This window comes from Occallatibacter sp. (genome assembly GCF_049582745.1).
Classification (GTDB): Bacteria; Acidobacteriota; Terriglobia; order Terriglobales; family Acidobacteriaceae; genus Telmatobacter.
This window is the reverse complement of sequence record NZ_JBAUUO010000045.1, coordinates 1-178512: the sequence shown is the minus strand read 5'-3', so window position 1 is coordinate 178512 and position 178512 is coordinate 1. Positions and strand designations below refer to the sequence as shown.

The window sequence follows — 178512 nt, the reverse complement described above, 5'->3', positions numbered from 1 at the left end:
ACGCCGCAAAGAACTTCCCTCGCAGATCGTTCGAGTATGGTTCCGGCATCTGGGTGTGCGGACAATCGCCACTCCTAGCTTGCAACACAAATGACCCCGTGCACAGTAACTAGTGAAATGCTCTAGTACTCCGGCCTTCTGTCGTCGGCTGGGTTGCTTGGCTCGACGTTGGAATCTGAAGAAACCATCAATGAGGACTGTTCCAAGTTGGCATTGATCGACGCTGATTCACCAGGAGATTTCTGGGTACGGAAAGGGGTATCTTCGTGAGGACTACTCGTAAACTCTGCGGATTGAGAGCACATGACTGCCTGACGGGCAGCCAATCACGCACTTTCCCGAACCTTCCCGAAATCCTTCGGACAACTAAATATCAAATAAAATCAATAGCTTATGGCGACTCTGTGTTCAAGGTGGGTTGCGAGAGTGCGTCAACGCCCTCCAAAAACTGGGGTACGGATTGGGGTGCAATTCCCCTGGAAAGTGGGGTACGGACAAAACCTGCTGTTGGAGCTGGAAAATGCCGCTCTTCGTGTATAACTCGCGGCGCGGGAATGCAGACCTGGACCTTCCGGGTTAGACGCCGCGAGGGGCTTTGTTTGTTTGTTGCGCAGCATCGTGAACCGAAGACGGTGAAGCAACCCCTGTAAGATCCTGCCCACCGATTCGAAGAGTTGGTGACTCCGATGCACGATAGTTCCTCAGGTCGCGGAGTATCTCCACTTTTTCGCGCGCATATTGGCCGGCCAATCGCGTCAGTGCATAGGTGATGATGTCACTGTGATGCAGGTCCTGCACAGAAGGGTCGCGCCGCATATTCAGCCACAAGCGGTGAACTAGCTGGACATCGTCCGGACCAAGTGTCGGCGCGTGCGGCCCGATATAGAACACCTTGGTTTCCCCATCCGCGCCGACAACATAGAAATTGAATTGGCGCTTCGGTTCGGATAGAGCTTCCCACGCTTGCCCCATGTGAAACGCCTGGTCTTCTGCTGTCATCGACGTCGACTGCCCCGATACAACCGAGTCCACTTCGAGCGAGTTCGCGCCCTGCACGAGCGCCGCAAACACGTCGCCTGCCGGAACCACGAGAAGAGAAACCTTCTTCCCAAAGCTCTCTGCGACTGAAACTGCCTTCGTAAACAGCATCTGTTCGTGCTCGCTGAAGCTCTGTTGCTCGGCGCTCAGATATTCGGGGCCGCCTGCGCCCATCATGCGCACGCTCATCACTACCACGTCGCGATCTTCCGTCCTGGTTCGAGCCAGCACCCATTTCAGCGCGACAGGATTATTGGAATCGCGCATCGTGACCATGATGCCGCCGGGGCGAACCGCAACCGACTCCCGACTGATCGTGTCTTGATGCTCCAGTTGGAAGTGATCTCGCATCTGCCGCGCCGTGAGCGCGTGTTTGCGCAGATTCTGGCGCTCAGAGACCGTGAAGATCACAAAGAATGCCGCGGCGAAAATGATGCCGCTCACTGTCGCGATCGACTTCGTGAACAGGTTGGTGATAGCTGTCGAAAGCAGAACGAGAAAAACGCAGAAAAGCCCGATGGGAATCTCGGTCTTTCCTATCTTGATATTTGGCGGAACTTTCCAGCCGCGCTCTCCGTGATACTTCCAGCGCAGAACCAGCATGGCGAGACTGTTGAACGTGAACGACCAGATCACGCCGAATGCGTACGCTTCACCCAACATGATCACGTTGCCCCTGCTCGCGATAATGGTGACCATTTGCAGGATAAAGACAAGATTGACGATGCGATGGCTGGTGCCGAACTTCGGATGCGGCTTGCGGAACCAGTCCGTCAGCACGCCGTCTTCCGCAACCCGCATCAGCACACCGGTTGAGCCGATGATCGAGGTGTTGATGGCCCCTGAGAGCATCAGAAAGCCGACGAATACCACGAAGATCCGGAACGCGATGCGCAAAAATGATGGACCCACCATGTACATGGCGATCCCGGCAATCAGGTTGTTCTGGTAGATGGTGGTCCGCTCCGCCGCCGGAATCAGCATGGAGCCCAGCAGCGTTGCGCCGCCCGTGAAGATCAGGCTGTAGATCGCGATCACGATCGCTGCTCGCTTCAGATTCTTCAGTTTCGGGTGCTGGATCTCGCGGTTTACCTGCGCGAGGCTCTCCTCGCCGCTCATCGCCAGGATCGAGTGCCCGAAGGCCATGATGATTCCGAACAGGCCAAAGATCGGAAGCCCGCTTCCCCTGAGGAATCCAAGTGCATCGGAGCTGAATTTCAGGTTCGCCGGAATCGGCGCCGGAGGGAGATGCGAGCCGAGAACAAAAACCGAATAGACTCCCCAAGCCATCAGAATCACCACCATGACAGTGGTGATTTGCATGACGCGCAGGGCCTTGTCGCTCGATTCTTCAATCCCTTTTACGTTCTGCCACCAGTAATAGGTGGTTACCGCTACGGCAAACACGGCGGAGGTGTAGTTCATGTCGAACTGAAAGGCATGACCGTGCGCATCCATCAGCGCAGGCGGCAACCAGTGGCTGTTATTAGCCACATTCATCAGTTCGTTCATCAGGCCGGTAATGTACTGTCCCGCGGACACGCCTGAGATTGGACCCGTCAGGACGTAATCGAACATGAGTGCCGAGACGCTGAGCTTGGCAAAGCCTCCGCCCAAGGCTTCCTTGACGACGCGGTACACGCCGCCGCGCGTAAACATTGAGCAACTCTCCACATATACGGCTCGCACCGCAAAGCTGAAGAGCATGATGCCGAGAATGAACCAGGGAGCGGAGGCGCCAATCGCTTGTTCCGCAATACTGCCTGCGTAGAACGCCGATGAACCTAAGTCATTGAGGACGATGGCGGCGGCCCGCCAAAAGGAGATGAAAGTGAGCATCACGGAGGATGCCACGATGAGCCGGACGCGGTCTGACGGAGGGGCTACGGTCGTTCGAGTAGATGCCATTACTTATGCGCCCGGCAAAGTTGTTTCTGCCGCTCAATATCGAAATGGGCTACTATCCCGTCGCCCTTGGCTGAGTTTAGTTCTGGAAGATGCGGCAGTCAACAACTAAACGGAAATGCTTGTAAACAGGATGGTTAACGCCCCACGCAGGCGATCGTTCACTCTTCGCCGAACAATTCCTTGAAATCTTCGACGAAGCTGATGAGCACCACTACCGCCGATCCCACCAGACCGACAAAAAACATGACTTCAAGGAGCCGAATTCCAAAAATGGCGAGAGTCATGGGAAAGATTGTAACCGGTTTCAGACGTGTCGTTCGGCGGAATCATACTGAATTCATCGGTAAGCCCCTTCCTCTCGCATCAATCCGCTTCGCACCGCAGCGGCCTCATAAGTCCGCTCGCCGGCCATTGAATCGTCGGTGAGCTTTCTGTCGATTCTTTGCCAAAGCCTGATGCTTTAAACTCCACCCTGTATGCGCTGGCATTCAATGAAGATCTGGGCCGCGGCCGTTCTCTCTGCCGCGCTGCTGGAATTGCCGTTCCCGCTCGCCGGCCCGATGCCGCCCTGGCGCAGCATCTTTGCGTGGTTCGGCCTAGTCCCGCTTCTTTGGGCCATCCTCAGCCCGGTTACGGTTGAGCATCCTCGGCCTCTGCGCCGCGCATTCCTGATCTCGTACCTCTGCGGAGTGCTCTGGTACATGGGGAATTGCTACTGGGTTCGCGACACGATGATGCATTACGGCGATATGCCCACGGGGGCACCGATCCTGCTGCTGATCGGATTCAGCCTTGTGCTCGGGCTGTATTTTGGTCTGTTTGGGCTGGGGGTGATGCTGGTTCGGCGGGCGACAGGCAAAGCAAACCTGGCGCTTGTTGCCGCACCTTTTTTATGGGTGGCGCTTGATCTTGCCGCGGCGCGAATTACGAGCGTGCCGTGGGATCAGCTTGGGTATTCGCAGGTGGATAACGGGATTGTGAACCAGCTTGCGCCGTGGACTGGCGTTTATGGCATCACGTTTCTGCTTGTTGCGGCGAACGCGCTTTCGGTCGGGGTGAGTTTGGCGGCCGAGCAAATGAAGGATCGTGTCGCGCGCCTCCGTATTCAAAGTTGGGGGTTTGCGGCGTACCTGGCGATCCTTTTCGTCGTCAATGGCCACTATGTGTTGCCTGCCGAACAGCCCGCCGTTTCCGCGACCGCCGTTCTGATCCAACCCAACCTCGATGTCGGCGGCGATAACGACTGGGCCAGCCCGGGCGAGTGGGACACGCACATCGCTCAGTTTGAACATCTCGCTTCAGAACAATGCAAAACCTACATTGCGGGAATTCCGCAAACTGGCGCGGGCAATGGCGAGATCATCTGCCCGCCGTATCCGACGCACCCCGATCTCATCGTCTGGCCTGAGGCGCCGGCGCCGTTCTTTGAGAACGACCCGCGCTTTCAGAGAGCCATGGCCACTATCGTTGAATCCGAGAAGGCTCCTCTGATCGTGAGTGGGATCGGATCGAATCCTGATCCGGCCGGGAACGAGATGCTCGATCATGTTTCGGCGATGGTGTTTGCGGCGGACGGACAGGAGATCGGGCGCTACGACAAAATTCACCTGGTGCCGTTCGGCGAATTCGTGCCGTTCCCGAAGCTGCTTTTCTTCGCTCATAAGCTCACGGGCGCGGTTTCGAGGTTTACTCCGGGTACCGAGCGCACGACCTTCCGTCGTCTCAACGGCCATAGCTACGGCGTATTCATCTGCTACGAAGCTGTCTTCGCCGACGAGGTTCGCCATTTCGCACAGCTCGGCGCTGAAGTCCTCGTCAACATCAGCGACGACGGCTGGTACGGCGATACCAGTGCCCCCTGGCAGCATCTGAACATGGCTCGCATGCGCGCCATCGAGAATCGCCGGTGGCTTTTGCGCGATACCAACAACGGCATCACTGCTGTGATCGACCCATATGGACGCGTGCGCCAGAGTATCCCGCGGCACCAGGTTGATGCGCTTCCCGCGCAATACGGATTCCGCGACGAAATCACCTTTTACACTGCGCATGGCGACGTGTTTGCGTGGCTGTGTGTCTTGCTTTCGATTGTCGTCCTGGCCTGGTCGGGGAAGAGTGAAATCAGGCGGATCGCGGCGAGGGACGTCAGCTAACGCCAGCGGCGCTAATCCCGCAGGCTCCGCTATACTTACCTCAGTGCAGTCGAAGGCCGCTAGCGGCCGCTCGACCAGCCAACTCGCTAACAAGTCAGGTCCTAGAGCAAAGCATGGCAATTACCGATCTCGAATACGCCTACGCTCCGGTGCGCGATCAAGTCCGCGACCTGCGGGAGTATCTTTGACCCTGCCCGCCTCCGCAGGGAACTAGCCGCAATCGAAAACAAGCTTGCCGACCCCGCGATGTGGTCGAATTCAGCCGCGGGCAAACCTCTCATGCGCGATCGCAAGCGCCTGGAATCGCTGATCGCCGACGACGAAGAACTTGTTCGCCGCACCGGCGACATCGACGCCTACTTCGAACTCGCACGCGAAGGCGAAGACGTTCTCGTCGACCTCGAACGCGATATCAAAGCGCTTGCCACGTTTACCGAAGAGTTGGAAGCCCGCACCATGCTCTCCGGCGAGGCCGATCCGCTCAACGCCATCGTGACCGTGCATCCCGGCGCCGGCGGAACCGAAAGCCAGGACTGGGCCGAGATGCTGCTGCGCATGTACCTGCGCTGGGCAGAGCAGCAAGGCTTTAAAACGGAGATGAACGACTACCAGGACGGCGAAGAAGCGGGAATCAAGTCCGCCACATTTACCATCACCGGTGATTACGCCTTCGGCCAACTTGCCGGAGAGAGTGGAGTCCATCGCCTCGTGCGCATCTCGCCGTTCGACTCCGCCAAGCGCCGCCACACTTCATTTGCGTCGGTCTATGTCTCGCCTGAAATCGATGAGACCATCAATGTCGATCTCAAGGTCGAGGACCTGCGCATCGATACGTATCGCTCGGGCGGCAAGGGCGGCCAGCATGTGAACACGACCGACTCCGCCGTGCGCATGACGCACTTGCCGACCGGAATCGTGGTGCAATGCCAGAACGAGCGGTCGCAGCACAAGAACCGCGAGAAGGCGATGAAGATGCTGCGCTCGCGGCTCTACGAATATGAGCTCGAAAAGAAGCGCGCCGTCAGCAGGAAGGTCGAAGACTCAAAGCTCGAAATCAACTTCGGCTCGCAGATCCGCTCGTATGTTCTGCAGCCTTATCGCATCGCCAAGGATCATCGCACCAAAGTGGAAGTTGGCGACGTCGACAAGGTCCTCGATGGCTACCTCGAACCCTTTCTGCGCGGCTATCTGCTGGCCAAACGCCGCGGGACAGCCGTTTCCGCCAGTGAATCCGATGACTTGGACGTGTAGCATCAAACCAGATTCGGACCACCCGAACTGAGATCTGAAGACTGAAAACTGAGAACCGACACATGAACGATCCCGTCCTCATCAACGAGATGTTGCGAAGTTCGCAGGCCATCGCCGTTGTTGGAATGAGCGACAAGTCCTGGCGCGCCAGTCACAATATCGGACGCTACCTCGTGATGCAGGGGTATCACGTCTTTCCCGTCAATCCCTCGCTTACTGAAGTGCTTGGGCTCAAGTGCTATCCCGATCTCGAGTCGGCAGACGCCGCCGCGAAGAAGGATTACCCCAAAGGCATCGACCTTGTCGACGTATTCCGCGCCTCAGAGAATGTGCCGCCCATTGTTGAAGACGTGATCCGCCTCGGCATCCCGTACCTTTGGCTTCAGGAAGATGTGATCAACGACAAGGCCATCGCCCGCGCGCGCGCAGCAGGCGTGAAATGCGTCCAGAATGTCTGCATTTTCCGCGAACATGCACAGAGAGTGGGGTGAGGCAGATGACGCAGTTCCAATTCTGGTCCCAAGTCCGGTGCGGGATCGTTGTAACTTACGACGATTCCGCCGCGTCCAATAGCAGGGTCTTCATTTAATCCTGATGCGATTCTTTCGTTTCATCGTCGCGCTCGCCATCTTGCTCGTAGCGGTGCTCCCCGCATTCGCAGCTACCAGTTCTGCCGATCTGCCGCACGTCCACGTTCAGCTCATCGCACCCGATGCGCAACTTCATCCGGGAAGCAACAACGCCGGCCTCTACTTCAAGATGGAATCTGGCTGGCACGTCTACTGGAAAAATCCTGGGGATGCCGGCGAACCACCCCACATCAAGTGGACGATGCCGCAGGGAGTCACCGCCGGGCCGCTTGAGTACCCAATCCCCAAACGCCTTCCGCTCGGCCCGCTGATGGATTTCGGCTATGAAGACGAAGTTCTGTTTCCATTTCAAGTGAACGTCGCTGTGAACGCCTCGGGGCCGGCAGTCCTGCACGCGAAAGTCGACTGGCTCGTCTGCCGCGGAAGCTGCATTCCCGAGAAGACCGAACTTGAACTTGATCGCCCGATTGCACCGAACGGAGCGGGAAATGCGCTCGATCAGCCCGATCAGGACATCTGGGCTCGCCTCGCCAACAAGCTTCCCGCGCCGCTGCCGGCAAATCTGAAGATCGGTTTTGTTCCCACACAGGCCGGCTTCCGCCTGACCGTGATCACCGGCCACCGTGAGACCGAAGCCAGCTTCTTTCCGGCGAATCCAGATATTCTTTCCAACCCCGCTCCGCAGACGATTACACCCACTGCCAACGGCCTCACGCTCGACCTCAAGAAGGACGAATCTCTCACTTCGAATCCGAAGGAACTCGCGGGACTGCTGCAACTTTCCGGGGGGCGCGCTTACGAACTCATAGCGCTCGCCGGTCCCCCGAAGGCACCTAAGCCGGTTCCTGTCGAGCGGAATTCGGCAAGCCCCGCTAACTCCGCTAACCCTGCAGCCGAATCGTCAAGTCCCGCGCAACCAGCATCCGGTCCCGGCCTCTTCCAAGCCGCCGGCCTCGCCTTTCTCGGGGGCCTCTTGCTCAACCTCATGCCCTGCGTCTTCCCGGTGCTATTCATCAAGGGCTTGTCTCTCGTGCAATCCGGAAGTGAAGAGCGCCACAAACTCCGCGTCCATGGTTTCGTCTACGCCGCAGGCATTCTGGTTTCCTTCTGGGTGTTGGTTGCAGTGTTGCTCGTTCTCCGATCCGCGGGTGCGCATCTGGGCTGGGGATTTCAGTTTCAATCGCCGGTCTTTCTTTCGCTGATGGCAGCGCTGCTTTTCTTCCTTGGTCTTTCGCTCGCCGGGCAATTCGAAATCGGACTCACGCTGACCAGTGCTGGCGGATCGCTGGCTGCGAAGCAGGGATACACCGGCAGCTTCTTCACCGGAGTCCTCGCCGTCATCGTTGCCACGCCGTGCACCGCGCCCTTCATGGGAGTAGCTCTCGGCTACGCACTCGCGCAGTCGGCGATCGTCACCTTCGCTGTCTTCACCGCGCTCGCTCTCGGCCTCGCTGCGCCCTACGTCGCGCTGACGCTGCAGCCTGCGTGGACACACGTTCTGCCGCGCCCGGGCGTGTGGATGGAAGTACTCAAGCAGGCGGTTTCTATTCCCATCTTCGCCACCGTCATCGGGCTGGCGTGGATCATAGCGAATGCCTACGGCGCAACGCTGCTTGCTGCTTTACTCGCCAGCTTTTTGCTCATTGCGATTGCTGGCTGGTTCCTTGGTCGCTGGCCCGCTAAGCGCTGGTCGAACATCGTGGCGTCGCTTATTCTCGTTGCGGTTGTTGTCGTCGCCACTCTGGCACCCGGAAAACTCGCCTCCACCCCAGGACCCGTATCGTCAACCTCTTCGACGGGGTGGCAACCCTGGTCTCCCGACGCCGTCGCCCACTATCAATCCCAGGGCCGCCCCGTCTTCGTCGATTTCACCGCAAGTTGGTGTCTTTCATGTCAAGTGAATGAGCGTGTCGCACTCGGCACTCCTGAAGTCCAGAAGGCTTTCGCCGACGCCAACGTTGTGCTCATGCGCGCGGATTGGACTCGCTACGACGACTCCATTACCCAGACGCTGACTTCTCTGGGACGAAGCGGTGTGCCAACCTATGTGCTCTACGTTCCCGGGGAAACATCACCACGCGTTCTGCCCGAAGTGCTCACTCCCGGAATCGTGACCGGCGCGCTTGCGCAGTTGCCGCACAACTCCGCGCAAGCCGCGGCTACCAGGTGAAGTAGTGACGTCCGAGTGCGCGCAGGCTCGGATGCGGGGGAAGATTCTCTCCAGGATCTAAAACATAGAGAGGCGCTCCAGGAACCTGTTGCGCGTATATACGCACTTCGCGCGCAGTCCCTTCATTCATCAGGCGCAGATTGGTCGTCACGGCCACCGGGTGCGACTTTGGACTCCGCCGCAAATTGCCGTCGAACTGCTGTGCGTATGTATTCTCGTTCCAATCGTGTGCCATGATGACCCTCCACCGTGCCGCGCGATTTTCTTCTGAACCAATCGCGCTTAATGATGTAAACAGCAAACCGCATGCCAAAGTTGCGGCCGCAGTTCAGAGCACCATGACTGATGGAACGTAAATGACCTAGAGGAAGTTCAGTATTTCTTAAGGTAACGGCGACGCGCGAAGTGACGAAACTGCGGTGACGAAATCCCGTCGCGACGACTGTATATAGTCACGCGCGTCACTGATTATCCAATGTGCTTGCTTGCGCGGATACGCCGAATCTCCTCCATCCGCTGCGCGAGTGCCTTCTCTCGCCCTTCTTGCGTGGGCTTGTAGTAGCTACGGCCCTTCAGAGAATCGGGCAGACAATCCATATCCGCCACTTTCCCTTCTTCATCGTGCGCGTAGCGATATCCCTCGCCGTATTCAAGTTCCTTCATCAGCCGGGTTGGCGCGTTGCGCAGATGGAGAGGCACCGGCTCCTGCCGCGTGTGCTCAATCTCATGCTGCACCGCGCCGTAGGCGGTGTACACAGAATTCGATTTCGGCGCCAGGCAGAGGTATACCACGGCCTCCGCCAGCGCCAGGTCTCCCTCCGGCGATCCCAGGAAATCAATCGCCTCCTTCGCAGACAAACAAAGATTCAGCGCCTCCGGTGCGGCCAGTCCGATATCTTCCACCGCCATGCGCACCACGCGGCGCGCCAGGTATAGCGGGTCCTCACCCGCCGCAAACATCCGCGCCAGCCAGTACAGCGCCGCGTCGGGGTCGGAGTTTCTCACGCTTTTATGTAGCGCCGAAATCAGGTTGTAGTGTTCTTCGCCTGACTTGTCGTACGTCAGCACGCGCTGCTGCACAGCTTCGGTCGCCAGTGCCTTGTCGATGTGTTTCGTACCCGCGGCATTCGGTTCCAACGCAAGCTGTGCCGCGACCTCCAGCGTGTTGTAAGCGCTGCGGCAATCGCCACTCGAGTAGCTCGCGATCAACTCCAGCGCATCGTCATCCGCGGTCAGTCCCAATGCGCCAAGCCCGCGTTCCTTGTCTTCGACGGCCTTGCGCAGCAGCTCGACAATCCGTTCTTCGCTGAGCGGCTGCAGCACGTACACGCGGCACCGCGACAGCAGCGCCGAAATAATCTCGAACGAAGGATTCTCGGTCGTCGCCCCGATCAGCCGGATCGTCCCGCGCTCCACGTATGGCAAAAACGCATCCTGCTGCGCTTTGTTGAAACGGTGAATCTCGTCCACAAACAGGATCGTCCGCGAATGCATCTCCGCAGCCTGCGCTGCCGCAACCATCACCTGCTTGATCTCCTTGATACCGCTCATCACTGCGGAAAACTCGACGAAATTTGCCTTTGTTGTTTCCGCGATAATCTTTGCGAGCGTGGTTTTGCCCACTCCCGGCGGTCCCCAGAAGATCATCGATCCCAAACTTTGCGAGTCCTGCGCATCTTGCTCGATCTGCACCCTGAGCGGCTTGCCCGGTCCCAGCAGATGCTCCTGGCCGCTGTACTCCTCCAGCGTTCGCGGACGCATCCGCTCCGCCAGCGGCGCGCCCACCACTGCACGCAACAGCCGCTTGGTCGGGGCCTCCTCACCCTCTGGAACGCCGTCAAACAAACTCATCGTGTTGCTCCTCGCCGACCGCGAGGTTCGCCAGTTTTTGCCGCTCGCTGCCGCGTCGCTTCATACAGCAGCACGCTCGCAGCCACTGCCGCGTTGAGGCTCTCTACCGGCCCGGGGCAGGGAATCGTGATCGCTCCATCCGCCTTTGCCGCCAAATCTACCGGCACCCCATTTCCCTCATTCCCGATCATCAGCGCAACTGCATCCGAAAGGTTCACCTGGTCCGCCGGCTCCGCCCCCTGCACCGTCGTCGCCAGAATCCGCACGCCGGCCTCGCGCAAGCCTGCTAGCGTCTCCACCTCATTTGCGTGCAACACAGGAATCCTAAAAACACTTCCCGCCGAAGCTCGCACGGCCTTCGGATTCCATTCACTCACGGTCCCAGACAGGCACAAAACCCCATCGGCGCCGAATGCCTCAGCCGAGCGCAAGATTGTTCCCAGATTTCCCGGATCCTGAATCCCAGCCAGCACCAGAATCAGCGGCGTTGCGCTTTTGACGGCGCCGAGTAGGTGAGCCCAAGTCCAATCCGGCGGCGCCACCAGGGCCGCAACCGGTTGAGGCGTCTCGGTCGCGAGTGCCGAATCGAGCAGATCGCGCGGTGTCGCCAGCACCTCAACGTCCGACGTCAAACCCAATCCATCCAGCAGTCTCTCGGAACCCTGCGCAACGAACACGCACCTGATCCGCAGCTTCGCACGCAAGGCTTCCGCCAAAAGGTTTGGCCCTTCAATCCCGGCCAATCCGTCGCTTCGGCCCGGACTCGCCAACGCCCGTCGCAATTCCTTCAACCGCGCGTTCTGCTTACTCTGTACAATGCGGATAGACATCCCTGCGAACCGTCAGTCGCTTAGGCGATTCTATGCCGTCTTCCGGGATGTTGTTGAATCGACGGCTGCGTTCAGGTTGCCCGGCGAGGCGCTCTGTGATAGCTTCCGTCTTTGTGGCATCCGCACATGCCCGGCCTCTTTGGGCGATGATCTGTTCTGGTACACAAGCAGTTCGTCGCTGTGGCGTCACGTTGGGCTCGGGGGCGTGGCATGGCGGAATGTCGAGGGAACCGAGGTAGACCTTCTTGTCCGCGGAAATTTTGCGCGTCCATCCCGACGAGCCCCAATCAGACCGGATTGACTACATCGTCTCCTGCCTGCGCAAGGGCGATGTGGTCGCCATGCCCACCGATACCTTTTACGGCCTCGCCGTTGATCCGGTAAATCTACACGCGGTCGAGAACATTTACCGCATCAAGAGCCGCCAGAAGCAAAAGCCGCTCTCGCTGCTGATCGCGTCTCTCGCGCAGGCCTACGAACTAGCTCGCGACAGCGACCCGCTGCTCGACAAGCTCGCCGACCGATTCTGGCCCGGGCCACTCACGATCATTGTCCGCGCCGGTACCAAGCTTCCGCTGCGCTCGACCGCCAACACCGGGAACGTCGCTCTTCGCATACCCGACGCCGCCATTCCTCGTGCCGTGGTCGAACGTTTTGGCCTGCCCATTACGGCCACCGCCGCGAATCTCCAGGGCGCGTCAGAGTGTACCCATGCCGCCTGTGTGCGCGACCAGATCGGCGACCGTATCCCGCTCATTGTCGATGGCGGCCCCACCAGCCGCTCTCTGCCCACCACCATTGTCGACCTTTCGCTCGGTAACGGACGCTGGGAAATCCTCCGTGAAGGCGCCATTCCTACGCACGAAATCGTAATGGTGCTGCAACGCTGAGGGCTGAAATGAAACCACAGCCGAAGCCAGCGTCGGACGGAGCAAAACCGAGAAGGCCGATTCTTCGCTGGATTCTCGTAGTGTTTGGGCTTCTCGTCCTCGCGACTCTCGCCTGGTGCCGCTGGGTCTACGTCCAGATAGAGCATTACGCCGCGCAGGATCAGGCTGCCCCCTCCGATGCCATCGCTGTATTCGGCGCCGCCGAATACGACGGCCGTCCCTCGCCCGTCTTTCGCGCCCGCCTCGACCACGCGGAATCCCTCTACAGCCGCGGCATTGCCCCGCTCATCATTACGCTCGGCGGCGATGGAGGCGATCAGTTCTCAGAGGGCGCTGTGGGCGCGCAATACCTCGAGGGCGCCGGCGTTTCCGAGTCGGATATCATCGCCGAAACCGAAAGCTCCAGCACCGACCAGTCTGTCCATCGCCTCGCGGTCATCGCCCGCACCAATCGCCTGCGGCGCATCGTGGTGGTTAGCGACGGCACGCACCTCTTCCGCATTCAGCAGATATGTGCCGCCAACGGCCTCAATGTCCTTACCTCACCCCGTCCCCGCGTCCCCATCGAAGGCAAAAGCGGCGAGGCTGAACGCGTGGAGCACGAGATCCTCAGCTATACCCTCTGGCGGCTGCACCTCGACTAGCAACAGGGAGACATTCGCGGAACATAGGTAGAGCGCGCTCCGTGCCGCAAGGCGAAGTAACCATTGGCCTAGATGACTTGTTTTTCGCCTCAGGTTACGATTTTCACGGCTCCTTCCTCGAGAATAAGGGCTACTATCGACGAATCTCCCCGAAGAATCGTCATCTCAAGGACAATCAATGAACACTGACAAGCACCCTGCACCCGGTCCAACCATGAAGAAGGACAATGGGAAGTGGACATTTTATGTGTCCCCCGACGGCAATGAACGTGAAGCTGGCCAGTACGAAACGGAAGCAGCAGCCAAGGATGCTCGTGTCAGAGTGTTATTGCAGTGGGGTTCAAACGGCAAGAAATACGCATCTCTCGGTTTCTAGCAAGGCAGTGCCTTCAAGGCTCCGCTGCAGCAGTTCTTAGTGGACCATCGAGCGATGAGGCGTGCCATCCCAACCTCTTGGGACTGGCTTCTTGCGTTGGGCACAGTTTCACCGATTCGCCATCACCGCCAGGAATCCCAACGCAAACCCCGCCGCACTCGCCGTCGACAGAAAATTCACCGCGTCGTTGTTGATCCATCCGTGCCGCTCCAGTGTGGCCCCCAGCAAGCTGTCGAAGAACAATCCGAACACGCCGGCGCCCCAACTCATCGCCAGCATCGGCCATCCGCCATTCAGCGCCCACGCGCCCGCCGCGGCCACTATCCCCGCCGCCGCGATCCCGGCGATCGTTCCTCCCACGCTGATCGCCCCATCCGTCCCCGGCTCCGCCTTGCGAAAAGTCGTAATCATGCGCGGATGCCCGCTCAGCACCTGTCCCAGCTCCGACGAAACTGTATCCGCGGCCGCTTCGGCCAGCGCCGCCATTCCCAGAATGAAAACGGGCGTTGGCGCAAAGCGCCCGTGCACCAAGCCTTGCTCGATCATCCACGACTGAACGAATTGATTTGAAACCAGTGCGGCGACTCCCAGATTCGCCGCCACCTGCGATGCTGCGCGGCCACGCTTGCTCTCTGCAGTGCCCAGGCCTTCCTTACGCTTGCGTCCGGCCCGCGTCGCTAGCGACGTCATCACCAGCAAAACCAGCATCGGCACAAGCCCGGTCCTCCACGGCATATATGGGAACGAAACGGTCCCAAACATCAGGCTCGCTGTGATTGCGGCGCCTGCAAGCGCAGCGCCCGCCGTTGCCGAACGCACCTTGAACGCAACCAGCCCCAGCAGAATGCTCAGACTCAGCGTCCAGACCGCGACAACGGGCATCTGCGTCGCCCACCAGCGTGTCTCCAGCACAATATCGGCGCCCACAAACGGGAACACCAGCAACAGCACCGTCTTCGATTGCCACAGCAGTTTGGGTCGGGCCACGCTTTATCGTATCGTTCCGCACGGCGGCCGCCCTCCACTGCATCGCACAACAACGGCGCGAAACCTTGCTCCCGGTTTACACTCATCTGCGCAAACCTTTTTCGAATTTTTGGAGCTGCAAATGAAAAGGTATTCATCGCGCGTCGCAGTTGGGTCTGCGTTGCTCTTCGCTTCCACCCTCGCTCCGGCACAGACATCCGCCCAAAAGTTGGAAATCGACCGCAAAGGCGAAACCATCGTCCTCGAGCCCTACGCGCCAAACATCCTGCGCGTCACACTCAGTTTGCAGCACGAGAACGCCGTCGCCAAACCCGGCTACGGCTTCGTCGGCACTTCCAACAGCGAAGGCTGGTCGAAGAGCCAGACGGACCTCAACGATGTCTACCAGTCCTCCCGCATCGTCGCCACCGTCGAGCGCGATCATCCGCCGCTGCATCCCAAGCTCTCAACCGAACTCGACATCAGGAAGTACTTCAACGGCTCCACGCCGGGCGCACACATCACCTTCACAACGCCGGACGGTAAAAAGCTCCTCGAAATGACCGGCTGGGATCAGGCCGTTCCCAACCACAAAGACGGAACCGCCAGCATCAACAACGATCGCCGCCCCACGGATCCGCCCTTCTTCACCGTCGGCGCCACTTTCGTTTCCCCTGACGACGAGCACTACTACGGCCTTGGCGACAATCAGGAAGGCTTCCTCGATCACCGCGGCCATCCTGTCCGGTGCTGGAACGACTACACCTCGCCTGCCGCACCCACCACCTGCGTCCCATTCCTCATCACCAACAAGGGCTACGGGCTCATCTGGGACAACCCTTCGAAGACGATCATCGAGCCCGGCTTCAACGAGCAAACCAAATGGTCTTCGCAGGTCGGCGACCGCGTTTCATTCTTCGTCATCGCCGGCAACTCCGCCGACGAAATCTACGCCGGCTATCGCCTTCTCACCGGTCCCACGCCGCTGCTGCCCAAAGCTGCCTACGGCTACATCCAGTGCAAGCAGCGCTACGCGAGTCAGGAGGAAGTTCTGTCGGTTGCGAAGGGCTACCGAGATCGCCATCTGCCCGCAGATGTCATGGTGGTCGACTGGTTCTACTACACCAAGATGGGCCAGATGGACATGGATCCGGAGTACTGGCCCGACCCCGCTGCCATGAACAAGCAACTCCACGACATGGGCTTCGAAACCATGATCAGCGTCTGGCCGCGCTTCGTTCCCGACGATCGCTTTTACGCCATGCTCGAAAAGAATGGCTGGCTCATCCACACCGCCGATGGCAAGCCCATCAACGGCCTGCCCTATGACCGCGCCGGTTCCGACATCGACACCACCAATCCCGACGCCGCGAAATGGTACTGGAACACGATCCGCGACAACATCATGAGCAAGGGGTTCGACTCACTCTGGGCCGATGAAACCGAGCCCGACCTGCCGCCCAACGGTTCGTACTACAAGATCGGTCCCGGCACCGAGTTCTACAACATCTATGCCCTCCTCCACACCGGCGCACTCTCCGACGGCTTCCGCCGCGACCTGCCGCAAAAGCGCGCACTGATCCTCTCCCGCGATGCCTATCTGGGTGTGCAACGCAATGGCGCCATCGTCTGGTCCTCCGACATCTACCCGACCTGGGACACCCTTCGCCGCCAGATTCCCACCGGCCTCGACTTCACGGCTTCGGGATTAACATATTGGTCCAACGACACGGGCGGCTGGCAATATCTGCCCCCCGAACATCACCCCGCGCATCCGCCACTGCTCGATCCCAGCGATGCCCGCGACAATATCGGCGGCTATGATGACTACCCCGAGCTCTACACCCGCTGGTTCCAGTACGCCACGTTCCTGCCCATCATGCGTGCCCACGGCAGCCGCAGATACAACGAGGTCTGGTCCTACGGCAAGCAAGCCGAGCCTATCCTCGAGAAATACCTGCGCCTGCGTTACGAGCTCATGCCCTACATCTACTCGCTCGGCTACCAGACCTGGCTTACCGGCGCTCCCTTCATGCGCGCGTTGCCACTCGATTTCCCCAACGACCCCAACGTCGCCGACCTCCGCGACGAATACATGTTTGGACCGGCCTTCCTTGTCGCCCCCATTACCGAACAGGGCGCAACCAGCCGAAAAGTCTACCTGCCCGCAGGCGCCAACTGGTACAACTACTGGACCAATGAGCGTGTTCCGGGCGGCCAGACCATCAATGTCTCTGCACCAATCGACACCATTCCACTGTTCGTCCGCGCCGGCACCATCCTCCCACTCGGCTCTCAGGTCGAAAGCACCCACGACAAGCAGACCATCGTCAAACTCCGCATATATCCGGGCGCGGACGCGAGCTTCACCTTGTTTTCCGACGACGGCACTACGTACGCCTACGAAAAAGGTGCTGGCTCCGTCACCCACTTGCATTGGAGTGACGCCACCCATCAATTGACGCACGAGGGCCCCGCCGCATGGAGCGCCCCCGACAGCGCCATTATCGACATCGTCGGCAAGTGATCGGCGGGCGCGGCTCGCATACCGGACCGGTAATGCACGCAATCGATACCGAATCGTCGACGTGCCGCGTCTAAAAACCTGTAACGCCTGAACTCCGGATCGGCATCGGTCGCATGAATCGGAGAGCTATGTCCAGTTCTCTGCTGCAGTTGCTGCACCCCCAACCCTGGATGCAGCCGTCCTCTGATTTACAATCGGTAAGTAAGCAGGAAAGAACTGAATGAGTCTTTTTTCCAACGTTTTAAGCCAGGCGCGCGTGCGGTTGGTTCAGGCGGGCGCCGCTCTTGCCGCCGCTGCCTTCTTTGCCGGATGCGGAAACTCTTACCGGCCCGTCATTACGCCGATCAACCCCACAGGACCCGCGGCGCAGCCGACGTCTTTTGCGGTCGTCGTTTCTTCGCCGGGCGTTAACATTCCGGGCGTTGCGACGGTCCTCGATTATTCCGGCGATAGCATTCTCACCCAGGCCCCCATCGGACCAAATCCCTTTGCCTTCACGCTCGACGCCAATGGTGCCAACGGGTATACCGTGAACAGCGATCACACCCTCACCAATTTTCAGGTATCGAACACCCAGCCTCAGGAAAAGAACATCTTCTATTCCACGTTGCCGGCGACCGCGCAGACCGTGGGGCTGTTTTCTCCTTCCGCCGGTCTTTGGTCCCCCGACCTGAACGGAAACGTGATCGATGTCCTGGCAATCAACGGTTCGGCCGAAGCCTTTAAACTCGCTGTTCCGGTCGCGACCACGCCCGTGGCAGTTGTGGGACTCGGTTCGCTCGGGCAGCACATTTATTCCATCAGCCAGAGTGTGCCCTTCGACGTGACGTGTAACAATGCGCCCACTTCGGTCGCCCAGAACGGCGAGGCCGACGCGCTTGAAGTTACGAGCTTCACCGTGTCGGCGCGCATCCCGGTCGGCAAGTGTCCGGTCTATGGCGTATCCAGTTCCGACGGCCGCCGGGTCTTCGTGCTCAATCGCGGAAGCGATACCGTCACCGTAATCAACAGCCAGAACAATACGCTCGACCAGTGCACACCGTTCACTAACCAGAACGGCCAACTCGTCACTTGCCATCCCAGTCTTCCGCTTTCCACCGCGGTCGGACTATCGGGTGCGAATGTGCCCGCAGTCGCCGGACCTGTGTACGCTGAATACATTCCCGCCACGCAGGAACTCGTCGTAGCCGACTACGATGGCGGCACCATCAGCCTCATCGACGTCAGCCTCGATGAATTTGGAAACGACAGTCAGACCTTCGGGACAACGTTTACCATTCCTGTCGGACACGATCCCGCCAGCGTTACCGCGCTGGCCGACGGAAGTCGCGCGTACACTGCCGATCAAGCCGATGGCACCATCCATGTCGTCAATCTCACCAGCCATACGGTGGAGAAGACGCTCACCGTTACCGGTCATCCGCGCACCGTTGTTTCGACGTCAAACTCCCTCTTTGGCAAGGTCTACGTCGCTTCGCCCGACACCACCTTCCTCACCATCATCCGGACCGACCAGGACATCGTCGATACCACAGTGCTGATCGAGGGCAACATCGTCGATGTGCGCGTCTCCTCCCAAACCACCTCCAAGGGGAACAACAACATCTCCAGCCGAATTCCCGGCGGCGGACAACCCTGTTACCAGCCGGGACCAGCAGCCTCGCTGGCCGCCTGTCAGAATATCCACCCTTGATGTGCGGAGAATGTGCCGCCCCCAGGGCCATCCCTATTCCGGGATGGCCTTCTTGCATTCCACGCATCCAGCTTTCAACGCGTTGCCCCCTTTGTGACTCGAAACACAGACCGTCGTAGCGCCCACCGCCGACCATGATCCGGGGATCTGCCTTGCGCTTTGGGGTTCGGGGCGGCGGGCACCCATCCTCGTGATCGAGGTAGGCAAATGCGCGGGCCTGCATCAAAAGATCTCCTAACCCGGCGGCAGTTTGCTCTGGCAAGCGCCCTCAGCGGCGCCGCAGCGGTCATCGGCTGCCACCGGAGCGCCGGCTCCGTGTGGGATTTCCTAAGTGACAGCCACGCACGGGTACTCGCTGCTCTCTGCGATCAAATCATTCCCTCCGACGATTTTCCCAGCGCTTCGCAGGCTGGGACGGTCACCTACATCGACCGGCAACTTGCGCGCCACTACCGTCGCCATCAAAACGCCTACCGCGACGGCCTCGAACAAGCCGATGCGATGAGCCGCAAACGCTGCGGCCTGACTTTCGCTGAAGCGCCCCCTGCGCAGCAACTCCAAATCGCTCTCGCTCTTGAAAAGGAAAATCGCGCGTTTTTCGAACTCGTCCGCCAGCACACGATGGAGGGCTACTACGGCTCTCCGCGCCACGGTGGCAATCGCGATGCGGCCAGTTCGCGCATGTTGGGCCTGGCCGAACCTCCCCTGCGCGGCCGCGCGCAATACGATCTGCGCAAAGGCGGCCACGCGTGAAGCGCGTCAACGCCGTCGTCATCGGCGCCGGTGCAGCGGGCGGAATCGTTGCCAAGGAATTAGCCACCGCCGGACTCAGCGTAGTTTTGCTCGAGCGTGGTAAGTGGTATACCCCTGCCGACTGCCGCAAAGACGATCTCCGCAACCAGCGCACCACTGTCCTCGGGAATGCCTTCGGTCCCGAAGATGAGGGCAATCCGCGTGTCTGGGTCGACGGGAAGGGAACGGCCCACACTGTCCTCCCCAGCGAGGGCGCCTACCAGAATAATGCAGCCTGTGTCGGCGGAGGCACGTTAAGCTACGGTGCGCAAGCCTGGCGCTACATGCCCCAGGATTTCCGGATGCGTTCCACCTACGGCGCACCCCCCGGAAGCTCCCTGGAAGACTGGCCCATCACCTACGACGATCTCGAGCCGTTCTACGAGAAAGCCGAATACGAAATCGGCGTCTCCGGCGACTACTCCGGCACGCCCTTCCACGGTCCGCGACGCCGCGATCTCCCCATGCCGCCTCTTCCACCCAACCGCGAATTCGGCATCCTCGAGCCAGCGGCCAAACGTCTTGGCCTCCATCCCTTTCATCTGCCTATGCTGCGCAACAGCGTGCCCTACAATGGCCGCGGCCCATGCATGCGATGCCGTTGGTGTTGCGGATTCGCCTGCGAAGTCGACGCCAAAAACGGCTCGCAGAACACCGTAATCCCCATCGCCCTCAACACCGGCAACTGCGAACTGCGCACCGAGTGCATGGCGAAAGAAATCCTCACCGACGATCGCGGCCGTGCGCGCGGCGTGGTCTACTTCGACGAGCGCGGTCATCTTCAGGAGCAACCCGCCGACGTTGTCATCGTTTCATCCGCCGCCATTGAATCGGCGCGTCTGCTGCTTAACTCCCGCAGCCGCATGTATCCCAATGGCCTCGGCAATCGCAATGACCAGGTGGGCCGCAACCTGCAAGGCCATCACTACACCGGCGCCATCGGCTACTTCGATTTCGAAACCTACGACGACGTCGGTCCCGGCGCCAGCATCGCGGTCATGGATTACAACCACGGCACGCCCGGTCTCTGCGGCGGCGGAATGCTCGCCAACGAATTCATTCGCCTGCCCATCCACATGGTCGACCGCCTTCCGAACAACACTCCGCGTTGGGGGCTCGCACACAAGCAGGCCATGCGCCACTGGCATAAGCGCTCCATCGTCGTCATGGGGCCCACGCAGCAGATTCCCACAGCAACCGGCCGCGTTACCATCGATCCCGCAGTCCGCGACAAGTGGGGACTGTCCGTTGCCCGCTTCGAAGGCAACGTGCATCCTCACACCTTTGAAATTGGCGACGTGCAGGCCAAGCGCGCCGAAGCCTGGCTCAAGGAATCCGGCGCCATCAACACGTCTCTTATGGCATGGCATCCCGAAAGCGTCTCCGCTGGCCAGCACCAGGCCGGAACCTGCCGCATGGGCAACGATCCGCAGAATTCCGTCGTCAACCGCAACTGCCAGCTTCACGACGTTGACAATGTCTTCGTCATTGACGGCAGCGTACACGTCACCAATGGCGGATTCAACCCGGTTCTCACCATCATGGCCGTCGCCTATCATGCATCAGCCGCGCTCGTTCACAACTGGAAAGGCACGGCGTTCCGCTCATGATGCGATTCTTCAAGACGCTTGGCCTCTTTGTCGCGGTGCTCGGCGTCCTCGGCATCGCCGTGGTCTACAACGCCTCGTGGTACTACACCTCACAGCGTGGGCAGGGATGCGCAAGCTGTCACGAAATGGCTCAGTACGTAAGCGCAGTGCACGGCTCCGCGCACCGCACCGCAACCTGCCTCGACTGCCACGAAGCCGGCCTCGCCACCAAGCTGCGTCACATTCGTGTACATCTCAGCAGCAATCCGCCTGAAGCAATCCGGCTCCGCGACGTTGACGTGTTCGCGATGACCACAAGCTGTCAGAAATGCCATCAGCATGAGTACGCCTCGTGGCATGCCGGCCCGCACAGCGCAACATATAGCGAGATCTTCGCCAATGCGACCCACAACACCGAACGCCGCCTGATGGACGATTGCCTCCGCTGCCACGGTATGCACTTCAACGGAGCGATCCGCGACATCGTTCAGCCGCAGAACACCGCTGGCCCATGGCACATCGCGCGTGCCGGTTTCGCCGACCAGCCCACGATGCCCTGCATGGCCTGCCACCAGATGCACCGCGAAGGCGACGTGCAATCCAGGCCCGCCACGCGCATCTCCGCCAGTCCAGCTCCCGCAACAGATTCTCTGGCCATCTACGATCGTCGCGAGCAGATGCATTTCTCCATCCGCCTGCTTTCCCTTCCCCAATTGTCCGACGGACCGCGCCCCGTGAAGATCAGTCCCGATCAGCGCCAGGCTCTCTGTTACCAATGCCACGCGCCACGCCAGCCTGAAACCGCCACGCTCGCCGCCACAAATCACTGGGGTCCGCAGATCGGCTCCGGCGACGACCGCACGCCAGTCGGTGTTCACGAGGGCATCAGCTGTCTCGCCTGCCACGCCGGACACAACGAAAGCGCAACTGCTTCCTGCAAAACCTGTCACCCGCAAATGTCCCATTGCGGCATCGACGTCGAGAAAATGGACACGACCTTTGCCAGCGCGAAAAGCGCGCACAACATCCACTGGGTTCGCTGCACCGACTGCCACCAGCACGGCATTCCAAAGATGAAGGCAGCGACGCAAAGGGCCGCACTTACCCTCGCGCCTATACCGACGACTTCTGAAGAGAAAAGATCCGCGCCAATCCAAACCCGCTAATCTAGATCTGTGCATTTGGGAAAAAACCAGGTTCGTATCAGGGCACGGCTCGGGATATCCTCTGGGTCGCGCACCGTTCGCTGCTCACTTTGAAGGTGTCATCCTGAGCCCCGCAAGCTTTCGGCCCCACGAACTATTGTTCGTGGTGTAAGCGGGGCGAAGGACCTGCTTCTGCTTTTAACGCCAACTCTGAAATCGTGGAGCTTGTTGAGCGCTTGTCCACTCCCGCCAAAACCCGCATCGATGTTCTTCTCGTTGAACGCGCCCTCGTTCCCAGCCGCGAGCGCGCCCGCGCCCTCATCCTCGCCGGTCGCGTTCTCGTCAACGAACAGAAAATCGACAAACCTGGCGCTACCATCGCGTCAGACTCCGTCATCCGCCTTCTCGGCGACGACATGCCCTATGTCAGCCGCGGCGGTCTCAAACTCCAGGGCGCTCTGGACCACTGGAAGATCGACGTCGCCGGTCGCGCTTGCCTCGACATCGGCGCCTCCACCGGCGGCTTCACGGACTGCCTGCTGCAGCGCGGCGCATCCCACGTCACCGCCATCGACACGGGCTTCGGCCAGATCGCCATGAAGCTTCGCAACGATCCGCGCGTTCGTCTAGTAGAGCGCACCAATGCCCGCTTCCTCGCCCCCGGCGCACTCGCCGAACCAGGTCAGCCCAACCTCACCCTGCTTGTCATGGACGTCTCGTTCATATCCGCAACGATTCTCTTCGCTCCGGTCTTTGCCGCCGCGTCCACACTCACCGAAGCCGTCATCCTTGTGAAGCCGCAGTTTGAGGCAGGCCGCGGCAACGTGGGCAAAGGCGGAATCGTGCGCGACCCTGAAGTTCACAAACTCGCCGTTGAAAAAGTCGCCCACTGCATTACCGGTCTCCAGTGGCACGTTATTGAAACTATCCCCTCGCCCATCACCGGCACAGAAGGCAACAAAGAATTCCTCCTATACGTCCGCCGAGTCCGATCCCTGACCCCTGGACCCTGATCTCTGTTCTGATCCGTTACACTGAGACCGCATGACATGCGTAGCGATCGTCTCCAAGCCACGAAGGCCGGAACTTACCCAGTTGCTTCCCGAACTGATCGGCTGGCTCCGCAAGCACGACTACGAGCCGCTGCTCGATTGCGAAGGCGCCAGCTACACCGACGCCGCACCCGCAGTCGATCGCTCAGACATGCCCGCGCACAAGCCGCAACTGGTCATCGTTCTTGGCGGCGACGGCACCTTACTCTCCGTGGCACGCATCTTCGCTGCAACCGGCACACCCATCCTCAGCGTCAACCTGGGCTTTCTTGGATTTCTCACCGAAGTGCGCCTCGCCGATCTCTACACCACGCTCGAAAGCTGGTGCGAAAACTGCCACACTCTCGATGCGCGCACCATGCTCCACGCTGAAGTCTTCCGCGACGGCGCGCCCTTCAAGGCCTTCGAAGCACTGAATGAAGTTGTCGTCTCCAAAGGCGACATCGCACGCATGGGCGACTTTGCCGTGGAACTCGATGGCAAGAGCGTGGCCCGCTTCCGCGCGGATGGGGTCATCGTCTCCACGCCCACGGGATCCACAGCCTACACCCTGGCCGCGAACGGTCCCATCCTTACTCCCGATGTCGATGCACTCGTCGTCACGCCGATCTGTCCTCACCTGCTCACGCTGCGTCCCATCGTGGTGCGCGGCGATGCGCGCCTAACGGTTCGCGTCGAAGGCGTTCCCACCCAAGGCCTTCTCACCGTCGATGGGCAGACGGGGTTCGAACTTCACCTCGGCGACGAAATCCGCTGCCACCGCTCCGCTTACACCGTCAACCTGATTCGTCTTAGTGAGAGCGGCTTCTTCGACGCGCTGCGCAGCAAACTAAGCTGGGGTGAGCGTTAGTCCGCAATCTCCCGATCGCAAATCAAAATCTCATTTCAAGAAAAAGGGAAGGGAACCCCGCCCTACGGATGCAGTTCGTCCAGCAACGCTTTCGCCTTGTTCGCGAGGTTGCGGGCGCCATCCGCATCCCCCGTCGCAAGCGCCTCGCGCGCCTCCTTCAGGTACTCGCGAATCTGCGCTGCCGTCTTTTGCTCCTGATCGTTCAGCTTGCGCGTGATCCCGTTGAGGGTCTTCTCTGTCGACTCAATTGAAACACCAGCCTGTTGTCGAATGTTCGGCGGATCGACTGCGGAGAGCGTTCCCGCCGCGGAAACGACAGGTGGTTCGTTCGAAGCCACCTGCGGATTCGTATTCGCAGGCCTTCTGTGTTTCGAAGGCTTCTTTACCGGCTCCGGTGGAGGAGCGATCTGCGGCTGCGGCTGAACGGGAATCGTCACCTCCGGCGGAGGCAGATTTGTGGGCGCAGGCTCAGGCTTGGGGGGAGACGTGTCCTCGATCGGCGGCGCGAGCGGCTGATTCTGCGCGACCTGGGTCTTGTGAATGCACCCCGTCAGCAGCAGCGGCAACAGCCATGCAGCGCTCCAGGCGCTCAGCTTCATGTCTCCAACCCCTTTGTCTCTTCCACATTGGCCGGTTGCAGATGCCGGCGTCCCCATTCCGCGGCGGCGAGTGGAATGCGCAGTGAGAATTCCGTGCCACGGCCTACTGTCGATTGTACGTCTACGCTCCCATGGTGCAACTGCAAAATACGGTACGTCATGGCCAGTCCAATGCCGCTGCCGCCGCTCTTCGTCGTGAAGTATAGATCGAAAATCTTTTCCCGAATCTCCGGCGGAATTCCAGTCCCTTCGTCCGCAATCCGCAGCACCGCTATCTTGCGTTCCTCTTCCAGCGTAACGCGCAGCGTGCCCCCGTTCGGCATGGCCTGCGCGCCGTTCTGGATCACATTGATCGCGGCCTGCTTCAATAGGTCCGCATCCACATTCACAATCAGAGGGTGCGCCGGAAGTCGCCCCTCCAGTTTCACGTTGCGCATCGAGAGCTCTTCGTCCGCCAGCGCCAGCACATCGCCGATTACCTTGCGCAGATCTTGTTCCTGCAGCCGCAATTCCACCGGACGCGAAAAATCCACCAGCGTCTGCACTACGCGATCCAACCGGTGGATCTCCGCGTCAATCACTTCCAGGTGCCGCGTGGCCGGCGCGTTATCTCCGCTCAGCTTGTTTTTCAGCAGTTCGAGATGCACCACAATCGCGTTGATCGGGTTCTTGACTTCATGCCCTACGCCCGCCGTCAGCCGACCAATCGCCGCCATGCGTCGCGAAAGCTCCAGTTCCGATTCGATTTGCTCCACCGATTCACGGTCGTGCAATGTGACCAGCGCGCCCAAACCCATCCGAGTATGGTCGTCGTAGATGAAATCCACCGACGCCTGGATTCGACCGCCTGTCTCTGTCTCTACATCTTCCTGCACCAGCGTGACTCCGGCGTCGAAAGCCTCGCGAAGCGTTCTTCCCAGCACCGTGGAACTGTCGAAGATTTCGCGCGCCTGCAAACCGAGGATGTTGTCGCTCTCCACGTGGAGGAAGCGCTGCGCGGCTTCCGACACCAGCACCGCCCGCCCATCGCCCGTGAACAATAAGATGCCGTCTTGAAGGTTTCCGAGAACCTGGTCCAGATTCTCCTTCAAGGCAGAGAAGACCTCCTCCACATTGCGCATGCGCTGCCCGATCTGCTCAATCTTCGTCGATACTCTTTCCGCAGTATCGAGGCGGGGCGCTTCGCCTTTTTTGCTCGGGCCCTCCGCCGAAGTCGGATTCCAGTAATCCAGTTGCATGCTGATCTCTTCCAAGGGCCGCAGCGCCAGGTTGCTCAGCAGGAACGCCACAACCAGCGCCGTTCCGAGCGTAAACCCCATCAGCGTAAATGCCTCTTTCAACGATGGCTCATACACCGCCTGCAACAGTGTCGTACGCACGCCCACGTGAACGCTCAGAAAGGGCTGCTCATTGCGATCCAGCGGCGCTATGATGTCAAACACCTTGGCCGGCCCGTAGATCTCACGCATCTTGGTAATCGGACCAGCAGCAAGCAAGTCGCTATACTTCGGCCGCCACTGAAGCACCTTGCCATCATTGTCTGGAAACGTGCTCAGCAGAATGCGCGACTTCGTGTCCACGATGTTCACGTCATATTCCGTCGTGGAGTACATGTTGGCCGAGTCGAGTGTCGCACTCAAGAATTCGCTGTCCTTGATCGCCTTTTGAACCAGTTCCCGCAGCTGGTCCTTATCGTTACGGTCGACCGTCTGGCCTTCCAGCCCCGCCAGCAGAGCGTTATGCAAAGCAAAACGCACCTGGTTGGCCACCATGCGATTCGAATCATCCGACTGTTGAATGGCCGCGTCCACCAGGTGACTGACATACACGATCGACAGCACACCCGCGATCAGAAAAACCAACCCCGTAATCGCCAGAACGAGTTTTGTCTTTAGTCGCATGTCTTGCAAGCACAGTAGCCCAATCGCAACACCAAAATCGAATCGCGCCGAACACCCGATGAGAATGTGTATGGATTACGGCCTGCTTCAACATCCCCGGCTTTCGAAAGGCACGAGTTTAGCCGTGACGTGATCGAAGTAAATGGCCTGTGGGCTTCAGCCCCTGGGGAAGTTCTTTCCATCTTCGAGTTGGACCTTTACTTTGTCCGCAGGCATCTCACATCCGTCTGCAAGCCGCTTTACGCAGTCGGATCTTCCCGCGAGTGGTTGTATTCCTTCAGCTTATTGTGCAATGTCTTCAGGCTCACGCCAAGAACCTCGGCTGCGCGCGTTTTATTCTGTCCCGTCGATTCGAGGGTTCGCAAAATCAACAGGCGCTCCGCCTCGGCTACCGTGGTCCCCACGCGCACTGGCACAACATTGGCATCCGTTGCCCGCGCCGCCACCGGCAATTGCGGCGTACCAAACGTCCGCGGCAGGTGCGAGCAATCCAGCGGAGCTCCGTCTGGGCATAGAATCACCGCGCGCTCAATCGTATTCCGAAGTTCACGCGCATTGCCCGGCCAGTCATACCCCAGCATCCGGTCGAGAATCTGGTCCGAGAGTCCCGAAACGTGCCGCGTGTGCTTCTGATTCATCTCGCGCACCATCGCTTCGGCCATCACCTGCAGATCTTCGATGTGCTCGCGCAGCGGCGGCATGTGAATATGAAACACATTCAACCGATAAAAAAGATCCGCGCGCAAATGTCCGCCAGCCACCGCATCCTGCGGGTCACGATTCGTTGCCGCAAGCACCCGCACGTCCACATCCTGTTCGGTCCGCGCTCCCAGCCGGCGCAGTTTTCGCTCCTCCAGAACGCGCAGCAGCTTTGCCTGCGTCCCGATCGGCATATCGCCCAACTCATCCAGCAGAAGAGTCCCGCCCGATGCCAGTTCAAAGCATCCCGCTCGCCGCTCCACCGCGCCGGTAAACGAGCCCTTCTCGTGGCCGAAAAGTTCGCTCTCAATCAGCGTCTCGGGAATCGCCGCGCAATTCACCGCCAGGAACGGCCGCCCTTTGCGAGGACTTAGATCGTGCAGCGTCCGCGCCACCATCTCTTTGCCGGTTCCGCTTTCGCCCGTAATCAGCACAGACACATTCGAGGGGGCAATCTGTTCAATCAGCGCGAAAATCTCCCGCATCGCCTTCGAACTGCCCACCATCGACCCCAGGATGCCTGTATTTCGCAACTGCCGCCGCGTAACCTCGAGCTCAATCTCCGTCGCCCGTTGCCGCGTCGCATTCGCCAGGATCGTCCGCAGCCGCGTCGCATCCACAGGCTTCTGCAAGAAGTCGTAAGCTCCCAGTTTCATCGCATCCACTGCAAGCTGAATCGACCCCTGCGCGGTTAGCACCACTACCGCAATATTCGAGTTCGCGTCTTCGGCGAGCTTCGTCAGCAGCCCGATGCCGTCCATCCGCGGCATTTTCAAATCCGTCACAACAATCGCCGGATTCCACGCGAGCGCCTTCTCCCAGCCTTCGATGCCGTCGCGCGCCGTCTCCGTCTGGTATCCCCAGCCGGAAATCAGCTCCGCCAGTCCCATCAGGGCATGGGGTTCGTCTTCGACAATCAATACCTTTACCGGGTTATGCATATCCTCTTTCGATGCAAATATTTCAGCATGCGGCATCGAAGTTCAGCTTTCACTTCAGCTCGCTGTCGAGTCTCTAACCAGTTTAGACCGCCTTGTCGGTTAATTCAGCCCAGCGGGCATAGAGTGCGTCGTTTTCCTCTTGGGCCGCTTCCAATTCCCCAAGGGCCTCTTGCAGTGCCGCCGCGTCCGAGGCGATTGCCGGGTCCTCCACCCGGCCCCGGGCCGCAGCCAGTCGCGCATCGCTCTCCTCCACCCGCTGCTCAATTGCAGCAAACTCCCGCGCCTCCAGATACGAAAGCTTCTTCTTCACGGGCTTTTGTGTGTCCGGCTCCACCTCTGGTCGGCCTTGCCGATCCCTGATCCCTGAACCCTGTTCTGCCATCCACTCTTCCCACTGCCCATAATCCGCAAACCGCCCGATATGCCCATTGCCGTCCAGCCCCAGTACTGTCGAAGCCACGCGGTTCAGCAGGTAGCGGTCGTGCGTCACCAGCACCAGCGCCCCCGGAAACTCCAGCAGATTTTCCTCCAGGATCTCCAGCGTCGGAATATCCAGATCGTTCGTCGGCTCATCCAGCAGCAGCACGTCCGCCGGCTCCAGCATCAGCTTCGCAATCAACACCCGTGCCCGCTCCCCGCCGCTCAAGTTCCGCACCGGCTGGTTTAGCTGCTCGCCCGTGAACAGGAACCGCGCCGCCCAACTCGCCACATGCACATTGCGCCCCTGGTATACGAGTCCATCCCCCTCCGGCGCAAGCGCCTTGCGCAGCGTCAGATCTTCGTCCAGCTCGCGCATTTGGCTGAAGTAGACAAGGCGCAGCGCGTCTGCCCGCCGAATGCCCCCCTCCGCCGGCTCCAGTTCACCGCGCAGCAGCCTCAGAAACGTCGTCTTCCCGCTCCCGTTCGGCCCCACCAACCCCACCTTCGAGCCCGCTGTAAGAACGAATTTCAATCCACTGAACAGCCTGCGCTCTCCAATGTCGCAAGCCACATCGTTGAACTCCACCAGCCTCTTCGTCTTCCTCTGCGTCGCCTCAAAATCGATCCCCGCGGAGTTTACTGTAGTCCGCGCATCCATCGCCGCCAACTTCCCGATCATCTCGTTGGCCGTATCGATCCTCGCCTTCGATTTTGTCGTTCGCGCCTTGGGCCCGCGCCGCAGCCATTCAATCTCCGTCCGCACTCGGTTGCGCAAACTCTCCTGCTGCTTGCTCTGCGATTCCAGATACGCCTCCCGCTCTTCGAGAAACCGGCTGAAATTCCCCCTTACGCGGAAAAGGCCTTCGGCATACACCCGGTTCAGTTCGATAATCTCGCTCGAAGTCGCCTCAAGAAAATAGCGGTCGTGGCTCACGGTCACCACGGCAAAATTCGCCTCGGCCAGCAACTCCTCCAGCCACTCAATCCCAGCCAGGTCCAGGTGATTTGTCGGCTCATCCAGCAGCAGCACATCGGGATGTCCGACCAGCGCCTCCACAATCGCCAGCCGCTTCCGCCACCCGCCTGAAAGCGAGGCCGCCTCCGCCGCCAGATCCTCGAACCCCGCTCGCCCTGAGATCTCGCGCAGCCGCCCCTCGCGTTCCCCCTCATTCACGTACGCGGCAGCCAGAGCTGTCTCGAGCACCTGCCTCACCGGCAGCCCCGCGGCGAATCGTGAATCCTGCGGAACATAGGCTGCCCGCGCCCGCTTCCGCACTGCCAGCTCGCCCACGTCCGGTTCAACCGTCCCCGCCAGGATCGCAAGCAGCGTCGATTTTCCCGCGCCGTTCGGCCCAATCAGCCCGATCCGCGCCCCATCCTCTACCGTGAACGAAATGTCCCTGAAAAGAGGGTTCGCCCCAAATTGCTTGGTAATAGATTGCGCATTCAAAATCGGCGGCATCTCTCTAGATTACCGTCCAGCTCTGCTCCATTTACCGAGTGCGAAAACAGGCAATCAAAAGCAGCACGCTTCATGTTGAGCGCGGGTCGCGCAGCGATCGCAGCGAAACACCTGCGGTTGTTCTTGGGAATGCCCCGTGTCCTACACTGAATTCCATGCTCGACTACGAAATCTCCCCATCTGACACCGCCGCGCTTCTCCGCGAAAACAAGACCCGCCTCCTCGATGTCCGCGAGCCATGGGAATACTCCACCGCACACATCGAACCCAGCACCCTCATGCCCATGGGCGACGTCCCGGCCCGCGCCCACCAGGAGGTCGATCCCGATCAGCATCTGACCGTCCTCTGCCATCACGGACAGCGCTCCCTCAACGTGACCGCATGGCTGCGCAATCAGGGATTTGAAAACGTGCAATCCCTCCGCGGCGGCATCGATGCCTGGTCCTCCGAAATCGATCCGAAGGTCCCGCGCTACTAGCGTCCGAACGAGTATGTGACCTGGAAGGTCCCGTTATCCGCGCCCGGATTCGCGTCCGCCGTGTTCTTGTTTGAGAAGTGATGGTAGCGATACTCCGCGCGGATCGACTGAGTGTTGGTTCGATAGAATTCGACGCCAACGCCGCCGTCAAATGTGAAATTGAACGAACCCGCATTTTCGACAGGAATCGCTCGCGTGGAGTAGATGTAGCCTCCGTGCCCGATCAGGAAAACCTGCGTTTTATTGCGCGGCAGAAAGTTCAATTGCAGCCCCATCGGCGACATCGCTTCCCCGGCGGTCCATCGGCGGCCACATTGATTTGAATAATTGACTGTGTAAGCAACACCGTCCACCGTAACGGTTTCCATTCCTGAAGAGCTATGGCAGGTCGTGTAGGTGACTACGCTCTGGTTGATGGGCGGCAACGGAGGCGTCGGCGTGTTCCACGTAACCGTGATGCGGTCTGTCGGATCGCTTTCGAGCGCCAGCGGCATCACTTCGCCGTTGTATTGCCAATTCACAAATTGATTGAGAATTAGACGCCGGCTGTAGCTCGCCCCGAGAAAGAACAGCCTGCGGCTCTCCGCTTCGCCAAGAAGGATATGGCTTGAATCATTGGAATATGCACTGAACACCCCAAATGTGTTCACCCGCGCAAAATATCCGTAGTCCTTCTTCTCCTGCGCTGATGCGGCGAGTCCGACAAAAAGAATCATCGTGAGAATTAGACCGGTTTCAAGCACCTTTCGCCGCAGGCAGCCACCTTCGTTTCTCGGCAAGAGAGGGACCCTTTCACATGATCGGACTGGCCGCAGCGCCTATACTATCAGCTACTTTTGTTTTGACTGTTACATCCGCATTTGAGGAGCGAAACTCATGTCTTCGTCTGCTGTAGGTTTTGCAACCGATAATCACCCTCGCTTTTTGAATGAACTCAAAGACCTTCTCCGCATCCCTTCCATCTCCACGCTCCCCGAACATAAAGCCGACTGCCGCCGCGCCGCCGAATTCCTCGCCTCCGAACTCAAACGCATCGGCATGGAGAACGTCCACCTCATCGACACCTCGGGCCATCCGCTCGTCTACGCCGATTGGCTTCATGCCTCTGGAAAACCGACGGTCCTCATCTACGGCCACTACGACGTCCAGCCCACCGATCCGATCGACGAATGGCTCTCGCCCCCTTTCGAACCTACCGAACGCAACGGCAATATCTACGCCCGCGGCGCCGTCGACGACAAAGGCCAGGTCTGGATGCAGGTCAAGGCCCTCGAAGCTTTGCTGGCTTCGAACAAATCTCTACCCCTCAACGTCCGCGTTTTATTCGAAGGCGAAGAAGAAGTTGGAGGGGAGGGAATTGCCGATTACGTCGCCTCCAAACCTGCCAATCTCAAAGCTGACTTCGCACTCGTCTGCGACACCGAGCTCTTCGCCCCCGGCCTGCCCACGCTTTGCGTTGGCCTGCGCGGCATGATCTACACCGAGCTCGAAGTGCGGGGCGCCAAGACCGATCTCCACTCCGGCATGTACGGCGGTGCCGCTCCCAATCCGTTCACTGCCATTGCGCAAATCATCGCCCGCCTCACGGATGAGAACGGCCATATCCTCATCCCCGGCTTCTACGACGACATCATTTCTCCCAGCCCCGAAGAACTCGCCGCGTGGAAGAGCCTTCCCTTCGACGAAGAGCACTACCGCATCGCTGAAGTCGGGTCACGCCAGCTCGTCGGCGAAAAAGGCTACAGCGTCCTTGAGCGCACCTGGGCCCGTCCCACGCTCGACGTCCACGGCATCCCCGGCGGCTTCACCGGCGCCGGCGCAAAAACCGTCATCCCGGCCAAGGCTCTTGCCAAGGTTTCCATGCGCCTTGTCCCCGGCATGACTCCTGCCAAAGCCTTCGCCCAATACAAAAGTTACGTTGAAAAGATCGCTCCCGCCGGCGTCGACGTCGACGTGCGGCTCATCCACTCCGGCGACCCCTGCATCGTCCCGGTTAACAACCAATACATTCAGGCCGCCACCCGCGCGCTCCACGAAGTCTGGGGTAAAGACACGGTCTTCATCCGCTCCGGCGGCTCGATCCCCATCGTCGGCGACTTCGACCGCCACCTCGGCCTGCCCAGCGTCATGATGGGTTTTGGTCTCCCCGACGACAACCTCCACGCCCCCAACGAAAAATTCAATCTGAAGAACTTTGAACTTGGCATCCGCTCCCTGATCCGATTGCTGGAGGAGGCGGGCCGTTGAGCCTGCCCCACCCCCTCCTCCCGATGACCCCCGACGCATTCATCCTTGCCGGCGGACAGTCCACCCGTATGGGCTATGACAAGGCACTCACCCTCCTCGCAGGTGTTCCTCTCGTCCAACATGCTTGCAATCTAATCCGTTCCGCCGGGCTCAATCCCTGCATCGCCGGCGCCCAAAGCAATCTCTCCTCTTTTGCTCCAACCCTGCCGGACGACCCCACGCGCTCAGGCCTTGGCCCCCTCTCCGGCATTTGTTCTGCTCTGGCAAACGCTTCTGCCCCTCTTGCCGTGTTCCTGCCCGTCGATCTGCCGCTCCTGCCTGCGAGCCTCATTGTCTATCTTCTTCATCACGCGACCGTCTCCCAGTCCGTCGTCACCGTTGTCTCTGTTGCCGGTTTCATTCAGACCTTTCCGGCCATCATCGACACTGCCGCGCTCGCCTCGCTCCAATCGAGCCTCAATTCCAACGACCGCAACTCCCTCCGCGCCTTCCGTACCGCGTCGAGCCGTCTTTCCAGGCCCCTCGCTGTTCTGCCCGTTGAGTTGCTGCTTCAGGCTGGCCAGGTCTCCAGTCCCCAGGCCATTCCCCCGGGGTTCTGGTTCCTCAACATCAACGCACCCCAGGACCTCCGCCATGCCGAAGCCCTCCTCGCCGGGCGCTAACTTCAAGTAATCTGATCTCGTGGCCACTCCCGACCCCACCTCCGAATCCACCGGGGTTCCAACTTCCGATGTGCCGATCCCCGAGGTCCCCGAAATCGCCGGGGATGTCCTGTCTGACATCGCTGGGGGTAAACCCGCACCAACCGACGAAGAGCCCACAACCTGGCCTCTCATCTCTTTCAGCCATGTCTCCATGTGGTTCGGCGAACGCAAGGTCCTCGACAACGTCAGCTTCTCCGTGAATCGCGGCGAAACCCTATGCATCCTCGGCCGCAGCGGAGTCGGCAAGTCCGTCGCGCTCCGCATCCTTATGGGCTTTCTTAAGCCGCAAGTTGGTTCCATCCGCGTCGACGGCCAGGAAATCAATGCCTACACCGAAGAGGAAATGCAGGCCATTCGCAAGCGCGTCACCATGGTCTTTCAGAATGGAGCTCTCTTCGATTCGCTCACCGTCCGCGAAAACGTGGCCTTCCCCCTGCGCGAACGCGGCGGGCAGGAAGAGGACCAGATCCAGCAGGTCGTTGACCGTCTTCTCGGCCTTGTCGGCGCCGAGGACGTACCTGATGCGTTACCTGCCAGTTTGTCCACTGGCCGCCGTCGCGCCGTCGCCATTGCGCGCGCTCTTGCCTCCCAGCCTGAGATTGTTCTTTACGATGAGCCCACAACAATGGTTGATCCCATCATCGCCCGCAGACTCGGTGGGCTCATCCAGCGACTCAAGCAACAGCTTGGATTTACAAGCATTATCGTCACTCACGACATGCGATTCGCCGAGCGGCTCGCCGATTCCGTGCTTTTCTTGCATGAGGGGCGTGCGGCTTTTTTCGGGCCTCTCCGCGACTTCGTTGCGTCCCCCGATCCCAACATTCAGCAGTTTCTCACCCTCGATGCCTATGTGTTACCTTCAGTTTAAGAGTTGATGACTTTATAAAGAGTCCTTCATAAATTCGGTTGAAGACTCTCTTCCCCCGGCTAAGCAGAGCAATGAACGCCAGACCGGCTGGAAGATCTCAGGAATGCGCAAGACGATTCCTTATTGACGGTCCTTTGCACCTCACTCGTTGCCTTTGTGTCACGCCCCGCAGAAGTTGCAATTGAATGACCCGCGAAAGACACAAATCCCTAACCGAAGCAGTTCGCTCAATATGAGGTTTGAGTGCTCCAAAGGTCCCTGAGCTTCGAAATAATCATCCGAGGAACGGCATTCCAGGAAGAAGAAAAATCAACGCCATTCCCTCCGTGCGGAAGCCGCACCCCTCACGTCACGAAAGTAATGACGGTAACAGCGTTTGTGCCGCCGCTAGAGCAACCTTTCGCAAACTTGAATCTTCCAACATTCAGTATCCATTGTGCCAGCAGGCATTCTGTTCCCCAATATTTCCTGCAAGCGAGAATCCACCCCCACTTTCCAACTGTAGCTTTGGGCTTCTGAGGTTAGCGGACGGATATGGCAACATCCGATTTCTGGCAAAGAGTCTCAGCTTCTGTTGCGACCCCATCCGATCGGTCGGCGGACACCGCGCGGGACGCTTCACGCAGCTCGCAAGGCAAGGTCAAGTTCTGGATCTTTCTTGACTTCCTCACCGTCCTGGTCGCCACGATCATTGCCACAGTCTACGAACGCCACACCACCGCTGTCGTGGGAGCGCGTGCCTTTTACAAGGGAACGCTCTTCAACGGCCGTTCCATGTGGATTCTGCTGGGCCTGGTTTGCGGTTTTGCCATCACCCTCGTCATCTCCAGCCGACGGCTCAACCTTTATTCACCCAAGAGTCTCACCTCTTTCCTGCACGAACAACGCCTCACGGTCCAGGTCTGCTTCACCTCCGGCCTGCTGCTCACCGGAACCCTCTATCTTGTTCGTGCCGAAGATATTCCCAGGGGCATCGTTCTCCTGACACTGGTTCTGGTCACGGTTTGTCTGTGCCTTCGCCGCCTCATCTACCGCACCCTGATGTATCGCCGATTCGAACGTGGTCAGGACACCCGTAACGTCCTCATCATCGGCACCGGCGCCGAAGCGCATGCGCTCCGTCATCACCTTGAAAGCATTCGTCACCTCGGCTACACGTTCAAAGGCTTTATCGATTTCCCGGGCGCCTCCTCGCACATGATGTCTTCAAGCGGCGATGTCGTCGGCACCCTCGACACGCTCTTTCAGCACGCACGCAAACAATTCGTCGACGAAATCTTTTTCACCACGCCCTGCGAGCGCGGCGTCGTTCTCGATGTACTCGAGAAATCCCGAATGCACGGCGTCGATCTGCGCATCGTGCCCGATCTTTACCAGGGCCTCGCCTGGAACAGCCCAGTCGAATACATCGGCCAGTTCCCGACCATCCCTCTGCATCGCGGCCATGTTCCCGAGCTCGGATTCGTACTTAAACGCGTACTTGACATCCTCTTCTCCAGCCTTCTGCTTCTGGCTCTTTCCCCTTTCCTCCTGCTCGTCGCCATTGCCATCAAGTTTGAATCCAGGGGGCCGATCTTTTATGCTTGCGAACGCATCGGCAAGAAAGGCCGCGTGTTCCACTGCTACAAGTTCCGCACCATGGTGCACGACGCCGATAAGCGCCGTGCCGAATTTTTGCACATGAACGAGCGCGACGGCGTTCTGTTTAAAATCTCCAATGACCCCCGCATTACCCGCTTCGGCCGTTTTCTCCGCAAATACTCCCTAGATGAGTTGCCGCAGTTCATCAATGTTCTCCGCGGCGACATGAGCGTCGTCGGGCCGCGCCCGCCGCTGGCCAGCGAAGTCATGGAGTACAAGCTCAGCCACCTTCGCCGCCTCGATGTCACACCCGGCATCACGGGTCTATGGCAGGTACAGGGTCGCCAGGATCCCTCCTTCGACAGCTACGTCTCCCTCGACGTCACCTACATCGAAAACTGGAGCCTCTGGCTCGACATCAAGATCATCATTCGCACCGTCGGCGTCGTCTTTTCCGGCACCGGCACCTAGCATTTACTGATCTCCGCACACCTGGTCCCTGACACCTGATCTCTGCTTTAAACTGGAACTGTGAAGATCGCACTGGCCCAGATCAACCCCACGGTCGGGGATTTCACCGGCAATCTCGAAAAGATTCGTTCAGTCACCCGTCGCGCTGCCGACCAGGGAGCCCGTCTAGCCGTCTTCTCCGAACTGGCCATTTGCGGATATCCGCCCGCCGACTTCCTTGAGAAGCCGAGCTTTCTCGCCCGTTGCCGCCGGGCCGTCGATGAACTTGCAGAGGCCACACGGGACCTGCCCACCGCGCTGGTCGCTGGCGTCGCATTGCCCGCCCCGCCCGACGCCGGCAAGCCTGCGGTCAACGCCGCGGTTCTCATCGACCGCGGTGAGGTCCTTCTCGAGCAGCACAAACGCCTGCTGCCCTTCTACGACGTCTTCGACGAACAGCGATACTTCCTGCCTTCCAGCCGGCAGCGGGTCGTCGAACTCGACAACGTGCGCCTCGCGATCTCGATCTGCGAAGATGCCTGGAACGACAAGAACTTCTGGCCGCGCCGTCTCTACTCCTTCGATCCGCTCGAGGAGTTGATGCTCCAGAATCCAGCCATCCACATCAACCTTTCCTCCTCGCCCTTCTGGCATTCCAAGCGCAAGATACGCCGCGAGATGCTTGCTGCGATCGCCCAACGCGACCACGTCCCGGTCATCATGTGCAACCAGGTCGGCGGCAACGACAGCCTCATCTTCGACGGCTCCTCCCTCGCCATCGACGCCCGCGGCCAACTCATTGCCCAGGCAAGATCCTTCGAAGAAGATCTCGTCATCGTCGATCCCTTCGACGCGCTGCCGATCCCCGATCCGCTGGAAGACGACACCGAAGCCGCCTGGCGCGCCCTCGTCCTCGGCACGCGCGACTACGTCCGCAAATGCGGCTTCAGCAAAGCCCTCATCGCCCTCAGCGGCGGCATCGACTCCGCACTGGTTGCCGCCATTGCCGCCGAAGCTCTTGGCAGGGAGAACGTGCTCTGCATCGGCATGCCCAGCCCCTTCTCCTCGCAGGGCTCCATCGACGATAGCCGCGCTCTTGCCGCCAATCTCGGCATTCGCTTCGAACTCATCGGTATCAGCGACCTGTTCCACCAGTACACGCAGGCTCTTGAGCCGCTCTTCAAAGGCACGCAGTCCGGACTCGCCGAAGAAAACCTGCAGGCCCGCATTCGCGGCAACCTGCTCATGGCGCTCTCCAACAAGTTTGGCTCGCTGGTTCTCACCACCGGCAACAAATCGGAAATGGCCGTTGGCTATTGCACGCTCTACGGCGACATGGTCGGCGCCCTTGCCGTTATCGGCGACCTCATCAAGACGCGTGTCTACGCGATCTGCCGCTGGCTCAATCGCGAGCGCGAAGTCATCCCGCTCCCCATTCTTGAGAAACCTCCTTCCGCGGAATTGCGCCCCGGACAGAAGGACACGGACTCACTGCCGCCCTACGAGGTCCTCGATCCCATCATCGAGGCCTACGTCGAGCGTTACGAGACCCCGGAATGCATCGCGCAGAAGAATGGTTTTCCCCTCGATCTCGTCCAACAGATAGTGCGCCTGGTGGAACGCTCGGAGTACAAACGCCAGCAGGCCGCCCCGGTTCTCAAGGTCACGTCAAAGTCCTTCGGCATGGGACGCCGCTTTCCCATTGCCGTCAAAGTGCAGGTAAGTGCAGGTATAAGCTAAAGGTCGGGAGTCTTCCCGCCGCTGAAGGAGAAATTCGCTTGATTCGTAACTCCGCTCGATTGGCCTCTGCAATTGCTCTGGCCATGCTCTTCTCTCCCATCAATCACGTCATAGCACAGGAACAGACACCCACCTCGCCCACTCCCCAGCCCACGGCGCCAGAAGCGAAAGCCCCGGTGTTTCCTGCGCCTGATCCGGCTGACTTCACCGCCACCGCTCCCACCAAGGACGTCGTCAACGCCTTCATGCAGGCCAATCTCGGCTTCGACGCCAACTCCATGTGGCAGGTCCAGGCGATTCAGAAGACCCAACTCCCCGGCATCAGCAAGGTCATCGTCTTCATCGGCGACAAGACCGGCAAGCAGCAACCCTATCGCTTCGCCTTCTTCACCACCCCCGATCAAAAGCACATCATCGTGGGCGAACGAATCGTCCCCTTTGGCGATCATCCCTTTGCCGAGAACCGCTCCATCCTCCAGGAGCGTGCCAACGGGCCGTATCGCGGCTCAGCGGGCAAGGATCTCTTACTCGTCGAGTTCGCTGACTTCCAGTGCCCCCATTGCAAAGCCGCGCAAGCCAACATGGATAAGCTCGTCGCCGATTTTCCCAAGGCGCGTATCGTCTTCCAGAACGACCCCCTGGTCTCGATTCATCCAGAGTCCCTGACTGCCGCCGAATATGCAACCTGCGTGGCCAAGCTCGCCGGCAGCACGGCTTTCTTCCAGTTTGCATCCGCGGTTTTCGACGGGCAGGAAGGTCTGGCAACGGCCGACGGCGCCACCCTTACCCTGAACAGCGCCGCCACCAAGGCAGGGCTCGATCCAGCCAAAGTCTCGACCTGCGCGGCATTGCCTGAGACCAAGGCAACCGTCGACGCCTCTTCTCAACTCAGCAAGGATCTCGACATCTCCGCGGTGCCCACACTCGTGATCAACGGTCGCGAAGTTCCCGCCAACGCTCCCTACGAAACGCTGAAGAAGATCATCGAGTATCAAGCCAGACTGGACGGTATCGCCCAGTAATTGTGTTTTTGAAGTGACACAGACCATTGCTCGTGTGCCCCATTCATGCGCGCTTTTTGCGCATGAGTGGGAGGGAAGCCATCACGGTGTTGTCTGTCCCCGCTCGATCCGCAACATCGGCGAATGTCCCGCCGCCTGCGTCCCGCGAATCACGTGCGGCGTAATGATGATCAGCAGGCTCGCATAATTCCGCTGAACATCCGTGTCCGTCACTGTGTTCAGCCCCGGAATCTCCGTCAGTCCCGGCAGCCCGCTCAGAGCGCGGCTCTCTTCTTTGTCCACCTGGCTCACGATCACCACGCCGGAGCCATCCTTCAGCGTGGCCACGCCGGAGTAGCTGCGATTGTTCAGGATCGGCAACCCGTTCAGCGACGCACCGCCCAGCGCTGTAATCGTCAAATCCATCGTCAGCGCCACATCGCCATTGCGCACCACGCGCGGAGTCGCCTTGAACGTTAGCCCCAGGTCCTGGTACTCCACCTGCGGAATCGTTTGGGACCCCGCATTCAGCTGCGAGAGTAGGGAACTCAGACTTCCCGAGGTCCCCGCCGTCGTCAGGCCGGGAATGCTGATGCCCGATGTGCCCAGATTCGAATACTGCGACGTCTCAATCGGATACCGCGATCCGCTCTTGATCGTGCCTTGTTCTCCGTCGCCCAAATGCATCTGAAGGTCGTCCAGTTCCCGCGACTCCGAAGAGTTCAGGTTGAGATTGAATGTCGCGGGCCCCGGCGACAGTCCCGACAACGTCAGTCCGCCGCCAAACAAAGCAATGCCGTTCTGAAACAGTGAACTTGAAACCTGTCCTGACGCCAGCAAGATTCCAAGAATCGTCAGCGTGTCGCCCGGCGACGCCAAGCCCGACGAAATAATCTGCTGCACCAGCGCCTGGTTCTGATTCAGAATCGACTGCTCTTCCGCAAGCACATTGAATGCCGTGATCTGCTGCGGCAGCTGCGCACCCGTATTGCGCAGGTTGGTGTGCGCCAATTGGATCAGCCGGACATTCAAGAGCACCTGGCTTCGTCCGTCGAGCAGCTCGCGCAGAGTTGCATTGAACGCGTTCAGTTTGTCCGTCGCCGCGCGAACGGTCAGCGTTCCTGAGCTCTGCTGCACAACCACCTGTTGCAGCTGGAACACATTCTTGGCCAGGGTTCCGATCTCGGTCATCTCCGCAGTCGATAGCCCGCCCAGGTAGACCGTCTCAAACTCCTGGCGCATGTATTGCTGCCGGTTCTCGCGTGTATCCTTCGCCACCAGCGCCCGGTGCGCATCCAGCGGCACCGTGAACGAATCGGTCGCCATATTCACCGCCTGCGTCGCCTGCAAAAACGTCGCATCGTCCATATCGAAGCGCATCGGTGGCCCTGTCACGCTCTGGTCCACCGAAGCCTCAATTCCGAACGACCGATACACTGTCTGGATCACCGAACGTCGATCCGTCTTCAAATGAAAGCTATGCGTTCCTGCGATCGGCTCCAGCACCGGGGCAGGCGCCAGCGAATCCACACCCTGCTCGTACAGCGGCTTTGTTTCCGCCGCCGCCACATCGGCCGCCATCTCATCCAGGTGCTCCGCAACCTCGATGTTGTGAGGATCCAGTGCTGCCGCCTTTTGCAATGCCGCCTGCTCCGCCGTCTTGTCCCCGCGAATGCGCGCCTTGGCCGCCGTCTGGATCAGCGCAGTCACTTCATGACTGCGCGCCACCACCGTCGCCGCGCCATAATTTACATTTCCCGGATCCAGTTCCGCCGCCTCTTCGTAATCGCGCACGGCCTCGTCATACTGCTGCTTCTCGAAGAGCTTCGTCGCCCGCAGATACAGCTTGGTTGCTCGCCTGCGATCGCTGCCCGTAATCTTCCTTGCGGACGTTTTATCCTTCGCCTGCTCGGTCTGAGCGGCTCTCCCCGATGCATTCGACGGTGCAGGCGTCTGCGCCTGCTGCGCCCACGCCGTCGCCGCCATCGACAGTATGGCAACAATCGCAGCGAAACCTGCGCGCACCGTCTTCATAAGTTGCCCCGCGTCGCCGCCAGCAGATCGGCCAGCGTCGTCGCGCATGCTTCCGGCTCATGCTCGAGCAATTCGTCAAACGAAAAATGTCCGGTAGCGACCGCGATTACCGGCAGGCCGTTCGCATGTGCCGCTTCAATGTCTCGCGGTGTGTCGCCTACAACGCATACGCTCGCCTGCGCCCCCGCCAGTTCGCGCGCCTTCTTCGCTGCATGCCCCACCAGCTCTGCGCGAACAGGGAAGTGATCGCTGAATCCGCCGAATCGAAACCACTCGCGCAGTCCCGCGCGCTCCACCTTGATCCAGCCAATCATCTCCAGGTTACCTGTCGCCACGCCCAGCGTCGCGCCATGGTCGGCAAGGTGACGCAGTGTCTCTTCCACGCCCGGCATCAGGATAGGTCGCAACTCATCGCGTCGGTCCGCCACGTTTTTGCACATTCCCTTAAGAATCGCCGCCATCTGCGGCTCCAGCACATCCGCTGGAACCCCAGCAAGTGCGCACGCCTCGCGCAGGATCGACGTATCGGTATTTCCGGCCAGCGAAACACCCTCGAGCGAGACCTCGAGTCCCATCACCTCCCGCACCGTCGTGGGCAGGCTGTCCATGTGTACGCGGTCGCGGCTCCGCAAAAGCGTGCCGTCGATATCGAACAAGTACGCGTCCTGCCCATCCCAGGCAAACCCGCTCTTAATTGCAGTTCGCGCTTCGTTGTTCTGTTGGGTTGTCTGCATGCCGATGCGAAGCTGGCTTAGCCCTGGCGTATACCGTGGCGTGCGGCTCCGAATATAGGACGTTCACTGCGTGGCGGACGCTTGAGCCCGGCGCGAATCTCTGCCAGGCTGATGCCCAGTTCAGCCATCGTGCGGCTGAGCGTGTTGCGGTGGATTCCCAGTTCTTCTGCTGCCTTACACTGGTTCCCCTTGTTGGCCGCCAGCACTTCGCGCAGATATTGTCTTTTGAACTCCTTCACCGCATCCTCGTAGCGGATTCCGGTGGAATGCATCTGTGTTACCAGGCTGTCCAGGTCTCGTCTCACGTCAACCTCTTGCTCTACTAGATTGCCACAACCGGCAGGCTTCAGCCCGCGGAAAAATTATTTGACCTTTTCCTCGTGGATCAACTGCTGCGATTCCGATTCCAGCGTCTGCAATTCCTTGCGCACACGGTCGCCCAGTCGCGACGGCGTAACGTGAACGCTTATTTGGAGTGCACCGAAGAAATAACGCGGCAACCTTGCTTCCGTCAACCACACTGTTTCTGGAAAGAACGCGACCGTAACAAGAAGGCACACAGTCACGAATACGATCCCTTCCACGAAACCGAAAACCGCACCGCCTAAACGATCCAGGCAACCCAGGCCGACCTTTTCAAAAAGCTTGGCCAGGATCGAACCAAGTATTGCCGCAATCGCCATCACCAGCAGCGCAATCACCAGGAAAGCGACGGCGTTCGCCACTGCGACTGAATGAATCAGCGGCTTCAGCACGGCCGCCAGCCGCCAGTAGTTCCACGACGCCAGCGCCAGCCCCGCGATCAGCCCAGCCAGCGAACAGGCCGAACGAAAGAATCCCCGCGCAAGACCCGCCAGTACCGCGGCTGCCATCACCACCACGATGATCCAATCGACCAGCGTAAATCCGTTTATGTTCATGCCTGTGCGTCCAGCTCCTGTCCCGTCAACCGGCGAAAAGCTTCAAGGTATTTATGCAGTGTACGCTCCACCACGTCCTGGGGAAGACTCGGAGCGGGAGCTTGTTTGTTCCAGTGAATGCTTTCCAGGTAATCGCGCACAAACTGTTTGTCGAAACTCGGCTGCGCTCCGCCCGGTTTCCACAATGAAGCCTCCCAGAAGCGCGATGAATCCGGCGTCAGCGCCTCGTCCGCCAGCACAATGCCATTCTGCGTCATTCCGAATTCAAACTTGGTGTCGGCCAGGATCAGCCCACGCGACTCCGCGTGCCTGCCTGCCTTCTCATAAATTGCCAGCGTCAGTCGCCGCAGCTCATGCGCCACGTCCGCTCCCACCACTTGCTCCACGTGCGCGAACGAAATATTCTCGTCGTGCGTTCCGTCCTGGCTCTTGGTCGACGGGGTAAACAGCGGCTCCGGCAATCGCGATCCATCCTGCAATCCCGCCGGCAGTTTGATCCCGCATACTGCCCCCGTCGCCTTGTACTCCTTCCACCCCGACCCCGCAAGATATCCCCGCGCTACACATTCCACAGGAAACATCTGCGCGTGCTTCACCAGCATCGACCTGCCTGCAAGCTGATCCGCATACTTGTGCAGCTCGGGCGGATAATCTGCGACCTTCGTGGCAATCAGGTGGTTCGGCACAATCTCGCGCACCAGCTCAAACCAGAACAGCGAAATCTGCGTCAGGATCTTGCCCTTGCCTGGAATCCCCGTGCCTAGTACGTGATCGAATGCCGAGATGCGGTCCGTCGCCACCATCAGCAGCGCGTCACCTACGGCATACAAATCGCGCACCTTGCCCCGGCCGATGAGCGGAGTCGTGCCTAAATCTGTCTTCAAAAGTGCTGTCATATTAGGATCTTGCCTCGGCGTCGTGAATCTCCGATTTTCTTGCCCGCGCCCAGCTTTGTCAAACGCGCCCGATCCATTGTCTTTCCCTGCACGAAACCTGCACCCCCCCGCACCGGGAATTGCACAATGCCCTGTGACAGCCGTCACGGAGTCCCGGAAGGACTTAGGCGAAACTTCATTTGTCACCAAGGTTCGGGAGTGAGTAAGAAAACTCCTTTGAGCCGGGCGGCACGAGGCAGCAGTGGAAAGGGGAAGCCGCGGCTAGCTTCGTTTTATTGGGATCGCCAGTAGCTGTGTACTACCGACCTCCAGTGCCAGCTACTGGTCCCCGTCTTCATCTTGTGAATTCACAAGCAAGCGCCTCCGAAGCGTAGGTTTCCTTCGGGGGCGATTTTTTTGTCGCTACACCCTCTTCATATTGTCCGGGCACTCACTGAATCTGCATCTCCGTCGGATCGCATTGCTCCCGCTCTCGACGGCGCCCCCCCCGACTCTCGATATAATTCGAAAATCCACTGAGAGGCATAGACCATGGGCTTGAAGCGATTCCTCCTCCTCGTCGCATCCGTCGTTGTTCTTACAGCATCATCCTTTGCGCAGAACCTGCCGGCGGGCGTTCAGAAAGTGACTTCCATCGAGGGCGTCACCGAATACGCCTTCCCAAATGGCCTTCACGTCCTGCTGTTTCCCGATGACTCCAAGCCCAAAATCACCGTGAACGTCGTCTACCGCGTGGGCTCCCGCAACGAGGGCTATGGCGAAACCGGGATGGCTCATCTCCTCGAGCACATGGTCTTCAAGACATCCACCTCCGGTCGCGAACTCTTCAAGGAACTCACCGACAGGGCCGGCGGCTTCTTCAACGGAACCACCAACTACGACCAGACCATGTACTTCGAAACCTTCAACGCTAGCGACGATAACCTCCGCTGGGCTTTGGGTCTTGAATCCGATCGCATGGTCCGCATGACCATGCTCAAGAAAGACCTCGATTCCGAAATGACGGTCGTGCGCAACGAAATGGAAGCCGGCGAAAACAACCCGACCCAAGTCCTGGAAGAGCGCGTCCTCGCCTCTGCCTACAACTTCCACAACTACGGCAAAACCGTCATCGGCAATCGCACGGACGTCGAGCGCGTTCCCATTGAGAATCTTGCTGTCTTCTATCGCAAGTACTACGAGCCCGACAACGCCGATCTCATCATTGCCGGCCAGTTCGATCCGGCCAAGGCCCTCGGCATGGTTTCCGAAACCATCGGCGCCATCCCCAGGCCCTCGCGCGTTCTCACCCAGCCTTACACCTCCGAGCCTACCCAGGAAGGCGAGCGCTCCGTTATCCTCCGCCGCGTCGGGAACATCCAGGATGTGATGGTCGCCTACCACATTCCCGCCGCCCTGCATCCTGACGCAGCTCCCCTGCAAGTTGCCGCGCAGATTCTTGGCGCCCCTCAAACAGGCCGCCTTTATAAGGAGCTCGTTGACTCGAAGAAGGCTGTCTCAGTCTTCATGTACGCCAACCACATGCACGACCCCGGCTTCACATTGGCGTCGGCACAGCTCAAGCCCGATCAATCCATTGACGACGCCCAGCAGGCTCTGCTCAAAGTGATTGAAGGCCTCGCCGCCACTCCACCCACGCAGGAAGAGGTAGATCGCGCCAAGGGACGCATCCTCAAAAACATTGAACTGGCGCTCACCAACTCCCAGACTGTCTCCCTCATGCTCGGCGGCTACATCGGCGACGGCGACTGGCGCCTGCTCTTCCTCACCCGCGACGAGGTCGCCAAGGTCACGCCTGACGATGTAACCCGCGTTGCCAAGGCCTATCTCAAATCCTCCAACCGCACCCTCGGCGAATTCATTCCCACCACCGCGCCCGATCGTGCCGAAATTCCGGCCACTCCCGATCCCGCCGACATCTTCAAGAATTACAAGGGCGGCGCGGCCATAGCGCAGGGCGAATCCTTCGATCCCACTCCGCAGAACATCGAGGCCCGCGTCATCCGCGCCAAACTGCCCAACGGCATGAAACTCGTCATGTTCCCCAAAAAGACGCGTGGCGGCACCGTCGTGGCCCGCATCAACCTCCATTTCGGAGATGGAAAATCTCTCGAAGGCAAAGGCACTGCCGCCGATATCGCCGGCTCGCTCCTCATGCGCGGCACCAAAAACAAAAACCGTCAGCAGATCCAGGATGAGACGGATCACCTCAAAGCGCAGATCAGCGTCAACGGCGGCGTCGATCAGGCAAGCGCTACCGTCCGCACCCTCGATGCAAATCTCGCTGACTCCCTGCGCCTCGTGCGTGAACTGCTCCGCGAACCCTCCTTCCCCGAAAGCGAATTTGAGCAGATTCGCCAGCAGCGCATCGCCAGCGCGGAAGAAGGGAAGACCGAGCCCAACAACCTCGTCCAGATCGACCTCTATCGCCATCTCAACGCGCAGTACAAACGCGGCCAGGTCCACTACGTCTCAACGCTCGACGAAGAGATTGAAGACGACAAGAAAGTCACTCTCGACGATGTGCGCTCGTTTTACCAGAAGCTTTATGGCCCCGGCGAGGGCGAAATCGTCCTCAGCGGCCAGTTCGATCCCGAGCAGATGCGCAAGCTCGTCACCGAACTCTTCGGCGACTGGAAGAGCTCAGCCCACTATCAGCGTGTCCCCGATCCCTACACCAAGGTCGAGGCCGTCAATCACAAGATCGAAACACCCGACAAGCAGAACGGGCTCTTCCTCGCCGCCATGCCGCTCAAAATGAAAGACACTGATCCCGACTACCCCGCTCTCACCATCGCTGGCATGGTCTTCGGCGGCTCACCCAACTCGCGCGTCTTCCGCCGCATCCGCGTCAAAGACGGCCTCAGCTACGGCGCCGGCACACAGTTCCAGATTCCAACGGAGGACGATGCCGCCGCCATGATCGGCTTCGCAATCGCCGCCCCGCAAAACATGCCCAAGGTCGAAGCCGATTTCAACGAGGAACTCGCCCTCGCGCTCAAAGACGGCTTCACCGCCGACGAGGTGGAAAAGGCAAAGAAGACCTGGCTCGACGCACGCACCGTCCAGCGCTCTGAAGAAGGCTCCATCGCCTCGCTTCTCATCAGCCACGAATATTGGGGCCGCACCATGCAATGGGACGCCAAGCTCGAAGCCGCCGTCGCTGCGCTCACACCGCAGGAGGTGAACGACGCCTTCAAACACTATGTCAACCCAGCCGCCTTCACCATCGTCAAAGGCGGTGACTTCAAAAAGGTAGGCGCCTACCAATAGGGCGAACACTCAATCGTCGAACTTCAGAGTCGGCCATTACCAAGCTGGGTGCCCCATCCATGACGCGATTTTGCGTCATGGATGGGAGAGCACAAACCTACCCCGTCATCCTGAGCGAAGCCGAAGGACCTGCTTTTCAATCGCATCAGTCCGCACCACGATGGAAAACGCGAAACTCAATGTTCTCGCGATCACGATTGAAAACGCATCGGCGAAAATAACCCGATCGGATGCGATGTCGATCCGCCTATCGCCAGGTCCGCCAGAATCTCCCCGACTACGCTGGCAAATTTGAATCCATGCCCTGAAAACCCGCACGCAATCGAGCACGACGCAAACTGCGGATGTGCCCCAATCACAAAATGCTCATCCGGCGACATCGTGTACATGCATGTCTGCGCGCGCAATACTTTGCCATCCAAAGCCGGAATCCGCATCCGCAACTGCTCCACAATCCTCCGCAGATCGCGCTCATGAATCTCGCAGTCGACGCTCTCCGGCGTGCGCACATCGGCGCTCCCATGGATTGCTGCCTTCATCCCGCCCTCCAACCCGTCAATCGCCGGAAAGCCGTATCCATGCGCCCCGCCGCGCGCATCCTCACAGAGAAACACCGGAAAGCGATCCGGCAAAAACGGCGTCACGCCGGTCCTCGGCGCAATCCACGCCATCACCTGCCGCGTCACCCGCAGCGGAACAATCCCATTCAGCGCCTGGTTCGCCCAAGGCCCCGCCGTAATCACCAGGTGTCCCGCGCTGTAGGTGCCCCTGCCGGTCCGCACCTCAACGCAACCGCCCTCCGCCGACCACGCCAGAGCGCTCTCTTCGAATTGGAGTTCAGCTCCAGCCCGCGAAGCCCGCGCCAGTTGTGCGCGGATGCATTCCTCGGGAAACAAATATCCGGCATTCGTCTCGTAAACGGCAACATCGCCCGCCAGCGGAAACACTTGCGGAAACCGCGCGTTGATCTCGCGGCCCTCCAGCACCTCGAAGGGAATCGAGTGCTCTGTTGACGCCGCAATCGTGCGCCTCACCAGTTCGCCTTCTCCCGAGCCAATGTTCATGCCACCCGTGATGTTGAGCAGGCGTGCGTCCATATCTTTTTCCAGCCTGCGCCACAATTCGTAAGCGCGCAACACCAGTGGAATGTAATCCGGACTTTCAAAATACGCCTGGCGAATCATCCGCGACCCGCCATGCGACGATCCCTTGTCATGCGGCGAAGTGAACTGCTCGATCCCGAGCACGCGCTTGCCCCGCTCCGCAAGATGCTGCGCAGTCGCGCTCCCCGTCGCGCCAAGTCCAAGAACAATGACGTCGTACGCCATACCGCTCAATTCTGAAAGTCGGGATTTAAAGCGTGAATGCTCTCGACCTCAGCAGTTCTGATACTTCCAGTTCCGCTGCTTGCCCTCGCTGATCCATTCGATCGCCGTCTCAATTCGCCTATCGCGCGTCTCTGGCCGCTTGGCGTCCGCAATCCACTCCACGTATTCCTTTTTGCAACTCGGACTGAATGCCGCAAACACCGCCGCAGCCTTCTTGTTGGCCTTCAGCGCCTTCGCGAACTCCGGTGGTGGCTCGATCGGCTTCGCCGGGGCCTTCACCACCTTTTGCCGAGCCGCAATCGGACTCGTGTATTCGCCTTTGTCGATGAACGCAACAGCCTGCTTCAACAAGCCGAGCATTTCTTTCCTCGACGGAAGATCACTCACGCTGGTCAAGCGGCCAAGCGAGCCCATGGCGCCCGGCTTCAACGCCTTCATGTCCCGGAGCACTGCGGAGATCTCTTCACCCCAGAAACCAAAGCTGCAATGCTCGTTGAACGCCGACATGTTGCCGACAATCGCGCTTTTGTATTCGAAAAAAGGCCGGCTCCACTTCATGGTTTCGACGACGCCAGGGCAAGCCTTATGTACCAGTTCGCGAATTTCAAAAAGAATAGGCTGTGCGAAGGGTCTCGCCTTCGCAATATACGCATCGACACGAGGATCAAAAGAGGAAGTTGGACTCACAGTTCACTCCTCAAGGTTTGCAGAATAGTGTAACGGGATTTGCAGAGTTTTAGGAGACGTCTGTCCGGAGGAAATGTTGGGTGCCCCAGAGCCTGCCCTGAGCGAACCCGAGGGGTCTCGCTTCTGAGACATGGGAAAGCACAGATGCTGACATCAGGAGCGCGAAGCCCTATGCCGTAGCCCTCTGCTGTTCCTGCCCGCCCAGCTTCACGCTCACCACCTTCGACACGCCCGGCTCCTGCATCGTCACGCCATAAATCATGTCGGCGACATGCATCATGCGCTTCGAGTGCGTCACAATCAGGAACTGCGTCTCGCCGCTCAAGGAGCGCAGCAGTTCCGCAATCCGGCCCACGTTGGTCTCGTCCAATGCCGCATCCACTTCGTCCAGCGCGCAAAATGGGCTTGGCCGGAACTGGAAGATTCCCACCAACAGCGCCAAGGCGGTCAACGATTTCTCGCCACCAGAGAGCAGAAGCACATTCTGCAGTTTCTTCCCCGGAGGCGACGCCACAATCTCCAGCCCGCTTTCTGCCTGGTTCTCCGCATCTGTAAGCCGCAGAAAGGCCTGCCCGCCGTGGAACAGCCGTGTGAACACCTGGCCGAAGTTCTCATTGATGCGCGCAAACGCCTCGACAAACTTCGTCCGCGAAATCTGGTCGATTTCCTTGATAGTCTCCTGCGTATTCTCGATCGACTCAATCAAGTCCCTGCGCTGCGTCTCGAGGAAACTATGCCGCTCCGCCGTCTCCTTGTACTCTTCCAGCGCCATCATGTTCACCGGACCCATCTGCTCGATCTTCTGCCGCAGCGTCCTGCACGTCTCTTCCTCAACGCCCAGCGTCTCATCGGCGATGCGCACAATCTCCGCATCCGCGCGCAATTCAGCGGCCTCCGCATTCACTTCGGCCAGGCAACTCGCTTCCAGGTGCTCCAGGTCCGAACGCAGCTTCGCCGCCTGGTTCGATCTGCCGCTGCGATCGTCGCGCAACTGGTCCAGTGACGCGCGCGCCGTCTTCAGTTCCGTCTCCATCGCCGCAAGCTGCTGCCGAACCTCATGCGCCTGCGCCACAACCGTCTCTGCCAGTGCCAGCGCCTCCGTTTTCAGCGCGGCCAACTCCTGCTGGCGCTGCGCCAGTTCCGCACTCTCCCGGATGCGCTGGTCCTTCTCTGCTTCCGCGGCCGCACGCTGCTGCTCAATCGCCAGAACCCGCCGCTCCAGATCGCTGTGCAAGCGGTCGATCCGCTGGAACGCCGCCTCCGCGCCGCGCCGCCGCTCTTCCAGTCCCGCAAGCTCCGCCGTCAACTTCGCCGCTTCATGCTGCAGCGTCTCGCGCGTCTGCCGCATGGTTGCCAGCCGGTTCTGCTGTTCCTCCAGCGTGGCCTCGGCTGTCGTGTGCTCGCCCTCCAGCCGAACCGCCTCTTCGCGCTTCTGCTCAATGACAGCATGCTTTGCCTCGCGCGCTTCCTTGTTCCGCCCGGCCTGCAGCATCCACTCCTGCAACCGCCGCTCGATGCGCTGCGATTCGTTCTCCATTTGCTTAAGCGCCGCGCCCTGGTCTGCCGCGTCACGTTCCGCCAGTCTCCGCTCTTCGCTGCGCGTCTCAAGCAGTGCCGTCATCTCCTCGATCTGCCGCGTCAGCATCGACGCTTCCAACTCGGCTTGACTAAGGTCGCGCTCCAGCGTCGCCAGCCGCATCTCCGTCTCGCGCAGATCGCGCTTCAGCGCCAGCGGACCGGCACTCGCCGGCTTGCCGCCGGTCACCGTCGCATTGTGGAAGCACTCGCCCCCCGGCGTCAGGAAGTACGCGTGCGTGTGCTCATTTGCCATCGCCTGCGCCAGCTCCGCCGTCTCCACCAGGTATCCATCGCGCAGTTTCGGCAGAATGGTTTCAAGCGACCGTCCGAACCCGTTCAGCACGCGCACCGCATCCTTCAGCGCCGTCACTCCCGGTCGGGCAATCGTCTCCGCCGTCTCTTGAAAAAGCGCAGCCTGCGCTGAGTCATGAATCAAAAACGTCGCCCGCCCATCCACGCCGGACTTGAGCACGCGCACGCCTTCCTCCGCCGCATGCCAGCTTTTCACAACGACATAATTCAGCTCTTCACGCAGAAACTCGTCGACCACACCTTCATGCTCGCCGCTTACTTCGATAAAGTCCGCCAGCGTGCCCACCGGCGTTGACCCATTCTGCAGGGCTCCCGGCTTCAGCAGACGCCTCACGGTTTCGGTCGAATAACTGTGATCCCGTATCAGCGATTCCAGTGAATCCTTGCGCCCAACCCCCGTCGCCTGTTCGCTGCGCAGCTGGTTCGCCCGCGCACGCACCGCGGTTTCATCCGCACGCCCCGCCTGCAGTTGTTCGCGCAACTCCGCAATCTCGATCTCCAGCCTCTTTAGCGTTTCCGCAGCCGACTCAAATCGCAGCCGCGCCTGCCCGCTCTGCACGCCCAGGGTCTCCTGCTCATTGCGTGCCTGGCTCATCTCGGCATTCAGCCGCTCGGCCTCGCGCTCCAGTGCTGCCAGGCTTTCCTCCGCCTGCGCCGTACTATTCCGCGCGTTGCCTGCCAGCGAAAGGAGGTGCATCGCGTGACGTCGATCTCCCTCCAACTTCCGCTCCGCGTTGAACACCTCGTCGGCCGCGGTCCGCGCTGCGTGCTGCCGTTCCTCCACCTTCTCGTGGAACGCCCGCGCTTCTCCCGCCGCCGTCTCCAGAAACATCCGATGCTGCTCGCGCTCTTCGGCAATTCCGCCCAGTTGCGCGCGCGTCTGCTCCAGTTCGCCCGCCGCCGCTGCCAGCCGTGCTTCCAGTTCCGTCACGCGCTCCGCATTGCTGCGTTCGCGCGCCGCCGCCCGCTCCAGTTCGACAGCAGAAGAGTTGGCGCGGTTCTGCGCTTCCTGTCCCTCGCGATCCAACTCATACCCGCGCTCCGTCAGCGAGTGCTGGCTGGTTTCCATGGTTCCAATCTCGGCAGCGCCGATCGCAATCTTCTCGGCGAATGCGGCAATCTCCTGCTCCAACCGCGCCTGCTCGGCATCCATCAGCGCCATGCGGCTTGCCAGCACCACCCGCAACCGTCCGCGCAGCTCATCGCGCACCTGCGCAAACCGCTCCGCCTTCGATGCCTGCCGCTTCAGGCTGTTCATCTGCCGCGTCACTTCTTCGAAAATGTCGTCTACACGCGCCAGGTTCTGCTTCGCACTTTCAAGGCGCAATTCCGCCAGCCGCTTCTTCGTCTTGAAGCGCGTAATTCCCGCAGCCTCTTCGATAATCGCGCGCCGGTCGTGCGGTTTCGAACTCAGCAACTGCCCAATGCGCTCCTGCCCGATAATCGCGTAGCTCTCCGGCCCCAGGCCCGTCCCCATAAAGATGTCCTGGATATCGCGCAGCCGGCACAGCTTTCCGTTCAGCAGATATTCGCTTTCGCCCGTCCGGAACAGCCGACGCGTGATCACCACTTCGCCCTTTTGCGGAGTCCGATTGAACTTTCTGCGACGAATCTTCAACATCACCGGTTGGGGTCCACCCGTGCTCGCCTGAATCCCCCCCTCGGCTTCGGGCCCCTGCGTCTGCATGCTGCTCTCCCCAGGGTTCTCTTCATCCTCCAGAACCTGCCCCGGCTGTTCTGACGCGATAATCTCTTCCGCTTCCGCGGCTTTCCGTTTGCGCAGTTCGTTCTCATCCCAGTCCGCCGGCCCGTCGTGATCCACCACCACGTCCGGCTCTACCGGGATCGGTCCCTCGTACGCTTCCGGATCTACCATCGTGATGGTCACTTCCGCCATCCCCAGCGGCTTCCGTTCCCGCGTCCCGGCAAAAATTACGTCTGCCATGCTGCCGCCGCGCAGGCTCTTGGCGCTCTGCTCGCCCAGCACCCAGCTCACCCCATCCAGGATGTTCGACTTTCCGCACCCGTTCGGCCCCACTACCACCGCGACACCCGTTCCCGGCACGGTCAACTCCGTGCGGTCGCAAAAGCTCTTAAAGCCGAGAATGTGGATTCTCTTCAGTTTCAGCATGCTCACTCCGGGTCAGCAGGATACGAACGGATATAACTCAGCATCGGCGATCGCGGCAGTTGCCGCACACGTGCCGTTTGGATGGTTCTCCGGGGTCCCCAACGACAGGTCTTCGTCGTTGGCGTGGTTGCCCCTCTTCGATTACAGACTCTAAGGAGCCGAAAAGTCAGGGTCAATCATGGGGAGAGGTTCTTTTGTGGATAAGGGGGTCCCGAATCCATCTTCTCCGATTATTTTAGGCTTTTTTCGGAAATTGTCCTATTTTTGTTGAGTTTCTGCCGAGTTTTCCACAGACAGGTTTGCACCAAAACTCAGCGCAAAGTTGTCGGAAAATTTACCGCCTTTCGGATTACCTTCTCGATCGCCCTGAGCGCCTGCGCCCTCGGGAACCCCGGCCGGCTTGCCAACCGGATCGTCCGCCGCGTCCGTCCCGTCAACGGCACCAGTACTATCCCCCTCTGCCCAAGCGACCCGGCGGCCAGCGCCGGAATCAGCGTCGCTCCATACCCCGCCGCCACCAGGTTCACCAGCGTCTCCAGCGTGGCCGCCTGCATCGACCCGTGCAGCCCACCGCGCGCATGACCAAGCCCATGCCCGCCATGTTTCGCTCCGCAAGCCGCCAGCGCCTGGTTAGCAAGGCAGTGTCCCTCCGCCAACACCAGCAACTCATCGGTCAGCGCTGCTTCATCCACACGCTTCGCTCCGGCAAGCCTGTGATTTCGAGGTAATGCCGCGAGCAGCGGCTCCTCATACAACTTGATCTCCGTAATCTCCGGCGCATCCGTGTCTGTCGCCAGCAGCGCCGCATCCAGTTTGTGATTTCTCAGCGCCTCCACCAGTGCCCGCGTCTGATCCTCCCACAATTCAATCGTCAGCCCCGGATAGCCCTGCCTCAGCGGCTTCAAAATCAGCGGCATCAGGTACGGCGCCACCGTCGGAATCACTCCCAGCTTCAGCGGTCCCACCAGCGGATCGCGCGCCGCCCGCGCCACCGCTTCCATCTGTCCAGCCTCCGCCAGCGCCCTCCGCGCATGCCCCAGAATCTGGCTCCCCACCGGCGTGATGTCCACCCGCTTGTTGGTCCGTTCCAGCAGCGTCACGCCCAACTCGTCTTCAAGCTTTTTGATTTGGCTGCTCAGCGTCGGTTGGCTTACGTTGCAAGCCTCAGCCGCCCGCCCAAAATGCCGATGTTCCGCAATCGCAACCAGGTACCTCAATTCCTGCAAATTCATTCCAAACTCCGGGGTTCACAGATCAAAGTTCTTGGTTCACAGTCCAACTTCGCGGTGCCGGGCGCCAGCTGTGAACTCAGAACTCCAAACTGCTTTTAATCATAGGCCCCACCAATCATCATCAAAGAAACAATTGATTTGCTATATCGAACCCCACGGCGATACCTTACCCGTAAATGCGATGTATTTCCGCCGGGACTCTCCCGGAAACCTCCGACCGAACCAGCAATCTTCTAGCAAGCAAAATCAGGAGACTTTATGTCTAGCGAAGCACAATGCCCGTTCTCGAACGGCGCAATCAAGCACACATCGGCAGGCGCAAAGGGCAACCGCGACTGGTGGCCCAATCAATTGAACCTCGGCATTCTGCACCAGAATTCCTCCCTGTCCAATCCCATGGAAAAGGAATTCGACTACGCACAGGAGTTCAAAAAACTTGACCTCGATGCCGTGGCTAAAGACCTTCACGCCCTCATGACCGATTCTCAGGATTGGTGGCCGGCCGATTTCGGCCACTACGGACCGCTCTTCATCCGCATGGCCTGGCACTCCGCTGGTACCTATCGCATTCACGATGGTCGCGGCGGCGCAGGAAGAGGCGCGCAGCGTTTCGCCCCTCTCAACAGCTGGCCTGACAACGTCAACCTAGACAAGGCCCGTCGCCTGCTCTGGCCGGTCAAACAGAAGTACGGCCGCAAAATCTCCTGGGCTGACCTCATGATCCTTGCCGGCAACGTCGCTCTCGAGTCGATGGGCTTGAAGACCTTTGGATTCGGCGGCGGTCGCGCGGATATCTGGGAGCCGGAGACCGACACCGATTGGGGCCCGGAGAGCACCTGGCTGGGCGATCAGCGCTATAGCGGTGATCGCGAACTCGCAAATCCGCTAGCCGCTGTCCAGATGGGCCTGATCTACGTGAATCCCGAAGGCCCCAACGGCAACCCCGACCCCGCAGGCTCGGCGCGCGACATCCGCGAGACCTTCGCCCGCATGGCAATGAACGACGAAGAAACGGTGGCCCTCATCGTTGGCGGCCACACCTTCGGCAAGACCCATGGCGCTGCGCCAGCAAGTCACGTTGGCGCGGAGCCCGAAGGAACGAGCTTTGAGGAGATGGGACTCGGCTGGAAGAACAGCTTCGGTACCGGCATCGGCGCCGATGCGATTACCAGCGGCATCGAAGTCATCTGGAGCCAGACGCCGACCAAGTGGAGCAACAACTTCCTCAAAAATCTCTACGGCTTTGAATGGGAGCTAACCAAGAGTCCGGCAGGCGCCCATCAGTGGAAGCCCAAAGGCGATGCCGGCAAAGACACTGTCCCCGACGCGCACGATCCCAAAAAGCGTCATCAGCCTATGATGCTCACTTCCGATATCGCCTTGCGAGTTGATCCCATTTACGAAAAAATATCGCGCGACTTCCTCAACAATCCCGACAAGCTCGCCGACTCGTTCGCCCGCGCCTGGTTCAAGCTCACACATCGCGACATGGGTCCGATCTCGCGCTACCTTGGCCCGTTGGTTCCGAAAGAAGAGCTGATCTGGCAGGACCCCGTGCCCGCCGTCGATCACGAACTGGTCAACGACAAGGACATCGCCGCGCTGAAAGCTAAAGTCCTGGCTTCCGGCATGTCGATCTCCCAACTCGTCACCACCGCGTGGGCTTCCGCCTCGACCTTCCGCGGCAGCGACAAGCGCGGCGGCGCCAACGGCGCACGCATCCGCCTCGAGCCCCAGAAAAACTGGGAAGTCAACCAACCCGCCGAACTGGCCAAGGTTCTCTCAAAGCTCGAGTCGATCCAGAAAGACTTCAACGCATCGCAAAAAGGCAGCAAGGAAATCTCGCTCGCCGACCTCATCGTTCTCGCCGGTTGCGCAGCCGTCGAGTCTGCCGCAAAGAAGGCCGGTCACACCATCAAAGTTCCATTCGAACCGGGCCGCAACGACGCTTCGCACCAACAGACCGATGCCGCTTCCTTCGCCGTCCTCGAACCCGTTGCGGACGGCTTCCGTAACTACGCCCGAAAGGGAACCGAAGAACACGCCGCTGCCATGCTGCTCGACAAGGCGCAGCTGCTCGGCCTCACCGCTCCCGAAATGACTGTCCTCATCGGCGGCATGCGCGCTCTCGGCGCCAACGTCGCGCACTCGCCGCATGGTGTCTTCACCAGGCGCCCTGAAACCCTCACCAATGACTTCTTCGTCAACCTGCTCGACATGCGCACAAAGTGGGCAAAATCGGAAAAGTCTCCAGACGTATTGGAAGGCCGCGATCGCCACTCCGGCGAGCTCAAGTGGACCGCCACAATTGTCGATCTCGTCTTCGGATCAAACGCCCAACTCCGCGCTATCGCCGAGGTATACGCCAGCAGCGATTCGAAGGAAGCATTTGTGCATGACTTCGTAGCTGTCTGGAGCAAAGTAATGAACGCGGATCGCTTCGACCTGCTTCGGGAAGGGAAGATTGAAGCCAACCCTCCCACCACCCACCCCGTAGCCGAAACCGTAGCCGGCGACTAACACATCCTCCGCAGTGGATGCTGTCGCACAATGTTGGGTGCCCCATTCATGACGCAGTTTCATCGCGTCATGAGTGGGATAGCACGAACTCCATCCGAAGTCCTCAAAGAGACAGCTTCTTCGTTGACTCAATAGATCCGGGCTTCCCCGCCTGCACATCCGGTCTGGATCGCTTGCCGGTCCAGACCGGAACTGTCTCACCCGACCACTGCGAACTCAGAACTCCAAACTACGAACTCTTCTTAAACTCCAGCGTCGCGTAGTTCATCTGCCCCTGCGCCACCGTATGAACCGTCAGCACGTTTCTGCCTTTTTTCAATTGCACCTTCACCAGACCCTTCGCCACATTCCAGTGATGCCACTGCCGCCACGCCACCGCGTCCGCCGCATCGTACGTCGCCGCAATCGTCAACGGCCCCGTTGCCGCAACGCCATTCACATCCAGCGAAATCGTCCCACCGCGATTTGACGTGTACAGCAAATCCGCGGTGTAATCGCCCGTCTCCGCCACATCCACCGTCACGTTGAACCACTCGCCCGGCTCGGTCCACCCCACATAAAGCAGTCCCGCAGGAGGCGTCACCTTGTCATAAGGATTGTCGTCGATCTTCGGATCGAGCCCGAACTTTGTATACGAAGTATCCACGCCCTCATTCATCCGAAACTCGTTCAAGTACGTGCCATTCGCCGGATTCAGCGCGCCGCTTCCATTATTCTTCGCGTCGGCATCGTGATACGCCACGCCCTCGCCGCCCAGGTCGTAGTACGCGCACATCACCGTCCCCGGAATCCTCTGCGCCCCGCCGTTGTGCTTGCTGTCATGAAACGGAGTTCCCTGATAGCTCTTCAGAAAATCCGCCTTCCGCGCGGCAACCGTGCCCGCCGCCACCAGCGCAACTGTAGAAGCCATCAACCACCACCGATAAACAAAACGACGCATCATGAACCTCACCTTTTCCCAGGATTCTGCGAATCGAACAAATACTACGGGGAAGATAGCCAGGTTGTCGTTTCGTGGATTTTCGCATCACAACCTGTGCGATCTCGACAATCGTTGTCGACCATGTCCGAATAGCCTTTCATCCTGTCGCAATCCGGGGTGCGACAGTGGAATTCACTCGCCAAAAGCCTTGCTTGGCGCAAAATCGGCACTATGATAAATCCATCGCGCAGTGACGGCGAACGGGTAAGTTGATGTCACTGTTTCATGTCAACATCGACCCAGCCGTAGCGGAGGAGCTACTTCTAGGCATGATCGGTTCAATTGCGGTCGTGCTTGGTGCAATTCTAGTGCTGGAAGGTCCTCCGCAAGCCAGGCGCAGAACTCCCGAGACAGATCTGGAAATATTTCCGGTTCCAGTCGGTCCGCTTTCGATGACCGTGTCTGCGCAGCAGAGAACGAGCGATCCTCTGAATTTGCGCTTCACGGTCTCTGATCAAAACGTCACATTGCTTTGCATAGAAATTGCCAACCAGTTGGACAAAGGGGCGGAAACCTCCCAATGCGTGGAGGCAGCTCCCGGTGTTTTTGTCGCGTCCTTGGACCCCGTGGTCGTCCAGCGGTGGTATAACGCCAGTCCATATTGGGACGGAGAGACGAAGCAACTCCCGATCCGCGTGTCTTTTTTGGCCAACGGCCAGGCAGCGAGCCGAACCATTTGGGTCGCAGTGAGCCAAGTTCCGATTTCGGGCCGAAGGCACGGCGATGACAGTGGTTTTGCCTGGTTTCTTGAGGGCCCGTGTTTAAGAGACGTCCCGGCGCCAAAGCAAATACCCTACCTCCCGCGCGCCAGTAGACGCTGAATCCCGCCCTCCCGCGCCAGGAGCCTTCAACAGCGGACAAACATTCCTTGCTTCCCATCACTCCGCCGCAGCGTTCGCCAGTCCCTCAATCACCGCCAGATTCTTCATCAACTCCGCAGGCACGCCATGCCGCCCCGCAAGATACTGCGCGCTGTTATACGAAACCCAAACCTTGCCCGCTCCATTCTCCGCCACCAATATCTTCAGCGGCAGATCGATCGCGATACTGGGCGCTGCCAGCATCACCGGCGTCCCCGCCTTGGGACTGCCAAAGATCAGCAGCTTCGTATTCGGCATCTGCATGCCGGCCTTTGCTGCCTCGCCGCTATGGTCCACCACGGCGAACAACGTCACGCCCTTGGCCTCGAGACTGCTTTTGAGCTTTTGTACGGTCTCATCCACTGAATGACTGCTGGCAACCTGAACAACGCCGTTGTTGCTCGACAAAGGAAACCTCCTTGTTGCTTCCGGTGCCTGATTGGGTTGTGCTGTGCACCGAGATGAGATAGATGGCCATCGCCAGACCCACCAGCGCCACGATAAACGCAACCATAACCGCCTGCGCCGTGGAATGCGAATGGGATGTTTCGCCCCGGTCAAGCTCGTGGAGAAGGCGCAGATGCCGCCAACCCGCAATCGCGTTAACGCCAACGCCAACCGCAATCAGCGCCGTTCCGAACCACAGAGAAAGTCCGTAGTGTTGCGTAGCCGCTGAATTCTGCGCGACACGCAGTTCCTGCAGAAACAAGCCAAAACGCGCCACCACAAATCCGAACCCCATCATCGCCAGACCCGTGCGGATCCACGCAAGCAATGTGCGTTCGGCTGCAAGATAATCGCTCAGGCTTGCCTTCGGAGGGGCAGATTCAGGACTGTTCATCGATGCGAAATCCTTGGGGGTGAGGAGACTGCTGAGAAATGAGATTGTAAAGTGTCCTGGCCCGTTGTACCAGAGTTGTCACTTCAGACCTGTGACCGCTGTCCGGACGCACTTCGCTGCGCTTCTGTAAAGTTGAAGCAGGGAATCAACGTCCCTCAGGTTCGCTCTTGGCCACTCCCTCAAACCCGGAAAATCTCGCACGGCTTCTGCATTCGGTCTTCGGCTTCGCGGGCTTTCGCGCCAACCAGGAACCCGTCTGTCGCGCCGCAATCGAAGGCCGCGACCTGCTCCTCGTCATGCCTACCGGGGCAGGGAAGTCACTCTGCTACCAGCTTCCCGCCATCGCTCTCGGCGGAACGGCCCTCGTCATCTCGCCCCTCATCGCGCTGATGGAGGACCAGGTCGCCAAGCTCGCCGCACTCAATCTCCGCGTAGCGCGCATCCACTCCGGCCTTGACCGTAGCCTTTCCCGACAGGCATGCATCGACTATCTTGCCGGCACACTCGACTTTCTCTTCATCGCACCCGAGCGCCTGCGGGTTTCTGGCTTTCCTGAGATGCTCGCCAAGCGCCCGCCTACACTCATAGCGATAGATGAGGCGCACTGCATCTCGCAATGGGGCCATGACTTTCGCCCCGATTACCGCATGATCGGCCAATACCTGCCCGCCCTGCGCAATGGATCGGATTCCGTGCCGGTCCTCGCTCTTACTGCGACCGCGACGCCAACTGTGCAGGCCGACATTACCGCACAACTCGGCATGATCAACCCCGCGCGCTTCATCCACGGCTTTCGTCGCGACAACCTTGCTATCGAAGTGGTCGAACTTTCTGTGCCGCAACGCGTCCGTGTCATCTGCGGGCTGCTCTCCTTGCGCGATCGCCGTCCAGCCATTGTCTATGCCACCTCGCGCAAGCAGTCTGAAAGCCTCGCCGCGGAGTTATCGCAACTCATGCCCGCTGCCGCGTATCACGCCGGACTCGACGGCGAAACCCGCGAGCGCGTCCAGAACGCCTTTCAATCCGGCCGGCTTGAAGTCGTCGTCGCCACCATCGCCTTCGGCATGGGCATCGATAAAGCCGACATCCGCACCATCATCCACGCCGGCCTCCCCGGCACCCTCGAGGGCTACTACCAGGAGATTGGCCGCGCCGGACGTGACGGCGCCCCAAGCCGTACCTTCCTCATGCACTCCTACGCTGACCAGCGTACCCACGACTTCTTTCTCAATCGCGACTACCCGCCCACCGATCATCTCCACCAGGTTTTCCGCATGCTGGGCGAGGTCGCGCGTCCCATCGACGAACTTCGCGCTGGTTCAAAACTCACCGAAGAAGAATTCGACAAGGCGCTTGAGAAACTGGAAATCCACGGCGGCGCGCGCGTCGACTTTGCCGGCAACGTCACCGTCGGCGCACCCGGCTGGAAGAAAACTTACTCGATTCAGGCCCAGCACCGCGCCGAACAATTCGAGAAAGTCCTGCGCTACACCACCTCCAGCGAATGCCGCATGTCCGCGCTCGTCCGCCACTTCGGCGATGACGCCGATGCCGCGCAATCCTGCGGCGTCTGCGACATCTGCAATCCCGCCGGAGCCATCCTTCGCCTCTTCCGCCGCGCCACCAATTCCGAACGCGCGATGGCACAGTCCATCCTCGACGAACTCCGCTCCGTCGATTACAAAGCAGCCGGCACCTTGCAGAAATCCGTCGATACTTCTTGCCGCCTTACGCGCGATGACTTCGATGCCGTCCTCGGAGCGATGACCCGCACCAACCTAATCGCCATCGAAGAGGCGGAATATGAGAAAGACGGCGAAGTCCGCCGCTATCGCAAGGTAAGCCTCACCGAAACCGGTCTCGCCACCCGCTCCATCGCGCAAGTTGAATTACTCCTCAGCGACGGCATCGCCGAAGAATTTGCCGAACCGGCAAACCGGAAACATCTCCGAAAGATTTCAAAACGCGATGCAACACATCCCACAGCAGAAGCTGATCGTTCGATAGTTCGAACTCCGGGTTCTCGCAGTGGAGAAGTCATTCCGCCAGCGTTGTCCAGCGACGGAGAAGAGCTCGCTGCACGCCTCAAAGAATGGCGGACCGGCGAAGCCAAACGCCTCCGCGTTCCGCCTTACTGCGTCATGCACGATCGCACCCTCACCGCGGTCGCTCGAGCCCGACCGGCCAATCCCCGCCAACTTCTCGAGATCGACGGCATCGGCCCGGCGAAAGTGGAAAAATTTGGCCCCGCGATCCTGGAGATCTGCGGAGCCAAATCCTGATCACTGACCACGGGCCCTAATCCCTCGTCCGTGATCCCCAATCCCTGATCCCTGTTGTTACGCCACCCGCTCAATCGTCACCGACTCCAGCACCACCGGCGTCTTGGGCTTATCCTGCCCGCCTCGCGCAACCTTCGAAATCTTGTCCGCAATCTCCTGCCCTTCGACGACTTCTCCGAAGATGGTGTGCTTTCCCGTGAGCCAGTCCGTCGGCGCCACAGTGATGAAGAACTGGCATCCGTTTGTGTTCGGCCCCGAGTTCGCCATTGCCAGCTTGCCCTTGGTGTCGAACCTGTGCTTTGATCCGCGGGTCTCGTCTTCAAAACGATATCCCGGTCCGCCCATACCCGTCCCCGTCGGATCGCCGCCCTGGATCATGAAGTCCGGAATCACACGGTGAAAGATCGTTCCATCAAAAAGCTTGCTCGTCGACTTTGCATGCGTCGAGGGATGCGTCCACTCCCTCTTGCCTTCCGCCAGTTCGATAAAGTTCTTCACCGTGATCGGCGCGTCCGACTCAAAGAGGCAAACAACAATCTTGCCTTCGCTCGTGTTAAAAGTTGCATACGTTCCTGGTGCCTGTGCCATAGAAACTCCTTTTGACCGAATTAGCTGATTGGCGGGCTGGCGGCGTTATGGGCGATCGAGGTTTTATCCAGCGCCTGCCGCCGAGTGCTTACTATTGTTGTGAATCGAGCGAAAAGACCACGTTGATCTGTGTCTTCACCGCGACCTGCTGACCATTCAGCAGGTAAGGCCGATAGCGCCAAGATTTGACGGCATTGATGGCGGCCGCCTGCAAGCGCGCAGGCCCGCTAACGAGTTTAAGAGACGTCACCGCTCCATCCGGTCCGATTAAGGCGGCCAGTACTACGGTGCCGGAAATGCCGGCTTGCTTGGCTTCAGGTGGATAGACAGGAGCTGCATGCGAAACTAGGAGACCTTGAGCTACGCCCGCCGATATGCTAACGGCATTTGAAGGGGACTCGCTCTGTTGAAACAATGATTCACCTTCTTGAGGGGCCTTCATGCCTGCGACCTGGATCGAGGAGTTCTGCTCCCTCTCGGCGTCCGGACTCGGCGGCGCCGCTTGACCTTCCGGAACAATCGTTACCTTCTTCAACACCACCGGCGTTACCGGCTTGTCGCTGTCGTCTCGCTGCACGCGCGCGATGGCCTTCACCACGTTTACGCTCGGCTCATCACACTGCCCGAAGATCGTGTGCTTCTGATTCAGATGCTCGGTCGGCACTTCAGTGATAAAGAACTGGCTCCCGTTTGTATTCGGACCCGAGTTCGCCATCGCCAGCCGCCCCGGCACATCGAAATTCAAATCCGGATTGAACTCATCTTCAAACGTATATCCCGGATCGCCCGCACCCGTTCCCGCCGGGTCGCCGCCCTGGATCATGAACTCCGGAATCACACGATGAAAAATCGTCCCGTCATACAACGGCTTGTTGTGCATCTTCTTCTGTGTCGCGGGATCGACCCAGTCCTTGGTGCCCTCGGCCAGCGCGATAAAGTTGGCCACCGTCGTCGGCGCCTCCTTCTGAAAGAACTGGCACGTAATTCGTCCCATCGATGTATCCATAACGACGGTTGGCCCATTAGGACGAATCATCGCCGCCGCCGTTGCCTGCGGCGCATCGGGCAGCGCCGGTTCCACTGGTTTTGGAGCCTCTTGTGCAAGCGCCGCAATCGTCGTGACTGCGATCGCAAAGGTCGAAATCAACAGGTTGGTTCTGAGTCTCATGCAGGTTCGAGGGTAAATCATCCCGCGTATGGGTTGCCAGCGCCCGCCACCGGCCATGTATGTTTATCGAATGAGCCTTGCACACCTTAGAGACTTACCCGGGCGCCTCGCTCTTGTGGCGTTCGCGCTTTTGTGCCTTGGGATCGCCCCTGTGCGCGTTGTGGCGCAGGCCGACAAGGCGCCAGCCGCAACCGACAAAGACAAAGATAAGCCTGCCGCTAAACCCGCCGACGATAAGACCGGCCTCCCCCCTCTGCCTCCCGAGGTGCACACCCAGCAGACCATCCAGATCGATGGCAAGCCGCTCCATTACACCGTCACCGTCGGCGCGCTTCCCACGCGTGACAGCGACGGCAAAATCGCGGGCGATGTGGTCGTCAGCGCTTACACCATGGAGGGCGCAAATCGCCCCGTCACCTTCGCCTTCAACGGCGGCCCCGGCGCATCCTCGGTCTATTTGAACTTCGGCGCCATCGGCCCCAAGCATCTTGACGCCGGCAACGAAGGCGACAGCCCTTCCGACCCCACCAATCTCGTCGACAATGCCGGAACGTGGCTCGACTTCACCGACCTCGTCTTCATCGATCCCATCGGAACCGGCTTCAGCCGATCCCTGGTGCCTGAAGCCGAGGCCAAAAAGCTCTTCTACTCGACCGAGCCCGACATTGAGTATCTCTCCCGCATCGTCTACGACTGGCTCGTGAAAAACGACCGCCTGAGCTCGCGCAAATACCTCGTCGGCGAAAGCTACGGCGGCTTCCGCGGACCTCGCATCACCCACTATCTGCAAGCGCAGCTCGGCGTCGCGATGAACGGCGTTGTCCTCGTCTCGCCCTATCTCAACCCCACCATCGAGAGTGACGGCCTTCTCTCCCCTCTTCCATGGATGATGACGCTGCCCTCCATCACCGCGGCCCATCTCGAACGCGAAAAGAAGCTGACGCCGGAAGCCATGGCCGACGTCATCGCCTACACCCAGGGCGAATACGCCACTACCCTCATCAAGGGCCACTCCGACGAAGCCGCTACGCAGAAGATGATCGCAAAGGTCACTGAACTTACCGGCCTCGATCCGGCGTTCGTCAAGTTCTCCGGCGGACGTCTCGAGACGGGCGCCTATCTCCGCGAGGTCCATCGCGAAGAGGGCAAGCTCGGCTCCGTGTACGACTCCAACGTGACCTCGTTCGATCCTTTTCCCTTCGCGCCCGAGCAGCGTGCCAACGATCCTCTCCTCGCAAGCATCGTCGCCCCGCTTACCACCGCGATGGTCGACTTCGTCACGCGCACCGTGGGCTGGAAGGTCGATGCCCGCTACAACGCGCTCTCCTATGACGTGGGCCGCCAATGGAACCGCGATGCGGAACTGCGCCAGGGCTCCGTACCCGATCTGCGCGAGGCCGTCGCCGCCGATCCCAAGCTGCGCGTCATGATTGTCCACGGCTGGAACGACCTCTCGTGCCCCTTCATGGGCTCAGTGCTCACCGTCGAACAGATGCCAATCATGGGCGATCCCACCCGCGTCAGCGTCCACGAATTCCCCGGCGGCCACATGTTCTACACCCGCATCGACAGCCGTATTGCCCTGCGCAAAGATGTGATGGAGATGTACGCGAAGCATTGAGAGACAGAGTTAACAATGGGAGACAGTGAAAGAGTGAAGAAGTGAACGGTGCGTTTCACTTCTTCACTTCCTTCACTTCTTCACTTCTTCACTTCCTTCACTCCTTCACTTTCTCACTTCTTCACATCTCGTTTTACCATTGACTTCCTACCCATAGATACTCTATACATAGACGCATGAAGAAACCGGACCTGCTCCCCGGCACCCTCAACATGCTCATCCTCAAGACTCTCACCCGCGCACCCCTGCACGGCTACGGCATTGCGCAGTCCATCAAGCGAATGTCCGACGATGTGCTGACCGTGGAAGAAGGCTCCCTGTATCCGGCCCTGCAGCGCCTCCTGCTGCAAGGCTGGGTCAAAGCCGAGTGGAGGATGACCGACACGAATCGCCGCGCGCGCTTCTACACCCTCACCGCCGCGGGCCGTAAGCACCTGGGCCTCGAGGTATCCGAGTTCGAGCAGATGATCGCAGCGATTGGTCGCGTGCTGAGCGAGCCGGTATGAAGTTGCAATGAATCGCAAAGCTGTGCGCACCTGCATCACACGGAGGTCCGATGAACCCGTTCACTTCCCTCGTAAAAAGGCTCAACCTTCTCTTCCGCCGCGATCGCTTCCACAGCGAACTCGATGAAGAGATGGCCTTTCATCGCGAACAGGCTGAGAAGGACTTCATCGCCTCCGGAATGTCTTCGCAGCAGGCCCACGTCGCCGCCGCTCGCCAGTTTGGCAACGCCACGCATCTGCGTGAACAGACTCAGAGTCTCGTCGCCTTCAGTTGGGAGACTGTCGCGCAGGATCTTCACTTCGCCCTTCGTCAACTCCGCCAAAAACCTGGCTTCGCTATCACCGCCATCTTCATCCTCGCCCTCGGCATGGGCGTCAGCGTTGCCATCTTTGGATTCGTCGACGCCGCTTTGATCCAGCCGCTGCCGTACTACGCCCCCAATCGCCTGATGGACGTGGCCGAGCAGAGCGCCATGTTTCCACGCTCGAACCTCTCCCGCGACGACTACGATGACTGGAAGCGCCTGAACCGCTCCTTCAGCTCTCTTGACGTTTACGGCGGGACGGGTTTTCTTTTGCGAACTTCGTCCGGCTCGGAACCGGTGCCCGCGGCACGTGTAAGCGACGGCTTCTTTCAAACCTTGGGCGTGCGCCCCGTGCTCGGCCGTGCCTTCCGCCCTGGCGAAGACCACCCTGGCGGCGCAAAGATCGCAATCCTCACGTACGGAACCTGGCAGAGAAGATTCGGCAGCCGCGACGATGTCATTGGCCAGTCACTCACTCTCGACGGGACCAACTACACCATCGTTGGTGTCCTTCCCCGCACCTTCGAGTTCGCCCCGCGCGCCAACGTCGAATTTTTTGTCCCTCTGCTCGACAAGAATGGCTGTGAGCAACGCCGCAGTTGCCACAACCTCTTCGGCGTCGGCCGCCTTCGCGATGGCGTAGCGCCTGCAACAGCTCTCCAGGACATGAAAGCCATCGCCGCGCAGTTGGCCATCCAGTATCCCGGCTCGAATGAGGGACAGGGTGCGGAAGTGCAGCCGCTCTCGCAAATCGTCGTTGGCCAGATTCGTCCGGTCCTGCTCACCTTGCTCGCGGCCTCTGGTCTTTTGCTTCTCATCGCATCGGTCAACGTCGCCAGTTTGCTTCTCGTCAAATCAGAATCGCGTCGCCGTGAAATCGCAGTGCGCGGAGCTCTCGGTGCCACATCCACGCGCCTCAGTCGCCAATTCATTACCGAGGGGCTTCTGCTGGCTGCAGTCGGCAGTCTTGCAGGACTTGCGGTTTCCACGTGGGCGATGGCGATTTTGAGAAGCTTGATCCCCAAATCCGTGGCCGGTTATGTGCCTTTTCTCAGCCGCGTCGGCCTGCACGCGCACTCCATCCTCTTTGCCGCGGCCGTTGCCGTTCTCGCTGCCGCTCTCATGGCTCTCACTCCCATTCTTCGCCTCTCGTTTCAGGACATCCGCACGGGTCTTGGCGACGGTGGCCGGGGCGCAGCCGGCCGATTCTGGCGTCGCATGGGAGCCAACCTCGTCGTCATCGAATTAGCCGTAGCCGTAGTCCTGTTGGTTGGCGCCGGGCTGCTGGGTAAAAGCTTTTATCGCCTTCTTCATGTTGATCTCGGCTTCGACGCAACGCATCTCGCCACCGTGCAAATGGTCGCGCCGGATGCCTCCTATCCGAAACCCGAACAGAAAGTCGCGCTGTTCCGCGAAGTCACACGTCGCCTCTCTGTACTTCCTGGCGTCGAGTCTGTCGGCATCACTAGCGATCTCCCCGTCCAATGCAATTGCGATACAGACTGGATTCGCATTGTCGGCAAGCCATACCACGGTGAACACAACGAAGTGGACGAGCGCGATGTGAGCCCCGGTTATTTGCCCACGCTGAAATCGCGTCTCATGCGCGGCCGGCTCTTCTCCGAAGATGACGACACGTCCAAATCGCAAAAAGTCATCATCAACGAGGCCCTCGCGCAAAAGTACTTTCCCGGTGAAGATCCCATCGGACAAAAAATAGCGAATGGCAGTCTCGATCCGAAATCGATGCGCGAAATCATCGGAATCGTCGCAAATGTGCGCGAAGGCGGCCTCGACGACGATCTCTGGCCCGCAGAGTACGAATCCATGTACTACGGTCCCAACAATTTCGTGGCCGTTTCCATTCGCACAATGGGCGACGAGCAGGCCATCCTTCCCGAAGTCATCAAGACGATTCACCAGATCAATCCGAGCCTGGGAACGTACGGTGAGCTCACGATGAGCGATCAAATCAGCAGCACGCAGTCTGCTGTGCTCCATCGCTTTGCAACAGCGATCGTTGCCGGCTTTGCCTTCATTGCGCTCGTGCTCAGCGTGGTCGGGCTCTATGGAGTGATCGCCTACTCGGTCAGTCAGCGCACGCGCGAGATCGGTGTGCGCATGGCTCTCGGCGCGCAGCGCAGCACGGTCTACAAGATGGTGATGCGCCAGGCGGGATGGCTCACGGCTGCAGGCATCTGCATCGGCCTTGCGTGTGCTGTTGGCGCCTGCATGACCATGGGCAAACTTCTCTTCGGAGTAGCAGCATGGGACGCGCCAACGCTCGCCACCGTCGCGCTGCTTCTCGGCTCTGCGTCCCTCGCCGCAAGCTTCCTTCCCGCCCGCCGCGCCGCCAGCGTCAGCCCCACTGACGCCCTGCGCGCCGAATAGTCCGCAATGCAAGGGTGCCTCGCGCCCTGCCCCGTTTGAAGTGGATTGCTGTGTTGAAAGAGCACGGTTTCAACCCTGCCGCCGAAGTCCCGCGAGCGTTTCAGGATTGAGAAAAACACCTGTTTTGAAAGGGCACGGTTTCAACCGTGCCGCAAAGAGCAATAGAGTGAACCGCGGCTTTAGCCGCTGAGGAATGTTTTTTGAGAAGATCAAGATTCTTTTTGCATTCTGTTTAGCCCCGGCCCCTGAGCAGGTAGCCCAGAGGATATTGGAGCCGAGATAAGCGTGCCGGTTAGGAGTAATTTAGAACGTTTATTCGCTTCTCCACGTCATTCACGTAGAATCTCGGCCCAAAGGAGAGATCTGAATGCAAGCAAGAATTCTGCGAATTGGTATCGGTGTAGCTTTGCTCTTGGCTGGATATATGGTGGGGACGCACAACACAACCTCGATTCACGCGGAAATGAGAGTGAGTATTCCCACCTCTTATGGAAAGGTCATCGCAGGCGACAGCTCATCGCTCTGGTTCGAGGACACAACCGGCACTCTTCGGCAAGTCACCATACCAGCAGGAAATACCATCTTCACCATCGCTCGACAAAAATAGATTGGACTGCAACGCTATTTGCCCGCAGATCGACTTCCCCATTATTCGCAGAACGCTAGCCTGTGCCCCGTTCATCGCAGTTTTATCGCGATGAGCGGGTGGGCCGGCTGCTTTCTAGACACTCTCCAATCACAAGCCCGGTGCCGGTTCGGTGTTTGCACCCCGGAAACCTCAACACTCAAGCCGGTGTCTCGCCCGAGCAACCCGCGCTGTCAAGAGCATCTTTCTAAAGAATCTTTCAAATCTTTTAAATAGAGGACAATGCGACTGTCGCCGTTTTGCAGGTAATTTCCAACAAATGTTGCACAATGAGATTGTCTTGCAAACGATGTGCGGACAAGGTTTCTACGAAACCAAACTGAACCAGCAATGAAGGCACTTAACCCACTGGCCCTGTAAGCCGGCAAACGGGACCTAAGTTCTTTCATAAGAAATCTCTACAGCCAAGTCATTTCGGAACAAATCTTTAGCGCCAATCGCGGCCGTAACCCTCTGAAAAGGGGATGTTTCCACAAAGAGATACCAGTATAGGGGGGGCCACCCTGACCGAAGCGCTGGAGTGCCGAATCCTTTACACCAGCCGCAGAAAACCGTCCAGCCTCACCCGCGCGCCTGGGAACACCAGATCCAGATTTGTCGCGCCGATCGTTTTGCTGACCACCTCGCCCAGCACCTGCCGGTAATCCGTCGTCAGCGCAAGGTCGCGCCCTTCGTTCAATTGATCGTTATCGAGTCCCGGCCACTTGCCATAGACCTTGCCGCCTTTGACGTTTCCGCCCAGCACAAACATTGCGTTCGCATGTCCGTGATCGGTGCCGCCCGTGCCGTTCTCGCGTGCGGTGCGCCCGAACTCCGACATCGTCACCAGCGTCACACTCTCCGCATCGTCTCCCATGTCGCGCCAGAAAGCCGAAACGCCACCGGCAAAGTCACGCAGACGTCCGGAAAGCTGCCCATCCACACTGCCCTGGTTGTGATGGGTGTCCCATCCGCCGATGTCGGTGAAGGCTGCTTCCACGCCAAGATTCGATTTCAGCAATTGCGCAATCTGTTTCATGCGATTGCCAAACTCCGAGTTCGGATATTCAACGCCCGCCGCCGGCTGGTATTGCGCGGGATTCGCAGCACGCAGCATTTTTACTGCCTCGAACGTCGACTCGCCTGCGGCGTGGAAGATGTGGTCGCCGCTATCGCCGTACATCGCTTCAAAAGCGCTTGCCGCAGCTGAAGGCGCGGGTCCGCGTCCCGCCACCGAAAAGTTGTTCAGGTTATTCAACGCGATCGCCGGAATCTTTCCCGCCAGTGTCAGCGGCACCTCCGGCCCCAGTGCCAGAGCGCGAAATGCCGTCTCCTGCTGTTTCCGGATCTGGTCCTGCGCCTGCAGCGCGCGATTCAGCCATCCGTCCGCGGTGCTCTTGATGCCGGGGGTGCCCGACTCCATGTAATCCTGCGCGTCAAAGTGCGAGCGCGACATGTCCGGCGATCCGGCCGCATGAACGATCGCCAGATGCCCCGCGTCGTACAGCGGCTTGAACGAAGCCAGCGAGGGATGCAGTCCGAAGAATCCGTCGAGATCGATCACCTGGTTTTGCGGAATCGCAATGCTCGGCCGCATCGCATAGTAGTTCTTCTCGCGATAGGGCACGACGACGTTGAGCCCATCGGCCGCGCCGCGCTGAAAGATCACTACCATCCGCCGGTTGGGAGTGCCCGCCGTCTCGGCCAGCACCGAGCGCACCAGAAAACTAGGAAGCGCCGCCGTTCCGGCCACCGCAAGCGCGGCGCGGTGCAGAAAAAATCGCCTGCTGATCGGATTCATCCGCATCCTATCTCTCCTTCAGCGCCGCTGGAATTCTGGGGATCCAAGCAACAACCCCGCCAGCAGTTCATCCTGTTTTTCCGTCTCCGTCACCGCACGCGCTCGGAATTTCCTGCGCTCCGGCGCTCCAATCGGCACGGCCACCGCGCTGTTCTCATTCTTCTGCCGCTCAAACTGCTGCAACACCGCTGTTCGCGTCGAGTCGCTCACGCCGCCGGTCACGAGCAAAGCCTCCAGCCGCGACTCTTCCACCTGGGGATCGGGCGCCGACGGATTGGTCTCGAGCGTCGCCGTGTCATTGTTCACGGTTTCCGTAGGATCCCACGCGATCGAAATTCCCTGCAGCCGGTTCGCCGCCATCGACAACGCAAAGTTCATCCGATTTACCAGCGCGTTCGTGCTCACCCACGTATCCGACATCCAGCTGTACCCATTCGGCGTCACGCATCCATAGAGCGGCATGCCCATCTCGCGCACCGCATTCGCCAGTGGCTGCATGTTCTCGATGTCCGCGTTGCTGGCGCGCGCCGCCGAAACAACAAACTCGATCGGCGTTTTCACTTTCGCGCGATACACATTCGTCTCCCAGAACTCCGGCGAATGAAACAGCGTGCTCAGCACTGCTGCGATGTCGCCGGAACTGCTCAGGAATGTCTTCGCCATCCGATCCACCAGCGTCGGCGGCGGATCGTCGCTGACAAAGCGCACGGCAAGTTTGCGCGAGATGAACTGTGCCGTCGCTGGCCGTGTGGCAAGCATGTGCAGCAGCTGGCGCCCTTCCTCTTCGCCGCGATCCTTGAACTTCTGCCCCATCACGACCTTAGTGCCCGGCTCGTGCCGGTTCGGCTCAAACTGGAATCCGCCCCCGCGCTCCGGCTTCTCGACCGTCCAACCCGTCAGAATGCGCGCGACCTGCGTCACATCGGCTTGCGTGTAGCCGCCATTCACGCCCAGCGTATGCAACTCCATCAATTCGCGGGCATAGTTTTCGTTCAGGCCTTCACGCTTCTTCTTGTTGTTCGGGCGACGGTCAGCACGCTCGGCGGCCAGCGAATCCGGGCCGATACTGCTGGAGTTGTCGAGATAAATCATCATTGCCGGGCTGTGCGCCGTCGCCTCCAGCAGATCTTCAAACTTGCCCAGGGCGCACGGACGAATCACGTCGCGCTCAAAGCTGACCATGTAATACGGCGTCGCTGCGCTCTTGTGCAGAAACACGTTGAAGTGATTGAGCCAAAAATCCGTCATCACTTCCTGGAGCTGCGCATTCGAGTAAATGTCCCGTGTGAGGCGCTGCGCAATGATCTCTTCGTTCACCAGTCGCTGCGGATTTTCAAGATCGGCGATCACTTCCTTCAGATCGGGCGGCAGATCCTGCACCAATGCATTGCGTTGGTGTGGTCTGAGCGACTTGAAGAAGGCATCGAACGCATCTGGCTGCAACGCCGCAAGGTGCATTACCCGTTGCTGCGGATCCAAATCCAGCATCCGGCGGAACTCGCTATTATCTGCAACGGACGTCGCCTGCGCAATCTTTGCCGCGCTCATCTGGTTTGCATCCATCGCCCCTTGCGGCTGAACTCCGGCCTGCATCCGCGTCTGCGCGTCGTTTTCAGTTCCTCCGCTCGCTGCGGTCATCCCATCAGCCGCATTCGCTGCTACCTGCGGCTTCGCCTGCTGATCGGCCTTCTTCTGTTGTTCTTCCTGCCGCTTCTCGCTCACGCGATACATCTGGTTTTCATACACCGCATGCAGCGCGCCGCGTTCCGGAACCGGTAGCTTGCCATCCAGCGTTTGCCGGATAATTGCATTGCTCGGCACGCGATAAAGCAGTTCTTCCGGGGTCCATTGCATGGCAGGGAACTGCGACAGCCGCACATTCAGATCCGCCTCTTCAATGCTTGCCGGATGCAATTGCCATTCGAACCACTTGTCCAGGCCTTCCGCGCCCACCGCATCCACGTCGCCCGGTCTCGGCCCGAACGTAAACCGGTTCAGGGCGTGCAGAATCCGCGCATCTCCCTCCAATGGTCTCGAGTCGTTTGTCGCGCGGCCGGAGGAGCGCTTTCCATCGTGGTTTCCTGGGCCCGCAGGCGAATCAGCAGCCAGTACCTGCGGACACACCAGACTGAGGCACAGAACTGCGGTCAGCGGTCCATCAAGAAACTGCATCTACTGCTCCTCACCTCAGAATGTTTTTAGACCTCGGGACAATTAGCTCATTCGATTAGAATGACTCCATTTTCCACCAGAAGTTGTGGCAAGTCCCCGCAATTACCCCAGTCGTAACGGCAATCGCATCGCCCGGTCGCGTCTGAACGCTCCGGCTCATCCCCGCTTCGCCTGTATCCATATGGAATGAGGTCGCTGTTTTGTCTCCTTCGTGCGCAATACGGTCTATCGCGCCTCCTCGCCCGAATCAACTGATTCTAAATGTCTATCGATTAGCACAATCGAGTGATTCGAATTGCATGGCCCAGGCGATAGAATTGCGAAGATTTCGAGACTATACTTACATTCGCCGCTCCAATTCCCAGGCCCGGCCGTTCGAGGTGGAACCGATGCACCCATTGGACTCTGGGCCGTATGGCGGCGGTCGCCCGCGCGTGTTGATTGCAGAAGACGACACGGTCACCCGGCTGATTCTCAAACACTGGATTCTACGCTGGGGTTACGAAATAGTTGTCGTCGACAACGGCATCGATGCCTGGAAAATCCTCGAGCAGGAGCAGCCGCCCGAGGTCGTCATCACTGACTGGTCCATCCCGGGCATCGACGGTATCGAACTCTGCCGCCGCCTCCGCCACAGGTCTCGTTCTTATTACCACTACATCCTCATGGTCACCACGCGTACGGATGAACGTGATATCGTTCATGCGCTCGAGTCGGGCGCCGACGATTGCCTCATCAAGCCCTTCGGCGAGCCGGAACTTCGTGCCCGCCTCCTCGTTGCTAACCGCATCCTCGCGCTGCAGAACGAACTCATCCATGCCCGCGAAGAACTGCGCGCCCAGGCCATGCGCGACGGCCTTACCGGCCTCTGGAATCGCAACGCTTTCCTCGACCTCTTCAAGCGTGAACTCGAACGCGCCCACCGCGCCAATGGCCGCACCGGCCTGCTGCTGCTCGATCTCGACAACTTCAAGCAGGTGAATGACACCTATGGCCACCTCGCTGGCGACATCGTGCTGAAAGAGGCCGCCTTCCGCCTCTGCCGCAACGTCCGCTCCTACGACTTCGTCGGCCGCTTTGGTGGCGAAGAATTCTTCATCGCGCTGCCAGGCTCGGGAAGGGAACAGCTGTGCCAGCGCGCCGAGGCCATCCGCACCGCCATTTGCAGCGAGCCCTTTCGCACGCCTCAGGGTGACGTTTCTGTTTCGTTAAGCATCGGCGCTGCCGCGGCGGAATCGGGCGAACAATCAGCGCCCGAGATGCTGGCCATTGCCGACGTCGGCCTCTATAAGGCGAAGGACTCGGGCCGCAATCGATCTGTGTATTGTGAAAAGCCGTGGGCGGCGATACTCGAAACTAACCTGCCGCACGCTGACCTATGCGCCCAATGCCACGCACAAGTTTCACAAAAGTGCGTTCTGCCTCATGTAAATGCGTAGCTAAAACAACTCGAAGTGCTGGAATCTTAATCGGAATGGGCGGCCAGTTGCAGCAATTGCAAGGCGCGGATTGCTCAGCAGCCCTTCTTGCACCGCTCCATAATGGCCTTGTGCAGGCGCTCACGCAGCCCCACTGGCATCTCGTAAATCTCGTGGGACCGATAAATCTGGATCGTCTTGCGCGTGGTGCTCAACGTGACTTCGCAATGTTCGCAACCGCGCAGATGTTCCTGCAGATCGGCGCGCATCTCGGTAGTCACCGTGTCGTCGATCAGGTCGTCGAGCATTGCCAGAAACTCAGTGCACGTCACTTTTCACTCCCTTTGCCTTGGAAACCTTTTTCCGCTTGAAGTAGCGGCTCAGGCGTTCGCGCAGCTGTAACCGGGCGCGCAGCAGGCGCGACTTCACGGCAGGCACGCTCAACCCGAGCGTTTCTGCCGTTTCCTCCGTGGAAAGGCCGTCCACATCGCGAAGCACAAAAACCACGCGGAATCCCGGAGGCAGGCCCTGGATCGTCTGGCGCAGAATTCCGGCCAGCTCCGATTGCGTGTAGTTCTGCTCCGGATCGGGAGCCCAATCGGCCAGGTCGCGGGGAACGCTCCCCTCCTCCGTGTCGATATCCTCGTCGATCGATACCATCTTGCCTGTACGCCGCTTGCGCAGCCGCATCAGGCTCTCGTTTACTGCGATTCGGACCAGCCATGTGTAGAACTTCGAATTCCCTTGAAATTGATCGAGCTTCTCGTACGCCTTTAAAAACGCGTCCTGCATCACGTCTTCCGCATCTTCGCGGTTTTGCGTGATGTGCTGCGCAATCCTGAAGAGCTGGCGCTCGTATTTGCGGACCAGTTCATCGTAGGCCGAGATATCGCCGCTGCGCACCCTTTCAACAAGGGCCACATCGGGATGCTGCTCGTTTTCGCCTGCTAATGGTTGGATGGTTGCCATGGGGGTTGGTTGCGGGAATTCTGTGATCGGGGCAAAACTCGCCGAATCCCTGCGTCTAAGTGTAAAGGAAGGGGCACCCGCCGGGCCAATGAGGAATTTCCGCCGGACGCCCAAGACGCCCAGGCCATTCCAATAGGCACGTTACGGTACGGGTACTTCGCTGTTCTCCACAGCCTAATCAGGCTTACATTGAATCTATGAACCTAATCCTTTCTCCTCTTCCAATGCGCAGGCCGGCCCGGCTAATGGCCGCAGCACTCTGCGCTTTGCTCGCAATCGCTCCGGTTGAGGGGAAACGGTACGATCCACAGGCCTCCGGCTCCGCCAGCACCACAACTTCCACCTCGCATAGAGCGAAAAAGCCTACGCATCCATCCAGCAAGCAGTCCTCAAACGCCACTGCTCACCCTACGAGAGCAAAAAAAACCTCTGCTTCATCAAAGAGAATGTCGACGGCATCGCGGAGATCGGCTACAGCGCCGCGCGGCCGAAAGAAATATGTCAGCCCCGCTGAGCGCCGTCGGCGCCTGGCGCGTGCTCACAAAATCAAGCTTGCCTTTGTGGCCTCCGCTGAACTTCGGCCGATGGCCCAGCAATTGGCCACCTTGCGCACACCTGCCGCATACGCCGGTGTAACCTCCTACGCGCGCAACCATACGGGCGAAGCCGCGGCGGCTGCGTACCTGGCGCTGGGCCATGCCTACCTGCTCGATAAACGCTACGCCGACGCGGTTGCCAATCTTCACCAGGCAAGGCAAACAGGCGAAGCGCTGGATGACTATTCTGACTTTCTGGCCGCCAGGGCATATCACGATTCCGACCAGGAAGCCCAGGCCGAAGCACTGCTGAAGGGCTTCAAGGAAAAGTACTCTGACAGCATCTTCATCGACGAAGTTCCCGAACTCGAGGCCAATGTTCTCCTCGATCTCCACGATCCGGCCGGCGCCAAGCGCGTAATTGACGCTGCAGCCAGCGATCCTGCCGCGGGTCGGGCCGGATATCAACTAGCTGCGGGCATGGTCGCCCAGGCCTTGAATCAAAATCAGGATGCCGTCCGCATCTTCAAAGACCTTCTTCTCGCATTTCCCCTCAGCACTGAAGCGGCCATCGCGCGCGCCAAGCTGACCTCGCTCGGCGCTGAAGACTCCCTGACCAGCGACCAGCTCCGCGGTCTTGGCGACGCATATTACAAGGCAGGGCACTACGAAGAGGCCGGCGAACAATATCGAGCCGTCGCTCAAAAGGCGAATCTCGATATCCAGCAGCGCAACGGCTTCGCAGTTGCCGCCGCCGCGTGCGATCTGAAACTGAAGCGTCTCACCCAGAGCCAGGCCGAATCCCTCGCCGATACCCCCGACGAAAATGGCGCGCGTCGCCTCTATCTCCTCATGGAACTCGCCCGCAACCGCAACGATCTCGATGAGCAAACCCGCATCGTTACCCGCATGGAAGCGGATTATCCCCAAAGCCAGTGGCTGGCTGAGGCGCTCTTCTCCAGCGGCAACATGTACCTGCTGCGCAAGGACTACGCACGCGCGGCCGAGTATTACGCCTATCTCGCCCAGCACTTTCCCTTGAACAAGAATGCCTCAGCCGCACACTGGCGCGCAGGCTGGCTTAATTACCGGCTGGCAAACTACTCGGACGCCGCCAGGTTGTTCGACGAGCAGATACGCGCCTTCCCCGGTACTCCTGAAACCGCCTCCGCTCTCTACTGGCGCGGACGTCTCTACGAGTCGCAGGATCACGACCTGGCCAGGGCCGCTGCCAACTACCGCACCATCGTCCGCGTCTATCAGCACTTCTTCTATGCGCAGATGGCGCGTCAGCGCCTCGCCACCTTGGGCGGCACTGAGGCTGCAACCGTCTCTGACCTCGACGAGATGAAGACCGCTGACATGCCGCCGCTCGCCGACAGCTTCCCTGAAGACAGTCCACATCTGGCCAAGGCGAAACTGCTCGCCAACGCCGGTCTCAACGACTACATCCCTCGCGAAATCGCCGCCGATCCCGATTCCGGCTCATGGAGCGCGCTCGCCGAGGCGCAAATCTACGCATCCTACGGCGAAGCCTATCGCGCCATGCGCGCCCTCAAGCGCGCTCTGCCCGGCGCCGCCAGCGCCTCCATCCAGTCCATCCCTCTGCCATACTGGCGCATCCTGTTTCCTGAACCCTACTGGACCACCATCAAAGTCGAATCCGCCAAAAACGGCCTCGATCCCTATCTCGTCGCCTCCCTCATTCGCCAGGAATCGGAATTCAATCCATCCGCGATCTCCTATGCCAATGCATGGGGCCTTATGCAGCTTCTTCCTTCGGTCGGCAGATCGCTTGCCCACCAGGAAGGCATGACGCATTTTGAGACCTACCAGTTGCTCGATCCCGATACCAACATTCGCCTCGGCACCCGCTATCTCAAGCAAATGCTCGACCATTTCGGCGGAGTGCCCGAATACGCTCTCGCCGCTTACAACGCTGGCGATAGCCGCGTCGAAGACTGGCAGGCCTCTGGTCCCTACAGCGGCATCGACGAATTCGTTGAGTCCATCCCGTTTACGCAGACCCGTGAATACGTGCAGGCCATCCTGCGCAACATCGAGATCTACCGCCAAATCGACGCCACTACCGCCTCGTCCAAAGACGCCGAAGCCTCCAGCAAGCCCTCCACCGGCAGATAACAATTATTTGCGAGGAATCCGATTTGCAAATAACCTCAGTCGATTCTCGTTGACGCCACCACCGCAGTCCATAAACACTCGAAGCAACCGGAGCTTACGCACTCGTAGTCGAACCAATTGCAGCCTGTTGTTGAATGACAGATCACAGCAGTTTCGGAATTGATGCCGACCGAAGCCACAGAGCCAAGTGGCTTTTCGCTAGTGAAAAGCCACCTTCGTTGCTCTTGAAAAGCCTGGATGTATTCCGAAACTGCTCGAGCCCGCACTATCGGAACTTGCTTTGCCACGTCACAATCTCGGAGGGCAGCATGGATACCGACCTGCAATTCCTTGAAGAATGGATTCCCGAAAAAATGGACCCCGGCACGGTTTTCCTTCTCGAAAACCAGTCCAAGCTCGGTCATGCGCAGAATCCATACATCGCTGTCATGTCCTGTCCTCGCTGCGGAACCATGGGATTGATCACCCGACGCCAGCTTTGCGAAAAAGAAACCATGATCTGCGGCGGCGACACTTGCTCCGCGGAGTATCGCCTGGAAGGCGAAAACATCCGCTTCCGCCACCCTCAATAGCATTCGAACAACCCGCAATTCGATTGGTCTAACGGTAAGGCTGTCATCCTAGCGAACGAAACGCAGTGAGTCGAAGAGCCGGCTTTTGTTTTTCGGGTTTCTTCAATCGGTACCAGCGCACCCCATTCCTGATCCAGCACTCCCTCCCCTTTCCGATTTACCATTGAGCAGACACACCATCCTCCAGCCCGGATGGCGAAATTGGCAGACGCAGCGGACTTAAAATCCGCAGACCTTTACCGGTCGTGGGGGTTCAAGTCCCCCTCCGGGCACCACAAACTAAAAGACTTAATTTAAAAAAGCCGCCTTGATTTTAGGCGGCTGTTATTGTCTGGTGGCTGTTCTGATGGCTGTTGGTTCCCACAATCGTGTAACGCGAGAAACAAGCCTGCGGTAAGGAAGGCATGGTCGAATCTCACCGAATGCGTTTCGCTTGTTTCGCCTATGAAGATTATGAAGTTGTTTGGCGTCAGCACGGATATTCTAGTTGCGTGCGAAGACAGTTCGTGTCCGATACTCCGGAACCATGGTGCCCACTAGCGAGTCTCCTTACTATCGGATCTTTGCTCGTCCTCTTCTTCGTGACGGGGATACCCGCAGCGGCTCAAACCTCCCCTACATGGATCACACGGGATCAACAAGAACAGATTGTGCGGCAGCTTCGCACCGTTCTTCCGCCGGGTTGGAGCATTACCGCGACGTCGTTGAATAAGACTCCGGACGACTGGTACACCCTCGACAACCGCGCCTTTGAGATTGATGGCAAGAACGACGAACACGTGTTTCACATTTGGTTTCTACCAAAAGACTGGCTCGGCATTCGACAAATTAGAGCAACTCGGCTACGACTCGTTTACTGGGAAGGTGTCCTGATGGGAAGAGACTTCAAGGCCATCACAAATACGGACGAAATACCGGTTCAACAAGCGATCCAACAGCTCGACATGTTTACACCATCATTGGTGAACAGCGGCTGGCATGAGGCGCAGATTCTATTTGGAGATCGCATGAACGAAATTGATAGCCGTGCGCAGTCGCTCTTGAACCATTTTTGCAGTGACCGGCCCTGCAAGGATGAGGCTGCTTATTCCCTCATCGTCCTCGGCGTACCGGCGCGATCTGTCACATTGGACTGCGCAGAACACGCGACGGCGAATGCACAAGGCTTCTGTGTCTCTTCGTTGGGATATTTCGGAGGACAGGACAGCGTCCAAGTGTTGAGTAGAGTGATCTCCAATCAGTTGACTCCGCCTCAGGTGCAAAAATATGCGGCCATGTCATTGAACTCCATTGCTGACGCATCGTCGGGTCCAGCATTGTTGAAAGCGCTAAATTTCATTTCGTGGCCCGAAGCAGCTGAGCAGACAGTCGAGGCCCTGGGCAGAATTCGCTACGAACCGGCCGCGCCCGCAATCTTATCGCGTATGCAGAAGGAGGCACCAGAGGCACCTCAGCAGGCCTATTACGCAAGGGCTCTGGCGAGTCTGCACTACCAGCCAGCGGTGCCCACTATCGAAAAGCTGTGCAAGAATCCGATAGTCGACGGGGATTGGTCTCTGGAGAAACAACAAGGTCAATATCTTGGCTCGGCACCCGAGATAGCCCTTATGCGGCTCACAGCTCCATGGGGCCGGCCTTCCAACGGCGTTCGTCTGCTGCTGCTACCTTCAAAGGGTGCCGCGCCCGATCAAATTCGAGTTGTCGCTGTCATCGAAAATGTAGGTGATCGAGACACGGACATTCTAGGCCCTCCCGGTGGTGACTTGATTGTGGACGGCACCAGGTACCAACGAAAAGACCCAGTGATCATGGATGGCATCATAACCCTGAGAGTGAACGATGTTGCGGCACATGCCATTGATTTGTCCGGTTTGATCACGAGTGGCGGGATGCACCACGTTGAATACCAACTGGGGACCGCTAAATCCAACCAGCTAACCTTGCGGGTTCCGACAGTCTTCAAGTGAGTGCTCGGATAATCGGATGACGATGCAGCTTGTCGCGGAAATATTGTCAAGGCACGCACCGAGACCGAATTGACTTCGGCCAGGTTCAATCGACTGCAGGCCTTCCGCCAGATACTGTCAACTCACCGTAGCAATCCGATCGATCACGGAAAGCCTGTGCTCGGGGGACAGATGACTGTAACGCGCGGCCATCGTGATCGTCTTGTGGCCAGCGAGTTCCTGGATCTCTTTGATCGATGCTCCAGCCATTGCCAGCCACGAGCAAAAGGTGTGTCGGTTCGCGTGCCAGACGAATCCAGTGATACCCGCCTCTTCCAGGCATGGATGGAACCACGACCGAGTGTCGTAGCTTTTGCCTTGACGCGGAAAAACCGGATCGCTCGGCCGAAGATTCGCGCGACGAAGCGATTCAATCGCCGCGACCGTATCTGAATTCAAGTGAACTGTTCGCGCAGAGCCATTCTTCGTTTTGCTTAGTTCGATGGTTCGGCGGTCAAGGTGAACCTGTGACCATGTGCAGGTATATTGCTCGGAGAGGCGCATCCCGGTGTGGACACTCACGACAAATTCCGCCAGGTGTTCTGGGAATCTCTTGGCGATCACCTTGTGAAGTTTGTCGTATTCGTCGCGACTGAGAAAACGCAACCGGCCGCCGCCTTCCTTGCGCTGGCGCACGAGCCGTGCGGGATTCACGCTCACTTTTCCGTTGCGCACCCCTTCCCGGTAGCAGAGAGAAACGAAAGCCTTGTACCGGTTGGCCGTTGCCGCAGTGTTGCAGTGCTCACGCAGCCACCGCTCCAACTCCTGTGGCGTCACCTCCGCTGCGTATCGAGAGCCGAGTTCTTCGCGAACAATGACTGCCTTGCTCTTGTAATTGCGGTTGTCCTTATGGTGTGCAACAAACTCAAGGGCATCGTCGATCAGTTCGCTGACCGTGACCACTTTGGAGTTCCGCAATTCCGGCAGCTTCCGCCCCGCCGCCGCATCGGCCTTCCGCGATTGATAGAGCTTGATTGCGTCAGACTTGCGTCCAACCTTTTCACGGTGCCGCTTTCCCCCCGCGTAATAGTGAATCCACCAAATGCCACTGCCTTCCTGATTTTCGTATACACCCCGCATCAAATCCGCTCCGATGGCTGTTCCATCGGATTCAGTGTATCGCTAAGTCCGACTGTACAGCCATCGATGAGCACAAATTTCCGGCGGGAGTGGTACTCCCCTTGCAGGTTGTTCTCAATGTGAGTACAATTGTTCTCTAAATGAGAACAGCTCTCACATCCGTCGGTGATTTGCTATTTGGCCAGACCAGAGGCAGGGTCTTGGCGCTTCTGTACGGCGCACCCGATGAGCCCCTCTTTGTTCGGCAAATCGCCCGCCTGGCCGAGACCAGTGTTGGAACCGTGCAGCGGGAACTCGCCCTGCTCACTGACGCAGGATTGATCAAGCGCTCGGCGCTCGGCACTCAGGTGTTCTACCAGGCTAGCCAGGAGCACCCGGATTTTCCTGAACTCCGAGCACTGCTGGCAAAGACCGCAGGCGTATTTCAGATGCTCAAGACGGCGCTAGCACCGCTTTCGTCCCGCATCAACCTTGCTTTTGTGTACGGCTCGGTTGCTCGGGGCGAGGAGAAGGCATCGAGTGACATCGATCTGATGGTGATCGGAGCGGCCTCGCTCGATGAGGTGCTAGACGCAGTGGCTCCCCTAGAGAAGCAGTTGCGGCGTCCCGTGAACCCGACCATCTACACCCTCAAGGACCTGAAGGCGCGATTTCACGAAGGCAACCACTTTCTGCAATCATTGAAGAAGAGCAAGAAGGTGTTCCTGATCGGCAACGAAGATGAGTTTAGAAAACTTAGTACAACTCGGTTGGTACAAGGCTGAGCCCAGCAGCCCCAAGGAGATTGCCGATCTCTTCAGCATAGTGAACCGTTCGCAGGCGGACCTCAAGGTGGAGGGCATCTCAGACGACCTTCGCTTTCAGGCCGCCTACAACGGCATTCTCACGCTCGCCAATATCGCTCTGCGGGCCAGTGGCTTTCGCGTCTCTCTCGGCCAGGGGCATCACCAGCGCGTGATTGAAAGCCTCGAACACACCTTGACGACGCAGGATGCCACCGCTCGGGAGAAGTGGGTGCGCAAGATCAAATCTCATTCGCAGAAGAGAAACACCACGAGCTACGACCTGGCCGGCGGCGTCTCGCCTACCGATCTCGCTCAGGTCATCAAAGACCTCACGGTTCTGAGAGAGCGAGTGAATGCGTGGCTGATAGAAGTCCACCCGGAGCTTCTCAGAGGAGAACCACAGCAAAGTTAAGACTTAGGCTGGAATTACTCAAATCCAGGTTCACTGCTATAGCGCCCATCAGAAAGGCGGAGAAGCATGGGCTTCCAAGAAGAACGCCGCCGGCAATGGCAAGGCATCCCAGCTGTTGTTGCCTGCGGCGGTTGGCACTTCTTTCCTCGCCATCATTTCCTCGAACGGGACTTCTGAAGGATTGGTCGTGCCTCCATCTGATCCAAAATCTCCATGAAGCGGGGGCGATTGCGGTAATTTGTGCGGATCTCCGTCACCAACTCGTTCCACTCCCAGCCACGGTCCAGGGACTTCAGAATCGGGCGCATCTTCTTCAAATATGCGGCCACCGTTTCATAAGCTGAGACGTCAGCTCGCACCAGGTTCTGATCGACGCAGCCGCGATAGATCTCAAGGGTTCGCTCAGGATGCGACTCGGCAACTGCCGCAGCTACCTTGTCGGCATAGCTGCTAGACCCGAAATTCCACCCCGCGCGTTGGCCCTTTGACGTCGCACGCCATGTGTCGAACCACCTCAGAACATGGTCGGGGCGGCGCTCGTTGATCGCCATGTCGATCAGCACATCGTAGTGCGGACGCGGGTCCCCAATTCGTAGCAAAGGCAACAAATAGTCGGGGAGCGGCAGCGGCCAGTCCTGCTCTGTCGCGCCGCTCTGCGCTTCGTCCTTTGTCACGGCGACCGAGATAGGCAGCTTCCCCGTTTCAAGGAACTCTAAGGCCAGACGCTCCACCGCCTTCCGGCAACCGGCGCGCTCGGCACTGGCGATCAGGGCGGCGAACTTTTCACGTTCAGGACGCTCGAAAAACTCCCAGGCAGCGTGCGCGGCGACCAGGTTCCAATCCTTCCGCAGCCGGGCGATTTCGCTCATCGCTTTCGCGAGCTGGTCGGCAATACCCGGAGCCTCACGAACTGTTTTTTGGATGCCCTCCGTCGCCCAGCGCTCGGCATCGTCATATCGTTTTCGCTCGATCAGCAACGGGATCAGCCGCTCGTAGCTGCCCGTGATGTGCGCCTCTCGCTCGCGGACGGCAATGATTTCGTCGTCGCGTCCGGCGTTCGTAAGCGCCCGGACAAGCCAGTCTGCGATTCGCCCACGGTGATACTTATCGTGAAAGTTGGCGCCGATCCGTGTATCGGATTTTAGACGGCGAGCCAGCTCGTCAGCCGCCGCCGACCAATCGGACAGGCTGGCATTGCTCTCCAGTACGGCATCCAGGTGGTCACTTTCGATCACGTTGTATTCGTCTTTGAGGTCCGCATCAATCGCGTAGAGCAGTCTCTGGGTGGGCGTCAGGCTCGACTCCTTTACCGCCCGGAAGAGAGGCGACAGGCACTCAGCAAAAGCTGTGGCAGTCTCGCCTTCATCGTTTGACTGGCCGATCATTTCCATACCCTGCGACATGATCTCCCGGCTCAGTTTCATCACGGCATCCGCATGGCCAAGTTCGACCATCCGGTCCAGGTAGCGCGCGAGTCGGCTGAAGTCCGGGGTGTAGCCCTCGCCCTTCCAGTAATTCCTCCAGCCCGGTTCCGAGGTCGCCTTCCGCAGCTCTTTTCGCGCCTCGGAAATGATGCGATCTGTGTCACCTTCGCCCAGTGCAATGCGCTCTCGGAACTCTTCTCGCAGATCTGGGAAGCGTTGCATGAGCGACCAGACCAGCTCGGCCAGTTCTTCCCGGCTCTTGGCGTTAATGTGTTTGCGAATCTTCTCGTCATCGGCGGCACGACCCTTCCCGGTGCGCCGCTGGTAAACCGGCTGAAGACCCTCGTCGTCCTCCGAATCATCGCCGTCTTCGAGGTCCTCGTATGCTTCTTCCGGGACTCCGCTCGCGAGTTCCTCCCACCTTCCATCCTCCGCATCCGCAATCGGGATCGCGGCACTTTTCGCCAGCATTTCGAGATATGTAGCGACGACTGCGACCGCGTGCTTGCAGCCATTCCCGCCGACAGGGCAAGTGCAACGGGAGCGAAGCGCGTTCGCTTCCCACCAGACGCCAGTTGCGTACCGATGCCCGCCAGCGACGGTCGCCAGCAGCTTGCCTTCCGCCGAAAGCCCAAGATCGCGCACACGACCGCCTCGATGATATGCACGCCCGCGGGTCACCGAGCGCGAACCGGCCCAGTTCGCCACATCGTCCCAGGTGAGGGACTCCCATTTCGTTTGCCGGAATTCGGTGTGCGCAGATACTCTAGCCCTCGCCGCGCGTGAAGACTTGGCCGCCATGGATCGTCTCCTGAGAGAATGCTAAATGTCGGTCCTCGGTAGCCGTGCAAGGAACCCGCGCTGCTCCGCAGCGGATGAACGTTGACACGTCATCCCCAGTTGGGTAACTGTGAAGCGCCCCAGAGCGCTCCAAATGTCTTCGAACGTCAACATGCGAGAAATCAATAGCTTGGCGCATGCGCCGTTTACTCGCGTGTCCATTTGGAAACGAAGAAAGCGCTCTGGAGCGCCGCGACGTAAACATATTGAAAACAAAGGCCCGAGCGAAAATGACTTTAGGACGTGCTTCGCGCGTACCCTTCGCTGCGGCGACCGTCAAGGGTCTACGCTTCGCTTCGATGAACGCGCAAGAGCAGCGCCCTTGACCGCCGTCCTCGCTGCGGGTATCAGCCAGCTATGAGAAGAATGTCTTCTTCTCATGTTCCACGAAACATGTGACGGCCACTAATCAGCCGCGAACGGAACTCGATGGCCGCTCGATCATTTTACTTCCGGCCATTGCAAACGCGGACCAAAAGGCAGCCGAATGGCTCCGTTGCGGAGTGCGCAACCGCGAGACATACGGTGCGCTAAAGGCAAACTAATCCGATCTGACAGGCGCAGCTTCCCGGCGTCTTTATCCCTGCACAAAGGTCCGTCAACCTGCGATGGGCCTGGATGAGCCGCGCTACATCTTCTGATATCTCGCTGGGGATCAATGATCGGAGACCGGAAGAAGTGCTGGTTCAGGGGCGTCGAAAGAACGCGGAAGGCCAGGGGATCGGGCCCGATATCGCTGGGCTTCTGCGTTCCTTCCCGTGGTGAACACAACGTTATTGGACTCGGATCAGAAACTCTTTCGCCGCTTGAGCTGCTCTTTCCCGAACGCCTCGACAGCATTGAAGGCGGCAGATGCCTGCCCTTGAAGGTAGAGACTCACGCACTCTTCAGGGTATGCTCCGCGCAGGCAAGACCCTCCGTTCTCGCTCGCCGAAGTGATTCACAAAGGCATGGAAGACGGGCCGCCTCGTGCTTGCCTTTCGACTCCCGGGCTAGGGTGAGAGGGGACGGCAAAAGGCCGGCCAATATCGGATGATTCCAAGGCGATTGAAGAGTCTCTTCCGGAGCATTTCTCTCGAGCCTATGGCCCTGGGACATGACATTGGAGCTGTTCCTCGACGGACATGTCTGCCTGTTGCCTTTGGTAACTCATTGGGCCTGTCTTTGCGGAAGGATTGGCAGCCAGCTGGAGCGATCTTTGGACCGTCGTAACGAGTCGATTGGACCTCCGATTACAACTGTGATTCGCGAGGTAATCGAGAGGCGATTGGCCGCCTTATCGGATTGCTTCCGAGTCCCTCCGGACACGGATTGAAGAGTCTCCCAATCAGAACTTTGCGGAGGGTAATTCAGATGCGTCGTCGAACTGTTGCCGAGCGGGATTCGGATCTGATTCGCGAACGAATCAGTAGCGATCAACCTTCGCTATCAATTCCGATGCCACACGATTCAGGATATTGATAACCGTTACAACTGCTCCGATCCAGCAGCCGAAGATACCACCGAAGCCGCGCTTTACCTTCCCTGATGAGAGAGCGTTAGGAGTTGCGCAGAAGCCGAAGACGCAGCATGAAGTGCAGTCGATCGATTGACGCCAAAGGTCGTTCAGGAATTCCTCAATCTGTTGTTCCCTGCAATGGCTCAGAGCATGTTCACTCATATAGGCCACGCAAAAGATGGAATTCACACTTATCAACTTGCCAACTCTGATCTCACTGTCCCGCCAAAAAGAAGATGATCATCGGCGCGTTAGGGCTCTTTCGGAGTATCTATCGCGGTCCTTTAAAGCTCTACAAAACCATCTCAAGGATGCCGTGCACCGACGGTGGCTCCAATTGTGCCCATTGCATTGAGAAGTGAACGCCTTCAATATCGTCATCGACTGTGCAATCAACGGCGGAATGGAGTGCAACTGTGTGTTACTTAGCGCCACCGCAAGGAATGCCAAGGAACTTATGGGAACGCAAAGAAGTGTCTGGGAATGATCAGTAATCATGCGGTCTTGAGTGCATAGGTCATCGAAAAATAATTCGCGACGTCGTGAATATCGGCATCGAATCTGAGTTAGTCTAAAGCGCAGGCAGTGCGAGATACTGCAGCGCTCGTCGTTGGAGCTCAAGCGCATGTTGACCATCTCGAAGGCCCTCTCCGCAGGGCAGGCTCAAACCTACCACTCACGTGAGTTCGCTTCAGAGCAGCAAAACTACTGGAGCCGCGAACGACAAGCTCACAGCGAGTGGCGCGGTGCGCTCGCACAGGAGTGGAGCTTGCGCGGTGCTGTTCGCGCAGAACACTTCGCTCGACTCAGCCAGGGCCAGCACCCAGAGACAAGCTTGCAACTCGTAAGGCACCAGCCGGCGAGAACCTACGAAAATGAGTACGGAAAAGAAATCACGAGCGTGGAGCATCGCGCCGGATGGGATGCGACATTCTCAGCGCCGAAGTCGGTTTCACTCACGGCGCTTGTCGGCGGCGACCTTCGAGTACGCGAGGCGCACCGCGAAAGTGTACGCGTAGCACTCGATGAATTGCAGCGATATACCCAGGCGCGCATCGGCAACATTCATGCACCGGAGACGACTGGCAAACTCATTGCCGCCACCTTCGAACACGACACCGCCCGACCCGTGGACGGCTACGCCGCTCCGCAGCTTCACACGCATTCAGTGATCTTCAATGTGACCGAGCGAGATAGCGGCCAGACACGCGCTCTTCAGGAACGCAGTTTGTTCCAATCGCAGCGGTACGTGACCAGCGTGTATCGCTCCGAGATTGCCGTGAGGTTGCAGCATCTGGGGTACGAGATCGAGACAGGTAAACACGGCCAGCCCGAGATTAAGGGATATACGCGAGAGTATCTGGACGCGTCGAGTCCGCGGCGCGAGCAGATCAAGGAACATCTGCAAGAGATTGGCAGAGACGGTGCAGGCGCCGCGCAGGTTGCAGCGCATCGGACGCGCGACAAGAAGGAAATCCAGTCGCAGGAAGTGGTATTGCAACGGCACCGCGATTTGTCGGCGCAATTCGGCCACCAGGCCGACCGAGTGGTTGCGCAAGCGCGGGAGCGAGTTCATCAACACCAACAACTACCGGAAAAGACCGCTCAACAGGCCGCAACCTACGCGCGCAATCACGTCTTCGAGCGCTCCGCCGTCCAAGATGAACGAGCCATTCTCCAGTCCATGCTTGACAGGGGTATGGGGCAACTCACCTACGGCGATGCGCGCCGGGAATTTGCACACCGTGTGGCATCCGGCGAGTTTCGCTCCCTCGGGCACAGGGAGGGCCACGCCGCCCCGCAATACACCACGACAGAGATGGTGCGCATGGAAAAGGAAATCATTAGGTACATGCAGGCCGGCAATGAGCGCAATTATGGTCATCCGATGATGATTTCTCCGCCGCTGCGGATCAGAATCGAGGATCGGCACCCAGAATTGAGTGCCTCACAGTATCACGCAGTCGATGAGATCTTCCTTTCGCGCGAGAAGCTTGTTGGACTTGAAGGCGTGGCCGGCGCAGGCAAAACGACGACGCTTGCTGTAATTCGCGAAGGGGCTGTGGCTGAGGGCTACCGAGTCGAAGGTTTTGCGCCCACTTCGCGCGCAGCGCAGAAGCTGGCCGAGGCCGGAATTGAGACGTCAACGTTGCAACGGCATCTCGCCCGAGGTGAGCAGCCGGATACCGGCCAAAAGAGACTCTACGTGCTCGACGAATCTTCTCTCGCTTCCACACGGCAGATGTACGAATTCATTGAGCGCCTTCAGCCGAAAGACAGAGTTCTACTCGTAGGCGACACACGCCAACATGAATCGGTAGAAGCAGGCCGTCCATTCGCGCAGCTTCAGGAAGCAGGGATGAAGACTGTCAAGCTGGATCAGATTCTCCGACAGCGCGATCCGGATCTGAAAGAGGCCGTGGAGCAATTGGCGCGTGGTGAGGTGCGCGCAGCAATCGATAATCTTGATGGACAGCGTCGCGTGCACGAAGTCAGCAACCGCGAGGAGCGAATTGCAGCCATCGCTCGCGAATATGCGCGCTCACCTGAGAAAACATTGGTTGTCTCTCCGGATAATCGTTCACGTATGGAGATCAATCAGCGGATCCATGGCGAATTGCAATCGCGGGGTATGGTCAGTCGTGATGAGCGCGCCATTACGACTCTTGTTCCGCGCCAGGAGATGACGGGTGCCGACCGAACTTGGGCGGCGCAGTACCAGGTCAACGATATTCTGCGGTATTCGCGCGCTTCACGAGAGACCGGCATCGGCAAGGGGGAGTACGCGCGTGTCGTGAGCATCGAGGCGGAGAAGAATCTACTGACGGTCACGCGCGAAGACGGCAGCGAACGAACCTATGATCCGCGCCGGCAGATGGGTGTCACCGTTTATCGGGAACAGGAGAAGGCGTTCTCCCAAGGCGACCGCATCCAGTTCACTGCGCCCAGTCACGAATTGAAGATTGCGAACCGCGAGTTGGGAACCGTAGAGGGCATCGATCCGAACGGCGTCATGCGGGTGAAGCTAGACAGCGGGCGCGAAATGAACGTCAATCCCGAGCGGTATCCGCATATTGATCACGGCTATGCGGTCACGAGCCATTCGAGCCAGGGGCAGACGGCAGACCGCGTACTCATCCATGTGGATACCGATCTCGGCGCCAAGGATCTGCTCAACAACCGCATGGCTTACGTCGCAGTTTCGCGCGGCCAATGGGATGCACAGATTTTTACCAACGACCGGGGTGCGCTCGTGAACGCGCTTGGCCGTGACGTTTCGCACAAGAGTGCTTATGCACCGGAACAGTCGATAGCGCCGACGATGGGGAAAGGTGTTGACTCGCCACAAAAGCGCGAGTTGGACATCGGCATGGGACTCGGGCTGGGAATGTAATTCAAAGGTAAGAACCGAGATCAGGAGAGGAGCGAGACCTATGAGAGACAATACAGCGGAGCGTAAGAAGCCACCGGCGCGAGTTCGCATCGCGCCAGATGCGAAGATACTGGTCGGACGTGAAGAGGCGGCGCAGCTTCTTTCAATCAGCGTCCGGGGAATTGATTATCTCTTGGCAAATCGGAGATTGCCCTTTCGGAAGCTTGGAGGTCGAATCCTGATTCCTGTAGCCGAGCTGCGCAAATATGCGCACAGTGATCACCCTGAACGCATTGTGGCGTGACGTCAAAGCTCTCTATACCGGCGAAGCTAGATTCCGGAAAACTGTGGCTGCGGAGAGACCACACATTGTTCCAAGTGGGAACCTTCACAGATCAATTACTCTGATTTGCCCTGCCGGTTCGAAGGGTTTATAGCTCTCGTTCAAATAGGCGGCGTTCACAAATAGCGTGTTCCCTTCGGAATGGATTCCGGCGCCCCCGTGAATGTGGCCAAAGACATGCACCTTGGGTGGCTTCTGTCGTACCTCTTTAAGCAGCTCTTCGCAGCCCAGATGAGGCCCGTCAGAAGCTGTCTGATCTAGGATTCCATAAGGAGGACCATGCGTAACGAGTACATCGAGGGCATCTGGAATCCGATCCCAGTGCGCATTTGCCGCTTCACCGCGAGGATACATAAAAGCCCAGTAGAGGAACGCGGGAGTATAAGGCGATCCCCAGAAAGAGAATCCCGCGATCGTTGTTCCGCTGTCTTCGAGGTAGATTCCGTTAGATAGAAGCGAGCGGGCCAGCTCCGGGGAGTTCTCGAACAGCCGGTCATGATTTCCACCACAAACAATGCGATGCGCGAAAGGCTGTTCTCCGAGCCAGCGATTGAATGAGACAACTTCCCGCACATCGTAGCCTGCGTTCATGAAATCGCCAGCATGCACGAGAATGTCACCTTGCGGCAATTGCGGAACTCGATCATGGAGACCGTGGGTATCTGAAATCAAAACAATTCGCATCCAGCCAAACACCTCCGAGACGTGACTTCACGCATTAGATAGCTTTCACCGACTTCGCGAGAAGCGATTCGATCAGACGGCCCTGTCTTCCTCGATTGCTTCAATCCATAATTGCAGCGTCAAATCTTCGCGATTCGGATTCCCGAGGTACGGACGAAGCTCTTGCTGGTAGCGGTCGCGAAGGAGCTCGAGATCGAAGGGAACCGCACGAGCCAGGTATCGTACATCGCTTCGGTCACGTTCTATGTTGCGTTCGAGTTTGGTAAGTGCGAGATCGTATGGATCGAGTGCCATCAGGCGCAAGTTTTGAAACGCTCCAGGGAACATCTCCTGAAGGCGACTTTCGTACTCGTAGGGTGGCTGCGCAACAGTCACTCGATCCAAATAGACGCCATATTTCTGGAATAATGGTCCGCCCAGCATCGCGACCTGTGAGAAGGCATCTGCCGCGGCACGTGGAGCGATTTCGAGCACATCCACATCAGCTGTAGGACGGCTCAAGCCGTAGAGCATTGTGACAACAAAGCCGCCAATACAATCGAGGCGGACCGTCGAGGTCGCAATTCGGTCCAACTCGTTCAGGAATGACCGCCACGGCTCCGGCATTGCTTTACGAGGGCACATAGGTCAAGTGTTTCACGTCGAGATCCGTGAGCAGGTTCCAGTGTCGCGCCTTTGGCGGGCGGTTCTGCCGGAGCCACTTGCGCTCAGCTTGCGTCATGGAGTCGTTGGAGAGCGTGTCCTCTCTTGCGAGTCGCGAACGCTCTATTTGGGCCTTATTCTGCGATAGGCTTTTTCTTCGTGATGCATTGCCGGCGTTCTCTGCGACTTCCTCGGCAAGATCCACCACGAACCCAAGCCGGTTCTGACGGTCATTCAACTTCGCCTTGCGCGTGAGCCACTCCCAATCCATCTCCGGATACGTGTAGGCCAGCCAGGGAAGTGCCTCAACCACCCTTCGGTCAAGGTCGTCCTGGTCGAGTGCAAGGAACAGCAATCGAGCAGGATTGTAGTGGGACTTCCCGCGCAGGTAGGAGAAGCCCGGGTATCCCAGTGCGCCGAGTTCTAATTTGAACGCACTCTCATCCAGAGTCGAATGAAAGTCCGCTTCCAGGGGCAGGGCCGTAGGCCGGAGATGGAATACCTTCATTGCCTGCGTAGCGAGTTCCGTAGTCACCGGCCGACGCCCTCGTTCGAGCATCGACAGGTAGGCTTGCGTGAGACCTAGCCTTGACGCCGCTTCTTGCTGCGTCAGGTTGGCTTCCTCGCGTCCCGCTTTTAGTGCTTCGCCGGTCACGGTATCCTCGTCAGAAATCGATTATAACACAAATTGTTATATAGTTCGCCCGCATGCTGCGTCAGGTCAGGGCAGCTGGTGGAACAGGCTGTTTGTGCCCGACCTTAAAATCATGTACATGCCTGATCAGAAGACTGTGACAAGCCAGACTGACGGCGATGGCTATGCCCTTCAAGAAGGCGTTTTGACCGGGCCGGAAATCGATGGTCTGATCGACGCTCTTGAGCGGCATCAAGACGGTGAGAAATTGGTCCGGAATGGCAGAATCTTTGCCGTGCGCAATCTTTTGGATCTTCCGGAAATCAGCAGGTTGGCCAAGTCAGCACCGGTACGTGAATTGGCTGAAGCGGTGCTCGGAGACACGGCATTCGCTGTCCGTGGCATCCTCTTCGACAAAATTCCTGAGGCGAATTGGAAGGTTCCTTGGCATCAGGATGTCACAATCGCGGTGCGCGCGAGAGAGGATGTCGAAGGATTCGGACCGTGGTCGACAAAAGCTGGCATTCTTCATGTGCAGCCGCCCGCGCAGGTCTTGGAGAGGATGGTTTCGATCCGCCTACATCTTGATGCCTGCGACGAGTCCAACGGAGCTTTGCACGTGATTCCTGGGTCACATCGCGCAGGCCGTATTGCGGAGACAGAGATTCCTGCCATTCTTACGAAATCGCAGGTTCACGTGTGTGCCGTTAGTCGTGGTGGCGCTTTGTTGATGCGTCCGCTCCTGCTCCATGCGTCGTCTGCCTCACAAGCGCCAGCACATCGCCGCGTAATTCATTTGGACTTCGCTTGCGAACAATTGCCCAATCCTCTCAAGTGGCTGTCGGAACTAGGCTCTTTCACGTAGCCTGGGAGTTTTGGAGCCAATGATCGGCTTGAGAGACTTTTATCGATTCGTCGCTTTTCGACGGCTAACTTCACCATTGCCCACCAGCCGCTCGCGACGCGATGAAAAGCCGCCACCGTCTAGCCTTAGAGGCCCGAGGGATGAGATCCATCACATCTCCCGGACTGATCTAGAGTTAGAATTCGTCCCGGGGGAAGACAATGAGGGTTGTTCGAGCAGACGCGCCGGAGATAGTTCACTGTGTCGATTCGGCTGGGGCTCTGGCCTGCTGGGGTTGGTCCGTACTTGCTGTTGTTTGCGTGGCAAGCCTACCGGGCCTGTTGATCGCCCTCCTCGTGGGCCTGATGATTTCGTTCGGGGCTGCAGTCTGGGTCGGCGTACTGATTGCTCTTTTATGGAATGGGTATATGCTCTGGCGCAGCAGATCGCCCCGCCTGAACTGGGTCATAGCGGTCTGCGCTGAGCGGGTTTACGTTCGGCTCTTCGCGAAGCGTGGAAGGAAGCAGGCTAATGTCGAGCCGGAGATCCTGGTGCTCGAATCTTCGGAGATCGCTTCGATGTCGGCCCACACCATCGATCTCTTTCTATATGGGCCGAAGCCCAAAGTTGTCGAATGGCTAGTGATCGAACCTGCTAGCGCAGTCGCAGAGGAGGTTTCCGATCACATCCGTCCATTGAAGTGTGGCGTGAGCCCAAACGTGTGTGGCATAAAGCCGATTGATCCGGATAAGCAGGTGTTCGTGGGCAATGAGGAGGGGCCACTCACGATTGAATGGAAATGGTGTCGCCCTGCTCTCCGAACGTTCCTCCGGCGAGTCGCGCAGCAATGCCCATCCATCCTCGTCGGCCCCGAACAATGTTCCGAGTTGGATCTGAATGGCATTTGGCACGGTTTTAGAGAAGAACCGAACGCACAACAGCGCCGGATGCTCGCCCAGGCGACGCGTCTTGGGTTCGGCAGCAAATTAGTGCAGTTGCTAAGCCTGTATAGGTTCTGTACGTTCCCTTCCTATCGGAAGGCGACGGCATACTTGGCGGAGATTGAGCGGGAGGAAACCGAGACAGAGCACGCTGCTGTTCCGCAGTAGATTCCTTTGAACTCCGAGGTTCTGCAATTGAATCGTCCAACCGAGTTCGATTCTCGACACTCTCGCAATCGAGGCTTGGTGCGGCCAACGGTTCGCTTTGGTGCTAAGGTGACAGCCAGCTCCCGTTATCAACTCGTAAAAGACGCATTAGTACTAATTCCAAGATCATTCCTGAGCAAACGGGCCTGACAATGACCCCTTTATTAGCCTGTATCTTGATGCGCGGTGGCGGCCCACTGACTCGCAACGAGATCATTCTGTTTTCGCTTTTCGCCGGGGCTGTCATGCTCGTGGGCATCTGCAGGCAGTTATTCGATACGTGGATTAAGCGCACTCGTGGCCGCAACTGGCCGACAATCTCTGCTGTCATTGACATCGTAAGTGTCGCATTTATGCCGGATGATAGTATTCCGTCCCCCTCTGTCCCTACAGACAGCTCCGGCTATCTTGCCACGCTCACCTACGTCTATCGCAATCCCGAACTGCAGATGGGCGATTACAGTCGTAGGTTTGCCAAAGAGGACGATGCCCGAGCCTGGGCGAATTCCTACAAAGGCGAAACCGTCAAGGTCCACGTAGATCCGCGCGACCCGACGCGATCTGTCTTGCGAGAAGAAGACCTTTAGGCGGGGCGGTCATCGCGGCGATGAGTTCGCGGGTAGCCCGTTGGGGCAGACGTGATCGGCGCGCCCGCCCAACCTCAGCCGTAGTCGATCACGTGCCTTTGTAGTTCAACAGCGGCCTGAGGGTGCGGCGAACTTTGACGAGGTCGTGTTGTTTTTTCAGAACGGCACGGATGTCCTTGTACGCCGATGGCGCTTCGTCGCGGATCGCATCAGCGAGACGCCAATCGAACCAGACACCCTTCATTTGGCGTTGCAGTTCTACACGGCTAACCTTCCTCGCCGCCTCCGACCGGCTCATCGCCCTCCCAGCACCATGTGCGCTGGAATTGAGGGCTTCTTCACTTCCCCGGCCCTCGACATGGAAACTGAGCGTCCCCATTGAACCTGGCAACACGCCCAGTTCACCAGCCCGCAGCACCATCGCGCCTTTCCGGTGAACCCAGAAATTGCTGGCACCATGACGCTCCAGAATGACGTGGTTGTGATCGGTTGTGATGGACGTCTCCCAAAGCAGTCGGGCGCCAATTGCATCCTGAATCACCTTTTCCGCCTCCGCCGCCATGGCCCGCCGTGATGCCGCTGCATACCGGCGAGCCCAGTCGAGGTCATGCAGATATGCCACTCCCTGCTCGGACTCCGCGTCGAGCGCGCGAAAGCGGCCCTCTACTATCTGTGCGCTTGCATGGTGATGATCACGGATCGCCTGGCCGAGGGCTCGGGAGCCACTGTGAATCATCAGCCAGAGCCGGTCTTCCTCGTCGGCCTGAAGTTCGAGAAAGTGATTCCCGCTGCCCAGAGTTGCAAACTCCAGCGTGCCCTCGCTCTGCCGGATTGACTCCAGTCTTGCATTGCTCAATTCAACGGAATCCAGCTCTTGAGGCTGGGCAATGACAGCCTGCCGGTTGCGACGCCGGCTCGGGATTGCCTTGGCGAATCCCGCCAGGATCTGGCCAGCGGCTTTTGGATCGCGCAGCGGCTCTGCAGTAAAGTCTGTTGCTATCGCCAGCATTCCGCAGCCGATGTCGCCGCCTACTGCCTGCGGGTAAATCAGTCGCGACGTTGCCAGCACCACTCCCACGCAGATGTCGTTAGCCAGATGAACGTCGGGCATGACAGCAATCTGCCGGATATCCGGTGCGCGCTGGAGACGCCCCAGAGCTTCCGCGACCTCATGGCCCAGTGGGGCCGTCAGCCACATTCTGATCGGAGGCAAGGATGGATCAGTCATTCTCGCCTCCTGTAGTGAATGCCGGTACGAATGCCAACTCCGGAGTTCGCTTCCGTGCGATGCTCGTGGCAACCTCGGCGCGAAGCCGCGGTTGATTGTGTCGGAGCCACGTCATGGCCTCCGAGATGAGACGATCTTTGGAAACCACAACGTGCGCCAGCAGATGCCCGCAATCTGGAGCAGGAGAAACCTCTTCAACAAAGATTTCGCAGCCTTGCAATTGCGAATCACTGCTTGAGAGCGCCAGGTTTAGGGCGCGCTGCACCTGATGACAGAATTGCTGTGTCTTCCGCTGTACCTTCCGGTCAGTTGATGATCTCTCTGGGCTGTTGCCCAGAAGTGCTTCGGCGAACTCCGGATCAACGGACTCCGCCGCTCGATTACGACGCTTTTGCCACTTCACAAACCTCTCCCTTGCCGCGCATAGGCGCGACTTACCGTCCCGCGCATTTGCACAGGTGCGGCTTCAACTTATGGGTTGAAACTGGGAGCCAGCCCGGCCGGCTGGATTAGACGGCAACGAGCGGGCTCGACGGCATCGGACTATTGGCAATCGGCGACATAGTCTCCTCCGGTCTTCGTCGAGTCGTAAATCGGCTTGTGAAGTTACCGATTCGCTCTACGATTATGCCCGCATTCGAGTTTTCGTTCAACCTCGTTTCGGTAATTCGTTGCTCCGAAATCGAAACCATGCTACTTTGTTCAAGGAAAGGAGACGTCTATGCGAATTAATCAGCGATTGCATGACTGTGTGAATTGCACGGCGCAGGACGGCTCTGTTTCTGTCTTCCTTTGCCGCGCATAACGGCAACCCCACAAAACAATTAGAAGGGAACGTATGACGACCCAGGAGTATCTGTGTCGGCACTTCGCCCGCATGGGTGCGCGCGTTTTTGTGCGCGGACCCGGCCGTAGTCAAGGGGCGATGGTTGCAATTGACGTACGCAGGGACCGCTCCGGCGAACTATTTGTGCTCTGGTGTCATGAACGAGCTCAGTTGGAAATTCTCGACGTCCAGCCTCGTTCGCGCCACCTCGTGCTGATGGTTCGTCAAGGAAGCGACAAACTCAAGTTCCTGCTTGGGCGCGATGATGGCCACCTGTTTGCCTCAGCCGTGCCGGGCGATAGCGTTCGCGATGTGCGGACAGCAATCGACAGCCTGCGTCCCACTGAGATTGAGGGACGCGAAGCGATCCGGCAGGGTGAGTGGTTCTTTGTTCCCGAACCCGGCGTGTACGACAAGAACGCCGTGGTTCTGCGCAACGAACCGCTCAGCCGTGGCGGCCGAAGCAAGCCTCATATGTGTGAAGAGTTGATGAGGCGTGGCGGTGAAGTGGTTATGGTGAGTCGGGAGTATCCGGCAGGCGTCGGCCTGTTTGAGTACAAAAAGCTCATCGAAGCCAACGTGAAAGCGCGTAGCTTTATGTGGCGGCGCATGGTTCGCGACGCCGAGGTCTACGCGCGTGGCGAGGTCCGGCACCGGGATCACAAGACCATTGATCTCTACGGCTGGCATCGCGTGTACATGAACCGGGAACGATTTGCGAAGCACGCTCCGCAAATTGCGTTCCTCGATTAACCCGAATACCCCGGTCTCGACATGCAAGGGACCTGGGGTAAGGGTAAAGGAGTCAACCATGTTTGATGGTGTCGCAGAATTCACTTCAACGCTGCAAGAGGACTCGGTTGAGTTCATGAAGAAGGCGCAGGCGCTTGTGGTTGGTGTTGCTCGCGACTACATGCCGACGCGGCTATATGTCATTCGCATTGACAATTGGTTTGGGCCGAAATGGATGCACTTCGCAGGGAAGGTCTCCGTCGGAAAACACTTCTACGCGGGCATTCATAAGGTCACACTGCACGTGCCGCCGTTTGTCCCGCACCGAGTGCTTGCACAGCGAGTTTTTGCCGGACCGAACTACGGCGAGACCGTCGCCAGGCCGCCGTTGCATATCGAGTGCGCGAGCATGCTGGCGCTTACCAGGAGAATTGCGGACGTGGATAGGGAGGCTGCATTCATATGGTTCAGCGGTCAGTCAGAGGTACAGAAGCGGGGCTCAATCATGGTTTATCTACCAGTTGCTTCGACACCGATGACGAGCCACCGCCGCGAACGCCGCCGGACCGGAGCATTTTACGTGGGTCTGTCGGAACACGAAATGGACTGGAATCCTGCGATGTTGCGCGGGATTTCGCGTGGTGAGGTTGAGCACCTTGGAAAGTGCGGGAGCGCTTTGATTGGAAATCCACTCTCCGCTGCAAACCAATAAAAACGATTGCCAGAAGCTTACGCACCGGAATTCTCGGCCTGTATTCTTTAATCAACCATGGAGCGCTATTTCAGCGAACTGGCTACCGCGTTTGTTCGTGGCCGTCTGCATAATCCCACAGCAAGCATCGATGATGGGCTTGCCGCGGGACTGCGCCTGCATAAATTCAAGCAAAACCAGGATCTAGCACGCGTTAGACGAGTGCTGAGTCTGTTGCGCAGCTTGGCGCCAGCGACCCTGCTTGACATTGGTAGTGGCCGGGGAACATTTCTCTGGCCTCTGATAGCTGGATTTCCTGAAGTGGCCGTTACGGCAATCGATGTGCTCGATCAACGCATTGCAGACTTGAAAGCCGTGCGCCAGGGAGGAATCCATCGCCTTCAGGTCTTCCAGATGGATGTCTCCGAGCTTACATTTTCCGACACCAGCTTCGACGGTGTCACGATCCTTGAAGTGCTGGAGCATTTGCACAACCCCGAGGCAGCACTCCGCCAGGCTCTGCGCGTGGCGCGACGGTTTATCATTGCCAGCGTGCCCTCTACACCCGACGAGAATCCCGAGCACAGACACCTGTTCACGGTGAATCGGTTGAGAGAGATGGCAGTCGCCGCCGGGTGCCCACAACCGAAGATCGAGCACGTGCTCAATCACCGCATTCTTATTTGCATCAAGCCATGAAGCCGATTCTCAAGTACCCGCGCACACCACACCTTCTCGGCTCGCGCCAGCAACAGGGCGACGAGGATCTCGCGATTGTCTCGCCGGCAGAGCTAAAAGGGTGCTTTTTGGTTGTGGAGGAGAAGCTCGACGGGGCCAACAGCGCTATCAGCTTCGATGAGGACGGTGCGCTCATTCTTCAGAGTCGCGGCCATGTGCTCTCAGGGGGACCGCGAGAGCGGCAGTTCGATCTCTTCAAACGCTGGGCCAACGCACATCGGAGTACACTTTCGCGCGCTCTAGGCACCCGCTACACCCTGTACGGCGAGTGGCTTTACGCAAGGCACACCATCCGCTATGACTGCTTGCCGCATTACTTCTTGGAGTTCGATCTGTTCGATCGGGAGACAGATGAATTTCTGAGTACCGAGCGCCGTCGCGTACTTCTTTCCTCCACCCCGGTCGTTTCGGTCCCGGTGCTCGGCCAGGGTTTCCGAAGCCGTTTTGAGGATCTGATCGGTCGCTCGACCTGCTCATCGACGGAGATAATGGAAGGCCTTTACATCAAGTGGGAAGAGCACGGATGCGTCCGCGGCCGTTATAAATATGTGCGCGACAGTTTCACGCAGACCGTCGAACAAGAAGGTGTGCATTGGCTCGACCGCCCGCTTGAACCAAATCTGCTGCGCGATGGAGTCGACATCTTTACGGACCTTGCACAATCCGGGAGCTCCATATGAAGATGCTGAGCGCGCTTCGCCCGAATGCTCCGGACTGGCAGGTCGATTGGGACGCAATTGACCGGTCGTTTCCGTGGATTCAGCAGCTCCGAGGATGCCAACAGGACCAGATTTACCATGGCGAAGGCGACGTCTGGATTCACACCCGCATGGTGATTGAGGCTCTTGCGTCATTCGACGCTTGGCAACGACTACCAGAGACTAAACGACTCATCTTGTTTGCAGCCGCGCTCCTGCACGATGTCGCGAAGCCCGCGTGCACCCGGCTGGACCAAGGACGAATAACGAGCCGCGGCCATTCTCAACGAGGAGCTATCGACGCCCGCCAGATACTGTGGCAGATGCACGCGCCTTTTGCCATCCGAGAACAGATTTGTGCGCTTATTGAATACCACCAGGCGCCCTTCCATCTCATCAATCACGATGATGTGCAACGGCGGGCATTTCGAATAAGCCAGACCGCGCATTGCGGGCTTTTGGTGCTCCTGGCCCGTGTCGATGCTCTCGGCAGGATTTGCACTGACCAGGAAGAATTGCTCGCGAACATTTCGCTATTCGAGGAGCTGTGCCGAGAATGCGACTGTTTGGAGTCGCCGCGTGCCTTCCCGTCCGCCCATAGCCGGTTTGAGTACTTTCGCTCGGAGGGCCGCAGCCCGGACTACCTCGCGCATGAGGACTTCGCCTGCCGAGTGACGGTAATCTCTGGCTTGCCGGGAGCAGGAAAGGACACCTGGATCTCGGATCACATGCCCGGTGTGCCTGTCGTAAGCCTCGACGCTCTGCGTATCGAACTCGGCGAGGACGCCTCAGGCTCCCAGGGGCGCGTGGTGCAGGCCGCTCGGGAAAGGGCGCGCCAATTTCTTCGACGTCATGAGGATTTTGTGTGGAATGCTACGAATCTTTCCCGGGACCTGCGAACGCAATTGATCGATCTGCTCGCAGACTACGGCGCTCAAGTTCGGATCATCTACGTCGAGGCTTCACCTGATGTGCACTTCCGCCAAAACAGGGAGCGGTCAAACCCCGTTCCAGCGGCAGCCATCGAGCGAATGCTTGATCGCTGGCAGGTACCTTCGCCAACTGAGGCGCAGGAAGTAGAGTACTGGATTGAAGGAAAAGCTTGCACTAGGACTCTTTGAGCATCGTCTGCACCACTACGTACTGTTTCCGCATTTCGAACCCAGCCGCGGGCCAAGTGCCGACGTACTTTCGTAGAGCCTCGGTGCCTTTGTCCCAGTCATTGCCGTTCACCCTACAGTCGGCTTGTGGATATCCATTGGCATCGCGCATTGCAAACAGACGGATACCGTAGACACCGCGGTCTTCAATTAGTTCCCTGAACACCTCGAACGAATTCGTGAGCAGACAGCAGGGGCAGAATTCATGGTCTTCGCAATGATCTCCCTGAGTTCTTTCTTGTGCTTCGGGTATCTGCTGCTCCGCCCGGGCCTTTGGATTTTGGATAATGTGCGTAATAGGACCTAGAATGACGCGGCGGCACTCTGCCGACATTCCCGTCTTCGGCGGAAATTCGTACTCCAGAGACGTGCAGATTTCAGGCCTCGCCTTGAGCGCGTCCAGCAATGCCACGAAATCGGTCTCTACCCACTGCTCAAAGCCCGTGCGAAACGACTCCTCTACATGATCCCCCGTAGAATGCTGATACTCAAAGACGCCATCAGGCATCAAGACATCGTGGTTGGTTTGGATTGTGGATGTCGTTCGAACCCCACCCTCATCCAGTGGCTGCAACTCAACGATTTGTGGCATCAGAGTGAAACCGCTCTTCTCGTGCACAAGCCAGTGCTTTTCGGTTCGCACGGCGTGCCCCTTTTGCGCTAACGCCCAAGCCAAAAGTCCCACGAGATCGAACCTCTCTTTCCAACTCTTCTCAGCCCTTTGGAAGGCGACTGAACCGGCAGAGCCTTTTCCCGGGTTGGACGGCGAGCGCTTAGGGGCGCTGCCTTCATCGAAGCCGTTCACCGACATGACCTCATTTGAAAAAGAATACAAGAGGCTGTCGGGTCCGAGTGAGGTGCAGGCACTCGTCGTAGCCCAATAACATCTTTTCTCGCTCAAAGTTATTCCTTCCGCTGGCCCGTTATTTCGAACAATAGAACACCTGTCGCAACTGCCGCATTCAACGAGTCGCAACCTCCTTGCATTGGAATGCGAACTACGAAGTTGGCAGTCTCAAGCAGCTGCTCAGAAAGTCCTTGCTTCTCGCTGCCAACTATGAGAGCGGTGGGAAACCGGTATGCAAGCGATCTGTAATCCATCAGCCCAGACGGCGAAGAAGCAACAACAGATACACCGTTGGATTTTGCCCAACACTTGAATTCCGGCACAGAGCACCGCACCAACTTTTGCGAGAAGAGCGATCCCATCGTAGCCCGAATTGTTGCTGGATCGTACGGATCGCAGTTCGGGTTGAGGATGAAGACCCCGCTTACCCCAGCCGCCTCAGCAGTCCGAATGATTGTCCCCAGGTTTCCGGGCGACTCGATCGATTCAACCGCGAGCCATACTGAGTTTCTTGTCGCGCAGAGCAGTTCTAGAGGGAACCACCTCTGCTTAAGAACCGCGCCAATTCCTTGTGGTTCGGTTGCGAGCGTCAGATCGCGGTAGAGTTCGCGCGAAAGACGAGTGCCGTGTACGCCGTGCTGACGAAGTCGGCGAGCGAGTTTTTGGCCAAATGGATTTGATAGAACCGAAGGGTCCAGAAAGACGGATTCAATTGAAGCGGAGTGCTCGACGGCGCGTGCAAGGTGACGGATGCCTTCGATGATGTAGCGTTGAGTACGAGAACGGCCTTGATAGGTCTGAAGCGAGCGGAGTGCTAGAAAGCGGGGATCACGGGGGGAACTGACGACTGGGTACGTTTTCTCATTCATTTCCTCCTTGCGGCTGTGTCATGGCACCGCTGCCATAAAGGTATTGAACTCCATCGTTGATTTTCCCATAACGGAAGGCATTTCTCCAGGCCGATGAGCGGCCCGCAACTTCCGATTCGCGGTCCGACTGTCTGCACGGCGATCAACCGCCTCGCTCAAGACTGTGGCAATGATTCTGAGGGGATTTGACCAGAGCCGGCACAGCAATGACCCTAGTCCGGACGGCGACGAGGATCGATCTTCAGCAGAATCGGACATCTAATCCGACGCGTCGTGTCGCTAATTTAGTTCAGTTCCAGTGGCTGTTTTGATGGCTGTTCGTTTCCAACTTTTGTGCATCTCGCTGCGATTTACTGCAAGACAAGTATTCTCCATATCATATTGACTATAAAACTCTTATGCGGCAATCTGCGACAGATTGCGACTCGGTGCAAATTGGCCAAAAACGGACTTAAAATCCGCAGACCTTTACCGGTCGTGGGGGTTCAAGTCCCCCTCCGGGCACCATAGAATCAATAAGTTATAGCAAGAAACCTCGATTAATGAAGTGTGCAAAATGGGTGCTGGTACCACCCTTGGTGCCACTTTGTTCCGACTTTGCTAGGATCGCATTCAGGAGGCAGGTTCCCTATGCCGAGGAAGGTGGTTCGCAAGGAACGAGGAGTCTTCGAGAAGGACCCAGGCTCCGACATTTGGTGGATCCGTTTCAAAGACGCTGGAGTCGAGCATCGGGAGAAAGTGGGTCGACGCGGCGATGCCATCAAGCTATACAAGATTCGCAAGGCTGACATACTCCGTGGCGTAAAGATGCCGGCGAACATGAAGGACAACGGCATCAAGTTTTCGGTGCTTGCCCAGGAAGCGATTGACTGGTACGTCAATCACGAGCGCAGGGATGTTCGGAATTTTAAGGGGAGGATGAAATTCATCCTGGAAGCCTTCGCCGACCGAGTTGCTGACGAGATTAAGCCGTCTGACATTGATGGCTGGATCAGCTCACACAAATGGTCTGCCGCGACCGAGAATCGCTACAAAAATGTATTCGGGAAGACGTTCAAGATCGCGTTGGCCGACGGCAAGGTCACGAACAATCCTGCGAGGATGGTCGAGCAACGAGCCGAGAATAATGCCCGCATTCGGTTTCTGTCGGCAGGTGAGGAAAAGAGGCTGCGCGAGGCGATCAAGAAAAGATTCCCGAAGCACATGCCGGAATTCGATGTAGCACTGAACACAAGCATGCGAAAAAGTGAGCAGTTCAGTCTGGAATGGCCCCAGATATCGCTGTCGAGGAAACGCATCAAATTAGAGAGAACAAAGAACGGAAGCGATCGAGAAATTCCCCTAAACAAGACCTGCCTCAACGTTCTCGAAGCGCTCCATGCTATTCGGCCTCACAGTGGTCGTGTCTTTCTCTCCAGATATGGGCGCGATTTGAACGATCCCCGCGCATGGTTTGAGCTTGCGCTCGAAGAGGCAAACGTGAAGAACTTTCGCTGGCATGATCTGCGTCACACTTTCATTAGTCGTCTGGTCATGAAGGATGTAAACCTTCGAACCGTACAAGAGCTTGCTGGCCATAAGACAATCTCGATGACGACGAGGTACGCGCATCTGGCGCCGGAACACAACCAAGCCGCGATCGAAAAACTAATCCGGCGGCAGCTTGAGCTGCGGGTGTTAATGAAGCTTTTTCGCCCCAAATGTCGGAGTGCTATCGAACCCCTCTCTTTGCGGCAGGAAGCGGCGCATCGATTCGTCCGCAGAATGCTGACTATTCCCTGCATGAACGGAACTGCTTGGGCTGCTGGACCGGACTGAATCAGGATGGTCTTCCCGCGCGAAACGCCGGACAGCACTAGCCGGAATAAGAATCTTGGCTCCCACCCGTCGAGCAGGAAGGCGTCCAGTGGTGATGAGGTAATCGATGGAACGAATGCTCAAACTGAGTGCTTCGGCGGTGTCACGCCTGGAATAGAGCAGCTTTTCGACTCATCGATCCATGCACAAGCTCCTTTGCTGAACCTGAATAGCGCTTTTAAGCAGGTCTCAATTAGAGTTGCAAAATCTCCGCATCAATCAGATCGGGTGGCGGGAATTTGTTCGGTTCTCTAACACAAGCTGACCTCGCTTTCCCAAAGATTGCGCCCAAATTCCACCTCCGTCCGAGACCTTTTTAGGCAAGATTGATGCCAGAAAGGCATCAGGGGGACGCTCCCAGATACCGACAGGAATTGAAGGGAGTAACCGGGCGCGCTAGAGGAGTCTTTCTCAGCAAATTCGTAAACTCCTATTCCCCGCATTTGAATCTACCGGGCCTTCCTGAATGACCAATGAAGCTTGCCCTCATTGAGAAGTGCTTCGCACATCGGAAGTGCAACCCCGTAGTTGCAACCAGGAGAGCGCACGTTAACGCCGTCTGCGACAAAACTCTGGTGAAAGGTCGCCCTCAAAGAATGAAAGAGATCCTTGTCGGAACGGCGTACATGATACGTCCGAGTGATGCCTATTCAAGCTCTCAAACCGTTGGAATCGGTGCTCGTCTACCCCAGCAATCGCACTTCGATCACTGAGGATCGCCTTTGGGATCGCCGTCTCCGTTCACGGTGAAGAATTGGGCGCGAACAGGCCAGAAATGTTGGTGCCAAAAGGGTCCAAACTTGACATCCTATTCCTTCGGATTCCCGGCGGAGACCTAACGATAACTGTCAGGTATTGACGATGACCGAAGAAGTCTTGGACAGCAGATCTGAGTGAGATCAATCTCTCCTCAACGACCTGTTTGTGCGGGGTCGAACGCAAAAATGGAGGTGTCCATGAACCTCTCGTCCCAAGAGCCAAAGTGAATTCGCAAATGACCGATATCATCTCCGTCAAGCTTCACCTTTCTCGCCCTCATTTCGGCACAGAACGGTTGGCCAATCCACACGACCGTTGCTTCCTTCCAAACCGTCTTTGGAGGAGCGGACGCTCTGCGCATTCAGGTGTCGAACAGCTCGCGGAGAAGAGGTCAACGTGGCAGCCTCCGTGGAACCCATTGGGGCGGTGAGAAGGCGTGATCCGGTGTTTAATTCCGGGGTGGAGCGACGACGGTGCTTCTCACCGGATGAACTGTGTACGGAGGCGCCAACTGTCGCAGGAAAGCGAGTCTTTATCATTGGCGGCGGCAACTCGGCCGGCCATGCTGCCCTGTTCTTCGCCAAATACGCGAGTTCAGTGACAATGCTGGTCCGCGGTCAAGATCTGAAGGGTAGCATGTCGCAATACTTGATCGATCAGATCACTCTAGTGCCGCACATTCCGATGGAGACGGAAACTCTGGTGGTCTCTGCGGACGGCACGGATTGCTTGAAATCCATTGAAACCCGGAAGGCGGTAGGTCCTGTTATTCGCCGCGCTGCAGATGCACTGTTTGTCATGATCGGCGCCGATGCAGTAACCCATTGGTTGCCAGCTCAGCTCCAACGCGAAAACGGCTTTGCCTGCACGGGGCGCGAGGTGAGCGACCAGCCAGGTTGGGCGGCAGATCGTGCTCCATTTCTGCTGGAGACAAATCTTCCCGGCTTCTTCTGTGTAGGGGACATTCGCTACAACTCGATCAAACGCGTTTCGAGCAGCGTAGGAGAAGGCAGCATAGCCGTCGCTTTCGTTCATCAACATCTCTCGTGCTGCTAAAGCAGAGCATTCGTGGCGTAGCCAAACCAGGTTCATAGCTATCGCGCGCCGCTGGCTGCCGGGAACTCGCTGACAGATCAGGTTCGGTCGAAGAACCCCTCGCAACCGCCATGGTCGACCAGAAATTGCCAGCAATGAACGATGTTTATATATTTAGATAGATATCTCTTTTGAGTGGTGATGCCCCTGGATCATCCCAACGTCCAACCTGCCGATGCGGAACGCACCGAAATTGAGGCTGTTGTCGAAGCGCTGGCCAGGTGGCCACGACTATCCCAACTGCTTCGGTATATGGGGGAGAGTTTCTTTTCTGGCAAGGTTGACAATCTAAATGAATACAACATCGCAACTGAAGTCCTCGGCCGCTCCAAGACCGTATTCAACGCCGCAGATGACGCGATTGCCAGGGTCGAGACTCACCGGCTTCGAAAGCGCCTTACCGAGTTTTACGAAAAGGAGGGAAGAGATCATCAGATCCAAGTAACTCTTCCGCCCGGAAGCTATGTTCCAGTGTTCATTCACAAGCCTGAAGGAGGACTACCCTCGCCGGTTTCAGCAAATATCTCATCTGCCTCACAATCTGACCTTTACCAGAAGAACTGGCGTCCTGTATGGCTTACTCAGTACTGGAAATATGCGATATCCGCGGCGTGCCTTGCGTTTGTCGCATTGGGAATCTTCCTATACCTTCATACGAGAGCGTCCTCCACGCGTCTAACGCTGAATGGCGGTTCGGCGCCAGCGTCGGATTCCGCGGCTCTTCAACCTAAGGGCTCCTCTCCAGAGATTCGACTACTCGCGGGCTACAGTGGCCCACCGAGGACTGATAGCGCCGGGAGAGCCTGGAATCCGGATCAGTATTTCTCCGGGGGCGGCAGTTGGCAGCGCGCCCCGGGTTTCATCGCAAGGACCAGTGATCCGTTTTTGTTTGAGCATTCACGAACTGGAGACTTCTCCTACAGCATTCCGCTTAAGTCAGGTTTCTATGAACTGCATCTCTTCTTTTCGACCCCCGTTAAATCAAGCGAAAGCACTTCGTTCAACGTAGGAATCAATGGAGAATACCCGCTACTGGGATTCGATATAAACGCGGATGCCCTCGGGGAAGATATCGCCGATGAGCGTGTATTTCGTGATGTTTCTCCGGGGAAAGACGGCTTCCTTCGACTTCAGTTTGTAGGCGCAACCGGAGTTCCCTCGCTGAATGCGATAGAGATTCTACCGGGGATACCGCATGCACAACTTCCGATCCGACTCATCATGCAAACCACACCAATAACGGATCACGACGGTCGGCTGTGGCACGCGGACAACTACTACATGCACGGACGCCTGTCCGCTCAGACTCATCCGCTTCCGCACTCTCCCGATCCGGATCTTTTTTCCGGAGAGAGATATGGGCATTTTACCTATGCGATTCCCGTCGACACGCGCGACCGCTATACGATCATCCTCCACTTCGCAGAGTTCTACTTCGGCTCCGGATCGCAAGGGAACGGAGGAGCGGGTAGCCGGATCTTCAAGGTTATGTGTAATGGGCAGACACTGCTTGACGATTTCGACATCTTCAAGGAGGCTGGCAGCCTAAACGAACTTACTGAAACCTTTCGTCACTTGAAGCCCAGTGCACTAGGGAAGCTGAATCTCACCTTTGAACCAATCGCGAACAATGCGACCGTCTCTGGAATTGAGGTTCTGGACGAATCCAAATGAATTACGTCTCCTGTTCTGTTGATTGGGTTGTAGCGGGATTCCTGTAAGAGGACTGGTTCGCTCCGGTTGAATCGCAGGGAGCATTTCTAGTCGACCTGAGGTTGGCCGCGCTTCCGCTTTACCCCCCAAATAGAATTGAGCTTTTGCCGAGGATAACCCCTTGGGGACGGTAATTGTGTTCAAGGCTATTTCTCGCTCACCTAGCACCGCACCCCTTCAGCGCCATGTAACAAGTACTTTGCGTTTCGTACATCGATTATTGTCAACGACGTACAACGTTTCATGGCATCCGTACAAGATTGAACTTCACTGCTGCTTTCAGCATGTGGAGGATTCGTGTCGATTCATTTCACTGGAATCACGCTGCACGAAGAGCTCTGGGGGATAGAAACGATCCGTCCAAGTAAACGCTTACGTTCAAGTTTACTAGACATCGGATTATCCTCCAGACAAATGCGCAAGCGGATGAACGAAGGCGAGGGGTGTGCTTCCCGAGTTCTCGTTCGCGCCGCAGCGCACTGCAGGGTCTTCCAGATCCCTATCTTTCTCGCAGTTCGGTCTGCGAGGAAGTTCGGGAGGCAAAGAATATGGGCCGCAGCAAAGAGCCCAAAGGCTGACAAATCGAAGGGGAGCCTCGTCGGTTTGCGGTGGGCAGCAGATAGGGAGAGAACAAATGAATTCTGTGCTTCATTCGGGGTTGGCCAGAGGTATTTGGGCAGGCTATAGAGCCTGCCTCGTCGTTATCGCGGTTGGGCTGTTGCTGACGGGATCTACGGCAGCATTTGCACAATCAATTTTCGCAAATCTTTCCGGTACTGTTACGGACACCAACGGCGCGGTGCTTCAGGGTGCCAAAGTCAGCGTTCAGAACACCGATACGAAGGTGGCCCGCCAGTTCGTCACGAACAGCTCAGGGTTTTTCTCGGCGACCCAATTGCCGACAGGAATCTACAGCGTCACGGTTGAGGCCAAGGGCTTCCAGAAATGGGCGGGCACGGGCATCGTTCTGCAATCAGCCGATGATAGGAGCCTCAGCATTCCGCTCAAGGTCGGCGCCGAAACGGTGACGGTCGAAGTGAGCGCCAGCTCAGACGAGATCGCGATGTCGGACTCGGGCGCGCGCATGAACCACATCGACTCCAATGAATTGCAGAAGCTCTCGCTGGTTGGCCGCAACTCCCTCGAGTTCCTGAAAACCCTTCCTGGCTCTGCCTTGCAGTCGAACGGGGGCACAAACAGGGCCGCCAGCAATGAGATTATCGGAATCAACGGTTCGGTTGGCGGCGCCAGCAATTTAGGTCAAGTGACCATCAACGGCCAACAGGGTGCGGGACTCTCGCTCAACCAGGACGGACAGAATGCGATGGACCCCGGCTCGATGGGTGGGAACACTCCTATCAACCCCAATCCCGACATGATTTCGGAGTTAACCGTTCAGTCCTCGAACTACGGGGCCGATAACGCCAAGGGGCCGGTGGTCATCAATGCAGTCACCAAATCGGGTGGACCGCAGTTCCACGGCGACATCCACTTCCTCGAACGGCACTACGGGATGAACGCGGAGGACTCCTTTAACAAGTTGACAGAAGTGCAGAATCCGGACTCCTATAAGCCGGGATCGCTTAAGGGTGGCGGGATTTACTCGTATCCAGGCTTCAGCGTAACCGGTCCGGTGATCCTCCCGGGGCGCCCATTCCACAAGGTCAGGAATAAGCTCTTTTTCACCGAGTTCGCTGAGAATTACCGGCAGCTCATCGACGGCGGCCTCACGCGCGCCTACGTTCCCACAACAGCAATGTTGAATGGCGACTTCAGCGGCATGTCTGCGTTGACAAGCGGGGGTCAGAATGTACCGTACAGCGATTACAACTGGCTGAACAGGCTGGCGAGCACGCCCACGGCGGGTTCAGGGGTGACCAGCCTGCGTCCTGGCTGCACGATCAACGACGGCGTAATGTCTGCCGCCTGCTTGGCCTCGGACAACGCGTCCCAGATACTCATGAAGTCCGGCCTGCCCGCCCCTACCTCGCCGACAATTGATGCCAAGGGGTTCAACTATGTCACGCCGGTACAGGCCCATCAGAACGATCTCCACAACTCCGTTAAGCTGGACATCAACGTCTCCGACAACACCAAGGCTTATGTGAATTGGAGCCATCAGTCTGAGAGAGCCCATTGGCCCATGGGGCTATGGACGACGGCTGGCGATGGCACGCTTCCCGCGCCTAGCCAGACCAACGCTTTCAACAGTTCAGATCTCTACACGGCGAACTTTGTGCACGTCTTTTCGCCGACGATGACCGTCGAGGCTCGCTACGGATATACGCACATGTACGAGCCTGGCAGCCCGCAGAACTCGTCGAAGGTCCTGCGCAACGAGATGGGCTTTCCCCAGAAGGGCGTCTTTGGAAATGCCAATGCGCCTGTGGCTCTCAGCTGGGGTGCAGGTATCTCTACCATGGGAGATATTGGACACGACTATCATCCAAACTTCTATTCGGAAAAAGGAATTCCGAGCGGGGCAGCCGATCTTACCAAGGTCTTCAACACCCATACCGCCAAGTTCGGCGGCTTCTGGGAGCACGTCTACAATGTGCAAGATAACTGGGCCCAGTATATGGGTGTCTTTGACTACAGCTATTGGGATAACTCAAGCCCTTCCGGAAACGTCTACGCTGATGAGCTGATGGGCATTGGGTTCCATTACACGGAGCAGGCCTATGTGTCACCAACCAAGATGATTTGGGACGACTTCTCGTTCTATGGCAACGATCACTGGAAGCTCAATCGCCGAGTGACCGTTGATTATGGCATGCGTTTTGAACACTTCGGCGTAGCGACTGCCGACGGACCATACGGTTCAATCACCTTCAATCCGAAGGCGTACCAGGCAGGGGTCAAGAACACCGGAATCTCCTACTACGGAATCAACAAGAGCGTTCCGAAGTCCGGCGGCACCGCGGCCGGTCTGGTCTACTCGCCTCGATTTGGTGCGCAATTCGACGTCTATGGCAACGGGAAGACCCGTTTGGGTGGCGGCTGGGGCATCTTCCGCTACTACCCCGGCTTCAACCAGGGCCCAGCGGACTCAGCCAAGGGATCGATTTATTGGAGTTGCTCAGGAGGCGCTGACTGCAGTACCTGGGAGCAAATTGACAGCCACATCAACACCGGCGGAGCGAACTCCTCAACGACCACATGCGCAGCAGGCGTCAATTGCGCTCCCGCCATCGTCCTGGGCGTGGAGTCGGATTACACCAATTCGTCCGTTGGGGTCATTGATCCGAAGAACCAGGACCAGCCCTATGGCGTTACCTACAGCCTGAACCTCGACCAGGAGTTGGGGCACAAATTCTTGTTTGAAATGGCCTACGTCGGTAACCACACCAACCTTGGACAGGCCAGCGTCAACCTCGATTCGGTTCCAATCGGCGCCATGAGCGACGCTGCTGCCGTAACGGCTAAGTGTGGCGCGCTGGACGCAACACTGGCAGCAATGCAGACTGACTCGAAATGCCAGCAGTTGTTCCGTCCCTACTCCAACTACACGGGCTTAACTGCCAACGAAAGCGCCCAGAAATCCCAGTACGATTCGATGCAAGTGAGCCTGAAGCGGAATGCGGGCTGGGCGGTGTTTGATTTGAACTATACCTGGGCCAAGAACCTCGGCAACAGTGCTTCGACAGCAGCGTACAAGGACTATGGCGTACACGAATACTGGTCGGTCCTGAGCATCAATCGCGGGAACGTCCTGAATGCCTCGTACGTCCTCTCAGTTCCGGGGCTGGGACGCGGAAACCACTTTGTTCGCGGCGCTGCCAGTGGCTGGCAGGTTTCTGGAATCACTACGATTCAGTCTGGAGCTCCGGTGTCTGCCAGCAGCGGGTACGATTACGGCATGGGAACTACAGGAACGGGTGCGGCTGCTCAGCTGGTTGGATCGCCGGATGTCAATCTCAGGCCGGTTCTGACCTGCAACCCGAGGATGGGTCTCAAAAAAGGCCAATATATCAATCCTGACTGCTTAGCGGCACCAGTTACAGCTAGCGATGGGATTGGCAACGGACGTTCTGCATACATACCGTTGCCCACCTACTGGAACAGCGATCTGACGCTGCTCAAGAATTTCAAGATCGGTGAGCGTCAGAATGTGGAACTCCGCTTCGCCGGGTTCAATTTCTTGAACCACCCGTTGACGTCGTTCTCCAATGGGGACTCGAACCTCAAGCTGAGCTTCGATAGCACCACCCACAAGCTGACGAATGGAAACGGCACGAGCGCAGCGAATGGCGGAGGAGCGTGCCCTGGTCCGACTTGCAAGGACTTCGGATATGCGGACTATACCTACGGCCATCGTATTCTCGAGGCCGGCGCAAAGTTCAGCTTCTAACCCTTACACCTGGGGCGACTCTTTGGTCGCCCCAGGCATTATCCTTTTGTATGCGTTCTATAATCTCCGGACTCCTCGTCGTCTTCTCGATGACGGCCTCCGCCGCTACAGCTCCGGCCCGATTCGAGGCGGTCGCCAGGCAGGCCGAGGCTGCCAGAGTCCAGGATCGTGTTTCGGATGCGATACGCTTGTATCGCGAGGGCACAGATCTGCGTCGGTCGTGGGCAGACGGTTGGTGGTATCTTGGCAGCTTGCTCTACGATCAGGATCGTTTTGCCGAGGCGACTGCCGCCTTCCAGCACCTTCTCGCCAGCACCTCACACCGCGGCCCCGCCTACGCCTTCCTTGGTCTCTGCGAATACGAAACCGGCAAGTACGATGACGCATTGGTGCAGTTTCGCGCCTGGGCAGGCGCGGGCTGGGCAGGTACGCCGGAACTCCGCGACGTGGCGGTATTTCATTTTGGCCTCCTACTGACGCGGGACGGCAGATTCGTCGAGTCTCTCTATTTGTTGGCCACGGTGGCGCCGCGCCTCGGCGACGTTCCCGGACTTTCCGAGGCCATGGGCCTGGCTTCCCTGCGCATGCGCAATGTGCCCGAGAACTATCCTCCCGAGATGCGCGAACGCGTCTGGCTGGCGGGGAAAGCAGCATTATATGACGCGCAATCTCCCCGGGACTTTGCGCGCGCCGATGAGTTCGCGGTGCGTTTGGAAAGTCGCTATCCAGGGGAACCTGAAGTGCATTCTTTCCTCGGCACGATCTATACGGTCCAGGGGAAGGCCGTGGAAGCCGAGCGCGAGTATCGCGAAGAACTCAAGATATCCGCCAGTCATGTGCCTTCCCTGGTGGCACTCGCAGGAATCGATTTAGAGAAAGCCGACCTTGCGGAGGCTGGTCTCATGGCGCGGCGGGCCGTCAATGCTGACTCCAGCAATGCCGAGGCGCACCATCTTCTCGGACGTGTCTTCCTTGCAAATGGCGATCTGCATGGAAGCTTGAGTGAATTGCAAACCGCAAAACAGCTCGCACCGGACAGCCCCGGCGTGCGCGCCCATCTGGCGATGGTCTACAGCAAACTGGGACGAGCACAGGAAGCAAAGGCCGAGTCCGCCGCCTTTCTCACGCTGAAGAACAAGGAAGACGTGATGGCTTCAGCGAAAGTGAAGCTGGGCGAAACGCAGGAGAAGGTTCATTGACTCGCAAACTGCTTCTCGTCGCTTCTCTTGCCTTGTGTGCTTTCGCCACTCCGAGCGTGACATCTCAAAAACCCTCCGCTGCGTCCGGCATGAGTTTTAACCAGTTGCTTGAGGCTGCGGAAAAGGCACGCGACCAAAACCGTGATGACGAAGCGATCCGGCTTTTTCGGCGCGCTGCCGCCGAACAGCCAGAATCGGAAGAGGCCTTGTGGTATCTCGGCTCAATGCTCTACGAAAAGCAGCAGTACTCTGAAACGCGCGATGTACTGCGTCGATTCGTGACCATTCGCCCCGATGCGGGGCCGGCATGGGCACTGCTTGGGATGAGCGAATTCCAGTTGCGGGAGTATCCCCGCGCTCTCGACCATCTGCAGCGCGCCATGGCGCAGGGCATGGGCGACCGCAAAGAGATGGTGCAGTCAGTCTTCTACGATGTCGCAGTCCTGCTTACCCGATTCGAGCGGAGCGACGACAGCATGGATATGCTTCTGAAAATGCTCGCGTCCGGCCCGCCAGACCCAGCCCTCATTGAGCCCGCCGGCCTCGCGGGACTTAGATTGCCTCTCCTTCCCGCCGAAATACCGCCGGACCGTCGCGCACTCGTCGATATGGCCGGCCGTGCTGTTGTGGCCATGCAGACGCAGCACTACGAAGAAGCTGACTCTGCATTCAAGCAGCTGGTTGCTGCGTATCCGAATGAACCCGGTGTTCATTTCCTCTATGGTGCATATCTCGTGCAGTTGCATCCGAACGAAGCGATGCCCGAGTTCGAGCGTGAGCTGGAGATTTCGCCCTCTCACGTTCTTGCCCGGATCCGGCTTGCAGACCAACTGATCACGCAACGCGACTTCGATGGCGCTTTGACACTCGCTCAGCAAGCTATCAAGCTTGAGCCGAAACGCCCTTCCGCCCATATGCTTGCCGGTGAGGCGCTGTTAGCTAAGGGCAATGTGGCCGACGGCATTAAGGAACTCGAGATTGCGCGTGCCGACGATCCAAACGTGAGCAGAGTTCACTGGGATTTGTTTCGTGCCTACGCGGGCGCGGACCGCAAGGAAGACGCCAACCGGGAGAAGCAGGAAATTGAAAAATTGCTTCACGCTGATTCATCGAAGAGCCCGCAGAATCCTGGGAGTGCCTCGCACAAGTCGACCGGACCTTGATGGCATGTTATGACTGATCGTAATGAGGGCGCGCATTCGTCTGTGTCATGAATTGCGCGAATTTAAGCGAAGCTTGTATTTCTGAGGAATCTTCTTGCAACATCGACTTCTGCCACACGCCGCGAAAAGAGCCATTGCAATAGTTGCGTGGTCGATCGGCTGTTTTCTCCTGCATCGGGTGGAAGCAACCGCACAGGAGCAAACCTCATCTCCCATCCATTTTGTGCCCTGCCCCATCGAGTTTTCGCTCGACAGCAGCGAGAGCCCGCAACGGCACGCGCCGGAGACGATGGCGGGAGGGGTTGCTGTCTTTGACTACGACCGCGATGGAAGGCCCGATATCTTTTTCACCAACGGAGCGGATATCAATACGCTCAAAAAGGACTCGCCCAAGTACTGGAATCGCCTCTTCCACAACAACGGCGACGGCACCTTTACCGACGTGACAGAAAAGGCGGGCCTCAAGGGAACCGGCTTCGATGTAGGCGTGGCCATCGGCGACTACGACAATGACGGCTACGACGATATCTTCGTCGCGGGCGTCTACCGGAACACGCTCTATCACAACAACGGCGACGGCACGTTCACTGATGTTACCGAAAAGGCAGGCCTCGCTCACCCCGACAAACAATATGGGCCGCTCTGGTCAGTCGCCGCTGCATGGGTTGATATCAATAATGATGGGCGTCTCGATCTGTTCGTCGTCAATTACCTGTCTTGGGACGGCACGAAGGAGCCAGACTGCAAATATAACGGTAAACCCGAATACTGCCACCCGAAGTTCTACAAGGAACTGCCGAGCCAGCTATTCCTGAACAATGGCAATGGAACATTCACTGATATTTCGGAGTCCGCCGGCATCCGCGCGCATCCTGGAAAAGGCATGTCCGCGGCAATCGCGGATTACGACAACGACGGTCTTCCGGATATCTTTGTCACCAACGACAAACTCTTCAACTTCCTTTACCACAACAAAGGTCACAACCAGTTCGAAGAAGTTGGCTTTGGCCTCGGAGTAGCCTTGCCGGAACATGGCAACCTGATCTCCGGGATGGGATGCGACTTCCGCGATCTGAATAACGACGGCTTCCCGGATATCGTTCTGCCTGCGCTTCAGAACGAAACTTTTCCCATCTATCAGAACGTCTCGGGAACCGCCTTTGAGGAGGTTACGGCGCGGAGCAAGATGACGGTGCTCAGCAATCCCATGGCGGGATACAGCGTGAATATCGCCGACTTTGACAATGATGGATGGAAAGACATCTTTGTCAGTCGCGGAGATGTCGCGTCTCCTAACATGTCAGACCGGAATCATGTGGATCAGCCCAACACCGTGTTTCGCAACTTGAACGGGACATGGGCCGCCCTCACCGAGGAAGCCGGATTTACGGCGCTGCCACCGCGCAGGCACCGAGGAGCCGCGGTTGCGGACCTGAATGGCGATGGAAAGCTCGATGTTGTTGTCGCCGCGCTGAGTGCTCCGGCAGAGATCTGGATCAATGACAGTCAGGGAAAAAGTCACTGGCTGGAGTTTTCGCTCCAGGGAACCAAAAGCAATCGCGATGGCATCGGCGCCCGTATCAAACTGACCGCTGGAGGCAAGGTCCAATTCAATCACATGACGACAGCGAGCGGTTACGCGTCGTCGAGTGCTGGACCGGTTCACTTCGGACTTGGTGAGGCACGCGTGGCGGACGAGGTCGAAATTCGCTGGCCTTCCGGAACGATCCAGACGCTCAAGAATGTGGCGGCCGATCAGGTGCTGCAGGTGAAAGAGCCTCGTTAGGGTTGCCACGGTTTTGAGAATGCGCGGCTGGTAAGAGGCTTGACAAGCGATGCGATCACTCGCGCAATCACCGGACTCTGCTGAAAGAAGTCCTATATTTAATCACACCGGAATGCCGGCAGGAGCAAGATTCCATGATGGCGCTCGATATGCAAGCACGCGCGATTCCAAAACTCTCGACCAGCGACCGTCTCAATCTGCCAAAAAAGGACGCAGTCCAACGGGAATTCTCAAGGCTCCATTCTTGCACCCTCGTTAATTTTCTTCTCGGCGCCTTTGTCTCGACGGCTTTCCTTGCTGCCCAGGAGCCGCCGAAGAACACCACGCCAGAATCGGGGACTGTTCTGCGGCAGACGGTGCGCCGCGTGCGTTTGGATGTCGTCGTCACCGATGCGCAGGGACGGCCCGTTACGGGTTTGCGGGCATCCAGTTTTCGGGTTGCTGAAGATGGCAAGCCGCAGGCGATCCGCCAGTTCGAATACCACAGAGATGAGGTTGCAGAAGCTTCTCTCCCAAAGCGGCCGCCGCTGCCTCCGCACACGTTCATGAACTTGCCGACGGCGCCGGAACGCGGTCCCTTGACGGTCCTGCTCTACGACATAGTGAATACTCCCGTGAGCGACCAGTTCTATGCGCGCGAGCAGATGATCAAATTCCTGAAAAAGAATCCAGGGCGGCGGATTGCCATCTTTGTCCTCGCCGATCGGCTCCGTTTTCCGCAGGGTTTCACCTCGGATACAGATTCGATCCTGCGCGCGATAGGCGTGCTCGCCACCCAAACCCAAATCCCCCTATCGTACCTTCCCCGATCCGACATCGATCTGGCGGCTGGACTAGGGAACGGCAAAGACGGAGATCACGCCGCTAAGGTATTCATTGAAGCGACGGAGAGACATGAGGTGGCTCGGTTCGACGACCGCATGGATCTCCGCGTGGGCATGACCCTGGATGCGCTTAAGCAAATCGGCCGCTTTTTAGCCGGGACTCCAGGCCGTAAGAACCTGATCTGGTATACGGGTTTCGTTTCCCGCCACTCTCTTTCCAAACTCGGCAGACTCTGGTCGCAACTACAATGGTGCCCTGAAGGCCGTAATCAATCAGTTGTATTCCGCCGAGGTCGCAGTTTATCCCATTGATGCTCGCGGGCTACTAAAGGGTATCAGTTTCGTCGAAATCACGACGATGGACACCATCGGGGAGCAGACGGGCGGACGGGCTTTCTACAATACCAACGGCCTTAAGGAGGCGCTGGAAACGGCCGCCGACGACGGCAGTTCTTATTACTCGTTTCTCTATGCGCCAACCAACGCGAAGTACGATGGATCGGTGCGCCATATCAAGGTTCAGGTTGGGCATGGGCAGTATCATCTTGCCTACCGGAGAAACTATATTGCCGATGATGTTGATTCCATCGCACAGAGCCAGGGCGCGGCGGATCAAAGTGGTGCCTTTCCGGATCCGACACCCGCCTCAGCCAAGTTGATTGAGACAGCCGCGCAGTTTGGCTCGCCCCTCTCCCATCAACTCGTCTTCGCGGCTCACGTGGATGCCATCGGAGAGCCCGCGCCGGCGACAACGGAGCAGATGGCCGCGCTTGCGCCCTATCGGAAGCAGGCCGCTAAGGTCGCGCACAGGGAGTTTGTTCCGCTCACCACTCCGGTTCCCATGCAGCAGTACGCGGTCACGTATGGGGTGCTGGCCAGCCAACTGGAACTTCCCAAGTCTGCAAACCGCGTCTACCATTCGGATCTTTCGATAGCGGCATTGGCCTACAACGAAGACGGCGAGACCCTGTGGGGTACAAAAGCGCGGCTCAAAGAGGCCATTCCGGCGTCGAAGATCGGCAACATTCGCGAGGATGGTGACCAGGCGCTCCAAACGTTTTATGTTCCCGTCGAAACGGCAGTCATCCGCCTTGTAGTTTGCGACGAACAAAGCGGACGAATCGGATCAATGGAGGTTCGCTTGCCATTGCCGCCGGACCAGAACGTGCGGTGATGGCGATCTCCCGATGCCTGAATGGAGGAGCCTGCCATTTGGATATGCAAAGCCATTGCCGTCGGCGCGGGCTCGGGTCACGGAGTCTTGTCCGCTTGCGGTCCCTTGGTGCGTGCTTTGTCATTCAGTTCCAAGACGATTCGTCTCTCCCGCTCGCTGTCCTCACTCCGGTGAAGCCGCGCATAGACCACGGCGAGCTGCAAATGCGCTTCGACAAAATCTGGCCACTGCTTCACGAGTTTTTCAAGGCCGTCCCTGGCCTCCTCCAGGTGTCCGCTTGCCGCGTTCAGCGCATCGATTTGAAAGAGAGCTGGGACAGAGTCTGGGCGCAGCAGGAGTGCATGCTTTAGATATGACGCAGCATTCTCGACGTCGCCTTCGTGGCGCAGAACCGCCCCCAGGTGCAGGCATGCATCGAAGTCGTTGGGGTCAGCCTGAAGCGCGCGGCGGAGAGCGGCCTTGGCTTTTTCATTTTCGCCGCTACTGAGAAGAGCGCGTCCATAGACTGTCCACGCGCCCGGTATCTCCGGATTCTGGTCGAGTGCTTTTTGAAGCGTTGCCGCAGCGGTATTGTAATCACCAGCCGCATATTGCGATGCGCCTATCAACACGCCGGCTACCGCGGAATTTCCGTTACGCATCATGCGGTCGATCACGATGGCGCCTTGTTGCTCTTTGCCGTCGTGTATTAATGCGGTGCCGAAGATGTAGTCGATCGCCGGATCGTCCGGATGAGCATTGTAAGCCGGTTCTACGAGGGTGATGGTGTCCTGGAATTTCCCCAGCCGCAGGTCGCAGTCAGCCAGAAGGTAAAAGGCCTGTTGATGACCCGGACTAAGTTTGTACAACTTTTCGAATTCGTTACGCGCCTCGCCGAAATCGCCCTGTTTGTAAATTGCGAGACCCAGATTCAGGAGCGCAGTCTCGTTCCGAGGATCACGTGAGAGCACTTGGCGGTACTGTTGTGCAGCTTCGTCGAATCGCCCTTGCTGCGCGAGAGCTACGCCCAGATTGGTGCGGGCTTCGAGGGAATCGGGCGTCAGTCGCAGCAACTCCTCGTACAGATTGATCGCGAGCCCCGCATTTCCCGCGTCAAGAGCTTTACCGGCCTGGTCGTAGAGAGCCTGTGGAGAGGCTTCCTGGGAGTGGAGGAGTGAAGAGCTTAGAAACGCAACCGCGAGAGCCACGTTCAAAATCAGCCTAGCTCCTTGTCGTGTACTGCGCATCATGAACGTCCTTATTGTAGACCTGTCTCTATTCCGTATCCGTCACTGACGGGCTATTTCGGTGGAACCGGCAAAGGCGCCAGCTTTCGCAATCCCTGCTCTTCATGGATCTCGTAGATAGCGTCTGCGGGGATGTTCTGGAATTTCTGCTTAACGCCGCTCGGCCAAGTCACCTCGACCTTATTCATGATCGCTGATTGTCCAAGGCCGAAATGCAGCCGCGTGTCGTTGCTCGAGTTGTACCCGCCCCCGCCGCGAACCTCGCCCACCTGCTCCGTCAGGCCGCTGAAAACCGTGACACGCGCGCCGATGCCCATGCGGTTGCTCTTGGTCCCAACGAGGCGGAACAGCGCCCGATGGTTCGAATTATGAGTCTGGTTGATGAACAATGACGGCGGCCCAGCGGCATTAAACACGACGATATCCAGACTGCCATCGTTGTTGACATCGCCGAGCGCCAAACCTCGGCGCGATTGCAGAGGGCCATCATTCAGACCCGCTGTGTTGGCGATATCCTCGAATCTCTGGCCGCGGATATTGCGGAAGAGTTGGAGTGGTTCGCGATACTTGACTTCAGTCTCCAGGCGGTCCATCAGCGAAGAAAAATTGCCGTTGGCGATCAATATGTCGGGCCAGCCGTCATTGTCGAAGTCGCCAAAGCCAACGCCCCACTTCACTGGCGCCAATGTAGGTTGCATCAGCCCTGATTCGGCGGCAACATCGGTGAAGATGATCTGGTCGTTGCGATACAGGCTAACCGGCTGCCTGCTGTAGCGAGTTGTGACCAGGTCGAGTTCGCCGTCGCGATTGAAGTCGCCAAAGTCGGCTGCCATATTGCCATAGACCTCCCCGTGCGTTCCAGTGGCCGTACCGGAGAGGATGCCGTTCTCTGCGAAGGTTCCGTCGCCATTGTTGTGGTAAAGGTAGTTCGTGCCGCCATCGTTCGTGACGTAGAGATCGGGCCATCCGTCGCCATCGTAGTCTCCCCATACCACTCCCATGCCGTGCTGCTTACTTGGATTGCTGACGTTTGCCTTTTGCGAGACGTCCTCGAACGTTCCATCGCCGCGGTTGCGGAAGAGGACGTCGGTTTCGCCCTCCATCTCATCAGGCATCTGGAGAATGACCGATCGGTAGCCCTCGACATGGGGATCGGGGGAAGGAAGGTGATGGAGGTCCGTATGCACGTACCGGGCAACAAAAAGGTCGAGATGGCCGTCGCGGTCAAAGTCGGCCCAGGCGGCGCCGGTGCTGAAACCGCCCATCTTTACGCCCGCGCGTTCGGTCACATCCTCGAACTTGCATCCTCCCAGGTTGTGATAGAGCACGTTGTGTCCGTAGCCAGTCACGTAGAGATCAGGCAGGCCATCGTTGTCATAGTCGCCAACCGCGATCGCCATTCCCCATCCGCGGGTGGTGAGGCCCGCAGATGCCGTGGTGTCGGTGAAATGGACATTGGTTCCGCTTCCGTCCTGGCGGTACAACGTGATCATTGGATCGCCGCCCGCCAGAAAAGCGTCGATCGTGGAATCATTCACGACCGCAATATCGAGCCTGCCATCATTGTCGCAATCCAGGAGAGCAACACCGCCGCCTCCCATCGTCTCCACAATGTAGCGCCGCTCGGAAGAGGAGTGAGGAACCGTGTTCAGTCCAGTTTGTGCGCTCATATCCCGAAAGCGTGTGGCCGAAGCGGTATCGATTGGCGAAGATGGTACCGATTGGGCCTGTCCGGATTGAAAGGGGACCGCTGCGACTGGGCCCGGGATGGTCTGGGAGGAAAGAACTGACGGAAGAACTGCCGCGATCAAGCCTATGAATCTCCGGATGGAACGTGAATCGATCGGGGCCTGACGCATGTATGGCAATTCTAGGAGACATCTGCACAAGTCGCCATCTTTTCACGCAAAAGAACGAAGGTGCCGGACGGGATTCGCGTTGGATCGGAACAAATGTTTTCTGGAACAGGTGCGGCAGAGTCGTTCATCTGTAGACTGCCTGCAGACTCTTCCGTTCATGGAGGAGTCGAATGACGTCAGCTGAGTCACGGGTAAACACACCTGTCACGAGTGTTGCGCTCTGTCTTTGACGGCTGCATGCCGTCTTTTGCTACAGCCGCTGAAATTCGACTGCTTGAGCAAGCGCTCAGCTGCCAAGGAGTGAGACCCAAAAGGCTCAGCGCATCTTTCTTTCGCGGTTCGTTGTAACATGTACGTCTCGCCTCGTACATTGCTTGTTTTCAATGAGGTACAAGTCTTAGGCGCGTCCGTACAATATTGAACTTCACTGCGACTTGTGCTCTGTAGAGTATTTGTTTCGATTCATTTCACCGTGATGCTGCGCTGCGGAAAACCAAACGTATGACCTTGCGGCAAAAGCTCTAAATGTTGGGAGCGGTTGCTCACGCCTCCGCTCAGATTTCGAGGCTAGCCTCCTGGCCTCTCGCGGGGTGGCAGAGTTAGCCATCCCGTTTTTATTGCGTGCGAAGCTGCAAGAATCTCGTCCGCGATTCGCCCAATGTGGCGACCTTGATCGGAGCATAGATGTTCAATTCTCTTCTGCAGCGGTATTCAGGATTTATTCTTGGCTCGTTGATTGCTATTTTTCTTCTATCTACTACGGCTCAATCCCAACAGGAGGCAAGTCGCCGTATCGTGGCGGACATCGACAACTCAGCCGGTCCGGTGGATAGTTTTTTTGATTTGTCGGTCGGCTCCGATTATCCCGGCACTTTGATTCGCGATGATAGCCAGAAACAGCTCAAGCTTGTTGTGGATGAACTTGGATTTCGATATGTGCGGTTCCACGCGATCTTTCATGATGTGTTGGGAACGGTGCAAATCGAAAACGGAAAGGCCGTCTATAACTGGGCGAAGATCGACGAACTCTATGACGATCTGCTGGCCCGTCATATCAGGCCGTTTGTTGAGCTGGGTTTCACGCCGAAGGCACTTGCCACGTCTCAGAACAGCATCTTCTACTGGAAAGGCAATACGTCCCATCCAGATCCGAAGGGCTGGCACGCTCTCGTAGATGCATTCACCCGCCATCTGGAAGATCGCTACGGACGAGACGAGGTTCGGACATGGTATTTCGAGGTATGGAATGAACCCAATCTCTCCGGCTTCTGGGAGGGCGGAGATCAGAAAGCATACTTCGATCTCTACGACCTGACAGCGAAGACGATCAAAGCCATCGATCCGGCTTTGCGTGTGGGAGGTCCTGCGACCGCGGGAGCGGCATGGGTTCCTGAATTTCTGGCGCACGTGAAGCAGAGCGGAGCCGGCGTTGACTTCGTGACTACGCATACATACGGTGTCGACGGCGGTTTTCTGGATGAAGAAGGGAAGAGCGATACCAAACTCTCCGCGTCTCCCGATGCAATCGTCGGCGACGTTCGCCGTGTTCGCGAGCAGATCTCGGCTTCGCCGTTTCCAGATCTTCCGTTGTATTTCTCGGAGTGGAGCACGAGCTACACGCCGCGCGATTCCGTGCATGATTCCTACATCAGTGCTCCATACATCTTGAGCAAGCTCAAGGCATGCGAAGGGAAATTGCAGGGAATGAGCTACTGGACGTACTCCGACCTGTTCGAAGAGCCGGGACCTCCTACAGCTCCTTTTCAAGGCGGATTCGGCCTCCTGAATCCTGAAGGCATTCGCAAGCCGGCATTCTTCGCTTACAAGTACCTTCATTCGCTGCGAGGAAACAGTATCGCAACGAGCGATCCGCAGGCGCTGCTTTCCACCAAGGGTGGGGACTTTTCGGCAGTGATCTGGGATTTCGAACCTCCGAACCAGAAGGTAAGCAACCGGCCTTTTTATACGAAGGTAATTCCTGCGCACCCGGCCGAGCCGGTCCAATTGCAACTGCGTCATCTTGTTCCGAATTCCAGTTACCACCTGCAAGTGCATCGCACTGGGTACCGCGCGAATGATGCATATACCGCCTATATTGAGATGGGATCTCCCAAAGAGCTGACTAAAGCAGAAGTCTCGAAGTTGAACGATCTCACGCAGGACCTTTCAGAGACGGATCAGGCAGTCGAGAGCGCTCCGGATGGAACAATCAAAGTCAGCGTACCGATGAAGAGCAACGACATCGTGTTGATTAAGTTGGAGCGGAGCCAGGGAGGCAGGTTGAGCCCAACGGGCCACGACGAGTCTTCCCGCTGAGGTGATAAAGATCACGGACAGGCTACGTTCGAGAATTGTTTACTTCAACGGGTTGTAAGAGGATATATGGATCGATTTGTGAGACTTTTCCTGGCATCTCTTCTATGTGTCATTGTTCTTTCAATCGCAGCGTGTGGTGGGGGAAGTCCAGGAAGTGGGGGCACAAGCCAGAACCCAGCTACGCCAGCGGTTGTCGTTACGCCCGCGGCGAGCAACGTTACGACTGCCCAGAGTCTGGGTGTCACGATTGCCGTCTCCGGTTCGAGCGGAACGCCGACCGGATCGGTGATTCTTTCCAGCGGAAGCTATAGTTCTTCGGCCGCGACGCTCAACGCGGGCTCGACAACCATTGCGATTCCAGCGGGCTCGCTTGCAGTGGGTTCCGATACTCTGACCGCCAAGTACACGCCGGATTCCGCCAGCACAGCGAAGTTCAACAGTGCCTCCGGAACGGCAACAGTCACCGTGACTCAGTCCGCGAAGTCCCCGACGGTCTCGGTCACGCCCGAAGAGACCACACACCCCTTCGCAGAAAACCTGATTGTGACCGCCACGGTAAAGGACGGCTCTGTGTCGCCGGGCGGCAGCGTAACGCTGTCCAGCGGAAGCTTTACCTCTTCGGCGCTGACACTGAACGCTGGCGCTGCAACCTTCTACGTTCAGCCCGGCTCGCTGGCCAAGGGATCAGATACGTTGACCGTCACCTATATGCCTGACTCCAGCAATTCTGCAACCTACGCCGCTTCAACAGGCACAGCTGCCATCACGATCACTTCGCCCAGCACCACAAGCGTTACCGTCAACATCAACGCACTCGCCAATCGCCACCTGATCAGCCCGTACATCTATGGCATTAACACGCTGAACCAAAGCGATGTCACCAATCTGTCACCGACGTTTGTCCGCTTTGGAGGCAACGAGGCCACGGACTACAACTGGAAGGCCTTCACCTACAATGCCGGCAGCGACTGGTTCTTCGAGGACTTCGGTCTCACCGACCAGTCCACGGGCGAGGGCATCGACTCGGTGCAGTTGACGAAATTCACCGTGGGCGCAGGCAGCCAGATGCTTACCACCATGCCTACGCTCGGATGGGTAGCCCGAGAATCCGGCCACTGGAGCTACTCGGTCAAGAAGTATGGCGCGCAGTGCAAGGTGGATCCCTATAATTCTGACGCTGGTAACGGCCAGCAGACGGACTGCAAGACGCGCGTAACTACTGGTCCTGTGACAGATGCCTACTATCCCCTGGTCGATACAGCCAGCGACTGCACCAGCGGTAACTGCCTTTATCGCGATGAGTGGGCCAAGGCGCTTGCCTCCGCCTTCGGCAGTGGCACCTGCAGCGTCCCCTATTCGCCGATCACCACGTGCCACTTCTACGATATGGACAATGAGCCCGAAATCTGGGACGGTCCGCATGGTGACGTTCATCCCAACCATCCCGGATACACCGAGTTGTCGAATGTCTTTGAGAAGGAAGGCGTCGCGTTGAAAGCCTGGGACCCGAGTGCGGTTCGTTTCGGCCCCATCACCTGCTGCTGGAATTACCTTTGGACAGCTGGCCCCGCGGGAGATGACAAGAGCGCGCACGCCGGCATCGACTACGCGCCATGGTGGCTGAACCAGATCAATTGGCTGGATCAGATTAACGGAGCACGTACGCTCGACGTCTTTGACATCCATGCCTATTTTGGCGACAACATCGACACCACCGGATACACCAACCTGCAACTGCGCGCGGAAGTGAACAAGTACATCCGCACCTATTGGGATCCAACGTACTCCAACGCGGGGTACAACGCGGACTGGATCACCACAACGCAGCCCAATCGCAGCGTCACCTTCCTTATCCCACGTATGAAGGCCATGGTGAATGCCATCTATCCGGGAACGCCGCTCTCGTTCACCGAGTGGGAATCGTTCTTCAACGAGTGGGAATTCGCCACGGCACTCTCCGACGCGGACGCCTATGGCGTCATGGGCCGCGAGGGACTGAGCTTCTCCACGCGCTGGGGAGGGCCATCGGCCACGGACAGCACTACCAATCAGCCGCATCCCAACTACCAGTCCTTCAAGCTGTACACGAATTACGACGGGGCCCACCACGGCTTTGGCTCTCTCTCCGTTTCGGACCAGAACTCCGTCAATCCTGACCTGTTCGTCACCTACGCGGCCCTTGATGTGACAGGCACGACGATGACCATCATGGCTCTGAACAAAGATCCGAACAACACAGCCAATGTCACCTTCAACCTGGACGGCTTCAGCGCCTCCACTTACACGGCGTACACGGTGGGATCGACCAACCCCGGCGCGATCACCACCGTAGCCCCGACTGCCTGGAGCCCGACGCAGAGCTTTGCGCCCTACACCATCACGCTTCTGGTTGTCAGCGGTAGCCAGCCCGCCAAGCCGGCCTCGGAGTGGTATCTCAACCCGGACGATCTGATGATTCCAGCCTCGGGCACGGGGACTCTAAAGCCGACGATCGTGAGCGGTACAGCACCCGTGACGCTCACTTCGGCGGTCTTCGATGCATTTGAGGGCGCCACGGCTTGCGGTGGTTCGCTCGCGCTGACCGATGCGACCATCACTCCCGCTAAGCCAGCAACTATCACCGTGAACCCCGGCAGCACCCCTGGCTTCTGCCATTACACCGTCACCGGCAACGACGGCACCTCTACCCAGACAGAGGGCGGCTGGATCGTTGTCGGCCAATCCGCTGCCACGCTTACTCTGTCGGGTAACAATCAATCGGGCAGCGCTGGAACGGTTCTGTCGCAAGCGCTGGCCGTCACGCTATCTTCCCTCCCATCCAACTTCACGAACACGGGCGCGAGCATACTGTTCACCACCTCGGGCGGAACGCTCTCCAACGGCACAACGAGCGGGACTAGTGTGATTGCCCAGACCAACTCCTCCGGGACGGCCTCGGTGACTCTGACGCTCCCTTCGACCAAAGGAACGATAACCGTGACCGCGCAAGACCAATTCGCTCTCGGTGGAGCGTCAGTTACTTTTGCAGAAAATGCGAACTGATCCATCGTTATCCGGTTCGCCATCGGTCACGATCGTCGCGTCATGACGCGGAAGTCAAACCGCAAGGCATAGACATTCAAAGCAACACAACCAGTCGCCGGTATGATCTCCTGTTATTGCAATTCACCTCCGGGAAGGTGATTCATCATGCGACGGAGAGTTGTTCTTTCATCGAAGGAATTGGAGTACTACATTTGAGGTTCTGGTGTCACAAACTCTCATTTCCGGATATGAAGACGGGGCACTGACCATCATTGCCGGCCCGGTAATCGTTGGCTTGATGAGCGAACGATCACACGCGGCGTGATGAGCTCTGACTTCGGCCTGAGCGACTCCTTCTTTCGGGCGATCTTGAGCGCAAGTTCCGCAGCGGATTTTCCTATGTTTTCACTACCCTGATCTACGGAACTCAGAGGGATACGGAGGAAATCCGAATACGAGAGGTTGCCGCATCCGATCACGGCTATATCATCCGGAATGCGAAGCCCTGCATCGAGAATTGCGCGCATTGCACCGAGAGCTGAGGGATCATTAAAGCAAAAGATTCCATCTGGTCTTGGGTTTGAGGCAAGCAATTTCACGGCTGCCTCATATCCCCCTTTTTCCCCGCGATGATCTCCAGATGTTCCGAGGGAAGCGATGTGTCCTGGGAGAGGGACCATGTTGTAGGAGGCCAGCACCTGCTTGTAGCCTTCCAGTCGGCCAACAGCAGTACTGACTTCAGGGCCCCTAATGTGGGCGATGCGGCGGCAACCCTGCTCAACCAGGTGTGAGGTGGCCAGTGCGCCGACCGCTTCGTCGTCAACGCCAACAAAGTTCGCATCAAGACCCAGAAACCGGCGATCGATAAGGATATAGGGCGTTTTGTGCTCTTCAATCATCCGGAAGCAGTCAACCGACCATTGTGCCGATGCGACCAGAATGACATCGACTCGGCGGGCCAGGAGTTGTTTGATCTCCTGAACTTCGAGTTCCGGATCTTCGTCAGAAGACGAGATCAGCAGACTGTATCCCTGCTTGCGTGCTTCGACGGAGATGGCCTTTGCAATATCGGCAAAAAAAGGATGCAACAGATCCGGAACAACCAAGCCGAGCGTCCAGGTGCGGCCAGTAACCAGCGAGCGGGCTGCAAAATTAGGCTGATAATTCAGCTCCCGCATGCGTTTCAGAACTCGCCGTCGGGTCTCGGCCGCTATGTCGGGATGTTCTCGTAGGACCTTGGAAATGGTGACAACTGAGAGGCCAAGGTCGTTCGCAATGTCCTTCAACCGGGTTGCCATGGCTCGTATCTACTCCCATTCTCTTAGAGAAAACGAAAAAGGCCCCAAAACCCTCTTGAGAAAGCTGCTTGATGGAGCGTTCCAGACACGGCAAGTTGTTCTGTTTAAAAAAGCTGTCGTGCCTGTCCTCATTGACAATACAGCAGAATTGACCTTAATATCAATGGTTCAGTTATCGATAACTTTAAGATTGTCGGAGATTAGTAATGCCATCTTTGTCTCGACTCGTCGATGGAAATCCCGGTGTCATTGATCCGAAGAAAGTGCCCCACGTATCGGTGGGTAATGGCGCCAGAATGCCCGCTATTGGTTTGGGGACGTTTGGCTCGGACCATGCCTCTCACCAGACGGTGGCTGATGCAGTGAAGTACGCCGCGTCCATCGGCTACAGGCACTTCGATTGTGCTTCTGTTTACGGCAATGAAGATTGCATTGGCCAGGTTTTCAGAGAGATCTTTAAAAATGGCCTTCAGCGCGATAAAGTCTGGATCACGTCGAAGCTTTGGAATAACAAGCACGGCGAAGTCCTTTCGTCCTGTCAGAAGTCGCTGTCAGATCTGAAGATCGAGTATCTGGATCTTTATTTGATTCACTGGCCGTTTCCCAATCATCATCCGCCGGAATGTGACGTCACGGCTCGCAATCCGCACGCGGTGCCCTATGTCCACGAGAACTACATGCGTACATGGCGGCAAATGGAGGAACTTGTCGATCGCGACCTGGTGCGCCATATAGGCACGTCGAATATGACGATCCCAAAGATGAAGCTGCTGCTGCACGACGCGCGGATCAAACCGGTCGTCAATGAGATGGAGCTTCATCCGCACTTTCAGCAGCCGGAGTTCTTTAGATATTTGATGGACAACGGAATCCAGCCGATCGGTTATTCGCCGCTCGGATCGCCAGCGCGGCCGGAACGAGATCGTACTCCTGAGGACACGTCGCCAACCGAAGATCCCGTGATTCGAGGGATTGCGGAGAGGCTCGGAATCCATCCTGCGGTTGTATGTCTCAAGTGGGCGGTGCAACGAGGGCAGGTGCCGATTCCGTTTTCGACAAATCCCAAGAACATTCTGAGCAATCTACGTGGCGTAGTGAGTGAACCGCTAAGCCCACAGGACATGCAGACGATGGAGAAACTCGATCGCAACTGCCGGTTGATCAAAGGCCAGGTCTTTCTCTGGAAAGAGAAGCAGTCGTGGGAAGACCTGTGGGATATCAACGGCGTGGTCACTCCCGCATAGGCAAACGTGGCCGAAGGGAACGGATACCACCTCGCAGGATGCCTTATTGCTTGCCCGTCGACTAAGCAAGTTAGCTCGAGGGTTGAAGTCAAGTTCGGAGATTGATCGAATGGCAAAGACGATGAAGGCGGCGTTTCTTCCGGGCAACAGTACTGTCGAAATGAAGAGCGTCTCCGTTCCGAGCCCGGGTCATGGAGAAGTTCTCATCTCCGTCAAGGCTTCAACGATCTGCGGATCGGATATCCGAGCCATCTATCACGAGCATCTTGGTAAAGGTCCGGAAGGATATCAGGGTGTAATCGCAGGCCACGAGCCATGCGGACAGATTGTTGAAACCGGCCCCGGCTGTCGTCGATTCAAGATTGGTGACCGGGTCATCGTTTACCACATTTCAGGCTGCGGGCTGTGCAACGACTGCCGGCGCGGCTACATGATCTCCTGCACCAGCGCGAAATACCGCCGCGCTTATGGGTGGCAGCGCGATGGCGGCATGGCTGAATACATGCTTGCCGAAGAAAAGGATTTGATACTTCTTCCTGACCAGCTCACGTACCTCGATGGAGCGCAGGTTGCATGCGGGTTCGGCACTGTTTACGAAGCGCTCGAGAAGATCGGCATCAGCGGCAATGACGCGGTACTCATTACGGGCCTTGGGCCGGTGGGCCTGGCAGCGGGAGCACTTTGCCGCAAGCTTGGTGCGGAGAGAATCATCGGTGTTGACATTTCAGCCGAGCGCCGTGAATTGGCGCTGCGATTCGGCCTCTGCGATTCCGTGCTGACCGCGGGGCCAGACAACGTCAATGAGATCCGCGAACTGACCGGAGGAGCCGGCGTGGAGCGTGCCGTCGATTGCTCTGCCAACGCTGAAGCGCGTGCAACGGCTATTCGCGCCACGCGCCGGTGGGGGAAGATAGCGCTGGTTGGTGAGGGTGGCCAGGTGACATTCAATCCCTCGCCAGACATCATTCACGACCAAAAGACGATCTACGGCTCATGGGTGACATCTATCTGGCTGATGGAGGAACTGGTCGAGCGCCTCGTTCGCTGGAATCTCCACCCGGAGGACATCGTTACACACCGATTCTCACTTGATCAGGCCGACGGCGCATATAGCCTGATGGCCTCCGGACGCTGCGGCAAAGTCGCGGTCTGCCCGACGATGGAAATAACACCGGGGGTCGCACTCCAACCCTCACAGCCCGCCTCGGGCGGCTAGACAGCGAGGTCCAGATGAATACTGAGGCTGGTCGCGAAGTTGAATTGTGGAAAGGCCGCCTAAACAGCCTGCTTCCGTTGTATGGCCATCGCAACTGGATTGTGGTTGCCGACGCTGCATATCCTGCGCAATCGAACCCAGGAATTGAAACGCTGGCGACAGGCGGCGAGCATCTGGAAGTGCTCCGCAATGTTCTTGACGCAGTTGGTGCGTCCAGCCATGTTCGCGCCAATGTCTATGTGGATGCCGAACTGAAGCTTGTGCGGGAGGAGGATGCGCCGGGAGTGAGCGCACTCCGCCACGAGATGATGCAGTTGCTGGCAAGCAAACACCCGCACGAGTTGGCACACGAACAGATCATTTGCAGACTGGATCAGGCTGGTACGTTGTTTCGCGTTCTGATTCTGAAGTCGACGCTCGCGATCCCGTACAGTTCAGTGTTCCTCGAACTGGATTGCGGATATTGGAGCGAGCGAGCAGAGAAACGCCTGAGAGGCGTCGAGGCAAAGGAAACATCCACGTCGCTCTAACCGCGCTGAACGCAAATGTGCCGCGGGACTTTGCCTAGGAGCGTTGTCGACTTATCCAGGGAAATATTCTGGGCAATCTTCACCATGCAAGCGAGGAAGAAAATCATGCGGCATATCGGATTCACGAGAGGAACAATCGCCTTCGTTTTGTTTTTTCTGATCTCTGAAGTGACCGCTGTCGGCCAAGCAGATTATCCATTCCGCAACACCCAATTGAGTGACGATGCGCGCATTGCCGATCTGCTGGGACGTCTGACTCTGGATGAGAAGGTCGAGTTAATGGACGGCCATCCAAAGGTTCCGCGCCTCCATCTTGTGCTTTCTGATGAAGCAGAAGGCCTGCACGGTCTCGCATTGGGCGGACCTGGGCAATGGGGACCGCGGGGTCTGCAGCCGCTGCCCACTACGATCTTCCCGCAGGAGAAGGGCCTCGGCGAAACCTGGGACGCCAGTCTGATGGAAAAGATCGGTGCACTCGAGGGAGAAGAAGCCCGCTATTACTATCAAAATCCGATTTTCGATTTTGGCGGAATCGTCGTTCGGGCGCCGAACACAGACCTGAGCCGTGATCCGCGTTGGGGACGAACCGAAGAGTCGATGGGCGAAGACCCTTATCTTGTAGGCACCATGTCGGTCGCATTCATTCAAGGATTGCAGGGACCGGACCCCAGGCACATGAAAGCCGCGGCATTGATGAAGCACTTCCTTGCGAATGAGAATGAGAACGGTCGCTCCTACACTTCGTCGGACTTCGATGAGCGACTCTTCCGCGAGTATTACTCTGTGCCATTCCGAATGGGCTTCGAGCAAGGCGGTTCCCGTGCAGCCATGGCTGCCTACAACTCCTGGAACGGAACTCCCATGATGATTCATCCGGTTCTCAAAGATGTCATGGTGAAGCAGTGGGGCAACGACGGCATCATCTGTACTGACGGTGGCGCTCTTGGCCTTCTCATTACTGATCACAAGACTTTTCCGGACAAGGAACACGGCGCGGCCGCCGCCGTCAAGGCTGGCATCAATCGGTTTCTGGATGAGTACAAACCCGATCTCAAAAAAGCTTTGAAGGACGGCTTGGTAAGCGAAGCAGACATGGACGCCTCGCTGAGAAACTTGCTTCGCCTGCATTTGCATTTGGGAGAGTTGGATCCTCCGGGAGCCGACCCCTACGAGAAAATCGGGCGCGACACGCAAGGCGATCTTCCGCCATGGGATAGGGCGTCGAGCAGTGAACTCGTGCGTCAGGCAACAGATGAATCCATCGTCCTGCTGAAGAACGAGGGAAACACACTTCCCCTGGATCGCAAGAAGCTCAGGACGATCGCCGTCATCGGTCCATGGATAAACGAGGTTCTGCTCGACTGGTACAGCGGCACGCCTCCGTACTCTGTCAGCATTTTGCAGGGCATCCAGGAAGCTGCGAAGGATGTAAAGGTTCTTTATAGCGATGGGTCCAATGTTGCCGAGGCTCGGGCTCTCGCTCGAAAAGCAGATGCGGTCGTTGTTGTGGTTGGGAATCATCCCACCTGCAACGGCGGATGGGACCAATGCCCCGTTCCTTCGAATGGCAAGGAAGATGTAGATCGCAAGGCGATCGTCCTCGAACAGGAAGAGCTGGTCAAGCAAATCTTCGCCGCCAATCCGCGCACTATCGAGGTACTGCGTTCGAGCTTCCCGTATGCCATCGTATGGAGCCAGGAGCATCTGCCCGCGATTGTGCACATGACGCATGGCAGCGAAGAAGAGGGTCATGGACTTGCCGACGTTCTCTTCGGAGACTATTCACCTGCCGGACGCTTGAACCAAACCTGGCCTACTGGCGATGCGCAATTGCTGCCAATGATGGACTACAACATTCGTCATGGCCGCACCTACATGTACTCAAAAGTGAAACCGCTCTATGCATTTGGCTACGGTCTGAGCTACACATCTTTTGCGTATGAAGGCTTGAGTCTCAGTGCGCCGAGCACGATCGCCGACGGCGAGGTCAAGGTTTCAGTGAAGGTGAAGAACACGGGATCGCGCGCCAGTGACGAGGTCGCGCAGATGTATATCCAGCATCTCGGCTCGGCGGTCGATCGTCCGCAACTGGAATTGAAGGGTTTCGCTCGCATCCATCTCACTCCGGGAGCAGAGAAAGTCGTTGTCTTTACACTGAAACCTCGAGATCTTGCGTATTGGGATGCGGTGAGCCAAACCTGGCGTGTTGAAAAGGAACAGATTCGCGTTCTAGCGGGCGGATCCAGCGACAGCCTACCCGTCCAGGCGGTTCTGCTGATCGAGAACACCGCTCAATTTCAGCCTTAGGCCACGGCTCCAGCCTCGTTAAGAGCGATCACGATCGTGGCGGGATCGGAACTGCAGGTCGCAGCTTTGTCATTTTTGAGTTGATGATCACTTTAGCGGAGAGCCGTGCTCCTGCATGCCCAAGGCACGACGCTTCGATCTGGATTTGGCCAGTCTCGAAGGTGCTCTGGATGATGGCCTGGGCCAGACCATTAAAAAGAGACCGCTTCGGCTCTTTGTCACTTTCCTGGCAGTTCGGGTCGCCATTTCCCACACCAATCAGTTTGGCGGGTCCGGAAATTTCGAAGGAAACCTGATTGTCTGCGACCGGAACGAGTTTGCCTTGCGAATCGAGCGCCTCTACAGTCAAGATCGCGACATCTTCGCTGTCGGCATTCACCTCATTACGTTCCGAAGTGAGTCGGAGAGCGGCCACTGGCCCGGTAGTGTCCCTTATTTCTGACAGAACCATCTTGCCGTCTCTGCTGCCGCGCGCCTCAATCGCGCCCGGCTCGAATCGGACCTTCCAATCGACGTGGCCCAGCCGAGGGACTTTCTTTGAGCCAAGGCTCTTGCCGTTTACGATCAGTTCCACTTCATCGAGGTTTGTGTAGACCCAGACCGGGATCTCATCGCCTTCTCGGCCGCTCCAATTCCAGTGCGGGAATAGGTGAAGGGATGGTTCACTCCGCCACCATGCTTTGTAGTAGTAGAAAAAGTCTTTCGGAAAACCGCAGGTATCCACGATGCCGAACTGCGAGCTGATCGAGGGCCATCCGTATGGAGAAGGCTCACCCCGATAATCGAAGCCGGTCCACGCAAAGCCTCCCGCCGCCCACTCGCGCTCACCGTAGAAGCTCCACCAGTCTTCCGGAGTTCCCCAATAGCCTTCTACGCTACTCACTTGATTGCGGAGTTTGTCCGTTGTGTACACACCCCGCGTGCTGACCGCGCTCGAAGTCTCCGACCCAAAAACGGGTCGGTTCGGGTGCTTCGTATGAAATTCGTCCGCGAGGTTGAGGTTGTAATTGAATCCGATAACGTCCAGGGCCACGGAAACGCCTTGCTCATTGTCACCATCCACGGCTGCGGACACTAGACGCGTCGGATCCAGACGGTGGCACAGCCGGACCATGCTCGCACCCATCCGCGCGCCCTGCTCAGCCATCTCGTTCTTATTTTGCAAATGCCTCTCTTCGTTTTCGATCGACCATAGGATGATCGACGGCGAGTTTCGATAGCGCTTGATCATGGTCGCAAGCTGCTGCATGCCTTCTGGATTGGAACTCATTTGTCGGGTCTCGCACATCATCATCATGCCGTTACGGTCACAGGCATCTACCAACTCTGGCGTGGGCATGTTGTGCGAGGTGCGCACCGCGTTGCAACCCATTTGGCGCAGCACGGAGAGGCGAAACTGCTGCACACCATCGGGCAAAGCCGCTCCTACGCCGGCGTGATCCTGATGATTGCAGGTGCCCTGAATCTTCAATGGTTTGCCATTCAGGAAAAATCCCTTGGCTGCGTCGAAGACGACAGTGCGAACACCAAACGTGACACGTTCGGTATCGCGCAGCTGATTGTCTATTTCGACAGCCAGGACAGCGGAGTATAGATTGGGCTCCTCAATAGACCAGAGCGCCGTATTCGCAAGACCAGCCGTGGCCCTGAAGCCGGCCGATTCATATGCAGCAATCGATTGCGTTCGAGATTCGGCAACGGCAACGGCCGCACCTCGCGCGTCGAATATCTTCCACCGCACACTGCAGTTGACCGCTTCGGCGCTTTCATTCCGCACCAAGGTCGACAGACTCAGCCTGGCCGCATTGCCGTCCGTCGCTGAACGGACCACGCTTTCCCATTTTTCGAAGTGAACCGGGTCTGTTTTGCTCAGCCACACATCTCTGTAGATTCCAGCACCTTCATAGAACCAGCCGTCCCCAAAACTGGCGTCAACCCGGAGCGCCAAACAATTTCTCCCGCCGTAATTAAGGACATCGGTGAGATCGAAGCGAAAGGGAACGTAGCCGTTGTTGTTTCGACCGATGAAACAGCCGTTAACGAAGACAAGCGCGTCGCGGAAGACGCCGTCAAATTCAACCCAGATGCGGCGGCCGTTATCGGTTGAGGGAATCTCGAACTCTCGACGATACCAACCGACGCTGGTTTCGGGGTAGCGGCGGCCGAGCGGCTTGTAACCATGACTGCGTAGCTGGCTATCCCCCGTGCCCGCGTCGTCATGAACAAAGGGAAGTTCGACCGCCCAGTCATGAGGAAGATCGAGTGTGCGCCAAGCGGAGTCGTCGAAACCCGCCTTGGAGAACTTGAACTCACCCGTCTTCGAGAAGTCGCTTTGGCCGAAGCCAAATCCCAGGTCTTTGGTGGGATCCGCGCCGTGACCGAACGTGAATCTCCATCCAAAGTCGAAGAGCAACTGCTCTCTCGGTTCAGGAGTGCTGGCATTGAGGGGTGAGCCGACATCTGCTTTGCCCGGCTGCTCTCGCGGGTCGGATTCGGCCCAGACTGTATTTCCCAGCAGCGAAGCCGTGGAAACGGCAAATCCAGAGACAAGCAATTTCCTTCGAGAGATTCTCGGCATAATGACTCAAAAATCCTGCGTTGTAGCAACTCTCACGGGAAAGCGAGCAACGCCAGTCGTGTTCTCAGAACGGCTGACCGGCCAGCGTAGCACCGCACGAGATCGTTGTCAACGCTACAGTTAGCGTTTAATATTTAGAGAGATACCGAGGGCTACCGCCATCCAGGCAATGAATTGGGTCCGGCTTTCATTACGAGGCTTCGGAACCACAGAGTGGAATCGGGAGAAAGCGAATGCATCCAATGGGAGATTGCATTCATTTTTCAGGTTCGAGGAGTGAACGAGCATGATGCATCACCAGTATTGTGCTCGTCGCCGTTCAAACGCTCTCGCAATTTCCGCCATAGTAGCTCTGGCCGTTTCGCATCCTCTATGGTCGGCTACTTGCGTTGCTCCGACTCGGTTGGAAGCGCGCGTCCATTCCCACCCGGATGCCGAAGCTTACACCGCCCTGGGCATCTGGTTCGGCGATAATCACAAGTCGGCATGTGCTGCTCAGGCCTTCCAGGCTGGCATCAGGCTTGAACCTGGTTCGCCTCGGCTGAACTATCTGCTCGGTTTGAGTCTGTACACCGCTGGAGAATTGGAGAAGTCCGTTGTCCCTCTCAGGCGCTCGGTTGAGTTGGATCCGAAGAACGAAAAGGCGCACCTGTTACTTGCCTCGGCCCTGACGGGACTTGGCCAAAGTAAGGATGCCTTCACCGAGTGGCAAGCCGTCCTGAGAATTAACCCCGAGTCCAAAATGGCCCTCGATGGGATCGCGAAGATCCTGATGGCAGCAGGTGATAACGAGAGCGTGATTGCCCAGCTTCAGGGCATGCAACTCGATGAAAACCTCACCCTCGATCTGGCGACTGCTTACGGCAACACGGGAGAGTTCGACAATGCGGCCGACACGCTAAATAAAGGGCTGAAGGCTTACCAGAGTTCCGTGCCGCTCACTTCGTCGTTAGTCTCCGTTTACGTCAAGCAGGTGCGGCTCGAAGAGGCTGAGAAAATTGCGGATCAACTGGCTCGTCGCAATCCCCAGGACATCGAGGCCCAACGCGTTTATCTGCAAGTGCTGGTCTTTGACGCAAAGAACCAGACGGCGATGCCGCTGGCCCGTAAGCTGCTTGCGCGGGCTCCGCACGATGCGGATTTTCTCTATCTGAACGGAGTGCTGGAACGTACTGCGGGCGACCTTGACTCGGCGCGCAAGCACCTCGAACAAGCGGCATCCCTCGATCCCAATCGATACAGCACGCGCTTCAACCTGGGTTTCACCCTTGAGCAGTTGCACGATGACGCTGGCGCGAAGGTGCAGCTGCAAAGAGCGATTGAACTCGACCCAACGGAACCGCAGTGCCATTTCGAACTCGCTAAGGTGCTGCGCAAACTTGGCGAGAACGCGGCGGCGCAAGAACAGTTGGCTCTCTATCAGAAGCAGGTGAAAGAGCAGACAGACCAGAGCATCGCAGCGCAGAAGTCCACCCAGGCCGTGGAAGCGATGCGGGCCGGTGATAAACAAAAAGCGGCCGCTCTCTATCGAGAGGCGATCGCGGTGTTACCGGACAACGCCGGATTGTTGTACCGGCTGGCAGGGGTTTTGAACGATCTTGAGGACTGGAAAGGCGAGCGCTCTGCTCTCGATCAAGCCGTCAATGTCGATCCCAACTTTGCTCTCGCTCATTATCAGCTTGCCTATCTGGACTCTCACGAGGGCAATCTGGATTCCGCCGAGCAACACCTCAGGCTGGCCATTCAAGCCTCTCCCGGCTATGTGCAGGCATGGGTCGCCCTTGCCACCACATTGGCGATGGAGTCTCGTTTTTCCGACGCGCAACATGCACTCGATAGTGCGCTGAATATCTCTCCAAACAATACCGAAGCACTCGAGCTTCGGAAAAAGCTCTCTGACCGTCAGGAACAACACTAGTTCGGCGACACTACAGTTGCGGAAGGAAGTACGCAGGCATGAGCAGGAATGTGGTTCGCCCCTTTACAAGACGCGAATTCCTGCGGACAATTCCTGCTTCGATCCTGGGCTACTTGTTCTCGAACAAGCTCAATGCGGCGCCAGGTTCAAACAAGTCTCCCGCGCCTTTCTCGCGCTTTGTCGATATCGCCAAAGAGGCGGGTCTGACTGAGCCGACCGTCTGCGGTGAGCTTCACAGTTTCACATACATCATCGAGTCGATGGCGACCGGCTGCGCCTTTTTCGACTACGACAATGACGGATGGATGGACATCTTCATTCTCAGCAGCCAGAGACTGGAGAATACTCCTGCCAGCGCAACGAATCGCCTTTACAAGAACAACAGGGACGGCACCTTCACTGACGTCACCGTCAAGGCAGGCCTCGTCGACATCGGATGGGCGCAGGGCGTGTGCGTGGGAGACTACAACAATGATGGCTTTGAAGATCTCTTCCTCTCTTATTACGGGCAAAATCGACTGTATCGCAATAACGGCGACGGCACCTTTACCAATGTGACGAAGCAAGCCGGTCTGCTTCATCCAACCACGCGCTATAGCAGCGGATGCACGTTCGTGGATCACAACCGCGACGGACTGCTTGACTTGTTTGTGGCGAATTATCTGGAATTCGACCTGGCGACGGCGCCCAGGCCCTCTCTCTCGGTGGCGCATTGCAACGCTGAAAACGTGCCGGTCAACTGCGGTCCGAACGGCCTACCGACGGCGCAGAACTATCTTTACCGCAACAATGGCGATGGAACCTTTACAGATGTTTCGAAGCAGTCGGGCGTCAGCAATTTCCGTGGGTCGTACTGCTTGACCGCGACCAGCTTCGACGCAGATGAAGACGGATGGCCAGACATTCTCGTTGCATGCGACACCTCGCCCTCTTTATTGCTGATGAACAACCATGACGGAACCTTCCGCGAAGAGGCATTGATTCGAGGAGTCGCCCTCAGTGCCGATGGCCATCAGATGGGCGGGATGGGTCTCGGAGTAGGCGATTACAACGTCGATGGGCACATTGACGTGGTGAAGACGCACTTCCTCGATCAGGCGCCGGGTATCTATCGAAACGACGGCAAGGGTAATTTCGAGGATGCGACCACTGAAGCACGACTCAATAACGAAACCCGTTACGTCTGCTTCGGCGCCGGCTTAGTTGATTTCGATAACGACGGCTACACGGACATTCTCATCTCGACCGGCTCCGTCTATCCTGAACTCGATCGCGTCTCGCCCAGATATGCACTGCGCACACCCCGTCTTCTTTTTCGGAATCGAGGTGACGGAACGTTCGCGGAGCTAAGCGAAGAAGCTGGTCCCGGCATCGCTGCGCGGCATTGCGGCCGAGGCATGGCGTTCGGCGACTTCGATAACGATGGCGACATGGACGTGCTGATCATGAACGTAAATGAGCCGCCCACATTGTTGCGGAACGACTCCCCGGCCGACAACCACTGGATCAAGGTTCGTCTCGAGGGCGTAAAGAGCAACCGCAGCGCCATCGGGGCCCGTGTTGTGGTGCGTTATGGCGGCAAGGTGCAGGCGCAGGAGGTGCTCAGTCAATCGAGTTATCTCTCGGCCAGCGATCCCCGCTTACACTTCGGGCTTGGTGCTTCCGCCAAGGTTGACATCGAGGTCCGCTGGCCTCTCGGCCTCGTAGAGAAGTTTCCGTCGCTGTCCGCTGATCAGCTCATCACGATTCGGGAAGGGGAAGGAATCGTAAAGGGGCGCCCGTTTACAAAATCCTGATTCTACCGAACGGCCAAACCCGTATCGTCAATTCTCCGAGGGCTTCTCAACGCGATCGATAACGATGGATTCAACGGGACCTTTGCCCGTCTTCAAGTTCAGGCCGAGGCCTTTCAGTGAAGTAATGATCGAAGAGGCAACATCGGCATTTGGATCGTCATCTTCGATGCCTGTTTGGAACTCGAAATCGTACGATCCCGGCAGTCCAGTCTCATCCAACACCGGCCGCGCTAACCAGGCACTGATGCGTGATGCCAGTTGCGGCATCGAAATGTTGAGACCACTGAGACCCGATGACCTTGGAACGCCACCTCCGATGCCTCCTGCCCAGGAATACTCATCCTTATCCTTCGGCGCTCGGAGGGTGAGCGTACTGTTGCCCGTTACCAATTTGTAGACAACCCCATCCTTGGTCTCACGATGAAACTTCAGTTGAAATCGATCTATCAAGAGCGATTGCAGCATCCTACGTTGCTCGACGTTGGGAGGGTTCTTCGGAATCACAGGATTCCATTTTGCTGGATTCTAAGGATTCCGGCGGCTTGGCTTGTAAGTCAAATCGCGCGCCACCAATCATGATCCAGGCCGGGCCACCCGAGATTTGCCATCTTTGAACGTCGAACGCAACCATGATCAAATACTGTACGAAGCACCCGTTGCAGGCCACCCTTCCTCCAGGATGGCTGTAGAAACCGTTCATCTCATTTTGCTTTGGCCCGGACGGTCTTATGGAGGCAACTTCAAACTGGGGTAACGTGGAAAGTGCGTTATCTGGCGGAGCCGCAACGCCCCCTTGTTGCGCTCCTGTCTGGCCTGACAAACTTCCCGCAGCGGCGATCGCAAGTGCTACCGCGATTAGCCTCAATTTTCTTCCGCAATTGCTTTTGGATGAGGCACGCTCGATTTCCATCTGGGTCAATCCCTTTCTGGCCGAGCACTCCGGTTGCTTCAAGCTAAATAGATCTTTAGCGCCACTCCATACTCGGGAACCCCGGCCAGTGATTCGGGGACTTTGATTTTCAGGCCACTTTCCGCCTGCCTCCATATTGGAGATTGCGTTGCGCCCAGTACTTCGACCTTGTCGATCTTTCCTGGCGAAGTCTCACTGGAAATCCCAAGTGCTTCAATGGTCATCTCCTCGCGCGGAAAACCAAGAAGAATGGCGTATAGTACGCGGTTGTCTTTCGATCGCGTGAACCGCACATCATTGGCTCCAAGCTTGGCGACTGTGTCGCCGTGGAACGCTCCGGCCTTTACTATGTTCGGCCCTTCACCGAAGATTTTCCAGGGGCGCGACTCAAAGATTGCTTCGGAGTTAACGCCCATCCATGCAGTGATCTTATCGAGAACTGCGATCTCCTTCGAGTCGATCGTGCCGTCGGGCCTGCCGGGAATGTTGAGTACGAAAACTCCGTTCTTGCTGACGGTGTCAACGAGCCAATGAATTACATCGCGTGGATGCAGATAACCGCCGAACTCGCCGGGCTTGTCGTAAAGGTCCCGATCGTAGTGCCAGCCTCCAATGCAGGTCTCCGACTGCCAGACGTACGGCATGATCTCACTGTTCAGACCACGCTCAAAGTCGGCGACAACTCCCTTGACCAGGTGTTCCGGCACATTCTTGATATTCGCAACCACATCGACCTTGCCACCTCGGGCGGCCACGCTGCGATTGTGGAAGTAGGCAGCAATATTCATTCCCGCCCAACCCAGTGGGAACATCGAATTGTCGAAGTAGAGGATGTCTGGATCATGCAGGTCGATGAGATCTCGGGTCCGATCGTAAAACTGCTTCACGTAGGAAGGATCGGGCAGAGCATTGGCGGGGTGCTTGGGTCCATAGAGCATCTGCGGATCCAATCCCTGCCACCATTCACTCTGGCTCTGATTCCGTGTGAGCTTTCCATCGTACGGAACTCCGGCATATGGTCCTGCCTTGTCCGCGGAATGGGAGGGTGCGAACCACCACCAGTTTCTCGCTTGATGGACGGTGACACCAAACCGCAGACCGCGATCCCTCGCCGCCTTGGCCCAGGTGCCGACGACATCGCGGTGCGGTCCGATTCTCATGGCGTTCCATGGATGATGCTTTGAGGCCCAGCAGTCAAAACCGTCATGATGATTCGCGAGGGAGAAGATGAAGCGTGCGCCCGCTTTCTTGTACCGGTCGATCAACGCCTCGGGCTCCCAGTTCAGAAGCGTCCATTGAGGGCACAGGTCCTTGTAGCCAAAACGGGAGGGATGGCCGTAGTGTTCCAGATGGTATTTGTACTGTTCAGTGTCGTCCAGATACATGTTCCGCGCATACCAGTCTCCCTTCTCTGGGACGCACTGCGGGCTCCAATGGGCCCAGATTCCGAACTTCGCGTCCTGATACCACTCCGGGGCGTCGTACTGCAGAAGCGAGTCCCAGGTCGGGGCATACGGGCCTTTACCCGCGAGGCCGGGTATTGGCGATTGCATCGGAACGCCATCCCATGACGAGGGCATCCCGGGAACTTTCTCAGGTGCTCCCCATGTATTTGCTTTCCAACTCGCAGGGTTCAGCTTTTCGCGGACGATCCGATCTCCGGAAACAACAGAGAAGAGCCGTTCAGATTCCGGAAGTGCGCAAAAGCTCGCGTAGTCACCACTCTCGGATTCGTTCATGCCAACCGTCAGTGATCTAGACCAACCTTTCCGATTGGCGATTGCGGTTGCAGCTGCTGTCAGAAGTTTGCAAAAATCCCGGCGATCCATTTCGTATTTAGCCTTTCAGTGTTCGAGAGACCGCAGTGTCTTGGAGTCAGCAAGTGCGGATGCTAGCGTCGCTTCGATTTCCAGCTTGGAAGAGGACGATAACCGAATGTATTTCCAGGCGGGCTGATTGCATTGAACCTAATAACGAGAAGCGTTGTTCGGCCGGTGTCAAGGCGAGCTTCTGATCTCCATCTCTATAGTTATGACTGATCAGCTCGATGTGCCGCTAGGTGCGTAACGGCTTGTTACAGGTAAAACGTACGGTCAAAAACGTCAAAAGGGAGCAGGAGAGGTAGCACTGCTGATTTATCTACCAGACCTTCACTGCCACAGCTCGGGAAGGCGAAGGAGATCCCTCAACAATGTCAGTTTCAATGACGACTTCCATATTCTTCTTTTCCCAACCGGCCGGAGCTCCGCGCAGTGCATTCGCCAAATCCTGTTCGTGAGAGATGAATCCCCCAGCAGCCTTGGTTCCCACCATGCCGACCCCACTGGCAATGACCAGGAACTGACCGGTTTTTGAATTCAGTAATCGAGCGACGAGAGCAAAGTCTTTGGTGCCGAGGCGGCCGTCAGTGCTGGCTTTCCAAACTTGGCCTGGCCTGGTGTGATCTTCGATCCAAAGGACCTCACCACTTTCTCTGAATCCGATCGGAAGATCCGACATTACGCGGTCAATCCATGGATTGTTGTACGCTCCGACCAGAATTGCAGGCGAACTACAGAGATCCTCATAGGTGTAATCATTACCGAGGCGGAGTTGAGTCAAACGGTGTTCGCCGGTAAAGAAGACCGACAATTCTTCCGCAGCGTAAGCATCATCTTTATTGATATAGAAATCGGCGAGGGGCGTAATGTCCTTCCACTTTAGAGGAGTGTCGGGGGCCAGTTGGAGAGGCGTCGCGTTACGCCTCGACAGGGAACTGTAGATGCCAGAGTGCGCCATGGGTGATTGCTGAAAGAGAATGGAGCTTACCGCATAGCTCACGGGCGAAGGTACGCAAATCAGAACAGGTTGTTTCGTCGCCGAAAGAGGTCTCCAGAATAGATCGAGGGTTGAAGGGCGATGAAAGTGGGACAGGATCAGGAACGTTGTGGCGGATCCGACAACCATAAGAGCCACTAATAATCCAATGATTCGCCGGCGACCAAAACGGTTCGGACGTACCAGTGGTTGCTGGACTACCTCAACTTCCTGGGCCGACGGGGCCGAGGGTACAGGCTGCCTCCAGTGAAATTTTGGAATATAGGAGCCGACTGGAATCTCGATCCGAACTTCAGGCGCCTCTTCCTCTTCGGCGTAGAACTGCGCGAGCCGTCGTCTTACCTCTGCCGCTTTCACGCGGACAATCGGATCGTCGCTGGTAATGTAAGTTGGATTGCGATGGAAGAGGTTGATGCCTATCGATCGCTCTTTCAGTAACTCTTCGCGACCCTGAAGACCATGCTCCACCACATAGGAGAGAAATTCTTTCGAGCGAGCGCTGTTGCAGAACGAATGGCTGTCTTGAATCCGTCTAAGCTGTTCGAATACAGCCGCATTCGAATTCTCACCCGGAACAGGAGTTCCATTGTTGAGCTCTGAATTACGAGATTTCGTTTCGCTATTCATTCTCTTCGGATCGTTCATGCGCATCGATTACGAGGTCATGCGGCAATGGCAACTTTCTACCCGTGATCACAACGTTCGAGGTCTAGAATCCTCATTCGTTCACCTTGGTGCGACTACCTTTTCTACCATTTGGCAAACGTTGTCTTTAACGCTGACTGATTATAACCTAGGATTATCGTCAGGTTTTTATCGATGCGTAAAACATAATTAATCAATGGTTTACCAGTGGTCAGAGGTGCATACATCCCTGTAACGCGCCGTTACGTACCTAGACCGCGGTTAATCAACTCAACTACAAGTCCGTTCGACAGCTCGGCAAGCGTTTTTAGTGCGTCAAATTGCGGGAACTATTCGCACAGAGATTCCACGCGGTTCGCCGAGCTCGAAATAAGGGTTCAATCGGCAGGCAATTGAGAGTAATCGCCCATGGCTCGGAGGAAAGCAATCCGGGCCTGATAGCGAGGGTTACTTGGTGCCCTTCTCAGATGTGCAGCGCCAGACGCAGGTTTCCCAATTGCTTCCGACGCGGCAGGCACCGAGGTCCTAATGATTCGACCAGCCCCTAAGAGGGGTCAGATTTGGAAACGTTTGCAGCTATGGCAGGCAAACGAGGGATCGAGAAGAATTCGACAGATTTTGTAGGAGGCAGACGAATGCAAGTAGACAGAATCAGAAACGCAAGGCGCAGGACCGGGACTCAAATGTTCGGCCTGATGCTTTCGTCGTTGCTCCTGGCTTCCGGCGCGACCGGTTGGTCACAGGCAACGCAGCAGTTCACTGGACAAGTCGCTGATCACACTGGGGCCGTGATTCCAGGAGCTCAAGTGATAGTCCACAATAAGGCGACCGGTGTAGACACAAAAACGGTCACCACGAGCACGGGCGCCTATACAGTTTCCTATCTGATCCCAGGAGTCTACGACATAACGGTCTCGAAAGAAGGGTTCTCCACTTCGCAGAAGACCGACATCCAGCTCAATGTCGCCCAGACTTCGACAATTGATTTCACGCTGGAAGTGGGAGCTACAAGCCAGGTAGTCACGGTCAATGCAAGCAACGCGCAGGTCGAACTCTCCAAGTCCGACATAGGTGAGGTCATCGATAACGAGCGCGTTACAGAAATGCCTCTCGATTCGCGCAACCCCTTTGGGCTGTTCGATCTCAGCCCCGGAACGCACGATTTCTCCAGTTCGCAATATCCTCGGCCGTTCGACAACGTGACGGGCAACCAGTATGTCAACGGTTCGCCGCAAGTGAGTACGACCAATGTCGACGGCATTGGCAACGACACGGCGGACGCGGGGAGGGCGGGGTATGTGCCCTCCGTCGATGCCGTCAGGGAATTCAAAATTGTGTTGAACGCATACGACGCCTCCTACGGACATTCAGGAGGGTCCTCGGTTGACGTGTCATTGAAGTCGGGCACCAACCAGTTACATGGCTCTGCGTACGATTTCATGCGCCGGACCTGGCTCGACACCACGGATTTCCAGTCTAATTTCAATGATTCCAAGAAAGCTCAACACAAGCGCGATCAATATGGCTTCGAATTGGATGGGCCGGTGCTCATTCCGCATGTATACAAGGGAAACGATAAATTGTTCTTCCTTGCCACTTTCGAGAAAATGAATGACACCCTGCCCAACCCGTCGTACAACACATATTCATTTCCCAATCCAGCGTGGCTCACTGGCGACTTCAGCACGGCCACGTATTGGAATAGTACGACGCAGAGTCTGCAACCGCTGATCATTTACGATCCACTCACGCCGCTGCAAACCATCGTCGATCCAATCGATGGAAAGACGAAGCAGGCGCATTCGCCATTCCCGGGCAACATCATTCCCACGAACCGGATTGATCCAGTTGCAACGAACATTCTGTCGTTTCTCAGCTATCTGAAGCCGAACGTCGATCCAGGACCCGGTTTTGCTCCCTGGACCAACAATTATCAAAATTTGCAGGTTGAAAACGACGGCTGGCATAATGCCGCCTTCAAGATCGACTTCAATCCGAGCGAGAAGAACATGTTCTCGTTTCGTTATAGTAATCAGGCCCGCTCCATCTATGCCACCTGGGGTGTGGGCGCACCCAAAGATGATCCAGCTAATGGCAACGGGCAAGGTACAGCGCCAGCAGCGCAAACCTATGCCGTTCAATGGACGCACATCTTCAGTCCGAGACTCCTGTTTAACGTTGGCGTCAGTGCAATGAATTTCGACAACAATCAGCTCCAGGGTTCAGCACTGAGCTATAACATGTCAGCCAAGTTGGGATTTGCCCCAGCCTTCTACAATCAACTCGCGAATAACAATCATTTCCTCGATATCTCCTCGAACGGCCTTCCCAACGCGTCGAACTTTGTCGAGTTGGGTGCTGGCTGGCTAGGGTATTCCGGCGACAGGCACGCTCTTGATTTCCTTCCGGCGGTGACCTATGTCAAGGGTGCGCACACACTTCGTGCAGGAGTGAATGTCAACTTCAGCCAGTGGGACAATCCGCAGGGGGGCAATGGCAACGGCTTCAACTTCTCGTCGAATTTCACGAACGAATACTGGAATTCACCGGATGCGCCTGGTTACAGCAGTGGAATGTCGATTGCCTCTTTGCTGCTCGGTTACCCGAATTCCGGCACGATGAACTGGAATACCTATCAGTTCTGGTCACAGCACTACTTCGCGCCGTGGATCCAGGACGATTGGAAAGTGACGAGGAAACTGACGTTAAACCTCGGTCTTCGTTGGGACCTCACAACGCCAGAGGTGGAACGCCACAACAAGACGACTGGGGCTTTCGACCCGACGGTCCTGAACCCGGTCTCTGCGCAGATCGCTTCCGGTTCTGCCGCACTTGGAACAAACACGAACCTCCAGGGTGGTTTGACCTTCGCAGGCGTCAGCGGTCAGCGTAGAGGCGCCTACAGGATGAACAAGCTGGACATTCAGCCTCGCCTCGGCTTCGCCTACGCGATTTCTGAAAGGATGTCCGTACGCGGTGGAACCGGTTTGACCTATATCTCCGATCAGGCGGGTAACGATGCGGATGGTTTCAGCAGTTCGGCCAGCTATACAAACTCGCTCGACAACGGAGTCACTCCATACACATCCACAACTGGACAAGGACTCAGCAATCCTATCGCGGTCGTGCCTCAGCCAAGTGGCGCGTCCTTGGGCTACTTGCAGGACCTTGGCAAGTCATTCAGGTTCTACAACCCGAACTACCATATTCCCGGTCTTTGGTCCTGGAGCTTGACCTACGAAATAGCCCCCACAAAATACGACACATTCTCTGTCAGCTATATCGGCAACCGGGTTCCAAACGGTCCTGTGGACTCCAACATCAACCAGATTTCACCGCAGTGGAACGCCCAGTGCGACGTTGAGCGGGGTGGTGATCGTCAGCTCTGCGACTCCTCTGCTGGTCAGGTCGCCAACCCGTTCCTGAACTTGGCCGGCTTTGCCGGGACGGGCTATTACAACTCGTCCACGCTTTCGAAGGCCAACTTCACCCGGCCGTTCCCACAGTTTGGAGATATTACTGAGAGGGGGGCCAGTAATGACGGAAAGTCCTGGTACAACTCTTTCCAGGCCGTGGCAGCGCATCAGTTCTCACACAACCTGACACTCCATGCAACCTACACGCATGCAAAAGCCTTCACTTCCGGAGGCTGGGTGGATCAGCTCAACCATGTCTTAGCTCGCCAGATCAGCACGTCAAACGATGTCAACCACTCGATTACATTCTCGGGAGTTGGAACCTTGCCGTTCGGTAGAGGTCGCCTTCTCTTGCCGAATGCAAATCGGTTTGTTGATACGGTTGTCAACGGTTGGACAATCGCCCCGCTCTACACCTACTACAGCGGTTTTGCCTGGATTCCTAAGGACTCCGGCGGTTCCCAGGGAGTTCCGCTTTATGACACCGCGGGCAACTGGGAGACGGCGTCAGGAGGACCGATTACCAAATCGATGGCCGTTGGCCACACGATTCTGCCTCCCGACAGTACACACAAGGACAGCAGAATCCGCGGTGTAACTTCCTGTGTCGGTTACAAAGACACTGACACGGGCGCAATCATCCCCAGCCCCGCGGCTACGGCGGCGGGTTGCTCCAACATCGATTTTGTGCGAACTCCGAACTCGTACGCCGTGGGAAGACAAAATGTAAACTTTGGCGTCCGTCAGCCTGGTGCGTACAAGTTCGATATGGCAGTGTCGAAGAATTTCGCCATTGCCGAGGGCTCCAGAATTCACCTTGGAGATTCGATGAGCCTGCAAATCCGTGCCGATTTACTCAACGCCTTTAACCACCCGGCTTGGGACGAAGGGTTCAATAACGATCCGACCAGCATCGACTGGGGAACGATCAGGAAGGGACCCAGCGGTCCAACCAATACACCCAGGTATCTTCAATTGTCAGCCCGGCTGAGCTGGTAGTGCGAAAGGCCGGACCCGCAACACGGGCCCGGCCTTCACGCGTTATTTCACGACACGCTAACCCTCAACATTTAGAGATCGATCCCTCCACCAATTCCAGAGTTATTCACAACAAGTTCCGCGGGCAGTTCAGAACGTAAACGAAATGGGGCTTCAAAGTACGGACGGAAGCACTATTATTGCGAACGAGTTCACGCGGGACTTTCGCGGGTACTGACGCGATTGAGCCTCATATCCTTAGAACGGCAAAATGACTCGCTGTGTCAGTGGCACTTAATCCGTCAACGCCTGCGACTCTATTCCAGTATTGTTTGCCAGAGGAGCCATGAAGAAGAACGTTCAGCAAGTGAGCCGCCAGGTGTGCAGATCTTGGATCATCCGAGTTTCTATATCGTCTCTCGTCACCTTAGCGACCGTGGCTTCAACGTCTGTTGCACAGACACCGGCAGCGCATCCCAGCTGGCCAGGTCCCGGGCAGCTGTTTGTTGGAACCTGCTATCAACCCATCGACCGTTCACCGGAGGAGATCGATCACGATATTTCCATTATGAAGCACGCAGGATTTTCGGTGGTGCGCATGGGCGATCTATCGTGGGATTCGTTTGAGCCTTCGCCGGGGCAATTCAAATTCGAATGGTTCGACAAGATCATGGACAAGATGCAGGCCAACGGCATTCGCGTGATTCTGGACATTCCTGGCTCGCCTGCGCCTATCTGGCTGCATCGCAAGTACCCAGGTGTCGATATCGTGAACCAGTATGGCGAGCGCAGGCCGCCCGCAGAGCGCTATATGGATGACGTCAGCGACCCCGATTATGTGCGGGAGATTGGTGTCTTCGCCGACAAGCTTACGAAGCGATATGCAAACCACCCTGCAGTCATCGCCGTGGGCTATGACAATGAGATTGGGAATGGATTCATGTCTTATTCGGAGTCCGACCGTCAGCGATTCATTGCATGGCTGAAGCAACGGTACGGAACGATTGACGAGCTTAACAAGGCCTGGGCCACGCAGCGATGGTCGCGCAGGCTACCCAGCTTCGACGACGTCGACCTTCCTCTCGCCGACGGACCGGGTCCGCCCGAACGCTATCTTGACCTGCATCGTTATTGGTCGGATGTATCCGTTGCGCGTCTTAAGGAACTCGATGCCATTCGCCAGCGGAACATGCCCGACATTCCGTCGATATCCAATCTCTGGGACAATGCTCCCCGTCGAGGCTTCGATTACTTGAGCACATACAAATCCTACGTGTCGTATGGAGCGGAAGGCCTCTATCCGAGCGACCCTGTCAGCGGCGCTTTCGGGGCCCTGATGATCAAAGGGGATTTGGCAACGCCTATCTGGTTCAACGAGTTCACTGCAGGTGGCGGGGGATTCTATGGAACCCCGGGCCGGAGCCGCATGTATGCCTATCTGGGATTGATGATTGGCGCACAAGGGACACTTGCCTGGACCTTCAACAGCCATCTCGGAGGGGAGGAGCAGGCGCTTTTCGGGCTGCTCGATCACGACGGCAGGCCTTCGTGGAAGGTCGACGAATTTGCACGCATTGCTTCGGACTTCCGCGAGCTTTCAAAATATGGCTTCCCGCGTTATCTACATCCCGAAGTCGCGATTGCCTATTCATTCGATTCATTCGTGGATTCGCACCCGAATGGTCCTTCCAACACAACGCTCCAGTACTTTGCGCCTTCTTACGCCGAACAGGTGCAGAGTGCATTTGAGCCATTCTTTCGCGCGAATATTGATACGGCCATCATCAACATAGGTCATGACAGCCTTTCGTCTTACAAGCTCGTCGTTGTGCCGGCAGACTACGTCATGGACGCTGCGAGTGCAAAGGCTATTCGTGATTATGTCAGCGGAGGCGGAACTGTGTTGATGACCGCATTCTCCGCGAAGGTTGATGAACACGGACAGTGGTTCGATACACCACTGCCAGGCAGACTGAATGACGTTTTCGGCCTGCGCACTTCGCAATTCTATAAGCCGGAAGAAGCCCCACAATTCGAGCTCGACGGAAAGCTTGTGAAGGGGCACATTCGCTTCTATGAAGTTCTGGAGCCCGAAACTGCGGTGACATTGGCGAAGTTCACCAACATAACTGGCCAACCGCCCGCGGTCACGGTGAATAAGTACGGTAAAGGGCAGGCGATCTATTTGGCTGCACCGGCACAGCCAGCCTTCATCGATGCGATTCTTCGGAAGATAAGCGATCCGCTGGGGATTCAACCGGGGCCCAGTACTCCAGAGGGGGTTTATGCCCGGGTGGTGGATGGTCGCACCCTCTATGTCAATACGACGGATGCGGTGAAGACTGTGATGCTCGGCAAGAAAGCGCGTGGGGTGCTCTCTCACAACTCATATGACAACGAGATGAAACTCGGTCCATACGAGGCTGAGCTCGTGCAGTAGGTCCGTCGGAAAGGCGTCAGGTATTCGAGCATGCGTGTTGCACCAATGCGAAAGACCGCGCTGTTAGTGAAGGGAAAGAGCTCGAAATGAAGAATGGAATCGGCCGCTTCGATCGAAGGAAGTTTGTGACCGGCAGTATGAGTTTGCTGGCCGTCGGAAGCAGGGCAGCGGCTCAGCGCGTGCCGTCCCGGCAAGCAGGCACATATGTGGATCCCAACTTCGCAGGTGATCCGATCGTTGGGCCCTTCCGGCCGAACTGGGAGTCGCTGAAGGCCTATCAGTGTCCCGAGTGGTTTCGCGACGCGAAGTTCGGGATATGGGCTCACTGGAGTCCCCAGTGCGTTCCAGAGCAGGGAGACTGGTACGCCCGCGGAATGTATGTGCAGGGAAGCCAACAATATGAGTACCACGTCAAGACCTATGGACATCTTTCGAGATTCGGCTACAAGGACATTTGCAATCTCTGGCACGCAGAGAACTGGAATCCAGAGGAGTTGATTAGGCTCTATGCTAAAGCGGGCGCCAAATACTTCGTCGCACTCGGCAACCACCATGACAACTTCGATTGCTGGAACTCCAAACACCAGCCATGGAATGCAGTAAACGTTGGGCCAAAGAGGGACATCGTCGGAACATGGGAGAAGGTCGCGCGCGCTCATGGGCTCAAGTTTGGCGTCACGTTTCATGGTACCCCCGGACGCGTTTGGAGGGAGTTCATGCCCGTTCGATACGACAGCGACGCCACAGGTGCGCTCAAAGGGGTGTCCTACGACGGCGTCCTCACCAAGGCGGATGGAAAGGGCAAGTGGTGGGACGGCATGGACCCTCAACAACTCAATGGCTATCCCCACGACAAGGGTGACCCGTGCCCGGATTTTGTAGACCATTTCATGCTACGGGTGCAGGACATCATCGATCAATACGATCCGGATCTTCTCTACTTCGACGATAACTGCGACTGGGATTTTGATGCCGGAGCACCATCAGGGAAAGAACTGAACGTTTGGCTTGGCATCCCGGAACTGACGCCGCCCATCATGGCCTATTACTACAACGCCAGCATCCGCCGCAATGCAGGCAAACTCGAAGGCGTATTCAACATCAAGAACGTTCCGAAAGCGGTATGGGGCACCTTGGTTCGTGACTTCGAGATGAGTCAAGCGCAAGGACAACAGACGGCTCCCTGGCAGACAGATGCCTGTATCGGAGGCTGGCATTACAGCCGCTGGATCTTCGAGAACCACAAATATCACACCCCGCAGTCTATGGTGCATCTGCTGGCTGACGTGGTCAGCAAGAACGGTAATCTCCTGCTGAACATTCCACTACCAGGCCATGGAAGACCCGACACAGATGAATACGCATTCTTGAACGATTTCGGTGAATGGATGCGCCTTAACGGCGAGGCAATCTATTTCACGCGACCTTGGAAGGTAGATGCGGAGGGTCCGACGAAAGGCGCCGGCGCCAAAGCATATGGCGCACTTCCGACTTATGTGCCCGGCGACATACGCTTCACGACAAAGGGTGACACACTCTATGCCATAGCACTGGCCTGGCCCGAGAATGGCAAGCTGGTGATCAAATCTCTCAGTTCAGATTCGCCCCACTACCCTGGCAAAATCGCGAGAGTTGGACTGCTGGGGTCGGAATCCAGTCTTCAATGGTCTCGGAATTCAGATGGAATCACGGTAAATCTTCCGTCAAAGCAGCCGTGCAACTACGCCTATGTTTTCAAGATCAATTCGGCCGGCGTCTGATGCACGGTCCTCACTCACAGAGGTGTCGCTTTGAGAACCTTATTCCCAAAGGTGCCGAAGGAGGCCAGGCACCGACTAGGTGACCAACAAGCCGCGGTCTTATTTCCGCTTAGGCGAAGGTCACTTTGAGCACAGCGGCGTAATCGACCGCTGGTTTATAGAGCTTTGGAAGTTCGATCTTCAGAGCATCGGTCTGCTGCTTCCAACTCACTGTCTGGTCGGTCCCGAGGAGTTCGAGCTTCGCAACTTTCCCTGGGTTTGTTGCAGATGAGAGTCCCAGAGACTGTACGGTGAACGACTCTGTCGGCCATCCCAGCACTAGCGTATAGATCACCGTCCCGGATTTGTTGCAAGTGAACCGGATATCCTTCTCTCCAAGTTTGCTCACGCTCCCACCCTGGAAGGACCCCGCCTTTATGCTGTTGGGGCCTTCACCGTAAACCTTCCATGGTCGGGTCTCATAAATTGCCTCACCATTGAATTGCATCCATGCGGTGATACCGTCGAGAACAGCGATTTCCTTGTCATCAATGGTTCCGTCGGGCCTGCCGGGAACATTCAGGATGAACGTGCCGTTCTTGCTCACAGTGTCAATGAGCCAGTGGATCACGTCCTGCGGGGGCAGATAGCCTCCATATTTACCCGGCTTCTCGTAGAGAAAACGGAGATAATGCCAGGCTCCGATGCAGGTCTCCGACTGCCAGGGATGCTTCATGATCCCAGCAGTGAGCCCTCGTTCATAATCGGCGACAACCGCTTTGGCAAGCCGGTCCGGAACATCCTTGACGTTGAGAACGGCTTCGTTCTTGCCGCCGTTTTGTCGAAGGCTGTGGTTGTAAAAGTACGCGCCGATATTCATCCCTGCCCAGCCGAGCGGCAGCAGCGAGTCGTCGAAGTAAAGCAGGTCGGGATTGTGCTGGTCGATGAGATCGCGTGTCCTGTCGTAGAAGTTCTTGACATAAGATGTGTCGGGCAATGCGCTGGCCGGGTGCTTCGCGCCATAGAGCCGCTGAGGATCGAGCCCCTGCCACCACTGATCTTTGCCTTCCGCTTGGGTAAGATGACCATCGTATGGAACGCCAGAGTTTGGGCCGGACGTGTCGGCGCCATGCGACGGTTGGAACCACCACCAGTTGCGTGCCTGGTGCACGGTCACCCCAAATCGCAGACCCTGCTTTCGCGCTGCCGCAGCCCAGCCGCCGATTACATCACTGTGCGGGCCGATTGCAGCGGCATTCCAAGGCTGATGCTTTGAGTCCCACGCGTCGAAGCTGTCGTGGTGATTGGCCAGAGCGACAAATATCTTCGCGCCCGCATTTTTGTAGCGCGTAATCAACTCGTCCGGATCCCAATTCAGCAGGGTCCACTGTGCGCAAAGATCCTTGTACCCGAACCGCGAAGACGGGCCGAAGTGTTCAAGCTGGTATTTGTATTGGCGCTGGTCCTCGATATACATATTGCGCGCATACCAGTCCCCGGCTTCGGCAACGCACTGCGGGCTCCAGTGAGCCCATATGCCAAACTTCGCGTTCTGGTACCAATCCGGCGCTTCGTACTCGAGCAACGAATCCCAGGTGGGTTTGAATGGCCCCTCGCCCGCAAGATCCGGAATAGGCGAGTTCAAGGGCACATCATCCCACAGTCCGCCGGCGATCGACTGGTCCGGAGGGCTGTAGTTCCAAGCTGGAGGCTGCCATGCAGCATCATCGAGTTGCTCCGCGATGATTTTTCCATCGAGGACTCGGTAGAAGACTCTTTTTTCCGGCGGCAACGCACAGAATTGAGCGTAGTCCTGTGTGTATTGGTTGAACCCACTCGGTAATCCGGGCTGGCTCTCCGGTGCAGCCTGCCCCGACGATGGTACAGCTTTCGATGCCGCGGCGATCGCAAGTAGTTTGCAGAAATCCCGTCTGTGCATGAATTCTCCTTTGGTCTCCGAGCGACACTCATCGTGCTGTGGCAGGCCATCATCGTGCGGCAGCGAGTCGCGGCGGTGAAGGCCAAGAGCGAAATTGCAGCACCGGTCATGCGACCGAGGGGCCACGAGTCAGCGTGTTCCTGATTCGGCGCCAGTGCAGGTGCAACCTAAGGAAAAACTGTCCGAGACTTGCCGCGGTTATTTGACTCGATTCGCGACAAGATCTTCTTCAGCAAAATCGCCCACGTTGCGGTGTAGCTTGATCGAGTCACCCGAGACCGTGCCCGTGTACTTGATCGCAATTGTCTGTCCGTTGAAATCCAGGGTTTCATCGAATGAGATCTCATTGCCCTTGATCGTGCCGTTGGTGATATCGGTTGTTCCGCGGTCGTTCTTCGCCGTGCCGGTAAGCTTTTCGCCGTCCACCTTAAATGTGTAGGTGTAATGCTGCTCGCCGATCTGCGTGTTGAATGTTGCGGTCCATTGTCCGGTCAAGTCGGCGGCCCAAGAGGTCAGGGCAAGCCCCGCGGCCAATATTGTCAGGAGCACTATGTTGCGAAATCTGTTCACTGGATTCTCCTTTTCGATTGTTGGTCCATGATTGCCCAGTTTGTTTGCTTGCTGACGCTACTCGGGTAAGTCCACCTGACCCTCAATATGGAATCTGCCATTGACGGTCGGCGCGCCCGTGTCCGGCTGTCCCCCTCCGATGCTGATGGTGTAATCACCTTGCGCGATGATTGGGTGTCCATCCTCAGTCACGGTGCCCAGGTCGCGGTCCTTCAGATCGAAATGAACCTTCTGGCTCGCACCCGCTTCGAGATGAACTCTTTCAAATCCGCGGAGAGCGATGCGTGGCGCACCCTTCAACGCGGGGAATTTGAGGTAGACCTGCACGACTTCATCTCCTGCGACTTTGCCTGTGTTGGTGACCGTCGCATCGGCACTGACGGGCTGGCCGGCCGCCGCTTGCAATGGAACACTGAGATCGCTGTACTTAAAGGTTGAATAGCTCAATCCATAGCCGAAAGGATAGAGGGGCTTGGCATCGAAGTACCGGTAGGTTCGGTTGGCCATGCCGTAGTCTTCAAAGTTCGGTAACTGGCTGACGCCGGTGTAGAACGTAACCGGCAGCCGGCCCGCAGGATTATTCTTTCCACTCAGCGTTTCAGCAACTGCCGCACCGCCCTCTTCTCCCGGGTACCATGCGTCGAGAACGGCGTTGGCGTGCTCATTGATCCAGTTGACAGCCAGTGCGCTGCCGTTCAGGAGAACCACGCCGAGCGGTTTTCCGGTCGCGGCCGCGGCTTCGACCAATTCCTCTTCCGGCTGGGGAAGATCGATGCTGGTGCGATCTCCGCCGAGAAATCCTGGTTCGGTCACGGGCATTTCTTCGCCTTCGAGCTGGCTGGTGATGCCAACGACGGCAATTACGGCATCCGCATTTCTGGCAGCGGTAATGGCTTCCTGCGAAGGAGCGCCGTTGTACCGGGTCCAGATTAGTTCGGCATGGGGCTTGCTGTTTCTGGTTCCATAAGAGATCTCGAGCTCGACCTTGTGCCCCTTTTCGAGGTGGACGCGGCCCACGCCCGATGAGAGTCCTCGCGAGCCACCGCCGAACGCCGTCGCTACCTGCTTGCCATCAACCGCAAGCCTTCCGAATCCTTCGCAGCGGATGCCGAGAAGAAAGTCTCCTGTTTCGGTGGGCGTCAGAAATCCTGACCACTGTGCGCCAAACGTCTTCTTCCCGGCAACTTCTGCCGGCAGACTATTTTCAGTGAGCTTGACATTGGCTTCCGTACGGCTGATGAGCGGTTTTGTATTCGCTTCCCCCGTCGCAGGTCCGCGCCGCATTCCTTCGTTGTAGTCAGCCTTCAGGCCGGGCTTGCCATCGGGAGTCGTAAGCAGGCTATCTGGCACAGATGTTCCATCCGTGCGCAGGAACTGAGTTCCGGGGACGAACGTGACGATTGCGTTGGGAAACTCAGCGCGTATGCCGTCGAGGATGGAGACGGTATGCGTGGGCTGACCAGCATAGTTTCCGATCAGCGGCCGGGTCTGGTCGGCCAGTGGGCCTATGACGGCGATCTTTTTGATCTCCGCCTTTAGGGGAAGCAGACCGTCGTTTTTGAGCAGGACCATGGACTCGTTCGCGAGTTTGCGTGCGTGCGCGCGGTGCTCGGCGCTATCGAGTTCCTTCTCATCGATCTTGGTATAGGGAACCATGTCCGGCGGGTCAAACATGCCGAGCTTGATGCGCGCGGTGAACAGGCGGATTAGCGCCGTGTCCAGTGTGCTTTCAGGCAGGTATCCTTCTTGCACTGCGTCGATATAGGCCTTTTCGACGGGCTCTCCATACCTTGAGGTAAAGGTGACGCACTCGTTGTCCATGCCTCTGATCACGGAGATAGCCGCGCCCTGTGCCTGGGTTGGACGATAGCGATGATTGGCCGCTACGTCGCGAACCGCGTCGCAATCTGAAACTACATATCCATGGAAACCCCACTTGCCGCGCAATTGGTCCTGGAGCAAGTACTGGTTGGCGCATGCGGGCTCGCCATTGATTGCGTTGTACGCGCACATCACCGAGCCGGCTTTGCCTTCCACGACGGCAGCGCGGAATGCGGGTTCGTAAGTGTCGACCTGGTCGTGTTTACTGACGTCTACATCGGCGAAGTGGCGTGTCGGCTCAGGCCCGCTGTGTACGGCATAGTGTTTCGGGGTAGCAATGCCCAGGTAGTACTTTGGATCGTTGCCCTGCAATCCGGTTACATAAGCGACGCCCATGCGGCCGGACAGGAAGGGGTCTTCGCCGTAGGTTTCTTGACCGCGACCCCAGCGCGGATCGCGGAAGATGTTCAGATTGGGCGACCAGAAATCGAGGCCTCCCATGATGCCCGTGTGCCCTTCGCGAAGATTCTGCACATGCTTGATGCGGCCCTCAATGCCGATCTGCGCCGCCATGGTGTGAATCCCCGGCGCATCGAATGTGGCTGCAAGGCCGATGGGCTCGGGATACTCGGTGACACCCTCATTGATCACTCCGTGAAGGGCCTCGCTCCACCATTGGTATGCGGGAACCTTGAGCCGCGGAACGGCCGCGGAGTTGTTCTGCATTTGCGTTGCCTTCTCCGCGAGGGTCATTCGCCTCACCAGGTCTGCAGCCCTCTGTTCAGGTGTCAGATTGGTGTCCAGATATCCGGGTGTCGCTGAACCTTGTGCGATTGCTGTCGGTGCGGACAGGGCGAAGAAAAGCGTTCCCACTCCCAGCACAAGTCTCTGCATCATTTGCGTTGTGTATCTGCTCATGTGATCCTCGTTATCGCGCCGAAGCGGCGGGTTGCGTTGGCGCCTGGAACAGTCGCGGTGCGAAGTCTTTCAGGTCGCGACGCCATGTCTGCCATTCGTGATTGGTTCCGGGAGACTCATAAAACACGTGCTGGATCTTTGCTTCATCCAGAGAGGCGTGAAGACTCTCGAGGCCTGCCTTCATCCGTTCAGGCTCGTCCGTTCCGACGCCGATCCACAGCAGATGCACCCGCTTGGCAAACGCAGCCGGATCGGCCATGGCGCCGTGGAAAGCTGTCTTCGTGTCCAATTTGTTATTGCCCATCATGAACACATTGGCCGCTCCGCTGAATCCGCCGATATATGAGAACAAGTCGAGATGATTGAATGTCACCTGGAAGGTCTGCATGCCGCCCATCGAAAGCCCCGCCATCGCGCGGTGATCCCTGTCGGGAATTGTACGGAACGTCTTGTCGACGAACGGAATCAGAACCTGCGTCATGTCGTCCTCGAACGCGCCCATCCGCTCCTGCATCACTTTCATGAATTCCGGCGAGCCGAACGGCCTTCCAGTCAGGTCGGGGACTACGTATCCTGCGCGGTTGGCATATCCATTGGCCATTACGATGATCATGGGCTTCGTTTTTCCGCTTGCGATCAAATTGTCGAGAATGAAATTCGCTTTGCCTTGCCGGGTCCATCCGGTCTCATCTTCGCCGCCGCCGTCCACAATCACCGTGTAGTAGTGAAGCCCTGGAGCCATGGTCGCCGTAGTGAACGTCCAGAATCCGTCCGCCTGCTTCTCCATATCCACCTTTGGACCACTCCAGAAATTGAGCTTCACCTTCGTCGCGTCTGGCGCTTTAAACCGAATCTGTACGCGCGAGTTGCTGTCGACCTTCGGGAATTGAGCATCCAAAACATTCGATGTTGCGGGCCTGAAATCACCTGGCTCCTGCGCAAAACAGAAGCTCGCTGCCAGTAGCATCACGAATCCAATTACTTTCAAAATGCACCTCCACGCGAACGTTTACCGAGACAGAGCCGGCTTGGATCCGGATTAGTCTGCAAACATCAACCATCGGCATAGTAAATCCGTCATCCCGGAGAAATAAAGCGATTTATTTGGCTTGTTCGTGCTGGCTTTTTCTGTGTATATTCGAGGGTTCCGAACCGGAGTACGAGAACGGGGGCTGTAAATACCGTGCCTCGAATCTCCGCCGGTTCTGCGGAGGGAGGGTCTGTGGCGCGTCGCGTTCTTGCTGTTTTAGGTCTGCTTGCTTTCTCTTCGGTTGCGCCTTTATTGGCCGCCGACAACGTCATTCATCTCTCCGTCGACGCGACGAGGCCGGGCCCGAAGATCGATCGCAACCTCTTCGGCCAGTTCGCCGAGAATCTCGGCCACGGCCTCTACGAAGGCATCTGGGTGGGCCCCGACTCATCGATTCCGAATACCCGGGGAATCCGCAACGATGTTGTTGCTGCGCTCAAGGAACTGAAGGTACCCAACGTTCGGTGGCCCGGTGGCTGTTTCGCCGACCAGTATCACTGGCGGAAGGGAATCGGCCCCCGCGACAAGCGCCCGGCGACCGTGAACTCGGCATGGGGCGACGTCATCGATACGAACGCCTTCGGCACCGACGAGTTCATGGACTTCATCGATCAGATCGGCAGCACACCGTACGTGTCTGTCAATGTCGGTTCCGGCACGACGCAGGAAGCGGCCGAGTGGCTTGAATACATGACGGCCGCAGCGCCCACGGCTCTTGCCAAAGAGCGAGCCGCGAACGGCCATCCGGAGGCCTACAGGGTAGGGTTTCTCGGCCTCGGCAACGAAAGCTGGGATTGTGGCGGCGCGATGACGCCTGACTACTACGTCAGCCTGATGAAGGTGTACAGCCGCTTCGTGCTCAACATGAATCCCGGGCAACGCAGCAAGGACCAGATGCTGAAGATCGCCGTCGGTCCTGGCACGCCGGATACCACGTGGACCGATGCTGTAATGCAAGCGTGGAAGAAGCACACCTGGGCATGGGACATCAACGGCGTTTCACTACACTGGTACACGGTGCCAAACGGCTGGCCGCCGTCGACCGCCTCGGAGAAGTTCGGGCCGGACGACTACGTCAAAGCACTTAAATCCACGCTCTTCATGGATGAGTTCTTGCGAAAGCAGGAAGCCGTCATGGATAAGTACGACCCGGAGAAGAAGGTTACGTTGAGCGTGGACGAATGGGGCGCGTGGCACGCGCCATTGCAGGGATCGAATCCAGCATTCCTCGTCCAGCAGAACAGCGTTCGCGATGCTATTCTCGCCTCTCTCAACCTGAACATCTTTGCGCGTCACGCCGACCGCGTCCGCATGGCCAACATCGCCCAAATGATCAATGTACTTCAGGCAATGATCCTTACGGACAAGGAGAAAATGGTCCTGACGCCCACCTATTACGTCTTCAAGATGTACGTTCCGTTTCAGGACGCCAAGTTCATTCCTGTCGCTTTCGATGCGGGAACCTACACCCATGGCAGCGTAACGCTGCCACGTGTCGACGCGATTGCGGCAAAGGGGGCGAACGGGAAGCTGCTGCTTGAGATCACTAACCTCGATGCGGAAAACCCGGCAACGATCGATGTAGATATTGCCGGCATCGCGGCAAGGTCGGCAAAGGCGGAGACGTTAACGGGAGTTGCGGTAGACAGTATCAACACCTTCGATTCACCGAGTACAGTTGTGCCGAAACCGATAGCAGTGAAGGTTCAGAACGGCAAGCTTTCGCTCACGGTGGCGTCTCGATCCGTGACCGTCATCTCGATTGAGCCGTAATCGCGAACTGCGGGATCGAGAGCCTGGACGATATTGGCACTCGATTCGAACCCTAACGACGGGCATTTTGCTCCATCCAGTATTCGGAGAAACAGACCATGCATCTGCTCCTGAAGATCGTCGCGAAAACGCTTACCCCAAAACTGGCAGTGAGTTTCCTGTTACTGCTTTCGCTGCCCTCCGCTATTTCATCCCAGACTCACGTTGTGAACGCCACCATCGACACCTCGAAGACCGGCGCTCCCATCTCGAAAAATATCTACGGCCAGTTTCTTGAGCACGGCGGCGATATCGTCAACACCGGCATTTGGTCTGAGATGCTCGTCGATCGCAAGTTCTTCTACCCTGTAGCTGCGAGCGCGCCTACGCCTCCTCCGGTGATAGGCGGTGCTGGTGGCAATCCGCGCTTTCGCCGCGTTCCTACGCGCTGGTGGTCTCCCATAGGCGGTGGTGACGTGGTCACCATGGACGGCAGGGATGCCTACACTGGTGATCATTCGCCGTTGGTCAGACTTGACGCCAAAGATCCGCACGGATTTAGCCAATCCGGAATCGCGGTTCGCAAAGGAAAGACCTACACGGGGCGCATCGTGCTCGCCGGTTCGCCGGGCGCGGTGGTCAAGGTGACGCTGATCTGGGGCACGGAACCCACTGACCGCGAGGCGATCACGATCCAGACGCTCGGAACGGCATACCGCAAGTTCCCTCTGCGGTGTACCGCCAAAGTTGATAGCGATGACGCAAGACTCGAGATCACCGGCACGGGTCGAGGGTCCTTTCATGTCGGCGCGGTGTCGCTGATGCCTGCCGACAACATCGACGGATTTCGCCCAGAAGTGATCGCTGCGCTCAAGCAGTTGCGCTTTGGCGTTCTGCGCTTTCCCGGCGGCAACTTTGTTTCCGCGTACGAGTGGCGCTACGGCGTCGGCGACATCGACAAGAGGCCGCCCATCTTCGATCCTGTGTGGCACGCCGTTCAACCGAACGACGTGGGCACGGATGAGTTTCTCACGCTCTGCCGCCTTCTCGGCGTTGATCCTTACATCACGGTGAATGCCGGCTTCGGCGACGCGTGGTCGGCGCGCGAGCTGGTCGAGTACACCAACGGAGCCGCAACAACACCGATGGGCAAATGGCGAGCTGCAAACGGCCACCCTGTTCCTTATCACGTGCAGTGGTGGGGAGTTGGTAACGAACCCTGGGGCGACTACCAGATGGGCTCGATGTCGCTTCCGCAGTTTGAGTTGAAGCACAACCTCTTCGCGAAAGAGATGAAGAAGGTCGATCCATCCGTCAAGCTGATCGCCGGCGGAGCGATGCCAGACGTGATGGAAGGAGCCGACCAGGCGAGGCGCATCAACGGCCAGTATGTTCCCGACTATCTTTCGCCAGCCGACTGGACCGGCCAGATGCTCCTCAACTGCCTCGACAACATCGACATGGTCAGCGAGCATTACTACGCATCGGGCACGCAACATACCGACATGAAGCTGCAAAAGAAGGTGCCCATCGAGCCTCCTCTGTCGCTGCTCGAGTGGGAACGCGCACCCGCGGTCCAGGTTTGCGCGAAATATGAGCACTATCAGGAGTACCTGAAGCGCATCCCCGCGCTGCGTGCCAGACCGGTTCCCATCGCCATCGATGAGTGGGCTTACTTCGGCGGCAATCGCGACGGATATAAGGTTGTACCTGCGTACGCATGGGCTTTCCACGAAATGTTCCGCCACTCCGATATCTTTCAGATGGGCGCATTCACCTTCGCGACCGCAATGATGAGCCAGAACCGAACTGAAACAATCCTCAATCCCACTGGCATGCTCTTCAAGATGTACCGCGATCACTTCGGCACCATCCCCGTCGCTGTCACCGGCGATTCTCCGCAGCCCAAGCCCACGTTTCCGGCAGGCGGCGACCAGCCCGCGGTCAACCCCGGCAGCGACACGTATCCGCTGGATGTGAGCGCCGCGCTCAGTGAAGACCGCAAGACGCTCGCCATTGCCGTACTCAATCCTTCTGACTCCGAACAGAGCATCACGATTGCGATCAGCGGAACGAAGCTTGCCAGTGCAGGGAAGTTGTGGCGCATGGCTCCTGACTCCATTGATGCAACGGTTCAAGTGGACAAGAAGCCTGAGGTTCAGGTCGAAGAACAGACGCTCGGTGCGCTGCCTGCCACCATCACGGTGCGCCCCTTCAGCGTGAACATTTATTCCTACCCGGTGCAGTAGCCAGGTCTGTCGAGAGAGGGTCCAGATGAAATCAACGAAGTTGTTCATTGCGTGCGCAATCACATTGGCAGTTGCACCCGGTTCATGGCTCGCGGCGCAGGTGCATACAAACGTTCCCGAAGTTGTCTCTGGCGCAAAGCCTGTGACAGTGGAGCACATCAAGATCCACGGTGCGGCGCTCGAAGGCAATCTCGAAGGCGATGCCGTTGATCGCGACGTCATTGTTTTCCTGCCGCCCAGCTATCAGAAGGACAAGAAACGCCGCTATCCGGTGGTGTACGCGCTGCACGGGTATTCCATCGGCGCTGAACAGTGGACGCACGAGATCCACGTTCCGCAGACCGTCGAAGGTGCGTTCGCGCTAGGCTCGCAGGAGATGATCGTGGTGCTGCCCGATTCCAAAACCGTTTATAACGGCTCGATGTATTCAAGCTCCGTTACCACCGGCGACTTCGAAAAGTTCATATGGCACGACGTTGTGTCATACATAGACGCTCACTATCGCACCATCCCTGATCGCACCAGCCGCGGTCTTGTGGGTCACTCCATGGGCGGCTATGGTGCGTCGCGCATCGGCATGAAGCATCCGGACATATTCGGCGCGCTCTACATCATGAGTCCCTGCTGCATGTCTTCGATGGTCGGCGGACCTGGTCCTGCCGATCAGATGAAGGAGCGGGCGATCGCCAGCGAGAAGAAGGTTGCCGCGGCCAAGTCTCCGGCTGACCTGGCAGCACAGTCGCCGGGCTTCGCCTCCGCCCAATATGCCACCGCGGCCGCGTGGGCTCCGGATCCCAAGAACCCTCCGCTCTACTTCGATCTGCCGACCAAGGACGGCGTTTCGCAACCGGAGATCGTAGCCAAATACACGGCCAACTCCCCGCTGGCATTCGTGGATCAGTACATCGGTAATCTTAAGCAGTACCGGGCCATCTCTATGGACGTCGGCGATCAGGACGGACTGCGATTCGATGCCACCAAGCTGCATACCATCCTCGATAACTATGGGATCGCGAACAGCTTTGAGATTTACTCTGGCACGCATGTCAGTGCAGTCGCCGATCGATTCCAGAACCACGTGCTGCCATTCTTCAGTAAGAACCTGTGCTTCACAGCCGATTGCCGTTAGTGAGCAGAACATCGCCAAACAGAAAGTCGAGATCAACGATGCTTTGGAAAGCAGGAATTCTCCGCACCTGTCGTGATGGTTGGGAGGTCATGCCCATCCTGTTTCTCTTCTTTGCTACCTCGTCGATGGCAAACGCGCAAATGCCCGGACAGGATGCGCCGGGGCCTCCACCTGAGCAAATCGAGCAGACAAGCCACGGCATCCGCGCCACCGCGGGCAGTGAAGTCCTCGAGGTCACCGTGTGTGCTGACTCGGTGATTCACGTCGTTGCTACTCCTGCACCGTCTGCACACGCCTCGCCGCGCCCGTGGATGCTCGACGCACAGCAATCCTGTCCCGGAGCGCCATTCACGTTTGCGCAGGACGCGAAGGCGGCCAGTTTGAAGACTGCACAGCTTGAGGTGATCGTCAACATCGAACGCGGCAATCTCTCATTTCGCAGCATCAGTGGAGAATCGTTGCTGAACGAAGGTAACAGCATCCCGCGCACCTACGAGCCGGTCGAGCTCAATGGAGAACACACCTTCCGCGTCACGGACCGCTTTTCTCCTTCAATCACCGAAGGGCTTTACGGGCTCGGGCAGCACCAGAACGGAATGTTCAACTATCGCGGCGCCACAGTGGAACTCGGTCAAGACAACACCGATGTCGCAATCCCCCTGCTGATTTCGAGCAAGGGCTACGGGCTGATGTGGAACACGGCGGCGCTCACTTATTTTGATAATCGCTTCCCGCTTGATATGAAGCTGACTTCGATCGCCGGCAAGTCGATCGACTACTACTTCCTCTACGGTCCGGAGATCGACGCCGTTCTTCACGAGTACCGCACCATGACCGGCCACACGCCCATGCTGCCCAAGTGGGCCTATGGTTTTTTTCAATCGAAGGACCGCTATGTATCGCTCGACGAGATTCGCGAGATCGCAGAGCGCTATCGCCGGGAACATATTCCACTCGACGCCATGGTGCAGGACTGGTTCTGGTGGAAGACCGAGGGCGACCCGGTCTTCAATTCGAACTATCACGACGTAGAAAAGGATCTCGATGCCCTGCACAAAGAGAACGTGCACGCCATGATCTCCGTCTGGGGCCTGCTCGACCCGAAGTCCGAGACTTATAAGGTTCTGGATGCAAAGCATGAGCTTGTGTCCGATGCTCACGTCTACGACGCCACCAACCCAGAGGCGCGCGACCTCTACTGGGAGCACCTGCCCGGCAAACTGCTGGCGCAGGGATGGGATGCATTCTGGCTCGACAGCGCCGAGCCCGAAGAGTACTGGCCGCACATGGGCGACGCCATTCTCAGCAGCCGCCAGATCGCTATCGGCAACGGCGCCGAATTCACTAACGTCTTCCCGCTCCTGCACACCCTTGGAGTACAGGAGCACTGGAAATCGCAGATCCCGGGCAAGCGCGTCTTTCTGCTCACGCGCTCGGCCTTCCTCGGCCAGCAGCGCGTGGGCGCCACCGTCTGGTCGGGAGATGTCTACGGCACCTATTGGGGCTTGAGCCACCAGGTTCCCGCCGGTCTCAGTTTTGCGCTGTCTGGCTCTCCATATTGGACCACTGACATCGGGGGCTATTGGCCTCCGCACGAGGATCCTCTCGCCGATCCCGCATTTCAGGATCTCTATGCGCGCTGGTTCGAGTACGGCACGTTCTGCCCCATCTTCCGCACCCACGGTCACCGGCCTCACAACGAGCTATGGAGCTTCGACAAAGTCGAGCCCATCCTAGTGAGTTACGACAAGCTCCGGTATCGGCTGATGCCGTATATCTATTCCCTGGCATGGAAGGTAACGAGCGAGGACTACACCATTCAGCGCCCGCTCGTGATGGACTGGCGCCGCGACTCCAACACACGGAACCTCGGCGATCAATTCATGTTTGGCCCTGCCATCATGGTCAACCCGGTGCTCAAGGCCGACGCGAACAAGCGCAACGTTTATTTGCCGGCTGCTGCTGCATGGTACGACTTCTGGACTGGCAAATCGGAAACAGGCGGACAGGAGATCGAAGCCGATGCGCCCCTCGATCGCATACCACTCTTCGTGCGCGCCGGTTCTATCCTTCCCATGGGTCCGCAGATCGAGTACGCCACGCAGGATCCTGCGGGGCCCATCGAGCTTCGCGTATATCGCGGCGCCGATGGGAAATTTGATCTTTATGAAGACGCAGGCGATGGATACGAGTACGAGAAAGGCCAGCATTCCGTCATCCCAATCCAATGGAACGACACCGACTCGTCACTCACCATCGGCGCACGGCAAGGCTCATTCCCTGGAATAATCGAACACCGCAAATTCCGCGTCGTCCTGGTAGCGGGCGGACATGGAACAGGCGTAGATGTGACCAGCACGGCAAACGCGGAGGTCAGTTACGAAGGCAACGAAGTTCACGCAACCATCAAGTGATTCGGCGCAGCGCCGGGCTTCGTAAAACAAAATAGTCCACGCTGCGCTGACACATTTTGTTACGGAGAAGGCCGATTATGACGAAATACAATCTCTCGCTTCTTCTGGCGGTGCTGTGTGTACCCTTGGCTGCACCGTCTCAATCGGCCGATCCCTGTGCGGCTCTCTCCGGCCTTAAGATCGGCGGCACCGAAATCACCAAGGCCGCGCTCGTTCCCGCCGGAACCACTGTCCCGGCGCCGTATCCCGGCGCGCCGGCTATCGGCCCGCTTCCAGCCCATTGCCGCGTCGACGGTGTCATCAATCGCCGCAAGGGCGTCGACGGTCAGGAGTTCGGCATCGGCTTTGCTCTCGCACTGCCCGAAAATGCGGCCTGGAACGGTGACTTCATGATGCAGGGCGGCGGCGGAGGCAATGGCATCATTGCGTACCCCGCCGGAGCGAACTATGCTGGCGACAAGCCGGCACTCTCCCGCGGATTCGCCGTGGCAAGCACCGATACTGGACACAAGGCCAAGACCGGCGCGTTCGACTTTTCATTCATGCGCGACCAGCAGGCCTATCTCGATTTCGCCTTCCTCGCGAACGCTGAAGTCGCCGGAGTCGCCAAGCAGATCATCGGGCACTACTACGCAAAACCTGCAGCGTATTCCTACTTTGTCGGCTGCTCCACAGGCGGGCGCGAGGGCATGATCCTCTCGCAGCGCTATCCCACCGTGTTCAACGGCATCGTCTCCGGTGATCCAGCCATGCGCACCGGCCTGTCTAATCTTGCCATCGCGCAATGGTTCCCCGTGGCTTACAACCAGGCTTCTCCCAAAGACGCCTCCGGCAAGCCGCAGATCGACAAGTTCCTCACCGACGACGACCGAAAGCTCTTTATGGATGCGCTGATGAAGCAATGCGACGCGAGAGACGGCGTAGCCGACGGCATGATCTCCGATCCTCTTGGCTGCGACTTCGACCCCACGGTCCTCGCGTGCAAGCCCGGCCAGACCGACGCGTGCATCGTCCCCGAGAAAATCGGCGCCATCAAGAAAGCTTTTGCCGGACCGAAGAATGCCTATGGCACGCAGGTCTACCCGGGCTTCCTTTATGACGCGGACATTACTTCGAAAGGCTTCGCATCAGGTTTACTGGCCTTGGGACCAGGCGGTCTCTTCGGTCCTTACACTACGGCAACTGAACTCGACGTCGACAAAGCAGCGCTGCATGCCTCCGATCCACTTGTCGAACCTGCGTCCACCAATCTCTCCACGTTCTCACTCAGCCGCGGCAAGCTCATCTTCTTCCACGGCGACAGCGATCCGTGGTTCTCGCCGCTCGACACGCTCGGCTATTACCAATCGCTTGCCGCAACCAAAGGCGGCGCCGAGAAGGTTTCCGAATGGAGCCGCATGTTTCTCGTCCCCGGGATGGCTCATTGCGGCGGCGGTCCCGCTCTAGATCACTTCGACATGCTCACCGCTATCGTCAGTTGGGTCGAGAAAGGCGCCGCGCCCGACGCAGTGATCGCCACTGGGCAGGCATTTCCAGGTCGCAGCCGACCGCTGTGCGCTTATCCGAAACACGCGCAGTACACCGGAACCGGTGACACCCAAGATGCCCGCAACTTCCAATGCCAGGGCACCGCACGCTGATGGTGAGAGGTTTCGAGTCATGAGTTTCAGACGCATTCAAAGCGTATCGCTTGCTGCAGGTCTTTTGTTTGCCGCGAGCGTTGCTGCATTTGCGCAGCCTACCCCCGGTCGAGCCACAGAGGCTGCAGCCGTTGAGCCGCTTCCTTTCGTCGGCCCGATCTTCGCCGATAACATGGTGCTTCAGCGCGGCGAGCCCGATACCATCTGGGGCTGGTCTGATCCTGGAGATAATGTCCGCGTGCAGATCGGCGGGAATACAGCAACTGGCACTGCCGGCGCAGATCGCCGCTGGGTCGTCAGAATTCAGCCCCCTGCGACCGGCGGCCCTTATACCGTAACCATCAGCGGTCATCAATCGGTTGAACTGCATAACGTCCTCGTCGGCGACGTCTGGCTCTGCGGTGGCCAGTCGAACATGGGGCTGCCACTTCGGTTCACTAAGAACGCCGATGATGAAATTAAGTTGGCTAACTACCCCGACATCCGTTTCTTCACCGTCCAGGGTCATCCCGCGTACCACCGTGTAGACGTCATTGAAGGCGAATGGCGCGTCGTGTCGCCCGAAACCGCAAACTGGATCTCAGCCGTTGGCTACTACTTCGCCCGAAAAGTCCAACAGGAGATCCATATCCCCATCGGCCTCGTCATCGATGCCGTTGGTGGAACCCCCGCAGAATCGTGGACCAGCGAAGCCGCGCTTCGTCCACTTCACGATTTCGATATCCCGCTCGCAGAACTCGACCGGTTGAAAGCCGAAAATGCGCCGGAATACGGCAACTACGTCGCGCACTGGTATGACCAGTACGATATCGGGGAGAAGAACAACTGGGCCGCTCCGGGATTCGACGACTCGACATGGAAGCAGGTCTCAATCCCCGGCGGATTCGCAGAGCTTGGCGTGCCCGATACGCCGGCCCTGGTCTGGTTCCGCAAAGACATTATTCTGCCCGACCCGTTACCCAAGCTGGCAGCCCCGGCATCGACTCCAACCCCAGGCCCATTCCCTCGTGGCGACAACATGCTCTCCCTTGGCGAGATCGAGCGCATGGATACCGCCTACGTCAATGGAACGGAAGTCGGCGGCAGCGCCTGGGTCGAAAATCCGCGCAGGTATATCATCCGCGACGGCATATTAAAGCCAGGCCGCAACGTAATCGCCATTCGTGTTCTCAAAACCAAGCCCGATGGCGGCTTCCTCTCCAAGCCCGAAGATCTTGTTCTCGCACTTGGCGATCAGATCAGCATCCCTCTCGCGGGCCAGTGGAAAGCGAAGTTGAGTTTCGACGCTCGTCCGCCACAACCGCTTCCTATCGCCTACGAAAACTGGCCGGTTATGCCGACTGTCCTTTACGAAGGTATGCTCGCACCCATCGCTCCGTTCTCGCTCACCGGCGTGATCTGGTACCAAGGCGAGCAGAATTCCCCGCGCGGCTATCAGTACCGCAAGATTCTCCCCGCCATGATTGCAGACTGGCGCTCGCTTTTCGGGCAGGGCGACTTTCCGTTCTACATTGTCAGCCTGCCCGCCTTCACAAAGCGCAGCCCAGTTCCCGCTGACGGCGACGACTGGGCTGAGACGCGCGAGTCTCAAGCCATTGCTGCGGCCGCCGTACCAAACTCGTGCCTAGCTGTCACAATCGACACCGGCGATCCCGACAATATTCACGCCAAAGACAAGCGGCCAGTCGGAGATCGCCTCGCTCTTTGTGCACTCGCAAGATACTATGGCAAAAACGTGGTCTACTCGGGACCCACTCTTGAGTCCGTCGAGCGCGTGGCCGGTTCGATTCGCTTGCACTTTGCGCATGCTGACGGGGGTCTCGTTGTCAAAGGCGACAAACTCGAAGAATTCTCCATTGCGGGCGATGACCGCAAATGGTTCTGGGCCGACGCACGCATCGAAGGCAACACCGTCGTCGTCTCGTTGCCGTTCGTGCCCAACCCCACGCAAGTGCGGTACGCCTGGCAATCCAATCCCGCCGCAACCCTCTTCAATGGCGCTGGACTTCCGGCTGCTCCTTTCCGCACCGACGCTTGGCTCGGTAAGACGGAAGAAACAAAGCCCTACTAAGCCCGCAGCCATCGCTCTCATTTTATTTGGAAGGATATTCCGCGCAGCGGAAGCTTGCAGCTTTTGCTGGATCATTCTTGCCATCCACTGCGGGGATCGCAGAAAGGGACATAACGGGCGTTCGAACAGCAGTTTCCCGCCGGGTGATCATATCTCCAGTAAAAGCATGAGCGAGCTCAGACTCTTTCCGTGCGCATCGAGACGCAGTGAACGCGTAACGCTGTCGGCCGGCCGGCGCTGCAGGACGAAGTTCAGCGCGCACAGATTTGGAACGCAGTATCGTATGACCGGCTTCGTGATGTGTTCATTGAACAGTTCGCTCACTCGCTCCACTGTCACGCGCTCGACAAGTGTCGGATAGTCCTCGTCGCGATAGGCGAACACGGCAATGTTTACAAGGTTTCCCTTGTCGCCGGCACGCGCATGTGCAATTGCCTGCAGCTTCATCGGGCCACCTCCATCGAGAAGCTTGGCGTGACGAGTTCGCGCGCGATGAGCGCGGGTACGATGGCAATGTTCTCCCGCACCGAGAATGTCACTCCTGCCCCTGCGGCAGGCCCATTCAGGTAGAGGCTCTCCACTTCGCGTGTTAGACGCTTCGCATCGATCTCGCGCGTGAATCGTGCCGCAGCTCGCAGCCGCACTTCGTAGGGAGCGGGCCAATCGCCGGGAGGGCCGTGCATCGAGCTGAGTCCGATGAGGTCGATCCTCAGATCGTCGGCTCCGATGTGAGCCAGGCGCTTGTCGAGTATCTGGCGTGCAAGTTCCGCGCGCGGCAGCGCACCCGGTCCCGCATATGAGATTTGCCCTTCCGCAATGACTCCGTCATCGACGCCGATGGAAACCTTGTAATCCTGCGGCCGTGCCTGTCCCTTTGCACCAGACACACGCATTGCACCGCGAGCCTGCTGGTCGAAGCGAATCCCTGTGAAGTCGGCGATCACGTCGGGCGTTATGTATGCCGATGGGTTCAAAACCTCGTACAATATTTGTTCGCGGCAGGTCTGCAGGCTGATGAGTCCGCCGGAACCCTCAACCTTGGTCAGCATTGCCGAACCATCTTCTATCACCTCTGCCAGCGGAAATCCAAGCCGATCGAGACCGGGAACATCTTTGCATCCGGGATCTGCGAAGTAACCGCCTGTGAGTTGCCCAGCGCATTCCAGCAGATGGCCTACCGCGGTGCCCTGTCCCAGCAGATCCCACGACGCTGCGTTCCAGCCGAACGAGTGTATGAGAGCTCCCAGAAATAGCGAAGGGTCGGCCACTCTTCCCGTCAGAACAACATCTGCGCCGCGATCAAGAACCTCAGCCAATGCGTCGGCGCCCAAGTATGCATTCGCTGAGATGATCATCGCGTGAGCCGGAAGGGGCTGATCGTCGAAAGCCTTGAACGCATCTTTGAGTAAGAGAACGTCATCGCCTTCCATGCACGCAATACGCAATCCATGAAGTCCCAGAGTTCGGGCGATTTCGATCGTTTGTAGCGCGGCCGCCCTCGGATTCGCCGCGCCCATATTGCTGATCACGCGAACTCCGTTGCGACGGCATGCGGGCAAGATAGCACGCATGCGCTCGACGAGAAGCGGGTCGTATCCGGCGTTGGAATCTTCGCGTTTGCGCAACTGACTCATCGCGATCGTTCGCTCGGCCAGACACTCGAAGACAAGGAAGTCGAGGTGGCCCTGTTGGGCGAGTTCGACCGCGGGCTCAATGCGATCGCCGGAGAATCCTGCTCCCGCACCGATTCTGACCTTCTTCATCTGCGCTCTCCCCAACAAACCACAATGCCCGGCTTCGCCTGGAGTATCGATACGACCTTTGCATTTGTATCTTGCATAAACCGCCAGCGGAGTTTTTGTAAGTCGCGATCGATCATTCTCTCTCTTTCCCGCCCTACAGCGGAATTACATGAAAGAGAACGGCAGCAATCGTCATCACGATCGATGCTCCGAGCAGAAACGGACCAGCAAAACGCTGATGTGTGCTCAATTCAATTTCACTAAGTCCGGTTACCAGAAACGTCGCCGGCGTGAGCGGACTTACAGGGAAGCCCGTGGTCATCTGCCCCAGCAGCGCGGCTTCAGCAACGCTCGTCGCAGGCAATCCAAATCCTTGAACGGCGGCGGCGAGCACAGGGAGGATGCCGAAGTAAAACGAGTCAGGGTCAAAGAGCAGGCTCAACGGCATGGCCACTAGGCCGAGCACCACAGGAATGTGCGGCGCAAGCACCTGCGGGATGTGGGCGATTGCGATTTTCGCCATAGCGTCGAGCATCCCGCTGAATTTTAGGATTCCAGTGAAGACGCCGGCCGAGCAGAGAATGGCGCACATTGATAACGCCGCCTTCGCATGACGGTCGATGGCAGCCCCTTGTTCGCGCACGGTTCTAAAGTTGAGCAGTAGGGCAAGCGTTGTGCCCAGCATGAACGCGATCGCCGGCTCAACCTTGCCGCTGATCACCAAGCCAAGCACCGTGACGGCGAGCACCAGATTGCCAGCGAAGCGAACCCGCGGAACCGCAGCCCCAGCCACCGGTGTTGTGCTTGTTGGCATGAGCGTCGTATCCGTCGGCCCAATGCGCCGCCTCTCCCTGCGACCGAGGTAAATGGCTACAGCGAAGACATAAACCAGGCCAACGATCTGAACAGGAATCAGGGGCTTGAACAGCGCGATGGGAGTGGTGTGCAGCGCGCCGGCAGCGCGAATCGTAGGTCCCGTCCAGGGCAGAAAGTTCACGCCCGCGGCCAGCGATACGGCGCACGCCAGAATCCTGCGATCCATCCCGAGTTGATGGTACAACGGCAGAAGTGTAGGAATCGCAACCAGGAACACGACTGCCCCGGATCCGTCCAGATGCAGAAGCAGCGCGAGCAGAGACGTGCCGGGAACAATGAGCACCGGGTTTTTGCCGATACTGCGGAGCAGGATCTTGACGAATGGCTCGATCGTTCCTGAGTCCGTCAGCACTCCAAAGAAAAGAATGGCAAACAAGAACATCGCCACCACCGGCGCAATCGATACGAGTCCAGAGAGAGCAAACTGTGCGGTTTTTAATCCGAAACCGGCCGCTAAGCACGCGGTGACTGGGAACAGAAAGAGCGCAATCAGCGGTGAGACGCGTCGGCTGGCGATCGCGACGATCATGCCGAGGATAGTGATCAGACCCCAGATAGCAAGCATGCTCAGCACCCGGTGACGCCGCGCTTTCGCGTACAAATGCGAGTATAGAGAGGTGCGTCTCAATATGTACATTGCATAAATCAGAAGCCTATAATCTCGAATTCCGATGATTCATGAGCTCCGTCACATCCGTGCCTTTCTCAAAATCGCAGAGACGCGCAATTTCACACGTGCCGCCAACGATATGCATCTTTCGCAGTCCGCGCTGACCGTTCAGGTGCAACAGCTCGAAGAGAGCCTGGGCGTTAGGCTCTTCGACAGGAACAAGCGAGGAGTGACACTTACGGCTGCCGGCAAGGACGTGTTCGGCCCGCTGCAGCGATTGTTCAATGACGCTTAGAACATCGTTGAACATGCGCGCGACTTGAATTCCGCCTCTACTGGATTCGTAACTATCGCGGCTCTTCCCACCGTCTGCGCTGGCGCGCTTCCAGAGTTGGTGCGAAGCTTCATAGAGACCTACCCCGGCATTCGCGTGCAATTCTCTGACGTAATTGCGGAACGCGTGCGCGAAGCCGTACTCAAACGAGAGGTCGATTTCGGCATCGGAACACTACACGCGTGCGATGCGGACCTTCGCGCAACTCCCCTGTTTCAGGATCGCCTGGTTGTCTTTGCTCCCTCGGGCCACCCGCTCTCCCTTAAGCACACCATCACGCTTCGCGAGGCATCCACCTATGGGTTGATCCTGCCAAGGCGGGAGAGCAGCGTACGAGAGGCAGTCGAGGCCATCGCACATCGCGAACGGTTGCTCCTGGACATTCGCTATGAAACAAATTTCATGCCCACTGCGCTGGCCTTTGTTCGCGCCAACCTGGGCATTGCCATCCTGCCAGAGACTGCGGCGGGCGCTGAGACTTCGGCCTTCTTGAGAATTCCGCTCAACAACAGGTTCTCCAACCGCCGGATCGAGTTGCTTCAGAGAAGAGACGCAACTCTGTCCCCTGCTGCCGAGAGCCTTGTACGCCATCTCCTGCATAAGTTCTATGTCAGAAAGCATGACGGCCACGGCGCAGGATCCGACTCGCGCACGAAAAGGTTGAAGCCATCATCGCGAAATGCGATCAATCCGTTCGAATCAATGAATTGTACACATGCTTCCGGGCGCTGCTATAGTCGCGTGCGTTGCACAAAGATGCACGTTCCGGAGGCTGTATGAATGGTTTGAAGAAGCTCGCTCTGGCCGCAACGGCTGTACTGGCTGTGCCCCAATTGTTCTCGCAGGCCAGCGTGGTCGGCACCGAAGCAGGCAAGCTGCAAGGCGTGACCCAGGGGCCGGTCGAATCATTCAAAGGGGTGCCGTTTGCCGCGCCTCCTGTGGGAGATCTGCGGTGGCGCGCTCCGCAACCCGTACAGCCCTGGTCCGATGTGCGTCAGGCCAACGCCTACTCGGCGGACTGCATGCAAGTCCCATTCCCGAGTGACGCCGCTCCGCTCGGCACCAAGCCGGCAGAGGATTGCCTCTACCTCAACGTGTGGCGTCCTGCGGGAACAAAAGCTGACGCAAAGCTGCCCGTCATGTTCTGGATCTACGGCGGCGGCTTCGTCAATGGAGGCAGTTCGCCCGCGGTTTATGACGGCAGCAAGTTCGCGGAAAAAGGAGTGGTCTTTGTCAGCGCCAACTATCGCCTTGGCCACTTCGGCTTCTTCGCCTTTCCTGAACTCACAAAACAGGATGCCGACGGTATGGTTGGCAACTACGGGTTTATGGACCAGATTGCCGCCTTGAAGTGGGTTCAGAAGAACATCAGTGCGTTCGGGGGAGACCCAACGAACGTTACTGTCTTCGGCGAGTCTGCAGGTGGGTTTTCGGTGAGCATGTTGCTCACGTCTCCTTTGACGCTACGCTTGTTTTCAAGAGCGATCATCGAGTCCGGCGGAGGCCGCACTAACCTGGGCGGCCCACGGTATCTCGAAACCTCGTTGCCGAACGGGCCTCCGTCGGCGGAATCTGTCGGTATCGAGTTCGCGCGAAGCGTGGGGGTGGATGGAACCGGCAAGGATGCGCTGGATCAGTTGAGGCAACTTTCCGCAGAGAAGGTGCTCGGCAATCTCAACATGGCAACCATGAATCAGCCTGGATACGCTGGGCCAATGATCGACGGACGCGTGGTAGTTTCAGATCCCCAATCCGTTTACCTGGCTGGCGCCGGGTGGCATGTGCCTCTCATGATCGGTACCAACAGCATGGACATTGGCTTCGGCTTCGCTCCGAACAAGGAAGCGCTGTTTGCAACCTTCGGTGCGAATCGCGAAAAAGCGATCGCGGCCTACGACCCGACTGGGAACGGAGACCTGCGCGCTGTGCAGTACCAGGTCGCGATGGATCGATTCATGGTAGAGCCAGCTCGTTTCGTTGCCAGCGTTTTCGCTTCGGAAGGTCTGCCTGCCTACGAATACAGGTTCTCGTACGTCGCGAAATCAATGCGCAGCAAGTGGCCGGGGGCGCCGCATGCGACCGAGATCCCCTTTGTCTTCGATACGGTTCAAGCAAAGTATGGAAATGAGCTTGCGCCGGAGGACGAAAAGATCGCGCAGGCAATGCTCAGCTATTGGGTGGCATTTGCCAAGACGGGTGATCCGAGCACGGGCAACACGCTGGCTTGGCCGCGGTACACGCCCGAGACGGATATGCTGATGAACTTCACGGCGAACGGTCCGGTAGCCGAAAAAGATCCTTTGAAAGCGAGACTGGATGCCACGGCGGCATACGTGACTAGCTCCGCTCCTCCATCCGCGCCGAAACCGCCTTCGCGGCCCTAAGGAAGACCGATCCTGAACGGCCGCGCTCACTCCGCAGAGGTTCGTCCGTTCACTAAAGAATCTGGTGCCGCTTTTGGTGCCACTTTGTACCGTGAATCTATGACTTTCTGTGCGACTGTGTGCGATGTGGATAACGGGTCCATTTCATTCATAATTTGGTTCTTATTCCATACCGTGTGAGATGGCGCAGGGAAGTACTAGATCGCGAGAATTGGGGCTTAAAATCCGCAGATCTTTACCGGTCGTGGGGGTTCAAGTCCCCCTCCGGGCACCAGCATCAATCTCGCTCCAACCGCCTTCCCTTCTCCGAAAAGCACGAAAGTCCCAAGTCTCCACCCTCCCGAACCTGAACGTCCGTCATCCCCCGCGACTGTTTCCAATTGAACGTGAAACAAGCTTCGTGATATTCCGGTATCAGTAACCGAAATCCGCAGCACGGAAAACGTGTGCGCCGCAGCCGATTCCATCCGAAAGGGGTGCCGATGGACCGCGATAGATTCTCCATTTCAGTCGTCCCTGAGCCCGTTGACCGTGGATCCAATGGGCCGCGTATCGTTCCGGACCCGAGTGCGGAGTGGGATGCCAAGTGGCTTCGACCCAATATCACTTCGATGCAGCCCCCGCCCCGTCCCATCCCCAGCCCCCTCCCCCCCAGCCCCAATGCGCGTCCCATCTCTACCAGACGCGTTGCACATGTCGCCGCCCCAACCCCCCGCCAGGAGCCCGAGCCTGAACCGCAGGAATCCGATCCGCTCACCCTCCGGTTTCTCCGCTGGCTGTTCCCTGAAGTCAATCAGCGCCGCGCCAAGCGTTTCCCCACGCCCAACCTGGTCGCGTACTACTGGACCGGCGGCGCCCCCTACTCTTATCACGTCGGCGACATCAGCGCCACAGGCCTCTTCCTCCTCACCAAGGAGCGCTGGGCACCCGGCACGCTCATCCAGATGACCCTCCAGCCGCAGGACGGCAGACTCAATAGTTCCGACACCTCCATCTGCGTCCTGTCTGAAGTTGTGCGCTGGGGTGAAAACGGAGCTGGCTTTAACTTCGTCCTCACCGACTACGAGAACGTCTTCGACTACGGAATCCTGCCAGGAGACGCAATTGATAGGAAGTCAGTCGAGCGATTCCTCAACAAAATCGGAGTCCCCGAAATCCGCTGAGCGCCAGAAATCCGCATCACTGCCATCGCTGCCGCTAATGTGATTCCGACGCTGTTGTCTTCCTTCCGATGCCTGCGTCCCGATCGGAATCGAAGGGAAGGGAAGCGCCGTCACAGCGCAATGATTCTTCGTTGCCGGTCCGTCGGCCCGATGTTAGGATTGCACGCAAATCCAAATCAATCTGGAGGGCCCATGGATACTACAACCATCATTCGCATCGTTGCAGGCTGTTTGTTTCTCGGCGTGCTTGCCATCGGAGTTGTCTACATCGCTTTTCTGTCTGGAGTTCTGCGCAAGTGCACCCCCTCTTCGCGGACGATGGAGCCAGGCATGGTCTGGCTGTTGCTTGTTCCCCTCCTGAACGTTGTCTGGAACTTCCTCGTTGTCACGGCGTTGGCCAAGTCGCTTGGAAATGAGTTCAGATTGCGAAACATCCCGACCGATAATCCGGAGCCGGGAAAGTCGATCGGGATTGCCATGTGCGTGTGCGGGGCGTGCTCAATCATTCCGATCGTGAATATAGTTGCAGCGCTGCCGAATCTGATTCTCTGGATTGTGTACTGGGTAAAGATCGCGGAATTGGCGCGGCAGCTTGATCAGCCTCCAGTCGCAACTGGAATTCCGAACACCATGCAGGGGGCTTTAGCCTGCATTTCTCACGGGGAGTAGGCAAGAAGTAAAGGTCCGGGAAAAAGAGAGTGGGAAAAGGCCGCTGTTTTTGTGGCATAACTGCGTTGTCGAAGCGTAGCTAAATGCTTACAAAAGGAGC

128 protein-coding genes, 1 tRNA gene and 1 pseudogene are annotated in these 178512 nt (G+C 57.8%); 76 read left to right on the top strand and 54 right to left on the bottom strand.

What is annotated here, in order from left to right; all coding sequences use genetic code 11:
* Nucleotides 1-576 precede the first annotated feature (576 nt).
* The gene (locus WCA10_RS06340; protein ID WP_472821663.1) at nucleotides 577-2946 is read right to left on the bottom strand and encodes an APC family permease; all 2370 of its coding nucleotides are present in this window, start codon (nucleotides 2944-2946) and stop codon (nucleotides 577-579) included.
* 158 nt (nucleotides 2947-3104) lie between these two features.
* Nucleotides 3105-3230: a hypothetical protein gene (locus WCA10_RS06335; RefSeq protein ID WP_472821662.1), complete on the bottom strand. Its 126-nt coding sequence runs from the start codon at nucleotides 3228-3230 to the stop codon at nucleotides 3105-3107.
* A gap of 207 nt (nucleotides 3231-3437) precedes the next feature.
* Here WCA10_RS06335 and lnt point away from each other — a divergent pair, with 207 nt between their 5' ends.
* The 4 genes from lnt (at nucleotide 3438) to WCA10_RS06315 (ending at nucleotide 9110) form a co-directional block, all read left to right on the top strand.
* Nucleotides 3438-5099 carry an apolipoprotein N-acyltransferase gene (gene lnt / locus WCA10_RS06330; RefSeq protein WP_472821661.1) on the top strand — a complete coding sequence of 554 codons (1662 nt, stop codon included), beginning with the start codon at nucleotides 3438-3440 and terminating at the stop codon, nucleotides 5097-5099.
* A 113-nt stretch (nucleotides 5100-5212) separates the two neighbouring features.
* Nucleotides 5213-6350 (top strand): peptide chain release factor 2 gene (gene prfB / locus WCA10_RS06325; RefSeq protein ID WP_472821660.1). Its coding sequence is split into 2 segments (ribosomal slippage): nucleotides 5213-5284 and nucleotides 5286-6350, totalling 1137 coding nucleotides; the frame shifts between segments, so codons are not numbered across the junction.
* A gap of 62 nt (nucleotides 6351-6412) precedes the next feature.
* Nucleotides 6413-6841 (top strand): CoA-binding protein, encoded by a 429-nt coding sequence (locus WCA10_RS06320; RefSeq protein ID WP_472821659.1) that lies wholly within the window; start codon nucleotides 6413-6415, stop codon nucleotides 6839-6841.
* Nucleotides 6842-6944: 103 nt separating this feature from the next.
* Nucleotides 6945-9110, top strand: a complete 2166-nt coding sequence (locus WCA10_RS06315) for a protein-disulfide reductase DsbD family protein (RefSeq protein ID WP_472821658.1) — start codon at nucleotides 6945-6947, stop codon at nucleotides 9108-9110.
* Here the strand turns inward: WCA10_RS06315 and WCA10_RS06310 are convergent.
* From WCA10_RS06310 to WCA10_RS06300, 3 genes are all read right to left on the bottom strand, one after another.
* Nucleotides 9100-9345 (bottom strand): hypothetical protein, encoded by a 246-nt coding sequence (locus WCA10_RS06310; protein WP_472821657.1) that lies wholly within the window; start codon nucleotides 9343-9345, stop codon nucleotides 9100-9102. The two genes, WCA10_RS06315 and WCA10_RS06310, sit on opposite strands and share 11 nt — an antisense overlap.
* A 233-nt stretch (nucleotides 9346-9578) precedes the next feature.
* Nucleotides 9579-10961 carry a replication-associated recombination protein A gene (locus WCA10_RS06305; protein WP_472821656.1) on the bottom strand — a complete coding sequence of 461 codons (1383 nt, stop codon included), beginning with the start codon at nucleotides 10959-10961 and terminating at the stop codon, nucleotides 9579-9581.
* Nucleotides 10958-11791: a TrmH family RNA methyltransferase gene (locus WCA10_RS06300; RefSeq protein ID WP_472821655.1), complete on the bottom strand. Its 834-nt coding sequence runs from the start codon at nucleotides 11789-11791 to the stop codon at nucleotides 10958-10960. The genes WCA10_RS06305 and WCA10_RS06300 overlap by 4 nt, the downstream gene beginning before the upstream one ends.
* Before the next feature lie 245 nt (nucleotides 11792-12036).
* Here WCA10_RS06300 and WCA10_RS06295 point away from each other — a divergent pair, with 245 nt between their 5' ends.
* The 3 genes from WCA10_RS06295 (at nucleotide 12037) to WCA10_RS06285 (ending at nucleotide 13701) form a co-directional block, all read left to right on the top strand.
* A complete protein-coding gene (locus WCA10_RS06295) occupies nucleotides 12037-12681 on the top strand; it encodes an L-threonylcarbamoyladenylate synthase (RefSeq protein ID WP_472821654.1) in 645 nt (214 codons plus the stop codon).
* Between the two features lie 8 nt (nucleotides 12682-12689).
* Nucleotides 12690-13325, top strand: a complete 636-nt coding sequence (locus tag WCA10_RS06290) for a YdcF family protein (protein WP_472821653.1) — start codon at nucleotides 12690-12692, stop codon at nucleotides 13323-13325.
* 178 nt (nucleotides 13326-13503) lie between these two features.
* Nucleotides 13504-13701: a hypothetical protein gene (locus WCA10_RS06285; RefSeq protein WP_472821652.1), complete on the top strand. Its 198-nt coding sequence runs from the start codon at nucleotides 13504-13506 to the stop codon at nucleotides 13699-13701.
* A gap of 108 nt (nucleotides 13702-13809) precedes the next feature.
* On the opposite strand, the gene WCA10_RS06280 is transcribed toward WCA10_RS06285, so the two are convergent.
* On the bottom strand, nucleotides 13810-14688 hold the full coding sequence (locus tag WCA10_RS06280; protein WP_472821651.1) for a DUF92 domain-containing protein: 879 nt from the start codon (nucleotides 14686-14688) through the stop codon (nucleotides 13810-13812).
* A gap of 121 nt (nucleotides 14689-14809) precedes the next feature.
* Between WCA10_RS06280 and WCA10_RS06275 the strand changes: the two genes are divergently transcribed.
* From WCA10_RS06275 to WCA10_RS06245, 7 genes are all read left to right on the top strand, one after another.
* A complete protein-coding gene (locus WCA10_RS06275) occupies nucleotides 14810-17194 on the top strand; it encodes a glycoside hydrolase family 31 protein (protein WP_472821650.1) in 2385 nt (794 codons plus the stop codon).
* 220 nt (nucleotides 17195-17414) lie between these two features.
* Nucleotides 17415-18887, top strand: coding sequence for a YncE family protein (locus tag WCA10_RS06270; protein WP_472821649.1), 1473 nt, complete (start codon nucleotides 17415-17417; stop codon nucleotides 18885-18887).
* A gap of 207 nt (nucleotides 18888-19094) precedes the next feature.
* Complete coding sequence (locus WCA10_RS06265) at nucleotides 19095-19640, top strand: gluconate 2-dehydrogenase subunit 3 family protein (protein ID WP_472821648.1); 546 nt, start codon at nucleotides 19095-19097, stop codon at nucleotides 19638-19640.
* Complete coding sequence (locus WCA10_RS06260) at nucleotides 19637-21289, top strand: GMC family oxidoreductase (protein WP_472821647.1); 1653 nt, start codon at nucleotides 19637-19639, stop codon at nucleotides 21287-21289. Before WCA10_RS06265 ends, WCA10_RS06260 begins: the two co-directional genes overlap by 4 nt.
* Entirely contained in the window at nucleotides 21286-22434 is a 1149-nt protein-coding gene (locus WCA10_RS06255; RefSeq protein WP_472821646.1) for a multiheme c-type cytochrome, read from the top strand. The genes WCA10_RS06260 and WCA10_RS06255 overlap by 4 nt, the downstream gene beginning before the upstream one ends.
* A 215-nt stretch (nucleotides 22435-22649) precedes the next feature.
* Nucleotides 22650-23426, top strand: a complete 777-nt coding sequence (locus WCA10_RS06250; protein ID WP_472821645.1) for a TlyA family RNA methyltransferase — start codon at nucleotides 22650-22652, stop codon at nucleotides 23424-23426.
* Nucleotides 23427-23457: 31 nt separating this feature from the next.
* Complete coding sequence (locus WCA10_RS06245; protein ID WP_472821644.1) at nucleotides 23458-24315, top strand: NAD(+)/NADH kinase; 858 nt, start codon at nucleotides 23458-23460, stop codon at nucleotides 24313-24315.
* A gap of 62 nt (nucleotides 24316-24377) precedes the next feature.
* Here the strand turns inward: WCA10_RS06245 and WCA10_RS06240 are convergent, their stop codons facing one another.
* The 4 genes from WCA10_RS06240 to WCA10_RS06225 form a co-directional block, all read right to left on the bottom strand.
* Nucleotides 24378-24914 (bottom strand): hypothetical protein, encoded by a 537-nt coding sequence (locus WCA10_RS06240; RefSeq protein ID WP_472821643.1) that lies wholly within the window; start codon nucleotides 24912-24914, stop codon nucleotides 24378-24380.
* A complete protein-coding gene (locus WCA10_RS06235) occupies nucleotides 24911-26815 on the bottom strand; it encodes a sensor histidine kinase (protein ID WP_472821642.1) in 1905 nt (634 codons plus the stop codon). The genes WCA10_RS06240 and WCA10_RS06235 overlap by 4 nt, the downstream gene beginning before the upstream one ends.
* 239 nt (nucleotides 26816-27054) lie before the next feature.
* The gene (locus tag WCA10_RS06230; protein ID WP_472821641.1) at nucleotides 27055-28455 is read right to left on the bottom strand and encodes a sigma-54-dependent transcriptional regulator; all 1401 of its coding nucleotides are present in this window, start codon (nucleotides 28453-28455) and stop codon (nucleotides 27055-27057) included.
* Nucleotides 28456-28537: 82 nt separating this feature from the next.
* Nucleotides 28538-30337: an ABC-F family ATP-binding cassette domain-containing protein gene (locus WCA10_RS06225; protein ID WP_472821640.1), complete on the bottom strand. Its 1800-nt coding sequence runs from the start codon at nucleotides 30335-30337 to the stop codon at nucleotides 28538-28540.
* Nucleotides 30338-30492: 155 nt separating this feature from the next.
* On the opposite strand from WCA10_RS06225, the gene WCA10_RS06220 reads away from it, so the two are divergent.
* A complete protein-coding gene (locus WCA10_RS06220; protein WP_472821639.1) occupies nucleotides 30493-30816 on the top strand; it encodes a rhodanese-like domain-containing protein in 324 nt (107 codons plus the stop codon).
* Here WCA10_RS06220 and WCA10_RS06215 read toward each other — a convergent pair.
* Nucleotides 30813-31532 carry an acyloxyacyl hydrolase gene (locus WCA10_RS06215; protein WP_472821638.1) on the bottom strand — a complete coding sequence of 240 codons (720 nt, stop codon included), beginning with the start codon at nucleotides 31530-31532 and terminating at the stop codon, nucleotides 30813-30815. The genes WCA10_RS06220 and WCA10_RS06215 overlap by 4 nt on opposite strands.
* A gap of 160 nt (nucleotides 31533-31692) precedes the next feature.
* On the opposite strand from WCA10_RS06215, the gene WCA10_RS06210 reads away from it, so the two are divergent.
* The 6 genes from WCA10_RS06210 to WCA10_RS06185 all read left to right on the top strand — a co-directional run bounded on the left by WCA10_RS06210 (nucleotide 31693) and on the right by WCA10_RS06185 (nucleotide 39431).
* A complete protein-coding gene (locus WCA10_RS06210; protein ID WP_472821637.1) occupies nucleotides 31693-33063 on the top strand; it encodes a dipeptidase in 1371 nt (456 codons plus the stop codon).
* Complete coding sequence (gene mobA / locus WCA10_RS06205) at nucleotides 33060-33725, top strand: molybdenum cofactor guanylyltransferase (RefSeq protein WP_472821636.1); 666 nt, start codon at nucleotides 33060-33062, stop codon at nucleotides 33723-33725. The genes WCA10_RS06210 and mobA overlap by 4 nt, the downstream gene beginning before the upstream one ends.
* Nucleotides 33726-33744: 19 nt before the next feature.
* Nucleotides 33745-34638, top strand: a complete 894-nt coding sequence (locus WCA10_RS06200; protein ID WP_472821635.1) for an ABC transporter ATP-binding protein — start codon at nucleotides 33745-33747, stop codon at nucleotides 34636-34638.
* Nucleotides 34639-35172: 534 nt separating this feature from the next.
* Complete coding sequence (locus WCA10_RS06195; protein ID WP_472821634.1) at nucleotides 35173-36690, top strand: sugar transferase; 1518 nt, start codon at nucleotides 35173-35175, stop codon at nucleotides 36688-36690.
* A 60-nt stretch (nucleotides 36691-36750) separates the two neighbouring features.
* Complete coding sequence (locus WCA10_RS06190; RefSeq protein WP_472821633.1) at nucleotides 36751-38409, top strand: NAD+ synthase; 1659 nt, start codon at nucleotides 36751-36753, stop codon at nucleotides 38407-38409.
* A 38-nt stretch (nucleotides 38410-38447) separates the two neighbouring features.
* Nucleotides 38448-39431, top strand: a complete 984-nt coding sequence (locus WCA10_RS06185; protein WP_472821632.1) for a DsbA family protein — start codon at nucleotides 38448-38450, stop codon at nucleotides 39429-39431.
* An 81-nt stretch (nucleotides 39432-39512) separates the two neighbouring features.
* Here WCA10_RS06185 and WCA10_RS06180 read toward each other — a convergent pair whose 3' ends face one another.
* Genes WCA10_RS06180 through WCA10_RS06160 form a run of 5 tightly spaced genes read right to left on the bottom strand, consistent with a single transcriptional unit; the run spans nucleotide 39513 to nucleotide 43994 of the window.
* Nucleotides 39513-41492 (bottom strand): tetratricopeptide repeat protein, encoded by a 1980-nt coding sequence (locus WCA10_RS06180; protein WP_472821631.1) that lies wholly within the window; start codon nucleotides 41490-41492, stop codon nucleotides 39513-39515.
* Nucleotides 41441-42178 (bottom strand): HAD family hydrolase, encoded by a 738-nt coding sequence (locus WCA10_RS06175; protein ID WP_472821630.1) that lies wholly within the window; start codon nucleotides 42176-42178, stop codon nucleotides 41441-41443. The genes WCA10_RS06180 and WCA10_RS06175 overlap by 52 nt, the downstream gene beginning before the upstream one ends.
* A gap of 17 nt (nucleotides 42179-42195) precedes the next feature.
* Nucleotides 42196-42483, bottom strand: coding sequence for a helix-turn-helix domain-containing protein (locus WCA10_RS06170; RefSeq protein WP_472821629.1), 288 nt, complete (start codon nucleotides 42481-42483; stop codon nucleotides 42196-42198).
* Between the two features lie 57 nt (nucleotides 42484-42540).
* A complete protein-coding gene (locus WCA10_RS06165; RefSeq protein ID WP_472821628.1) occupies nucleotides 42541-43098 on the bottom strand; it encodes a CvpA family protein in 558 nt (185 codons plus the stop codon).
* Nucleotides 43095-43994, bottom strand: coding sequence for a phosphoribosylaminoimidazolesuccinocarboxamide synthase (locus tag WCA10_RS06160; protein WP_472821627.1), 900 nt, complete (start codon nucleotides 43992-43994; stop codon nucleotides 43095-43097). The genes WCA10_RS06165 and WCA10_RS06160 overlap by 4 nt, the downstream gene beginning before the upstream one ends.
* A gap of 531 nt (nucleotides 43995-44525) precedes the next feature.
* On the opposite strand from WCA10_RS06160, the gene WCA10_RS06155 reads away from it, so the two are divergent.
* Entirely contained in the window at nucleotides 44526-47267 is a 2742-nt protein-coding gene (locus WCA10_RS06155; protein WP_472821626.1) for a M16 family metallopeptidase, read from the top strand.
* Between the two features lie 191 nt (nucleotides 47268-47458).
* On the opposite strand, the gene solA is transcribed toward WCA10_RS06155, so the two are convergent.
* The 4 genes from solA to WCA10_RS06135 all read right to left on the bottom strand — a co-directional run bounded on the left by solA (nucleotide 47459) and on the right by WCA10_RS06135 (nucleotide 54535).
* Entirely contained in the window at nucleotides 47459-48595 is a 1137-nt protein-coding gene (gene solA, locus WCA10_RS06150) for an N-methyl-L-tryptophan oxidase (protein ID WP_472821625.1), read from the bottom strand.
* A gap of 48 nt (nucleotides 48596-48643) precedes the next feature.
* Nucleotides 48644-49282: a YdeI/OmpD-associated family protein gene (locus WCA10_RS06145; RefSeq protein WP_472821624.1), complete on the bottom strand. Its 639-nt coding sequence runs from the start codon at nucleotides 49280-49282 to the stop codon at nucleotides 48644-48646.
* A 169-nt stretch (nucleotides 49283-49451) separates the two neighbouring features.
* Nucleotides 49452-53303 carry a chromosome segregation protein SMC gene (gene smc / locus WCA10_RS06140; protein ID WP_472821623.1) on the bottom strand — a complete coding sequence of 1284 codons (3852 nt, stop codon included), beginning with the start codon at nucleotides 53301-53303 and terminating at the stop codon, nucleotides 49452-49454.
* Between the two features lie 311 nt (nucleotides 53304-53614).
* Nucleotides 53615-54535, bottom strand: coding sequence for a LysR substrate-binding domain-containing protein (locus WCA10_RS06135; protein ID WP_472821622.1), 921 nt, complete (start codon nucleotides 54533-54535; stop codon nucleotides 53615-53617).
* A gap of 258 nt (nucleotides 54536-54793) precedes the next feature.
* Here WCA10_RS06135 and katG point away from each other — a divergent pair, with 258 nt between their 5' ends.
* Nucleotides 54794-57055: a catalase/peroxidase HPI gene (katG, locus tag WCA10_RS06130; protein WP_472821621.1), complete on the top strand. Its 2262-nt coding sequence runs from the start codon at nucleotides 54794-54796 to the stop codon at nucleotides 57053-57055.
* Between the two features lie 229 nt (nucleotides 57056-57284).
* Here katG and WCA10_RS06125 read toward each other — a convergent pair whose 3' ends face one another.
* The 3 genes from WCA10_RS06125 to WCA10_RS06115 all read right to left on the bottom strand — a co-directional run bounded on the left by WCA10_RS06125 (nucleotide 57285) and on the right by WCA10_RS06115 (nucleotide 59738).
* Nucleotides 57285-57998: a hypothetical protein gene (locus tag WCA10_RS06125; RefSeq protein WP_472821620.1), complete on the bottom strand. Its 714-nt coding sequence runs from the start codon at nucleotides 57996-57998 to the stop codon at nucleotides 57285-57287.
* 917 nt (nucleotides 57999-58915) lie between these two features.
* Nucleotides 58916-59260 carry a DUF302 domain-containing protein gene (locus tag WCA10_RS06120; RefSeq protein ID WP_472821619.1) on the bottom strand — a complete coding sequence of 115 codons (345 nt, stop codon included), beginning with the start codon at nucleotides 59258-59260 and terminating at the stop codon, nucleotides 58916-58918.
* Nucleotides 59253-59738, bottom strand: a complete 486-nt coding sequence (locus tag WCA10_RS06115) for a YidH family protein (RefSeq protein WP_472821618.1) — start codon at nucleotides 59736-59738, stop codon at nucleotides 59253-59255. The genes WCA10_RS06120 and WCA10_RS06115 overlap by 8 nt, the downstream gene beginning before the upstream one ends.
* A gap of 167 nt (nucleotides 59739-59905) precedes the next feature.
* On the opposite strand from WCA10_RS06115, the gene WCA10_RS06110 reads away from it, so the two are divergent.
* A complete protein-coding gene (locus WCA10_RS06110) occupies nucleotides 59906-62020 on the top strand; it encodes a RecQ family ATP-dependent DNA helicase (protein WP_472821617.1) in 2115 nt (704 codons plus the stop codon).
* A 57-nt stretch (nucleotides 62021-62077) separates the two neighbouring features.
* On the opposite strand, the gene WCA10_RS06105 is transcribed toward WCA10_RS06110, so the two are convergent.
* Nucleotides 62078-62608, bottom strand: coding sequence for a peptidylprolyl isomerase (locus WCA10_RS06105; RefSeq protein ID WP_472821616.1), 531 nt, complete (start codon nucleotides 62606-62608; stop codon nucleotides 62078-62080).
* Between the two features lie 91 nt (nucleotides 62609-62699).
* Nucleotides 62700-63776, bottom strand: a complete 1077-nt coding sequence (locus WCA10_RS06100; RefSeq protein ID WP_472821615.1) for a TonB family protein — start codon at nucleotides 63774-63776, stop codon at nucleotides 62700-62702.
* Nucleotides 63777-63846: 70 nt separating this feature from the next.
* On the opposite strand from WCA10_RS06100, the gene WCA10_RS06095 reads away from it, so the two are divergent.
* From WCA10_RS06095 to WCA10_RS06080, 4 genes are all read left to right on the top strand, one after another.
* Complete coding sequence (locus WCA10_RS06095) at nucleotides 63847-65397, top strand: S10 family peptidase (protein WP_472821614.1); 1551 nt, start codon at nucleotides 63847-63849, stop codon at nucleotides 65395-65397.
* A 176-nt stretch (nucleotides 65398-65573) separates the two neighbouring features.
* On the top strand, nucleotides 65574-65903 hold the full coding sequence (locus tag WCA10_RS06090) for a PadR family transcriptional regulator (protein ID WP_472821613.1): 330 nt from the start codon (nucleotides 65574-65576) through the stop codon (nucleotides 65901-65903).
* Between the two features lie 50 nt (nucleotides 65904-65953).
* Nucleotides 65954-68599: an ADOP family duplicated permease gene (locus WCA10_RS06085; RefSeq protein ID WP_472821612.1), complete on the top strand. Its 2646-nt coding sequence runs from the start codon at nucleotides 65954-65956 to the stop codon at nucleotides 68597-68599.
* Nucleotides 68600-68966: 367 nt separating this feature from the next.
* On the top strand, nucleotides 68967-69206 hold the full coding sequence (locus WCA10_RS06080) for a hypothetical protein (protein WP_472821611.1): 240 nt from the start codon (nucleotides 68967-68969) through the stop codon (nucleotides 69204-69206).
* 571 nt (nucleotides 69207-69777) lie between these two features.
* Here the strand turns inward: WCA10_RS06080 and WCA10_RS06075 are convergent.
* Both WCA10_RS06075 and WCA10_RS06070 read right to left on the bottom strand, forming a co-directional pair.
* Nucleotides 69778-71031 (bottom strand): DUF1501 domain-containing protein, encoded by a 1254-nt coding sequence (locus WCA10_RS06075; protein WP_472821610.1) that lies wholly within the window; start codon nucleotides 71029-71031, stop codon nucleotides 69778-69780.
* A gap of 12 nt (nucleotides 71032-71043) precedes the next feature.
* Nucleotides 71044-73197 carry a DUF1800 domain-containing protein gene (locus WCA10_RS06070; protein ID WP_472821609.1) on the bottom strand — a complete coding sequence of 718 codons (2154 nt, stop codon included), beginning with the start codon at nucleotides 73195-73197 and terminating at the stop codon, nucleotides 71044-71046.
* Between the two features lie 389 nt (nucleotides 73198-73586).
* Here WCA10_RS06070 and WCA10_RS06065 point away from each other — a divergent pair, with 389 nt between their 5' ends.
* A complete protein-coding gene (locus WCA10_RS06065; protein WP_472821608.1) occupies nucleotides 73587-74636 on the top strand; it encodes a GGDEF domain-containing response regulator in 1050 nt (349 codons plus the stop codon).
* 74 nt (nucleotides 74637-74710) lie between these two features.
* Here WCA10_RS06065 and WCA10_RS06060 read toward each other — a convergent pair whose 3' ends face one another.
* Together WCA10_RS06060 and WCA10_RS06055 are read right to left on the bottom strand one after the other, a co-directional pair.
* Nucleotides 74711-74947 (bottom strand): anti-sigma factor family protein, encoded by a 237-nt coding sequence (locus tag WCA10_RS06060; protein ID WP_472821607.1) that lies wholly within the window; start codon nucleotides 74945-74947, stop codon nucleotides 74711-74713.
* Nucleotides 74934-75584, bottom strand: a complete 651-nt coding sequence (locus tag WCA10_RS06055) for a sigma-70 family RNA polymerase sigma factor (protein ID WP_472821606.1) — start codon at nucleotides 75582-75584, stop codon at nucleotides 74934-74936. Before WCA10_RS06055 ends, WCA10_RS06060 begins: the two co-directional genes overlap by 14 nt.
* A 446-nt stretch (nucleotides 75585-76030) precedes the next feature.
* On the opposite strand from WCA10_RS06055, the gene WCA10_RS06050 reads away from it, so the two are divergent.
* From WCA10_RS06050 to WCA10_RS06035, 4 genes are all read left to right on the top strand, one after another.
* The gene (locus WCA10_RS06050; RefSeq protein WP_472821605.1) at nucleotides 76031-78262 is read left to right on the top strand and encodes a lytic transglycosylase domain-containing protein; all 2232 of its coding nucleotides are present in this window, start codon (nucleotides 76031-76033) and stop codon (nucleotides 78260-78262) included.
* A 308-nt stretch (nucleotides 78263-78570) separates the two neighbouring features.
* Entirely contained in the window at nucleotides 78571-78834 is a 264-nt protein-coding gene (locus WCA10_RS06045; protein ID WP_472821604.1) for a hypothetical protein, read from the top strand.
* Between the two features lie 186 nt (nucleotides 78835-79020).
* A tRNA-Leu gene (locus tag WCA10_RS06040) sits at nucleotides 79021-79109 on the top strand.
* Between the two features lie 429 nt (nucleotides 79110-79538).
* On the top strand, nucleotides 79539-80801 hold the full coding sequence (locus WCA10_RS06035; protein WP_472821603.1) for a HEAT repeat domain-containing protein: 1263 nt from the start codon (nucleotides 79539-79541) through the stop codon (nucleotides 80799-80801).
* Nucleotides 80802-80918: 117 nt separating this feature from the next.
* Here the strand turns inward: WCA10_RS06035 and WCA10_RS06030 are convergent, their stop codons facing one another.
* Complete coding sequence (locus WCA10_RS06030; RefSeq protein WP_472821602.1) at nucleotides 80919-81920, bottom strand: tyrosine-type recombinase/integrase; 1002 nt, start codon at nucleotides 81918-81920, stop codon at nucleotides 80919-80921.
* 140 nt (nucleotides 81921-82060) lie between these two features.
* Between WCA10_RS06030 and WCA10_RS06025 the strand changes: the two genes are divergently transcribed.
* Both WCA10_RS06025 and WCA10_RS06020 read left to right on the top strand, forming a co-directional pair.
* A complete protein-coding gene (locus tag WCA10_RS06025) occupies nucleotides 82061-82684 on the top strand; it encodes a nucleotidyltransferase domain-containing protein (RefSeq protein ID WP_472821601.1) in 624 nt (207 codons plus the stop codon).
* Nucleotides 82641-83117, top strand: a complete 477-nt coding sequence (locus WCA10_RS06020) for a hypothetical protein (RefSeq protein WP_472821600.1) — start codon at nucleotides 82641-82643, stop codon at nucleotides 83115-83117. Before WCA10_RS06025 ends, WCA10_RS06020 begins: the two co-directional genes overlap by 44 nt.
* Before the next feature lie 152 nt (nucleotides 83118-83269).
* Here WCA10_RS06020 and WCA10_RS06015 read toward each other — a convergent pair whose 3' ends face one another.
* Complete coding sequence (locus WCA10_RS06015) at nucleotides 83270-85342, bottom strand: SWIM zinc finger family protein (protein WP_472821599.1); 2073 nt, start codon at nucleotides 85340-85342, stop codon at nucleotides 83270-83272.
* A 2162-nt stretch (nucleotides 85343-87504) separates the two neighbouring features.
* On the opposite strand from WCA10_RS06015, the gene mobF reads away from it, so the two are divergent.
* Together mobF and WCA10_RS06005 are read left to right on the top strand one after the other, a co-directional pair.
* Nucleotides 87505-90273, top strand: coding sequence for a MobF family relaxase (mobF, locus tag WCA10_RS06010; protein ID WP_472821598.1), 2769 nt, complete (start codon nucleotides 87505-87507; stop codon nucleotides 90271-90273).
* A gap of 40 nt (nucleotides 90274-90313) precedes the next feature.
* Nucleotides 90314-90556, top strand: coding sequence for a helix-turn-helix domain-containing protein (locus WCA10_RS06005; protein WP_472821597.1), 243 nt, complete (start codon nucleotides 90314-90316; stop codon nucleotides 90554-90556).
* Nucleotides 90557-90640: 84 nt separating this feature from the next.
* Here WCA10_RS06005 and WCA10_RS06000 read toward each other — a convergent pair whose 3' ends face one another.
* From WCA10_RS06000 to WCA10_RS05990, 3 genes are all read right to left on the bottom strand, one after another.
* Nucleotides 90641-91279 (bottom strand): metallophosphatase domain-containing protein, encoded by a 639-nt coding sequence (locus WCA10_RS06000; protein WP_472821596.1) that lies wholly within the window; start codon nucleotides 91277-91279, stop codon nucleotides 90641-90643.
* A gap of 72 nt (nucleotides 91280-91351) precedes the next feature.
* Nucleotides 91352-91903, bottom strand: coding sequence for a DUF6036 family nucleotidyltransferase (locus tag WCA10_RS05995; RefSeq protein WP_472821595.1), 552 nt, complete (start codon nucleotides 91901-91903; stop codon nucleotides 91352-91354).
* Nucleotides 91890-92576 (bottom strand): helix-turn-helix domain-containing protein, encoded by a 687-nt coding sequence (locus WCA10_RS05990; protein ID WP_472821594.1) that lies wholly within the window; start codon nucleotides 92574-92576, stop codon nucleotides 91890-91892. The genes WCA10_RS05995 and WCA10_RS05990 overlap by 14 nt, the downstream gene beginning before the upstream one ends.
* A 94-nt stretch (nucleotides 92577-92670) precedes the next feature.
* Here WCA10_RS05990 and WCA10_RS05985 point away from each other — a divergent pair, with 94 nt between their 5' ends.
* From WCA10_RS05985 to WCA10_RS05975, 3 genes are all read left to right on the top strand, one after another.
* Nucleotides 92671-93420, top strand: coding sequence for a phytanoyl-CoA dioxygenase family protein (locus tag WCA10_RS05985; RefSeq protein ID WP_472821593.1), 750 nt, complete (start codon nucleotides 92671-92673; stop codon nucleotides 93418-93420).
* 200 nt (nucleotides 93421-93620) lie between these two features.
* Nucleotides 93621-94508, top strand: coding sequence for a hypothetical protein (locus WCA10_RS05980; RefSeq protein ID WP_472821592.1), 888 nt, complete (start codon nucleotides 93621-93623; stop codon nucleotides 94506-94508).
* A 191-nt stretch (nucleotides 94509-94699) separates the two neighbouring features.
* Nucleotides 94700-95134: a DUF3592 domain-containing protein gene (locus WCA10_RS05975; RefSeq protein ID WP_472821591.1), complete on the top strand. Its 435-nt coding sequence runs from the start codon at nucleotides 94700-94702 to the stop codon at nucleotides 95132-95134.
* A gap of 88 nt (nucleotides 95135-95222) precedes the next feature.
* Here the strand turns inward: WCA10_RS05975 and WCA10_RS05970 are convergent, their stop codons facing one another.
* Together WCA10_RS05970 and WCA10_RS05965 are read right to left on the bottom strand one after the other, a co-directional pair.
* Nucleotides 95223-96362 (bottom strand): RtcB family protein, encoded by a 1140-nt coding sequence (locus WCA10_RS05970; protein ID WP_472821590.1) that lies wholly within the window; start codon nucleotides 96360-96362, stop codon nucleotides 95223-95225.
* A complete protein-coding gene (locus tag WCA10_RS05965) occupies nucleotides 96355-96765 on the bottom strand; it encodes a hypothetical protein (protein WP_472821589.1) in 411 nt (136 codons plus the stop codon). Before WCA10_RS05965 ends, WCA10_RS05970 begins: the two co-directional genes overlap by 8 nt.
* Nucleotides 96766-97200: 435 nt before the next feature.
* Between WCA10_RS05965 and WCA10_RS05960 the strand changes: the two genes are divergently transcribed.
* The 5 genes from WCA10_RS05960 to WCA10_RS05940 are packed head-to-tail and all read left to right on the top strand — an operon-like array spanning nucleotide 97201 to nucleotide 101168.
* On the top strand, nucleotides 97201-97941 hold the full coding sequence (locus WCA10_RS05960) for a hypothetical protein (RefSeq protein ID WP_472821588.1): 741 nt from the start codon (nucleotides 97201-97203) through the stop codon (nucleotides 97939-97941).
* Nucleotides 97942-97999: 58 nt separating this feature from the next.
* Entirely contained in the window at nucleotides 98000-98632 is a 633-nt protein-coding gene (locus WCA10_RS05955) for a hypothetical protein (protein WP_472821587.1), read from the top strand.
* A 57-nt stretch (nucleotides 98633-98689) separates the two neighbouring features.
* Nucleotides 98690-99310 carry a class I SAM-dependent methyltransferase gene (locus WCA10_RS05950; protein WP_472821586.1) on the top strand — a complete coding sequence of 207 codons (621 nt, stop codon included), beginning with the start codon at nucleotides 98690-98692 and terminating at the stop codon, nucleotides 99308-99310.
* The gene (locus WCA10_RS05945) at nucleotides 99307-100029 is read left to right on the top strand and encodes an RNA ligase family protein (RefSeq protein WP_472821585.1); all 723 of its coding nucleotides are present in this window, start codon (nucleotides 99307-99309) and stop codon (nucleotides 100027-100029) included. Before WCA10_RS05950 ends, WCA10_RS05945 begins: the two co-directional genes overlap by 4 nt.
* Nucleotides 100026-101168: an AAA family ATPase gene (locus tag WCA10_RS05940; protein WP_472821584.1), complete on the top strand. Its 1143-nt coding sequence runs from the start codon at nucleotides 100026-100028 to the stop codon at nucleotides 101166-101168. Before WCA10_RS05945 ends, WCA10_RS05940 begins: the two co-directional genes overlap by 4 nt.
* On the opposite strand, the gene WCA10_RS05935 is transcribed toward WCA10_RS05940, so the two are convergent.
* Both WCA10_RS05935 and WCA10_RS05930 read right to left on the bottom strand, forming a co-directional pair.
* Nucleotides 101155-101850, bottom strand: coding sequence for a DUF6348 family protein (locus WCA10_RS05935; RefSeq protein WP_472821583.1), 696 nt, complete (start codon nucleotides 101848-101850; stop codon nucleotides 101155-101157). The genes WCA10_RS05940 and WCA10_RS05935 overlap by 14 nt on opposite strands.
* 260 nt (nucleotides 101851-102110) lie before the next feature.
* Nucleotides 102111-102923, bottom strand: a complete 813-nt coding sequence (locus tag WCA10_RS05930; RefSeq protein ID WP_472821582.1) for a TrmH family RNA methyltransferase — start codon at nucleotides 102921-102923, stop codon at nucleotides 102111-102113.
* 819 nt (nucleotides 102924-103742) lie between these two features.
* Here WCA10_RS05930 and WCA10_RS05925 point away from each other — a divergent pair.
* Nucleotides 103743-104741 carry a tyrosine-type recombinase/integrase gene (locus WCA10_RS05925; protein WP_472821581.1) on the top strand — a complete coding sequence of 333 codons (999 nt, stop codon included), beginning with the start codon at nucleotides 103743-103745 and terminating at the stop codon, nucleotides 104739-104741.
* Between the two features lie 24 nt (nucleotides 104742-104765).
* On the opposite strand, the pseudogene WCA10_RS05920 reads toward WCA10_RS05925, so the two are convergent.
* Nucleotides 104766-104903: pseudogene (locus tag WCA10_RS05920) on the bottom strand (hypothetical protein); the annotation flags it as partial.
* Nucleotides 104904-105935: 1032 nt separating this feature from the next.
* Between WCA10_RS05920 and WCA10_RS05915 the strand changes: the two are divergent.
* From WCA10_RS05915 to WCA10_RS05880, 8 genes are all read left to right on the top strand, one after another.
* Entirely contained in the window at nucleotides 105936-106595 is a 660-nt protein-coding gene (locus tag WCA10_RS05915; protein ID WP_472821580.1) for an NAD(P)/FAD-dependent oxidoreductase, read from the top strand.
* A 180-nt stretch (nucleotides 106596-106775) separates the two neighbouring features.
* On the top strand, nucleotides 106776-108308 hold the full coding sequence (locus WCA10_RS05910; protein ID WP_472821579.1) for a malectin domain-containing carbohydrate-binding protein: 1533 nt from the start codon (nucleotides 106776-106778) through the stop codon (nucleotides 108306-108308).
* Between the two features lie 673 nt (nucleotides 108309-108981).
* Entirely contained in the window at nucleotides 108982-112698 is a 3717-nt protein-coding gene (locus WCA10_RS05905; protein WP_472821578.1) for a TonB-dependent receptor, read from the top strand.
* Nucleotides 112699-112748: 50 nt separating this feature from the next.
* Nucleotides 112749-113897, top strand: coding sequence for a tetratricopeptide repeat protein (locus WCA10_RS05900; protein WP_472821577.1), 1149 nt, complete (start codon nucleotides 112749-112751; stop codon nucleotides 113895-113897).
* Nucleotides 113894-115060, top strand: coding sequence for a tetratricopeptide repeat protein (locus tag WCA10_RS05895; protein WP_472821576.1), 1167 nt, complete (start codon nucleotides 113894-113896; stop codon nucleotides 115058-115060). The genes WCA10_RS05900 and WCA10_RS05895 overlap by 4 nt, the downstream gene beginning before the upstream one ends.
* Nucleotides 115061-115154: 94 nt before the next feature.
* The gene (locus WCA10_RS05890) at nucleotides 115155-116846 is read left to right on the top strand and encodes a CRTAC1 family protein (RefSeq protein ID WP_472821575.1); all 1692 of its coding nucleotides are present in this window, start codon (nucleotides 115155-115157) and stop codon (nucleotides 116844-116846) included.
* Nucleotides 116847-116980: 134 nt separating this feature from the next.
* Nucleotides 116981-117982: a VWA domain-containing protein gene (locus WCA10_RS05885; protein WP_472821574.1), complete on the top strand. Its 1002-nt coding sequence runs from the start codon at nucleotides 116981-116983 to the stop codon at nucleotides 117980-117982.
* 46 nt (nucleotides 117983-118028) lie between these two features.
* Entirely contained in the window at nucleotides 118029-118844 is an 816-nt protein-coding gene (locus tag WCA10_RS05880; protein ID WP_472821573.1) for a hypothetical protein, read from the top strand.
* 77 nt (nucleotides 118845-118921) lie between these two features.
* On the opposite strand, the gene WCA10_RS05875 is transcribed toward WCA10_RS05880, so the two are convergent.
* Both WCA10_RS05875 and WCA10_RS05870 read right to left on the bottom strand, forming a co-directional pair.
* Complete coding sequence (locus WCA10_RS05875; RefSeq protein WP_472821572.1) at nucleotides 118922-120073, bottom strand: tetratricopeptide repeat protein; 1152 nt, start codon at nucleotides 120071-120073, stop codon at nucleotides 118922-118924.
* 50 nt (nucleotides 120074-120123) lie between these two features.
* Entirely contained in the window at nucleotides 120124-121740 is a 1617-nt protein-coding gene (locus WCA10_RS05870; protein ID WP_472821571.1) for a CRTAC1 family protein, read from the bottom strand.
* A gap of 873 nt (nucleotides 121741-122613) precedes the next feature.
* On the opposite strand from WCA10_RS05870, the gene WCA10_RS05865 reads away from it, so the two are divergent.
* Nucleotides 122614-124245: a GH39 family glycosyl hydrolase gene (locus tag WCA10_RS05865; RefSeq protein WP_472821570.1), complete on the top strand. Its 1632-nt coding sequence runs from the start codon at nucleotides 122614-122616 to the stop codon at nucleotides 124243-124245.
* A gap of 66 nt (nucleotides 124246-124311) precedes the next feature.
* A complete protein-coding gene (locus WCA10_RS05860; RefSeq protein ID WP_472821569.1) occupies nucleotides 124312-127287 on the top strand; it encodes a glycoside hydrolase family 44 protein in 2976 nt (991 codons plus the stop codon).
* Nucleotides 127288-127538: 251 nt separating this feature from the next.
* Here WCA10_RS05860 and WCA10_RS05855 read toward each other — a convergent pair whose 3' ends face one another.
* Complete coding sequence (locus WCA10_RS05855; protein WP_472821568.1) at nucleotides 127539-128567, bottom strand: LacI family DNA-binding transcriptional regulator; 1029 nt, start codon at nucleotides 128565-128567, stop codon at nucleotides 127539-127541.
* Between the two features lie 206 nt (nucleotides 128568-128773).
* Between WCA10_RS05855 and WCA10_RS05850 the strand changes: the two genes are divergently transcribed.
* The 4 genes from WCA10_RS05850 (at nucleotide 128774) to WCA10_RS05835 (ending at nucleotide 133864) form a co-directional block, all read left to right on the top strand.
* A complete protein-coding gene (locus WCA10_RS05850) occupies nucleotides 128774-129811 on the top strand; it encodes an aldo/keto reductase (protein ID WP_472821567.1) in 1038 nt (345 codons plus the stop codon).
* Between the two features lie 109 nt (nucleotides 129812-129920).
* Complete coding sequence (locus WCA10_RS05845; RefSeq protein ID WP_472821566.1) at nucleotides 129921-131027, top strand: zinc-dependent alcohol dehydrogenase family protein; 1107 nt, start codon at nucleotides 129921-129923, stop codon at nucleotides 131025-131027.
* A 14-nt stretch (nucleotides 131028-131041) separates the two neighbouring features.
* Nucleotides 131042-131557 carry an RbsD/FucU domain-containing protein gene (locus tag WCA10_RS05840; RefSeq protein ID WP_472821565.1) on the top strand — a complete coding sequence of 172 codons (516 nt, stop codon included), beginning with the start codon at nucleotides 131042-131044 and terminating at the stop codon, nucleotides 131555-131557.
* A 105-nt stretch (nucleotides 131558-131662) separates the two neighbouring features.
* Complete coding sequence (locus WCA10_RS05835) at nucleotides 131663-133864, top strand: glycoside hydrolase family 3 C-terminal domain-containing protein (RefSeq protein ID WP_472821564.1); 2202 nt, start codon at nucleotides 131663-131665, stop codon at nucleotides 133862-133864.
* A gap of 28 nt (nucleotides 133865-133892) precedes the next feature.
* Here WCA10_RS05835 and galA read toward each other — a convergent pair whose 3' ends face one another.
* Nucleotides 133893-136442: a beta-galactosidase GalA gene (gene galA / locus WCA10_RS05830; RefSeq protein ID WP_472821563.1), complete on the bottom strand. Its 2550-nt coding sequence runs from the start codon at nucleotides 136440-136442 to the stop codon at nucleotides 133893-133895.
* 286 nt (nucleotides 136443-136728) lie between these two features.
* On the opposite strand from galA, the gene WCA10_RS05825 reads away from it, so the two are divergent.
* Both WCA10_RS05825 and WCA10_RS05820 read left to right on the top strand, forming a co-directional pair.
* The gene (locus WCA10_RS05825; protein ID WP_472821562.1) at nucleotides 136729-138360 is read left to right on the top strand and encodes a tetratricopeptide repeat protein; all 1632 of its coding nucleotides are present in this window, start codon (nucleotides 136729-136731) and stop codon (nucleotides 138358-138360) included.
* 38 nt (nucleotides 138361-138398) lie between these two features.
* A complete protein-coding gene (locus WCA10_RS05820) occupies nucleotides 138399-140156 on the top strand; it encodes a CRTAC1 family protein (RefSeq protein WP_472821561.1) in 1758 nt (585 codons plus the stop codon).
* A 27-nt stretch (nucleotides 140157-140183) separates the two neighbouring features.
* Here WCA10_RS05820 and WCA10_RS05815 read toward each other — a convergent pair whose 3' ends face one another.
* The 4 genes from WCA10_RS05815 to WCA10_RS05800 form a co-directional block, all read right to left on the bottom strand.
* Complete coding sequence (locus tag WCA10_RS05815) at nucleotides 140184-140606, bottom strand: TIGR03435 family protein (protein WP_472821560.1); 423 nt, start codon at nucleotides 140604-140606, stop codon at nucleotides 140184-140186.
* A 16-nt stretch (nucleotides 140607-140622) separates the two neighbouring features.
* Nucleotides 140623-141066, bottom strand: coding sequence for a TIGR03435 family protein (locus WCA10_RS05810; RefSeq protein WP_472821559.1), 444 nt, complete (start codon nucleotides 141064-141066; stop codon nucleotides 140623-140625).
* Nucleotides 141067-141104: 38 nt separating this feature from the next.
* Complete coding sequence (locus tag WCA10_RS05805) at nucleotides 141105-142805, bottom strand: alpha-L-fucosidase (RefSeq protein ID WP_472821558.1); 1701 nt, start codon at nucleotides 142803-142805, stop codon at nucleotides 141105-141107.
* Nucleotides 142806-143205: 400 nt separating this feature from the next.
* Nucleotides 143206-144528, bottom strand: a complete 1323-nt coding sequence (locus WCA10_RS05800; RefSeq protein ID WP_472821557.1) for a hypothetical protein — start codon at nucleotides 144526-144528, stop codon at nucleotides 143206-143208.
* A 578-nt stretch (nucleotides 144529-145106) separates the two neighbouring features.
* On the opposite strand from WCA10_RS05800, the gene WCA10_RS05795 reads away from it, so the two are divergent.
* From WCA10_RS05795 to WCA10_RS05785, 3 genes are all read left to right on the top strand, one after another.
* Entirely contained in the window at nucleotides 145107-148943 is a 3837-nt protein-coding gene (locus tag WCA10_RS05795; RefSeq protein WP_472821556.1) for an outer membrane beta-barrel protein, read from the top strand.
* A gap of 325 nt (nucleotides 148944-149268) precedes the next feature.
* The gene (locus WCA10_RS05790) at nucleotides 149269-151362 is read left to right on the top strand and encodes a beta-galactosidase (protein WP_472821555.1); all 2094 of its coding nucleotides are present in this window, start codon (nucleotides 149269-149271) and stop codon (nucleotides 151360-151362) included.
* An 86-nt stretch (nucleotides 151363-151448) separates the two neighbouring features.
* Complete coding sequence (locus tag WCA10_RS05785; protein WP_472821554.1) at nucleotides 151449-153122, top strand: alpha-L-fucosidase; 1674 nt, start codon at nucleotides 151449-151451, stop codon at nucleotides 153120-153122.
* Nucleotides 153123-153231: 109 nt separating this feature from the next.
* Here the strand turns inward: WCA10_RS05785 and WCA10_RS05780 are convergent, their stop codons facing one another.
* The 4 genes from WCA10_RS05780 to WCA10_RS05765 form a co-directional block, all read right to left on the bottom strand.
* Nucleotides 153232-155040 (bottom strand): alpha-L-fucosidase, encoded by a 1809-nt coding sequence (locus tag WCA10_RS05780; RefSeq protein WP_472821553.1) that lies wholly within the window; start codon nucleotides 155038-155040, stop codon nucleotides 153232-153234.
* Nucleotides 155041-155238: 198 nt separating this feature from the next.
* Complete coding sequence (locus WCA10_RS05775) at nucleotides 155239-155610, bottom strand: hypothetical protein (protein WP_472821552.1); 372 nt, start codon at nucleotides 155608-155610, stop codon at nucleotides 155239-155241.
* 57 nt (nucleotides 155611-155667) lie between these two features.
* Complete coding sequence (locus WCA10_RS05770; protein ID WP_472821551.1) at nucleotides 155668-158349, bottom strand: glycoside hydrolase family 3 C-terminal domain-containing protein; 2682 nt, start codon at nucleotides 158347-158349, stop codon at nucleotides 155668-155670.
* Nucleotides 158350-158359: 10 nt separating this feature from the next.
* Nucleotides 158360-159337: an alpha/beta hydrolase-fold protein gene (locus WCA10_RS05765; RefSeq protein WP_472821550.1), complete on the bottom strand. Its 978-nt coding sequence runs from the start codon at nucleotides 159335-159337 to the stop codon at nucleotides 158360-158362.
* A gap of 234 nt (nucleotides 159338-159571) precedes the next feature.
* Between WCA10_RS05765 and WCA10_RS05760 the strand changes: the two genes are divergently transcribed.
* The 6 genes from WCA10_RS05760 to WCA10_RS05735 all read left to right on the top strand — a co-directional run bounded on the left by WCA10_RS05760 (nucleotide 159572) and on the right by WCA10_RS05735 (nucleotide 170634).
* Nucleotides 159572-161152: an alpha-N-arabinofuranosidase gene (locus tag WCA10_RS05760; protein ID WP_472821549.1), complete on the top strand. Its 1581-nt coding sequence runs from the start codon at nucleotides 159572-159574 to the stop codon at nucleotides 161150-161152.
* A gap of 98 nt (nucleotides 161153-161250) precedes the next feature.
* Complete coding sequence (locus WCA10_RS05755; RefSeq protein ID WP_472821548.1) at nucleotides 161251-163380, top strand: alpha-N-arabinofuranosidase; 2130 nt, start codon at nucleotides 161251-161253, stop codon at nucleotides 163378-163380.
* A 25-nt stretch (nucleotides 163381-163405) separates the two neighbouring features.
* Complete coding sequence (locus WCA10_RS05750) at nucleotides 163406-164509, top strand: alpha/beta hydrolase (RefSeq protein WP_472821547.1); 1104 nt, start codon at nucleotides 163406-163408, stop codon at nucleotides 164507-164509.
* A gap of 38 nt (nucleotides 164510-164547) precedes the next feature.
* The gene (locus tag WCA10_RS05745; RefSeq protein WP_472821546.1) at nucleotides 164548-166923 is read left to right on the top strand and encodes a glycoside hydrolase family 31 protein; all 2376 of its coding nucleotides are present in this window, start codon (nucleotides 164548-164550) and stop codon (nucleotides 166921-166923) included.
* A 77-nt stretch (nucleotides 166924-167000) separates the two neighbouring features.
* Complete coding sequence (locus WCA10_RS05740; RefSeq protein WP_472821545.1) at nucleotides 167001-168563, top strand: tannase/feruloyl esterase family alpha/beta hydrolase; 1563 nt, start codon at nucleotides 167001-167003, stop codon at nucleotides 168561-168563.
* A 19-nt stretch (nucleotides 168564-168582) separates the two neighbouring features.
* The gene (locus WCA10_RS05735; protein ID WP_472821544.1) at nucleotides 168583-170634 is read left to right on the top strand and encodes a sialate O-acetylesterase; all 2052 of its coding nucleotides are present in this window, start codon (nucleotides 168583-168585) and stop codon (nucleotides 170632-170634) included.
* A gap of 147 nt (nucleotides 170635-170781) precedes the next feature.
* Here WCA10_RS05735 and WCA10_RS05730 read toward each other — a convergent pair whose 3' ends face one another.
* The 3 genes from WCA10_RS05730 to WCA10_RS05720 all read right to left on the bottom strand — a co-directional run bounded on the left by WCA10_RS05730 (nucleotide 170782) and on the right by WCA10_RS05720 (nucleotide 173817).
* A complete protein-coding gene (locus tag WCA10_RS05730; protein WP_472821543.1) occupies nucleotides 170782-171081 on the bottom strand; it encodes an AtuA-related protein in 300 nt (99 codons plus the stop codon).
* Nucleotides 171078-172397 (bottom strand): acyclic terpene utilization AtuA family protein, encoded by a 1320-nt coding sequence (locus tag WCA10_RS05725; protein ID WP_472821542.1) that lies wholly within the window; start codon nucleotides 172395-172397, stop codon nucleotides 171078-171080. Before WCA10_RS05725 ends, WCA10_RS05730 begins: the two co-directional genes overlap by 4 nt.
* 133 nt (nucleotides 172398-172530) lie before the next feature.
* On the bottom strand, nucleotides 172531-173817 hold the full coding sequence (locus tag WCA10_RS05720) for a CitMHS family transporter (protein WP_472821541.1): 1287 nt from the start codon (nucleotides 173815-173817) through the stop codon (nucleotides 172531-172533).
* Nucleotides 173818-173923: 106 nt separating this feature from the next.
* Between WCA10_RS05720 and WCA10_RS05715 the strand changes: the two genes are divergently transcribed.
* The 5 genes from WCA10_RS05715 to WCA10_RS05695 all read left to right on the top strand — a co-directional run bounded on the left by WCA10_RS05715 (nucleotide 173924) and on the right by WCA10_RS05695 (nucleotide 178412).
* Nucleotides 173924-174157, top strand: coding sequence for a LysR family transcriptional regulator (locus tag WCA10_RS05715; RefSeq protein ID WP_472821540.1), 234 nt, complete (start codon nucleotides 173924-173926; stop codon nucleotides 174155-174157).
* A 24-nt stretch (nucleotides 174158-174181) separates the two neighbouring features.
* Nucleotides 174182-174976: a LysR substrate-binding domain-containing protein gene (locus WCA10_RS05710; protein WP_472821539.1), complete on the top strand. Its 795-nt coding sequence runs from the start codon at nucleotides 174182-174184 to the stop codon at nucleotides 174974-174976.
* Entirely contained in the window at nucleotides 174973-176580 is a 1608-nt protein-coding gene (locus tag WCA10_RS05705) for a carboxylesterase/lipase family protein (RefSeq protein ID WP_472821538.1), read from the top strand. Before WCA10_RS05710 ends, WCA10_RS05705 begins: the two co-directional genes overlap by 4 nt.
* A gap of 482 nt (nucleotides 176581-177062) precedes the next feature.
* Nucleotides 177063-177743 (top strand): PilZ domain-containing protein, encoded by a 681-nt coding sequence (locus WCA10_RS05700; protein WP_472821537.1) that lies wholly within the window; start codon nucleotides 177063-177065, stop codon nucleotides 177741-177743.
* A gap of 192 nt (nucleotides 177744-177935) precedes the next feature.
* The gene (locus WCA10_RS05695) at nucleotides 177936-178412 is read left to right on the top strand and encodes a hypothetical protein (RefSeq protein WP_472821536.1); all 477 of its coding nucleotides are present in this window, start codon (nucleotides 177936-177938) and stop codon (nucleotides 178410-178412) included.
* Nucleotides 178413-178512 lie beyond the last annotated feature (100 nt).

Excerpts from the sequence above, each read along its gene's own strand:
- WCA10_RS06340 (WP_472821663.1), bottom strand. The coding sequence starts at position 2,946 with ATGGCATCTACTCGAACGACCGTAGCCCCTCCGTCAGACCGCGTCCGG.
- WCA10_RS06335 (WP_472821662.1), bottom strand. The coding sequence starts at position 3,230 with ATGACTCTCGCCATTTTTGGAATTCGGCTCCTTGAAGTCATGTTTTTT.
- lnt (WP_472821661.1), top strand. The coding sequence starts at position 3,438 with ATGAAGATCTGGGCCGCGGCCGTTCTCTCTGCCGCGCTGCTGGAATTG.
- WCA10_RS06320 (WP_472821659.1), top strand. The coding sequence starts at position 6,413 with ATGAACGATCCCGTCCTCATCAACGAGATGTTGCGAAGTTCGCAGGCC.
- WCA10_RS06315 (WP_472821658.1), top strand. The coding sequence starts at position 6,945 with ATGCGATTCTTTCGTTTCATCGTCGCGCTCGCCATCTTGCTCGTAGCG.
- WCA10_RS06310 (WP_472821657.1), bottom strand. The coding sequence starts at position 9,345 with ATGGCACACGATTGGAACGAGAATACATACGCACAGCAGTTCGACGGC.
- WCA10_RS06305 (WP_472821656.1), bottom strand. The coding sequence starts at position 10,961 with ATGAGTTTGTTTGACGGCGTTCCAGAGGGTGAGGAGGCCCCGACCAAG.
- WCA10_RS06300 (WP_472821655.1), bottom strand. The coding sequence starts at position 11,791 with ATGTCTATCCGCATTGTACAGAGTAAGCAGAACGCGCGGTTGAAGGAA.
- WCA10_RS06290 (WP_472821653.1), top strand. The coding sequence starts at position 12,690 with ATGAAACCACAGCCGAAGCCAGCGTCGGACGGAGCAAAACCGAGAAGG.
- WCA10_RS06285 (WP_472821652.1), top strand. The coding sequence starts at position 13,504 with ATGAACACTGACAAGCACCCTGCACCCGGTCCAACCATGAAGAAGGAC.
- WCA10_RS06275 (WP_472821650.1), top strand. The coding sequence starts at position 14,810 with ATGAAAAGGTATTCATCGCGCGTCGCAGTTGGGTCTGCGTTGCTCTTC.
- WCA10_RS06270 (WP_472821649.1), top strand. The coding sequence starts at position 17,415 with ATGAGTCTTTTTTCCAACGTTTTAAGCCAGGCGCGCGTGCGGTTGGTT.
- WCA10_RS06265 (WP_472821648.1), top strand. The coding sequence starts at position 19,095 with ATGCGCGGGCCTGCATCAAAAGATCTCCTAACCCGGCGGCAGTTTGCT.
- WCA10_RS06255 (WP_472821646.1), top strand. The coding sequence starts at position 21,286 with ATGATGCGATTCTTCAAGACGCTTGGCCTCTTTGTCGCGGTGCTCGGC.
- WCA10_RS06245 (WP_472821644.1), top strand. The coding sequence starts at position 23,458 with ATGACATGCGTAGCGATCGTCTCCAAGCCACGAAGGCCGGAACTTACC.
- WCA10_RS06240 (WP_472821643.1), bottom strand. The coding sequence starts at position 24,914 with ATGAAGCTGAGCGCCTGGAGCGCTGCATGGCTGTTGCCGCTGCTGCTG.
- WCA10_RS06235 (WP_472821642.1), bottom strand. The coding sequence starts at position 26,815 with ATGCGACTAAAGACAAAACTCGTTCTGGCGATTACGGGGTTGGTTTTT.
- WCA10_RS06230 (WP_472821641.1), bottom strand. The coding sequence starts at position 28,455 with ATGCATAACCCGGTAAAGGTATTGATTGTCGAAGACGAACCCCATGCC.
- WCA10_RS06225 (WP_472821640.1), bottom strand. The coding sequence starts at position 30,337 with ATGCCGCCGATTTTGAATGCGCAATCTATTACCAAGCAATTTGGGGCG.
- WCA10_RS06220 (WP_472821639.1), top strand. The coding sequence starts at position 30,493 with ATGCTCGACTACGAAATCTCCCCATCTGACACCGCCGCGCTTCTCCGC.
- WCA10_RS06215 (WP_472821638.1), bottom strand. The coding sequence starts at position 31,532 with ATGATTCTTTTTGTCGGACTCGCCGCATCAGCGCAGGAGAAGAAGGAC.
- WCA10_RS06210 (WP_472821637.1), top strand. The coding sequence starts at position 31,693 with ATGTCTTCGTCTGCTGTAGGTTTTGCAACCGATAATCACCCTCGCTTT.
- WCA10_RS06195 (WP_472821634.1), top strand. The coding sequence starts at position 35,173 with ATGGCAACATCCGATTTCTGGCAAAGAGTCTCAGCTTCTGTTGCGACC.
- WCA10_RS06180 (WP_472821631.1), bottom strand. The coding sequence starts at position 41,492 with ATGCGCGACGACGCTGGCCGATCTGCTGGCGGCGACGCGGGGCAACTT.
- WCA10_RS06175 (WP_472821630.1), bottom strand. The coding sequence starts at position 42,178 with ATGCAGACAACCCAACAGAACAACGAAGCGCGAACTGCAATTAAGAGC.
- WCA10_RS06165 (WP_472821628.1), bottom strand. The coding sequence starts at position 43,098 with ATGAACATAAACGGATTTACGCTGGTCGATTGGATCATCGTGGTGGTG.
- WCA10_RS06160 (WP_472821627.1), bottom strand. The coding sequence starts at position 43,994 with ATGACAGCACTTTTGAAGACAGATTTAGGCACGACTCCGCTCATCGGC.
- WCA10_RS06155 (WP_472821626.1), top strand. The coding sequence starts at position 44,526 with ATGGGCTTGAAGCGATTCCTCCTCCTCGTCGCATCCGTCGTTGTTCTT.
- solA (WP_472821625.1), bottom strand. The coding sequence starts at position 48,595 with ATGGCGTACGACGTCATTGTTCTTGGACTTGGCGCGACGGGGAGCGCG.
- smc (WP_472821623.1), bottom strand. The coding sequence starts at position 53,303 with ATGCTGAAACTGAAGAGAATCCACATTCTCGGCTTTAAGAGCTTTTGC.
- WCA10_RS06135 (WP_472821622.1), bottom strand. The coding sequence starts at position 54,535 with ATGAATTTGCAGGAATTGAGGTACCTGGTTGCGATTGCGGAACATCGG.
- katG (WP_472821621.1), top strand. The coding sequence starts at position 54,794 with ATGTCTAGCGAAGCACAATGCCCGTTCTCGAACGGCGCAATCAAGCAC.
- WCA10_RS06125 (WP_472821620.1), bottom strand. The coding sequence starts at position 57,998 with ATGATGCGTCGTTTTGTTTATCGGTGGTGGTTGATGGCTTCTACAGTT.
- WCA10_RS06115 (WP_472821618.1), bottom strand. The coding sequence starts at position 59,738 with ATGAACAGTCCTGAATCTGCCCCTCCGAAGGCAAGCCTGAGCGATTAT.
- WCA10_RS06105 (WP_472821616.1), bottom strand. The coding sequence starts at position 62,608 with ATGGCACAGGCACCAGGAACGTATGCAACTTTTAACACGAGCGAAGGC.
- WCA10_RS06100 (WP_472821615.1), bottom strand. The coding sequence starts at position 63,776 with ATGAGACTCAGAACCAACCTGTTGATTTCGACCTTTGCGATCGCAGTC.
- WCA10_RS06095 (WP_472821614.1), top strand. The coding sequence starts at position 63,847 with ATGAGCCTTGCACACCTTAGAGACTTACCCGGGCGCCTCGCTCTTGTG.
- WCA10_RS06090 (WP_472821613.1), top strand. The coding sequence starts at position 65,574 with ATGAAGAAACCGGACCTGCTCCCCGGCACCCTCAACATGCTCATCCTC.
- WCA10_RS06085 (WP_472821612.1), top strand. The coding sequence starts at position 65,954 with ATGAACCCGTTCACTTCCCTCGTAAAAAGGCTCAACCTTCTCTTCCGC.
- WCA10_RS06080 (WP_472821611.1), top strand. The coding sequence starts at position 68,967 with ATGCAAGCAAGAATTCTGCGAATTGGTATCGGTGTAGCTTTGCTCTTG.
- WCA10_RS06075 (WP_472821610.1), bottom strand. The coding sequence starts at position 71,031 with ATGCGGATGAATCCGATCAGCAGGCGATTTTTTCTGCACCGCGCCGCG.
- WCA10_RS06070 (WP_472821609.1), bottom strand. The coding sequence starts at position 73,197 with ATGCAGTTTCTTGATGGACCGCTGACCGCAGTTCTGTGCCTCAGTCTG.
- WCA10_RS06065 (WP_472821608.1), top strand. The coding sequence starts at position 73,587 with ATGCACCCATTGGACTCTGGGCCGTATGGCGGCGGTCGCCCGCGCGTG.
- WCA10_RS06055 (WP_472821606.1), bottom strand. The coding sequence starts at position 75,584 with ATGGCAACCATCCAACCATTAGCAGGCGAAAACGAGCAGCATCCCGAT.
- WCA10_RS06050 (WP_472821605.1), top strand. The coding sequence starts at position 76,031 with ATGTCGACGGCATCGCGGAGATCGGCTACAGCGCCGCGCGGCCGAAAG.
- WCA10_RS06045 (WP_472821604.1), top strand. The coding sequence starts at position 78,571 with ATGGATACCGACCTGCAATTCCTTGAAGAATGGATTCCCGAAAAAATG.
- WCA10_RS06030 (WP_472821602.1), bottom strand. The coding sequence starts at position 81,920 with ATGCGGGGTGTATACGAAAATCAGGAAGGCAGTGGCATTTGGTGGATT.
- WCA10_RS06025 (WP_472821601.1), top strand. The coding sequence starts at position 82,061 with ATGAGAACAGCTCTCACATCCGTCGGTGATTTGCTATTTGGCCAGACC.
- WCA10_RS06020 (WP_472821600.1), top strand. The coding sequence starts at position 82,641 with ATGAGTTTAGAAAACTTAGTACAACTCGGTTGGTACAAGGCTGAGCCC.
- WCA10_RS06015 (WP_472821599.1), bottom strand. The coding sequence starts at position 85,342 with ATGGCGGCCAAGTCTTCACGCGCGGCGAGGGCTAGAGTATCTGCGCAC.
- mobF (WP_472821598.1), top strand. The coding sequence starts at position 87,505 with ATGTTGACCATCTCGAAGGCCCTCTCCGCAGGGCAGGCTCAAACCTAC.
- WCA10_RS06005 (WP_472821597.1), top strand. The coding sequence starts at position 90,314 with ATGAGAGACAATACAGCGGAGCGTAAGAAGCCACCGGCGCGAGTTCGC.
- WCA10_RS06000 (WP_472821596.1), bottom strand. The coding sequence starts at position 91,279 with ATGCGAATTGTTTTGATTTCAGATACCCACGGTCTCCATGATCGAGTT.
- WCA10_RS05995 (WP_472821595.1), bottom strand. The coding sequence starts at position 91,903 with ATGTGCCCTCGTAAAGCAATGCCGGAGCCGTGGCGGTCATTCCTGAAC.
- WCA10_RS05980 (WP_472821592.1), top strand. The coding sequence starts at position 93,621 with ATGAGGGTTGTTCGAGCAGACGCGCCGGAGATAGTTCACTGTGTCGAT.
- WCA10_RS05975 (WP_472821591.1), top strand. The coding sequence starts at position 94,700 with ATGACCCCTTTATTAGCCTGTATCTTGATGCGCGGTGGCGGCCCACTG.
- WCA10_RS05970 (WP_472821590.1), bottom strand. The coding sequence starts at position 96,362 with ATGACTGATCCATCCTTGCCTCCGATCAGAATGTGGCTGACGGCCCCA.
- WCA10_RS05960 (WP_472821588.1), top strand. The coding sequence starts at position 97,201 with ATGACGACCCAGGAGTATCTGTGTCGGCACTTCGCCCGCATGGGTGCG.
- WCA10_RS05955 (WP_472821587.1), top strand. The coding sequence starts at position 98,000 with ATGTTTGATGGTGTCGCAGAATTCACTTCAACGCTGCAAGAGGACTCG.
- WCA10_RS05950 (WP_472821586.1), top strand. The coding sequence starts at position 98,690 with ATGGAGCGCTATTTCAGCGAACTGGCTACCGCGTTTGTTCGTGGCCGT.
- WCA10_RS05945 (WP_472821585.1), top strand. The coding sequence starts at position 99,307 with ATGAAGCCGATTCTCAAGTACCCGCGCACACCACACCTTCTCGGCTCG.
- WCA10_RS05940 (WP_472821584.1), top strand. The coding sequence starts at position 100,026 with ATGAAGATGCTGAGCGCGCTTCGCCCGAATGCTCCGGACTGGCAGGTC.
- WCA10_RS05930 (WP_472821582.1), bottom strand. The coding sequence starts at position 102,923 with ATGAATGAGAAAACGTACCCAGTCGTCAGTTCCCCCCGTGATCCCCGC.
- WCA10_RS05925 (WP_472821581.1), top strand. The coding sequence starts at position 103,743 with ATGAAGGACAACGGCATCAAGTTTTCGGTGCTTGCCCAGGAAGCGATT.
- WCA10_RS05910 (WP_472821579.1), top strand. The coding sequence starts at position 106,776 with ATGCCCCTGGATCATCCCAACGTCCAACCTGCCGATGCGGAACGCACC.
- WCA10_RS05905 (WP_472821578.1), top strand. The coding sequence starts at position 108,982 with ATGAATTCTGTGCTTCATTCGGGGTTGGCCAGAGGTATTTGGGCAGGC.
- WCA10_RS05900 (WP_472821577.1), top strand. The coding sequence starts at position 112,749 with ATGCGTTCTATAATCTCCGGACTCCTCGTCGTCTTCTCGATGACGGCC.
- WCA10_RS05885 (WP_472821574.1), top strand. The coding sequence starts at position 116,981 with ATGATGGCGCTCGATATGCAAGCACGCGCGATTCCAAAACTCTCGACC.
- WCA10_RS05880 (WP_472821573.1), top strand. The coding sequence starts at position 118,029 with ATGGACACCATCGGGGAGCAGACGGGCGGACGGGCTTTCTACAATACC.
- WCA10_RS05875 (WP_472821572.1), bottom strand. The coding sequence starts at position 120,073 with ATGATGCGCAGTACACGACAAGGAGCTAGGCTGATTTTGAACGTGGCT.
- WCA10_RS05870 (WP_472821571.1), bottom strand. The coding sequence starts at position 121,740 with ATGAGCGCACAAACTGGACTGAACACGGTTCCTCACTCCTCTTCCGAG.
- WCA10_RS05865 (WP_472821570.1), top strand. The coding sequence starts at position 122,614 with ATGTTCAATTCTCTTCTGCAGCGGTATTCAGGATTTATTCTTGGCTCG.
- WCA10_RS05860 (WP_472821569.1), top strand. The coding sequence starts at position 124,312 with ATGGATCGATTTGTGAGACTTTTCCTGGCATCTCTTCTATGTGTCATT.
- WCA10_RS05855 (WP_472821568.1), bottom strand. The coding sequence starts at position 128,567 with ATGGCAACCCGGTTGAAGGACATTGCGAACGACCTTGGCCTCTCAGTT.
- WCA10_RS05850 (WP_472821567.1), top strand. The coding sequence starts at position 128,774 with ATGCCATCTTTGTCTCGACTCGTCGATGGAAATCCCGGTGTCATTGAT.
- WCA10_RS05845 (WP_472821566.1), top strand. The coding sequence starts at position 129,921 with ATGGCAAAGACGATGAAGGCGGCGTTTCTTCCGGGCAACAGTACTGTC.
- WCA10_RS05840 (WP_472821565.1), top strand. The coding sequence starts at position 131,042 with ATGAATACTGAGGCTGGTCGCGAAGTTGAATTGTGGAAAGGCCGCCTA.
- WCA10_RS05835 (WP_472821564.1), top strand. The coding sequence starts at position 131,663 with ATGCGGCATATCGGATTCACGAGAGGAACAATCGCCTTCGTTTTGTTT.
- galA (WP_472821563.1), bottom strand. The coding sequence starts at position 136,442 with ATGCCGAGAATCTCTCGAAGGAAATTGCTTGTCTCTGGATTTGCCGTT.
- WCA10_RS05825 (WP_472821562.1), top strand. The coding sequence starts at position 136,729 with ATGATGCATCACCAGTATTGTGCTCGTCGCCGTTCAAACGCTCTCGCA.
- WCA10_RS05820 (WP_472821561.1), top strand. The coding sequence starts at position 138,399 with ATGAGCAGGAATGTGGTTCGCCCCTTTACAAGACGCGAATTCCTGCGG.
- WCA10_RS05810 (WP_472821559.1), bottom strand. The coding sequence starts at position 141,066 with ATGGAAATCGAGCGTGCCTCATCCAAAAGCAATTGCGGAAGAAAATTG.
- WCA10_RS05805 (WP_472821558.1), bottom strand. The coding sequence starts at position 142,805 with ATGAACGAATCCGAGAGTGGTGACTACGCGAGCTTTTGCGCACTTCCG.
- WCA10_RS05800 (WP_472821557.1), bottom strand. The coding sequence starts at position 144,528 with ATGAACGATCCGAAGAGAATGAATAGCGAAACGAAATCTCGTAATTCA.
- WCA10_RS05795 (WP_472821556.1), top strand. The coding sequence starts at position 145,107 with ATGGCAGGCAAACGAGGGATCGAGAAGAATTCGACAGATTTTGTAGGA.
- WCA10_RS05790 (WP_472821555.1), top strand. The coding sequence starts at position 149,269 with ATGAAGAAGAACGTTCAGCAAGTGAGCCGCCAGGTGTGCAGATCTTGG.
- WCA10_RS05785 (WP_472821554.1), top strand. The coding sequence starts at position 151,449 with ATGAAGAATGGAATCGGCCGCTTCGATCGAAGGAAGTTTGTGACCGGC.
- WCA10_RS05780 (WP_472821553.1), bottom strand. The coding sequence starts at position 155,040 with ATGCACAGACGGGATTTCTGCAAACTACTTGCGATCGCCGCGGCATCG.
- WCA10_RS05770 (WP_472821551.1), bottom strand. The coding sequence starts at position 158,349 with ATGAGCAGATACACAACGCAAATGATGCAGAGACTTGTGCTGGGAGTG.
- WCA10_RS05755 (WP_472821548.1), top strand. The coding sequence starts at position 161,251 with ATGCATCTGCTCCTGAAGATCGTCGCGAAAACGCTTACCCCAAAACTG.
- WCA10_RS05750 (WP_472821547.1), top strand. The coding sequence starts at position 163,406 with ATGAAATCAACGAAGTTGTTCATTGCGTGCGCAATCACATTGGCAGTT.
- WCA10_RS05745 (WP_472821546.1), top strand. The coding sequence starts at position 164,548 with ATGCTTTGGAAAGCAGGAATTCTCCGCACCTGTCGTGATGGTTGGGAG.
- WCA10_RS05740 (WP_472821545.1), top strand. The coding sequence starts at position 167,001 with ATGACGAAATACAATCTCTCGCTTCTTCTGGCGGTGCTGTGTGTACCC.
- WCA10_RS05735 (WP_472821544.1), top strand. The coding sequence starts at position 168,583 with ATGAGTTTCAGACGCATTCAAAGCGTATCGCTTGCTGCAGGTCTTTTG.
- WCA10_RS05730 (WP_472821543.1), bottom strand. The coding sequence starts at position 171,081 with ATGAAGCTGCAGGCAATTGCACATGCGCGTGCCGGCGACAAGGGAAAC.
- WCA10_RS05725 (WP_472821542.1), bottom strand. The coding sequence starts at position 172,397 with ATGAAGAAGGTCAGAATCGGTGCGGGAGCAGGATTCTCCGGCGATCGC.
- WCA10_RS05720 (WP_472821541.1), bottom strand. The coding sequence starts at position 173,817 with ATGCTTGCTATCTGGGGTCTGATCACTATCCTCGGCATGATCGTCGCG.
- WCA10_RS05715 (WP_472821540.1), top strand. The coding sequence starts at position 173,924 with ATGATTCATGAGCTCCGTCACATCCGTGCCTTTCTCAAAATCGCAGAG.
- WCA10_RS05705 (WP_472821538.1), top strand. The coding sequence starts at position 174,973 with ATGAATGGTTTGAAGAAGCTCGCTCTGGCCGCAACGGCTGTACTGGCT.
- WCA10_RS05700 (WP_472821537.1), top strand. The coding sequence starts at position 177,063 with ATGGACCGCGATAGATTCTCCATTTCAGTCGTCCCTGAGCCCGTTGAC.
- WCA10_RS05695 (WP_472821536.1), top strand. The coding sequence starts at position 177,936 with ATGGATACTACAACCATCATTCGCATCGTTGCAGGCTGTTTGTTTCTC.